This is a genomic window from Psychromonas sp. SP041 (assembly GCF_000470315.2).
Classification (GTDB): domain Bacteria; phylum Pseudomonadota; class Gammaproteobacteria; order Enterobacterales; family Psychromonadaceae; genus Psychromonas.
In genome coordinates this window covers 1-230,686 of record NZ_CBRF02000001.1, presented here as the reverse complement: position 1 = coordinate 230,686, position 230,686 = coordinate 1, and the positions used below count along the sequence as shown (strand labels likewise).

The following is a 230,686-nucleotide window of genomic DNA, read 5'->3' as shown; positions in this document are numbered from 1 at the left end:
CGAGAATCTACCGTCAAACCTAAAGGTGGATTTATTCAAGAGATTGCGTGTAGCGATAAGGAGTCTTGTTCGTTTACCATGAGTCGTCATGTAGAAGAAGCAACCTCATGGGACGCAATTATTGAAAACTGGCTTTCGCTTAAACCGCTCAATAAATAAAGCCCATAACGAAGCAATTCAGCCCGCTCTCAACGACACGTTAGAGCGGGGCAGGAAAGAAAAAGAAAAGGTGGTACTTTAAGTCGCTTTGCGACGAGACCGCTCTACAAACTCTTCTGGGCCAACAAACCCGGTCACTCTTTCGTTTCTTACGCCCTCTTCGTTATAAAAATCAATAACAGGCAATCCAATGATCCCAAACGCCTCAAAAACCTCTCGACTAATGTCATTCGCATCAGACAAATCAACCCTTATCCGATTATAATGGTCCAACTCACTAATGACTTTCTTATCCGTAAATGTCTTTCTTTTATAGGCCTCGCAAAAAGAGCACCAGCTTGCATAGAAATCTAACAACACCGGTTGACCTATTGCCGCTGAACGACGTATCTCTTCGCGGATACCCTTCACGCCAACGACATCTTTAAAAGTTAATGTACTAACCGTTTCAACAATGGCTGAAGGCGATCGCTCTTTATGCAGTGTCTTTAAATACATTGACTCTAAATAACCAGGCGTCATATAGACAACCAATAACCCAAACCCTAACGCGATGGCAGCAGTTTTATTAAAGCGACAATTATCGTTTTGTTCTTCCTGTACTTTGACATTAGGTGTCGCATGAGAAGTCGGTTTTCTTTTTGTTAATGATTTTGTTTTTGAATTAAACATCATCTTCCTATTTGTTCTGTTAAATATTATTCGTTAAATTCAAGAATTGACTCATCAATGTTTTCTTTTTCATCGTATTTTTTATTTAAAAAGTAATGCGTCGCTTCAGGTAAACACTCCCCAGTCTTATTTAAACAAACCTGGTAACTGATCGTTAAGTTTCCAAGCACTTTGCTTCCCATATAACTAATTTCAATAACATTGTAGCTATCATATGTACCAGGCAACATTTGAGACTCTTCAATAGAAATTGACGTACTAATGACATTGTCTTCATCGTCGCTTACCGATACGGTGTCTTTGTCTAGGCTGTATCGACTATCAACTTCAAGCACCATCCGACCTGAATAATCATTAACGTCGATCAATGAATTAAACACACCTGAAAAAGACGCGGTTGAATTAGTGTCTGTTAACTTTGTGTTTAATACTATTTCTTTGGCTACATTAGCGCCAAACGCCGGGCCGACTGCACATAGCGACATTAACATGCCCATCAATACTTTATTATTATTATTATGCTTAATGCTTTCCATTATCTATTACCATTTGTTGCTGGATTAGGGTTAGTTGTTACCTCGCCCAAATAGATGACACCCACAGGATCCCATCTTCTTCTATTCTCAAAATGTCATTAGGTGATACAGACAAAAAGACAGGTGACTTAATGCTTTTTTGGTTGATGGAAAAACGAAATACGCCATTCTTTATGATATTAACGCGACCGTTGTATTTTTTTGTATTCACATCTAGTCGTACTTCTTTAGCAAATGCTGGCACAGTAAATTCAACATATCCTCGCTCACGCCCTGATGTGAATAGCTGCAGCTCGTTTTCAGCAACACCATATCGCGTCAAGTTTAAGTGAGTAAATCGATGCTTAAGTCCTGAGCTTTCCAGGGAAGACTGGTCATTAATACCACCCAAAATAAGCGCCTGCTTAGACACTGGTTGACTGCCAAACGAATACAGCAATGTCCATCCACCGCCAAATGTCTCCATATCGCAGTAGACGTCTTTCACTGTCACCCCATCGGGGGAAATCGTATATGCTTCAGACTGAGCATTTGCCCTGTTGTTAATCTCCTTACAGTCTTTACCTGATCCCATAGAAATTAAACTCTTAGGAATACCAGCATCAACTAATGGATTATAAAAACGACTCAAATCCATCGCAGCACTGAATGCAGACGACACATAAAGGGATAACAAAATCGCACTTAATTTAACCATTGAACCCCTTACTCTGAAGCAACTAAGTATATTACTAAAATTATTTTAGGTCAATTGTGACAGCAGGGATACCTTTAGGCACAATTCCCGCCATTAATGCGGGAATTATGCGCTAACTATGGCTTAATTGTGGTCAATAAGAGATCTACATTGACGGCTCATAGTGATATTCGTTCTCACTACTTTTTTGAAGCTCATTGTTTTCATGTGCATCTATCATTTTGTTTATTCTTGCACCATCATTTTTCATTGCAAAATAAACAATTGAATCCTGTTCATCACCTGAAAATTTCTGTACAAATCTGAGAAATAGTTTCGGACTTTCTGAATTAAGCAGAGAAGCATTTAAGTCTGCTTGCATTTTTTGCTCTACGCCTTCAAGTGGTGGCTCAATGCCACTAGATAACCTTTCAAAAAGCTCATTGGGAACTAAACGCATTTTTGTGCCTAAGGCTTCAATTGAATCCGCCGCGTTCTCGGCCTGCGCAATAAGTGCGTCGCACTCACTTTCCGCTTCTTGTAATGACTCAACCTCTTTATCAAGTAGCTTTTGGAACTGAGCAGGATCATTTGAAAGCGTACTCGACACCTCTTTATTAGCATTAATGCTCAGCATATTTGTAATAAATTCTTCTTTTTCACTAATACTGTTCTTTAAAACCAAAATGCCGGCTTGCTTTTCGTTAATTTTACTCTTCATGATTTCTTTAAAGTAGTCTAACTGTGCAGCTTTATAGCAGGCCACCTGGTCATCTATAGTCGGCTCTGTATTAAAACTTGCTTTTGCCTGGTCCAGACAAACATCAATACTTTTTTCAATGTCACTAAATAACGATTCCACTTTATCAACATCTTTAGCGCGGTGGCCTAATCTTTTTAACCCACCTAAAATTTCAACTTCTTCATTTAACTGCATGCCTTCAGGCAAAAGGGATTTGAGGAGTTCTATCTCATTATCAATAAAGCTATTAACAATATCTTTGTCTACTTTACCGCAACTGTATATGTCATCTTTTATCCAGCCAAGACCATCCATGATGCCTTGGCGAGTATCATTAATGTCAATGTCATTACTCTTCATTGCTTCAAGGTTTTTTTGGTAAGTTTCATAATGTTTATCAGATAACATAAGGGGCTTATGCGTAGACAAGTTTTGAATGCTGCGACCAATCATCGTTCTTATCGATTCTGGAAAATCATTTTTACCTTCATATTTATATTCGCCATCTTCTAATATTCGTTTTTTGTCGACAGTAGATTTTTTGTCGTCAATGATCATCTCTTGCCTGATCCGAAAAGGCCCTTTATTGTCTGATTGTTCATTGGCAGATATGAAAGACTCATTTTTAATGAACACTTTCATATTAACGCTGCCTGCACTAAGAATGAATTCTGCAACATCATCCATTCGTGTTACGTCTTCATTTATTTTTACTTTATTATTAGATTTTTTGAAATCATAAATATTAAGATTGAAATAATTCTTTTTTAACCATTCTATTTGCTGTTTATAGCTCATAACTGGTGCCTATTTTATTGTTATTATTTTCCACATATTATAACAATTTAGGGAAGCAATAAAAAGCTTAAAGAAGATAGCCGCAAATATATATGTAGGTCTCCCCTATTTAATCTTTAGGTGCAATGATATTTAGCCAGAACTCAGGAGATGTTACCGGGAATGGCCCCTTAGGCATTTTCCATGTGTCTGCCAGTGGCTTTCCAGCATGAGCATAGAGGAACAAGTCTTTATGTGACCGATGATAATCCTCGACTCTCTGAGTGCACTCTAAAAGCAATTTGGCCCCCACGTTCGGCATTGAACTAACAATACTACTGATAAACTCATCAAAGGCCGACTTTCTCTCATTGTAACCATAGTCCACAGCAATCAAATTCAACTCACACACTTTCTGAACTCTCTCCATATAACTTAATCCCAGAGATTGATCATACAACTCCTCATTAAGATAAAAAACACTCTTATAGTAAGCAGCCTTACCTGAACGGCTATCAAAAGCACTGTCTATTAGCTTTATTCCACTGTCAATGTCTGTAAAAGTACCTAATCCAAGCATCTGCATTCTTCCCTGCTCTGCTATAGAGGGGACATGCCCCTGCTCTGCTGCTGTACTAAACCATTGGTAAGCCTTATTATAGTTCTTGCCGACTCCTTTATGACCATTTAAGTAAATCTCACCCATAATGGCGGCGCCTATCATGTCACCGCTATCCGCTACTTGTTTGCAGTACCCCATCATCGAGGCGCCCGCATTGTCATTATTATTAACAAATGAGTTCGCACACATGTTCGTTGAAAAACTCATTGCCTGGTTATCCGTTGCCTTAACCGTTCCCGACACTAACAAGCTGGTGGCAACTAACAAAGCGGGTGTAAAGCGAGCCATTTTTCTTTTCATTTTATTTTTCTCATCAATATGAATGTTTTTTCAATGATATTACTGAAATACTATATCTAAAAAATGATTGCCGTCAACAAAGTCTGGATAAGGCATAGACTAATCCATAACAATAAAATACAATGACGTATATATTTCAGAAACAAATCAAACACCTATGTGTTTAATAATAAAGAGAATCAATCTATGGCAGTGCTATTAACAAACAAGAAGATATCCATTAAAGATGAAATGGAAGCCTGCTCTGACATCATTAATAAGACATGGGGCGCAGAAGACGAATCAACTCGTGCTCGCATAGCGCTACTTGTTTCTGATGCTTTTGAAGCCGTATCTCAGTGCAAAGAACATCTTTTTGGAAGCAAAACATTAATGAATGAGCTACTAGAGATTAAAAAAAGCCGGTACCTATTTCTGAAGAAAGATTTCATGGCATTACTGCTTAAGGAATTCGATGGGCAGCACCAACTTATTACGGCAGTCATTTCTGGGCTTAACAAAGCAAACAAATACCTCAATGCAAACCTAAGCAAATTCCACAATTACAATGAACAAATTGTAATTAATCAATTAACCGAAAAGTATTCCTATCTTGAAATAGAGCCTGTGTTTGAATCAACAGACTCTATCTTTAAAGGGCATGACTTTGAAGCCGTATCATCCCTTAAGTATAAAGACCATATTAGCTTTGATAACGTAATGACATCATTAGACATTACTAATAACACGCAGTTTTTAGTCGAAGCCACGTTAACGCAGGCAAAGCTTGCCTTCTCCCACAATCTAGCCGTAGATATCATAGACAATATTTTAGCAACCAATACGCCTAAATTCAGATTGTTTCCTAATAAAAATGATCTCTCGGCACCGACTAAGTTCTTAGTTTCAATTTCTGGACACGACTTGCTTGAACTCGACCCTGTACGTAACAAAAGCGTTTATGACAGACTGGTTAATCTCTCGTTAGATGAGGGCCCTTTTATTAATGATATTAATTCCATGAAAAGCTTATTAAACTATAAGGAACACATGCCTGTAATGTCATAGGACGCATTACTTTGCACGTTCTTGATAAGACTAAGCACAAACCCTCTCAAGCAAAAAGCCTACTTGTTTGATTTACAAGTAGGCTCTAAGTTAATAACATGTTGTTGGTCCGGCAAGCCGTATTTAAACGAGTTGCCATTGCCCTTTACCCTTGGGCATTTCTATTGCTAGCTAATTTTCTGCTTCTACAATTAATATCTGTCAACACAACATTTCCTGAAATGATCAACTTTTCTTTTTCAGTCATTTCTTTTACTAATGAACTAATAATTGATAGTGAATCGGAACAAATATGAACCCACATAAACCCATTCGCCCATAACGGTCTTAAGTGAACATTAACAGAATCCATATTAGTAGAAGTGTCCGATCCCATGTTAGAAGTGAAATAGCGCTTATAGATACCTGATTCTGTCGCAACAAACACACGGTCATCCTCTACGTCATTAATCTCTTCATAAAGCTCCTGACCTTTAGTTGCATAACGGTATTCTTCGTCACCCACTACAATAATATGCCCCTCTAACAGTGCTTTAACTGTTGAAAAAACTGCAGGTGCAACTTCTTGCCTTGTATTAATATCTGAATTCATCTTTATTCCTTTGCCATTTAATATTGACCCATGAGTTAACATGCGGCCTCTTTGAGAGCTGTTTTATTGACTTCTTTTAATTCAATGCGATAAAAGTCAGGGTAATTGTCATTCTTAATACGACAAGTCATTGTGCAGGGCGAAATACCTTCAGCGAACGCGGCATCTTTAGCTGTATCAAACTGCCCTTTTGGTGTGATGACCACCGTACCAATTAAGTTTTTGCGATCTAATTTGTAGTCACGGTTTTTTTTGGCACCCAAGTCGATTACGCCACCTGGATACTTTCTGTAGTAGCGAGTGTTCGCAGAGTTATTAAGTTTCTTACTGATAGCCATTGGTGTTACTAATTCACTCTCAGCCGCGAGCGTAAGACTAGCAAACTCCCCTAAAGGTGTAACAGTAATGAATCTTGGTCGAGGTTTGTTAGAGTGATTAGCCATTGGGCTCTCCGCAGTTAATCTAAATTACAAGACACATAAGCAATATCGCCTATGCGCCTGACTGATGAAGTTAATATACTTAACTTGGTATAATTAGTCAATGCAATTATTCAAAATCTTATATTATCTACATACATAAGTTACTATACTATATAGCAATAAATAAATAGACCAACAATGAGGCTGCTTATGCGCTGTTTTTTAAGTTATGCAATTTAATATATAAAAATCTATTAATAAGTATTGACCTTTATACTACTTTTGCTATAATTTATCACACATCAAAGGGATGGCAAATCTCTGTTATAATAATAAACAACAAAAGAGAGTCTTATATGACAAACACTAAAACACAAGTACGTTTCATCGAGCTAATTTCTGCAGGTAAAATACCCGTTTCTATCTTTCTTCAAAATGGTATTAAGCTACAGGGAGTGATTGATTCGTTTGATGATTCTTGTCTCATCCTCAAAAACACAACAACTCAGCTTATTTACAAGCAATCTATTTCAACTATTTTGCCTTCGAAATAAGCTTATTGAAAGGTTTGGTTGATTTACCTTAAAATCAACTTGACTTAATAACTCAATTTAAATATATTAATCAACATTACGGAGAGGTGGCTGAGTGGCCGAAAGCGCTCCCCTGCTAAGGGAGTATGCTCTAAAGGGCATCTAGGGTTCGAATCCCTATCTCTCCGCCACATTTTAATTAATCTGCAGCATCTCATTAAGGCACTTTGTGCCTTTTTTTGATCCCAAAATAAAATAAAATAAAGCAAATAACTACTTAGTTAAAAGTAAAACCCCTCTCTCCAGTTCAATAGACGGAATCATTGTTTAGGTGCACCGCTATATGGCACACCCGTAACCGCTATTTACTGATAAATGTATAGCGAACCGCTTTAATGCTATTAATTACCTTAATGACCTCATTCCAGGTCGGGGCTCTGCCTACCTTATCAATTTGGTACTGCTGCCTATAGCTTGTATTCATTTGACCTGCTCCCTCATTAAACTCAAGCTCTCTAACGTCATTGAGTGTAATGTTAATATTCTCAAATTGTTCTAGCTTATTAATTATTCCAATCTTAATCTTAACAAGATCCTCAAGGCAGCCCTCATTTCTTGTATCCACTATTTGCTCAAAACAAAGTGCTCTGGCCATGTCATTCTCCCATTAATTATTTTTACCGCTTTATTATATCACTTTTAATATATTTAACAGTTACTTTTCAATAAAATAAAAGGTAGTTTAAGGCGGTTAATATTATTTTATTTAACTTTATTTCATTTTGTTCAATCTCTTTGTTGACACCAATCATCTAATTCATTATATTATCACTCAACAGCCAACCACTAAGCTGTTAGCATTAATTATGCGCCCTTAGCTCATCTGGATAGAGCAACGGCCTTCTAAGCCGTAGGCAACTGGTTCGAGTCCAGTAGGGCGTACCATCCCCCTTTTTTTCTTCTTGCAGAACAAATCAAATAAGCACCAAATCTACCTAAGTTTTCACATCAACTATAGTTTGACAGAATATACACAGATTAGTATAATAACTCATATCATTATTTAGGAGTTAATACATGTCAGCATCACTTCCAGCACTCAGCTTTACAGGCTTTTCTCAGTTCATGAAAATAGCAGGTCAATTTCCTCAGTTAAGCAAAGAAGATGAATGCATGCATGCGTTAACGTTCATTGATTCGAAAGATGAGGGTTCATATTCTCAGCTTATTTTATCAAACCTTAAGTTTGTTGCCCGCATTACAATGAAATTCTCTGGTTACGGTATTCCACTGATTGATCTAGCCCAAGAAGGCGTCATCGGTTTAATGAAGGCAATTAATAAATTCGACCCAACATCGGGTGTTAGACTAGTGTCGTTCGCAGTTCATTGGATTAAATCAGAAATTCATGAGTATATTGTTCGCAATTTTTCTATGATGAAAATCGCAACAACAAAGCCTCAAAGAAAATTATTCTTTAATAAGCGTAGACTTAAAAGCACCACTAATAGCCTTACTCTAAAAGAAGCGAACACCATTGCAAGCGAGCTAAACATAACAAGTGGTGATGTTATAGAAATGGAAAAGCGCATAAAAACGCCCGGTTCGTCTCTTGACGCTTCCGTAGGAATTAAAGACGATGATAGCTACAGCTTGATTGACACCATTGCTTCATCGGACATTGAATTGTCAGATCAAATAGAGGAGCAAGAAATTCGTTCTCATAATTCAGTAGCGCTCAATAAGGGATTAAGTTTATTAGATGAAAGATCATCTATCATCATTAGAAGTCGCTGGCTTGCTAAGAATAAAGCAACATTGAGCGAGTTGTCAGATGAACTCTCTATCTCAATAGAAAGAGTGAGACAATTAGAAAAGATAGCAATGGACAGACTCAGTAAAACAGTAGATTTAATCTAGTTGTAAGCTTAGCCAACCGTTATGGATGGCTAAGCAATACCACTACATGGCAGGCCCGTAGCTTTGCTCTTGTTCTTGATTGTAAACAAAAGTATTAAGGAACTGGTTTGGCGACATATTTTCAGTCGTTTCCATCTGATCCAAAATTTGCTTATCGCCTTGTGCAACCATGCTCTCGCCATCATCGGATTTAGCTAGACTTGATAAGCTTTCTTTGTTGCGAATCAATGCATTCTCTTCACTCATGCTAATTGTTCTTGTCCAAGGAACTGGCCCTGATTTCGTATGGACAAAGTTAACTTTCATCAATAAGTTATCTCTTAAGGCTTTATCTGCCATCATTTTTGCATCAGCAGGATTAAATAAATAAACCTTTTGAGTCTTAACGCTTGTATCCATAAATCTTTTGATCGCAAGTTCGTCTTTGTTTACACCAAATGCATAATTAGGTTTCACTTTAACCGCCACTTTTTTTACTTATTATATCATATTAATGAATTGTAGGAATGATTTTCAAGTCCAAACTATGTACCATGCCAAAACTTGAAGTTAAATGCTTAAGGCATTCGAATGATTAAAAAAATAATTTCCTTTACGTTGATTGCAGCGGCGGTATCGTCATGTGCAATGACCGTCTTTGCTCCACATCATAAAGAAACGATGCCAAGCGCCGTTGGTGAAATGAAAACGACATTTATCGATGGAACAGGCACAAGCTGTTATGGGACATTAATTAGTCAAAGTCGAATTCTTTCATTGAGCCACTGCGTGTTAGGCCCAGCAATCGCCAATATGGCTTTCTTTCCCAGTGATGGCAGTCGTCCGATGATAATATTGCCGCCTAATAGGCATGAAGTACTCTCATACGTTAATAGCCTTAACGACTTTCCAAGTGAGGTGACTGCGTTTAAATTGCTAAACCAACCTGATGGCATAAAGCCCATTGATGTTTCACTTGAAAAGAGTAGTGAAGGTAGCCTTGAATTAAGCTATATAGCGCAAGCTTCAAATGATGAGCAGGAAAACATGATAACTGTTGGCTGTCACTTCGAAAACAAACAATACATTAAGGGCGCACATGTTACTTCTAGCCCGAACTGCCATACACCCATTGGGACAAGTGGAAGGCCGTTTCTATCTTACAAAGAAGGGAAATGGCTTGTAACTGGGATCTATCATGGTTTCTTAAAGGGACAAAATAAAGAAGACGTATTTACACAAGGCATCGCTACCACCCCAGGCGAGTGGAACATTGACCTACAAAGCGACTAGTGCTTTCTTTTGCTGCTCGGTTTTCTTTGTTTGGTTGAACTGGCCTCGATGGTTCGCTCTATTTCTTTTGAATTTTTTGATCTTAAAACGTCTAACGCTCATCTTTTTTTCCTTACTTTTCGAATAGCGGTCATGACAAATGACCGAATATAATTTGGGTTTATTTTGGATTGTTTTATTGATATTTTAGTGGCAAATTAAGAGGTATGTTGGATTTGATTTACAGTGGTTCTCTAAAACTAATTTCAACCTTTTCTATCGCTGGAGCTATTAGCAGACAAGGCAAAATTTTGCTTTAAAATACTAGAAGTGGCTCAAAAAATATCGAACCACTATACATTAAAATCAATTAATATCTACACTATTTGTTCCGAAGTACATAGTATTTCTTTTTTCAAAAAACTGCCTAAATGACAACCAATCGCTTGCCATAACTTTTTACTCACTCCGTTTCCAAGTAACCGGTTCGCCGCACTTGAAGATCCCTTTGCACTTACCATTGGTGTGTCACCATTAATGATCTTTTTGACTGCAACAAACATTCTGTCGGGCAACAATCTAATACGCGCATGTTCAATAGACTTAATTTGTCTTTGCAATCCATCGACAGTTGGATGGGCAATCATCGGCGAGCCTACTTTTGGAGAAGAGTATGTTGCCGTTATTGTAGCAATTAACTTCTCAGTCCCATTGTAGAGCATGTTTTTATAGTTTAAGTTTGGGTCTAGTACCTTTTTCTTAACGTGCGCCATTTCCCTCCAAAGCTCTGAGTCCAGTGGCACTGGGTCTAAGAAGTCACCTAGAATATTATGCTGAACTTCATCTCCAGGGGAAACACTGCTCAAGTTAACCTCACCCAATCCGTCACTTATAGCAACAACACAGACTCTTCGACGTGCCTCTAGCTCTCCAAATTCGTGGCCATTGAAGACACATTCTTCGAAACGATACCCTTTCATTTCACGCTTAATAATATTAAGTGTTTTAGACTTAACAAATGCAGGCGTGTTTTCAAACACAACAATGGCAGGATTGATTTTTTCAAGTGCGGCCAATAGCTTAACGAATAAAGTACCTGCGATTGGATGATCTAAATCTCTATTTTCTTTTTTACATAATGTCGACTGGCCAACACATGAGTACCCCACCTCTACCATATCAGCAGGTTTTAACTCTGAAAGGTCTAAGTTTTCTAGCGCGTCAACAGAAACAAATGCATCATGGCTTGCGGTGTCCCACATAGGGTTCCCAGAAAGATTGCATTCCATTGCAATAGGACAAATGTCATTTGCGAATGTTATTTGAGAATCAATCCCTGCTCTCTTTAACCCCTCTTTGAGGTGATAGCTTAGCATGCCTAACCCAGAGAAGAATGACGATGTTCTGATTGCTTCACCATTCATTACCGCTTGTAGAATATTACGCTCTCTCGAGAGTTTTTGAACATCTGCATAATGAAGGCTAATAACGACTTTGCCTTTTCTAAAAGTGACCGTAACAAAGTCAAACTCTCCAACTGACTCTGCTGTCTTTTTATTTTTTAGCTCAAGCAAAGCACCTCTTCCAGTATCCATTATCTTGTTTTTTCCATTTTCATCTAACTTAATGGTAATGGAATTTTTGCTGTACTCGATATCAATAAGTGAGTTTTCAGGAAGACCAGCACTTCTTAATGTATCGCTATTTTGAATATAGATTCTTGCTGCACCACTTTTTAGTTTTTTAACTGCATAACGATGAATTCTTTTAATAAACATGCAGGCCTCTTTTGTTATTTTATTTAATGGTTAATATACAAGATATTATATATTAATCTGGTTACGGGTCAATAAAAACAACTAAGTGATACCAAGTAATATTTAAAAATACAACGTTACTTAAGTGGCTTTATTGTTAAAAGCGGCCCTTTCGATCACTCTTCCAGCTTTTTTCAACTTGGCAATGATGGCATCTTCATACTCACGCTCATCTTCTAAGTCTGGTACTCTGCTACAATAGAACTCGATTGCAGATAGGAGCTCGTTTGCGGTACCGCGTGTGCAAGTCAACGTTAATTTGATTTTCTCATCTTCTTTTGTACTCATTATTTTTCCTTTAACAGCAAAGGCCGTTTTTTATAATATTAGTGGAGACGTAGCTTACAGATAAGTGTACCACATACACCAAACAAATAAAGATAACTCTTTTTTTTCATTAAGATAGAGTTTGACTTAACTTAAAAATATACAAAGCCTAGTATTGTCAAAACCTCAAGATTCGGTATAATATATGATTATTGATTGTTGAATTTACTTTATTTAATGCCACTTTGGATACAAAAAAGAGAGACACATATGTTTAAATCACCAATAATTGCTTCCTCATTGCTACTTATGCTTACCGGTTGTCAGACAACCCACTATAACGCGGCCACTGATCAACAAGAGACGACTAATCTAGTTAATGGCGCAATTGTCGGATGTACTGTAGCTGGCACTTCAACAGCCGTCACAGGCAATGGAGAGCTAGGCATTCAAGGATGTGCGGCGGGGCCGGCAGTAGGAGGACTAATTGGCTCAAAAATGGACCAACAAGAAGAGGACTTCAGAAGAGAGCTTGCTGACACGGGCGTTATAATCAAGCGTAATGATGACCATATTAAACTTATTCTCTCTGGTGATATTTTATTCCCATCTGGAAGTGCAAAGGTATCTCAATCGATTAAGTCAACGCTAAGAAGTGTTGTTAAGGTGCTAAAAATGCATCCTCATGCGTCACTTCAAGTTGATGGGCATACTGACAACATCGGTGACCACTCACTTAACCATGAGCTGTCCTTGGCCAGAGCTCGTTCTGTTGCCACCTACTTCCATGCCTCTGGTCTAGCTTATGGTCGAACAAATATTGATGGTTTTTCTGATTCTGTCCCTCTTTGCTCTAATGAGTCTGAGCATGGTCGAAGATGTAACCGCCGCGTAGAGTTGACTATCTTCCCGAACTAGACAATTTAATCATTAAGTTAATTCCAGTTGATGTTGTCTAATATTGGAATTAACTTCCACCGAATACAGGCGATTTTGGTCTTTTTTGCAAAAGATTAAGGCGCCAGCTCCCTCTTTCCCTCTCTTTTGAACGAAAAACTCATTAAATTAATTGCCAGTTATACTGGATTTGACATGGTAACCGCGAAAATTAGGTCCATGAAATGTAATATTAATAAAAATCGATGCTTTACTAGTTAGCTTAGATCTTAATCCATGCCCGAAAAGCGCTAACTCAGAGAAACTGTGTGCTGCAGGATAAAAATGTTCATTCGTGGAATTTATCGATCGGCCAAACATCCAGGCACAATAACTTTTAAGTTTTCCCTCTGTCGACTCTTCGCAATGGGCCAACTTTAAATTGTTGCCCAAACAAGTTAAAATACATTAAATTATTTTTTGGAATCAATTAATGTCAAACTTAAACTCTCTCCCACCTGGCTTTAGACTTGAAAAAGTAAAAGATGAATTCTCACAGTTATTTGGGACGCATAAAACCGGCAATGCATCATTTGCAGAGTCTATTGCTAACAATGGGTTCGATTTAAGTCGATGTGGCAGCACCGCTAAAGACTCAGGCGCCCCAAGTTGCTTGTTTGAAAATGATCCCATTGGTGTTTTCTCAAATCCAAGCAACGATAGCTCATCAAAAGCCCTTTTACACCCTGGTGACGGCTATGTTTTCTTCGAGGTCAGCCCTGAAGCACTTGTGCTGGTTCATGACATGAGTGGAGGTGATGCTAAAAGAGCCATTAAGGCGCATTACGGAAGCGGAACTAGCAATTTCATAACATCATGCCTTGTTTCGACGGGAGCGCATCTTGTCGCTGACAGCTTTCTTGATACTGAAATGATTGTTTTACGCCCGAACATCATAAAAATAAAAGAAGCAGGCATCTTTGAAGGTCAGAAATATGAGGTTACAGACCCTTACGATTTCGATTCCACTGCATCGTATTAGCAACTATTCATGCTACCATCAGTCCATTTTTTGGTAGCAATTTGCACTATTAATCATTAAATCTCCCCCCTATTTTTAACTACTGATAAATTGTGCATGTTCGATTTTTTCATGCTTCTATCAAGCACACCTCTTAATATTTGTTCCCTAATATCTGTCAATACATCCTGTTATTTTTATTGATGCCAACTCGCTCAAATAGACCTGTATATTGACTTAAGGCTGAATAGTAATATATTAACCAATTATTTTATTTGTCACACCTATGGGAAAATCATGAAACGTTTGAAGAAGCATATAGAAGACTTTATAGCCCTTGAGTCCGCAGGAGGCATTGCATTGATCATGTCAGCAATTGTAGCGCTAGCCTGGTCTAACCTTGGGAATGCAAGCTATGAGCAATTCCTTCACTTACCGCTAAAATTTAATATGTTAGGGCTCGAAGTTGATCTGGGATTACATCACTTTGCAAATGAAGGTTTAATGGCCATCTTTTTTCTTCTTGTCGCCGCAGAGCTTCGAGAAGAAGTAAAAGAAGGCAGGCTGTCTTCTTTTGAACAGCTTGCATTGCCAGTAAATCTAGCTTTTTCCGGGTTCGTTATGCCTGCATGCATTTTCCTGTTATTAACTGGGTTCAGTGCGGATACAATATCAGGCTGGGCAATATCAACAACAACCGATATTGCATTTGCATTAGGAATATTAGGCCTTTTTAGCAAGCGCGTCCCTCTTGGCCTTAAAGTTACATTACTGGCCCTTGCCATTTTTGACGATCTAATGGCTATTGTGGTGATAGCAATCGGCTACTCCAAAGGAATAGACACAACCTACATCATGCTATCTGGAGCGGCAGTGATTGTTCTGTTCGCAATGAAATACTGTCGCGTTGTCAACTTAGTGCCTTATTTTATCGTCGGGTTTGTGCTTTGGGCATTTATGGTTAAAAGCGGCGTTCATGCAACACTATCAGGGGTTATTCTTGCATTTGCCATTCCTTATGGGCCTACTGAAGACAAAAGAATGCCACTTAAAGACATTCAGCACAGCTTACACGAATTTGTCGCATTTTTTGTTGTGCCTTTATTTACCATATGTAATGCTGGCGTCTATATAGAAAACGTTAGCTTCGACAATCTTTTAGATCCAATCTCAATTATTATTGCGACGTCATTATTCGTAGGTAAAACAGTCGGAATATTCATTATTGCCTGCTTTTTAATTCTAACAGGTTGGGTTAAGAAACCTGACAACACCACATTCCCTATGCTGCTGGGTATGTCTATGATTGCGGGCATAGGCTTCACCATGTCCTTGTTTATCGGCGAGCTTAGTGATATCGACCCTGTATCATACAAAGTGGGCGTTTTACTTGGGACAACGATTTCTGCCGTTGGTGGCTCTATTGTACTGTGGTTCTCTTTGCCTAAGGCACACGAATTGATATCTAAATAATTCAGTTACTCAATGTCGCGAACAACAGCGAATATTCTAATAATTAAAAGGAAATGCAGCAGAACGATATGAAGGATAACTTAAATCGTTCTGCTCTCTATTTTATGAAAAAACTTCTTTCAATAGCCATACTGGCCGGGCTTGCATTTAATGCAAATGCTTCAAAGCACAGTGTTATAACAAACATGAAGCATTCAGAGCAATCTATTAGCTTTAAACACGAATTGTTAACGTATAATTTTACGGTAGATAACTATCGAAATTATGGATTTAAATTAAAAACAAATTCACTATCTGTAAACATAGATGACATTAGCTATCGACGAGACTTTAATTTATCTGATGTTTATAAAATCCCAGAGTTCAAGACGCGAATCGACCAGATAGTACGGTCATATGAGCGTTCAAACGGCATTAAAGTTGAATTTGAACTGTCTTATTCTCAGGGCTTTAAGTTTATAGCATCGGCTAAAAGCCAGAAAAAGGCAGATAGTGCTGCCAAAGAAGTTAGAGGCCTGGTCGAGGTTGAGGTCACTAAGATGGCAGAAGAGTATTTTCATCATACTACCATCGGCGACGCATCCTTTTTTGACTATAAATTTGCACTCAAAACACAAGCCTCTGTGGGACAAAGCATATACCGAAAAACACAGCCAATTGTTAGCCTCATGAACAATCCATTAGACCAACTTCAATTCTATCTCGACTTTGTACAAGCAATCCCTTATGACTACGGCGAGCTTGAAGGGCACTACTTTAGAACACCGCTGGCTGTTCTGATGGATAACAAGGGCGACTGTGACGAGAAGGCGTTACTTTTGGTTTCAATACTTGAACACCAGTTTCCTGACCGTGAAGTTGCAATATTGGCGTTTAAAAATATACCACACGCTATTGCTGTCATTGAATCTGAGAAACCGATGAGCCTTTCATTTAGCTACGAAGGAAAAAACTACATCCCTTTGGAAACGACAGCTAATATGGATTATGGTGTGATAGGTAATAAGATTAAAGAAGAGATCATGAAGGGAGCGTTCTATTTATTCTCTTCTTAAAATATATTTGCAGGAATTTCCTGCAAATAACTTTCGGCTTAAGCGTATGCGCCTGCTTCACGACCTTTGAAGAAACGGCCTCTTGGGAGCATATCGTTAGGGCTTTGTTTATGCATCCAATCTCTAAAAGCATGAGACTTATTGGCATTCACTGTAGTTGGTGCAACTTCACTCTTTACAGTGTTAGCACTTTCTTTTTTAGCTTCTACTGGCTCATGATTGCTTTTTAGCTCTACTGGCTTGTTCTGGCCTGCTTTGAACTTGCTAACCCATTCTTCTAAATTCATTGCACCCAGTGTTTTTTCTGACGTACTGGTCTCTTTTAAGCTTTCACCTACAGTACCAGACCAGTGCCAAACTCCATCTTTCTTTAGTAAAGAAAATTGCATTTCATCAAGATTGGCTTCCGTTCGGATTGCTTTCTCAATTTGTGCTTTCGTTAATGCCATGTTTATCCCCTGTTTAAATTTAAAAAAACGCGATAGATATTCAATATGTTTCACGCTATTAATTGTTAACGCAATATACCACATACAGAATATTTCGCTAACAATTAATTGGAATATTATACTATAAATGGTATTTAAAGGCTCATATGAGTCAATAAACAAAAGGCGCTTTGCAAAAGTAGTGTTATAACGCCTGTCTAGTCCGACTCCATCCGATATAGCGTATAATCATCAAACTAACAGTTAATTTGTTTTGAAAATCCCCCTGGTTCTCAATAGAAAAAAAGCCAACATTATTAAAACTATCTTCATTGATCATGTTTTTAATGAAAGCGAATTTTCGAAAAATTCCTTTGTTGGTAAAGCAGACCTGCTCCTCTTGCTCTTTTCCTATCAGTAAATGAAAAAAGGATTTAAGTCTTCCTGTTTTAGATAATGATGATTTGTCATTATTGATAACTGCGGGAACTGGCTCGTCATCTTCTCCGATACCTATAAATTGAAAAAAGATAGATGACGATGACATCTCTTTCATTACCCTGGTTGCCCGCCCCTTGTCTAAAGCTTCACCATCTGTAATGAAGGCAACATAGGCAGGAATGTCACTATTATTCTGCTCATAAAAATCGACAACAGTATGAATCGCATTTGAATATTTTGTATCACCCATTGTAGGGGCCGTCTTAAGTGATTCACAGAAGGCATCAACATCACTTGCTTCAACTGTCCCTAAGAGCTCAGCATGATTGCCAAAACCGAACACATCAACTTTTGTTTCTGAATCTAACAAAAGCCCCATCATGATGGTTTTCTTTACCACATCACCAGCAATCCCATTTCTAATTGCCTCTCTCATGCTTGCTGACATATCTAAACAGACGCCAACACGGACTTTTGCATTGATTTCAATTGCATCATTTGGGTGACTGCTGGTGGCTGCTATTCTTTCCTGTAGCAAAGCCGATTGTTTTTTAACTTTTTTTAATGAGTATATTTTCAACCTAACCGATTGCTTTTTAACTTTTTTTAATGAGTGTATTTTCAACTTAATGCCTTTAATTTGTTGTCTCTTAAACCTTTAAGTACGATCTTAACAAAGCTTTTATATAACTATTTCTCTTTATTAAAAAACACATAGAAATAAAAGAGACTTGAAGTAGAACGACTCACTAATCCTGAGTCATTATTTTAATAGAGTATAATTAACTTCACTGTATTTTTATATTTATTGTTTTAATTTTTGTAAAGCAGTCAAATTAGGCTGTGAAGTATTTAAAAGATGCCCGGCAAAGCCGGAATTATCCAGTTCCCTATCTCTTATCCCTTTTTGAGCTCTGTAATGAATTATGTGATACACATTAGCACCAAAGAAAAAGTGTAAATTCTTATGTGATACATTTAAAAAGCGACCCAGATAGCCTGCACAAATGATGTAAATTAAATTACGATACAAAAACTGCTTACTTTTAAATCACTTGCATCATGACACCATTTGATTAAACTGTTATATATTAATCATCATATATTCAGCAGCATGTACATAAGGATATCTAACTATGAAGCACATATATTTAAAAATAACACTTATCGGCATCTCTCTCACAACCTTTTCCGCATTCGCCAAAGAAGACTCAATAGAATTTAGTCTCGGCTCAGGCGCAGCACTCAGCTACGGTGAAGACATAACAATAAAACGCTCTGGCAGCGCTGATGTAGATTTGGGCGTTGTTAATTTTGACACGAATCCCTTTGAAGCCCCCATCTACTATGATGTTAGGCTAGCAAAATGGAAAGATAATAGCGCTTGGGAACTAGAGTTTGTACATCATAAGCTTTACATGGACTCAAGCGACCTAGATAACGACCAGGGCGTAGATGTCTCTAACTTTGATATCAATTACAACCTGCTATACGGTAACTATGCCAAAGAGATTACACCGAACAACATCGCACGTTTCGGGGCAGGCCTAGTCATTCCGAGCAGTGAAATAACAATTAATGGCGTTAAAAGTAACCAATCGTACAAAATCGCTGGTGCCACTTTTCAATTAGGCATAGAGCATGACTTCCCAATTAATCAATATTTAATCTTTAGCATAGAAGGAAAAATGACCTATTCATACGCCAAAATTGAAGTAGAAAATAGCTCAGCAATGGTCCCAAACACAGCGGTTCACTTGCTTTTCCACCTAAAATATTCTTTAAAATAGTAAGCATTCAGCAACAGAAGTTCTTCTTCTGTTGCTGAACACTTTTTCCTCCCGTAAAAAATAACTTATTTCTTGTTTAAATTCCGAGCAAATAATCACTCAGTATGAACACATCCTGAACCGCTCCGCTTCAAAAAAATATCTCTATCACCCAATAAACCAAAATAAACAAATAGCATGGCCTTTACAAAAGCTTAAAAACATCGAGACAACCTCCAAGATTACTTTGACTGATAATACAATAATTGATATAATATATACTTAATTAACTGGGGGAACAAATAATGCCTACTCAACAATACAAATCAAAAAAAGAATTTTTCTTGGCTGCAGAAAACAAAGAAGTAACACGCACAATGGACGGTGGTCTATCACTTGACGAATGGGATGATTGGGTCAAACAAACAACTGAAGCCTTAATTTCTCAAGGCTGTGCGCCAGAAAACATTGAATTAAACGATAATTCTTTGAGTATCAAAAACTCAAATCAGTTTTGGATGAAGCCTAAAACACCCAGAATAATGACGGGTGAAATACACTCACGTAGCAAAGACTTTTATTTTAAGTCAGATCAGTTCTCAACAGGTGAAGCTGCAAGTTTTTGCGATAAAAGTAAAGCAACCCTAACAGAGTTTGGCTTAGAAGTGGTGATGCTTAATGGTGCCAAGTTAGAATACACGATAACAGGGTAGGCTCGGGATAACCCAGGCCTAGGCCTGGTAACAACAAAACAAAAAAACCAAATCCTTAGAATGAACGACTAGCAGCTCAATAAGCGAGTATTCGCACTGCAAACATTAAAATACACATCCATCAAAATAAGCCGAACTTAAGCAAAAACTTATATTCGGCTATCAATTTATTTAACGCACTTAGACAAAGCGTCTACAAACCATTTCTTCTCCCATAAATCCAATGACACTACAATCTCACATTCTTCGAATTGCTTCTTGGGATCTGCAATAGAGAATGTAAATACAATACACTCCTCGAATGGGTCACCATAATTACCGTATGAGACACAAAACACTACATTTTCATCAAAGAGTCCCCTTACTTCCTTATAATGCTTGTCTTTTAATCCAGAAAGTAGATCTGTAAATTCAGTCAAATCATGCATATTTGAAAGCTCTAACGTAGCTTGAGAATTTTCTTTATCAATAAACGTGATCAGTGCGGAACCATCTTTCTCTTCAACTGAAACGATAGACTCGCTTCGAGGATGTTTGAAAACAAATATGTTCTCTGCTGGGCTAAATCGCATTTTCATAGTAATACCTTAATTTAATTCGAAATCATGCATACTGAGTGTTTAATTACCCCGCTTTTTGACTGGGCTTAAACATAATGCATTAATTTTTATAATATTTTGTACGTCATATATATAAGAAACGATACAGGACATACAGCAACCAGTCCTAGCAATATATAAGTCACGACCAAATCCTTTTTTTAAAAGCTATTAATCCGTCTTTTTCTCAGAGCGCGATTGCTCCATCTTGTGCTTATGTATCTTATGCTTAATGTTCAATAATTCAAAAACCGCAATATCAATATCAGCATAACATTTTCCATTAATAACAATATCATAGTCGACATCTGCAAATTTCCATCCAGACCACTTCTCTTTGGGGTTTCTAACTCTTCCCATTAAGGTCGAGTAATTAACGCCTAGTCGTTTAGCGGCCTCTTTAGCAGGCATGTCGTACAGTTTATTATCTACAATTACTCTTGTTACCATTTTCGAACCTTAGAAAATTACAATACATATTTATACTATGTATTGTATATCGTATTTTAAATAAATCCAGCAAGTAACAACCCTATCTTGGCTATACTAGAAAACCTTAAGAGTTATTACCGACTAACGAAGCATTAACTCTTTCATCTCTGAAACAAGCTGACAGTGTTCAATGTAGAAATCACGATCAGACAATGATTCGCCTTCAATTTCACGTACATAAAGTTCAAACTTTGTTTTTGCTTCTTGCATTGAGTCTGCTTGTACCATTTTAACATGGTCATCAAGATCACAAACTCGACCAACTACAACATATTCACCGCTCATATTTATAACCCTAATTTATTTTAACTTGGGAAACACAGATTATATTCAAATCTGATTTGAAGTGTGTCTCAATTCAATAAGGTCATTATAGTGTATTACATACACCATGTAAAGCAGGAATATGTATTAAAGTGTATTATTATGTATTAATTTACATATTTTCTAATAATGTAAGAATATGATTAGCCACAGGCTTTTGTACTTCAGCCCTTCCGCAATTGTAGCTCTTATGTGTATTAAAAGAGATGCCAAGTTTCTCTATCCAATCAGGGACTGAAAGGGAAAGCTTAGCACGGGCATTCTTGTATTCATCGGTAGTCATAAGTAGAACCTGTAATATTTATAAGGTGTACACAATACACCACTATAAAAGATGAATTGAGCTAAATCCAGCTTTAAATTTAAATGCGACTTTGAGTTTAGATTTACAGACCAAAACAAAAACACTTTAAACATAATACAAAATATCATATAATAAGTGAAATATTTCATAATAAAGAGAAAGACATAAGTGATTATAGATAAAGGAACAATGAAAGTATTATTAAGCACCTTAGTAAAAGGCCACATTCAGCCTTTTTGCAGCAATATTCATATCTTTAAGTCGGGATATGCCGCAGCCACTGACGGTAGCTTAGCTTTTGTCTCCAATAAGCTAGATATGACAGGAAGCACAGTCAGTAAAGACTTGCTAATCAACTTAGGCACAGTAAGCATGACCAACGTTGAGAACTTTATTGTAGATGAGACTAAAGGCTTACTGTCTTGTAAAGACAAAAATGATGAATTAGTTGCCCTCATCCCCTTTGAAACTCAAGAGCGATCTCCATTTAACTTTAAAACCATATACGATCGTCATGTCCCAAACACTTCAGGAAACATAACGCTTGATCCTAAATACATGAGACGATTAGCAGCCGTTTTTCCTGATAACTCTGACATCTACTTTAAAGTAGGGCAAGAGGGAACACCAAGTATCGTTATCGGTGAAAGAGGTGCATTAATTATCATGCCAAAACAAGAGCATGTTAGAGAACTACCCGACATATTAATCAATTAGCACACTGTGGCATGATTAAATGATAGTACTTGCATAATGATAAGCCAGGACAAGTGGGAGGCAACACAATCTTAGTTCCTGGTCGGTTTTGATTTGTATAATGGATTTTAGTGCGAACAACTAATCTAAAGGGAATGGCCAAGAGGAAATTCATAGAGATGGGCATCGTTTCACTTGATAAAAGCCAGTTGGTTTGGGCGCCTTAATTAGTTTTAATGGCGCCTCAAGAGAGAAGCATACTTTCTAGTCAGCTAGCTCAAATATAATGCAGTCATTATCCTCTAGATAACCTTTTAAATAATCTATAAATAACCCTGCCGTTTCAAGGCAACTAAAGTCAGCTTCAACATAGTCAGTCATCTGACATGATTCGAGATGGTCTGCTTGTTGACTTATCGGGTTTTGGTAAATGGATTCCCAAAACAATTTTTCACTAGCGTCACTTAATTCAGGTAGTTTGAAGTCGATTCTTGCTCTATATACTGCTGAAATGAATTTGTTCATGATGTTAAATTTCCATTAATTTAATAAGTTAGTTGCCAATATGTGTAAAATAATAGGCTAAGTTTAAATAGCCCTCATTTGATTATCCTACTCGGCCAGCCAAGAGCGATACATGTCTGTGGCCGTATTGCTTAACAATCCTTCATTTGTGCAGTAAGGGTGTGTAACAGAAGCTGTTTGGGTGACTTTATCTATGAAAATGTCCATATCTATATTTTCGGTATTTTCATCATCCCCATCGATATCAAATTCAAAATTTAAACCTATAATTAAATCGTTTTCAGAATTTGACGCCATTGTTATTTCAGGCTGTGAATGAAAGTTTAAGCATTCATCAAATTGTGCAATATCATACAGAGTCGAGCCAAGCTTATTTTGCTTCTGAGTATCTACCATCATTGTTATTCATTCCTTAAGATAATTATTATTTTTTAATTAACTTATTATAGTCGTGTACACGACTATGGTCAAGTTTATAAGTCAAAATAACCGTGCTTTGTAGCGAAAGAATGAAGATCAATAACAGCTTGTTTTGGAGATCCTGACTTTGATATAAAATCAGCTTTAATCTTTTCTAATAGTACCGCATCGTCACTTGGGACAATCTCAACGCGGAACAGTGGTATCCGCTTTTTATTGTATGTCTCATGTTTGTTTTTTGGTTGTTGTGGGCTTGTCATTGAAATTACCTGTTATGTGTTTACTTGCTGAGGACTCACTGTTGGAGAGTCCTATGGGCTAATTGTTTGCAACAAAAACTGATGCATCATATAAAGATATAATCCATATCTCCATTATCAACGTACACAGCATCGAAACTTTGATGGTATGTTGCATTAGACCTAATTGTTACACTTTCATGAAGTTCGTTAAAAACGGCATTATCAACCACGCTCAAGAAAAATTCTTTGCTTATCGGGGTGCTATTGTCTCTTCGATACTTCTCCGCCTTAGCACCTTCTTTCACGCAGGGATGGCTAAACTTTTTTTTATCATTTGAATTTTTCATAACTTCCTCATTTAAATAAGTTGTTTAAAGAGCTTAGCTTTAGTCGTGCACACGGAGTAAGACAAGCTCTAATAACGAATTAACTAACTATTGGACTCGTGTTTTTCTATCCAACCTTTAAGCACCATTGACCGTGCTCATTTTGACAAAAATCCTCTGGCTTAGTAGCCCCATCAAATGCATTATCGCCCTGTGTTTTTTCGTCAGGGCCAAGATCTTCTTTTTTAGTCGAACGCTTCATTTAAAACTCCTGTTATTTTTACCGTATTAAACGTATTTAGTAACCGCTCATTTCTGCATTATGATCTCGCTGACCATCTTCAATTGATACCCATGAACCCGACACCAACTCTTGCTCTGAAAAACTTGAGTGGGAACCATCGCAGTCTCTGGAGTTGCTTCCAACTTCTCTGTAAAGAGTGCCGTTCTTGTTCTCTCTAACCTCATAATTAGACTGATAACCTTCATCAGTCATTTTACTTGTGCGAACAACAACTTTAGATTGCCCATCTTCCAAAGTGAATGTCTTGCTGTAACTATGAATCGTACCATTTGAGCGTGTACTTCTTACTGAAACTCTAAAGCGTATTTTAATTCTTGAAGGTAATTTCTTTTTCATAATCGTCTCTATATATCCATGTTTCTTAATGTTCTTAAGGCAAACAATATCAAAGTGTCCAATCACTTAAATAACGTTCAATTGACTCTGTAATGACAGGTAACCGAACCCCTCTTGGTTCAACAATATGCCAGTCATTCTTATTTGAAATTTGTACAAATGAATAGAAATTACCTTCAACTTCCTCTAGAGCTACTTCTGAAATTTCAGCAGCGGCCAACAATAATTTAGGCAAGCTATTAAAAAAATCGCAATTTTCTAAATCTTGTTTTTTAATGTTTCCAATGACTACGAAATAGTGTGCATTTTTGTTCAATATGAAATGTTTTTCTGTCATAAGTAGCCTTAAATTATAGTTTTGGACTAAAACACCTTAGGTTCATTAAGCCACCTATTGGTAAATAGCATTAAAAGTGTGATTTGGCTTTCACACAAATAGCGCCCCTTTAATTCATATATTATAGTCGCGTACACGACTTTAGGCAATGTTTATATACTTAAAATTAACAGTTAATGCAAAACAATGGGCAGTATGGCAAAAAAACCACCGACACATTTATCCTTTGTTTTACACAGGCATCTAAACTAATATTCACCCATCTGATTGACATAGTATATCAACATTGGTATATTACCCGCTTATTACAACAAACACATAAATACAGGCAAACACATGAATTTAATTAAAATATGTATTAATAAATCAACAGGCTTTAAAGCGAAGCTAGTATCTTCGGTCAAAGAATCACTTACAATGCAATTTGTGCCTGTTCTCGCCCCTTCAATTAAACTAGATGTCTCAGGCCTTGAATCCTTCGAGTCAAATGACAGCAATAAATAATAAGAGGCGCCTAAAGGCAAATATTTGTTAATGGATAGATTATGATCAAAGAAACAATCAGAGATCAGTATTATGACAACATACTGTTGGAGTTAGGTGAGATGTCTCGTCTTCAAGGGAGATTGTCAGAACATCATGCAACGGTTTCAAGCTTATCAGTGGATCAATCTTTCAATAGGCAAGGCATTGGAACCAAGCTTTTCAATCACTTTAAAAAGAAAGTGATTGAATCGGGAGTAGCAATAATAACGATCGAAGTTTTTAAAGATAATGAGCGAGCACTACAATTCTGGATGAAGCATGGCTTTTGCAACCCAGAAGAAACTGATCGTGATCATATTTCTTTAGAGCTCACGCTTCTTTAAAGTTTGTATGTTCGGCTACCAGGCTTAAAGTTAAATACGGCAAAAACTTGTCCATTCCCAGCAACCACGACGTGCTTACCATCCGTTTTGACAATCCCATCTTTATCATCTTTACAAACAATATGTGCAGCGGTATACATGGGGTCATTTTTTTTAAAGAAGACCCTGATACTGTTCTCATGCGTTATGCTAAATAAAGCATCCTGGCACTCATCTGAATTATCACTAGCGAAAGACGCGCTTGTCATAAGCAAAATTAAAGAGACTGTTTTTGCACCCAATAAAACTAACCTAAAAATATAAACCTCCAACAACTTAAATTAACGAAAGGTCAATACCTTCAGCGCTCAAAAACGAAAAAGAATTATAGCACAACAAAAACTACATAGTCATGCTAAGAAATAAATTCCATATAAAATATGATATATTTTATCTGAATTTTTTATTGGCTTAAAAAAATAGCAATTTGTCTCAACATCATGCCCGACTAGCCAAACTTATTACATATTGCTTCATAGGCTGTTTCGATGCCTTCAATATAAATACTCGAAGAAACATCAATACCCGAAGAATGATGAGCAAGGATCATTGATTCGACCCCATCAATGGCTGAATTAAATAACTCATTTTCTGTTTTGCAATCTTCTTTCATTTGAGAATAAATTGTTGCCACGCCACCTACTACGGAAGAATTAATTTCTATCCCAAACACACCTAGCTTTAACATTTAAATTCCTTCTCTAATTTTCTTATTGAAATTTGCTTCATCATCACTAACAAAAACGAATGCTGGTACCCAGTCTCCCGAACCATCTCCAGCCTCTATGACCTCAACATTGACCGGGAACACGATCGAGCAAGAATTATTTGAAGTCTCAACGAGCCTTTTTGCAGCAGCAATCGTGTCGTCGCTTGCTTTACCTGTTGATTGCTCTATTTGGATATCTCCTTCGAACTCTAGTGCAAACATCTCTAACTCTTCAGGTGTATTAATAGGCGCCATATACTCTTTTTCATACACCGGGTTTTCTATATCACCAGGGACAACGGCAATTAAGTGATAATTTTCATCAGGCTTGTTTTTACGTGCCAAATAGAGCTCATTTACTGCGGACTGCTCAGATAGCACTTCATTTTCATTTCGACCGTTAAACGTGCTGTCTTCCTGACTTCTAACTTGATAACCTACTATCATATACCACCTCAAATCAATTAAAATACATCTTATTATATTAAACAAGACGCTCTCTTTTCTGCACTTACTATACATATCTATTAGATATGTATCAATGCAATTCTATATAAATACGTAATTATGTATTTAGCGTAATTACACTAATGCATTTAATTTAACTTAATCATCAATACGGCTATAAACACATACAAATATAGTCAAATTCCGCTAACGGCTCACCCCTACTTCAAAACAATCGAAAAAGAACCAAAACAAAAATAACCATAGACATATCACCAAACCCATATTTGACTTAATAGAGCTATATTAGTATATTTATTGCATAAAAATTAAATAAAAAACAAAAGAGCAATGCCAGTGCATATCCATAAAAACTTTAATACTCTGAAATCATTCGCAATCCTACTTTTCCCAACGGTATTGTCCCCAAACATACTGGCGACACCAATCGGGGACACAATTGAAAATGAAGTACATTCAAAAATAATCAATAAACCGGTACCAATAAATAATGCGAACAGCGAGTTCACCTCACTGCAATCAGATGTAAAAGACACATTACTTATTGATAACACTATCAAACACCCTGACATCGCGCAATTTCTCTCGCCATATAACTACGAATACAAAATAAAAAAAGGCGATAACCTCGGCCTTATTTTTGAAAAGTTTCACTTAAGATATTCTGACTTAATGAGACTAATGGAATCTGACTTGAATTTTCTTTCACTTGATACAATCATGCCAGGGAACGTCATCAAGATTTGGAAAACAAAGAAATCAAATAAACTACTTAGACTTGAGCTCAAATTAAATCTCTCTGACACCGTAAGTTACACTCTTAATGGTTCATCTTATGATTACAACACATATTCAGATCCCGGCACCTGGAAAGAAAGTAGAATTAAAGGGAAAGTCATCCGCACTTTATCTGGCTCAGCCAAAAAAGTCGGACTATCTAATAGTGAAATAGCTCAAATGACGGCTTTACTTCAAAATAAGATCAATTTCTCAAAGGAACTTAAAAAAGGCGATCAGTTTGAAATAATCAGAAAAACTCAGTATATAAACGGAAAAAAAACACGGAATCACGAAGTTGAAATGGTTAAGATACAGAATAAGGGTAAAACATACTCAGCTATCCTGCATACTGACGGCCAATTCTATGATGGTGACGGCAAAAGCCTGGAGCAAGCATTCAACCGTAGACCAGTGAGCAAACGATTTAGAATAAGCTCTAGCTTCAACCCAAATCGACTACACCCGGTTACCAAACGAATTTCTCCTCACAATGGTACTGACTTTGCGGTGCCGAGTGGAACTCCGATTGCTTCAGTAGGCGACGGAATCGTGATATTAACTAGAAAACATCCTTATGCCGGCAATTACGTGGTGATAAAGCATAACAACACATATAAAACGCGATACCTTCACATGAGCAAAATACTGGTAAAAAAAGGCCAGAAAATAACTCGTGGTCAAAAGATTGGCCTATCAGGCAGTACTGGCCGCGTTACTGGCCCGCATTTGCATTTTGAAATGCTTATTAAAGATAAAGCCGTGAATGCAATGACAACAAGCATACCTTCAGGTACACCAGTACCTCCCCTTGAAATGAAATCTTTCATTGAGAACAAAAAAAGGCTTGATGCCATTTAATCTTAGTAGGGGGGCAGCGCCATGCGCTGCATATAACCAGTTACAACCCCTGCTCCCTCACATACACAATGACTTTCGATACAACAAACAATATAATATATACCTATTCTCACTTTTGTAAGATATAAATATGCCAACAAACAACAAGTTCGTTATTAGAGAGATGAAAGCACAAGACAACCTCTTTTCTATTCATTTAACAGGTGAAATTACCAAATTTTTAAAGATTGATGGTGATTATGACTATCTGACCGCCATAGAAGCATTTGATATCGCAACCGACTTCATATCAGAACATGATCTACTTATTGAATGGGAGGGCTATATCCCAGAATGGGCAAAGCCTCTAGACGACTAAAACAACAAACTTATCATTGACACTTATACCAATATTGATATAATAACGTAAATTAAAAAACACTTTATCATTTATTCAGGGGAGAGATTTATGTTAAGAAATACATCACTACAGAGCGTTGAAAGCCTTTTACCACCGTTCGCACTACACAACCTTAATCAGGCTTTTATTAATGGCACAAAAGAAGATGAATTACTCATTAAAGACATCATCACACTGCTTAATCACTGCGCTGCTGAAAACAGAGCAGGCAATGAGCCTCTTTGCCTTATCAGCCTACCTGACGGCTCTGTGTTTGTTTCTGGCCAGATCTATCAATGGTCTCTACGATTCAATGCGGTGATCACATCTAAATCACTTATTAAAAAAATGAAGTCAGCAGTAGAATACAACTGTAATGTTCTTCAGCCAAAAATTAATGACTATTCAACAGCCGTTGTAGCCTACAATGCTAAGCGTACAGAGGCAGCATACCAGTTTGAATTCATTGCAAGACAGCATAAGGGTCTGGACGGCAATGCAACATTAGAAAGCTACAAAGAGTTTTTACAAAAAAACGATCGCACTAACTTCATCGACAATGCGCTGACGAATGAATTACAAGCAATTGAATCTTTCCATAAAGAAGTCTGGGTTGGCTCATACGGCATTCACCCTCAGACATATCTTAAGGGCTTAGGAATAACGTCATTCCCTGATTTTTGTGCTTAACACTTCGCGTTCCATTGCCTTACTGCTTTGTCAGTAAGGCACAATCAACCAAAACAAATCCAATCCCCTACTGCATATAAATACACAAACAATTTAATTTTCCTTGCCGATGGCAACCACCCCCACATCAGTGACACCTTAAATAACACATATTATATTAATTTTTAAATTAATCGCATTTTGTATCACATTATAGTTGACTTAATATATCAGTATTGGTATATTATGTACATCAGGTGAGGGGCAACTACTGACTCACTAACTACTTATTAAATTACTATTTATCGAATGGAAGAATTAAAATGAATGCACTTAAAAACCTAACAAAAACTTGTCTTATCGTTGCTTCTTTAAGTGCGTCTACAACAGCTATTGCTGAAAATGATGATCGCACATGGATGACTGATGCAGGCGACAATCTGCAATACGCTGTACCTGTATTTGCCGCAGGTTACGCTCTCTACAAAGGCGACTGGGATGGCTTCTGGCAAACTGCTGAGGGTGCTGTTTACACTTCTTTAGCTACTCACGCTTTGAAATATTCAGTTAGCGAAGAACGTCCAAACGGTATGGATGATAACTCATTCCCATCTGGACACACATCTGCGGCGATGCAGGGTGCGGCGTTCCTATCAATGCGTTACGGTTGGGAAGTGGGCGTACCTGCCACTGTCGTTGCGTCGTTCGTTGGTTATAGCCGCGTTGAAGCAAAGTATCACTATACTCGTGATGTATTAGCAGGGACAGCAATTGCATGGGGCGTTCAATATGCCATTACAGAGTTAGGCTTCTCTCCAACTGAATTTATTATTTCTCCTTTCGTAGACAACACTAATGGCTTTGGTGTTCATGTGTCAGGTAAATTCTAGCAATCTGATAGCGACGCCATTTGGTGTCGCACCTAATTTTGACAGAATGACAAATAAACTTAAAATATAAGGCATAAAAATGAAACTTTCACAAGTAACGACGGCTCAACTTCTTAATGAAAAATTTGCATCTTTTTATAGTAATCTTAATGCGGACATTAAAAACGACATGCTTGAGAAGCACGATATCGTCATTACTGGTGATCGAAAGTCAGTTAAAACATATGTTACTGACGAAATAATAAAAAGTATGCCTGCTAAATCTGCGCTAATTCCAGTTAGTTGCTCAAACATTGTAGATGATGCCGACTTTACTTTTGCTCTTAAAAGCGCTTCATCACATACGTTGCGCTCGATTTCTCCAGAAAGCTCAGACGACACGGCCAAACAAGCAAAATCACCCTCAGAACAAGCTCCGCTTACTGAAGTGCTAAACTTGATTAAAGGCGCATTTACTTTCAATGGTTTTAGTCATGTCACTATTGCAATTTCAGACGTAGAGATTATCAACAAAAAAGAAAGTAATATTCTGAAAATCTTAAATCAGCTTAGCGAGAACAGCCCCTATTTTTCTTTTGTTTTTTGCCAACAACACAATAAAACCCCGATCGACTGGCACTGTGAGCTTAAATCGTATAGCGCAATAGCAATGGACATCAATGAAATTAAAATACATCTTGAAAACAAATATATGGTCAATATGACTGATGACGTATTTGTTGCTGTCTGCAATACCTTAAGTTCAAATTATGATGCAATATCTCAAGTTTTTTCTGCTCTCATGATAAACAGCAACAATTCACCGTCATGGAATGATTGTGCATCTATTATCGTCGACTTAGTGAAGCGCAATGAGAATGCATTTATTTCTCGCTTACAATTATTTTCACCGCGTCAAAAAACAGCATTAAAAGCGATCTCCTATGCACGTAATTTCAAGATTTTTAATGAGCAAACAACCATTAGATTCAACATGCGTAGACAATCACTTTTCCAAACCATTTCAAACTTGGAAGATAAGAACGAAATCATAAAAATTAAACCAGGCAGCTACCAACATCAAGATGCCCTTTTCGGCCTATGGCTTAGCCCTGCATGGCAAGATGACCCAATGGGCTTTCTACTGTCTATTTCGCTTAATTAAATAAACAAAACAATTACATTTAAAAGGGTATAAAAATGAAGATTCCAAAAAATGGAGATGTTGTGATTTGTACGTCGGGCAGTTGGATTGGTAACATCGGATACTTATCGGATGTAACTAAAAAGTCAGCCCAGTTAAGATTTAACTCACGCCCTTTTTTTGATGGTGAGTCAATAATGCTTTCTGGAGGTGAGTCAATTATAACTGACATGAAAAAACTCACTAAGACTAAGGCAAAGGTCAACACGGTCGTTTCTCTTTGTGAGAAAGGCTTTAACGGCTTTCCTAATGGCGAAGAGGAGACAATCAGTTCCACTGTATGGGAATATGAGTCTACTGGTGACAATCCATTTGGCGTATTCACTGTTGATCAAATTTTACTTAGAAAAAGAATGGATTATGAACATGAGGCGCCATCAAAGCCATCCCCTCTCAACAAGGGTGGCGTGTTTGGGGACATTGCAGGCCGAGAAATATTTAACTCTGCTAAAAACTTTGAGCGTCTTTTGCTAAAAGAAATAAAAGGAGATTTCAAAACACCGACTTCATTTGTGCTATCTAATGGATTAAATCAAATTGCCGTTTTTAAAAATAGTCTTTCGATGATGCAGTTTTTTAATGCATACAACTTAGATGAAGCGTCCCATATTGACGGCATTTTTTATGCAGTGACGCCTAATATGGATGTAGAAAAATGGAATTGTGTCGGTAAAAGAAAAATTGTTATAAACCCGCACAACCCGATTGACTTAATATACAATAAATAATATAATATGTTACTATGAGTAATTACAGGTTTAATGTAAGGGAAGCTAAGTGATAGCATCGAAAAGTTTTAATGGTTTAAGAGAGCTCTTTGTTAATTATGGTAAAACGAAAATAATGGAGATGGATTTACCTGATAGTTGCACTTTGGTTGTGGGCACAGGGTCGGTTTCTTTACACTTGCACAATGCAGGCGATATGAAACCCACTGTTTATTCGGTGTCTTCTTGTCAAAACATAATGGTCGCCACGTTAGATACTGTCGTACATGGCAATAAAGAGCACGAGCACATAAAGACGACTCTTTATGTTGATGATGCGTTTATAAAACTAAAGAAGCTGGCTAGCCAGATTCACTCAGGCAATAAAGAAAACACGCATAAGCACTTCAGTTATTTGAATGAAACTTATACAAAACTTGATATTTAATGCTCATCGCCCAACTTTTTGTTCGTTGGGCAATTAATTTTATTGACAACCGTGCTAATAATAATTATTGTGTCGCGGCATTTAGAGGTCTGCCTAAGAAGCGCCCTCAGATAACTGGGATTGAGCTAATGTATTGGCGTAATTAATTTGCTATCAATACATTAGGTTAATTAAAACGGGGATGTCCTAAGAGTATAAGTCCTTGCTGATTCAAGCCATTTCTCCCCAGAGATGTTTCAGCAAGGCACTATTTGCCTGCGACAAGCGCCTTTTAGTGCTTGTTTGAATTAATATTCAGGGCTTTTTATCAAAACAGGGGTGGCACGGGTGTTATATTCTCCCCAGGTGTCATTTGTGCTCCCCCTAACCTTTATGCCTTATTAGCGAATTAATAATAACTCCCCCAATGTTATTGTTTTGTGAACAGGCCACTTTTTAGGTGCCTTGCTATTATTCCCCCAAAATAAACCTTAGCAAGGCGCCCTTTTCTCCCCTTAAATATTTCTACATAATATATCACTTTTCGCTTGATTAGTCTCATAATGAGACTATAATGCCCTTATTGAATATTACTTAAGGGCTCGACATGAACCATCCTAAAACCTGTTTCGCAGTAACTCGTCATAATATAATTATTCCTTTAATATTAAAAAAAGTTGAAGACTTTGATGCTGATTCTTATATTTATGGTTTTGAAATTGACGAGCCCGCTCCAACTGAGTATCAAAAGCTCCATCACAAAAACTTCTTCTCTGGATTTATTGTGCCAAAATCGGAGTCACTAACCGATGTTTCTAGCCATGTGTTTTTAACTGAAATGGCGGCCATTTTGAATATTAAGAAAAAATTAACAAACGAACTGGAGATCACAAGCGATAAGCTGACGATGATTAAAAGTGAGATTAAAGAACTTGAGCTACTGCAACTAAAATGCGGTAAGGCAACAGCGAGCAATACTATCCTAAGCATTAAAGCTGATGACCGTTTATTTTCTGACTACTGTCATTGCGTATCTATGCTTGATTTAGGTGAGTGTAAGCTTGTTGCAATACATGGACGCGATAAAAGTACTGAAGAGCAATATAAGAATAATCCAGACTCTACATTGGTCTCTTTGGTTTCGATTGAAACTAAAGAGCAAATCAAGATGCTGGTTAAGAACACGTTGGTTTTCTCAAACAAAACATCTAGCGCATCCCTTGCCCTTAGCTTGATGGACTCTGACACGCACAAGCACTGGGCTATTGATGAGGTTATTGCGTTTGTAGCTTTTAAAACAGGTACTCCAATAAACACACTTACCAAAGAGCTAGAGCAGTTTGTTTAATTAATTTACGCCTGGGACAGGTTTCCCAGGCATAACCATTGCCGTTGTCGGCTTCACCCCCTGTAAGATAATTTAATAAATAACCAACAAAAGAGAACTACAATGACTGATCCCCTACCTAAGGTGAATATCTGCTTTAATACTTGGCGCAAAGAAAAGCAATTGAGCTCAGAACAGGCCTCAAAATTACTGGGCACATCAAGAGCAAACGGGTTTAAGTATGCAAGCGGCACACGCAGTATCAGTCTTCCTATTGCTTATGCAATGGAAGTCATCGACATGCTGGACGAGCCTGCCTTAGAGGCTTTAATAGCGCGCAGGCTGACAGAAGATTAACGTCATTGACATCAATTAACTAATAGGGTCGAGCGCATCCACCAGCTTGACCCTTCCACTTATCAATCAATACCCCCAAATTAATATCCCTTTCTAGTTCAGGCAAGTGAATTTAATACCTATTGCCAAATCCAAAACATGCGACTAATATTAAATCTATCGATGACGGTGTTATCGACTTAATGGCGAAGTTCTGAGATTGTTCAGGGTTTTGTTTCCACATTGACTTAAGGCTCTGTAGAGAGTTAAAAGGATATAACATGACGACTTTAATTCCAGAGGAAATATTTCCTCGTTCAAACCGGACTATTGTCCGACACGAAACGTATGGCGGAACTGGCTCAAACCAAGTTGAAATTATACGCTCTATCAAGGCAAATTTTGATAATGGTGCACTCATTAGCGCTTTCACATTTGCGGTTCACGCCGACCCAAAGGACTCTTCTGAAAAAGAGCAGCTTGCGTTCTTAATTGAATACAGTGATGGGCACATTGAGCTATTTGATAAGCACTCTATGTCTATTAACCGTAAGCCGCGTGAAAGTGAGATCCTTTCCATGGTGCGTAATCTTATTCAAATGGGATTTGGCGAGCGTCTTTTTTATTGCACTAAACGTCTTCCTACAAAAGTGTTTGAACAATCCCCGCTATTGACATCAACCGTTATCAAGTCAAAAGAGGTTAAGGCGCTTCTACACGATTGGCACGAATTTACCTCTATCAATAATGAAGGCCATAAGACACTGCCCAAAGAGGCTTATAAATTCAAAGAATGGGACAAGTTAACCCGCCTGGCACAAACGTCTGTGAACGAAGTGAGTGTCATGGGCTTAGACGATTTTGTCGGTGGACTTACTTCGTCCAGTGAAGTTGTTGCCGGTTACCTGGGAAGAAGCTTTAAGAAGTGGATTTTCACAAGCATAACAGGCCGACACGCTAGCATGATGTTTTGTGATGAGCGCACCGTCAAGAAGGCCTATTCAGCTATTGTTGGCCAGTATAAAATGAAAGCTTATGGAGACTTCATAAAAGAACAAGTTTTTGACAGCAAATCACAACAATTAATCAGTGCCAATCAAACAATGCTTATTACTGAATTCGATGAGCATCACCAGAAGTGGCTGTTTGATAGGATCCATTCAAGCTAATACCACTGTTTGTTTTTGTCCTCCCTAAATACTTTAGGGAGAGTTAAGGCGAGGTCTCTTTAGCTTCGCCTTTTTGATACTTATTTTGTTAATTTAACTTTTAATGAGTACGAAACAATGCTGTGAACAGTCTTCCCAATCCTCTTTATCAAAGCTTTCTTCCCAAGAGTCAATCGCTTTTTGAGATATATCGCCATTAAGTACCTGCTCAATTTTTAAATCTTGTGCATCTGAGTTCAAGTACATGGGCAGATCCCTTTCAATGCTTGGCTCAATCGTCTGTATTGCCAGCCTATCACCTGTCTTAGCTGTTTCTAAGAACGAATCGATGCCTTTTCGAGCTGAGATAAACGCGGTAGGGCAACGATGTGCTTTAAGGTCTAGCGTTTTGAATGAAGGTGTATTCATGTTCACTCCTACGCTCTTAGCGCTTTACAAGGGTACACATCAAGCATTTCACATAAGTGACTGCCGATTCGTTTTGCACTGTGCTTAACAATAATAAACTCTTTTGCTCTAGCACTTGAAGCGGCGTTAGGGTTTGGCATGATAATGTCTGCTTTTAGCCATTCTTTATCATATAAGTTATCAAGTGGAAGATTCGCCAGCGCATCTAGTTTACTGATTTCAAGTTTCCCAGTAATAAAAGAGCGGTCGATAATCGAGCGCACGAGGTATCCAAGGCCTTCAGAGAAAAGCGCGGCACCAAACAAGGTTGCGTCGTGAGGGACATTAGGAGAGCCCTCGGTATCTTCGGTTAATACATTAACCGGCAAATTATTAAGTGCTTTAGGCAAAATAACTTGTAAAACAGACAACACTTCATCATAAACTTCTTGCTCTTTAAGATCCTTATTAAACTGACCTTTAGTTTTATCCATTGCTGTATGAATGAACTTAGCGAACTGATCTAATTTCCACATTTGACCAAGCTTAAGTGTTCCGTTAAGAGAGATCCATTTTTCTAATGGCTTTCCTGCAAGTTCCGTTGTTTCTATTAATGAGCGCATTAATTTACTGTAAGGAGTCTTGCCATCAAAGTACAGAGACAGTGACGTTGAAGGCTTTTTAAGATTCAGATGGTAGTCAGAAAACACAGTACGTACAATTTCTTTTTTACAGTAGATAGTGTCACTGTTAGTAATAATGACTTTAAAGCCAAATGTTTGATTACCTAGACGAAGCATTTCGTTAAAATCACCCATTGATTCCATCTCTGAGTAGACATGTTTGTTACCTGAGTATCTTCCTTGTCCATCACACAGGAATCTATCGCTGCCACTTAATAGATTTGCGATATAGACAACACGGTTACCTATCGTGGTTTCTTCTTGAATATCCAGCTTATTAACGAAGATAGTGAGGCTTGGGTAAATAGTGTTCCCTTCTCTAACGTAGTCGATATGGCCATTTACGCGGCTTTTATCTACATCACGTTGCATTTTATATTTTTCATCTATCACATCGGCATTTTGCTCAACAAGAAAGTGCTCAATGAGTTCTTGAGTTGTAATGATCCCTTCACAAACTTCAATGTCAGGATATAAGTTCATAATACCTTCTTGCGCTTTAAACAATGTAAGTTGCAAGTCTTTTTTAATAGGCGATGTCATTATACGGCTTTCATTTGAGTTGTTCATGTTAGGTACCTTTCTTATTATTTTGTTCGTTAGATGTTGTTGATGGGAGATACTATAACACTTTTCGCACACTGTGCAACATAGATTATTAAATTAATTATATGCCCGCGTTTTATTTACATTTGTGCAATATAGATTTATAATGACCCCATAATAACAACAGCAACTAATAAAGGCTCGACAATGGACTTACTAACTCAACTAGCAAATACTTATAATGTCATTGATGTAACCAATGAAGTACTAAGTGAAGATGCACATCTTCAAAACTCAGTACATGCTATGTTTCAAGAGCTAGTCAGCGAAATCAGATTTGTTATCGAGTCAAAACAAGCGCCCATCATTAAACTTGCTAACTCAAACGGTAAAGACAGCAATATCGTCGTACTTGCTACCTTTGAAGCTTACCGTCAAGCAATCAATGAAAATACAATAGAAGCAAGCCGCCCTCTTCTTATTTCAACAGTAGACACTAAGATTGAGTCGCTACCTATGCATATGTTCTGTAACTATGCAAAAGACAAAATCGAAACCTATGCACGTAAAGTGGGCATAAACCTAAGCTACTCAACCATTTCTCCAAGCCTTTCTTCTGAGTATTTCATTAAATGGGGCTCTGCAGATAAACTAATTAATAACCCGCTAAGAACCGGGGACTGTACTCCAATTTTAAAAGTAGACCCATCACTTAAGCATTTAGCCTTATTGCGCCAAACTATCTGTAAAGACAAACGTGTTGTGACCATTACAGGACAACGCCTAGAAGAGAGCGCAAGAAGAGCTGCAAACATGAAAAAACAAAAGGTTGCAAGCAAGACGGCAAACGATCTCGTTAAAGAGTTTGAAACGCTATCTATTAATAAATCAGTAAACTATGCACCTATTTTTGCCTGGTCTACAGAGGACGTTTTTGCACTACTACGTATCGCTGGCACAAGCCCAATGGAACGTCTTGCAGGTAAATCAATCCCTGCTTATTACGAAAACTTTGCGCTATTATTAGAAATTTATGGCCGTGCAACACAAGAAACCTGCCAAATCTCTATCAGTGAAGACGATAAAGTTAAATCAACGGGTTGTGGCGGCTCTTCACAGCGCTTTGGATGTCATTTTTGTACTCAAATCACAGAAGACAAAAGTACTATCCAGGTCTCTGAGAAAACTTACTGGAAAGTGTTAGGTACTGAGAACGCTTTAAGAGTAAGAGATTGGCTATTTCGCATAAGCCTTGATCCAAATGCTAGAACACATCAACCAAAAGCGATTGACCCTGTAATGAATCGAATTGCTTTCCAACCAAACGTGCTTAAATCTAAGCACCTTGAAAAAATGGTACGCTACGCATCTCAACTAACTGTGGACTCAATGAAAGGGGCTGAACACTTAGCAAGCCTAGTAGAGCAAGGACGCGAGCATGAGCATGAAGGCTATGCTGCTATTGTCGCAGACAAGCACATCCACCCTAAGGCTAAAAAAGCATTTCTTGAAATGTATCTTAAGGAAGCAACGAAACCGCTAATGGAATATTTTAGCGACAAGCATGCCGTTTTACTAAGCTTTAAATGGTCGCTTGTAGGTGTTCATTCAATTGGCTACCGTCCGCTTGCTATCTGGGCTGACACGGTTGAAGGTATTGGACGTATTCCGTACCCTAAATTAAACTCAGAATTGCCTGCTGAACTATCAACACTTAAGCCTTCACCAGCACTTGAGCCAATAGTTTTATCTTTTCACACCAAAGAATTTGAAAGCAACTTCTTAAAAGAAGGCCAACCTGACTTCTTAAGTTTCTGGCAAAAACCAGTTGGCATTGAAGACATGTGGAGCGATATCGGTGGCAATTCTAGTGTTGACAAAAGCGCAGCGCATACTTATGACCTAAAAGCAGAGTTCGACTTGGTTATTAACCACAAGAAAAACGCTTATGGTGGCATTGATACCGCGATAACAACGGTTGTAAACAAAGTAAAAGATAACCAAACAGGCCGAGCGCTTCCCGCTGCTATTCAAGGGAGCCAAAAGAAGCAAGTGGCGGACTACTTAGAGCAAAAAGCACTAACGATTATTCACACAAAATTCTCGGCGCTTTATACCTCATTAGTCAATGCTTATGCTGAAGATGATGCTGAAAAAATCGCTGAGCTATCTCTTGCTTTGTCAAGAAAAATGAGCAAAAACTTCACTAGTTCAACTGTACCAATGCGACACTTTAAAGCCGTTACAATCGATACCGGCTTTAAATCTGATGCAACTAAAGTAGAGGCTGGGCATCGCTTTACTCGCCGAGTTTCAGCATTTAAAACAAAAGACTTAGAAAAAGACGGAAAAGTTAAAAAAACACTCGTAAGTGCAACTAAAACAACGACTCGTTGTAAGTTTTATGCGCCTTCTTTGTCTCCAATTTATGAAGCAAAATTTAAGTCTACTACTCAAATTTCGGTGCCGGACTTTAAAATAATCGAACGTGATCCAATTAATACACTTCATTACTTAGATAACATTGAAGGTGATGTTGAAGCTTACAATATTGACATGGACAAACTTGATTTTTGGTTTGAAACAGGCGGTCATTTAGAGGCCTTGAAGCGCCATGACAACATCCTTAGCATGAACATCAAACATCGCGCCTACTACCGTAAAAACGGACTAGCAAGAGGGATTCGCAAGTATGATGTTAGTGAGCCATTAAAGCGCCTAATGAGAGATGCAGGTGTGTCAATTAACCCAACCTATGCAAAGCAGTTTCAAAAAACATTACGTCGTTCACACTTGTTTGCTGAAGTAGGCGCCTTTGAGCTACAGGGCAAATCAAGAGAAGAGCTATTAGCTTACCGTGGCACAATGACGATGGCTCAGCACCGCCAGGATAAAGCACGATACTTACTAGACGTTCGTGCGATTAGAAATAATAAACGAGCTGAATTAAAAGTATCTCGTGCAACGTACCAAACCAACCCGGCTAAATTTGCGCTTAATACAACAAAGCAAATCATGTCAGATTTCTTTGCCATTGCAAATGAGCAACTAACCTTGCTTAATAGCGTTGATATGGGCACATACGGTGCAATGGGCTACAGTCTTGATGGAGTAGAAGGAAAAACACAATGCAGCGCTTACAATGCCTGGTTCGGCTTTTATCACGCATCATTGTCTGATTACACTCAGTTTAAAACACTACTGCTTAGCCAAGTCGCTAAAGCTAACCTATCAGAGGCCGTATTATCTGAGATCAGTCTGGCAAATGCTTTCGATAAGCAAGCAACTGCGCTGGCTCAGGCACTAAAATCGTCAGATAGAGTTAATAAAGAAATTTCATCTTTGTTTAAAGTTGCTGGCCAAAAAGAAAAGAGCCATGATAAATTACTTAGCAAAATGAAAACGAAAGAAAAAAGTCGCGCACTATCATCACTACTCATTGCTTAAGGCGAGAACATTAAAATGAACAATGCAACTAACTGGACGGCCTTTGATATCGCCAAGCAAGCTACAATTTCTGAGGTAACTGGCGCGGCTTACTCATCGCTTAGTAAGTGGAAGTCTTCTCGGGGCCACAGGGTCAGACTTCTTGAGCTAGCCACTGCGCTTGAATTTCACACTGAAGAGGAGCGAAATGCGCTAATAAATGACCCAGAGGTTGATCTGCAAAGTCTATTGAACAAGCTAGGATTTGCAAAAACTTCCATTACAGATTTTACCCTGTTGATTGGTGAGAGCAGACGCACTACTTATAGCTGGTGGACTGACCAGGGTACGAGTAAGAAGCGATTACTGTTGTTACTAGTAGAAGGATTACTATGTGCACTGGCAATTGCAAAGTGCCCTAATATGGATAGCCTAATGCTTATCACAGACAGTGAAATAAAAGAAAGTGAACATGTTGAAATACCAAGTGAGACAGTAGAACGCATTGCTTTTAGCGCCTTTAAGATGTCTCTTATCAAGCAGGGTTAGTTTAACGGGCTGAAAGTGTGGGAACTGTTGGGGAGCGTTTTGGGCTTAAGTGCCCTGCCAAATAGACAGGGGATTAATGGCTAATCAGACGAAAGGTCTCCATTGATAATCGCGTTTATGAACTTAAATTTCACAGTTAAAATGAACGCTCATCGCCTTTCCATCAATAGCTAAGTCGTCTTCACACAACCCTGACGACTCATCCCGCGTTAACAGCGACTGTAACGCAGACGCCAAATCATCACCATCAATCACAAAAAACAGCGTCGCATTTAGCCTGTTTTGGGCTCTTTTTCTGAAGTCAATAGAAATAAGGCCTACATAAGCACTGCTTGTTTCGCCAATTAGATTAAAGAAGTCAGCAGATGAGGCATTCAATGCTGCAATTTCTTCCTTGGTTGAGATCATGTTTGTCTTTGAGTTCATTTGAATTCCTAGCTTAATACTAAATTAATGATAATTGCGTTTGTACCAACTCACTGCTTGCTCCGATGGTAACCGAATACTTAGCCGAGGTGCCGCGTCTAGAACAGGTGAACGTTAAATCTCCGGCCATTTTATTAACATGTTCAATAACCATGGTTGAGAATTTCATGCGTCCATATTGTACGTTTTTTAGTTTTAGGCCAATGCCTATTTTAGGATCCATTATTGCTTGCTTATCTTTTAAAAGCTCACTATTGGCAACAACAATTTTTCTCATATAATAAATCATCATGCCGACATCGCCATGCTCTACACGCTCAATGCCAGATGCAAGCTCTTCTTTTGACAGGTGCTCAGACAACAACGAGACAACCGCCTCATAGACGTCAGTGGTATAGTGAAGGCCATTCTCTATAACAACACGATTAATCGCCTGATATAACATGAGCTCATCCTGACCAGGCACAGTCGCGCTATTAGAGATCAGCAGTGAGTTAAATGATTGTCCAAGCTCATGCACAGTCTTATAGCCATTTAGCTTATCAAACATAGCGGTTTCCCTCTTAATTAGCATTAATATTATTGCGAGAAAAAACCTGTTTTGACTCTGCAACCCAATATCACAAACTATATCATTAGTTGTATATCAGGTCAATCTTAGTCAATACCTATCTATTCAATAATAAAAGCAAAAAACCCCAAATACAACTTGACCAATATACTAACATTGGTATATTATAACCTCATCAGCAAATAGTCAGATTAACGCTAGCCTGTTAAATAAATGAGCAACAAACAAATACACGCTAACTATCTGTATCTATTTAAACGCCCCAGTATTTGCGGTGACTTAAAATCAAAAATTATTATAAAAAGAGATAAAAATGAGCACATCAAGCAGAATTCCTAAACCCGTTATACGATTTAATCCTACATCAACACAAATAGCGACACTCGTCGGCATTTCATCGTATGGAAAAGAAAACTACCCTTGGGCAACACGCTTCATCGGACAATTTCCTTTACCATCATGGCAACGCGGCTTAGTTTGGACGATTGAGCAAAATATTTCGTTTATAGAATCTGTCTACATCGGATATGACCTAGGCAGTATCATGATCAACGACTACGAGCATTTCCGTGGAAGTGAAAAAACTGTGCCTCTAAGTGATATCATCATCGATGGACAACAGCGAATCAATGCACTGATTAGTTATACTAATAATGAATTCAAAGTGCTTGGGTTTTACTGGCGTGAATTGAATAGAATCGAGAAACGAACTTTCCTAGAGCGAGAAATTGGTAAGAAAACAGTGCGCTGTTTTGACGAGAGCAAACTAAAACATGTGTATAATCACCTTAATTTCTCTGGCGTACAACACAAAAGTGATGAGCGCGCCTAACAAAACTGCAACTGCAGCTAAACCTTATAGGCTTACAATGTCAAAAAAAGAGCGCAACCGACAACACTATCTCGAAGCAAGAAAATCAACGGGCTGCTCTCAAAATGAGTGGGCAAGGCTCTTTAATTTAGATTCCAAAGCAGGCGCGGGGTGCCGCCAAAAAGGGCAACCCAACGTCGCGGCTAAAGAAGCGGGCACCAAAGGGGTCAATATGCCTGAATGCCTCGCCTCTGAGCTGCTAAGGCACTTTCATGGGCTTGGCTACGACGTGAAGAATATTGAATTCAATGAAGAAGGCAAAATAACTAACATTAATAAAACATCCCCCTCAGAATAGCCAACACACCTGGCATAAATGCCAGGTACTCTCAAATCAAAAACCAGTACTACATTGCAAATGAAGGTTGTGACATCTCAATATTATCGTTTAGTTGACGCGCTGCAGATGAATAACCATGAGACAGAACCTCTTCAATAATCGGCAACTCGTCAATCACTGACTGGTCATAACTTCGCTTATCTAAATCCATTAGCCCTTCATCAAGTTCAGCATGCGGATTAACAAAAGGAATGATCTCATCGACAACCTGCAACCATGACTGAGACGCATCTAAATAAAACGCTTTTTCTTTGTCGTTAATATCTAAGAACTGGCTATAAAGCTCTTCAACAATGAGTGGGCTTTCATTTCTACGCATCAACGACTCGCGCATCGCCAAGCAATTAAATAAACTTTCTTCGTTATCTACATTAACATTTAATTTATCTATCAAGTTCACTAGAGCAGTATATCTCTCTTGATAATCCGTCACCGCGCCAGTTGGGATACCTTTAGTCGCTGCGTTATTGCAAATTATCACTTTGAGTTCAGTGCTTAATTTCTCAAGTTGAGGTAACGTTAAAGTCTTCTTGTTTGCTCGGCCTAAAATCTCATCGGTTTCTTTGCTACCCGCTATAAATCTAAATTCAGTTTGCTGACCTTTTGCGCATGCATCTAGGTAACCCATGATCATGCCGTTTGATAAACCTCTATCAATATAAAACGCCTTTTTCTCTGCATGAGAGTGCCAGTCAAAACTTCTTTTGATTCCAATAGAGCGTTCTACGTCGTTGCCGTCTCTTAATGACTTATTATAAAGAAGATGGAGCGCCATTGGAGACTCACCCACCATCATCATTGAATGCCTCATTGCCATTCTTGCATATTCGACATTCTTCCAGTAGTCACCGCCTAAAGGAGATTCGACCATGACTCGTGGCATTTGGGCTCTTTCTCTTTGAATATGAATAGACTTTGTTGTTAAAACGACTGTTTTGGCCATAGTATATTTCTCTTATTAAACGGTTTATTGGTTAAGATATTAACTCGATTTTTTATTTACTTACCTTTTTATACTGTGCATCAAAATACGGGTGCTTGCCCCATGAGGTGTCGTAATCGCTGTAACCGTTCTTAATCATGTCATAGCCAATATCAAAGCCATTAGCCGAAACGGCACAAATTGGGCGTGAGTAATAACCATGGGCATAACAAGAATACTCAGCACTACCACCGCTCGCCCATCCTTTTAGATAATTTGATGCCGCCTTACCGAACGCACTGTTTTTGCTTTTAATACGATGTTCAGATTCTGCCGTATTAATGCCACCAATGCGCATTTTTACCTGCATTGAATCGGTTCGTAGCGCTTTCTTCTTATCCTTGGTGTCTGCAACGGCTAGAAATTCGTTAAATTCAGTGCGATTAACAGAAACCCAGGCCGTATCACCATCGATAACATAGGCAATCTTTCCTTTGCCTGAGATTTCATTGCTGGTGGTCAGTGTAGCGCCACGACCCTTTGATGTGTCAGATACCGTAGACACCGCACTATTGAGCGCATTTTTAATTGAGTAAAAGGTATTTGCAGAAAGCAAAGAAGTGTCTGCATTGACGACAGGACTTAATAGTCCCAGTGCGAGTATTAAAGGGGCTTTATTTATTTTTAGTGCAGTAAATGGATTCAAGCGAAATCTCCTTATAAAATATTTCATATATTATATAATAATAGAGTCAACAGTCAATGCAAAGATACTTGCACCACAATTTAATTTTCTTTATTAAACAACAGAATAGATTTGACCTATAATATAATTATTGATATATTATAGCCTCAGTCGGGAGAGTTCTCCCTTATTATAAGCCTTATCGGCTATTATTATATTTATAGGTCATTTACATCATGAAACAAGTCGCTCCAGTTTACTTAGAAACCATCACACTTACTGACGCAATTAATTCAAACCCTGGCAATGCGCTTGTTACTAAGCAGCAAGTTCACGCTTTCATTGAGTCACTAAGTAATGAAAAAAGTACAAACTCAATTACCTTAGAGCGCCTTATCATGGAAACCAAATTTAATGATCCTATGGCCGTTAAATCAGAGCACGTTTTAGGCGAAACTCCGTTTACGTTTCACTAAGCAAGTAGCTTGGCAATTGACAAGTCAGTTGCCAAAAACCGCCAGCTCATATTAATTATTTATTAGGGAACAGCATGCACTCTTCAGCAGCACTGCAATTCAACAGCAACCTATTAAAACAAGTGCCTCTGACAGAGGAAGTTTCGTCATATGGTCACACAGGACAATTCGGCTCTAATGTATTCTATACAATAGAGGAGAGCTCTTTCCCTCAGGGTGAAGTTACCTACGAAAGCCACAATGAAGAAGTGTTCGTTTTTGCTAATATTAATGACATGCTTGCATACCACTTCACAGATTCAAACGTGCCGTGTCGCTACCAAATAAATATCGGTTATCGCGATGAAGAAGGCAACCCTATTATAGACAGTGCGCATGCCAGTGCTGAATATGACCCTCTTGACGATGGTCCCGATATCTTCAGCAAAGAAAAATACATTTTTACAAACGAACGCTAAAGCGAATAGGAACAGTACGCCATTTAAGGACGTACCCGTTCCCAAGACAGGCTTTTGTATCCAATAAATTAAACACAGCCACATGCATCCATTATGGCAAACGAAAGGACTCATGCAATGAGTGTGAATAAGAAAATAAAAGAAATAGTGTTATCTGCAAAAGAAGAACTAGCTAAAGCAGAAAGCGAAAAAGACCTGGTAACAATTATCGACAAAGTGATTGCACTGGACTACCCATTGAAATACGACAATACCGTCCAATGGTCTGTCGGAACGGCCTTTGCCGCTACTTCGGTGCCGCTTTATTTCTACTTTCTTGAGGTCACTAACTACTTCTTACTCGCGCATTACTTTATGTTGGCATGCCCGCTTATTGTTGCAGCTTCGTTTTTTGGGTATGCACTCATGCGAACGAATAGCGTAAGTGAATTGTCCGACGAAATATTTAAAATGGACCTTATTTTTGACAACAAACTAAAGCCAATCAAAACACGCATTGGCAAAGGGTATGCAAAAAAATTAAAAGGCCAGTTTTGTGAATTCGACAGAGGTAACTACTCAAGAGAAATAAGTTTTTTAGCAGAAGGAAACTACGATAATAATGGTTGCAAGCTTCCTTACGATTATTACTCTTTTCATTACGTAAACCAAAGAACAGAGGTTGTGGTAACCTCAAATGGGAAAGGAGGAACAACCACTTCCACCAGAACCGTTTATGACCATTTTCATCGTTACGGAATAATGTTCGACCACAATGCAGCAAGCTCAGTAATGATTTGTTCAAGCACACCACTGTCAAAGCTTGAGCAAAAATTTGAACCCGCATCGTTAAAGTTCAGAAAGGAATTTTCAGTTACCTGTGCTGACCAGATGGAGGCTTCTAAACTAACCAAGCCAACAGTTGTGTTGAAGTTTGAAGAGATGGCAGATGAGTTTGATGGCCTTAATTTTGAGGCTAGTGAGAACGGACGCGCATGCCTTTCCGTGCGAAACAATTTAATGGGCGTGACAAGAAAGGCTGGGCTTGAATATGCGATTTCTTTCAAGGAAGAGATTGAGCAAAATAACCAACTTAAGAAGTTAGATAAGCTTCTATCGTTTGCCGTATTCATTAACGATAAAACTGACAACAACTTTAAATAATAACTTTTTAAAATAAACTTAGATAAAGGATAGCAACATGGAAATATTTTACGTATTGGGCGCCTTAGTCCTGACAGCAGTCACCGTTATGATTATCTATAACGGCATCATAGGCAGATTTAATTCTGTTAAGCGAGCATGGTCTAATGTGATCGTTCATGCAAGGCAGAAAAACAAGATACTTCCTCATCTTGAAGTAGTAATTTCACAATATGAAGATTTTGAAAAGGGAGTGTTGGTAAAAATAACGCAGTTGAGAGCAGCCCTTAATGAATTGGATGATTCAAATGTTAATAACCAAACGTTAAGAAGTGCAGAGCATAAAGCACAGGCCCTTGTTTCAAGTTTAAAGCTAACATCAGAAGATTACCCAGAGCTAAAAGCATCTCCCTTGTTTAAGGCCATAATGGCAGAGATTTCGGAGCAACAAGAAAATGTTGGTGCTGCTATCCGCATCTATAATCAAAACGTGGAAATATTCAATACGGGGATCCAAACATTCCCAAATTCTATAATTAACAATTTGCTAAACAAAAAAGAAGAAATCGCCTTGTTTACTGACAGTGAAGCTCAGAGTGAGTTTGAGTTCTCGCCGAATATAGATTAATGAGGGGTTAACGGCATGACTAGCACTTACTTTAGTGCTGGTCACTTTTTTTGTTTTCTTTTCTAATAATAAAACCTCCCCTTGCATTGACTTTATACCAAATAGTGTATATTATGTTAGATATTGATTACGCGGTACCGCTACTTAATTTGTCAGCAGTATTTTAAATAGTGCGGCCCCCATAAAGTGGCTAAGCTAGAACAACATAGAACAACATAAAACAAGGAATTATCATGAATGAGAAACAAGCAATAGGCCACCTAGCTAAGAGTATTCTTGGCGAAACACTTCCATTGCAGGTTTGTCGCTCTGCTAATGGTCACTATTTAGGGACACTTGATGAAGAAATGGGGTGCCCAAATACCCGAGAATCAAATGAGTACTTTGCTTCATATGAAGAAGCGGCTGAAGCACTTGCTACTGGTGAGTGGTCTCAACGCCTAAATGCCTAGGAAGGCAGAACTCGTTATTAAAACGAAGTTAAACAAAAACAAAAAATAAAATAGAAATAACTATTAGTAAGTGCGTCAGTTAAATATATGCACTTACTATATCAAATATCAAATCTAAGTTGTGCCGACTATGTCGGTTAAAGCCAGCTCTCTACGTTACTTCTTGATTTATAAGCCTAAATTACCTCATTATAGGTGCTTTAACTATACAAACATACCAAATAGTGTATAATATCCCTACTTGCTAAGGAATAAGCCTTAGTTTGAAGTAAGCCAAATGCACTAAGTTTGTCTGTACTAACAGTGACTTACCAATTGACGAAACTTTAAATTGCGTTATACTAAGCAGATAAACAGGGCTTTGCCCACATAATTAAAAATAGTAGAGGATAATACTATGTCTTTTAAAACAAACACTATCGCCGCAATCGCTCTGTCTTCTGCCCTTATCTCATCTTCAGCTTTTGCAGAAAACGAAAACCTTACAATGGCAGGTGATTACTTACAGATAGGTGTTCCTCTATTTGCAGCAACATACAGCCTAGCTAAAGGTGACATGGAAGGGTTCTGGCAAGCCGCAGAGGGCGCAGTTTATACTTCTCTTGTAACGCATGCGCTAAAAGCAACTGTTGACGAGGAACGCCCTAATGGCGCAGATTACGATTCTTTTCCGTCAGGTCACACTTCTGCCGCCATGCAAGGGGCTGCGTTCCTTACTATGCGCTACGGTTGGGAAATCGGTGTGCCAGCTACAGCCGTTGCAGCGTTTGTTGGCTATACCCGTGTTGAAGGCGACTATCACTATACTCATGACGTACTAGCAGGTACTGCTATTGCATGGGGTGTACAATACGCTATTACTGAAATGGGGTTCTCTCCAACTAAATTTATTGTGTCTCCTTTTGTTAGCGAAGATGGTGGCTATGGCGTAAACCTTTCCTCTACATTCTAAATTACGATAAATTCTTAAAATTAATGGGCGTTCGCGCCCTGCATCGTTTAAATCAATCAACAAACCTCCCATGCCTATTTGAAATCAACAAAATAACCCAAATATTCAACGCCTGGTGCAGGCACAAATCAATTATCTCGCCTTACTGATTGGCAAGACCTCAAATTCATTGCCAAAAACACAGCATTCAAGTTGCCTTTATATACTAATTTATATATAATATAGTAAATTCAAAGGAGAAATAAATGAGCATAATTAACCTAGTTACAAGAGATACTGGCGACCACATTATCATTGCAGGCGTGTTAACCAGCACCAAAAGCAACTTCCCAGCATCAGATCATGTTCTTATGTCGACCTTTTTAAGCAGATTCATGAAAGTAGAAGACACCGCATTAATTCAAGTGCGACTACAAAAAAGCACAACAACCCCAGAAAATGAGTACAGAGAAAATATTAAAGACTCAGCGCTTTTTGACATGTCAAATTATGACGTTTGGAGAGGATTTAAGGATTCAGCGCTTGATACCATGGGCGGCTCGATAGCAATGATAGACACACCACTACTGCCTGAAGAAGATCCTGAAATCGTCAGTAAAAAAATGTTTATGGGCTTATATAAAAAACAGAGAGAAACAAATTTCTTTGGCTTACATAGTGCGTTTGTAGGTAACGTAACGGCAGAAACTGATGATGAACTAGAGTTTACACTTAAAACCGACACAGCATGTAATACGGACGCATTTAGAGGTATGGCACTAGTGACTGTTATCTCTGAGCTAATCCTTAAAACAAATAAAGGCACTGAATACAAAGTGCAATCAGATTTGCCTCCAAAAATGTCTGCTGTATACAATAAAGCGCTTATTGAAATGGCAGATAACGAAAAATTATCAGATGAAACAAAAGCCATATATGGCGAACTCTTCTACAGCAGAAAATTTCAATACGACTACCTAGAGTTCGTCAGAAAAATGAGAGATAAAACACCACTATTCATGGAGTCAAAGAAACGACTATTAACATTAACCGAACACAAGGTGATCTCAAAAAGCATTAGAGAATTACTTCTTTAATAAACATATGCAAACAAAGAGGAGCAACTTGCTCCTCTATCTTCATAACGCTTAAAAGAATATCGCTGAATACCCCCTTCTATTTAAATCACTCCAGATCAACATAACCGATAAAAAACCCAACAAAAAAACCGCATCAGCGGCTTTTCATAAAAGAGGTAGAGTGTTCCAGGCTTATAACTACTGCTGACAAAAGTGCCAGCAGAAACCTTAACTATTAGCTGCTGCTTCTAGCGCCAAAATAATCAATCCAATAACTGGCCGTTAGACAGCCGCCAACCTCTGGCAATGTTACATTTGATGAGTGAGACAACATGGCAAGCTTCTGGTGGATGTCTTCAGGCTTAATGCTTGCATAACTAACAAAGTCAGATGCTAAACCTTCCATCTCCTGCTTTGTTAATTTGCTATCCTTGAATAACTCTAACCAATCAGAAAACACACCTTGTACATGAATGCTTTCTTTATAATCTTCAAATGTAAATGCGCCATAACAATATTTGACGACAACTGACAGTTCATTGTAAATGCCTTCCAAATATTGATTAAAACCTATGTGCTTGCTCATTATTATCTCCCCGGTTAATGTAGCTTTAATTGATTCTAGTTGATAACTAAAGATATCGTTGTTCTTGCTCTTCTACGAAAGTCAGACGGATGAATATGGTAATCCTTTGACTTGGGTGCCCCTCCGAAAATGGAGTGCTTTGCGATACTTAAGATAAGCACCATTTTAATAACCTTTTTCACAAATACCTCCGTGTTAATTAGACGCCTTTAATATATCAATTTTGGTATATTAAGTCAATGTATTTCTTTCCTTGCGATTAATGAAGCAACTCAAATATCAAACCCAACCAGCGCTAGCTTAGATGCACCGCAAAAACACCTAAAACGACACATAGGAATTAAACAACCCAAAACAAGTACACCTACCGGGCGGCACGTCGTCAAGAAAAAGACCTACTGTAAAGGGGTTAATCAAGCAGATAACAATTAAATACATAACTATGTAAATACAGTATTACGTATTTAATACAGTAAAACACAACCTCCAGTGCTGCAGGCATCTTTAGGCCCAGACCAGAACACCGCTCTAAAAGAAACATCCATCTTAAACCAATATAAAAGACACAATACATTTGACTTTTATGTTAATATTGATATAATATCAGCATCAAGTAATTAATCAGGAAAATTAAAATGACTAACCAATATAAGCAACTTAACGTTTTAGAACTAAAAGACATCGTAGAATCTCAGCTTTGCGTTCACGGCGACCACAAGATTTTCATACTACCTGACACTCAGCATTCTATTTTCCTCACAGTAAACAATCAAAATGTTATGGATTGCCTGAATGAAAACGATTCATGCATCAATGAAAACAGCCTACAGCACCTGCTTAACGAATTGCAGCACCTCGACGACGATGCGCCTATCGGACTGTCAAATTCGGAAGATATCTCAGCAGACTTTGCCATTGGATTTAAAAGTGACGAAGGTTTCGTTGAAACTATTAACGCCTCAGAAATATATATCGATACCATCTTACGATAAGGGTTAAAATGAATTTCGCAATTTTCTCAGATAAGCTTGGCCAACCGGTCATCGCCGAAAAAATAAAAAAAGAGTCTTCTTGCCACTTTCTAGAAGGATACACTTATTCCGGGAAGGTAAGCAGCACAAACAAAATGCTGGCCCTTTCCAAGTTTAAAAAATTAAACCCAAACAATCACAAAGCACAAAAATTTCAAATCCTTAAACAAGTAAGTGATGATCAAGACCCGGTTAAAGTTATTTACTGTGACTTCAACGGCGTATTAGATGTGCATGAAAAAACAATGTCGTGCAACCGTAGCAGCACCCTAGGCATGTTAAGTGAAACGGTAAACATTAAAAATCTTTACCTTTTGCTTAAGCTGGCCATCGATACACAATCGCAAGTAGTGCTGACTTCAATGTGGAGGAACTATGGCGTTAATTTCCTTAATATATTTAGATTTCTTAAAAACTGTGGAATACCAGAGTACAATGAGTATTATATTGAACACAAAAATGCTCTCCCAGACATTGGAATGGACATTACCGAAAACTCTGGGCCTCGAACAAATGAGATTGAACGGCATGCAAGAGAGAACAACGTAACACACTGCGTTGTATTTGAAGATGATCACTTTATCGACTCTCGTCTAAATCCAATAAGAACAAATTATAGGGTTGGCTTACTACAAGAACACTTCGATGAGGCCTATAAACTACTATCTTAGTAACCCCATAAAGTGAATAGAATCAATATCGCCCATTAGAGCAGAATACAAATCTCTTTTATTGGGCCTTTTTTCAAAAGGAAGACCGACAATCTTACGCCTCTACGCCTTTTTCTGACTTTATAAGTTTATATACCTATTTACCCCTTTAGTATTGACCTGATATACCAATATTGATATAATATCTTTACTGAGTGAGGGGACGGAAGTTCTCTTCTCAATAAACAATATATAATTCGCAATAAAGCGAAATACTCTGGGGAGAGAATCATGAACACAGTTAAAGCACTTTTAAATAAATCACAAATTACTATGAATTTTCCAACAAATAGCGAACTGGCTTTTTTGTTTATTCGCCTTAGTAACAATAAAAGAATCTCTCTTTCTGCTCTAGACTTTAAAGAAAATGCACAATTCGGATTAGATAAAATTCGCCAATTTTGTTCTATCAATTCAGATGAAGAGTTAAGCATTATCATCGATCAAGAAAACAACTACTCAATGCACATATCAAAAGAGCTAGACGGCATCCGCTTTGAACTAAATGGCGAAGAAGTTAATTTTTGGTGTGCTAAAGACATTCAAGCAAATCCTGAAAAAACACTAGGGGAAGCTTACCTAGCAATGCTTCCAAACAAAGCGTATGAGGACTTGCTACTATCAAAAACTACCAGTGCTTACGAAGCGCACCTTAAGTCACGACAAAACGCTAGAGGCTTCAAATTAAAGGAAGCATTTAGCAACATTATTAGTAAAAGACATTTCATGGCCGTGTCTAAAAGAGTCCTCAATAAGCAACTTGAGTCAATAGACTCGTAATAACCCCATCAATTAAACGTACAAAGATGAAGAGAATATTAATCTCTCTCTTCATCTGTACACTCGTAATCGACTGCAAATAAAGTGCAAAAAAGCAGAGTATTACACCTGCCTTTATATACTTATTATACCAAATTGTATATAATGGACAAAATAACAATTCAAAGAGAAATAGAATGTACACAAAAAGAATAACACCAAGCAATATTCGCGTACTGAAAGGCAAATACTTTCGCTGGCTAACTGAAGGCCAAATCTTTCAAATGAAGCCACAAAACATCAAAGAAGAGTGGCTAGCACTTTTTAGTGCGCTAGATAATGCAATTACCAAAAAGAGCCCTTCTCTCATGTGGGAGGCTGCAGTCGACCACCTTATGATAATGGAATGTGAATTAGATGGCTCACCAGCTTTGTTTCAATACCTCTATGAAGCAATCGACGAATATCGCACTAGACGCGGTGTGGACAGTACATGCCCCCTAAATATTCTTATTGATGAACTGAAAAGCGATACAAATAAAGATAAGGAACTACAGTGCATTATCAGTGAAACATATGAAATGCTAACCGAAGACGAACTAGAATGCGAAACAGACCCGGCTAATGGTGAAAACTACATGTACAAAGGCACTGACATCTATCTCGCGTCTACAGCCATCCATCCAGAAGTAGCAGATTTTTTTGGCTTCAAAAATAACTCATTAAGAGAAAATGATGAGACGGACTCATTGTTCTATGGAGACATAAGCGGGCCCGACATGGCCAAAATATTGAAAGAGAATAAAAACCTCTTTATTTAGATCAATAAATCATTAGGTGACACAACACCGTCACCTAATAAATCCGCCCATTTGTAAAGCGCATCATTATTTCAGTTGTTTCAAAATAACTACTATTAGCAACACAACTATATTGACTATTATATCAATATTGGTATAATAATCAGCATACCAAAGAGATACTAATTGAGGATTTAATATGAGCAAGCAAGATCAAAAACCATTCAACATTCCGGCAATCGATAATCAAAAAGAAGCATTAGCAAAATATCTTAAAATCGATACCGATATCGTTGGAAATCTTGAAAAAATAATTCGAGTTTCTGTTAAGTGGCCAGAGCAAAAATTCGAAGTCGACGGTAAGTTCTACATAGTCTCTTCAAGCCAATCTGGACATAAAGACTCAGAAACAGTCTCAATTCAATTTAACTCTAATTTGTGGCTAATCGTCATCCTATAGCGCTCACAATCACGGCACGTTAAGTGCCAAACATACAATTTAGGAAATATTTAATGAAAAACGAAAATTACATCAGAATTCCTTCAATTAGTACAAGTGCACTTAACGAACAGGAATTATCTTCATTAACGTTAGAGTATATTAACGACAACACAGACGCCGTGTGCAGTGCAATATCTCTATTTCAAGTACTAGACAAATTAGTTGAAACAGATTGTAGTGATCTAACAAGAGTCAAGAACCTAGTCGAAAACTTCGAGACTGAAGACGCACTATTCTTTTTCAGTAATATTAATGTGGCAGAGATGGCCTTGGAGCTATTGAAAGATACTCCTGCATGTAAAGTGCAACAAAAGTTGAGTTTAAGCTGCCCTGTTCTAAATCTTTTTGACGCATCACACGAATTTACGGAAACACACATAGAAAGAGCAACAAACTTTGCAACAAGAGAGCTTTACCCTCTTTATTCAAAACCGTGCAAAGAAGAAATAAAACACTTTATAGAAAAATGTCCAAACGTCGCGTTCGCTATTGTAGACAATAACTATTTTGCATACTTAACATGCTCAGGCCAACTAATGGCTGCAGAAATCGCTTATGCTTATCTCGTTATCGATGGCTGCATTCCTCACAATATCGCAGATAAAAACACAGACTTTTCTTCACTATGCCCGTCGGGACAGCTTGAAGTCGCTGAATTCTTCGCTTAACTTAATGGCGCCTATTGCTATTAGGCGCCTTAAAATAAAATTAATACCATAAACTATTCGGAATTAAATTAAATAATGCAATAACCAACCACACGAAATGCTTAGCATTTGACTGAACAACACTACTTCATTATATTAAGGCACTAAATAAAATAATCCCATAAGTGACACTTAACATGTTAAAAAAAACTCTATTAGCCGCATCAGTAATTATTGGAACAATTTCCCTAGCTGGTTGTGATGCAAACAACACAGAAACCCAAAAACAAACACCCACCCCTATAACATACACTGAAGGTGTCCAATACAGAGTGCTAGAAAAACCTCTGCAATATAAAAACAATGAGATCACAGAGTTTCTTTGGTACGGCTGCCCTCACTGCTATGCTGTAAACCCAATTATCTTACAGTGGGAACAAGACAAAAAACTAACTCACACTCTCGTTCAAAAACACTCACAACTTTCAGAAAGATTCATGTTTGATGCAAATGTCTTCTATGGACTTCAGTTGATTGATAAAACGGAACTTAGACAAGAGTATTTCGACAAAAGGCAACAAGGGCAATTCAAAAGCACAAAAGACATTAATAATTGGATCCAAAGCAAAGGCATAAATCAAGATCAGTTCTTCAACGCTTTGAAAGCTCCAAAACTTATTGCTGAACGTGAACAAACACTAAAAGAAGAGCGCAGCACTGGCTCAACCGGTGTTCCCGCATTTATTGTTGAAGGGAAATATATAGTCCTAGTTCGCGGCCTTTCGAAGATAGGCGGGTGGAAAGCAGTACCTGGTCTAATTAACTACCTATCTGCTTTAGACGGCAAATAATATAATTGGCGCACCTTATTAAGGTGCGCTAATAACTAATCAGGAATAACAACAATATCAGACTCATCTGTAATAAGATCCAATGTTAGCGTTATACCAAAAATTCCTCTAAGGATTTCAAACTCTGCTTCCTTTAAGCTATAAAGCTTATTTAACACTTCCTCTTCAGAATCTCCGTCAAATGCCTTGAAATTATTCGCCTTGAAGCTCACCATAAAATACTTGGGCCTTTTCTTTAGCTTTTCAATGAGCGAAAGTGGCCCTTCTTCAATTGCCATCTCCTTCAGCATCAAACCACCCTGAAAAGCCCACTCAGTATCTGTAAAGTGCTTCTCAATCTCTTCTCTAGCAATAGAATTAGCCTTACCCCAAGAGTTAGAATTAATCTTTAACAAAAACGATATAGTCGCCTCAACAGAGTTAATAATGTAAATAAAATCTCCTGATGTATCAGAAACTTGCTGGTGGGCATCCTCAGGCTTATCTTCTCCAGTTAAGAGCTCTTTAATGCTCACAGGTATTTCTTCACCTTCTTCATTAAGAAATGCAACAAAGCGAAGTAAAGCCTTCTCTCTTTCGTCTGACATACCAAAAAGCATTGCATCATCTGCAACCATTGATGAAAATGACAAGGCCATATCTTTAAAACTCATAAATATCCTTTTATTTAAACAAACTTAAATATAATATAATTAAAATACAAAAACAGTCAACAAAGGCAGAAACAATGCTAACACTTAATAAGCTAATAATCTTAACCGCACTGGCTATTTCATCTAACATACAGGCTGATGAGTTGATCCTCTCAGCGGATGAAGCATTTCAACCTTCATACACATCAACTTCAAATGGAAACGTATTTGTTCAATTTAAGATAGCTGATGGATACAAACTTTATAACAATATGTTTGAAGTTGATTCTAATGCAAACATCATTGAAATAAGTGAAGGCACCAATGAAAACGACGAGTTTTTAGGAAATGTCACTGTAAGTAAAAACATTGCAACGCTACTCATAGATAAAGGCAATGTGAGTAAACGCGAATTCAACTTATTCTATCAAGGCTGCAAAGATAAGGTTATATGCTACCCAGTCCAGCAAGCAATAATCCATTATTAACTTTCAACAAACTATTACCTAGTGGCCGACTTCATGCAATCCGCATAGGCAAGTGAGCCATTAGCTTCTGGCGTATTACTGTTCGAATAAGCAAAATCAACTGCATCTTTTATTGCATTCAAATAATGCTTATCACCTCCATTGCGGGCATTGGAATCAAAGTAGCTTAATGTAACGGCCTTAGGTTGACCTTTGTCACGCAACATTGTTGATGATTCATAAAGTCTTCCCCTTAATTGACAAAATTCAAGATTGGGTATGATCTTCTGCCAAGCTATATTTGTCCGACCTAAACAGTGCTCAAGGGACTTAGACTGGGCATTATCAAGCGAAATAGACTCATCTCCGTACACATAGGTGAAGGTGTCATAAACAGTATTTAAGAATGTTTCCTTTGCCGCAACATCAAGCGACTTAAAACTATCTTCTTTAGATAAGCCATAAACCAATATAGTATAAGATTCATTTAGACTGCTTTCTTTGTTAGCAATCTTTTCTTGAGCCGCCTGAACGCCATAGTTAGACATCACCTGACATATTGAATATGGGTGCTCAAGCTCTTCACCAAAGACTAATGATGGCGCCACAGCCGAATAAAGCATAACGCCCGTCATTACATAACCTTTAATCATAATCTCACCAATTCACCTCTAAAAGAGCATCATAAAACCAAGCATTATTGATCTAAACAGCAGTGATACTACCGAACGGAAACGATGCGACAATCTCACGGCTGCCACTCTTTAACATTCCTGTCGCATATACCATGCAGCCCTTTTTGAACTTATCAAGTGAAGAGTCAAAATGCCCCGAGCTATAAACACTAACCAGTTTTAAAGGGTAATCAAATCGGTCATCAGAAAAAGACATAACTAGCCGATCACTGTCACAAGCAAAATCTTTCTCAATATATGCATCTCTAGATAGCGTTACGGTAAGCGTATGAATTGATATCTCATTATTCAAAATTTACATTCCTTTAATATACTTTAACTTATCACTTATTATATACCTTTATAGATAAACTGACAATAAACATTAGTTGCGAAAGATATCATTTATTATATTATTTTTTTAAAAACACCGCTTTAAAAGTTGACCAATACTATATAATTAGTTATATTTAAATGGCTTTACAAAACGGGGAAATTTATGAATAAGCAAAAAACAATAACAGCTCTTATCGGAACTGTAGCAATAATATCATCTGTAATGAGTACTAATGAAATAATGGCATATGGACTAGTTGCATTGGGGGCAACAATTACATCGCTAATGCTTACACCTATACTTTCTATTACAATAAATCCGGTTGTCGAACGATTACTTTCAACTAAGTTAGGTCGTCTTTTGGGAAATAAAGGTCGAATTGTTTGTAGAATACTATTTACGGTGCCAAGCTTAAGCAAAAAAAGAAAGGCATAAACCAACACAAATAAAGCTAGGCCTTTATTTGATTAATTGGTCTAGCTTTCAGAATAAAAATTAAACCTGAGTCAATAATGAACAAAAATAAAGAAACTAAACTCGAGCAAAATGAATATGATGAAGATGACATTATCATTATCAATGAAACAGATTTATTCAAATAAAAACAACTTCGTCAAAACATAACACCTCGCAAAATATTACTTTTTGATAATAAACCCTACTCAATATCTAACTTATCAACTAATATTAGTGTCTGTATAATCACAAGGGCTAATAAATTGATCGAGCAAAAGATGGAAACCAAACGAAAAGCTCTTCCCATTACACCATTTAAAGTAATGGGAAACCAATACGTCTCACCTATGATTTACTTTGACGGAAACAAAAAAAGTATATCGGCCTCTGTCCAGGACATTCCAAATCTTGATGAAATCATTGTGAACAATGAAGTGCTCTCATTCTCAATACTATTCCCGTTCAATAAAGAGTCTGAGTTCACCATATACCCAACAGATAAAGGCTTTTCAAGATTACTTATCATTAATGAAATTCGCCGAGCATATAGGGCTGTATTCAGACACAATCAAGGAACATCTGCAAGGTGGGAGACAGTCACAACAAAGGGCGGCATTCAATCATTCTTGGTTGACTATCCGCTAAAGGGATTATACGTAGAGAAGATCCTTATTTCAGAAAAAGATAATAGACTATACATAACCACAGAGTGTGCACCAGAAATAAAAAGAAGTGACTCCCTGCCCTTTTAATATATGTTTGCATTAGGTTACAATCACATTGATATTAACCTAATGCTAATGTATAATAAATAAAAAAAGAGGCGAACTATGAATAACTTAACTACAGAAAAACGAACACTGCACAAGGGGTTTATGAGCCTCGTCGAAATGATTGCCTCATATACTTCAAGTGATGGGAAAAAAGTAAAGGCCAAATTTGAACTGCTTGAAAGAAGCGACTGCGCAAGCATCTTGCTTTACGATCAGTCAGGCAATGTACTTTTGCTTTCACAATTCAGACCTGGTGCAGTTTGCCACTCGCCAAACAACCCTGAAGTTCTAGAAATGATTTCAGGTGTAATTGAAGGCAACGATAGCCCAATTGAAACAGCCATTAGAGAGTCTGAAGAAGAATCAGGCGTGATTGGTGCAGACATAAAGAATATTAAAGAAATTGGCGCATTTTATCTTTCACCTGGCGGCTCTACAGAAAGAGCTCATATATTTACAGGGATGACTGACCTATCCAAGATAGATCTAAATAAAGTGTATGGATTAGAGCATGAAAGCGAATCTATCAAAGTTACCATTCAGCATGTCGACTCTGTATTGAACGACGCTAAAAACCTAAACATCAACGTAACTCTGTATGCGGCACTTCTTAATGTGAAATCAGAAATCAGTAAATAACACCATACAAAATGCTCACATCCGTGGGCATTTTCTTAAGCAATTAATTATTGTAGCCAAAATAAAATACACTGAATACACTCAATGCATCGCTAAAGCTCGCAGCATAAACAACATGTGTCCTACGGCCACAAGAATGCATCGCTAAAGCTCGCAGTCCAAACAACATGCGCCCTGCGGTCACAAGAATGCATCGCTAACGCTCGCAGTCCAAACAACATGCGCCCTACGGTCACAAGAATGCATCGCTAACGCTCGCAGTCCAAACAACATGCGCCCTACGGTCACAAGAATGCATCGCTAAAGCTCGCAGTCCAAACAACATGCGCCCTACGGTCACAAGAATGCATCGCTAAAGCTCGCAGTCCAAACAACATGTGCCCTGCGGTCACAAGAATGCATCGCTAAAGCTCGCAGTCCAAACAACATGTGCCCTGCGGTCACAAGAATGCATCGCTAACGCTCGCAGTCCAAACAACATGTGCCCTGCGGTCACAAGAATGCATCGCTAAAGCTCGCAGTCAAAGCCCTTTCTTAGTTGTGTTGTTCAAACCTGATTTAGCTAAAGAGTGAAAGATAGGCCAAGTCTTAGGCGCTGAGTTCAGGCACAGCGACCAACATCTTGAATTACACCAAGATGACTAATGGCCAAACAGGCCATTAGTCCTTTAGAACAATTAATGGCAAATTGGCGTGTATTATAATGTGTTTTGAGTGGTGTATTATTGTGTATTACTGTGTATTGATGTTGTTTTAGATAATTTATAAGGCAGAGAGAATCGAGACTATTAATGTGGGCTATTTAATTTCTATTAAAAACAATTGTACGACTAGCTATTTTAAAAACTAAAAAAGGACAGTTAAGTCCTCTTCTATAGTTCACCTGAAGCGTTAAGCCCGCTGAAGCCAGATCTAACTGTCCCAAGCGCAGCTACAAGAATGAATGGTGCCATCCAAACTAATGTAGAAACAAGCCCCTCACCTTTAAGATCGTTTGCAAGCATAGCGACCCAATCTGAATGAATCCACTCCGCATTTTCCCAACGAAGCCAATGAGCAACATCACCAGAAAAAATTCTTAGTAGCGTGTATCCAATAATTGCAAATATAAACATAATAATCTCCTCTTTAATTTAATACTATCGATTTTAGTTATAAGTTCTTAATGCATAATTCCCCTAAAATCAACCTATATTATAACAGTTAACGCACCATGTGTCAACCACACCTTAAAGCTAATTTCAATCTTTTTTTTATACTAATTTATAGCAATAGAGGCAACCCTAAAATATAAAGCAGATTTTTATCTGAACCTAAAACAAAGTTTTAGATACACCCACTTCCGTTTGATTGTTGTTCATACTTGTTTTAAGAATAAAGCAAAGACAAACAAAGGCTGAATTAAGCTATTGTTTTAAATGGGATTTATTGACTGACTTCATGTAATTTGGTATAGTTTAAAGCTTAAATCCCACCCGTTAAAGGACATAAAATGATTAATATCTCTATCAAATTTCACCTATATGAATTTAACGGGAATACGTTTGAAACAATGGATCAGATAGAGTCAAACATCTATTCAAACATAGCCAGTCTAAAAAGAAAGATTCCGAATTCTTTTGGTATTACTTTCTCGATATTACAATCAAGCAAAGACACTTTCACAACCATTCTGCGCATAAAAAACACCCACAAACCAATTTCTGAAGATGTGACAATCGGCCAAATAGAATCTAATTTCAATTCACTAAAAAAAAGAGGTCTTCTAAATACAGGTCTTCACAACTGGGAACTAACAACAAGCTTCATACAGGCTTAAAAAAGGACTCTAAGCCAATAATTACAAATCCAACCCAACCTCTTACCAGACTCCTAAAAACGCCTTAAACTTAACCTGTTCGCATGCATTTTAATCAAACAAACTCTTTTTTAAAAAATAAAATGTAAAAATGGAAAAATAGGTCCTACATATATAAATACAAGCAATAACGTAAAACTTAAAAAATCAGATCTTACATATTTACTAATCACAAATCAGGAAACCCAACACATATATTTTAAGTACTAAATGAAAACTAATGACTAATACTTAATAATAATAAGTTATTGAAAACCCTAAAACATTAAAGAACAAGTAAATAACACGAGACTACGAACACTTTGGTTTATCTCTTAAAGTCAGGCTTTAGACTGACTTTGACCAAAAAGACTTTTTTGAAAACAAACTTATTTTCTTTAATTATTTTTTTTTACATATAATCAATTAAGCAAGATAAGCTTCAATTAAAAATGGGCGAATAACAACGCACCTAGGCTATAAAGTATAAAGAGAATAATAATGTCTGAATGTCAAAACATAGAACTCAAATATCTTACTGAACAGAGTAATGGAATTAGGCTCTACATAAATAGAGGAATGAAAAAACACAAAGAACTTTTTCTATACAGAAAACACGGCGGCAAAGATAAAACTCTCGCGGCTGCAAGATCAAAAAGAGATCTGGTACACATGGATTTATTTGGGCAACCTATTAGCAAAAACTTTACACACATATTAAAAAAGAAGAACTCCTTAAACCCAGAACTTCCCCCTGGAATATCGCTCGGATACTCTAGGAAAAAACTACTGTATGTTGTGGTCAACTACACCCAAAATAAAAAACCGACAAGAAAGAGATATAACATAGAAAGCCTCACCTACAAGGAGGCGCTAAAAAGAGCAATTGAGTTTAAGAAAAACCTATAATCATCCTTCCAATGAATCACTGTCCTGCTCTGTAATATCATTAAGTGCTTTTAAATAAGTGCTTATTTTTGCCACTTACATCCAATTTCCATAAAATATATTTGAAAACTGGCAAATTACATGTTATAACTATTATAACTATTGTAACTATTATAACCTTTATATAACTAATATAAGGACTCAAAAGACGTTAAACGCAATATTTGCCAGCAAGATAAAAAATGCGACTAATATTTATTGCCACCAGTGACAAAATCAATGCCACCAGCGACAAATCCAGTGCCAAATTCGGCATTATTGTTGTCACCAGTCCACAACCCCTATTTATCAAAATTAATTTGATCGACACTCCTTTTTAGTTAGCTATATTTTCTTTGTTTTCGTTCGCTCACACTCACTGTTTGTAAATAACATCTACACAAAGCAATATTACGAACAAAAAATAATGATTTATTTTTTTACAGTCTCCCTTATAAATTGAATCAACCACCACCCAAAACTTGACCATTAACTCCAATATTGTCTAATTAAATATAGATTATGTGTCAGGCAGATGATAATATCGCCAAAGCTATAAAAGTGAGCTCTTGTGATGAAAAAAAACAACAAAAAAACAATCAAAGAAATTACTGCAGAAATTAAAAAGGCAAACGAATCACTCCAAAAACAACTTGAAGGTCATGAATCTGATTTTAAAGTTGATGAAACCTCATACGAACAATTTCGCGATGGTTTAAGGTTTATGACGGGTTTGTTTGTTCTTTTAATGACAGTTTCCTTTTTAATTAATATTGCTTCTACCATAGTGTTATCCACAAAAAGCGACGTAGAAATATACACAACAAGTCGCAATGGTGATGTTGAAAAAGTAATAAATATAAGAAAAAAATAAAGGCTTTCTATGTCTGATAAGAAAAAAATACTTCTCAAAAAAGGCGTAAAGCCTGAAAAACAAGACAAAACAAAAAAAGAAAGAGGTACGACAAACGACCCTCTTATTGACGTAGAACTAAGAAAATTATTCTACAAAGACCAATATACCAAAATGACAAAAATGGCTGCTGCAAGCCTTATCTGTTTTGCAACCTCTATAGCTGGTGTTACATATTCTGTGATGAAAGAGCCTGGCACTGTTTATATTGCTGTAAACGAAGACAAAACACTTACCAAGCTAATTCCTTTATCTCGCCCGAATCAAAAAGACTCAGTTGTAGCAAGCTGGCTGTCTAATTCTTTAGTCGATACTTTTGACTTTAGTTACTCAAATATAAAGTCGCACTTAAACCAAGCGACGATGGAATATTTCACAGATAGTGGCAGACAAGAGTTGCTTAACGCGCTTGAAAAAACAGGGAACTTAAAAGCAATTGTCGATAGAAAAATGATCGTATCTTTATCTATTGACTCTGTTCCTTTAATTCTTAAAAAGGGAAAGCCGAGTTTTTCTAATCGGTACTTATGGAAGATCGAGGCTCAGGCAACTCTCACATACAGAACAGAAGCAAAAGAATTTTCTAACAAGGTTCTTTTTACTGTAACTGTTGCGAGAGACAGTTTGTTGTCAAATTCAAGCGGAATCGGCATTCATAGAATTGTTATAGAAAAGCAAGAACAATAAGAAAAATAAAACGGAACACAAAATGAAAACTAAATTAAAAGCGACCTCTATAGCGGTTCTTTCTGCCTTATTTTCGTATTCAGTACTTGCTGCTGATACTGGTTTAGAAATAGATATTAGTGACACAGCAAAAAAAACGGTGTCTACTAGTCAGGCTAAAGAGCAGCCTAACTCAATTAGCACAGAGGTAAGTAGTGAAGATAAAGAATTCTTCAACAAGGTTTTAAATAAAGCCGATAATGAAGGCTACTTATCTTCAGATGAAGTTACCAAGATTAAAAACAAACAGCATATTTTGTTTAAGTATCTTTATGAGCAAGAGCAATTGGAAAACTTACGAAATGTTCTTGGTGATTCAAAAATTGAGGAGCAGAAAGCAGATGCTCTAAATAAGAAATTTCCTTATACCCTTTCTGAATTGAAAGAATTGAGACAAATCGACAGTAAAATTGCTGAAGCAACTAATTCTCCTGTTGATCCTGTTAAATTCAAAATAAAGACAATCACTATTGATGTTGATGCGCCTGATCCAATTGTTGTGAATGTTGCTAAGGGATATTCCTCATCTATTATGTTTTTTGACCAAACAGGAAATCCATGGCCTATTGAAGGTAATATTATTGGTGATGGTGACTCTTTTAAATCATACCCAATAGAAGGAAAAGAACACATTGGTGTTTTTGAAATAACGACACGATTTAAAGAGAGCAACGCTCTTATTAATTTAAAAGATCTAAACGTACCTATTGTCATTAGATTGAGCGGAAGTGAAACAGACATTGATGCTCGAATTAGCGTTAGAATCCCGAAGTTTGGACCAGAGTCAACAAGCATGGGTTATTCATCTAAGTCTAGAGAAAAGACAAGCACTATGATGCTCAATGTCCTTAATGGTGACAAGATTAATGATGCAAAACTTTATGATTTAGAGGGCACCAATGGAACGGCCTGGTATAAAGATGATTACCTTTATATTAGAACCAGAGATAACTTAATTTCTCCCCCTTGGAAAGAATCTGTTAGTTCTCCGACAGGATACAACGTTTATAAGGTTCCTCCTGTAAGTAACCTCCTATTTACTGTTGATGGTGAAATCAGAAGAGCAACAATCAAAAACAGTTTTGAAGTTAAATTAAAGCAAAAACAATCGATTTTTGAATAAGGCCTGGAGAACAATTTAAAATGGCAAAATTCGTAGAAAACCTCAAAAAAAATATACCGCCTAAGGCTAGAATGGTTCTTGGGATTACTTTCGTGTTAACCGGGGGCTGTGTAATTTATGGGATTAACTCATTGGCGTCTGGCGGCAATAGCAATGATTCACAATCTAATAAGAGTAATTTAATCTCACCTCCAAATAAGGATGATATTGATAAAGCCAAACCAGGTGATAAATCAATAATTCCAGAAGAGTCTCCTTATGGTATTGAAATAGCAGAAGAAAGAGTTAAGGAAATAGAAACGGCTAAGAAATCTGGCGGCGGTTTTATGGATAAAATTGAAATTTCTAACTCTAAGGCTGTTATTGCTGATTTAAATAAAGAATCATCATCACTAATTGATTACAACATAGGTGGAAGCATCGATGACAAAATTAATCAAAAAGATGAAATAAAGCAGCAAAGAGAAAATCTAGCTCAGGCAAAACGTAACAGAAACAGTGGCGCTAAAAATAAAAACACTGATAAAGATGCTAAAAAGGCCTATGAAGATCAAGTAAAGAGCGATGACGATTTCATCAATAATGAACTTGAAAAATATGCTGAAAACATATATTCAGAAAAATTAAACAGTGAGAGCATCTTTACCCAGAATGGTACCAGTTCTGGTTACCAGCCTAATGTGTTTGGGGAAGAGCAACAAGGCCAATCTTCTAATCGTTCAGGCAATGGAAGCTTTAGCTCTGTTACCTCAAGTAAATATTCTAAAACAAACAAATCCAATAATAACAATGGCAGCTCTGCGCTTAGCACATTAAATAATGCAAGAGGACTGGCAAGTGAAAGAACGGGAACAAATGGGTCATCTAATGGTGGCAACAATGAGAAAAACGGCCAAGGTCAGAACTCTAACAATAGCTCTAATTCAAGATCAGGCTCACAATCAAGCCAGAGCTCGAATTACTCGAACGTTGTAAATCCTCTTGGTTCTGAAAAAGTAAGTCACAGTCAGCACATATCTGTTGGTGAAATGCATTATGCAATACTGCAAATAGGCATAAACACCGATGAGATTGGTCCTGTACGTGCAATTGTTCCCGGCAATGGTAAAATTGGTGAAGCTATCCTAATCGGCACTCCAGTGCGCATTGGAGAGAAAGCATCTATTTCATTCAAAACAATGACCATTGATGGTAAAGAGTATCCTATAAGTGCAATTGCACTTGATCCGGAGACAATGAGACCAGGTCTTGCTGATGACGTAGACAGACATATATTCGAGCGCTATTTTAAGCTTGCTATAGCGGCGGCGGCTGATGGATATGTTGATGCTATTTCTAGCTATACAACGACGACTTCTGATGGGACTACTGAAACCATCTATGAGGCACTTCCAGATGCTAGTGACCAGATTGCGACTGCTGTAGGTAAGGTTGGTGAGGTTCTTGTTCCTATCTTTGAAGAAGATTTTAATATGGATCCAACAATTACAGTAAATCAGAACAGCAACATACTGATCATGTTTATGTCTGGGATAGATATCCCTTCAAATTAATATTATCGACATACTATATATAATTACACTATTAGGTCGATAATTTATTGTAATGGTTTAAGGCGAATGTTAAAATTCGCCTTAAATATATCTGTAATATAAAAAATGTCAGGAAGTAAATTATGAGTGATAAAGATAAAAAGCTAGGCGATTTAGATAATTTAGACGGTTTGGACAGCTCGAACCATGCTCCTGGCCAAGAATATTCTGAATATGATGAAGCAATTGCGTCTCTTTCAGAAGAGGAAGATGAATCATTGGTGGAAGTGGAAAATGTAGAAGATAACAGCGGTAAAGTTGTTGAGTTTGAAGAAGAAGATGAAGATGAAGACGAATCTAATACTTCTAGTGGTCGAAAATCTTTTATTAAAAATGCTGTAATGCTTTCTGCCGTTATTCTTGGTGCGAGTACAGCAACATACTTCGCTGGTGTGCATTTTAATCTTATTGGTGGACATAAAAGTAGCCACTCAGCTACTCCCCCATCTCATGAAAATGATACCTTCATTGTTTTAGATGATAAAGATTCTAAATCAAAAGCAGCTTCTGACAATAAAGCTAAAGAAGTTGCTGACAATGAAGGCTCTTTTACAACTGAAGAAGTTGAAAGTAAGCCTAAGCCTAAGTCAAATGCATTGGTTATTAACTTAGATAAAGATGAACCAGTAGAAACAAAGCCTGTAAGCAAGCCTGAAATTAAAAGGCAGCCAGAAGCTAAGATGCCTGTCGTTGAAGACGAAGGCTATTTAAATGTAGGCAATGATCAAGATCTGATCTCTGAAATAAATGTTAAGTTAAATAATGTAAACAATAATACTGTTTTACTGAATGGTGTAAATACTGGCATTAATCAAATCAAACAATCGGAATCAGATCATTTCGATATGCTTATTGCTAAAATCAATAAATTAACAGATTTGTCTAGAGCCGACGGGAAATCTAAAGTAGTTGAGGTGGAAAAAGAACTTCCTCGACTAAGCTTCTCTGAAAAAAAATCACTGATTAAAAACAGAAGTAGAATACCTGGATATAGTGTTATTTCAACTTCAGTAGAAGGCGACATGTCAATTGTTCGCTCAGTTAAATACGGGAAAGAACGAATCAGTGTGTTCTTTAAAGGCGAGAAGATGATTGTTTCTGGTAAAGGTGTCCTGAATGTTCAAGAAATCAAAGACAGTGGTCACTTAGCCCTTGTAGGTAACAGATACTTTATGGATGATACTTACATCCCATACATAGCGTCATCAGATAAAAAAACAAGCCATAAAAAAGAATCTAAAAAAGAATCTAAAAAAGAAGTGGCTAAAAAAGAGCATAAAAAAGCACCTATGCTAAAGAAAAAGCCTGAGCAGAAATCACAAGTGGTTACCGGCTCTATAGCTAAGCCAATAGCCTTTAAAAGTTTTGCGCGTGGCTGGAAACTAAATGGTGTTTACCCTGATGGGTTTCTCATTGAAAGCCCAACTGGTGAATGGATAACAAAAGTGGTCGGTGAAAGCATACCGGAAATGGGTATTGTTCAAGGATTAGATGATTCTGGAAACCTTATTGTAGACAAGTTTTTAATTAAATTAGTTAAACTACCAAACTAAATACAATAAACCCCTACCAAAATTAAATAAATGCTAACCCATTATGGGTTGGCATTTTTTTTTACTTAATATAGTATATTTTAAAAAACAAATAGAGAATGCATTTGAATAACAATAATAAAAGAAAGATTTCTCTTTCAGTAAAACGAAGTGCTTTTAGAAGCGATGACCCATCATCGGAAGAGGCAGATAAAGAATTTCAGCTTGTTCGACGTAGTGTTCTCACTAGGGATAGCAACACTTGTCAATATTGCGGGTTCACTGCAGATAAATATCAGGAGGTACATCATATTGATGACAATCACTCTAACAATAGTGAAGATAACCTTATCACGATATGTGCCCTCTGCCATTCTTGCTTCCACATTGGGTTGAGCGGCACATTTAATCGCGGGGATATAATTAGACTTGATCCTAAGCTGAACATATCACAGGCTGAACTTAATCAGCTTGTGAGAGTACTATGGATAGCAGAGGAGAGTACGGAACAGTCAATAAAAATGATTTCAGTCAAGAACTTAGCTAGACTGGCGAATCAGAAAGTTTCTGCGATTAGAAAGTTAGGAACATCAGATCCACTTGTTGTAGGCGATTGGTTACTTCAATTGAGCGATGAAGATTATAGTCAGCGTGACCTTGCATTATCTGAGTACTATTTTTTACCAAAGAAATCCGGCTATGGTCCACAATTCAATCATTGGTCGTCTAATTCATTTAAAAACATACCATCAAGTGACTGGCTAGAAGTGTCAGAGCAAAAGCTCAGATCGTGGTCAAATAACAAGTATGGGAATGACTCTAATGAAAGTATTATTTCAGTGCTTACTCATGACCAATAAAATATTGCCACTATGGCTCACTTGGTATATATTAAATAAAAAACATAAACAATAACAATAATAAAAAGGCTTTAAAAAATGTTTTTAAAAATTAAGAAAATGCTATCTAACAAAAGCGTAATTTTGTCACTTATGACTATCCTTGCTATGTCTGTTTCACTGGATGTAGCGGCAGAAGATGGGTGGGCAGAAGCTCTTGAGACAGGAACAGAAACTCTCGATGCTATTAAGGCGTTTGTTGTTGCAATAGCATACACAGGTGGTGTAATTCTATTCGTAATTGGTTTGTTTCTTATCTATAAGGACAACAAAGAAGAAGGTCGAGGCCACTTTAAGAACGGTATTTATGCCTTAATCATCGGTTCAATTCTTTTAATTCTTCCAACTGCAATTGGTTGGTCTGTTGTGTCAGTAGGTGCAAAATCTTCAGACATGGAAACTGAGGTTTCAGAAGATTTCTAGTCATAAACTATTCTTACGAAAAACCTGCTTATGCAGGTTTTTTTTTGCCCAAATGTGTATTCACAATAAAATTTTTTTGGCTTTACGACGTACCTCAGAAAAAGAACATTATAGACATAATTAGTTCTAAGAAAATTCGATAATTATATTTAGAATTATTGTGGCTGAATTAGCCGGAAATCTCTATTAAGGATTTATAGCCCCATTATAGATGCTGAAAAGAAAGAAGCAGTGGCTCCAAAGTATATAAAAGCAGCGAAAGGTAATTCATTGTATATTGATGAGAGAGCAGGATTAAGTAAAATATTCTTTTATAAATGAACTCGATGCTAAATATAACGTATCCGCTGCTTATGAAGCTATAAGAGTTAGTTCGTCAGCCTATTAAACTTACCATAAAAGACCAGATGAGTTAATTAGCGTCCAAACACCATGACTGTAACGACGTGAACGCTGTTGATCCCAATCAACTACTTTCAGGCGATGACAATTGTTTACAGACGGGCAAAGGCTGAACCTATTTAGCTACTGTCACTGTCCCATATTCTCTCCATATTGTGTTTTGCATGCCCAAAAGAATGGCAAAAATCAGATCTAAAAAGCGTTAATTAACGCTTACAGATTAAGAAACAACCAAAGCATCGTTTTTCATAGTGGCCAAGAATCTAAATAAACTAGTGGCGACTTTAGAAAACGTTTAAACAATTTAACTGAAAGAAGATGTTAGCGCATGCATTGATAATGAAATTGTAGAACGATTTTTCTGGAGGTTTTAAGCAAGACAACTTATTTAAAGTCCCACAATCAGCTAACACACATATGCGTGATGATGTAGATTGATATTAAGTATACCAATCATTAAAGCCGGCACTAAGTTAATTATGATCAGTACCCAATTGAGTTTAAACAATCAATTACAAACGTGTCCGATTTGACTTGCCTGAACATGCTTAATATTTTCGAATGTAAAGCTCAAAAAAGAAAATACAGCCTAAGAAGAGGTAAAGTTGTGTCAATTAAGAAGATATAGCTCAAGGCTAGATAGAAATATCCCAACCTTTATTCCAATACAAAACGGGCACAACCTTGTTCTATTAAAAAGTCATTAAAAAGTAACTTTCATTAATTATGCTAATCACTTTTACGACGATAGTAACGTCGAAGATCTGAACATGCAGTTCTAATAGCGACAATTCTATAGTGAGTATCAGCTATTGGTCTTGCATCTAGTTCCTTGTCATTTGTAATAGATTGTCTTAATTCCTTGAAAGACGAAGATTGATACTCCCCGCCTCCAACCTTTTTAATATCATTGGCGATAGTAGTAAGTTCTTTTACACCTCTGGTAAGCTTTGTCAGCATTATCGTACTACTAAGGCTTTGATTTGTAGTTGTCCAGAATAACAATGCATCATCCTCAAGAATTTCTAATTTCTCTCTGAACTCCCTAACCCATTCATTATGACAAGAGTTTTGAGAGGATTTAGATCCATATCGCCATTGTGAATATGCAATTACAACTGTAATTGCCCAACCTAAAAAGACCAAAACCCATGTGACATATTGACTATCGTCTTTAAGAAGTTCAGTTAAGTAACAAAGCTTATCAGCGTCCCATTTGCATTGTTCTGCTAAACTTATCGCAGGTTCAAACTTTGTCATTTACAATCTCCTAACTCTTCTATCGCATCATCAATGTATTCTTTTATTTCATCGATAAGCTCAGGCTCCTCATTCGAAATAAATTGTATATTTTTTACATCATCAATATTAATGCCTTCTCTTATTAAGCCACCAAAAGCTTCTTCCAAAAATGAAGAACCGTAACCCTCGGTATCATCAAGATCTACTGTTAAGTCTTTATCTTTATTTAATGCCTTTATTAGCCATTCTTTGAAATCTTCTCCAGAACTTGCTCCTAATCTTTTATATCTAGGTCCTGGGCATGTGTATCTATCTAAAACTTTTAATATTTTCATTGTTCATCCCCTCTTAAGGGTATTGTCCATTCGATTATGGTTCCTGAAACTGAGTGTTTATAATCAAACATAAGTTCTTTGACTATTCCTTTCTCGCCTTTATACATATATCTTCCATTATTAGAAAAAATAGACAAAATTCCAACCCCTGTTGAGTCAATAACTGATTTTATATCTGTTAAACCCTTACCGCGATTTGATTTTCCTGTCCGCGTACTAGATAAGCTTGTAGCAGCCTTAATAAAGGTTGAATCTTTAACTTTAAAGGGATCATATCCCAAAACTTTAAGTAAATTAGTTAGTTGACTGGCACCTTGCGTTTTAGGCAATGTTCTAGGTATGCCAACCCCTTTGTCACAAATAACAACAACCAGGTCAGAACCTTTGATTCCTGCAAATGTCCACCACTTAGCAGTCTGATCTTCTTCATCGTGTTCGCTATCATCAGTATAGGCATGCTCAACAGAGTTTGACATTGCTTCAACAAAGCCCCTATATAACCTTCTACTGGCTTTTCTTTCTAGCTCAACTTTTATTTCCGCGATCATCGACTTAGCTAAAATAGGCTCAGAACAAACCCCTGAGGTATACTTCCAGAAATTTACATCATCATATTCAGGGGTTTCTCGTTTACCTTTTTTAAGTAACCCATAAAAACCTACCTGCTTTAAGATGCTTTCTATTTTAGGATCTTTCGGGTGATTAAACGATACAGCGTATGTTCCAAAAGGACTTTTTTTGGTAATAACATCTATTTCAGCCAAAAGGGATAGCATAGCAGCCGCACTAATTTTTGTTGTTAAAGAAAAATCCAAATATACTCTTCTATTCGAGCCCAAGGCGCAGCTTTTGATTTGGTTCAAGAAATGATTGTTAATTTCATAGTTACTTTTTAGATAATAATCTACTTCAGTAGGTACAATTAAATGAATTCTTTTGTTTGATAAGTAATTACTTGGACGAGTAATATAGTGATGAGGGCATTTTATTTTTCTAAGAGAATCCTTTGCCTTTTCAATAACATCCCAAGAGCATAAAAAGCTATTTCTTAATTTACGTTTCAGCTTACTTTTTCTAGTTCTAAAGGCACGTTTCTTAATAGCTCTATGGCTAATAGATTTAGTTTGTTTCATAAAGGCTCCCCAGCATAACTCTATGTTATCACAATAACTTTAGTTTACTAAAGCTTACACCTTAACTTAGAAACAAAAGAATTATTTAGAGAACTACAACTAAGAAAAATCTTATTTTGGCTGGTGACTACTTATTGAAAACTATTTCTATTATTAAGTTGTTTGGATAAATGGTCAGAGCTATTTGTTCTTCTGAAATAGCAATAAACCTTTTGACGTTAGACTTTTCTGATATATTTACGGAAAATGTATGAGAGTCGTCAGCAGCCCCAAATACGAATATATTTCCTCTAACGAATAAGCAAACTGTACCATTGAAGCTTTGAAACATCCGATGCTACCGTAAAAGTCATCGCTTAGAATCTCATACACAGTTTTTGGTTTATCGATACTAAGCAACGCTACTGTATAAAAATGACTCGAACTACCAATTCATCAAATTCAAGCTTAATATAGGTTTGAATATTTGTATTAATTCAATTGCAATCGTAAATATCAGTCAAATCCCTTTATTAAAGACAATAAAATATTGCCCAACTGTTCCTTTTCTTGTTCATCAAGCGGAGACAACACTTTCTTTAAATTTTCGACATGTTGAACCATTAGCCCATCAATTAGGTTGAACCCCTTATTTGTCAATGTGACAAACACACCACGTTTGTCTTGTGGATTTTCAGATCTTTTTACCAGGCCTGCATTTGTCAATCTATTAATTCTATTTGTCATGCTTCCTGAAGATATTAGCGCATCTTCATACATTTCTGTTGGCGTTAATGAATAAGGGGCCCCACTACGCCTTAATGTTGCGAGAACATCGAATTCACCGCTTTGCAATCCATGTTCACTAAAAAAAGGTGTAAGTACATGCTGAAACGTCAACTGATTAAGCTGAGCTATTCGACCAAAAAGTTTCATTGAGTCGCTATCAATATCTGGCCGTTCTGCCTGCCATTGTAATCTTGCCCGACCTGCTCTGTCCATTTCATCCTCCTATTAGTTTATTTTCGAAGAATATCATTTATCTTGACGTAGAGCTATTTTAATATATCTTGACGTAGAGCTATATTAATATATCTTGATGTAGAGCTACATTAAAATAAAAATAATTAACCGAACCTCAAACTTAGAAGAAGAGGAAACAATGGCCTATTACCAAGTAGACAAACTACAAACCAGAAGAAATTATTATACTGTTCATGGAGAGGGGATGCCTATTCTTCTCTTACATGGAGTGACTAATACCGGACAAGCCTTTGCCTTTCAGTTAGAGGCGTTAACATCTTCAGGCTTCCAGGTGATTGTGCCAGATCATGCTGGTCATGGCGCTTCAGATAATGTGGAAAGCCCATTTGGCGTAACTGAAATAGCTGCAGATACACTTGAGCTGATACGACACTTGAAATTAGAGAATTTAGCAATCTGCGGTGTTTCTTTGGGCGGGATGGTTGCATTGGAGCTCATCACCAGCCAACCAAGTTTGTTTTCTTACGGAATTATATCCAATAGTTTCTGCAAAACGTCTTCTAATGAATTTAAGGTAATGTCTAGCGAATGGGCTAGAGACATGATGGAGAACGAAGGGCCAATTAAGCGTTTTGAAAAATCTTGGACAAGTTTGGTTAATTTAAATTTCATTAAATCCAGAGATGGGATAATTACTCAGAAAATTTGGCACCATCAAGCTGCGATGGCTAATGGGAATTCTCTAGCAAATATAATTGCAGAAATTGCCAGCTTCGACATCACTGAAAAATTAGCAGACATCAAAATTCCGATGCTCTTTATTAGCGGTGAAGAAGATGCAATGTCAGACAAGGCAATCAGCAAGATGATGGCCAATAGAGTTAAAGGTTCAACATATATAAATATTAATAGATCTGCACATCTAAGCAACGTCGACTCTAGCGACGAATTCAACAACATAATCCTTAGATTCTTATCAAACATCGCAAGCTCATTTTAGCCCTAGTAGATAGCAATAAGCCAAAATAATAATAGGAGATAAATCTTGCAAGATACAATTGAAAAATATAAAGCCAATCCTTTCATAGACTTTAATTTCGATATTCTTATTGTTAAGGATAATAACCACAAATTTGTGGCATCTAACACTATTTTCTCTAAATTATCAGGAGTTTCACAAAAAAAGCTAATTGGGTTATCTGACTATGACCTTCCATGGGCACACGAATGTGAAAAATACAGAAAGCATGAAAAAGACATCATTGCTGGGCTGGACTATCCAGTTATAGAATCTCTAAATGGGACATCTAATGTACACCTCTTTACTCGTAAGACTAGAATATATGATGCCTTTGGTCATATATCAGGAACTATAGCAAATGCATCAATACACAATAAGCATATTCAATATTCAAACTTAGGGGGAGCCAGTGAATCTTTAGTGGTTGGCGGATACGGAGACTACAAATTAACGAAAACAGAGGCTAAAGTTTTATACTACTTCATTAAAGGGTATAAGAGACAAAAGATATCAATAAAACTACAATTCTCACAGCACACTTATGACTTTCACATTCGTAATATTAAAAACAAGTTCAAGGTAGACACAACGCAAGAATTACTAATTCTTTGTTATCAGTTAGGATTTGAAAACATTTATCCACTTAAACATAATAAACACTTCTGAAAAATAAAATAATTAATTGGCATATCTTCAATAAAAACAGCCATGGAAGTAATGCCGATTAGTTAAGAGAAATTAGTTTGTTTTGATACGTAGAATATAAACCTTCATAACTCAAAATCATGGGGGTTTATCGACATTCCTGAAGTACTGATTCACACCTTAATCAATCATCTTATATACCCAAAACTTTGATGATAGAGATTTTGAATGTTGTCTCCAATCTAACTGCATAGCAACATATAATATTACTGAACCTTAAATCAACTTTGTGAGCTAGATTAAACGATGTGAAAACAAAAACTAGTAAGACCTAGTTAATAAAGGATTTAGTACGCTAAGCTTATTGAATGATTAATAGAAAAAGAAAATTACATACACTAGTTGCTGCTAAATAGAAGCAATCGATCTAAATTAACCAGAAGCCTAGGCAGAAAAATTAAACTTTTACGAACAACAAAAATATCAATCTAAAAAAACACCTACTCACATTGAAGCAAACCTAGTTAGCTGAAATATAAAAGCTCAACAAACAAAAATAACAACTTCGATGACTAATAATGTGGAACCTCCTCCCTTAAGAAATTGAAATTTATACGAATAAGTTAAAGTGGATTGTCGAGCAATAAATCTGTATATGCTTGAAAACGGCCATACATACTTATATCGCATTTTTTATACTTATCTAAATATACTTCTGAGTTCATAGAAGTATTTAATTAATTCAAAATATCGACCAATGTATCAGCATCTATTTTCTTGTGACTAAAACGCCATCAACAAACTTCCCTTAAAATTCACTTTTATTAAGCATAACAAGACATAAAACAATCATTATTCATTAAAATAAACCACATTCAACAGCAGAAATCTACATAAAAAAATATTCATGTTTTATTCATTATTTTAATAAACCTACGGCAATCGTAGGTTTATTTATTAGTCATATAAAGTAATTTAACCCGTAAGTTTGAAGTGTATTAATTCAAACTCCAAGCAATCCTTTTCATCTTAATTATTGGGCTTATTATTTATGAGAACTAAAAATAAAGCAGGAATTGTATCCATGTTTATGGATCAGTATCAAAGTAATCCAAATCGTATTATTTTAAAAAATAATTCAGTGGAGTTAACCTATAAAGACATAGCATTGGGAGCCGAATCTTTATCAAGGGTTATAAATGAACTTACTTCCAATAAAGGCAAATACATTGGAATATACACAGATCAAGATCAAAGCATGTATTTTGGAGTTTTTGGGGCATTATTCTCTGGTAATGGATACGTACCACTATCACCGGAGTATCCAGACAACAGAGTAGAACATATGATTTCTGATTCTGACATTAAAATTATTTTTACAAAACAAAAGTATGTAAATAAACTCCAAGGTTTTATTGATGAAAATACAGTTATTGTGATTAACGAGGAATTAGTAAGCAAAAAAATAACAAAAAACAATTTTCTTACTGATATTTATTCACATGATGATGCCCCTGCTTATATGATCTATACCTCAGGAAGCACTGGTGTTCCTAAAGGCGTACCTATAAGCAATAAAAATATAACAAACCAAATGGAGTGGCTTTCAGAAACTCTAAGCATCAATGAAGAAAAAACTATTCTTCAAAAAACCCCAATCAGTTTTGACGCAGCACAATGGGAAATTCTGTCAGTATGCTGTGGCACAACTGTTATTATCGGTGATTCAGATCTATATAAAAACCCAAATAAAATAATATCAAACATAAAGATGCATGGTATAACATCAATCCAATGCGTCCCCACTCTCCTTAAAGCGCTTTTGTCATGCGATGAGTTTAATTCATGCAACACTTTAACTGAGATCTACTGTGGGGGCGAAGCATTAACCAAAAAGCTAGCCCTAGATTTCAAAGAAAAGATGCCTGGCAGAAAGCTAATAAATCTCTATGGCCCTACCGAATGCACCATTAACGCAACCTACCTAAATGTAAATCTAAACGAACTTGATGACTATCCTGATGTAATCCCTATAGGACTTGCCGTAAAAAACACAGAAATATTTATAATCAATGATTCCAATAAAATTGCTTTAGACAAAGAAGTCGGTGAGATCTGCATAACTGGCTCGCAAGTTTCATCAGGATATCACAACAACTCAAAGTCAACTGCAGACAAGTTTATTTGCAATGAACTAGGCAATATTATTTACCATACTGGAGATTTAGGATACAAAGACCCTTTTGGAAACATAAACTTCGTATCAAGAAAAGACAATCAAGTAAAGGTGCGAGGATATAGGGTTGAACTAGACGAGGTCAAAGTCTCTATAGAAAACCATGACTGGGTGAAGAATGCAGGCGTTATTTTAACTAAAAATCAACGAACTGAGTTTGAAGAACTAACTGCCTACATTGAGCTCAATCCTAGAGAGGCAGCTCTTATGGATCAAGGACTCGATCAAAGTCACCACATATCTAAAAGTAGTAAAACACAAGTATTAGCACAACTTTCTAATGCAGGCGTGAGATGTTTTCCTATAGATGAAATCAAAATAGATCTTCCTTGCAAGCAAGAAAATGTAGATCAATCAAAGAAAGCTTTTGCACGTAAGACATATAGAACATTTAAAGGGAAGGACATTTGCTCTATTGATTTAATAAATCTTATTTCTGCTGACACAAAAAACATTGAACGTTCCAAATTCAATAATTCCATTGAAGATGTTGGACATATAATGAGGATGTTTGGCCAATTCCGCAGTAAAACCAGACTTTTACCTAAGTACTCATATGCCTCACCTGGTGCTCTTTATGCTGTTCAGCTCTACATTGGACTAACAGGAATTACTGGCATTGATGATGGCACATATTATTACAACCCTATAAATCATACATTCACTCTTGTGGGGAAATCTAATAGCGAATATAAATTAGAGGTCCACTTAATTGGTATTACTACTGCTATTTCTTCTGTATACAAAAATAACGTAATAGAAGTTTTAGAGATGGAAGCTGGACATATTATCGGAATGTTTGATGATACTTTAAAAAAATACAACATGCATATTCAAGAACTACGACAGACAGCTTTACTACCTAAAGGTATTCTGCAAGACGCGGATTCTTTACACATTGCTTCCTTTAACTTAAAAGAAGGGGAAAATCATTCAAAGAATTCTCCTGTAGAACTCTACCTACAAAACAACAATTCAAAAATTCCTGATATGAAATCAGGAATATATAAACTAGATGAAAATGAAATTAAAATTATATCCGATAAAACAATAAGAAAAAAAGACGTTATTGCAATAAATCAAAGTGTATATGATGAATCTCATTTCGCAATTTGCATGGTAATACGAGATGAAGACAAGTGGGACTCATATATCTGGTTAGGAAGAGAATTACAAAAAATTCAACTTAACAACTTAGGCTTTGGATTAATGTCATCAGGATACAGTTCTAAAACAGGAAACGATTTACTAGCCTCTACTAGACTAAAAGAGATACTTGGTGAAAGAAACGAAAAATTAGGGGCATTATATGTTGCAATTGGTGGGCCTATTTCTGAAGAGCAAATCCTTTCGCAAGGAATGGACGAAGATTTAATTCATTCAAGAGGACCGACAGAAATACTTAAAGATGACTTAAAGAGAACACTTCCAACACACATGATTCCAAACAATATATCAATACTACATGAAATCCCACAAACTCCAAATGGTAAGGTTGACAATAAAGAGCTTAAATTGATTTGGGAAAAATCTTCTAATCTTGGCAATTTGATTGTCATAGAACCTAAAACTAAATTACAAAAAGAATTAGCTATCCTATGGGCTTCGACATTAGATTACTGCGATGTATCGATAGATGATGAATTCTTTACATCAGGTGGAAACTCATTAACTGGAGTAATGCTAATATCAAAAATAAACGAAGTAATGGAGCTCTCATTACCCCTTCAAATACTTTTCGATGGCTGTACGATAAAGAAAATTGAAGATCACATAATAAACAACAAAGACATTGAAGCGACAAGAGTCATTCATTTAAACAGTATTAGTAGCGACAAAAAAATATTCTGTTGGCCGGGACTTGGCGGCTATCCTATGGGCCTTAAGAACTTAGCTGAAAGTGTTAATAGTTCTTTTTATGGAATCCAGTCATATGGCATTAACTTAGGGGAAGTCCCTTATTCCACTATAAAAGAGATGGCTACCGCTGACATTAAGGCAATTAAGGAAATCCAAAAAACTGGACCATACTACTTATGGGGGTATTCTTTTGGAGCTAAAGTGGCCTTTGAAACGGCATATCAACTTGAGCAAAACGGGGACACTGTAAAACACTTAGCGATGATCGCTCCAGGTTCCCCTAAAATATATACTCCACATTGCAATGTCGTAGAACTCACATCATACAAAAACATTAAATTTGTAACGATACTTTTTTCCGTTTTCTTTAGGTGCATATCTGGAGATGAACTCGACTTGTGCATAAGTTTAGTTTCCAGCAAAGAAACATTTATTGAATTTATTAAGAGTCGTATACCCGAAATAGATACAGGCACGATCGAAAGAATTGTTTCAATTGTTGAAGAGACATATGACTTTAAATACACATTCAAAGAATTGCAAACAAGAAGCATAAAAGCTGCAATATCAATACTAAAATCAATTGGAGATGACTATTCTTTTATTGATGGAAGTAATAATTATTGCTCGGTTAAACCTGATATTTTTAGCCTAACACATGATCATTATCAAGCACTTTCTAAAGAAGGCTCTAAAGAAATATCAATGTTTATTGAACCATTAAATCCAACAAATACAATAAAAACTAAAGCATCGTAAAGGAGAGTATGATTATGCCACATATACTAATTAAGCATTTTCCTGTTGATATTTCAACAGAGGATAAAGAAGATATTGCCAGTGAAATATCTAAAATAATTTCCAAAAGATTATCTTGTCCATATGACGCCATATCTGTGTCAATGGAACCTGTACGTAAAGAACTTTGGAATAAGGAAATTTACGAACCAGAAATCAAAGGAAAACAAGAGATTTTAATAAAAGTTCCACAATATTAGGCTTTAGAAAAACTAGATGTAATAAACAAGTTTTATTTAATAATTAACCTTCATTTATTTATAAGTGAAGGTTAAGTCAAGAAATCACACAGGAATTATAATGAATAATATATCTCCTTATGAAAGCAACAAGAAAAATTCAAATACAAAATTAAGTAATAAAGTGATAAAACCTAATTTCTCAAAGCAAGGTGTTTATTTAAATGGAAGTCTAATTCAAGATTTTGGAGGAATAGATAGAAACAAGCACCATAAAGATCCATTGCACTTACATACAAAGTTCTCTCTTATTGTACCAGCAACCAATACGACCATGGAAAAGGAGATTTGCAATATACTAGTCAATAACAATGAGACTAAATCTCTGCGCGAGATTGGATTTCACACCTCTAATGTTGTTACACCAAACCCTGATATTCAAAACAAGGAAGACCTTGAGCGTTACAAAGAAGCATTTCTAAGTGGGTTGCAGGAATCTGTGAATACAGCTCTTTTATCTGATCCTGAACACATTATATTAGGAATGAGCCTAGAACATATATTGTATGGAATTGATGAAGTAACCTCACCTATTAAAAAAATGGTATCTGAAACAGACTTAGGGTGGACAACATGCCATGATGCGATAAATAGCGCATTAGGTAAATACAACGCAAAAAAGATAGGAATAATTACTCCGTTCGAAGACAAGGGAAATGCTTCAGCTAAAAAGATGTTTAAGGATCTAGGGTACGACGTCTTGGTTGATGTTGGTCTTGCCTGTGGCAACACACAGCATATTGCTCATATTCCAGACCAACTTAAAGAAAGCTCCATATTGGAACTGCTAAGTGCAAAAGAAAGAGGTCTGGATGCTATAGTTCAGTGCGGTACAAATATGAGCTTTATTCATATCGCAGAACGACTAGAACCCATGATTGGCATACCAATACTTAGCATAAATGCTGTTGTTCTCTGGCATGCACTTAGAACCAAAGGAATTACTGATAAACTCAAAAAATCAAGCCGCATCTTTCGAGATCACTAGGCCGATGCACATACATAGTGACTTTAATGTAAATAATACTGCTGCCCTACAAGAGGGCTAAATTAAACTGGATGTAAGATGTTTCTTTTTCTTACCCCTAAAAAGGCGATTAAATATGGTTTTAAAAAATTACTTAATACTTCTATCAATTGGATTTATTTGGGGGTCTCAATTTATATTTCAGGAACTTGCCTTGGTAAGCTTCTCTCCCATTTGGATTGGCGCTATTCGTGCAGTAATTGGTGCAATTACTTTAATTGTCATTTGCAAAGCAATAGGAGTAAAGAGCTCAAGCAAACAATGGGCGCTATTTAGCGTTATTGGGCTCCTAGAGGCATCGATTCCATTTGTTCTTGTGCCATGGGGGCAACAGGATCTAGATAGCTCTATCGCAGCAATATTGATGGGAACACTGCCTTTTTACGTTCTGCTACTTACACCCGTTTTTATAAAAGGCGCAAGTATTAGTGCTGCGAACACCATCAGTGTAGTGGTTGGGTTTTGTGGCTTAATAATATTGTTTTATCCTCAACTATCTGCTGGAACAGGAGACATTAACCTTATTAGCTCTCTATCTATTATTGTTGCTGCAATATGCTTTGCTATTGCATTATTACTGTTAAATCGAGTCCGAAATGAGCATCCTTTAATTGTAGCTAGAAATGTACTTTCTGCAGCTAGCATCCAGTTAATAGTCATCGCAACATTAACCACTCCCTTTGAGTACAAAGAAACATCTTCCATTGCGTTAATCTCAGTACTTTATTTGGGAGCTATATGTGCAGGAGTTGTTTATTACCTTTACATGATGTGCATTAAAAGAACCGGCCCTGTCTTTACTTCTATGACTAACTACATTGTTCCAGCCGTTGGTGTTTTAATTGGCGCGCTGTTGACCAATGAAAACATTAGCACAAATACCTGGATTGCTTTATCCACTATTCTTTCTGCGTTATTTATAAATCAAGTAATGACGAAAAAATCTAAAAATGACTCTTCCACTTAATTATTAACTTCGTTTTGATAGAATGAGTTTTTCGCACTCTAGCTTTGACTATCAAAACGTTTTTTTGTCTGAGTTCAGAACGATAACACTCCTAAATCTGCAGCCCTTGAATAAGCGTTCTGGCAATAAACCCCACCTAAAATGACATCTAAAAACATAGAGTGCAAACTAAGATCTGCTTAAATATAATTTAAATAATGAATTTCAAGTAATGAAGCTGGCTGAACCCAACAAAAATTTGCAGAAAAGATATGTGCATTAAGACAAAACGACAAAAGTAAATCGTGATTAACAGGCTGAACGGTAGTGACCGATATACAAACTTTAAAAAAGAACTTTGCCTTCTTTTGCACTGGCGTAATCGATGGCGATGAATAATTAAAAATATCCCCATTGTTACAATCAAGAGTATTCGCATACTCGTACCGTTAGAGACTGGCCCGCCCCAACGAACATGACATTAAAACAAAATAACTTATAGTAACACCGTTATTTGCCAACTTAATTTCTTAAGATAATCCCTACTGTCTTCCCAAACAAATTTAATTATCCGTTAACAACTGAAACCTAGCCCTTTGACTTTTTATAACACTTTTATTGGAAACAACCAAAAAAATAAGGTATAAATAGACGCAGTGCCAATAAAGATAATAATAAAGGTAATAACATGCAAAACGTAGGAGTTTGCCATTTTGATGACTCTAAAATGGCAACATCAGGCTGGGCTTCAATTAATGGCAGTACGCCTTTTAGAATCAAAAGTCGTGGAGATCTAAGAACAGATGCAGTCTGGATAACAAATATTCTTTGGAGAGACTACCTAAGGCTAAATCTAAATAGACTTGGCCATGTGTTTGATGACCAGTTCTTCAGGAATTCATATACTTTCTACGGAAGAGAGCTGGGCTTTGAAAATGAGCCAAAAGAACAGGTAAAATTCTTCTCAGAAGTATTCACTCGATTTTCACATTATTTGTACAACAAATTAAATATAAACATTTCTGAATGTGGGTACAGAATCCCTCACTTGCTAAGAGATTACCTTGCTTCTAGCTCATTAAAAAAACAACCATCAGGAGTTCATTCGCTTGAAATAAACAATGCAATAACTCAATCAACTCAAACGATGCAAAAGATGACCGGTAATGCCCCTCAGGGCTCAACGACAATGAACTTCATCTTTCCTCGTGGTGCGTACTCAAGATGGTTAATGAGCCTGCCTTACCCTGGCGGTGATGATTGGGAGATTTTGCCAGAAAAGAAATTCTCTGGTGTTTTTGGCCATGAGGACAACATTCAAATAAAAGGAACCAAAACTATTCTTGGCGCCCTTCTTGAGCTAGGTAAAACAAAGGCAGTTTTATTAAGAGTAACTGTCTTAAGCCAAAACAGAGAGTTCATTGACTATCAGAGTTTCGGCAGCGGATCCAATGTAGCAAGAAGATGGGCAACTCTTCCAGAAATCATCCATATTTCAAGATTCTCAAAAATAAAAATTGAGGGTGGATTTATGTGTAGCTTATCTGACATAGGATTAAAAATACCTTTAAATACTGATGAAAATGAATTCTCACTAACACGAAGTATTTTTTTAGATTGTCTATGGGTAGGAATAGCAACTCCCCTTAATGCTAAGCCAACGATTAACACTGCTACTGCTGCATATATGAGGGCTTATGACAGAATAGCTTGTGCAAATGCTGCAGAAGCTTTCTATAAAGACGGTTCCATTATCACCGGCTCTTTCGGAACAGGAAGAGTAACTGCATATGTTCGACCATCAGATATTAAAGATGCAAACAACATTGCAATAAGAAATGGCCTTATTCCACCGCTGAAAAACCTTTTAAGGTAACTGTCATGATATTAGAACAAATACTGTCTGGGAGTGTGCCTGCCGATCTGGTACAAAAATGCAATAAAGACTACCTATTTCTATATTTCGTATCATCTCAGAATACGAATGAAATAGACAGAGAGGCGATACTAGGTATGGACTCTCACCTTCTTGCTCCTGCAGAAGAACAAAAAAAATACTTGAATGATTTTTTTGAAGAATTGAAAGCAAAAATATCAAGCGCCCCGAATCAAGAAGAAGAAGAAGAGCAAATAACTCTATAAGGATACAACAATGTATACAGCCATAAGGTCCTTGAATAAGTTTTTCAAATCTGGAATGTATGACTACTGCAACTTAGAAACAAATGACTCAGAAGACATGACTGATTCTTCATTTGTAAACAAAGATGGCGGCATGTCCACTGTTATAAAAATAAATGGATCATACAAGCTAATTGGTGCAGCAAGATTTAAAGAGCTAATCTTAGGTTTAATTGAAGACCTCTCAGGAACATTAAGAAAGCCTGGGTACAAAATAGATTTTTTTTATACCAACGATCCATATTCATCTAAGAGAAAGGTAGATCAGAGTCTTGACCCTGTCTATAAATCTCTCAAAAGACTAAACCTTAATATGGAAGATATCATAAAGGAGCGAGCTAAAGTTTTATCTGAGCGAACTACTTATGAAAACTGCTACATGGTTCTTACGACACTGCCGTCTGTACTGACAGGTAAAACATTATCACAAGAACTTAAGGAAAGATTAGACAGAGTTAAAGGCCTAAATATCGGAATTAAGCCTGGTGAATTTGGGCTAAGTCCTCACTTTGCTATCGATGGGTTAAGAGATATTCACCTAGGCTTCACAACAACCTTTGAAGATGCACTTGCTGCATCTAATACTGCATTTAAAAGATTGGACGTTCATGAAGCTCTTAGATGCATTAAATTTGAAATAAATGCTGAAGTAACAAGCAGTCAGTGGAAAGCATCTCTGCTTGGAGATAAAATAAAAATAAGGTCGACTAAAGAAGCTGGAAATGACATAGATTCAAGTCATACTATGAATCCAAATATTGCTTTTCAACTGTTTAATCAAAGGCCTCGCGTTAGTGACAACGACAGCTCTTTAATTAAGATGGGCGGGAAAGTAATTGCACCAATTTTAGTTGATCTTCCTCCTCAGGAATCAAAGCCTTTTTCTGAACTGATAGAGAAACTTGATAAATCCATTCCATGGAGATTTTCTTTTACCATGGAGACGGGGCATAAAGAAGTCCTATCAAAAGTAGCAAATAAAAACTCAATGGCAACTGCCCTGTCGATGTTTTCTTCGGACAATCGCCTTATCAGGGATGCTGCAGAAGAGTTAATGGAACTTGCAAGAGAAGGCGAACCACTGGTAATGGGGTCCATGACATTTTGTACTTGGGCCGATGATGAAAGACAAGCCAATAGAAGAAAGCAAATGATAATGCAACAAGCATCTAACTGGGGTGCTGTTGAATTGCTAGAGGAGTTTGGTGATCCAATTTCTGCATGGATGGATTCTGTTCCATGCATGTCAAGAAGGAAAATATCTACCCCATTTCCTATTTGCATGACAGATGCTTTCACCATCCTGCCAGTTACACACCAGACGTCGCCTTGGGATACAGGTTCGTGTCTACTAAGAACTGTTAGTAATCACCTTTACCCATACACTCCAGGTAGCTCTAAGCAGGCGGCTTGGTTCGACATAACTTTTGCTCCCCCTGGCATGGGTAAATCTTTTTTCTTGTCTGCATTAAATACTGCACTAATAACATCACCAGAAAATCTGGTACTGCCTAGAATATCGATTATTGATATTGGATACTCTTCATCTGCATTTGTTAGCTTGATTAAGTCAGCGCTACCAAAAGAATTGAAGCATTTGGCACAATCTTACAAGCTTCAAATGACGAAAGAGTATTGTATTAATATTTTGGATACCCCGCTTGGGTGTCAATTCCCTGTTTCATTGGACAGAGAGTTTGCAATTAACTTTTTAACAGACTTGCTAACGCCTGCAGGCTCTGCGCCTATTTCAAGACTACCAGAAATATCGAGCAAGTTAATTGATGAAATGTACAGCTATTACTCGGAAGAAAGATATCCGAAGCCGTATGAAAAAGGAACATTGGATGAAGTTGATAATGCATTAGATGATCTTGGTATTCACATTGAAGAAGATGAAGAAGTATCATGGTACAAAATTTCAACTCTTTTATATGATAACAACTTATATCAAATGGCCGTTATGGCACAAAGGTACGCTGTTCCCAATATTTCGGACGCTACAACCGTCCTTAACTCTTCAGCAGACATAAAAAACATTTACAGTGATGCTTCTGTTGGGCAAGAAAATACATTAAAACTTATTGAAAGCATGCTTTCATCTGTTACTTCAGATTATCCAATTATCAGTAGCCCATCTAAGTTTGATATTGGAGAGGCAAGAATTTGTAGCATCGATCTTCAGGACGTAGCAAAAGGCAATTCTCCTCAAGCCAAGAAGCGTACTGGATTAATGTACATGCTTGCGAGACAGGTGACATGTAGAACTTTTTACTTAGATAAAGATGTCCTCGAAGAAATTCCAGATTACTTTAAGTCTTATCATCAGAAAATAATAGATACCGACGAAAATGTTTCTAAAAGAATCTGTATGGATGAGTATCACAGAACAAGATTCTCTCCAGGAGTTAGGCTTCAAACATTACAAGATGTTAGAGAAGGTCGTAAATTCAACATTCAAATTTCCCTGTTATCACAAATGGTTGATGACTTCGATGATGACATGATTGAACTTGCGAATAACATTTACATAATGTCTAAAGGTAATACAGAAGAGACAATTAAAAAAATTAAGGATAAGTTTAATCCAAGTGATGATGCGATTAAACAGCTTAAAAGATATTGTACTGGGCCAGGCAGAGAAGGCTCGTCAATGCTCTACATTGGTGAACTGAAAGATAGCGGCAGCATTGAAATAATTGTTAGATTAACACTAGGACCTCTAGAAAGATGGGCTTATAGCACAACTAAAGAAGATGTTAATCTAAGAGAAAGGTTGACCTCAGAAATCGGTTTAAATAATGCTTTAAGAATATTGGCGAGTGAGTTCCCTGGTGGTAGTGCAAAAGATTTCCTTAAGTCGAAAGGGATGGACGCAGAAAACGAAGATGAAAACATTTACGAGGATGTGAAACGTGACCTAATAATTAAAAACAAGGACAAAATTGATACACTAGATAGTTAAAGCTAAAAATCTATATAGATTTAAAACTAAAGTATCTATTGAGAAGGCATTAACTTGTCTTCTCAATTAATTTAAACAACACAGCCAATAAAACATGCCATAAAACCCCATTTTTAATATAATAATTGCATTTTTTGAGCTAAATGTTTAGTATCTTCTAAAATCAATAATAATAAATTCCGGTAAATAAAGATGAATCAAAATTTCCTTAAAGCAACAGCTATTTCGGTAGCAGTCGTCCTACTTGGAGGGTGTTCTTTTAATAAGACCGAGAAACCTCAAGATTTAAAAATACCAAACAGCAATGCACTTGATGAACTGGTTACTATTTCTATTGAAGCAAGAGATGAGCTAAGACTTCTTGCTAAGTCTCAAGAATCAATTGCCCAAAAGGTATTGACGAAAGAGCAGCATGAAGAAAGGTTTATTAATGCGACCAATGTACCAAAAGGCTTCAGTAAAGTTGGAGACTTTCAATACGCTGGTCCTGCTGTAAAAGCTACAAGAGCAATCGCTGCGGCTGCAGGATATAAGTTTATTTCTGATAGCAAAAAAAATGCAGTAGAACCATGGGTCTATATTGACATTAAAGGGCAGCCTTTAAATGAAGCGCTAATTGAACTAGGCCTACAAACAGGTGAGAAAGTTATTATTGAGCTTCATTCAAATATCATGAGATACCGCAATTTAAACTAGGGCTGAGATATGAAATTTAAATCTCTAAAAATATCGATCTTGTCTTCGCTAATTATGGCATCACTTCCTGTTTTATCATTAGGAATTGGATATCAAGATGATGGCATTGATCTAGAGACACTTTCGAATTTAGAATATTCTGAAGATGGTGCAAATGAAAACATTGTAATGGGCTTGATTAGCTCAGATGACGTTAGAATTAGGGAAGTAAGAAACACTGCCCTAGCTTTAGGCGCTCAACACGGCTATATTTTTTATATGAATGAGTTCAAAGGAGAAATTGAAAAAAGATCTGTTTATTTTGATAAGAATTTTGATTTCAATACTCTAATGAAACTGTCTAGTGGAGAAATAAGCGAGCTTCACTTCTTACCTCCTGTAATCACCAAAATACAAAGCCGGGTTCATATATCTGACAATGCAAGTATCGCGACAATCATTGAAGATGAATACTCAATTGATCGTTCTGGAATGCTTGTGTCTGTTGCTCCAAACTGGAGACAATACCTACTATTTGATCAAGACGTTAATGTAACAAAACCGAACGTTAAATTACTTCCACAAAATGACAAAGAAAAAGCTAAATGGAAAGAATGGGTAAGACAAGGTTGGCTAGCAGGTTACAAACAAGCTGACTCGGAAATGTCTTATCGTTCAAGAAAACTTGGCAAAGACTTTAAGGGAATGGCAATCTATATGCAGCTTGTCAACAAGGGCATGATTAATTCACCGGTTGTTGTTTCCTCTTCTCAAAATGCCACAGGTGGCAGCAATATGATGAGAATCAATGAGAAAACCATCAAAATTGCAAGACCTGCAGCTCTTAATCATAATTCTAGTAACTGGAAAGCACTGATCATGGATGGGAGAGAATCCTTGAGGTACCCTGACGAAATGTCGTTCAGCGTAAAGCATTCAGCAGACAGTGAAGATGCAAAATAATGACTGTCCCCTGCACTTACGAATTACCTGGACAAATAAATACAAAAGAGCTTCAGAGCATACTTTGTATTATGCAAGAAAGGGGCGGCAGTGATCTATTTATCTCTGGTGGCATGCCTATTGTTATGCAGGTTCACAGTAGAAATGAATGGATAACAAAAAAGAAATTGGGCTACTCTGAAGTCTACGATTTAGTTACAGAAATATATGGTGAAAATGCAAAATCCCTATTAGGTTCAGCCACAGAAATCGATTACCTGTATGAGTTTAAGAAAGAAGTGTCTTCCACCACAGAGTTCTCTAAAAAGAAAAGATTTAGGTTTAGGCTTAACATTGTTTCTTGTGAAAGAGGTGGACAAACGACTGTCACAATGACTTTCCGAACCATACCAACGATAATCCCTTCTGTTGTAGAATTAAAAGTAGAACAGGACATCATTGATCTATGTAAAGGCATTGACCAAGGACTAATCATAATCGTTGGCGCAACAGGCAATGGTAAATCTACATTACTTGCCAGCCTGCTAAGAGACCAGCTTGAAGACCCTAGTGAAGACAGAGTTTTGGTTACAATTGAATCACCTATTGAATTTGTTTTCGACCAAGTTGAGACTAATGGTTCTATATTTACCCAGCTAGAAGTGGGAAAGAATGTCTTATCATTTCAAAGGGGCCTTAGGAACGCATTAAGAATGGCACCAACGACAATCCTTATCGGTGAATCTCGAGATTACGAGACGATGAAAACGACCGTAGAGGCAAGTGTAACTGGTCATGTTGTGTTTAGTACTATTCATGCTAACACTGCGGCAGACTCCATCCAAAGGATGGTTGAGGTATATCCAGAGGAGCTACAGAAACAAGCAAAGCTTAGTATTGTGCGCGCATTAAATTTAGTTGTAGCTCAAAGATTAATAAAAACTGTTGATGGAAAGAAAATTGCAATAAGAGAATTTCTTATATTCAACAAGGAAATACGCGACCACTTGGCAAACGCAAACGACATTTCTTTTGCAGCAACTGAAATGATGAACAAGTTTGGAAAACCAATGATGGTAGATGTAGAGAGATATTATGCCGAAGGCATAATTAGCCAAAGCACTTACGAGCGACAAAAGAAAAACTACGAAGAAGGAGAATAGCAATGCCAACTAATAATATTGCTAAAAAAGTTAAATTTCTTGGTGTTGATGGAATTATGGCAGCCCCGATCTTACTCCTATTGCTATTCCCTTCACTGGGGATGCTATATTTTCTTATAGGAATGATAGTCATTCTGTATATATTAGAAAAAAGAGGAATGAGTGTGCTTATGCTATTTAGAGCAATCAGGTCTAAAATAGTTGGAAATCACAGGTTTATTCGGCCTCCATGGAGAAAATTCAGATAGTTAGTGTTCTCTAACACGCACTGACATACTATAACAAAAACCACCCTCACCCATGAAAAATAAAAATAATGATATTTCGGTAAATTTCCCGAGTCAAATTTGACTTTAAGGAAATTTACCATATATAATATCGAAAAAATAAAGGCATCAAGTTATGAATAAATATAAAAATAAATTAACTGGTCGCACTGTTGGAGCACTTATTGTTTGCGGACTTTCGCAACAAGCCAGCGCACAGCTTTACGTATCTCCTGTTGTTAGACAAACTGTAAAAATTGACAGTTTTGATAAAAAAGAAAGCCCTGAAATGGTTGCAGTAAAAGAGGAAGTAACCTCTGTTAGTGGTCAATCAACAGTTCATGGTTCTTTCTTGATGAGAGAAGAGGTTGAAGCACCGAACGCCTCTACGATGAGATTTGGTAAAAATGTACCACTATTTATTGCTCTAGAGAAAGTAGTGCCGAACTCGAAAGACTGGTTTATTCATATTGATGATGGCCTAGATAATATGGCTGTTAGCTGGAAAGGCGGACAAACTTGGGAAGATGTTGTCTATGCAATTGGCGCTCAAAATAACCTTAATATCAAGATTAATAACGACGAACATGCTATCGGGGTTTCTAAAAATGCAGAGCTTGCTGTTTTGCTCGCAAAAGAAGTGCCTGAAGTATGGGAGATCAAATCAAGCCTAACATTAAGAGAGAATCTTGCTGAATGGGCTAAAAAGGCAGGCTGGAGCTTGGTTTGGGATGAAAGCCTTAAAGTTGATTTCCCTGTCGTCAAAGGCGCTGTACTAACAGGTAAATTCATTGGCGAAGGTGGTGTAGTTGACACCCTGCTTTACTCAATGAGAAAAAACAAAGTGCCGCTTACGGCTAAGTTCCACAAAATGAATAAAGTACTGCTAATTACAGAAGCAGGTTACCGCCAAGAGGTCGCAAACTAAATGCAATTACTTAAAAAAAATACCCTAGCCTTATCAGTTTCTACTGCTGTCTTAACAATGACTGGCTGTAGTGCTCTTGACACTATTAACGACAGTAAAAAAACTGCAGAATCTGACGAAAAAAGAGTGGTCAACAAAATAAAGCAAGCTGAAACAATGACTCGCTCGGCAACAACAGTAAGCGTTATCGATGATATGTACGTTGCGGGTTCATCTTTTCGTATGGACGAAAAAGACACTCTTCCAGACTTCTTTAATGAGCCGACTTCATTTAGTCAGCTAACGCCGTTTTCTTTCCAGGAGATCATCAGTGAAGTTCAGCTTTCACTTAATACTCGTGTTGAATTAACAGATGATGCAATTTCTTACATTAGAACACTTTCATCAAACTCAAACCAACAGTCATCTGGCGAATCAAGTGTAACCGATCAGGTTAACTTTGGTGGTTCAGGCATTGTTGGATCGGAATTAACCTTTTCTCTTCAATATGACGGCACTGTTGCAGGGCTATTAAACTACATCACAGCGAAGGCAAACCTTTACTGGAAGTGGAAAGGCAACAAGATCGTTGTTTTCAGACATGAAACTAAACAGCATATCTTTGATGGCGATTCTTCTGAAAATAACTTTGAAGCCAAAATGAGTTCAACTAAAAGTGCTGGTGAAAGTTCAAGTACAAGTGCATCTTCTGAAAGCTCTGAATCTGGTCAAACAACCTCTGTTACTAAGAGTAGTGGCAATCAGTTCGACGACGTTATTCAAGCAATTGAGTCAATGATTAGCGATGAAGGTCGATTCTCAGTATCTGAGCAACAAGGGATTATTACTGTTACCGACACTCCTGATGTGCAAGAAAAGATATCAGAATACATTGAACAAATTAATGCAATTATCAATAAAAAAATTGCAGTAAAAACTACAATTTATGAAATCACCTCAGATAATACTGGTGATTATGGTATCGATCTTGATGTTGCTTATGACAAAGTAGGTAGCTTTAGTTCATCACTTGCCAGTACGTTCTATGACTCATCAAGTTCAGGTGCAACACTTAGCCTTCTAAGTGGTAATGCTGCAGGTTCTGAAGCGATGATCAATGCACTATCTACTATTACTAATATCTCGAAGAAAACGAGCACTATCAACTATAGTAAAAACGGCAAAACCATTCCTGTACAAGTTGCAAGTGAGCAAGGCTACGTAGAAGAAAGCACTCCGACATTTAATGATGACGGCGATGTTACTGGCTATGATGTAAGTACTGCATCTATCCTTACCGGTGTCACTATGAACATCACGCCAAAAGTTAACTCACAAGGTCAAATTGACATTAAATTTGCTGCAGACTTATCTCAACTCGATAGCCTAGAAACAGTTAATTTAGACGTTGATAGCGATAGTGATGATGATGATAGTAGTAGCTCAAACATGTTTGTTCAAGTGCCAGAGAAAAGTTTCAAATCTTTCATTCAAGATGTAACAATTCGCTCAGGGAAATCTCTTGTCGTTGCTGGCTTCGAACGTGAAACAAACGAAAGCAGCGTAGAAAGTATTGCTGGTGAAGATCTATGGGCACTTGGTGGTTCTAAAGAAGGTGGTAAAACTCGCGTAATGAGCCTGATCGTTATTACTCCTTACATCATGGAAAACTAATAGGCATTACCATTTATGAAGAAGGTCACTCTAAATAAACACACCATCGCTACTGGCCTGTACTGGGCTAGTTTGTCGGGTGAAAAGCCTAACGCAGAAATGCTTGTTATGGCTAATGAAGTTGACCGTCCATATGGTTTTATTCGTAAATCCGTAAAAGAAGACGGCTCAACTTCACATCAAGTTGCTTTAACTCAAGAAAAATCTGGTATTGGCATTGTATCTGGTGCCGCTATTCTTGCTGATGGGTATAGCAACATTATCTTTGTTGAAAAAGTTTCTGCACAAGAAGTTTGGATTTGTGCCATTGCTGATTCAGAAGTGTTAGTTGGCGGAGATATTGTTATCAATATCTCTAATGTAGCTATCGAATTTGAAAAGATTTTAGATAACTACAAAGAATCTCCACCATTTGTGTACAGCCAATCGCTTGTTGAAAGCACTGGTGTTGAAGGACTTCCAAGTCCTGATGAAACATTAAGTTTTGACGAGCTATTACTTAAAGCAGAAATCACAAAAATTGGGAAAGAATTTAATTCTTACCGAATTGGTAACACTGAGTCAAAATCAAAAAACACATTGATGGCCATTGTTATTTTAGCTGTTATTGGTGGTGGCGCATACTCTCAATTCGGAAGTTCGCTTTTTGAAAAAGAGAAAGAGTTCACTCCTCAAGTTGATTTTTCTAAGCTTATTCATACTAAAGTAAAAACAACTGAAGAAATTTTATCTGATGCAAAAAAAGAAGAGCTTAAATGGCTTACGGAAGAGTTTAATAACTCAAACTCATCTCAAATCATTAGACGCATTCTTGCTTTTGATATTGTTCAAGAAAAATATATTAATGGCTGGAAAGCAAATGAAATATCTTTTAACTCTAAAAATCCAAATGGTATAAATGTGCTGTGGGAGCGCTCTCAAGTGGGGACGCCCCTTTCATTAAAGCTTGGGATTAAAAATGACAAAACTACTGTTGCAGACCTAACTGGTAGGTATGCAAGAAGTGAATTTGAAGCCATTGACAAGATCAACAATGAACTTCCTGACGATTTTGATCTTGTTAAATTCATTGAAACTGCGACATATCAACACGAACATATGATGCATGATTTAATCTCAATGGGGTACATGTGGGGCATGGACCGAATTGACCTTGGTGAAAGGCAGGAAAAAATTAAAGGTCTTGATAAAAAGCTTAGAAAACAAGAGAACACTAGGCAGTTAAAATTTAAAACAACTAGCGTTGTCATTCAAGGTGATAACCGAGATAAATTGTCGGCACTTATAAATATCTTTGATTCCGCAAAAACATTTACATTAAACAAAATTTCTATTTCACTTGTTAAGAATTCATTCAAGTGGAAAGCTGAAGGGGTTCTTTATGAAAAGTAGTAAAAATTTAATCACAATTGCTCTGGCATCTATCTTGATGTCAATGACTGCGAATGCCGCAAGTACTTCTGACTTCTTAGGTGAAGTTATTAGTGACAATGAAGGCAAAGTTTCGGTAAAAGAAAGTAATAACAAAACGAAAGTTACGGAAAAAACAGACAAGCTAAAGCATAAAGAAAAAGACATTTATTCTAATGCAGAAGCTTTTATTGATCCTAAGATTTCAGCAAGCCGTTCTGCTGAAACTTCGCGCAAACAACATGAGCTTGAAATGTTACAGCTCGATATGTCTGCATTAGAAGTTCAAGATGCGATTTATAAAATCAAAGAAAATCAAAGTAAGCTTAAAGTTGAAGCTATGGTCAAAGAGCAAAAAGAGCTTTGGGAAAAAGAAAAAGCAGAATTGATTTCTGATTATGAAGCACAAATCGATGATCTAAAACTTTCTATTGAAGATAACAATAAAAAAGTTGATGAGCAAATGGAAGTCAATGACTTTCTAAAAGAAAAGCTGTTTGTTACTAAAACATCTGGAATTGGCACAAACAAAAGTGCTCAGTTTTACTTTGAAAATAACATTGCTGATCGCGGTGTTGGGGAAGAGATCATCCCTGGTGCTATTGTGACGAAGGTGAACACACACGGTGCTGAAGTTTCATACAAAGGCAAAGTAGCATTCTTAAGTATTACAACCAAAGCTTTTGCAAACTCTAAAACAATCTCTAGAGAAGAGCTTGAATACCAAAAATCTCTTGAAGAAGCTAAGCTTGGAATAGTTAAAGCGCCATCAGATATTGGAAGCGTCCCACCTATGCCTAGATAGTAAAAGAAAAAAGCCTCCTTAAACAAGAGGCTTTTTTTGTCACATTAAGAAAAACCACTTACCATAACTAAAACTGCAAAATAACCATTCCGCCCCACCATTAATAGACCACTTACATAATTTAATGTATATTATATAGCGCAAATAATAACTATAAGAATAATGCATCATGAGCCTAAATAACTTTATTGACAGTTTATTTCAGAGAAAAAAGCCCAAAAAAAAGGCCGGCTCTCAAATAATCAAAAAGAAAAATAGTTCAAACAGTAAAGTGCCAACTAAACCAAGAGTTAAATCTAGTACTTCAGGCACTGAAACTATTACAAAAAAAGAAAATGTTCCCAATTACGAAAAGGTAATTTCCTATCAAGACGAAGAAATTCCTTTAAATGAGGAGCAAAGAAGAAACTACATTGTTTTACTTGTAAATCCTTCAAAAAAAATGGTTTCTATAATCTGCTCCACTGAGTCAAATAGTAGGGCTCAAGTAGATAACACCTACCTTACAATTAAGAATAAGTGTGTCGACAAAGGGTACTCTGTAACAAAACTCATTGCGCCAAGACAGATAATTCAAATCACTTATGAAAAAGATGAAAAAATTAAAGACACTGATAGCTTTGATCGTGCTAGAAAAGAAGGCTTTATTTCTGACTTTGATTCACTAGTAACTCAAGCGCTTCGAGAAAAAGTATCGGATATTCATTTTGAAGTGAGACGCAAGGAAGCAAGAGTTAGATTCCGTAAGCATGGTGAGCTATACACATTTACACCTTGGACTGTTGCATATGCACGGGATATGTCGAGCGTTGTATATCAAGTAATGGCAGATGAAAAAGAACCAAGCTTTATTGAAACCAAATCTCAGGCCGCAAGGATTGAGAGGCGTATCGATGGACAAGACCTGGGTATTCGATTAAACACTTTGTCTGCAAGCCAGGGCTTTGATTTGATCATGAGAATACTTAAGCTCGATGATGAATCTGAATCGGATAGAATAATTGACACTCTGGGGTATTCGGAAGGCTCACTAGTTGAAATTTATCGAGCAATGAGCAGGCCTACAGGTGTAATTATTGTGGCAGGTACTACCGGCTCTGGTAAATCTACAACCATCAGTACAATGCTCAACACTATCATTAAAGAAAACTGGGGAGATGATGGCCCTAAGATTAAAGTTATTACCGTAGAAGATCCAACGGAATACACTATCATAGGTGCAACTCAACATGGTGTAGTAAGAAATAGAAATAGGCCAAATGAAAACCCATTTGCAGAAGCGATTAAACATGCAATGCGATGCGACCCCGACATACTTATGGTTGGTGAGGTTCGAGATGAGTACTCTGCAAAACTATTGGTCGGCGCTGTTCAGTCAGGTCACACTGCATTCACCACTGTGCATGCGGCATCTGCTGTAGGTATTATTCCTAGACTAAAAAGCTTTGGTGTTAACTCTGAAACATTGGGTTCGTCTGATTTTATATCTGCATTAATTTACCAAACATTACTACCAATCTCGTGTCCAGATTGTTCTATTAGTTATAGCGATTTTGTTAAAGAAGCAGAAAAATCTAAAAATAAAAAATCACTTAGCATTATTAAACGAGTTAAAGGTGCTGCAAAAGGTCTTACTGTTGAAAACGTCAGATTCAGGAATTACAGCAATGAACACAAATGCAAAAATCCTGAATGCGTTAATGGTGTAGTGGGAAGAACAGTTGTAGCAGAAGTTATAAGCCCTAACCCGTTAATTTTAAGTGCATTCGAAAAAGGCTCGGTTAATCTAGCAACTTACTACCATGTGAAAATGGGTGGAAAACTCATCAAAGACCACGCGATAGAAAAAGTATTAAACGGTATTACTGACCCTAGAGATGCTGAAAAGAAAGTCGACTTACTTGACGATGTCATTGATCTGGATTTACTAGAAAAAAGTTTAAAACTAACTGCAGAAGAAGTCTCATCAACTGATAAAAGATCTGACTCTATTCATAAACAGAACAAAGATGAAAAAGAGTCATTTCAATCTAAGTTGTTCAAAGAAGAAGATGACCTCTCTGAAGAAAACAACAGTCCTGCTCAAGTGCTTTCGTTTTGTAAAGATGACGAAACAGATTGCTAACTCGTTAACCCTGCTTGAAAAGCAGGCACAATACAAAAAAAATAAAAATAAAAATAAAAATAAAAATGGAGTACTAAATGATTCATTCATTAAAAGACTTAGACCGTAACAAAATGAAATTAGCTTGGGCTAAATTCTCACTAAGCACTAGTCAGCGACTTTCTATTTATAAGAAAATTGCAGTGTTTCTAGAAGAACAAGTACCACTGGACGTCATATTGATGAAGCTTTCTGATGCTTATACCAAGCTTAGTCCAAGTGATGCTCGGGGGATCATGCTGGGCGAATGGTACAAAGACATTGAAAATGGTAAAAAACTCAGCCAAGCCATGGCTAGCTGGGTCCCGCCTGGTGAAGCCATGCTTATTCGTGCCGGGGAACAGTCTGATGACCTGGGAGTTGCCTTTTTAAATGCGTTAGACAGTACTCAGGCATCAAAAGACATGAAAGGAGCAATTATTGGCTCACTAGCTTACCCATGTATTTTGTTCACAATGTTGTTCTTTATAGTTTATATGTTTAGTACTCAAGCAGTTCCTGAGTTAGTGGAAACATTAGATCCTGCATCATGGCCAGATGCTACCAAAAAGCTATATGTTCTATCGCAATTTGTTGAAAGTTACTGGTGGACCGTCTTACTAGCAATCGTAGGTGGCACCTATGCCCTTGGATGGAGCTTAGGCAATGTTACTGGTTCAGTTAGGCTAATTTTAGATAAGATTCCACCATGGAGCATGTATAAGTCATTTCAAAGCTCAATATTTCTAATTTCTTCAGCATCTATGCTTAAAACAGGTATTCCTCTTTTTGAGTCTTTTAAAGGTTTAAAAAAAATGTCTTCTAAGTATGTTGCCTCTCATCTAGATATAATTATGACGAAGATGGAAGAAGGTGCTAAGAATGGTGAAGCTCTAGACAGTGGATTCCTTGATAAAGAAACAGGCATTGATATAAGCATTTTTAGTCAAACAGACAATATTCAAGATGCAATGGACTCTATTGGTAGAGCGTCAATTAAGAACTCTATCGAAAGAATCAATGCAATCTCTGGTGCACTAAATATTATTGCAATGATGTGTGTAACTGGATTTATTGGATGGATTTATTACTGTTTCTGGGCACTTTCACAATCTATGGGAAATGTTGTTGGATAACCACCCACCAAACCCCCGACTGACAGACCAAAAAAGATATATTAAGTGAAATAATAAGAAAAGAAGTCAATGTAGCAATTAATTGTATTGACTTAAAAACAAAAAATGTAATATTAAATATTGATTGGTGTCTTTTTTGTGCTAATATTTAATTGATAATTAATAAAAATAATAATAATAATATCGGAGTAACACATGAATAAAAGTATCAGAAATTTACAGCTACGTAAGCCAGGTAAAGAGCAATTTGGCTTTACGTTAATGGAAATCATTTTTGCATTAACCATCATTGGTGCAGCAACAATCTTGATTATCTCGTCATTCAATAACACGGGAAATACTGAAGATGCGCAAGAAGAAACACAAAACCTTAATGCACTAAGTGCTTCTATTCAGCACATGTTTAAAACACAAGGTGACTACGAAGGCTTAGAAAACTCAGTAATTATGAGTGACGTATCTTTTCCTGAGCAAATGCGTAACAGTGATGACGATGATCAAAATATTAAAAGCTCATGGTACAGCAATGGTTACAATGTTGAGCCTCTAACTCAAGATAGTGATGATGACAGTTTCATTATTACAATGTATGGCGTTCCTGAAGGTGCATGTACAAGTATTGTTTCGTCAACATACAGACACTTTGAAGAAGTAAGTGTAAATGGCTCAGCTATTGATGGCGTTGCCTCTGCTGCTGTGGCATGTGATGGTGATCAAGACATTACGTTTACTGATAGATAAACTATACAAAGTTTAAAAGGAGCCTTTTGGCTCCTTTTTTTTTGAAAGAAAATAAAACTTAAAATTATAAATCTTAATTTTTTGTCGACAAACTAGAACGCAGTGTAATGGATTAGTTTAATTCTTAAGAACATCTCCTAATGAACCGTCTTTTCTATATAGGCCTTCATGTCGCCCTTGGCCATTCAATTTAATTGGCTTGAAGTAGCCTTGAAATAAGAATAAATCCTTTTTCCAACAACACAAAATAGCAACCCAAGCATAATTAAACCTGTTCCAATTATTTCTATTATGCTTAAGCTTTCACCTAAAAGAATACTAGAAGTAATAATGCCCACTACTGGAATTAATAATGCAAATGGAGTAACTGTTGCTGCTGTATTGTTTTTTAGCAACCAACCCCAGATAGCAAATCCGATAAGAGTTGATATGTAACTAACAAATAGAACAGATAGCCATGTTCTTTCTGTTGTGGCCATTAATAAAGATATTGGCTCTTGAGACTCTAAAAAATATGAAACAAACAAAAGTGGAATTGGAGGTACAACACTGACCCAAACCATGAAATGTAAAAGATTAATACTTCCTATTCTTTTCATTATTACATTTGAAACAGCCCAGAAAAATGCTGCGCATACAATTAAAATCAGTCCTTTGGTGGTTATATTCCCTCCTGTGCTATAAAAGAAGAAACTAAAACCAATTACCGCAACGATAATGCCAAATGATTGACTCTTACTTACTTTCTCTTTGTAAATAAGCGAACTTAAAATAATTGTAAATAGAACCTGAGTTTGCAGGATTAGAGATGACAATCCCGCTGAGGCATCTGCTTCCATAGCGACAAACAAAAAGGAAAATTGTAATATCCCAAGAAATAAGCCAACCCCTATAACATTCAAAATAGATGTTTTTGGAAAAGGGATAAATAATATTGCAGGTATGGCAACTACAGCAAACCGCAGGGCAGAAAACAATATTGGAGGAAGTTCTTCTAGACCAATTTTTATTATTGAGAAGTTCACTCCCCACATTATTACAACCAGTAAAACTAAAACTATACTTTTATAATTCATAATATTCTATATTCCATTAGTGATTTAAATAATGCCTGTATTTTTATTAAAGGCGAGTTCTACAGCTTTTCAATAACAATATCCCCCTTTATACTGCACTGACAAGCTAATCTAGTGCGCTTGAGGCAGTGTCCAAACTTTTTTAAGGTATTGCATTCTCTTTCTCCCATTTCTGATAAATTCTCATCTCCTTCAAAAACATTTATAGTACACATACCGCAAGTGCCACGCATGCAACCAAAACTTATAAGGGAAGACTTTATATCGTCAATACTTAATAATCGATCGCCTGTAATAAGCTCAACAAGCTCATTATTACGGTGGAAAAGAACTTTTGCCATTTAACTACATACTCCCCTTATAATTTAATACGTAAAAGTGCGCAAAATCAAAATTAGAGCTAATTCAGAATTTATTCATCTGAGCATTTGCCACCATTATCTGTCCAAGAGCTATACCTCCATCATTAGAGGGAACAAGCCTCTGATTAAAAACACCTATATTTTTCTCGCTTAATTCTTTAATGGTATTGCTCAGTAAAAATTCATTCATATAAACACCTCCACTTAAGACGACTTTCTTAATGCCAGTCTTTTGAGATATCTTATGGCAAATTTCACAGTTGGCTTTAACAATAGTGCTATGGAAACGACGACTTAGTAATGCTTTGTCAGTTATTCCAGATAGCAATTCATGCACAATCTCACGAATAATTGGCCTATGGTCTAAAACAACACAACCATTAATCTCTAATAATTCGTAACTAAAAGAATCTGTTGTCTCATGATTCTTATTAAGCAAGCCTTCGAGTTCTATAACCGCTTGAGCGTCATAGTTGATTTTATGGCAAACACCGATCAGTGATGAAACCCCATCGAATAAGCGCCCCATGCTCGTTGTGATAAATGTATTTATTTTACGATCGGCCATTTTAAGAAAAACTCTTTTTTCGTCCTCTGAAATTGCTTCATATAATTGCAAAGGCAAACTTTCAGCTTCCATTCCAAAGGCACTGTGGAGTAAAGATACCGCAACTCTTATAGGCTCTTTCACTGACTTGTCACCACCTAGCAGACTAAAAGGCAATAGGTGACCTGCTCGCTCAAAATGGTCATAGCCTCCTACTAAAAACTCTCCTCCCCATATTGTTCCGTCCAGCCCGTAACCTGTGCCATCAAATATACTGCCAATAACAGGTTCATCCAGTTGGTTTTCTGCCATACATGAAGCCATATGAGCGTGATGATGTTGAACTCTTATTACTGGCAGCTCTGAGTTTTCTTCAAAATACCGAGTTGAGTGGAATCCAGGATGGAGGTCTCCAGCAACCACTTTAGGCTTGATGCTCAATAGCTCCTGCATTTTATCTGCTGACTCAAGTAAAGATGAAAATGATTCCTCATTTTTCAAATCGCCGATATGCTGGCTTAGATAAACGTCCTCGCCCTTACTTAAAGCCAATGTTGTTTTTAGCTCAGCTCCTATTGCTAAAACTGATTCAATACTCGACTTTACATTAATGGGGAATGGCGCATATCCTTTTGACCGCCTGATAAAACTAACATTATTATTCCCACCTTCATTAAAATGACAAATAACTGAGTCATCATTACGAGTATATATATCACGGTCATTCATTAAGAAATAATCAGCAATATCACATAAATTATCCACAGCGACATCGTTTTTATAAATAGTTGGATAGCTTGAAATGTTCGCACTTGTCATTACAACGACTGACAAATATGACTTTGAAAACAATAAATAATGCAAAGGCGCTGAAGGCAACATAACTCCCAAATTAGGATTATTAGGAGCTAATGAACGAGGTAAATTACTATTTTTCTTTTTCAGCAGGACAATAGGTCGTTGCGGGCTAGTTAGCAAAGCCTCTTCCTCAAAACTAACTTCTGCATATTTTTTGGCTGTCTCAATATCAGAAACCATCACTGCAAAAGCTTTTGAGTCACGCTTCTTACGCTTTCTTAACTCATTTACAGCATCTTCATCTTCAGCATTAATTGACAGATGAAAACCGCCAATAGATTTAATGGCTAGAATTTTGCCTTGTGCCAAGTGCAATCTGGCTAATTCTAAAATATTTTTATCTTGATAAATTTTATTAGAGTCGCAGTACAACAACTTAGGCCCACAAGTTGAGCAAGCATTGGGCTGAGCATGATAGCGGCGGTCAGCTATATCCGAATACTCTGAATTACACTGATAGCACATTTCAAAATCTCTCATTGAAGTGCTTGGTCGATCATATGGCATTCCATTGATTATAGAATATCGAGGACCACAGTTGGTGCAGTTAATAAATGGGTATTGAAAGCGACGATTATCAGGGTCATTGACCTCTGCTATACATTCATCACAAACATGAGCATCAGGTGGCACAATTGTTCTTACATCTGCAGACGAATCACTTTTTAATACTTTAAAGCCAATAATGTCTGAATCAAATTCTTTTGTGTATTCTTCTTTTACGCTTGTAATAAGTGCCAGAGGTGGTGGGTTTTTCTTTAGTGTTTTTATAAAATTGTCGATCAATCCTTGTGATCCTTGAACAGCGAATAAAACCCCTCTGGAATCATTAAGAACCCAACCGGTTAAATTATGATCCAAGGCTAATTTGTGAACGAAAGGTCGAAAACCGACACCTTGCACAACCCCATTAGCTCTATAACACTTTAAAATATTATTGATATATTTCTCCACATCATACCAAATGGCATAAATATTAACGTCATATCAAGCGAATAATTGATATGAATTTTTAGACACAATCAAAGAACTAAAAAGTTAAATAGAAGTGCTCGAACAAATATTCAAGTCACCCCTACTTATTTTTTTTAATTAGCTAAGAATTCCTTAACATAAGCGAGGCAGTTCAGCACCTTCAAGCTGTAAAATTGATTGCTTATTGCCTTCTTTAGTAATCAATGTAACCTTATTCGCCTTTACATCAGTTACTTCACCAACAATCACCGCATCTTTAGTATACTCATGCTTACTAAGGGCTAAGACAACATCATCTGCAGACTCAGGAGATACAAATAAAGCCATACAACCCTCATTAGCCAAGTGAATTGGATCAACACCTAGCATATCTGCAGCCATTACAGTTTCAAATTGAATGGGCAATCTTGATTCTTCGATTTGAACTTCATATCCGGTACTTGAAGTATAAGCCTGCAATAGCTCTGCCAAACCGCCTCGTGTAACATCTCGAATAGAGCGGACATTGCAGCCAACTTTTGAAGTTAATAGCTTTTCAATCACACCATTTAAAGGTGCACAATCACTTAACACACGAGTCTCAAAACCTAAACCTTCTCGAATGGACAATAAATGAATGGAATGATTGCCTATAGGGCCAGAAAGAATTATTTTGTCTCCCGGTTTCACATCTTTACTGTGCAGCTCTGGACGTTCCAGAACCCCAACACCAGTTGTATTAATAAATATTTTATCTGCCTCTCCCTTATTAACTACCTTCGTATCTCCAGCAACAATTAGTACGCCAGCTTCAATAGCCGTATCCCTAATAGATTCCACAATAGTTTTTAGCTCAGAAAACTTAAAGCCTACTTCTAAAATCATTGCAAGTGTCAAATATAGGGGTTTGGCACCACTAACTGCAATATCATTAACTGTTCCGCATACAGCAATTTTTCCAATGTCACCGTTACCGAATATAATTGGGGTAACCACATAAGAATCTGTAGTAATAGCGACCTTATTTCCTGTAAAAGGCACTATTGCACTATCTTCCATTTCACCAATGTGGGCTTCACCTAATGTGTCGGTGATAAATTTAATAATGTCATGGCTCAATTTCGCGCCAGTACCATGATCAATTTCAACGTATTTTTCTGAATTCACTTTAATTCTCACTAAATAAAATTATTAAAAAAAAATCATTAAAAAAATTAACGGTTAATTATGGGATGTATATTTCTTTGCGAGGTAAATAATTTTTTTCATTTAAAACAGATATGATTTCATCGGTTGAACTAATGGTTGCGCAATAACCGCCTAACCAGTCCAGAGAGCGTTTTTTATCATCTGGATTTGCCGAAACAACACCATCTTCAGGAACCCAAATGTTGTAACCTCTAAAGAAAGCGTCTGCTGCTGTTGTTTGAACACAAATTTGAGTTTGCATACCTGTAACAATAACAGTGTCTACACCATGCTGCTTTAACACTTCATCAAGATCTGTTTCATAAAATCCACTATCTTTGTTTTTTTCCATAATAATGTCAGACTCATGAACAAACTCTTCTAAAATTTCTGCTCCTCGTGTTCCTTTTTGCACCGGCAAATATCCATCATAGCGTTCTGCATTAGGATCGCCTTCATGATTTATTAACTGCAAATGAATCACAATATGACCTTTAGCTCTAATTTCAGATAAAAAGTTACAAAAAGTATCTTTCACTTCATTAACAGCATTTATCCTTTCTTGATTTTTCTCTACTAATTCATATTGTAAATCATTAGTTAAAACAGCTATCTTAGGCATTATAATTTCCTTATATTATGAGATATTGAAACTAAACAAACGAATTGTTAAGTTGGGTTAAATTTTCTCTACTCTCCATTATTTAAGTTAAAGCACTATTAAATGAAGACAGATCTAAATGTTTTGCAATTAACTTGGTCACATACAAGCAACAATCATTATTGACAAAACAATCTAAATATTCTGAACAGATATCTTGCTATTGATGGCAAACGACTTCTATTCTGTTTCCCGCAGGGTCTTTAAGAAAACATGCGTAATAATGACTATGGTAGTTTTCACGGAGTCCGACTTCACCATCGCACTTCCCTCCATTAGCTAACCCTGCTTTATAGAAAGCATTAACTTCCTCTCTATCCTTTGCTTTAAAACACAAGTGCCTTTTATAATCACTGGAACATTCATCGCTTTCTAATATTGAAAGATAAGATAGTAACGGTTGCTCTTTGTTTGCTCGTTCACCAAAACCAAGCCAAACAGACGACTCACCAACTAAAGGTATGCTAAGCGCCTTCATAATATTAATATAAAACAAACGACTTCTTTCTATAGACGGAACACTAATAGATACATGATCAAACATACTTACTTTCCTTATTGCTCAATAGATTCTTTAGGTAGCGATTTAAGAAAGAACTGAGCAACATTTCCACCCATTATTTTTTCAATATCAGTATCGCTTATTCCTTCTGTAATAAGAGCTTGAGTTAATTCAGGCAGTCGACCTGCATCAATAATTACAGATACTGCACCATCAAAATCGGAACCTAATGCAACATAGTCAACACCCACAAGCTCAATTACATATTTTATGGCACGTACAATGTCACTAATTTCAGATCCACAAACCGCTGTAGGCCAAAATCCAATGCCAATCAATCCACCGCTTCCTGCAACTTTACGAATATGCTCATCTGATAAATTCCTCTGATTGTCACAAGTCCCTTTAACACCTGTGTGAGAAACAATAACTGGGCGTGTAGCAAGGGATAAAATATCATCCATGGTCTTCGAAGATGCATGTGACAAGTCAATAGCCATGCCTCTTGATTCCATTTCGGTTACCCACTCAACTCCCAGCTCAGTTAAGCCATATTTCAGCTCTCCATGAATTGACCCCCCGATTTCAGTATCAAAGAAATGAGAGGGTGAAATCATGCGGTACCCAATGTCATAAAGACGCTTTAGATTAGTTAAATTACCCTCTAAAGCATGGGCCCCCTCTATACTCAATATCACGCCAGTCACATGCGGTTCACTAATAGGTTTTTCAATAAGATTATGTAAATCTTTCTTTGTTCCTATAAGCTTCAATTTTCCTTGACTGCCTTTTATAAACCACTTCAATCTATTTGCCTGATACTCAGCCCTGGCAAACAAACTCTTCCAAGTTTCAATTGGCCACTGTTGAGCCAATGCCATGTACAAAATGTTATCTGTCTTATCCGAGTTGCTTTCAATGTTAATTCCGCTCGGGGTCTTGGTTACAGCAGAGAAAACTTGTAAATCAACACCACCTGAAATCAATTTTGGAAGGTCAACATGTCCTTTGGTTGATTCAAGTAAGTTTCTGCCCCATAACAAACTATCTGCATGCAGATCTGCCACAAAAATATTGTCATGAAATATTTTCACTTTTTCACTAACTGGAATTTGTTGAGAAGTCGGCTGTGGATTCATTTTGTTGGCAGCAATTTCAGACCCAAAAAGCATGAATATAAATATTGCTACTAAAACAATTGCAATAATCATGTAGAAAATTACTCGTACTGAAGGTTTAAAGTAGTTAATCTTCATTTCCTACCTTCTTTTGCTTCAGTTATAGATAAATCCAAAATTTCGATCATTTGATTTAACTCATTTTGCGAGATTGTTAAGGCGGGCAATATACGCAAAACTGCTCCGTCTCTTCCTCCTGACTCTATAATCAGTCCGTTTTTCAAGCATTTTTTCTTAATAATATTTGTTAGTTCGCCATCACTGGGATAACTGCCAATATGGTTTGCAGGTTGACGTATATCAACAATTTCTAGCCCCCACATAAGGCCCCTACCACGAACATCCCCTATTTCTGGATGAATTAATGCTAAGCTCTTGAAGCACTTCTCTAAATAAGCACCTTTAGCTTTAACATTCTTGGTGACATTATTTTTTTTAAAAAAATCGAGTGTTGCTTTTCCTGCAACCATTGCCATTTGATTTCCTCGAAACGTACCTGTATGAGAACCAGGCTCCCATTTATCATATTTTTCGTCATACACCATTAATGAAAGAGGTAATCCACCACCAATAGCTTTTGAAATTAAGATGGCATCGGGCTCAATACCTGACTCTTCAAACGAAAACATGTCTCCCGTCCGGCCAATCCCGCTCTGTATTTCATCAATCACTAAAGGAATATCTAAACGCCTAGTTATTTCACGCAAACGTACTAACCATTCAACTGGCGCTGGAATAACACCGCCCTCTCCTTGAACCGCTTCTAAAAAAATAGCAGCAGGCTTTGTTATTCCACTTTCAGGATCATTCAATAGGTGCTCTATGTAATTTGCTGACACTTGCCAGCTTTGTTCTCCACCAAGCCCAAATGGACATCTGTACGGGTAAGGGTATGGTAAGAAATGAACGTCTGGCATTAAACCGGTTACTTTAGTTTTCGCCATTAAGTTCCCCATTAGTGATAAGGAGCCAATCGTCATCCCGTGATATCCGCCACTAAAAGATAAAATAGTGTTTCGACCAGTTGCTGTTTTAAATAACTTTATTGCAGCTTCTGCGGCATCTGATCCAGTAGGTCCACAAAACTGAACTTTGCATCTTTTGGAAATATTAGGCGGCAAAAACTCTAACAAGCTGCTTAAAAATTTCTCTTTAACTGGAGTAGTTATATCCAGACTCTGTAAAATTCCATTTGAAGACAAAAAATCTTGTAGTTTTGAAACAATAAAAGGATTGTTGTGTCCTAATGCTAAAGCTCCTGCACAATTCAGTAGATCTAGGTATTCTTTACCATTTTCATCGTACACATATGAACCCAGTCCCTTTACAATTACTTTATCAATTGAATTTGCATAAGTTCGAGCATTAGATTCAATTTTTTTTACATTATTATAAGTTACAGAAGACTCATTATCACAAGCCAAAACAAGCCCAGTAACATCTGAATCTTCAGTGTTATTTTTTACTTGAGTTTCTGAACATTTATTTTGTGCAGCAGTTAACATTGTTGAATTCCTTAATACTTTAAAACTGACTTATTAAATAAATAAAAAGCTGAATTGTTAAAATAAAGCCAAAATTTATTAACTAAATATTTGGTTTTTGTCGATTAAAACTCTTCTTAGATTTTTTAAAAGTATAAATAGCACAATACATAGTCCCTATGATCGCAGCAGGTAGAATCGTTTGCATAATTTCAGGAGTATTAGCAACCCAATGAGCAATAATTTGTACCGACAGCATCCCAAAAACAGATACAACGAATGTTAACCAGAAACGTATATATTCGTGAGATTTTTTAAAACTTTTATATAAATACTCCATAGCTAAAGTAACTATATATGTCATGAAAAAACTACATAATCCCTGAACGGTTCCTGATTTAAGGCTAATAAAAAGGCCATAAGTCCAATTCGAATATACTGCCCAACTACCCTGTAGTATAAACGCGGCAAAGGACATAATCAGGCCTCTAATAAAGATCTGTTTATTGTTCATTTTACTGTTTTTCAGAGCTAATACGGGTAGATTTTTGCTTATGAATCCAAGACCCATTTTCAGCATAATAATTAATGGCATCTTGAACATAAATTGACATAAAATAACCAGTTATTATTTTTTCGTTAACTCGCGCATAATCTTCAAGTCGGCCATATTCGATAAAGCCTAGCATTCGCCACAATTTCTCAGCTTTGCCGTCGCTTCTGACATCTATTACAATTATTGATGCACCAATTTCTTTTACTTTGTTTAAGGTCGCCTCCCAGCAATCTAAAGTAAATATTCCCCGATAAGATGGCAGAATTACACAGCGCTTAATTTCAACAATATGAGATCTTGCAGGAAGTGTTTGAGGAGATATCGTCAACATGCCGACAATACTATCCTCAATACTTCTTACAATTAGAAGAAGGCATTTTCCCTTGCCTATTTCATTCTTCATATTCAAAATTAACTTGGCAGCTTCTTCATTCGAAAACTCTTCATGGAATCCCATTGTTGTTTCATTAACAGATACAGAATTCATTAGCCTAATAATATCTAAGCCATCTTTATCATTAATTGAGCTCAACCATTCTATTTTAACTTTCATAGGCTCCACCAATTCCATAGTTAAATTAGATTGCATGTGTTTTCAAAGCAGTGTTTATAGCGCTAACGGGGGCAATCAAAGATTCTTCGATTTTATTTAGCTCTCCTTTATTTACACTAATTTGATAAACCTCAACAAAGTAAGAGGTAAATAAGGCATTTATTTTTACTATGTGATCAATGAAACGCTGCTCATCATCAGCGTTCTTAATGATGCGCATAATGGAATTCCAAACCATGTCAGTATGGTCTTCTTCAATATCAATAGCTAAATGCGCTCTTGCTCCGATAGTATTTTCTGCACCTACGTGCTTTTCCATTTCATCTAACCAATCAGGTTGAGTTTTACCTGCAACACTTTCCAAATAAAAGCCACTTACCATTGAAGCCATAGGATCTTCTGTGGCCATCGTGTAATAGAAATAACCATTTAACAATTCAGTTGCGAAGGTTGGCTTCGTAGAATAAATCTGCTCATCAGTCATACCCACCTTATGTAAATCATTAGCAAACATACGGTCATGGCGCCCCTCTTCTGCTCCATACAAGCCCCATTCTTTACACAACTGAGGGTCTCTAGTTGCCCAATAATTTGCAATTAACGGATCTACCGCTCGCTTAAGAGCAATACGCAAAATGGTTTCAACATTGTGTCGCTTGTACATTTCAATATTGAACTCACTCGAGTCAAGCATTTTCCCTGCATTTGCAATATTTTCGTAAAAATGTTGTTCAAACTTAAGTAAAAGCTCATCAACAACGACTCTAAATTCAGGGTTTAATAATGATTCGTAGGTATTATGTGCTGCCGTAGTTGACATATTTATTTCCTTTGTCGTTATTGTGCGCTAGTCGAATGAATTAAGATAAATTAAAACATCACCATAAGTGATTAGGGTAAAGCTATGTTTTTGTTGCCTTATTTTTCTGCTGAGGAAATACTACTAAGCTTTATAATAAAAATCATTACAAAATCATTATAAAATCATTATAAATCTCACGCTTAAATTGCCATATAAAAAAAATACCCAGTAAGGCGTTTCGTCTTATTAGTATTTATTGCAATAAGTATAAGAAGTAAATATTAATAGTAAGTAAGTCATGGACTTATATATGAAGAGCTAGGAAGTTTGCTTGTGTATGCTCGGCAAGATGGTTTATGATAAAACTAATAAGCCCCTAATTCAGATATTCTATAACATCAAAAAAGAAGCTTATCTTTCCAGGATAAAGTTTACGCTTATCCTTATATTTGCTCTGTGGGAAGAAGTTTTTGTTTTATAAAATCAATAAAAACACGATTTTTGTTAGGCATATACTTACCCTGTACAAACTGAAGACAAATCTCTCCTTTGTAATTGCCTTCTAGCTCCCAATCTCTCAATATCGGCACTAATTTACCTGCTTTAATTGATTGGACAGCCATATAATCAGGCAATGCTCCAATTCCAAGACCCTGTTCGACAGCATCTCTGCGCATTTCGCTATGATTAACTAAATATGAGCCTGCTACCTGCACTGTTACTAGCTTATCTTCTTTTATAAACCTCCATCTGTTATCAGTTGTATTTTCACCTAAACATAAACAGCTATGATCTTTTAAATCATCTGGAATTATAGGCGCAGTGTGATTTTGCAAATATTTTGGACTTGCACATAAAGTTTGTTCAACCCTGCCCAACTTGATATTTACTAAAGACTCAATAGGCTGTTCATTAATATGGATTAAAAAGTCAATCGAATCATGAATTGGATCAAGCACCTGGTCAGTAACTTTGAGATGTAATTGAATATTAGGATATAGCTTCAAGAACTCCATTAAGATAGGACGTAAAACTTGATTGGAAAGTGATTTTGGTGCAGAAATTCTTAAAAGTCCACTTACTGTTGAGGTTACTGAAGTGCCCGCACTGATAGCTTCTTCTGCGGCTTTTACCATCTCTTTACAACTTAAGAAAGTGACCTCACCAGATTCAGTTAAAGATATCTGACGAGTAGTGCGTTGCAATAACTTTATGCCTAAAGCATCTTCTAGGTGCCCTATTTTTCTACTTACTACTGAGGGTGTCACTCCTAATTTTTTAGCTGCTTTGCTAAAATTTCCTTGCTCAATCACAGTAACGAAAATAGCCATATCTGCTAACAAGGGAATCATCTTATTTGTGTTCATTCTGCATAAGTCCTTATCCAAATAGTTATATTGTTTTAATTTTCTCATAAATTATCATTTAAATAGAACAATTAATCAGTAATTTATAAATAGGGGATATAAATTGAGTCATTAAAATATTTATTTGTGATCAAAGTTGGTGTAATTAAGAAATTGTCGAATCGTTAATTTCAATTAATCCAATTTAAGTTTTTTGAACGCTGCAATAGACAGCGAGTTATTTCATAATAATTAATATAGTTGATGGTGATCGTATAAGAATCTAATTATTTATTCTTGTCATTGTTTTCTATAAGGGAAAGAGAATGGAACGCATAAAAAATAACATTGTTGAAAACGTAATGAAAGATGGTTTTTTTATTTTAGATAAAAACTTTAGAGATTACGCTGGAGTTAATAGAGTTTTTGAAAATGAGATTTCTGAATCTGAATTGAATTATTTTTCGAACAGTTGGAACGATTTAAGAATTGATAAATATATGTCTGATAATGGAACATACAGATTAAGGCGTCACTCAGTTTTTACTGCAATAAAATTCACCCAAAATTTTATTGTTAAGCCAAATACCCCTCATTTTCAAGCAGTAAACTATAATACGTTGAATGGAGGATTTGAGAGATGGTATGAACCGGTGATGACTTCTGTCATCAATGGGAACGCATTTAATTCAATTCTCCACCATGCTCTTGTAACATTTAATGAAATTGAACGTTTAAAAGAAGATTCTTCTGATGAATGGAATGAATGGTTTATTGAGGCTCACCAATTTCGAATCATTGCTTCAGATGATGACATTGGGCTACCAACACCAGAGGGCATCCATAAAGATGGAGTTTCTTATGTATTTATGAAGCAAATTAAGAGAGAAAATATTGCTGGGGGGGAAAGCACTATTTATACGAACTCAAAGAAACCTATTAAAAGCAGATTATTGCTGGAAAATGATATTGTTTATATAGATGATACAAAAGTCATGCACAGTGTTTCTGAAATTTCACAACACGATAGAATCACAGAATCTTTTAGAGACATGTTGGTTCTCACTTTTAAGAAGAAATAAGGAAAAGTTATGTTAGCTGAATATATGCCAATAATATCACTAGTTATTAGTATTTCTGTTGTTATGGTTATAAGTCCAGGTCAAGACTTTGCAATCATAACAAGAAACTCATTGTTGTACTCAAGAAGATCTGGAGTAATTGGTGCCTTTGGTATTTTTTGCGCCATATGGTTACACGTTGCTTATTCATTAGCGGGAATCGCACTTATAATATCTCAAACAGAGGTTCTTTATAATTTAATTAAGTACGCAGGAGCGGCCTATTTAATATTCCTTGGAATTAAGTGTCTACTTTCCAAAAAAGATGTAGAAAAATCGGAAGGGACTTTGAATAAGTCAGTAATAACAAACGCGGCGGCATTTAGAGCTGGATTCATATCAAATGCTTTGAATCCTAAAACGACATTGTTTTTCTTAAGCATATTCACTCAAGTTGTCACTCCGGAGACTCCTTATTCAGTTCAATTCTTATTTGGCTTTATAATTGCTATCGCCCATTTGATTTGGTTCTGTATTGTAGCTTTTTTCTTTTCTTCACAAAGACTGGCCAATAAAATATTTAGTGTAAAAGTCTGGATAGAAAGAGTTATGGGAGTATGTCTGTGCTTATTGGCTGCTAAACTGATTTATTTATAGGTATTTAATCCTAGTTACTTATACGATTCAGGGCTTGTCTTTTCAATAATGAAGTAATTGATCTGATGAGCTAAAAAGAAAAAAACAAAGCCAACACTATCCATCGTCGCAGGAAATAAATTACACCTAAAACAAAACGGGTGTATGTCGTTGAACACTATGGCACACAGACGCATAAGTTGTCTTGACCTCACATCTACTGCAGCTTGCCGTTTAACGCACAAATTATCGCCTTCCCATCATCGATTTATTATATGAGATGCTGACGGGAGAAGAGATTGTTCAAATTAAGGGAATGCTTGTCTCTTTAAAGGATTTATTGAAATGAAAAACACTAAAAAATACCATATTAATGATAACACCATGTTTCACGCTAGTGAAAATTTGCTTTCTGATGAACAAGGATGCAAAAAAGAACCATTAGATAATTTGGAAACTAAAGTATTAATCGAACTATGCGATAGCATAGGTAGAATAGTAACAAAGCAGCAACTTTTAATGTGTTGGCCAACTATGCACAATACATCTGATAATTCCTTAGCTAGAATTATTTCGGTACTTAGAAAAAAATTAAAAAAAATAGATGAAACCAACTGCAAAGTTATTTTAAATATTTCTAAGAAAGGTTATCGAATTTCTGAATAGTTTCGTCATGCCCATATATTAAATGTGGGCGTTTTTACTACATATATAGAATCCCCCTAATAATTGCTTTTGTTTAAATATAAACATTAAAATTATTGAAGGTTATTCGGCTAAGTTATTAAAGCACAAACTTGGTTTCCCTATAGGTCTTTAGCACCAGATCTTTGCAAACAAAAACAAGCCTCTCTCATAGCCCGCTAATTAAAGATGATGCCAGTTCCAACTTTTTGTTGTTTGATTTGTTTTATTTCAGCCTCCTTTTTATTAAAAAAACACCCATCTCAAGAGCACCCCAAAATATCGCCAAGATGCCTTTTTATGGTTATATTAAATTGATTTTTTGACATACTATGTGATATTGTCGCTCAAAATAATAATAATAATAAAATTGAGAAACAACGATGACTTTAAAAAATCAAAAGGGTTTTACCCTGATTGAATTAATTTTTGTGTTGGTTATTCTTGGGGTTATGATGATTCTAGAGGTTTCTAAGAAACAAGCTGAATTTGATCAACTACAAGCAAGAAATTTAGGTGTAGAAATCTATCAAATCGCGAATGCTGTTTCTAAGTATACTGCCTATTATTCTGGTGATGAAGACTTCACCCCCGAGACAGAATATACAACGCTAGACTTCCTTAAGGATGCAGATGGCGATGACGTAGACGGTTGTACTGATGGCGATAGTTCAACACCAAGTATATCTTTTTTGGATTGTGATCTTTTCACGTCGGATACAACTTCTTTTGGGGATCTTGGATTTACTATTACTGTAGAACAAACAACCTCGACTGATGATGATGGAAATGAAGACGTTTATTTAACTTCAAAAATTGTGTTTGATACATTAACTAAAAAGATTAATGGCTGGAGCACATCTACTGTAGAGTACAGAGAGGCTAAATCTTTATCAGGTCTCGCTGCGCTAGTCGCTTCAGGGGCAACAACGGTTGGCTCTAACGATCCAAGCACCCTGTCTACTGTAGCAACTATTGGTTACTGTTTAACAGACAGTATTTCATACTGTGACTCCGCTGACATTGGCCATATCGTTGCTATCACAACTGATGATGCAAGTACGCAACTTTGGCTTCGAGTTGACCACGGAAATACAATGCAGAACATTCTTGAGTTTGGAGATTCAGTTACAGGCACAGACTCTAATGGATTTTCTTTAAGACAAATCCAAAGTGTTGCTCGTATCTACAATGATGAAATTGGCAGTGGCTTAAACAGTGCCTTAATTCTGGGTAATGATGGCGAGGTCTATAATTCAAGTTCGCTCAATTCTGCTTTAACTACCGCAGGAGTTGTTGTCGATGCAGATATGCTTCTATATAAAGAGCTTATTGTCTTAAGTGATGCATCAATTGAAGGTGACCTGGAGGTATTCGGTGACGCTAGCATTGGTCGTGATCTTACGGTTGAACTAGACTCACTTGTAAAAGGAGATTCTGTAATTGAGCAAGAACTATACACTGAAGGTAATGCGTATCTTCAAGACAATGTTGAAATAACAAATGACTTAAGTGTTGGTCAAAATACAGAACTAAGCGGAACATTAACAGTAGATTTGGCGACTACTTTAAATTCAACTCTTACTGTAAGCGGCGACGTTACTGCCCCTATCATTTATGATATCGATGATTCAAATTACTATGTAGACCCATCTAGTTCTTCTAATCTTAGCTCTGTAATTATTGATACAGAAGCTGAGCTACCTAGTGACACATATATCACGTTAAATGGCACGAAGAGACTTCTTTCTAGCCTCCTTGGAACTTATGTTCATATGTATTCTGCTCAAGTCCAGGATGGCGACACTATCGACAAGCCAACTTGTGATGTCGACGGAGTCGAGAAGGTTATTCTTACTCCAATCGTCACTGCAGTTAGACTTTATGAGGGTAATGACTCTACTTACCCAGCTTCTGGCGCATTATATTCTTATGCAGAATCGAACGGAGATAGTTGGACAATTAATCTAGGTAGTCAATATGATGGAGAATCATATTCTGATGACACTTATGCCCTTGCATCAGCTTACTGTTCATACGAAATAAGATAATTGTTTAGGCTTTTAAAAAGAATAAAAAATGGGCATATCGCCCATTTTTTTTAATTCTATTTAGAGATTAACTTAAATTTCGTACTTTCATTAAGTTCTAATCAAAAGCTTTATTTTCCCCTAAATAGCAAGTTTCAGACTCACCTTCTACTGATAATATGTTTTTTAATGCAAAGAATACTTTCATCTTAAAATATCCAAGGCATAACCATTTCAATTGAATTTGTGATCAATAACCCCCAGCCCCTAAAAGATATTTTTATTGTCCCCCCTTAGGGGGATCCAGTGAGGTCGGTCGGCCTGCCATGCTCTCTGGCTTTATCGATTAACATGAAACTGTATTGCTCTCGCACTCATGCTCGTCCTTGTATAGTTCCGTTCTAATGAGCGCTCTTATTTTATTAATGTCTGGGTTTAAATCCATTTCATTGTCAGACTTACTATAAATGGTTTTTGCAAGCTCATTTAGTGATATCGATAATTTCTCTAAACTATCAACATGCTTTGTTAGCTTAGATAGAATGATTTGCTGGTCATCCGTAAGCGACATCTCCATTTCAACTTTCTTTATCTCCTCACGATACTCAGGGATGGTTAAGACGTCTCCTAAGCCCTCAAACAAGGCATGATTTAAGTAAGAAGTATATTCACATAGCTCTGTTGGACTAAAGTCCTCAGTTAAAAGCTTTTCATAAAATGAATTCCATTTAGCTCTTAATATCAACTCATGATGACGAACTGAATCTCTCATATTTACAGAAGTGGAATGAACTGAACATTTCTCAATAACTAAAGACTGGTCATTCATGTCTCTGCTGCCTTTGTAATGAAGCTGAGCTCTCGAAACTTGATCATCCTTATGGATAAATCCAGAAGTATAGATGCTCTTATACGGGTCTCTATGCTCATTGTTTGGCTCTGATCTCATTGAGGATTGTAATCTTTTGATTAACTCCTGCTTGTTCGCATTAATAAATGCTACATTTTGATTAACCTTATCTAAATCAATTCTAGCTTTCTCAATAACTTCTCCGTTCTTGACAAATGAATTTAAATCAACAATGTTTGGCTGTTTATTACTTTGGATGTTTACAATAGGGATTTTAGGAGCATCCTGAGGCAGCTCATCTCTTTTCGTGTACATAAATTTCTTAATGTCTTCATCGCTAAGATCTAAGATAATACTTGGGTCATGTCTCAAGTCTAAATTGATGTATTTGTTTTTATTATCAAGATCTATTGCCATAGGCATAATAGGCGTCATTAAATTATGATCTTGGCCATAAAGCGTATTCACATGAAGCAATGGATTCCTTGCGTGAAATAGAGTTGAAATCTCTCGTTTGTCAGTCATTCGCATTGCATATTCAAATAGTTTTGGATTACTTTCTTTAATTATCTTAGCAAGTCCAATCGTTGCTTCAACATCAGAGAGAGCATCATGGGCATTTTGATGGATAACCCCATTTGATTCAGCTAGATGTTCTAGCTTAAGGCTAGTACTGCCATCATTTTTATTCTGCCACTGAAGTATTTCAGGTCTAAAGGCGTATGTCATTTGAACTAATGGAAACAAATCAAATTTAAAGTTGCCATCTTTCCACTCGTGTTCGTACAAGTCTTTCATGTTTCTAAAAAATAGGTTTCTTACCATCTCATTATCAAATGACTCTGTATTGTATCCAGCTATTCCATTGTTGGAATTTGAAGAGAAAATATTACCAACCGTTCTAGCCAGCATAAATTCGTTCATTCCTGCGGACTTCAGGATATCCATATCAAGGTGATGAGTTAAAAAAGCTTTGGGATGAGGAACAATATCTGGACGAGGCTTGCACATTATATTTGTTTCTGTGCCTGGTATTATATTAAGGTCTTTATCTGTTTTAATTGATGCAAATTGTAAAATCTGATCTAATGATTTTGAAATTCCTGTTGTTTCACTGTCATACCAAGTAATGCTGTCAATTATTCTCATTTCTGTCTCATATTTTAATTAGTAATCTTGCATATATTATATAATAAATAAGATAAAAGTCAATAATCAGGAAGTGTTCAGAAGGGCTAAATCGGGTGAATTGTTTAATAGGTAGGGCGCTGGTATTTTCTGCTTAACAACTTTTACATTCTTCGAAATTCATTTCAGAACACTATGTGCAGGTTTATTGAGGTATAAAAACCTCGATCAGCTTTTAATCAGCATAATCGAGGCTTCAGCAGTGGTAACTTTGTACAATTAAAACATTAATGGTTGATCATGCGAAAGGCTATTAAGTTTAGATTCATTATTAATAAGCCAGTCAACATATTTTTTGGCTCCAAAACAATCATCTCCCTCTCTATTTGGCTTCCAAAATTCCATAATGCAGTTGTTTTTATGGGTACAAGTTACGCATTCTGTATTTCGATTTCGAGTCCACTGCTTTCTAATATATTCTTTTCTCGATTTAGAAGTTAAAATCTCTTCAAAGGTCTGTTCGAGAATATTTCCAAAGGGTTTCATGTACTCTAAATAACCGTCTCGGTAATCAGGAAGTACAAAGTCGCCTTCAGGCAAAAGGAACATTGTTTGACCTGGGATATTAGCTGCTGGTGGCATTCCTTTTCTACTAATAACATAGCTCATTTGTCCAATATATGGCACTTTTTTTCCTTCAGATTTAAGTTTATACCAGTGCGTATTTAACTTAATCATGAAGTCTGAATACCCACTCATAGGAGGGGCATATTTTTCATATTTATTACCTACATTTTGCTCGTTAAGCATGAAGGGCAAAAAAGAGGCTTCATCAACTTCTAGCTCACACAAGTAATCTAAAACAGCTTCTGGACCGTCTTCCATCAACTCATTGTTAACAACACTGATTGTAGAGACAGACAACCCTTTTGCTGTTGCTTCTCGAACTCTTTTATCCCAAAGTCGCATATACCCTTTACCACGCATTAGGCCATCAAAAGAAGTTTGAAAATGTCCCCTGCCCCATGTTCTGAAAATATCAAACCAGGCTTCATCAATTTTAATTAAAGAAGTTAAAATATCATGCCTAACATAATATCCTTTTTCCTCAGTGAATATCTTTTCAATTCGATTAAAGGCATCTAGCATGTAGTCGAGGCCCATGTCTGTGGGTTCACCGCCGTACCAGTAAAAAACAATTACCTTTCTTTTCAGGTGAGTTTTTCCAGAGTAGTATTCATCTACTTTTTTACATGCAATTTCCAATTGGTCCACAGACATAATTGGACTATTTCGTCTTTGCTCTAGTGAAAGATAGCAATGAGGACAGTTAAGGCTACATCTTAGTGATGGCATCATTGTAAAAACAAAAAAACCATTTTCAATTGATAACTGCATATTCTGATCAAAGTCAGCAGGAATATCTTTGTAATCACTTTGCTCGGGTAGTATTTGGCCAATTGTTTTTTTTCTAGAAAACTTTAATTCTGATTTACTCATTTAGCATCCCGCCGACTTTTGTCTTTCTTCTCTATAAATTACTGACTTTGGTTTAATTCCATTGACTTCAACTTGGAATCTTATGTATTTAATGAAAGACTTAAAGCCTGGGCATTCGCCTCTACCGTTCCAATACTGATGAAGAACACCACAAGCAGATTGGCATGACATAAGCTCATCACACCCTCTACAAGCTGGTTTAGTGATAATCGCATTAGCTCGCTCTCTCTTATACGCTTTTGAGCTAATGATCTCAGTAATTGGCGTTTCAAAGATATTGCCAAGAGATGTCATGTCGACTTCTCCACCAGCTTCAATGCACGTTACAGTTTCACCATCCCAATCTATATCGATAGACCCAGGGATAATTGGGCAGACAATGTCGTCAATTGCTTCATTTCCGTAGATCGACTCAATCATTGATTCAACAGGGTTCACGTACATATCTTTATTTTCTAGTCTTCGCTCTAGATACCAGTCAGTCGCTTCAATCATGAATTGAGATGTTTCATGGAACATGGGGAAAACATCGCTTATATTAACAAGTCCGTCACCTGACGGAATGAAGAAACCTAAGTGCATCTTTTCAAATCCGACTTCTTTATTGAAATAATCTAGGAGACTTGCAGCCCCACGTTCAATGGCTTGTTTGGTTACCGCCATTGTTACCGTTGGTGAGTGCCCTGATTGATTCATCTTCTTTACATTTGACTCCCATTTTTCGGCAAGCTTTGGTTTAGCCTCACCGGTCTTTGAGACAAATCTTGTTTTCTCTTCATATGAAGTCGCGACCATATCAAAGAGACTTGCTATCTTCACTGCTTGATTAGTGATTAGGTTGGTTACAATCGAAAGCCTGTAGTCTTGTGGTATTTCGCTAAGTTTCTCACGGACCAATGGTAGATTTTTCTCAAAAAACTCATAACCTAGCATTGTTGGTTCGCCACCAATTACATGTATTTCAGCAAGAGAATAACTTTTTTTTCCACTAAAATCTTTTTTCATGAAGTCCACAACCTGACTAAATGCTTCAATAAATTGTTCTTCATTCATGTATTGAGATTGAACTTTTTTGTCTGTTGAAATATAACAATGAGTGCATCTTAAGTTGCAGTCTCTTGTTACATTAATTTGAAACAGGAATGTTTTACCTGACATATTGCTCTCCAGGGAGTTTTGTTGATAAATAATAAATGACTTCAGACAGGTCTTTAATTCTATCTAAGACAGTGCAAATGTTTCTTTTGTCTATTTGATTTTTAGCATCACCAAAACAAGTCACAGAGTGAGCTTGATGATCGATGTTCATATTGAAATCAGGTCGAGTGTTTAAGATAAGAGAGTCAAATGTAATTATGCATGTGTCGCTAACACCAAAGTAGCCGTCTTCGGCTCTGTGTTGGCATTGAGTGAAGCCTTCGCATTCAATTAGAGGAATTGTCCAAAGGCCTTCCATTGAGCTTGATTCACCGTTTTTTAATGAGAACATTGGCTTGTTCTTATAAAAAGAAGTCCAGTCTTTATCGATGACATACTTTTGTCCGATTACAAACAATACTTGTCCATAATTAACACCAGATTTTGTTCTATTCTTTATTAAATTAGATAGCTCATCAACAAGGGCAACTATATCAACCGACTCTGGTTGTTTATGCTTAAGTATTTCTCTATAGACATAGTTAATTAGCTTTGCTGACTCCAATTCTGAATACCCTCTTAGCAAAAGGTTTATTTTTTCATCCCTTTCATTAAAAGGGTAAACTAAAACTCTGTATCCTTTTTCTTGAAGTAGAATAGCTTCACACAATGAAAGAAGGCAGTCGGCACCTCCTAATATAAAATCAAAATGCTCTTCAGCAACTTTGTCGGATATTGCGCCACATAAAGACATTAATCTATGTGCATACCATTCAACCTTTGATATTTCGTCAAGTTTTCGGCGATAAAACTTCTTTTTTTCGAACGCCATATGTAAATCAAACTGAAATCTTTTATAAATAGGACTATACATTCATACCTCTTAAATAAGAGAATTATTATATCCAATATAATACTAACTGGCAATCTGCTTTACCTTCAGTCTTTTTAGCCATGATTCAATTCTATCGTATGGGATATCTTCCAGTGCTTTATCAATTCTGGCGAAAATAGCTTTCCACGCTTTGCAGTACGACGGCTTACCATAAGGCCCATTCCCATCTTGAATAGCATGCATCATACAGCCGCCCTGACAATCTTTTAGGTATGGGCACGACAAACAGTCAGAATCTAAGTTTTCGCCTCTTTTAGACATTGTCGTCCACGCTAAGTCATCCCACTCATCATTTAAAGTGTTGCCTATTTTTCCCTTACCGGCATCGGCTAATTCTTGGCAAACATATAAGTCGCCATTTGGCTCTAGGCTCATCGACTTTGCTGCACAATCGTTCTGAAATGAGCAATATGATCTTTCATACATTGGATCGACATTCAATTTTGTCTGTATTCTTTTTTCAAGAAGTGACATATGCGGATCCAAAATGCTCATAGAGCGCATAAACCATTTGTCGAAGGTACTAACGAGGACGTCCGCTAACTCATCTGGGGTGATGCTTTCTATGCTGCTTCCCCCAATAAAGACAGGTCTTATCATTAAATTTCTATTTTCTCTTCTGGCTTTATTTACTTCGTCTTCAGTAAATTTAATACTTGTTTTATCCATAGTAAAAACGGCAGGCACACGAGAAAGACTTTGCTCTTCTCTCATGATGTCATTTTCTCTGGTCATCATAATTACTTTGTATTTCTTAGCACTATCCCCTACGCGCCTTTGGTCAGTAAATGAGTCAATGGATGTACTTATTCTGCCATCGAACAGGTTCTGAATTTCAATCACTTTTCTTTTTGAACCAATTAAATTTGTTTGTGCGCCATCACTTAGATTGACGTTTTGCTTCTTAAAGAAGTCGCGGGCGAATAGAACCTGGCTTTTTAACACCTCTGGTGGCACAAGAAGAATTTCTCCTCCTACGTATTCAATTGTCAAATTAGTAACATTAATATTTTTCTCTTGAAGCTTACTCCAGAAAAACTCTATACTTTTCTGATAGCTTTCAAGATTCATGTATTTATCAGGGTTTTCCATAAAACTTGAGCAATAGGTGCAGTTTGCATTACACGCTTTTGTAAGTCTTACATGTAGAGTAAAGGGGATCGTTTTTTGAGGAGGCATATTAAATCTCTAAAATAGAAAAAAGGGCGTTAAGCCCTTTTTAGTAACAGTTATTTACATATTATACATAAATTAATCTATTTTGTCTTGTTGTACACCTGCAGAGTTATCATGCTCTACTTTAAAATCATTTTTAGGATTTTCTTTAGACTAAAGCCGCTCTTTTTCTTGCTCAATATGCTTTCGTCTTGCTGTGCACCTGAAGAGTTATCATGAACGGTTTCTTCTGCTTCAGGCGCATTGAGGTCCAGATTTGAATCAGCTTCACTCATTTTTAGTTCTGCATTTTCAGCATTTTCAGCATCTTCTTTAGACTTAAGCAGCTCTTTTTCTTGCTCAATCTGCTTAACAGTATCCGCATAATATTCTGCACTGGTAATAGCTAAAGAGTTCGCATATATTACAAATTCATCTTGACCACCAAACTCTTCAAAGATAACAATTCTTAAATCGTCTTTGATTTTATCCATTATATCAAGCGGAATAGGATCAACGAAGCGAGACTTAATATATGGGTCTTCACTAATGGTTTTAGGCTTGTGACCAAAAACTTCTGACACCATATATCCCACGTAACCCGCTACGGGATATAGCTGCTGACTAGTATTGGTTTGTCTTAACCAAGCTCTAGCGTATTGACATAGTTTATCACTGTAAAGCTTCCAGGCTTCCTCCCATTCTTCCGGTGGTACTTCACCAGTGAATTCAGGCGGTAGAATTGAAATATCATATTCGGTTGATTGTGCTTCAATAACCAGATCAGTTGCTACAAAGTCATGCTTGAAATCAACTTCTAGAATAACTTTTGTATTTGAACTGATGTACGAGATCATTGCATCGAACAAATCAAGGTCAACTGACCCTTGATCAATTTTAGAGCGAATGCCAATTTCATACATACCATGTCTTATTTCAATAACTTCTTTAGTTATATCAACGTCATAAATTGAGTTAATATTACCAATTAGTCCTAGTAGCTCTTCGTGATTTACCATTTGTTTATCTCCAACTACGGCTACCATGACATGCACTGTGACAGTTAACGTAAGATGCAGCGTCACTAATTGTGTCACTCCATGAACCGGTACTGTCTTCCCTTGTTGTAGGGGTTGATGCCAGGTATACCTGAATATTAATTACATCTGATTTGCCGTCTATTTTAATTGTTTCGGCAAATTTTCTAGATGATGAATGAAGTAAGTTTTTAGCTTGTTTGTTTGATAACAAAGTGCCTTTAAATGCTTCGACAAAATTTTGTGATACTTTTGAGCTATCAATATTAATTTCTTCTGAAGCTTGCGCTTGCTGAGCAAGCATACCAAGAGAAGCCATCATAACTGCTGACGATACTTTTTTCATTTCTAACCCTTATTTCTATTTTTATTACTATTTTTATTTTTCTACATAGAGTGAGATAATCCCGCGTACAGATTACATTACTACAAGCATTTCAATGAATTAATATATCATTTTTGAACCAAAAGTCACATATTTAAGTTTTTAACTTTTCATTTTTTTTAACCCATCAAAGAGCTTATAACCACCAGAACATTCTAGTGATTCATCCATCTTGTCCGATGCAAGACAACCCGATGAGCAAATCGGCTTAAACTGGCAAGATGCACAATCAACCTGCCGAATTTTTCGCTGAGCTCTAAAATCAAAAAACTTAACAACTTGACCACCAGCAACACTCTTATTATCAGACTCTGAATTAAGCGCTGTACAACCACCCTTGTATCCATTTGCATCAATTGTGTGAAACCGAGTGTCACATGCCCCTGATAGACAGCCATAGCCTCCAGACTCACCGTTTAAAAGTCTTTCTACCGATTCATTCATCCCATCTAAAGGCGACAAGTTAAAAGGTTGGTTGCTCTTTCTAGGCTTGTTACAATAAATCTTGTAGGTTTTTGCAAATCGAAGCATGAAATTGCTCCACTCAAGATTATCTACGCCAATCTTTTCCCAAGAATTTCTTGCATAGCCAGTTTTAGTTAATCGTTCAATATGGACATGACTAATCCCTTTATCTTCCATCATCTTAAAAAAGTTCATAGGATTTCTAAACTTATTAAAAAACACCTTTGTGCCAGTAACAACAAGATAAGGCTTAATCCCATCACTTAATAAAAGATCAATGTTTTTCCAAAACTTCATTTCAAAATCAAGATTAGTCTCTGGCTTTCCAGCTTTCATTAATCGGATTTCAGGATCCCACGACACACCAATTGACGAATCAAAAAAATCGCGGAAAATATCTCTCCAAGCTTCATTATAATTCATGAGATTAGTTTGAATTCCATGCTCTACTTTGAATTTAGCGTTCGCATTTATGTATGAGATAGCCTCTCGAAACCACTTTGCTCCCATTGCCGTAGGCTCCCCACCATGCCATTGTATAAGCACTTTCGAACCTTCCGGTGCAATCTTACTAATCTGATCAGGAACGCCGCGTATTTGCTCCATGGTCATTTTCTTAGGGTTTGCAGGAATGAAGCAATGCTCACAGTGAAGATTGCAGCCTTCAAATATTCTTAAGTAAACCAAATAATCGAAGTCCTCTGAACTTGTATTTCTTGGATCATTTTTATTAATTTCGATTTTCACGTTAAAACCCTTAAATTAGTTTCTCTTTAGCGTTAATTGGTTCGCCAAGAGGCTTAATGTAGTTTACTAATAAATCTTTATAAACAGGATTGCTCAATGCTTCTTTTATGTGAAGCAAATATTTTTTGTATCCAGAGCATTCTGTCTCTGATTCATTCAGTTTATTGTTTGCAATAGGACAGCCTGACTTGCACCATTTACTAAATTCACATTGGTTACAGTGATCTTCTTTATGGTAGCTATTTTGTATTCTTATCCATTGCTTTCTTTGAGGAGAAGAAATGAATCCAACGGCTCCCTCGGACACATTTGCAAATGAAGACTCAAAGCTTGTTCGGTCTGGGCAAGTATTTGTTGAACCATCAGGCTCTATTACTATAAATTCTCTTTGACACTTTCCACCCCATCGGTCTCCAGGCTGACCGAGCAGTACTCCTCTTATTCCTGCAGTAACAACATTTATCTGCGAAACACGCAGTCCCTGCTTAAGTCTGTCCAATACTGCATCAAAGACTTCGACTAAGAATTTAGAATGGTGAATGTTTTTTGTTGCATCCAATTTATCTGAACCAATGTCGCTGTATCTTTCAATATTAAAAGCTGGAAAGTCATTTTCTTCAAACCACTCAACGATAGCTTTACCGTGCCCAACTTCAAATCGGCTGGGCACCATAGATGGAACGATGGTAAAACCTTGTTTTCGAGCTTTGTTAACTCTTTTCAGCCAAACATTTTTATAACTATCAGTGCTCTTAGCTATTTTTCGTTGAGTAAAATCAATACTGGATCCTAAAAAAGAATCAAACCGCGTTTTTATTAAATGATCCCATGTTTCTTTATATGGAATCATTGACGTTTGTATCCCTTGTGTATATTTGTTTGGCCCTATTTCTTCATCTAAAATAGAAATAGCATGCTCGTACCACTCAGGGCTAAGCATCATAGGCTCACCACCATGCCATATGATATGCAGGGAGTCTTGCCCCTCTTTTTTTGCCAAATCCATTAGAAGCCTTGCAGACTGTCTCAAAGTATCATCTGACATTGAAAGTTTATTTGCTCTGACCTCAACGGAGAGGTAGCAGTGGTCGCAATCAACTGTGCAATAATTGGTTGGCTTAATATAGGCTGTAAGAGGCATATTTAAACCTCTTTGATAGTAATGTTTGCAGCTTCAGGATGTTTGTCAAAAAAGCCGTTATTAATCGCTTTAGAGCGAACTATTTTTCTAACAGTTGATGGTATGAACCCCATCTTCTTGATAATGCCATCGGCTTCACCATTCAAAATAGAAATCTTCATTCTGTCAAACACCATTTTCCAAGACTGACAATAAAAGAATTTTCCACCAAGACCCTGTTCATAAAGCTCAGCATCACGCATGCATCCGCCTTCACACTCTTCGTAGTGTCGGCACTCTTTGCAAGACATAGGTAAATCAAATTTTCTTCTTTTCATTAATTTAGCGGGATAAGTATTCATCATCTCAACACCAAACTTTTCTTCACTTGACGGTTTTTTATGAAAATTAACAATTTGTTTTTTCTTCTGCGTCGATATCCACCCTTCCAATAAATTCCCGTATCGGTAATCTGGGTTTTTTAAGTCTCCAAATTCACCACAGTTATAAATATCACCATTAGGATCAATAGATATAAATTTACCACCACAAGAGTTTGTCCAAGGGCAAAAAGAGGTTGTTGTATCAAAGCATTTAAGAAACATCTGATCTAACGGGGTAATTAGAAAGTTTGGTAAGTCTGTCATCCACTTGTTATACAGCTCATTAAGCATATTGCCGTAAGTAACTGGATCAATAGCAGGCCCTGCATCTTTTACTCGGCCAGCAGGATAGCGATAGTTATATCTTAGAGAAAATGATTGTTCGCCCCTGGCTTTAGATGTTTCATACATCTTTAAGGCGTAATGTGCCGTTTCTTCAGTGTAAGTGCCGATAACAAGCGGTCTAAACCCATCCCTTTGGACATTTTCCATCTTTTTATAGAACTGTCTAGTGTAGGCTTCTGTACTGCCTTTAATTGTTCTATTTTGAGCGTCGGGATCATAACTTGTAGAAATCTCCCCACCGAAGACATCTTCAAAGACTTTTTTCCACTTATTTGTAGTATAAAGCAATAGATTAGATTGAAGAGCAAACTTTAAGTTTGGCTTTATTGATTTTGCATATGCTGCAGTTTTAACATAAAAATCTGGACCAAGTAGCATAGGTTCGCCACCGTGCCAAATCCAGGTCGCATTTTCTGAAACTTGCGGGTGTATACGATCAAACATAACTTTGAACTGTTCAAAGCTCCAGCCACCTTCATGATCGGGGGGTGTACTGCAATACGAACAATCAGCATTACAGTCTTTTGTAGGTTTTGCGATAATAACAGTAATCATTATTTAATATAGCCTAATTTTAAGTCCAGCTACATAATATAATACTTTTTGTGTAAAATGGCAATGTACATTAAAACGTGTACATTGCCATAATCTATTATTTTACACTATAAAAAAGTCACTATTCCTCAGATGCACCGCCATTTAAGTTCTTCGCTCTTTTCTTGTCTCTAATACTTTCTTTAAGAGTAGAGCCGAGACCACTACCAGCGTTTGACATGAAACTCTTAGCATCTGACTGACTGCCCTCAACCATCCCGCCAATATCTCCTTCACCAAAGCTTCGGCCAACACCGCTGCTAAACCAATCCAATATTTGCTCAGGTAACTTATGCATGATGCTTACTAGCATTTTACATAACTGAAACGAGGTCGTTGTATAAAGTATAACAACAGCAACAACATCAATCGGACCACCAGAAAGAACGTGTTCTGCTGTCTCAAAGAAGAATTGATTCATAATACCAAATGAGATACCTGAAATGGCAACTGCAGCAATCAATCCGATAATCATAAGTGATGGTTTAAGTACCGCCATCGCTAAGAGCTGCATTGCTCTTTCTAATCTCGTGCCTGATATACCATCACCCTCTGGTGTTGCCATCAAAATAATAGCCAGTGGTGCAGCAATAACCGCCTCTACAACAGTAATCAAATATCCTGTCACCATCATTATCCAGGTCACAACTGGCAAGAAAGGAATTAAGTATGCCAAAATAAATCCTGAGCCTGCAACAGACATGGCAACAAGTACAATACTCGCTATTGTAAATTTACCAACACCATAAATAAATCCGCCTATTGCGCCACCACCAAAGAAACCGGCAACAGAATCTTTAAGTCCGTTATTGGTCGCCTCTATAGCACCATTTGTGAGCGCTGCAGTTGTCCATAAAGCTAATGAATAATTGTTTAATGTAACACCGATGCTCGATACAGTTTGGAAAGGAGAGGTTAGTTCGTTTCTTCCTCCATCAGAATCTGTGCTAGATGCAGGAGAGCCATCAGCAAGCAGGTTTATGATCCATATTGCCATTTCATTGGTTGTGCTACGTAACTCGCCGTCATCTGGCTCACAGCTTCTACCTGATTCACAAAGTGCATCAACTTTAGACCCACCAATTAAAATCTGATCATTATCGGTCTCAGCTTGCTCCATTCCGTCAACTGTAAACAGAGCCGAAAGTGCTTTCATTTGTGTGTAGTCTTGCATCGCATCTTCACAAACGTCTTTCGTGCCATAGTCCGCTTGGTTAAGATTACATACGCCATATCCAGAAGCATTAATGCCGTCAATAAGCGTATTTAATGCTTTCTGGCCCATCATACTAATAGAATTGACCTCGTAGAACCAAACGCCTGCTTTACCCCATCCGCCTTCTTTGATTTCTTCCTGCCATTGCTCCGTTAACGTTTCATTTTCAACAATGTTTTTATTAATATTATATTCTAAAGAATTTGCAAATGTTTCTGTTGCTGAATAGAACATATCAAATGCAGCATCATACATCGTGATATAAGTGCCACTATCCTCGTTCTTTACTTTATCCTCAACAATAGATGTGATCACATCCATATCATTTCCAAGACTAGACAATATTTCGATATGACTTGAGATAAGTTCAGATATAGCAGACTTGCTTGACTGAACAGCCGTATTGATAATTTCTCTTTTGTAACCAACATCAAGCACTATATCATCACCAACACTATCATCATCTTCTGGAAATTCAATTTGACCACAGCTACCACTTGGCCCGAATACGACCTTAATTACATCATCTTGTTTCACGGCACTTGCCAAGCTTGTTGCTGAAGCAACAAAAGACTCTGATGATGACGATGACGTCGATGCACTAATCACTTTAGAAACATGAGAAAAGTAGTCATCGTCAGTTTTGGTCCACACTTTTGCCACGACAAAGTCACTTGAACTAAAATATCCACCTTTCACGTTACTTGCATATGAGATATACCTGTCGGTACAGGCAAGCATTCTGAATATGTCTGCAGAAGGTTTAACCCCTACTTGCATGCTGACAGACTTTGTTGATGGGCTAAGTAGGTTATCTACACTGTTATCCCAAAGGACTGTAGCCGCGTTTGAACCCAAAATAATAACCCACAGTATGAACATTTGAGCGAATGAAAAGACGCCCCCTCCAACACTTGAGATTGGCATGATCATAAAAAAACCTGCTGAAGTCCTAATAGGAACCCATACAGAGCTCCACTGCTGGCCTAAAGCTTGTCCTGAATGTGCTGTATTTAATGCACCACCAATCATCACATAGTAGACAATAATCACACCCAAAATCATCGCTAATATACTGGTATAACCTACTGCCTTTGATAGTAAGGTAATATCCGTACTATCTTCATAGCTACTATCCCATGGTGCGAAAATGAAATCACCGAACATCTCATAAAGCCAGTAATGTACGAGCTCTTTATCGTCGCCGCTGAAATCAATATCCATCGATGTTATCGAGGTGACAATTTCAGTTACATCAGAATCGTCGTCATCAGCCATTACAACTGGGGACGAGATAGAAAAGGCAGTGATCATCAATAATGATAAAAACCTTTTTAATGACATTAAATTAAACATTTTAACTTGTTCCTTTACTTGCAATATTTAATGGAAAAAACTCTTTCCAATTAATCTCCACTTCATTCACGAAATCAGAAAAGTAAAGAGGTATGGGCTTATCTCTAATGCCCCATCTTTCAAATACGTATCTTGCTCTCCATGCAATAAAGGCAGTTTTAAAGCACGTACACCCAACGATTAATAAACCACAAATAGCGAACCCAGCATGAAGTATCGATGTACTGGTTAATACTTCAAATAACATGAATAAGAAAAATGAAATCGACAAGTAACTAACAACCATGACCCCTTTATACCTTTTAATAAAATCATCTTTAGTAACAAGAGGAGAAACTGCAGGGCCTTCTTTATTTGCATTGTTTTTAGAAATAGATTTAGCTTCTGAAATCGTGTTTTTGTATTCCATCTTAAGTTTGAGGCTAGATTTTGCTTGGTCTTTATACTGCTCTAATAAACTCATTTTTTTACTCCGCACATAAATAAGAGATCCCTGATAACCAAGATAGAAAACAGCCGAATTGAAGTATATTCATCACGGCACATCCACCAACAATATGCCAAAATGCAGGAGCAAAACTGCTTCCCTGTTGTTGGTTACTTAGCTGACCCGCTTCTTTAATTAGGTAAATTCCTCTCAGGAACCCAAAAAGACCGACCAGGTAAATCATCCCCATTAGTGTGGTAAACGTATCGTCTGAAATATACTCACCAAGAAATGTTCCTGAAATATCACTTAAATCATCTGACAACTTTGTGCTAACTGACAGCATCGTACTGTTAGTCGCCCAGTCACTATCACTAGAGAATGAATTGACTGTCCATGCATAGACTTGCGATGGAATAATTAAAAAAGTGCCAGATACTATTGATGAAACACAAACACCCAGAGGATATTGCGATGGATTTTCCGCTCTCGCATAAAGCCCGTAAATTCCTGATACAAAGAACACTAGCCCTATCATTGTTCCGCCAGACACCAAAAACTCTGCAATAACGGTCACACCTGATGAAGACGACAAATAAGCATCATCAGCAAGAGCAAAGCTAGAGAAAAAAAGTAATGGAATCGATTTTATTATTTTTATAATTACCATTTTCATTATCTTAGTCCACTGGGTTAATTTTTATCGCCAATCCCGTTGCTTCCAATGCTTCCATTCTTAATTGCTGTTTGTAACTTAATACCGACATATGAACTAAAAAAGAGTCCATTACGGCCACTTTTCTTAATACTTCACTTGGATATACAGAGTTTTTATTGTCTTCATCTACATTTTGAAGTGTAGCCATCCAGCTTGTGCTTCCAAACCTATCTTCATCGAAATCTGATATAATATGTAAAGGCGCCATTAATGGAGAAGTTCCTGAAGTAGTAGAACTTGTTCTCATTAACGCAATCTCATTTAATGAAGAAAATGCGAGTCCTTTAACTGCCTCTTTTCTCATTTCATTAATTAAAACTGCAGAATCTTCAGAATGCTTACCAGACTGCTTAAGTGTAGGCCTAACTCCTGTCACCAATCTTACAAACTGTTTAACTGCAGATGCCTGATCGTATGTATAAGTATCAAGTGTGCCAGCACCAACTAGAATGCTAGACCTTACACAAAGTGTTTTGTTAATTGGCTCTTCGTCATCACCAAGATTGTCTGTATCAATAAGAGACTCACACTCTTCAATAAAGTCATCAACAATATCTTGTCTTAGCTCAATCTGATCAGCTACATCAGTCATAAACTGGCAGTTTTCTTCGACATGATCATCCATATCAGTCTCAGCTTCACTCTGGGCACTACATTGTGCAGTGCTTTTCATAGCCTGAAGCGAAATCGTACTAGTTGCATCTTTATCTGGAATTGACTGTTCGATAATTTCTATATTTTGAATTTCTTCGAGCGCACTACCACTTCTTACAATCATGTTAGAAATAGCATTGTTATCATTATCAATCCCAAGCTCAGAAAGCATTGATTGAAGATCTAAGTCTGCCATCATAATAGCTTTTTGCTCTGCCCAAGAGTAAGCAGAAGCAATATTCCCTGCAATATTCTCAGTTAAGTTTGCGGCATCTGTTGTAGGAATTAAGGCAAAAGAGCTTGAAGAATATCCTATTGTTGACAACGTAAGTGCTGCATAAAGCAATGTACTTTTAGATTTTATAAATTTCACTTTTGAAACCCCGCTCTTGTGTTTGAAACCAAAGAATTTCTTGCTTCTAACAAATTAATTGTAGGCACTCTTTGACCTGATGATTCTGCAACTTCAAAACCTGGAGTTTTAACTAAAAATGATGCCAGTTTATTGCTTGATTCAATTAAGAGTTTTTGTTCTTCTTTTATCTTATAACTCCCCATTACTGACAGAGTTTCTGCTCTAGAATGAGGGTATGACACTTGATCAAATTTCATAGTTTTATCTTATTATTCTTATTTTTCAGAGTTTCTAGTGTTGACTATTAATTTGGTATATATTTTAACGTATTTTAATACTTGTGTCAGTAGATAGTCAAAATAAAATATGACATAATTTAATAATATGTGCATAAATGGCAATTATCAAACGAGATAATTTAAAAGCATTTAAGAGGATTAAAATGAGTAGTAAGCTTAACGAAAATTTACTTACACCAAAATACCAAAAAGAATTCTGGAGCAATATCTCTCCAGATATTCGTCGGTTCTTAGATGACTTTGAGTCAAAAGAAGATTGGACTTACACTTATGCTGAAATACCAGAAGCGTTTCAAGAAATATCTAAAGCGCTTCCTAAATTTGCTAGACATAAAATCAATATGGATAACACAGAAAAGACCCGCGACATTATTCAGAAAATAACCGTCATACTTGCAGCCATGCCATTAAGAGAATCAATTTCGGCAATTTCATGGCTGGACAGGGATATCTCTGATGAAACGGAAATTGGATGGGCTGTTGCTATCTATATGCAAGCCGCTCAAGTTGCTTTATTTGACAAAAGCGATCCTGATTACAAAGAATGCAAGATCCTGTATGACAGGGTTAGAATCATGCTTCACTCAAGGCATTCGAGCCTTTTGTTTACTCAACTACGTTTTATCGGAGAATAAGAATGAAAACAAGAAACATAGCGGTGTTACTGCTCTCGTCATTAATAATTGCGCCAGCAATTGCCGAAGAATGTGCCGATGATTCCGATTGGGCCGCACAACTAGAAGCAAGAAAAGTGGAAATCCAAGACTCAGTAGAAAGTCAGATTGATACTGATGTAGACGTTACTGACAGTGCACTACTCTATGAAAACTCTGACTCTTCATGCGACCTAGGGTTTTCTATGCCTGGGCTACCTGACATTGGACTTGGCATTAGTAGTATTGACGCCTGTGAACTCCTTACCTCTGTTACAAGTGATATGGTCTCAGAACTAAATGATGAGTTGCAATCAGAGTTAGATGACACATTAGCAAGCGTTGTTGGCGATACTGACTTATCAGTTGATATTGATCTCGAAGATGTTGCTGAAGATGCAATTACTGGCGAATAGTAATGAAAAACATATCTGTTTTTATTGAGTCTTCAGGAAAGAAAAACAAAGTTAAAAGCCTATTTGAGGAAATAGGTTTCAATAACGTTAAAGTATATCCAACAAAGGGAAGATTATTCGATCTTCCCTCTGATAAATATGCAATTGATGACAGTGACTTTTCTGTTTTTTCAAGGACTCCTCTCTCCGAGAGGAAAGTAACCGAGATGTCGTCCGCCCTCTCTGAGTCCGATGTTGTTTTTTTGGTTACTGATAATGACATAGAGGGTGAAATCATCGCCCATGATCTAACCGTTATTGCAAAAGATAATCTGAGCATAAGCTTGAATACGCCGGAACTGGAATTCTACCGCCTTAAATTAAAAAGTTTAACCAAAAGAGGACTGGAGGAAGCACTTAGTGAATCTAACTCAGTAAATGATTCAGTTGTTGCTGGTGGATTAGCAAGAAGAATATTTGACAGATATCTAGGATATAATTTCTCAAAATCAGCTTATACTGATAATGAAAGAGCATACATAGGAAGAATTGTGACTCCTGTGATTTCGAGCATTGAAAGTGAAGAATGCGTTAAAGCCTGGATATCAACTCCAATTGATTGTGAAGGAGAGCGATTCGACCTTAAGCTAAAGGTCTATCCTGATGAAATCGATTTAGCAAAGGACTTCTTTAATTTCATACCAGACATAGAAAAGCCCGAAATAGTCGTCTTTAATGAAGAAGAATTAGAAGATGATGCAAAAGTTTGGAATGGGACTGATGCGCTTATTGCACTGTCTTCTGCACTGGAAATGACTGTGGATGAGGCATCAACAGTGCTGCAAGAATTATACGAAGAAGGAAAAATAAGCTACCCAAGAACTGATGCCTTTTATTTAAGTAAAGAAACAGTAGAATCAATGAAAAAGATGGCTAATGAGTTCGGCGTAGCTGGGTTTGATGATGAGTTTTTTCAACAAAAAGCTGAAGAAATGAATAAAATCAATACTCGGAGACAAGATGCTCATGAGGGAATCTCTCCTTTAGAATCACTGATTGATATTTACGCACCCTTATCCTCACTTGGCAATAAAGAACAGGCACTATCTCTTATTATTAGAAATACACTTCGCGCAGGCCAGAAAGAAAGAAAAATAATTAAAAAACACGCTTCTTTTACTTCAAGCAAATCAAACTCTGAATTGAACTCCATTCTATCTCGATTTAGATCTGAGCCAATTATAGAAAGAATAGAAAGCAAAAGTAGCAACGGGCCAATTTCAATTATCTTAAATGAAACAAAACCTTTTGGATCCATGTTAAACACGGCAAAGAACAAACAGTCATTGATGAGAGTTCTAAATAATGACGAAATGGTACTAAGAAGAATAAGAGAATTAGGCTTAGGCAGGCCAAGTACGGATGCATTACACTCAACTAAAATAGCATCAAGACTAATGACGCCAAGTGGCAAGCTAAACAAAATTGGTGAATTTTCCTGCCGTCAAGCACGGGAATTTACACCGAAACTAATTAGTCCTGAAGTGTCAAAAAAAATAGAGGACACACTACACTATGGCTCAGGCTCTATTGACGACAAAATAAACAAAGCAATTCTTTTAGCCGGAATAGACAAATTCTTTACAAAAGATAAATTGTCGAATGAGCATTCTTTGGATGCTTCAGAACTGGATGAGACACTTCACCATGGCTTCTAAACCCAACAAATCAAACTTGACTAAAACGCAAAGTTTTATTAAAGTATATCGTCAATTACAGAAAATAGGTAACACCAACAATGATGTCAAAATCTAATCCTTTAGCTTTTTTAGGAAGCTTAAAGCTAGCAAATCAACTGCAAACTGAATTAGGGAAAGTAGTAAAGAAATATCCAGAAGAACGCCTATTTAAGGCACTTAATGATGACGAAGAAACAGTGAAGTTTGCACATGAAGTCCATGCTCAGTTGCCAATTCACCTTAGAAAACTAGCTCCTGCAGATAAAATCATACCGATCATTATTGCTGCGAAACCTAACCTGCTTAAGCGCAAAGGCGCAAAGAAGAAAATGTCTAAAGCCGCAGCCAAATTCGCTTAATATTTCTCTAGCTTTATAACCAATTAAAAGACAAGATATACTTGTCTTTTTTTTTACGGGCCATCTTTATGAGCAGCAAACTAAACCTTCCTGATAACTTTGGCTATCTTGACACAGAAACAACAGGCTTATCCGCGTCCGATCAAGTTATTGAAATATCTTTAATTAAGAGATCAGGTGAAATTTTATTTAACAGCAAAATAAAGCCTTCAGTTCAAATTAATCCTTTTGCTCAAAAAGTACATAAAATTACAAATGAAGACCTTGAGCATTCTCCATCATTTTTAGATGTTTATGAGGAGCTTAATCGACTTGCAGGTGAACTAGACACCATCTACGCATACGGTGAAGTATTTGACCGGAGATTACTGTTACAAACCTACACAGCTAATAATCTAGAAATGCCTAATTTTAATCTCGTGTGCGCACATAAAATGGCGCTAAAGTGGATGGCAACCAATGGCTTTAATACCTCAAAAAGTAATTTAGATACCTTTGCACAAGCAGCAGGTGCAAATACAGATGGTATAGATAGACACCGTTCATTAGGCGATTGCCTTTTAATGAAAAGAAGCTTCGACTCAATAGAAAGTGGCCACAGCATGGGCATAAGCTCAGTTTCCAGTAGCCAACCAAGCCCTGTCCAGACTAGTACCGACATAAAATCTCACATCAAGAACTCAATAGATGAGTGCTTTTATGACGGAATTCCTTTCGATGAATACAACAGAAAACTGAATAATAAAGGAGTTAAAATAATACCCCTTATTTCGAATTCTGATACACCAACCTTAAATGCTTGTTACTACTCATACAATAAAGTAAGAATACCTGGAAGCAAAGTAGGTAAAAAATATTCTGCACCGGCACTAATTAAAAGGGGCTTAGATTTCAACCATTCGTCACACAAAGAGCTGATCATTAATTTATTCTTAAAAGGAAAATTAGAGGAGCAGAAAAATCTTCTTGAAGAAATAGGAGAAAATATTATTGGCGAAAACTTTAAAAACATAATAAACATAACCTGGCCCTTAAAATCAGTATATGAAATAAAGCAGAGATCGAGAGTGCTCGATACAAAGGTAAATGCCGTTTTCAGTTCTTTTGACAACAAAAACAGTCCAACTCATTATGGCCAGTTCGCAATCGATGAAAAAAACCCTAATTCCATTAAATTAAAAGAGCTAAAATATAATGAAATTAAAATATCCCTCATTTATGCAGATCATCTTAGCGACACCCCTTCATCTAGCCTGGTAAGCATTGACGGCATAGAAACATCTGTTGAAGGTGAACGATGTGTAAGTAAATCTCTTTCATTATTAAGCGAAATTGACTCAGAAATTGCATTGAATTATTTTAAAGGAAATATAACTTCGGAAATAATGACGGCGAAACAAAACTTATTTTGTGACTTTTTAGGCAATAAGTTAATTTCACTCCCTAGATTTATTGAAAGCTGTTTTGCGGATAAATGTTCGTTATACCCAAGATTCAAAAGCTTAATTACAGAAAATAGCCTTGAATCTAGAATAGATTATAAATAGTAAAAAGATAGTTCGTCAAAATAATGGTCTTTTAAATTTTTGCCTTTCTTAAAAAACAACGACAGTCTTACCTTATCCTCACTTCATTAGTTTTAGTTTGTTTAAATAAAGCATTATTGTAAATTCAATTAAATATAAGAAAAACCATGACAAAAATCTAAAGTTTGAGGTTTATTCCATTCAATAAAGTTAAAATCCGGCTAAATTCACCTCTAAAATAACGCATAAATCATATTAAGATCCTTTAAATATTGATAATTGTTAATATTTATCTTTTTATTCTTATTTTTATAAAAATAATAAACATAAATATGCATTTAAAAACAATGCCTTAAAAGAAACACTTAATTATTTTAAATATTAAATCTTTTAACTCTTGTCAATTTTATTAAAAAAAACCTATAATATGAATATAAATTGAATTAAAACATTTTTAAGTGAGGTCCAGATGCGAATTATTAAAGAACTTATATTGGAAATTATGGGCGATATGGCCAACGAGTTCAAAGGGCAAACACTAAGCGGTAAAGAAATTGCTGATCTTATGGAAGGCTCAGATGAAGACACAATCTTCAGAGTATTAGAAGAACTTATCTCAGCTAAAAAACCTCTACTAAAGAAACAAGATGGCGAGTTTATTTTTTGCGGTACAAATGAAGATTTAAAAAACCTAGACAACCCAGATTTATACGAAAAAGCCGAAGCACCGAAAGAAGACGCGGCAGTCTACGGACTGAATATTCCTGAGAATTTATTTTCAGGCAAAAAACCAACAAACAAAGAAGGCGACATACTTTCTCCTTACGCAATAATTGCTGAAGAATTCAATAAAGGGAAAAAAATTATCCCTGAAGGTATTCTTATTCAATTAACCGGCTTTGATGAAAAGTTATTCGCTTCTATTACTAAGAAAATGATTTCAGATGGCGCATTAGACGTATTGGGCACTGAGCAATTCGAAGATTTTGATGAGCCTGCATATAAGTCGACACCTAAAACAAGCAGTTACTTAGGATACACCGTCTCTCCTACTGACATACCTAAAGCATCAAATAAAGTTGCTGCAGATGAGTCTCCTAAGAAAAAAGAAGTTGCTGCAACAACTGGCAAAACAGCTAAAAAGCAAAAAGAAGCTGTTAGTACTGACATCATAGATATCGATAAGGCTTTAAACGAGTACTCTAAAGCAAAAGATTTCATGGAATTCATGATCATTTCATTCATGAAACCAAAAGAGCAATACAGTAAACACGGATTGGCCAGTGAGTTAGCCGATAAGTTAGAAGGCAAAATTTCAAAATTCGGTAACCTTGGTAAAGGCCGATTTGCTAGTGCGATAGATAAAATGGCTCAAGAAGAAAAGCTATCAGTGAAGAATCACAAGAAAAGTGTAAGATTTTCTCTTCCTAAATCACTTGTGGTAGAAAAAGAAGCGAAGAAAGAAATAAAATCTAATAAAACTAGTGAATTAAAAGTTTCTGCTAATATAGATTTAGAAAATAAAAACGAATTAACTTCTAAACCTGAACCTGAACCTAAGGCTAAGGCTAAAGTTATTCAACCAGCTATTTCAACTAAAGAAGAAAATACACCAGAACCTATTAAAGCTTCTGCTGATCAACCTAGTGAAGATAAACACCCTAAAGAAGAAGCTAAAGTAATAGCAGCAAGCAACTCTGATATACCGTCTGCAGATCACCCTGCATACAATTTATCAATTCTTGTTAAAGCGGCTCAAATCACTGGCAACATTGACATAGACTCGCTAGCTAAAGAGCTATCATCGATGATGAGCAAGATTTCGAACCCAGCAAAAGACCAAAGTGAAAAGATTAAATCACTTCAGAGCAGAGTTGATAAGCTGGAGTCAATAGGACGCCAATTACAAGAAGCTTAATTAACGTAATGCACCAACAAAAAACCCGGCCACTCATAGCCGGGTTTTTTTGTAATAACTCTACGCATTAATAACAAATATCAAACAGCACAAATGTGCTTGATGCCGACAACTTCACATATATGTTCCAGGTTGTTCACAACATATTCCCTTCTAATAGGGCCCCAATCTTCGATTGAGTAGAAGCCAGTCTTTCTAGCTCCATTGGCTATGCACTTAATATCAATATTAGACAATGATTTTAATGAATCCTGAATTGTCCGCGTATACATTCCTGTACAGCTTTCTATCTTAGGTACAGTATTGGTGCCAGTATCAATCAAATAAGCGATCAAAAGCTTTCGATAGAAGCTAATTTGCGGTTTTTGATACACAATTTCATTAGTGTTAGTCAATGGTACTTCCTTTAGTTAATTTAAGGCGAGTCAAACTAAATCATTAAACCCTTTTTCTAAAGTAATAACCAGTTCGGCCTTCTAGTTTGTGGCGCTGGTAACCTACTCGGTTCCCTATGGTATTCAAAGACTCACTTAGTTTCTTAACTACCGTTTCGGATTTTCTTTCTGATGCGCCAGACTCAAGAGCAGATCTATAAAGGCTAGTCTTGCTTGCACTCTCTCCGTTAAGCTCATCAAGTTTATCCTGAACAAACTTACCATACAAAAAACCTCCTGAACGACCCATATATCCAGCACTCATTAAACCTCCGTTAAAACTATCAATTAAAAACAATTAGCCATCTCACCATCAAACAGTCAGTACCGCCACTTAATATAGCACATTATAACACACTACTGGCGTAGTTTAAAATAGTCCAGCTTACTAGATACTAAAAAAAGAAGGAGAAATTGAAATCAAATAAAGCAAGAAACTATGTAGGTCAACAAGCAAATGCTTGTTTATTATCATAAAAACACAATAAATCACTAGCTTAATCCGTCCAATCTCATATACCGTATATAGATTATGATATAATATTAGTGGGAGAGGTTGCTGTCCAAAGGAAGTAATTGATTTTTAAAATAGGAAGTAGTGTGATATTCAAAAATAAAAAGATAGGACTATTGACGGTCCTGGGCATAGCCGAACAATCTACATATCGATTAGAAACAAGAACGAAATGCTGGGTTAGTAAATGCCAATGCGGCTCAAAAGTAATTAAAACGAATGTAGATCTTAAAGAAGCTGAACAACGAGGCATAAAAGAACACTGCGGCTGCCTTCATAAGTCAAAATACGATTCTCTAGCTGGCCTAAAATTTTTTAGCGTAACAGCGATCATTAGAACATTACCTATTACTGATAATGCAGGTAAAAAGAAAGCTACGTATTTTTGTAAGTGCGACTGTGGTTATGAATTTAATAGAGATGCAGCTAATTTACTGGGTCATATTAAAAACCCTTGCCCTAAGTGTCCATAAAGAGTGGTCAAAGAATAAGAAAATAGGCTCTCATACTTATTGTCCGCATTATTCGCAAACAATAAGCTGAGAGGTCACTAATCAGGCCGCGTGGTACTCTTTAACGGGCGGACTAATCTTATTAACACTTTCAGAAGTAATTGTTATTTTCTTTAAATTACTTTCTGAAGGAGCAGTAAACATTACCTCTTTTAACGTTTCTTCCATGATCGCAGTTAAGCCACGAGCACCTGTTTTATTCTTCGTTGACGTCTCAGCAATCTGAAGAATTGCATCCTTTTCAAATTCAAGTTCTACATCATCAAGCTTAAGAAGATACTTATATTGATCAACAATTGAATTCTTAGTGTTAAGAAGCACTTCGACTAACTGCTCCTTTGAAAGCTCATCCAATGCAACCTTAACCGGTAGTCGACCAATAAGCTCTGGAATTAGTCCAAACTTTGATAACGTATCATTTGTCACATGTGAAAGTCTGTCCGATACGCCTTGAATCGATTCTTTTGATTTAACATTTTGGCCAAAGCCAATGCCAGAATCATTCTTTTCTTTATCCAGAATTTTTTCTATTCCTGCAAAAGAACCGCCGCAAATGAACAATATGTTCTTTGTATCAACATCAATCATCGCACCACCAGGAACCTTTCGGTTGCCTTCAGACGGGACAGAAACAACTGTGCCCTCAATTACCTTTAGAAGCGCCTGCTGAACACCCTCACCACCAACATCTCGAGTAGTAGAACGATTCTCAGAACCTCGACTTAACTTATCAATTTCATCGATGTAAACGATACCTCGCTCTGCTCTCTTCGGATCAAAGTCGGATTTTTGTAGAAGCTTTTTAATAATCATTTCTACATCTTCACCAACATAACCAGATTCGGTTATTGTGGTCGCATCAGCAACAGCAAAAGGAACGTCTAACATTTCCGAAATTACTTCAGCTAATAGCGTTTTACCTGAACCTGTTGGGCCTATAATCAATACATTACTTTTATTTATTTTGATTTCAGAGGCTTCGTTCGCCTTAAGTCGCTTATAGTGATTATAAACGGCAACAGCAATTGATTTTTTAGCATTTTCTTGGCCAATTACATATTGGTTTAAGTTTTCAAAAATCTCTTGTGGTGTTAACGAAGATTTTGATTTATCGCCTTCTTCATCTTCTTGCTCTGAAATAATAATAGAATCACAAAGAGCGACACATTCATTGCAGATCTGAACCCCATTACCAGTAATTAGTTTTTTCACTTGTAGATGTGATTTATCACAAAATGAACAACACAATTTTTCTTCTTCGTTTGACATACCATAGCCTCTTCTAAATTATAGATATAATATAATGACTATATTCCTTAATGTCAAACACTTAAAAAATAAATCCTTTATTTATTATATACTTATTTAAACAACCATTTCTTGTTCAATGTTTTTCTTAAAACTTTCTAGGCTATGACTAGATGCCCAATCTTTACCTATATCGGCATCTGCTACCAAAGGAACAACTAACCTAGCCGAACTTTCCATTATCTTCTTTGCAATCAAAGGAAAAGTATTTTGTTCGCTTTTATCAACATTAAAAACCAATTCATCATGAACTTGGATTAACATTTTTGACTTTAAATTATGTTCAGAAATATGCTCCATTATACGGTTCATTGCTAACTTAATAATATCTGAGGCAGTGCCCTGCATTGGCGCATTAACTGCCGCCCTTTCTGCTCTCCCCCTATCTGCTTGATTACTGCTGCGGATATTTGGATGAAATTGCTTTCTTCCAAAGAGTGTTTCTGTATAACCTTTTTCACGAGCCAGCTTAACTGAGTGATCAATATATGTTTTAACACCTGGAAAAACACTAAAGTAACTATCTATAAATCTTGTTGCTTGTTCAGGACTACAATCTAATTTTTTTGACAATCCAAACGGAGTCATCTTATAAACAATCCCAAAGTTTATTGCTTTAGCATATCTTCTTTGCTCTCCGGTTATTTCAGACGGAGGAATATTGAATACTTTAGAGGCCGTAATGAGGTGAATGTCGGCTCCTGAGTTAAATGCCTCAATAAGTGCTTCATCCTTACTAAGGTGAGCTAAAATCCTTAATTCCATTTGAGAATAATCTACTGCTAAAATAAACCCATCCTCCAATGCAGTGAAAGCTCCCCGTAACTTTCTCCCTTCTTCGCTTCTGATTGGAATAGCCTGAAGGTTTGGGTTTCTTGATGACAATCTTGATGTAGATGTCACGTTCTGCATAAAGTTAGAGTAGATCTTTGTCTCCCCTTTATCTAAAAGCAATAGGTAAGGTGAAACATAGGTACTCATAAGTTTATCTAATTTTCGGTACTCAGAAATCATTGGAACTGTATAATGAACATCATGTGCCTTAGATAAAACCTCTTCTGCAGTGCTTCTCTCAGAACCTTTTTTGCTTTGCTCAGGCACTTTTAATATATCAAAAAGATATTTACCCACATCAGCAGGCTTGCTTAATTGGATTGTTTCCTTTGCAGTAAAGTTAATCTCATTTTGTATTTTATTAATTCGGACTTTCAGATCTACTTCGAAATCCTTAATTTTATTCACATCTACATGAACACCCTCTTTTTCCATATTAAAAAGAGTTTTAATTAAAGGAAGCTCAAGTTTTTCAAATATATATCTAGATCGCCCATCTTTATTTGCTATCAAATAAAGCATTTTATTCAACCTGAGTATTAAATCAGAAGATTCTCCAGCGACTCTAATTTTATCTTCTTCACTAGCCGCCTTTAAGGATGTTTTTACATTAATACCAAGAAAGTCTTTTGACAGGCCTGTGTACCGAGTTTCTTTGTTAGATGTATCAATGGTGTAGGCCAAGATAGCTGAATCAGAAACCAAATTATTTATCTCAAATCCGTTTCGATTAGCCCAATGCATTAGTGATTTCGCGTCATGGGTAACAATCTTTTGCTCTTTATTCGACAGAATGTCTTTCACTAAACTCATATTATCTGGGCTCGTAATATTCAGTACATATGACTCGCCGTTTGTTATTGAAAATGCACAAAAGTCTCCTGTTCTTGAGAAAGAAATTCCTTTGCCATCAATTAAATTATTAGCAAAGCTATGACGACCTGCTTCTGAGTTAACTTCAATAGAGTAAGTTATATCGCTCCCAAGGTTAATCTTTGGTGTATGTTTCTTTCTTAAATCATCAGGTAACCATTCAAAAAGTTTATTTTCAATATAAATTTGGTTAAGATTTTCTTCGTTAACTGGCGCACGAGATACTGATGAAACAGGGATTGCATCATAAAATGTCTCTATACTAGAGTAATCGCAAATAGCTCTTTGTCTCATGATATCGTCTGACTTCATGCTAACTAAAGAACCCATTACTTTATTAAGCTTATCGGTATTCTTAATAATTGACTGCAGGTCGCCATACTTTTTTAACCAATCGATTGACATTTTGTGGCCAACGATTGTTTCAATGCCAAAATCTGGATCGCCAGACATAGCTACAAAATCTTTAATCATAGAGGCTTCTATACCCATAATTGACTTTAAAGAAGACTCAGTAATTATATCATTTGTATCAAATCGAAGGACCTTCGAGCCTTGATCTATGTGCTGCAACATCGAACTTGAAAGGCTTGAAATCAAGACATCGCCAGGTAAGGATTTTTTCAATGAATGAATATGGTGCCCGATCATCTCTGAAGGAACATCAAAGCAAGCGACTCCCATAGAAAGAAGAATATTTCTTATTACACTTGCTTCATGGTCTAAAAGGTCTGAGTCTTTTGGAAATATCACTGCGATATTATCAGGCTCGTACTTTAATATGAGTCCTCTAATATGTTCAGAGAACTTATGTATTGCTTCATTAGGCTCATTTGGCTTTTCTTCTTTTTTATACTTAACTATCTGGTTAATAATAGACTTTGCTTCAACTATTACGTTTTTGCTCATCTAAACCTCCTTGGCTCGAAATATTGACTTAATATACCATACAAAATTTTGCCGACAATTAAACAAAAAAGGCAGCCTGATGGCTGCCTTTAGCGATAGATTAGCTTACTACTGAACACAACAAGGTACATACGAACTTAAGTCTGACATACTGCAATACGGAATTCCGTATTCAGTATCAAATGAGTACTCGAACACATCGTCTTCGGTAGATGAATAGGAATATCCAGCTTGTGAATTTGCTTCAAAACAAACTTTCTCAGAAAGCTCGTCATCTTCGTCTAGATCTCTTGTTACAGAGTCAGAACTAGCCTCCCATCCATCTGGTATCACTTGTAGATACCCCTCTTCGATAAGCGTGTTTAATGAGAAGCCGTCAGCTATCTCATTACCATTGGCTTTATAAAGGGTAACTGCACTTGCAATCTGAACCCCTTCATTTCTATACTTTGTTGCTTCTGTTGTAATTTTTCCATCTGTCATTGTTTCCCCTCCGAAAAATGTACCGGAGATAGTCGCACTAACACCTATAACTATCGCTATAATCACAAGGATTATATGTTGCATGACGAACCTCAAAATGTACAAAATTGTTATAGGTGGATAATAGTGCACCAAAAACTTGACATTTACAACAAAACTTTAAATAAGAAGTGAATTAACTATAACTCTAATTTCACTAGTAATCACACACTAACTTTTTCTTTTTCTTCCAAAATTCTCCCAGTCAAGCCCCTTGCACTCTTTCACACGAACAATAAATTCATCTTCAGAATACCCTGGAGTAGCCTCTCCGCTCCCATCCATTCTGATTAGTCTAATCTTCTTGAATTGAGATAACGCATTAACTCTTTTTTCTCTCATAAATATTCTAATAGCAATAGGCCGACCGCCATCTAGCTCTTTTCCGCTATACAAAACGAGAAATATCCCTGGTCTTCCTTTAATATAATTAATTAAGTACACACCACCTTCAGATATGTAATTAAAAATCATATCAGGAACCCCCAAATAACCTTTATTTGACTCAATTTCAAAGCCAAAGAATGAAGAGCTCCACGGACCAAGGATAAAAGTGTATTTAAGATTGGCACTAAACCCTTTTTTAAAGTTAGAAATGTCGCCTGAAAGCTCTCTTAATAAATTAATTTCAGGTCTTCTATAATTTAATTCAAATACTTTTGACTCTTTGCTCATAATTGCACATATTATTGAAATATTAAGTGTAATCAATTATATTGTAATTCATACAAAAAACAAGAAAGCGACCCAACCAACATGAAAAATGCTCTAATAAAAAATGGCACAAAAGTCGAAGATGCTATTAGTTTTTTCAAAGAAATTATCATGGCGAATGGCCTTGAATACCATGCGGTTAATGAATTCGAAGAAAGGGTTTTTCTAAAGTATATGGCGGATCCTATGGGGTGGCTTTCTTCTTGGATGCTTCGAAGTGACGAACTATGCGCCCTGATTACCGGTTCACGAATGTGGGATGCTTATTATGTAAGAAATAGTGAATCAATGAGGCTAATGACACCGATTAATTCAGATGCGATGAAAGATGAACGAACTATGGCAACACAGAGTTACGAGTCTTTCCCTCTTGCCGACGATATAGGCGTCCCCTTATCAGTCAAGTATGCAATTGCTAACTCTGCATTTAAAGAAACATTAATACTATACCCGAATCAAAAAGTAGACATAAAGTTAACAACCGGCTTTTATGATATTAAAAAAGAATTGGAAGATGGCGAAGTGCTCCCATTTCAATCCCCTACCCATCTAAATGCCCTTTTTTTGAATAGGCAAATTGTTGAGTACAATAAAGAAAATAAACTGAGCATGAGCCTTGCTAAAGAACTAGAAGTTTAAATCCAGGAATACACTATGTCAGACAACAAAAAGGTATTTCCAGATAGCTGGGATAGCACCGAAAATAATGAAGATATATTTAATGCCGATACAGTTGAAGCCAACGATGACTTCTTTTCCACACTAGGAATTGAAGGCGGAATCAACAAAAAAATCGCAAAAGTAAACGCGATCAGCAGCCAAAAAGATAAAATGTTAGTTATCAGAGGTTTCGTTCAGGCTTTAAACGAAATTTCTCCGTTAGTAGATTCAATTGAATTAAAAGAAGGAAACTACGAAAAATACAGCAGAGAGCTAGTTGATAGCTTTATGCTTCAAGGCGCCATAGTGAAAGTAATAGGTGACGAATGGGGCATTGGTAAGGACGATGACGATAATAAATATATTATGTCTCTTTTAGCAAAAAATACCAGTAAGCTAATTCAAGAAGGAATAATCACTAATATAAAGGACAAAAAGAGAGTATTGATCATTCTTTCCCTTATTTCTGAATTTGCCGAAGAAAGACCATACATTGGAAGCCTTATCGAACAAGATATGCTCAGTGAGGATATTCTCGTTAATGTAAAAAATGCATTATTCCCTGCATCTTTAAAGTTCCATTCCATGCTAACTGATATTGGCCTAAAAAATGAAACCATATACAAATGGGTAAAGTGGCATAACAACATGACCGTTAATTTGGCTAAAGACCTCGCCTTTAATTGGGATAAAACAGCAAGCTTTAAAGACAGAGAGGGGCTATTTGAAGGCTCAATAACTTACTGTTCAGTTATTGCTTCAGATGTTTGGATTAATGAGTTTTCAAAACAGCTAAAAACAGATTTAAACTCCTATGATGAAGTAACCTTATGGTCCAAGCTAGAAGAGCTTGAAAAATCGATAACTGAGTTCGACATGGGCTACCTAAGCCATGAAGAATTTGGCATGGATTGGCTAAAGCATCAGATTTCTACATACATAGTAAATAAAGCAAGAGAATACCGTCGCCTTGAATCATCAAAGATAAGCGTAATGGCCATGGAGCTTTATTTAATTAACGAATATCTCAAAAGGGCTCACCTTGCATGGAATTCGGCATCAAAAGCAGCAATGTCAGAACTTCATGAGAAATTCTCTTCTATGTCAGATGAGGATTGTGAAACATGGATGGAGAATGAGGGATCAAAACCTATGCCTTTAGACTTATTCTACAAAGAGCTTGAAATTACAATGGAATCAAATGTCATGGAAAAATGTGCCATTTTGAATGAAATAAATCTGGTTAAAGCAGCAAAGGGCAAGCTAGCCATGGTGTGGGGTCTTTCAGATGCTGTATGTAAAGTAAAAAGGACATGATCTTGAATAACACAAAGAAAAAATTACTCCCTTTAATAATTGGAGCTTCACTTTTGGGCTTGTCTGCACCATCGTCGGCTGTGGTGCCTATTACTGATTACACTCAGTTAGGGCAATCTATCACCGATGACGTCGCCGAATTACTTTACCACGACCTATGGACAACAATTGCTGACTCAATGATGGAACAAGCAACTTCAATGGCTTCTCTTACAATTGATAACACTAATAACATGTGGGCTAATGCGGTCGTTAGGCAAGGAGCTGCATACGAAGAAATTCAAAATATCGAAGTAACTAAGATGGTTATGCCTGCCTTTAACACAGTAAAAACCCTGGGGTTAAGTGTCAGCCTTTACTGTAACGAGGGTTCCGAAGTATATGAAAAAGAAAGTGATGACAAAAACTACGTTTCCGAACAAATGGCTGCAGTAATTGAGAATGAGGGTGGAACCGCAACTACATTCTCTGATACTCAGGATGAAATAGTCGAAAGATTTAATGGCGGAGATGGCGTTTGTTCTAACTTATCAACCACTACTACTGAAAGTGCTATAAATCCTAAGCCTCTAATCTCGGACACAGCAGATGAGGAATCGTTATCTGAAGATGCGGAACAGGCTATTTATGACTATATCGATTTAGTAGCACCGCCATACGTTCCACTGTACTTAGATAAATCTAGAGCGATAAGTGGCAACACAACTCTAAAAGTTAAAAATACCGAACTTGAAGCTTTGCAATCATTCCCAAGAGTTATGTTATTAAAACTAATGTCTAAAAGATCTGTTACAAATTCTGAAACGGGCCTGTCAGAGATTACAACTTTAGATGAATTTGGTGAGCAGCATTATGGCAAAGGTACATCATCCACTGAAAATATTTCTGGGCAAATAATGCTATCAAATTTAGCAGTACCCTCTGTTATTTGGAGAAATCTTGCCGTTATGAAAGCTTTTCAGGTTCATATGTCTGTCCTTAAATACAAAGCAGCACTAGATAACGAAGCAATAAAGGCAATTGATTTAGCTTTTGAGTTAAGAAAAGAGCGATTAGGAAAAGATGCCGAAATAGACCTTAGTGAATAGTTTAACTTAATAAATTAAAAAGGATTAACAAACAAAATGGCCACTTCAGACAATAATAATAACAAAGTAGAAAGAGATACACACCAAGAGTATTTGGATGAGATGTTTGAGCCAGGAGAACTAGAAGCAATAATGGCCCATCATACGAATGCTGATGGCGAACACGAACCTCAACTGCCAAAAGATTGGACTGAAGAAGACAATATTGCCGCCACGAAAAGTGTTGAAGATAGAATTAGTTCATATTGCAGATTTAAAATGGATGTTGATAGAGATGCATTGATTTCTATTTTAATCAATGCGGCACGAGTCCCACCAGGCTTTCCTGTTGCTAAAGAGTCAATGCAGTTACCACCAGATAAACGATTCAATAGTTACGATGAACTAAGAGACTGGTTTGTTGAAAAAGGGTTCAATATTGCAGAAGCCGACCTAAGTGCAGAACTCCACCCAGAATTTGTCGGCAGTCTTGACGATGTTTTCGAAGAGATACAAACTATTGAAGCCAAAGAGTCATATGGCGCCGACGATGAACACGATAAATACGTAAAAAAGTATTTGCATGAATTAAGAAAGTTAGGTGTTACGAAAATAGATCGGGATTACCACAGAGTTAGACGCACCCTTATTGCTGAAGACCCTCATGTACGAATGTTAGCTCTCAGAATACAAAGACACCACCCATCGGACATAATGGAAGAAACTGACATTTATGCTCATGAAGTTGAAGTTGAAGGTATGGAGTGCCCAGAAGAGCTTGTACGAAGTGACTACAATAGACACTTATATAATCCTGACAATCTAGAATATGTCGGACATGAAGATAACAGACATGAATCTGACACTCCTGAATCGAAAGACGATGAAAGTAAAAAAACTGACGATGCAAAACTACCAGAAGAAGAAATAGATGAAGGTCTTAAACCATCTCCGATATCGCGGCTGCTACTTGATCTCGATGATTACGCCCCCGGCGGACCCAAACAATATAGAAGACCAAAGGAAGATACTGAAGAGCATACTAATGACAATAATGAAAGTACTCTAGATGATGAACCCTCTGATGACAATAATGAAAACACTCTAGATGATGAAGCTTCTTTAGATGATGAAAATATCGACAACATAAAGAATACGAATACGCATAGTGAACACATTAAGGGCGAAGGCACTTCTTCAAAGAGAAGTCAGTATCGTCAACAAAGACCAAAGCATCAACAAAAACCGAAACAGAACACAGGGAATTACAATAAGAGGCCAAATCCACAAAAGAATAATAATGGTTTCCAAGCGCAAAGAATTCCTAATGTTGCTCGTAAAAAGACAGGCCACAAACAACCAAATCATTCCAAGCAAAATCATGGATACGGAGGTTTTTCCGGAGGAGCCAATGATCTGTTTGGTCTTGGTGCAGTTGCTGGATTAATTGGGAAAGGAGTAAAGAGCGCTACAAAATCAGTTGATAACGTGATTTATCATGATGAAAAAAGTAACGATGCAGATGGTATCGCCGATATCTCACTGAACGAATTCTCTCGTGCTACAGCAACTGCTAAAGAGGCACTAAACAAAGTGCACTCTAAAACGAACAGTTCTGGTCAGGGAGCATCTGAAGAAGAGCAGGAACAGAACATTGAAGATTTAAACAACTCTTTTAACGACATCGGCAAAAAACTCAAAGATGCATATGAAACATGCAACAATCCAGATGTTAGTGAAGACATCCAGATGAAGGCTAATGACATAATTAATGAAGCTTCAGAACTTACCGATTCGGTTGACAATCTTCCTGATGAGGTAAAGAACAAGCTTAGTGAGCAAGCATTAAATGTTATGAAAGTTATTAAGGAGCTACTTAAGAACTTATTTAAAAGTAATGATTCAGAAAAAGAAAGTTCTGGTCCATCGTTCTAGCTCAGGTAATTTTAATAATGCAAGAGTGCCTGCTGTGGCACTCTTGCTTATTTATTACTAAAAATTATTGTAGTCAAAATAAAAAATTTATTAGTAAGGGGTTATGCGCAGATACCTCATTTTCCCTTCATAGGCGAGGCTTGTTGTTAACCGTTTAAGTATATTTAGGGCAATAGAAATAAATTGCGAAATAGTCACCAATGTCGCTCCAATTAGAGCAGCAACAACAGCCAAAATAGCTCGCATTCTAAACTTTTTAGTACCAATCCAAAAAAGGCTATAAATTAGAGGGATGATCAAAAACAAGATTCCAATCAAAGGGAATGACATGTGACTGCCAGCATGATGATTATCGAAAACAATGGGTGATACAAAAACCATATCAAAACTCAGCCAAAACACAGCAAACTCTCGAGTGGTCATCTCTAGACCAACCTCATTTTTTAAGATTACAGAATTAATGTAGCGCCTAGTGCAAAGCATGGCATGGAGAAGACGACCTAGAATAGTCGATGCTATCATTAGACCAAGAACTAGAAGAGCCAATCCTACAAACAAGTTTTCCAATTTAAATTTCCTTTTAAGCTGTAATATCTATAAAACTATTTAATTTAATCACTTACAATAAAAACAGGCAGAAATGATAACAAGATATTTACTGAATGGCATTAAATCAATAAGGCAAAATAAGGGTAACCCCCCCTTTAAAGTCAATATTTACAAGTTTAAAGCAAGGACAGTCTCATAGGCCATTGGGAGCAATGATTAAGCATCACTCCCTTGCAAATTAATTCCCTAAAAAGTGCCATTTAAAAGCTTTGACGAACTGGTCGTGACTTTTACTAATGCCTCTATTATATTCCTTACATCAATTACAGTATCTTTTTCGCTGTAGATCATATTAACTTCTTCATTAATAAAGTCTTCAGGATAGCTGTCTGCAGAACGAGTAGCAGCTTCCTTTAACATAGAAGTAAATTCGCTTCGGGCATACTCTTGTTGTACCGTGCTTGACGCTAAGCCTTCCATATCAAATACGTGCTTCTCATGAGGCACACTCACCGCTGAAACTCCGCATAATTTGTACTCCCAAACTAATGGAGCATGACCATCAAAACCAATATCTGTTCTAACCATTGGGCCTGTATTTAGCCAAACAGTTTTATCTGCTTTTGTTGTTCCCGTTGCAAAGGGCCCCTTATCAGAAACAAATAAGTCGCATCCAGGCCATTCCTTAGGATTTATAACTAACTCTTTTTCATCCGCTTCATTATCAAACTCATAATTGCGTGATTTCTTGACAATAATCCCTATTTCACCATCCAAAACCCCTTGTTCAACACCAAGAATCTCAGGAGAATCATGTTTTTCAGGAACACCATAAATTGAAGCAATTTTTTCATTAGTGCCGTCAGTTATTCTGATTTTTTCAATAACACCAGGGCTTGAACAAAGAGTTATAATTCCGCTCTTCTCAAGCAATGCTGACTGCGAGTGACCATTAAGAGCTTGAGATGCGCCTATAAATTCATTAGTTCCGGCCATGACCAATACACCTCTTCCTGATAATTCAGCAATAAGTCTTGCATAGGTCGTAACCTCAAATCTTTTTCTCGACAGTCTGCCAACGATAACTGGCTTAAGATTATTGTTTTTAGCATAATCTAATGAGAACTTAAGTTTCTTAAATGCCGTTTCGAAATAATCTTCATCAAGACGGCGACCAGGTCTCCCTTTTGATGCCAGCACATCGCCAATAAAAAGAATTCCAGAAAATAAATGATTATTAATATTGATGTTCATGAGCGACTACTCCTTTCTCTAAATGATTACCACAAATTGGACAGTCACCATCTATTGATCCAACTATCTCTGACTTCTCATTTTTAATAACTGAGATCTCATGAACAAGCCCGTTTTCTTCGTTATATAAATCACTGAGCTTTGAATTAAACCCTTTAATTCTGAGAGCTAAAGGTATTATTCCGTCTTCTACTTTATCTTGGCAGAAGCCAATCATTTGAGTAGGAACGTTTTGTAATGCGTTCGCTTTATTGCAAAGAACAACAAGCTTTTCTATTGATCCTTTATCTGAATCTAGAGAAGACGAACTAACTTGCTCTGTTATTATTGCATTATTTAGTGGCATAAAAATTTCACTTAATTTTCTAAGCTTGCTAATCTTAATGCCCATAACTTTGATGCCAGATAAATCCTCAAGCTTCGCTTCATCTAGGTGATTTAGTTTGGCCAGATCTTCAAGAATTGTTTTCTTTCTTGTTAAATAATCAATTCTTGAAATAACTTTATTTTCATTTTCATCAATTATTTGTTCAACAAACAATTTTTCACTTGGCATCACTTTTTGTAAAATCATTGATTTGGATGTTAAGTAAAATAATTTATCAATGCTTTTAGAAATGTCACCTATACAATTTGATGCTTCAATTGCTTTATTTTTCGATGAATTAATTGAAGCTATCTTCTCTTCTGCTGAATAAAGGTGTCTGTAACATTCAAGCTTATTCTTAACTGAGTTCAATTCTTTTTTTAGATGATGCTTACTCTTTTTAAAGGTATCAATACGCAGATTGTATTCTTTTATCATGGCGGAAGCCTGATTGGTCTCTTTCCCCAAGGAAAGAATCTCAGATCGCTTATGCCCAGATACTCTTGCATCCAAAATAAAACTAGTATTATTCTGATCACTCATGTTTAAGTCAAAATCTTTATAAAGGCCCATTCCTAGGTAAAGAGGAAGCCATTCAGGAGCGGCTGTTCCAGAGTCAGAGCTTTGGATTTCTTTATTTTCAGAGTCTTTTAATAAATACTTTGTTCTTTTGCTACCACTACGTTTGTATGTCCAGGTTAGATTCGCATTGTCTTCTAAACCAATCTCAACCATGCAAGAAGACTCGTTGTCTCTAATTAACCCATCTCGACCTTTATTTTTATTAATTGCATCAACCGCATGCATGATTGATGATTTGCCTATATCGTTATCACCAGTTAAAACCGTCACATAAGGGCTTAATTCTAGAAGCGTGTTTTGATGCTGCTTTAAGTTTTTAAGTCGAACGTATCTGATCCCGATGCCATCTAAGTCATCCGATATATCTTCATCAATACCTTCGTATTTTTGTTCGTCTATATCACTAATCACTTCTGTGACAATTGTCCCATCAACTCTTGAAAGCTCAATTATCCTTGCATACCCTTCAAAATAAGAAGAATCATGGTGACTAATGTAAACGACTTGCATGCCAATTTTTTTTGTTAATTGATGAAGTATTTTAGCTATTCCGTCTGCATATTTTGCATTGATTTCCTTGTCAGGCTCATCAAAAAAAATCACTCTTCGGTTTGATGTTCTGCTCAATGTAATGAACCTTAGGCCTAGAGAAACTATGCTTTTAATACTTCCCCCTTTATCAAGATATACATCACGAGGCTGACCGTCTGCGTTTTCGACTTCAACATCTAACCAAGGCCTATTATTTTTTATTTGAGTCTTAAGAGTTACCTTATGATTTTCTGTGTCGTACCCTTTAACCTCATGAATCAATGTCGTTAAAAGCTCTTCATAGATGAATTTTGTTTTGGCTTGTGCTCGCGCCTGTAGCTCATGAAGAATGATCCCAACTTCTTCTTGATGCTCAAGGTACGCATTTGCTTCACCTATTTCATTTATTATTTCTGATTTTCTACGAATAAGCATTTCTTGCTGACCAAACATTTTGTTTATAGTCGCAATAATATTATTCGTATTTTCTTCATCAAAAGCGACAGAGTTATCCATTGTTTTGTGAGTCCAAGTAAACTAACGCTTTATCAATTTCTAAAATAATTTGTTCCGATTCATAAACAGATTTTTCAGCAGCAAGTATTTCTCTTGTTTTTTCATCAGACTTTTGGCGCCAAATTTCTCTTAGCCCATCCACATCGGCTGTTCCGAATTGTTGGATAGATTCTTTTGTCGCAACATCAAGCTCTAAAAGCACCTGTTCTTTCTGGGTATTAAGCTGAATAATGCGTGTATTTGCTTTTTGAGCTCTTTCATTAACGGACTTGATTCGTTCAATAGTTTGAATTTCTGAATTACTCATATTTTACCTTTAGCCTGCTTATGGACACTTAATTTATAATTATACTATATTATATATCTTGGTTTGTGTCAATTCGAATACAACTGATAAATCGCTTATTTCATATAATATACAAATAAGCGACTAACGGGCTAAATTGTTTTGTCTATGAAAAAGAAGGAGATGAAACTTTATTATAATAAGGGTCGGGAACTACAAATGTAGATGAAAGCGTTCTTTCTTGAATTTCGTCAAAAAAGGGCGACTGATGAACATTAACTCGCTTCCCGTTATGAGTTCTTGAACAAGAATAACTCATAGATAATTTTTTTTCGGCTCTCGTCATAGCAACATAAATAAGGCGCCTACTTTCTTCAATTTCTTCAGGAGGCATGTTTTCACCGTGTGTCGTCTGATTGTCTAAACCAATAACATAAACATTCTTGTACTCTAACCCTTTCGAAGCATGCATTGTCATTAGCTGAACTTTATTTCTATCATCAACATCATTAGCAGAGTTGTTATCAACCATCATGGTTAAGTCTTCTATTATTTCCCCTATGGACATTCCTTCAGTTAAAGAATCTTTTACTTTTTTAAATATATACCTAACATTTTCAACTCTGTTATCTACCTTTGCACCACCCTCTTTATCTGCTTTTTTAAGTAGGTTTTGGCCAAGGTAAATATCCCAAATCCTAGCAAGCGCGTCACTTATAAACTCAGGACTATCTTGATACTCTGCAGATTTTCTTATCATCTCTGCTAGCTTAATAAAGGGGCCCGCTTTTTTTGCAGAAGAAGTGTAGTCTGGCTCTGTTTCTCCTCTTTTTTTAGCTTTAAGTTTTTTATTGGATTGTTGCTTCAAAAATTCATGAACATTAACCCCCTCTTCTCTCATCGCTTTCTTAGCCGCCTGATCAGATATTTTCATGCTTGTAGCTTTAAGCAATCTGAATCCCGCCATTGAGTCCCAAGGATTAAATACAAATCTAACCATAGCTACCGCATCTCTAACTTCGGCTCTTTGAAAGAATGATCTATCACCAATAATATTGTAAGGAATGTCGGCCTGAACAAGCTCTCGTTCTAAGACATTTTTAAGGTTCCTGTTCCTATATAAAACAGCAATATCACTACCGGTCATTTTGAATTGATTTAAGTCTCTTTTTATCGCCTTCATGACAGCTTCTGCTTCGAGCTCTTCACTGGGAAACTCTACCATGGCCACGCTATTGCTTTTTCTTAATAAAACTTCATCACGGGACTCTTGGATTGGTCTTTGAGCGTCTAGCTGCCCATCAGATAGTTTGCGAGGCATCGCATCTGCTAACCCATTCGCATATTTAATGACATTTGGATATGAACGATAATTCTTGTTCATATTCACTAATTTTACATTCTTGTATCGTTTATCGAAGCTTAAGATCACATTAATATCTGCGAATCTAAACCCATAAATAGATTGCTTCTCATCTCCAACAACACAAATGTTACCGTGATTAATTGCAATTGAGTCCATGATACTCATTTGAACCGGGTTCGTATCCTGATATTCGTCGAGCATGATGTATTGAAACTTTCTACTTAATTCTTCAGATAAGCCTTTATCACTTTTAAGCAATCGATCTGCATGAACAAGAATGTCATCAAAATCCAACCCCTGCATTTCACTACATTTTTTAGTGTAATTATCCCATATTTGGAATACAATTCTGTCGGTTATTTCAGTTCTAGAGCCAGGCTCGATAGTCCTTCTGAAGTCTGATGAATTTCGGCCACTGGCCCTTTCTTTACTCATCACTGAAAGAACCTGTTTAACCTTAAATTCTTGGTCATTTAGTATTTCAGCATCTTCTTCCGACAATTCGTTTATTGCATCTTTTAATATCGATTCAGCATCTTTCTCATCAAGAATTACACACTCTTGCATGTTAATGCCGTGTTTTTCAAAGTAAGGGTGCTCTGGAAAAGCTTTTAATAATTCTCTAAAGATAATACTGTGAAATGTTCCTGCGTGAACGTATTGGCCATTCTCACCAATCATTCCCTCTAGTCGCTCCTTTATTTCTGATGCAGCTTGATTTGTAAAAGTCATTACAAGAATATTTCCTGCATAAACATTTTTAATCATTAGAGACGCAACACGATGGATAACTGTTTTAGTTTTACCTGCACCAGCACCAGCGACCACCATTACTGCTCCCTCTGTTGTTTCCGCTGCAACTTTTTGTTCAGGATTAAGAGGTTTATTAAGTTCGTCAAGCGCAGCTCTAACTTCCTCAGCAGTCGCGGTTTGTGGATTGAATTTTTTTTTGCTTGTTACAGCATTTCCCATATTGTCCCGCTCGTTCTTTTCCACAAAATTCCCCATAAATTTGACTGCCGATATTAGACCAAGAGCTATTTTACGTTATATTATGTATGTACTCCAGAATTTATTTTATGTAAACTATGTTATAAAATTTTACATTAGTCATATCAAGGTTTTGGAGTTATTTTGTGAGCGACCTACCAATACATTACAACAACGAGGTGACACCAACCCCTGCAAAAGTAACTGAATGCGTAAATTTCGCTTCTAAATACTATAATGTAAACCCTTCAGTAATTAGGGCAATTATAGCTGTAGAAGGCGGAAAAATTGGAACAATGAGTAGAAATAGCAATGGTACTTACGACATGGGGATAATGCAGATAAACACCATCCACATTAAAGATTTAAGAAAAAGGTTTCCTACTTTAAACTTAACTAGAAAAAAAATTTCAAATGGCGCATGCGTCAATATTTTTCTGGCTGTTGATATCTTAAATCGTAGAATCAAAGAAAACTCTAACTATTGGCTGGGTGTTGGTAGCTATCATTCAAAAACACCGAAATATAGAAACAGGTATCTTAAAAAAATATATAAAGCATACAAACGAATTGTAAGCCCATAGGAGTTAATTTTGGCTAAAAATATGTTGTTAATAACAGAAAAAAAGGATCAAGCTAAAAAACTAGCTGCCGCCATCAACCTTACTGAAGGTTCTGGATTCTGGAAAGGAAAACTAAATGGAGACGACATTACTGTTGTCTGTGCCTCAGGTCATTTATTGGAAATGCTTACACCTAGTGAAGTTAACCCTAGTTTGACATGGGATGATCCTAAAATGCTTACACCGGTTCCTAGAGATTACCGAATAAAAGTAATTGAAGGAGGCCACGCCTCTCGTTATTTATCAAATATTGCATTTCATCTAAAAAACAAAGATACAGTAATTGTAGGCACAGATGCGGATCGAGAGGGAGAACTTATTTTTTGGCGAATCATCAAACACCTAGGGTGGAAAGGTGAAATAAAAAGAGCTTGGTTTGCCGCAGGTCTGGATAAGAAGTCAATGACCGCTGCTGTTAATGATTTACGTGAGCCAAGTGTTACCTATGGATACGCTGTTGCTGCAGAGTCTAGAGGCAGATCTGATTGGCCTTACATGCATTTAACTAGAGCCTATAGCTTTTATGCTAGACACAATTGTTTTGGACCTCATTTAGGCCGAGGTAACGGCAAATCTTCGACTATGTCTGTAGGGAGAGTACAAACACCCACTCTGGGCATGGTCGTAAAAAGAGAGCATGAAATTAAAAGCTTTGTACCCAAAAAACACTATAAAATTAAAGGCTCTTTTACGCCAAGTGGTGAAGAAAACCAAATTATCGCTTCCTATTTTCCCGTAGTAACGAATGAAGTGATTTCTAGATCACCTAATGGCGTTTCTTGGGAGCCATCGAAAGCTTTGGTGAAAGAAGGAAGTCCTGCACCTCTAGACATTCCGTTGTTTACTGACAAAGCAGAGGTTGATCTCTTCACTAAAAGACTCAAGGCATCTGCAAACCTAGCGACTGTATTGTCTTATTCAGAAACTCAAAGCAAAGAGTCACCTCCTAAGACATTCTCTCTCCCTGGTGCAGTATCTAAAATATCAAAAGACTTGAAGGTCTCAACCGGGCTTGCACAGACGATTTTAGAAGACTTGTACGAGCAAGGTTGGACATCGTATGCAAGAACATCTAAGTCTGAACTTCCCTATGCGTTATACGATGACGTAGCGAGAAATGAAATGTTTGATAGTTTAGTTTTTCTTCCTGAAGTAAATAAACAGGCATCATTTGCTAGGTCTATCCATAACGATACCAATGAGCAATATCCTAAATTTGTACCTCCTATCTACAAAAAGAAGGATATGGAGCATTACGGTATCGTGCCCACTTCAGAAGTAATGACAGAGGCAGCATTTAATTCCCTTACGCCTAAAAAAATGGATGGAAAGTCGATCAAGCATACAAAAAAGATAATGCAAGATGCTTATCTGATTATTGCTAAGCAGTTCGTTAGAGCGATGTACCCTGCTGCAGTGTATGCAAATCAAAATATTCAATTCGAAATGCCGGTTGTTGATTTATTAGGTAACCCATCTAGCATATTTAAGGTTAAATCATCACGGATGGTAAACCCTGGCTGGAGAGCAGCCTTTGGCGAGACATCAGAAAAAGACTCTTCAGTTACACCGCTTAAACAAGGTTCGCCTGCAGACCTAACCTCTGTTGATATAAAGGGCTTAGTGACATCTCCTCCGTCAAGATATACTGAAGAGAATATTCAAGAGTCAATGGCAAATATAGGCAAAACTGTTTCAGACCATGCATTGAGAGCATTACTTAATAACTCAGAAGGGATTGGAACGCCTGCGACAAGAAAGCAGGTAATACAAACGTTACTTGATAGAGAGTACATCGTTCTTGTAAAAGGGTATTACCAGCCGACTAATAAAGGAATTGGGGTTATAAAATCGGTTCCTCGTTGGCTATCTAACCCTGAAACTACGGCTCTTTGGGAAGACTACCTTGTTAAAATTCAAAATGAAAAAGATCCTGTTAAAGCCCATGGAATGAGAGATGTTTTTGTAAGCAAACAGGTTAAGCTTGTTGATGATTTAATTGACCATTTGAATAATACTCTTTTTGATACGAAGGGTGAGCCTGTCGAAAGAGAGCCAGCAAAAGTCTCTCCTAAAATGAAAACATTGATTAAGCGAATTGCAAGCAGTAAGAATGTTGAAATTCCTAATGGCACATTGAAAGACATGAAAAAGGCACAAGAATTCCTTGGTAAGTATCTGACCAAAACACCTAATGATGACAGTGAGCCAAGTGAAGATCAGAAAAACAAGTTGAATTCAATTATTCCTCACTTGCCTGATCCATCTAACGTTCCACCTGAGGTTTGGGTAACAAGCAGTGCTGCTTATGAATTTATTAGTAAAAATAAAAAATTAATCCCTCCTAGTCCAGGACAGATTTCTTTTGCGGAAAAGCTAATAAAAAAACTACCTGAGGGTAAAAAACCACCTTCAAATGTACTTAAAAGTGCAGAAGCTTGTAGTAAGTTTATTGATGCCCAAACTAAGGGCTGGGGCAAGAAAAAAGGCAGTGGTACAGCTAAAAAATAGTTTGTTAATGCTAATAAAAACAGGCACTTTATGTGCCTGTTTTATTGAGTATGATAAATTAAGTGGAAAAGTCGAATCTAAAAACTAAGTCCTGTACTATTGTTTTCAAAATCTTTATCAAATTCTTTATTTAGCACGTAGTCAATAGCCTTTTGAGGTGCGGGCTCTGCTGTTGGCTTAGCCACAAAATACCCTTGTATCATATCGACACCAAGCGATTTAAGCTCTTCCATTTGTTCGCGGTTTTCTACCCGTTCTGCAATAGTTTTAATGCCTTTAAAGCTGGCTATTTGAACTGCTTTTTCTATAAACTTTCTCGATAGCTGGTCAGATAAAATATTATCTACAAATTCGCCATCTATCTTTAAAGTATCTATATTAATTAGAGATACAGTTCTTTCATCCGCGAAACCAGTCCCAAAATCATCAAGACTTACTTTCCCCTTATTTAACTTTACTACATTTATAAATTCATTCACTACGGAGTGATTATAAATTGGCTTGGTCTCTGTTATTTCGAATATTAATCTAGATTTATCACCAGACATATTATGATAAATCTCTTTAAGCCCTGAAATAAACCTTTTATCTTGTATTGTATCGGCGGATAGATTTACAGCAAATGCATGCCCTTCACCAAAATTATGATCGTCTAACTTTTTAGATATGATTTCTACATTCTTCATATCGAAATCATATATTTCGCCTTTTTCCTCATACTCCTGTATTAAGTCAAAAATATTCTTTCCGGATTTATTGTTTTTTGCTCTTGAAAGCACTTCATAGTGAGAAATTTCATTTCTCACTAGCTTTATGATTGGCTGGTAGTGCTGTTCAAACATAAGGTTGTTATCTTTCTCCACGAAATTCTCCGAAATTAACCTTTTTAATATTATATACATAGAGGAATATTATTCAAAGAAAACTAGATATTTAGAATATTTAAAACCAATTATTAATGACCATAAGAAACAAAATAGGTATACTATTGCAATTAAAAAAGACAATGAACCGTCATAAAAACTAAAAATATCCCGTCGAAAAACAAAAGTGGAGAGCATCATGCCAACTGATAGCCAACAATCTACCATTGCAGAACTAATTAAAAATCTATTTAAGAAAATATTCGGATTATCTATTGAACGAGGAGCCACCCCTTCGAAAATAAAAGAAGCAGACAACGTTGTTGATAAGCTAGATAAACTATCTGAAAAAGTAACCAAAGAAACGGAGCTGGCCAAAAAGAACAATGACTTCGTTAAACAAGTGATGCTTGAAAGGCAGAATATTTGCATTAAAAGCATGTCTTCAGCAATGGGCAAGCTAGCTAATGGCGAACTAAGCTCAGAAGAAATAAAAAACATACACAACATAGTGGCAGAAAAATCTAACTTTGATGTGCAAGAAATGATGAATTCTGAAGACTTTATCTTCGGCAATTCAGACTATTTGAATCACGATCCTATTCTAGTCAAAGAAAAAAGCAAAGAAGTTAGCGACTTCATGGCCAAATGCACAAAAGAGATTGGGTTTGGTGACTTTGAGAACATGTTAAACACCATGCTAAGGAAAGAAACGGAACATACTTCAGAATCATTTAAGGAGAGGCCTAAGACACACCAGCAGCAAATTGGTATGGCAATTTCAAATGAGGAAGAAGCTAATAACAAGCAGAAACTGTATACCAATCAAAATGATTTTAATAAGGAACACTATAGTGATCCTAAAAATCAAATCCCAAGCAATTACTCATCTTAAATACAAAAGGTAAAGTTAATGAAGTATAAATTCAATAAAATATTAAGCATTGGTGTTGCATCAGTATTACTGGGGGCTCTAATCTTATTTTTTGCAATCTCATTAAGCTATGCAAATACATGGTTCTTAGATCTAGTGGTAACCAAAGTGTCAAACGGCATTGACCCTCTTTACTTTCAAAATTATGCCAATGGACTTATTGCAGGCGGAAAAATTAGCGTCTTTCCTTTTTATGGCATTGTATCTCTCTCACTTCTTGGCTTAATTGTGATGTATTACGGAACATACGTTCTTGTAAATAGTAAAAGAAGTACCGTATTAACAGACATACTGCAAAAGGAATACTGGCTAGAATATCAAGCAAAGCTTGAGTACCAAAAAAACAAGCCAAAGAAAGCTAAGATGTCAAAAAAGGGAGTTAAACCCAACAAACTAAATATGTCGATAAAGAAGTAAAGCATGAGATTTTTGATGTTCGCTATTTTATTAACTATCTCATCCGAATCTTTTTCTAGCAGCAATAATGACTGGGTATTTGACTCACTCTCTATTGTTGCCAAAAAACAGATTAGGGCTTCATTAACTTATTTAATTGAAAGAGATGTGTCGCGAAGCGTTAGATCACTTCACGAAAAATATAATATAGATAGTTCTGATGGCCAGGCATTGTACGACCTCGTTTTTAGTAACTTCAAAACAATCGTCGGAGAGTCCGCCAGCACTAAGATATGCACACAAACATACTCTGAAAGTGTTCCTTTATGTGGTATGAACTCCGAAGGCTTATTGCTAACAAAACCATCACTTATTTATATGCCTAATTCAAACTTTACTGTCTGGAACATAGGTAGAGATATGAGGCGATATGGTATTAATAATGGCGGGTTAGTCCTAAGTGGAGGCGGCTATCTTGAAATAAATGATAGCAACTCAATGGTGTTGATTTACCTTTCAAAGTCGATAAATGTAAGTGGCGAGAAATTAGCAATCAAAAACATATCTGAAATGCTGGGTTATGCCATTTCTGTTGAACTCATAAAAAAAGACATCTCTCCTTTTTTAAAATGTGAATATCTTATCTATGAATACATTTGCCAAACTACTCCCTTAGGTTACTTTGAACCAGTAGGCGATTTGCTTTTAGATATGTCATCAACATGTATAACCTGTAATGCTCCTGATAGGACACAAATACAGTACTGGGCTCTTAATAATCTATCAAGACTTGATAATTCAGATTCAAAGAAAAGAATTGTTTTTAATACATATATTTCAATAAGGGAAAAAATAGAAAGTATGGGATTGGATATTTCTTTTCTTGAGTCAAGATACAGACAAAGCTTGCTGTAAGGGGGAAATTAGTTAGAAGGAAGGGATCTAAGCGAGGCCTAAACAACAGGTCTCGCTTATTTTATTTCAGTTGATATGACTAGCCGAAAATAGAGCTAAGTGCATTTTTGTCAGAGTCTACATCACTTTGTGAGCTATCATCTTCTTTTGCTTCAAGCTTTTTCTTCATTAGCATCTTAGCTTTCATTTTAATTTTAGCTTTAGCACGGGCAGTTTCCAACATATGCTCTTTTAGTTTTTGTTTCTCATTCTGAGATACTAAGTCCAGGTCCACTTCTTTCTTCTGTACTTCTACTTTTTGTGAAACAGGAGCACTAACAGGTGCTTTTTCATTAATATGAAGAACAAGATCAATAACAGATACACCAGACTTTTCGGGTTCACTTTCAACTTCTTGTGCTTCAGCAACTGTTCCTGCTTGATCTTCATAAAAATCAAAACCAGAGAAGATGCTTTCATTATCTTGTTTCTTTTTGAACGCTCTTCTTTTAACCACAAAATTCTTATGAATAAGTTCTTTGCGGCGATACTCTTCAACAATAGAGTGAGATGCATCGTCTTTAATGTCTAGCCCGTTTGCCTCCACAAGCTCCAATTGCTCTTTCAAGTCTTTTCTAGCAACAGTAACTTTTCTGCCAGTCTGCTCATAAGGAGACAAGCTTCTTTCTAGCATTTCAATCTGCTCTTCTTTAGCTAGTTTTTTGTTTTTAAGATCTACTAACTTTTCAGACAGCGGCTCAAATGGGCGCCCCATGCTAAGCTTTTTAATTTGGCGCTCTAAGATGATAGCATCTCTTTCTTTCTGAGCTTTACCACTTTCAATGTGATCAATTTCTTTATTTAATCTTAAAATATCGCGTTCACATTTAGAGATTTCTTTAGTAGTGCTGCTTGATTTAATGCGAGCACTCTTGAACAAATCTTTATTCTTTAGAATGTAATCTAAAGTTAGTGGGTGACCACCATAAGTTGCATTGACCTCTTTTTTGCATTCAGCGCTCAACACTTTATTTTCAGCAGACAACTCTTCAGCTAGCACTTGAATTTGAGCCTTTTCTCTAAGTATTCTAAGTTCAAGAGAAACACCTGGTCGGCCTAGACTTCTTGTTTCGTTTGCCCCAAGAGCTTCCCATTCGCTATGAGTTTTACCCAGTGCAGGCATCTGCTTAAGCGTTGCAAATATTTCATCTCTGCGAGCTTGCAACTCTTTTAAATGAGACTGTTCTTCTGAGCTCATTCCTTTTTTACGAGATAAAGGATGAATCTCTTTTAAGATTGGATTGATTTCATCATTCAAATCAAATCTTTTTTTAGCAATCTTTAATAGCTCAATGTCACGAGTTGTTGGTGATTCAGGAGAAGAAAGTGATAATTCCGAAGACAATTCATTTTCAAGAGTTTTTAACTCTTTATCTGTTGAGATAATGTCTCGTGCTAATTTAACAACTGGATTTGTTCGGACTACCATATTCGACCCCTAAGTTTCTTAACTACTTTTTGTTTATAACATTTTGCTCTTGTGATTCAAACTATAGACTTTTGTTAATATATGTCAATATTTTTATTACTTTTATTTAATATTTTGTCAATTTATATGTACTTAATATATTTAAATAAACACAAAAAAGCCGCCTATACGTGAGCATAGGCGGCTTAAGATACTGTTATGTAAGTGTTTTATTTATTTGATATACTATTTAGCAATAACTCATCCACATCTTGTGGCGTCATCTTTATTCCTTTAAATATACCATCAAAGAAGCCCGCCTGCTTAGCTGTAGCACCTGAAAGGTCGCCAAAACCCTTCTGTTTCATGTTATTTTCAGCGATTAATGAGCCTTTATTATATTTAACTAATAAACTAAGTCGTGCGGCTGACTCTTCACTAAGCTCGGACATAGGGCAGTTAACTGACATAATAAATAAGCCCTTTCCTCCCTTCCTAGCCAAGCGGCCCCTGAACTGATGCAGGGTTGATGCACCATAGTTATCTGACTCAAGAATCAAAAGGCCCCTTAGATCTGGCATAGTAAGTCCAATTTCAATAACTGATGATGTAACGATTACCTTACATTGACCACTTTTAGCCGTTTCAATTGCATCTATCTTTTCTTTTGTAGTCAAACCACCATGGATCATAACTACTTGACCAGGAAAGTACTTCTCCCAGTGTTTGGCTGCAGATTCCACGCTTCTCTTACACTTTTCGGCTTCCTCTGAGTTTCCTGATTCTCCGATACAAATTAATCCGAAACTTTCATACTCAGCTAATTTACCAATTAGTTTTTTATTCTTGGCCGATGTCGAGCGGTATCTCAGGAGCCTCCCACCTCTTTCAATGGAAAGGTCTTCACTATATTCATCTAAGTTTATATCACCGGAAGATAAGTACTCTGAGTCAGATTCGTTTATAATATCAACCAAAGCCATTTCGGTAAGACCAGACGCATGTTCGAATCCGTAAGGAATGTATAAATCAAACTGTGTTAAATCAGACTTTCTTAATGGATATAGTACCGCTACCTGAGCGCCTGTCTCAGTAATTGCAATTAGTTTATCAAAAACGGCCTGTCGTTGGTCAGAACCGGTAACGATAGTTTTTATTTCCTTTTCTACAGGGCACTCTTCAATTAACGATATTTTCTTGTTTCCATACACTACTGCCGCAACGGTTTTTGGTATAGCGGTAGCTGTCGCTTCTAAAACATTGGTGTGTTTTGAAATCAAAATGTTCTTTTGGTTCTGACCTAACTTTTGTTGCTCATCAATAATCAATAAGTCAGTTTTGTACTTATAGTCAATATCTTTTAACCAAAACAATATTGCAGTCGTTCCAACAATAATAGTTTTCTTCCCAAGCTTGCCTTTAATTCTTTTGCTACCACCAAGAATCAAAGTAACATCTGCATCTGGGAACGATTCTTCGATTTCATTTGCAACCTGTACGGCAAGTAGCATGTTTGGCATCATAATCGTTACGTTCTTACCTGCCAAATATGAGCACACAGCAGGAATAGCATAAGATAAAGTCTTTCCACAACCCACATCGCCTGAAAGAAGCCTGTTCATTGGCATCTCTGCCTTAAGATCCTTAGTAACATCCCATATGGCTGATTTCTGATCATGGGTTAGTTCAAAAGGAAGATTTGATAGTTGTGCTTTAATAGCATCAACACTGTATTCAATTTTTGATCTAGGAATAGGCTTTTTATCTTTTTTCGTCATGCTCATTAAAATAGCATGATAAGCATTGATCATTCTTACTGCTTTAGACGCCACCTCGACTTCTGTAATAGACTTTGGTCTATGCAATGCATAAAGTATCTGAGATATTGAGCTCATGTCAGGAGATGCATTCTCTATGATGTTCTGTTCAGTAGCACCAATTTTCTTGCAAACGCCAGATACCGTTTTCTTTATATTACTTCTTAAAGCAATTGCAACTTTTTCGCCAACGGTGATTGGAGATACGACGCCCTTCTTGCCTAAATAAAAAGGTACAATTCGTCCTTGATGATGCGGCGGAATTAAATCAATTTTTTGCAATTGAGGCCAATCATTGTATTCAGAGTACGTCGCAGTTACAAAAACAAGATCCCCTGCTTTATACCTTGTCCATTCCTGTGTTCCGCCAAATATCATCGCACTAGCGTTAATAATGCCATCAGTAAGTTGTAATTTTACTCTACCAGGCTTTCCACGCGCCACTTCAATTTCTGGATTTCTAACCAACTTAAGCTTTAGGTACGTCTTTTTACCACTCTCTTTTGCAGAAGCTATACCTTTTGGATCAGGCATTCTGAAGTCTTTGTATTTATCAGGTAGATAAAGGAGTAATTCATCAATGCTTTCAATGCCTAGTTTCTTCATTGAGTTAAGAAATCTGCTGCTAAATAATTCATCTGACATATCGACCACCAGCTATTTGTTAGTATTTTGTTCTAAGTTATTACAGTAATCTAATGCAATAGGAAGCACCTGAGTTGCTTCTCGTACTTTATTTAAATCATCAATAGTAAAGGAGCTTCTTGATTTCTCGTATGCTTCTTTTGAAATGGATGCAGCAGCGACATTTTGCTCTCTTCTTTTTGCCATTTCATCAATCACTGTTCTACTATCCATAATTAAGAATAATGATGCTAAGGAAGAGTCATTTCCATTAACTGCAGACTTCCAGCAAGACTGTATTGTAGGATCACTCCAAATGTCAGATAGCCCGGTCGGTATCACTGAATCGATTAGCATATCTCGCTCTTCCTGAGAAAAATCTTCTTCACTCACATCAACGGACGCAGTTGCAGAATATGCAAAAATAGACATAGATAAAGCGATAGCAATTGGTCTTATCACGACATTTCCTTATATAATATAGTAGATGTTAATATACTATATATTATAACCTAAATACCCCAAATTGACAATTTAAATCAATTGATTTACCATTGAAAAAATAATTAATTTAGCATAAATCAGGAAGAATATGAGCAACTATGACTCATCATCAATTGAAGTACTAAGTGGTTTAGATCCAGTAAAGAAAAGACCTGGAATGTATACTGAAACAGATAAACCAAATCACTTGGGGCAAGAGGTTATCGATAATGCGGTAGATGAAGCATTAGCAGGACACGCCAATAAAATAACTGTAACCCTAAACAAAGATCAGTCATTAGAAGTTGAAGACAATGGTCGTGGTATTCCTGTGGATATTCACAAAGAAATGAATATCCCAGCTATTGAAGTGTTGTTCACTGTTTTACATTCTGGCGGTAAGTTTAGCGGGAAGAATTATGAACATTCTGGTGGCCTACATGGCGTTGGCATCTCTGTCGTAAACGCCCTATCAACACGAGTAGATGTTTGGGTTAAACGACTAGGTCAAGAGCATCATATTGCATTCGAAAATGGTGACGTTCATGATAAATTAAGTTCAAGAAACATTAAAAGTAAAGACTCCGGCAGCAAGGTTAAATTTTCTCCAGATCCAAAGTACTTTGATACACCAAAATTTTCTTCATCAAAGCTAGAAAAACTACTTAAAAGCAAGGCAGTGTTGTGCCCAGGCTTATTGGTCGTATTTAACGATGATGTAAAAGGCACGACTGTTGAATGGAAATATGAAAATGGTCTTGAAGATTACATGATAGGCCACATGAATGGACTTGAAACACTACCAGATAATAAACCTATTATCGCGATTGCGGATACCGCTACATGTAAAGCAAGTCTTGCTCTTGCTTGGTCTGCCGACTCGGAAAATATTATCAATGAAAGTTATGTAAACTTAATTCCAACTCCTTTGGGCGGTACTCACGTAGCATCAATTAAATCGGCGGCTGTTGCTTCCATTAGAGATTTTATTGAGCATCATAATTTGATGAAGCAAAAAATGACAATTACTGCAGATGATGCATTTGATCGTTGCCATTACATTATTTCTTTGAAGATTAAAGAGCCTAGTTTTGCAGGTCAAACCAAAGAAAAACTAGTAAACAGAGACTTTTCTCAAGACCTTTCTAGCTCAATTAAAGATTATTTAGATACCTACTTTCACTCGAATGTCGATGTTGCTACTGCGATAGCAGAAATGGTCATTTCCAGAGCGTCAGCAAGAATTGGTAAAAAGAAAAAGGTAGTGCGCAAGAAGATTGGTTCTGGCCCTGTTTTACCGGGTAAACTAACTGACTGTGTTTCTTCTGACATAGACCAAACTGAACTCTATCTTGTTGAAGGAGATTCTGCTGGTGGTTCTGCTAAACAATCAAGAGATAGAAACTATCAGGCGATCATGCCACTACGAGGCAAAATCTTAAACACATGGGAAGTTGATGGCGACACTATTTTATCATCAGAAGAAATAAGCAACTTATCTATTGCCATCGGTGTTGAGCCAGGTTCCGATGATTTGTCGAAATTGAGATATGGGAAAATATGTGTTCTCGCTGACGCGGACTCTGATGGACTTCATATTGCAACTTTGATTTGTGGGCTTATTTACAAGCACTTTAGACCAGTTATTGATAATGGGCATTTTTATATTGCTTTGCCGCCACTTTACCGAATTGATCAGGGTAAAAGTGTACATTATGTACTAGATGAAAAAGAGAAAAAGGAAGTATTAAAAAAATTAAACAAGAAGCGTGGCACTATTCATACCCAACGGTTTAAAGGTCTTGGTGAAATGAACCCATCTCAACTAAGAGAAACGGTCATGGATCCTGAATGCAGAAGACTCCTCAAGATTGAAGTATTAGATCATGAAGCAGCCGAATTTAAAATGAATATTCTCCTTAGCAAAAAAACAGCAAGCTTAAGACGAGAATGGATTGAGACTGAAGGCGGCTTGTTGGTTAGAGATGAATTATAATTAAGGAACAAAAATGAGTGACTTTAAAAACATTATTCCAACAGACTTAACGACGTTTGCACCTGAAGCATATCTCAATTATTCAATGTACGTTATTTTGGACAGAGCAATACCCCGCATTCAAGATGGGTTAAAACCCGTACAAAGACGGATTTTGTATGCAATGAGTGAGCTTGGAATAGGTTCTAGTTCAAAACACAAGAAGTCTGCGAGAACAATCGGTGATGTATTAGGTAAATTCCATCCTCATGGTGATACCGCGTGTTATGAGGCGATGGTAATCATGGCCCAGCCTTTCAACTATCTTAATACTCTTATTGATGGCCAAGGTAACTGGGGAAGTCAAGATGATCCAAAGTCCTTTGCAGCAATGCGATATACAGAGGCGAAATTAACGTCTTATGCTGAGTCTTTAATGAAAGAGATTAAGCAGGATACAGTTCCATTTATATCTAATTTCGATGGAACACTTACAGAGCCTATGTATTTGCCGTCTCAGGTTCCAAATATACTATTAAACACTACAACAGGTATTGCTGTTGGCATGGCCACAGATATTCCTTCGCATAATATAGTTGAAGTCGTTGAAGCGACTAAAGCTTATATTGATAATCCTGACATTGGCATTCCAGAACTAGTGGAGAAGCTAAAGGGCCCTGATTTAGCTTCAGGTGGAATTATCGTAAGCAGCAAGCAAGATATACTCAAGATGTATCAAACGGGCTCTGGGTCGATTAGAGCTCGCGCTAAATACCATATTGAAGGGAATGACATTATCTTCACTGAGATTCCATACAAAGTTCAAGGTACGAAGGTAATAGAATCTATTGCTGGTTTGATGAATGCAAAAAAATTACTTATGGTTGATGACATACGTGATGAATCTGATCATATGAACCCGGTAAGACTTGTTATATGTGTTAAGAAGAATTCTAAAGTAGATATTCATAAAGTTGCTGAGCACTTATTTTCAGAAACAGACTTGGAAGTTAGTTTAAAAGCGAACTTTAGATTAATTGGCCTGGACGGCAAGCCAGAGCAAAAGAATATTCACAAGATTATCAAAGAGTGGTGTATTTTCCGTCATGAATCAATTAAGAAAAGAATTAATTTTAGACTAAGAAAAGTTACTTCGCGACTTCACTTGGTTGAAGGTCTACTTATCGCGTTCCTTAATATTGATAAAGTAATTAGTATTATAAGAAGTTCTGACACACCTAAGGCTGATCTAATATCTGAATTTGGATTAACAGAAATTCAGGCTGATTATATTTTGGACACAAAATTAAGGCAGTTAGCCAAACTTGAAGAATTTACATTAAATAAAGAGAAATCTGAATTAGAAAAAGAGATGGTTAAACTTAACAAAACAGTGTCATCTCCGAAATCTATTGATCGTGAAATAAAAAAAGATATGGATACTGTCATTAAAGAGCACGGGACCGAAAGAAAGACAGAAATTATCGAAAATCCATTGCCACAGAAGCTCGATGAAAGTCTATTAACGCCAAGTGAGCCGGTTACAGTTATATTATCTGAAAAAGGATGGGTTCGTTCTGGTAAAGGTCATGAAATTAATCCATCGACACTTCAATATAAAACGGGCGACTCTTTTTCACTTGAAATTAAAACTGACTCGAATAAAGATTCTATTTTTATAGATAATAGTGGTAAAAGTTTCTCTATTCAAAACAAAGAATTTCCTTCTGCACGGTCTCTTGGTGACCCGATTACAAAATTTATTTCACCGATGCCAAATACTAGATTTGTATCAGTTTTCTCTTCAGACATAAAAGACGACATGGTTATTGCTTCTGAAAATGGATACGGGTTTATTTGTGAACATGCTTCTTTTTATACAAAGCAAAAAAAAGGCAAGGTGATTTTTACTGACAGTAAAACACAGATTCTCCCTTTAAAACCGATCATGAAATTTGACATGATTGCAGTTATTACAGAAATGGGACATCTACTATGTTTCCCATCTTCAGACTTACCATTACTGAAAAAGGGTAAGGGAAATAAATTAATTTCACTGTCACCTGACGATAAGGTTAGTTCTTATACTCCGTATATGGAGGGTGAGTCGATCGTGATTTATGGGTCAGATAAAGAGGAACGATGGACGTCTGCTAAGATTTCGCCATTTGTTGGAACGAGAGGACGAAAAGGTAAAAAGATACCTAGAACTTTCGGCACCATTCATTCGATTTCTAATAATACATAACAATAATTATGGGCCATATTGGCCCAACATAAGGCATTTAAAATGAAAGAAGAAGAAAACGTAAGCTTTGATACATCTATCACTATTACAGATAATGCAGTAAAGGAACTAAAGAATCTATTGGAAGATGAAGCTGATACAACTGCAGTAAGAGTTTTTGTTCAGGGTGGAGGATGCAGTGGTTTTCAGTACGGATTTTCTTTTGAGGAAAATGTTTCAGATGAAGATTTAGTCATTGAAAGAGAAGGCGTAAAAATCTGCGTAGACTCGCTTAGTTACCAGTACCTTGATGGCGCGTCAGTGGACTTTGAAGAACAATTAATGCATAGACAATTTGTAATCAATAACCCCAATGCAACTACGAGCTGTGGCTGTGGAAGCAGTTTAAGTTAATACAAACAAAAAGTCCCTTATCGCTAAGGGACTTTTTAATTTCAATATCAATTTCAATATTTATTTAACTTCGCCAAGAAGCTTGTAACAACCTCTTTTCTTTTTACCATCTTTTTCTGGCTGAATGATAAGCGGCGAGTAATTCAATGCTACTGAAAAGCTCCACTTGTCATTAACATCGCTAACAACTGCGTCTTCGAGAATTTTCTCTCTAATTTCATGATTTTCTGTTGCTTTAATTTCATTAAAAATAATTAAATCAAAATGTTTTACATGCTTTTCCGCACTAAAATCTTTATTGCAAGCAATAACATTACCAGACACTTCATAGTCAGGAGAAGAGCTTACCAAATCAAGCATTACTTTCTTGCTTAGCAGTCTAGTCTTGTTTTCATCAAAGTTTTTCTTCCAGCTTCTTTTTATCGCTTTTTGAAGATCACTTACATTTACTTTAGAGTAAACCGAGAAAATCTGTTCCAAACGTCTAAAGAATCTATTTCTGCCCCTTTCACTGAAGTAGAACCAATCTGATTCAACATCAAGCCAAAGCGTTTCGCTAATACTGTTAGCAACATCTTTAACAAAATCCAACTTAATTTTTTTGCTTAAGCCTTTTATCTCTTTTCCAATTTCTTCTATAGAAGTCGCACCATTATGAGAGATCAATGTGATTGCAATGCTTTCAATTTCTTGAGCAAGATTAATGTTTTCTTTACCAACAATAAATCGACAGCCATTATGCTTAATAGCGATACCTGATTTTATTTTAAGATCCTTCATATCCATGATATCAATGATACTTAAAATGCCTTCAAGCATGTAATTTTCTGAAATAATGCCTTCGTCAACTAAAACCGTTTCTAATAGTGAAGATGATGCAGGTGTTTTTGAATCAACGATAGAAGCTGCCAAATAAAGTTCTTTTGGGACGACAAACGTATCTCTAAGCTTTTGCGCAACTTTGTTTGTAATCTGTCTTACACTTTCTCTGGTAAGGCTGTACGGTTCACCCGCGACTTGCATTGATGAGCCACCTTTCCCATCAAAACCGAAATATCTTTTGGCAATTTCATTGTTTCTTTTAGAATTATTGCCTGTATCAATTAAGTCTACGTATCTAGAAATAACTTCATTCAAATTTAGGGTTTTTTGATTAACCATATTAGCCTCAGCTTTATTATTATTATTTGCCAAGAGAAATAATTTTTTAAATAGTTATTGGCATTTATTTTTATTTGTATAAAATATATCTACTTTAAGCTTATACGTCAATTTACTGCGTAGCCACAAACGCACCTTATATTACCGCAAAAGCACATTTTGACACTCGAGGCTAAAAGACGCATATTATATATACAACAGGTAAGCATCATGTCCAAAAAAAACAAATCTAAAAGCTCTGCTAATACCACCGCTAAAAAAAAATCAAACAGGCTTCATGAAGTTTTAGAGATGCATTATGAAGGCTACCGATATAAGAAAAAAACAACCTCTCATGATAACGAAATGCACCGAAGCTTTAATAAAAAACTAAGGTCGTTCCTGAAAGATTGTGACAAGAAATCATTTGTTCCTTCAAAATCTTTTGTTGAAAAGGAAATATTAAAAATAAAAGATGAAGTTCAGTATGAAATCAACATGAAAGGGATAAGTTTAGGAACAACTGATTACCGAAGAATAGACTCAAATCTAGCATCAATGGACTTTCATAGTTACCTTGAAAAAAAGAAAGATTCTGTCACAGGCGAAAGCATTAAAAAATTAAGAATACTTGGCTTAGTTCCGCTAGCCAGATTAACAGATGGCGACATTAGATTGATCCTCAGAATTTTTAAAGAAATAGCAGATGAACAAAATGAAGAAGGCGTTATTCTTATTGATCTGATGAATGTTCGCGTATCTTCCGTTGTTGGCGACGAAGAAAAATTTGAGATATGTGACATGCTGTTAAGAAAATGCAGAAACTTAACTAAAAAACATGCCAAACAAAACAATCAAAATACTGATTTTAAATACGCCTTTTTGGACCGCGCAAGGGACATACTTGTCAACGCAAGTATCTAATGATTAACGTATTATAGACTCAGTTCGAGCTTGTTGCCCATCAAATTCAGATGGGCAACATATTTACTTCTATCGACCAAAATCCATTTCTGCTTCTGCAATATTAAACATTTCAGCCATTCTCACAGAACGATCCTCAAAAGTCCTTTGGCCTTCTGAAATCAATGCCTCTTTTTGCTCTTTGCTCACCTTAGGGGTTATATACGCCCCTGTTGCCGACTTTTCTTTGTACTTGATATTAATGTTATTTTTGCCAAAAATATCCTGCAGCTCTCCGATCAAATCATCTGTTATTTTAAATCTGTTTGATCCAAGTACTTTGGTCTGATTGACACCTTCATTATCAACAAATGAAGCCTCTAATCTAGCATACCCCTCTGGCAGGCTTTTTATTAAGTCATTTAACCGACTTCGTTGACTTGTCGTATTGAATTGGCTTAAGTCCAGGTCTATATGAATGGTTTCAGCCATTCGCTCCCTAACCATGTCCACGGACTTAACACTATTAGCAAACATTCGTACTTTCTTAGAACGGTTATCCATTCTAAGGGTACCTTCAATGATTAGCGCTTTATCAACTTCCAATAAATGCTGACATTCATGGTAAAATTTATTATAGATAACCAAGTCGGTTTGTTTTGATTTGTCATCAATTTTAAGATACGCAGTTTGACCTTTCGCTCCACTTTTTATTTCCATATCAACAATTATTGCTGCAATGGTAACTTTCTTATTTTCCCATTTAACTTTTACGTTTTCTTCCGCAGATTCTTCTCCTTTCTCATCGTTACCGTCTTCCATGTCCGAACCCATAAGGTCTATCAACTTACCTGAAACAATCGGCGATAATTCCTTCTCGTAAAAATCAATTGGGTGGCCAGTCAAATACATCCCTAGCTTTTGTCTTTCTCCACTTAATCGTTCAAGGTCATTCCACTCTTTAGCCTCTTTGTACTTAACAACTGATTCATCTTCGGCTAGTTCACCAAACATACCCATCTGAGTCGAATTCGATAAGTTCTTCTTTGCGATAAACTTAGCGACATCTATTGCACTAGGTATCGTTTCCATCATAATTGCACGGCTAGGGCCAATATTGTCAAACAAGCCTGCATAAACACCCGCTTCTAAAACCCTTTTATTAGGCCGTGCACTAATGCAAAAGTCGAATAGGTTCTTGTACCCTCCTTCTTCATCACGCTTGTCTATAATTTGAGCTATAGCAGAGTCTCCAATCCCTTTAATACCTCCAAGCCCAAAAACAATTTGATTGTCATTCTTGGGAGTAAATGATTTCAATGAGATATTTACATCTGGAGGAAGGATCTCAATCCCCATGCTTCGACACTCATTAACATAGGCAACAATTTTTTCAGTATTACCCATGTCGGCAGATAAAACGGCGGACATGAAGTATGATGGATAAAAGTGCTTAAGCCATGCTGTTTCATAGGATATACGAGCATAAGCTGCTGAGTGAGACTTATTAAAACCATAACCTGCAAATTTCTCTACAAGATCAAATATCTTCATAGATAATTCTGAACTTATTCCGTTTTTCTTCGCTCCTTGCTTGAATATGTCTCGCTGAAGCATCATGTCTTCTAATTTCTTTTTACCCATAGCGCGACGGAGCATGTCGGCTTCGCCCAATGTATACCCAGCCATAACTTGGGCTATTTTCATAACTTGTTCTTGAAAAAGAATTACCCCATAAGTCGATTCTAATATTTCTTTCAAACATTCATGCTGATAAGTCGCATCAGGGTATGATATTTCCTCTCTACCGTGCTTTCTGTTAATAAAGTTATCAACCATTCCCGATTCTAATGGCCCTGGACGAAAAAGTGCAATTAGTGAGATTAAATCCTCAAAACAGTCAGGCTTAAGTCTTACATTAAGGTCTTTCATCCCTTTACTTTCTACTTGGAATACCGCACTTGTACGCCCTTCTTGGAACATTCTGTACACTTCTGGCTCATCGAGTTTTATCTTCCTAATATCAATTAAAGGAAGATTTTGCTTTGCTTTATCTTTGTTTACTAAATTTATTGTGTTTTGTATTATCGTTAATGTTTTAAGTCCTAAAAAGTCGAACTTTACAAGGCCTGCATCCTCTACATCATTTTTATCAAATTGAGATACCTTATTTATTACCTCTCCCTGCTTACTAAACTCATTATAAGTTGGAGTAAATCCAGTTAGAGGTCCTTTTGATATTACAACACCACCAGCATGCTTACCTGTTTGCCTAACAAGTCCTTCCATTAATAATGAATGAGATATGATTGTCTTTATGTCATTATCAGTTTCAATCGCTAACTTAAAGTCTGGATTTAACTCAATCGCCTCTGCGAGCTTTATACCTGGTGTATTAGGAATAAAGTTAGATATCCTGCCACCAACAGAGAACGGGAAACCAAGCGCTCTAGAAACGTCTCTCACAACCATTTTTGCGGCCATTGTTCCATAAGTAATGATTTGGGATACCGCGTCCTGACCATACTTAATTGAATTGTACTTAATAACCTCTTCACGGCGATCCATACAGAAATCTATATCAAAATCGGGCATTGATACACGTTCAGGGTTAAGAAACCTTTCAAAAAGCAAAGTGTATTCCAATGGATCTAAATCAGTAATTTTTAGAGCATAAGCGATGAGTGACCCAGCGCCTGAACCACGGCCTGGTCCAACAGGAATTTCATTTACTCTTGACCACTGAATAAAGTCTGAAACAATCAAAAAGTATCCAGGGAATCCCATCTTTATAACTGTTTTTAACTCAACGTCTAATCGCTCGAAATATTCTTTTCTCTTCTCTGAATAATTGCTTGCATTACGGTCAAATAGTTCTTCGAGCCTAGACTCCAAGCCTTGATATGACTCTTTGGTTAAGAATTCAGCCTCGGTCATGTTAGCGGCTTTAGCATCTGGAAAATCAGGTAGGAAATACTTTCCTAATACAATCTCAACACTACATTGTTTAGCGATAGCAACTGTATTTTGTATAGCTGAGGGGATATCAGAAAATAGATTAGCCATTTCATCTGGACTTTTTAAGTACTGATCAGGCATGTGTCCATTAATATTATAATCGGCGATTTGAGTTAGTGACTTACTTTCTGCAATAGCTGTTCTTATTTGGTGAGTTCTAAACTCATTATGCTCTAAGAAAAGAGCCCCATTTGTCGCAACTACAGGGATATTTGCTTGAGAAGCCAACCTAACGGCTGCGTGGACATGTTTATCATCGAGTTCATGCCCTGTTCGCTGTAATTCAAGAAAGAACCGATCCCCAAAGATAGATTTCATTCGCTCTGTTCGCATTCTAGCGATGTCTAAATCCCCGCTCAATAACAGCTTTCCGATCGAGCCATGCCTAGCGCCTGAAAGTGCAATAACTCCTTCGGATAGCTGACTCAGCTCATCGATTGAAATAATAGGGTTTCTTCCAGTATTAATGTTGCCGTTTTCATATGCATCACTAATAAGCTGGGTTAAATTTTTATAACCGACGTTATTTTTTGCAATCAATATCATTTTGCCGATCTGATTGTCCGCCTGGTCTTTCATGTTAATATTAACTTCCATGGCAATAATAGGTTTAACGCCACTAGAAATAGATTTTTTATAGTGCTTAATTGTGGCAAACATATTACAGCTATCAGATACGGCAACGGCATTCATTCCCTTACTTTTCACACTACTAATAAGTTTAGGAACTCTAATCAATGAGTCTTTTAAAGAATACTCAGTGTGAACATTCAAGTGAACAAATTCGTTGGGTAACATTTGTGGTTCGCCTATCAAAAAAATATAGACATATTATATCTACGATTAACACTATCGGCAATAAAAAACGATTACCATTCGGTACACCTCAACATTGACAGGAAACTATTTAGTGATATATTAACTTTACTTTCCAAGAGGTTTAAAATGAATGACATGACAGTTGCCTTAAAGGCAGTGATTGGCTCAGTTATCTGCGAGCCAACACTTTTAAATGAATTAAAAGCGAACATTAATGAAAAACACATACACAATATACAATTAAAGGAAATATATAAGACGATATGTAAGCTAGAGGAAGCTGGATACATGTTTGATAGAATTTCTATCCTATCAAACACAAAATTAAAAGATGAAAATTTATCGAGTCTCATTAATGATTGTATTGAAGTGTCTAATATCACTGCATTTGAATCTCATATACAGATAATAAAAAATAGCATTACTATTAATGAAATTGAATTAATGCTTAATGATGCAAGATCGAAAATAGCTATTGGTGGATTTGAATCTCCTGCGGAGCTACTTCATTCAATCTCAACTCAGTGTGATAATATTTTAGAGATAAGCTCTCAGAAAGATACAGTTGTATCATATAAAGAGTTAATCCCTGAAGTTACTAAAAAAATCATGGAGCAAGCTAAAACAGGCATAAAAGAATTTGGCCACAAAACTGGTTACGAAGAATTAGACGATATGATCAATGGCCTAATTCCTGCCAACTTAATAATTGTTGCAGCTAGACCAGCTATGGGTAAGACTACTTTTGCATTCAATATAATGGAAAACATAGCGGCTGCTGATGATGGTCATTGCTTAATGTTCTCAATGGAGATGCAAGACTCGGACTTAGCTATAAGATCACTATCAAGATTTACAGGTGAGTCTCAAACGAATCTTAAAAAGGCCAGTTTCACTGAAATGTCCATGGCTAACCTTAAAGCTAGTTATGATGATATTTCCAACTTAAAAATAAATATTGACCCGCGATCATCATTAAACGTAACAGAATTAAGAATGACAGCGGCAAAAGTCCATAAAGTCACACCATTAAAAATGATTATGGTCGACTACATTCAACTTATGAATGCCAAAGATACTAAAATCAGTGAAGAGAACCGTGCTCTAGTTATTTCTCACATCACAAGCAACTTAAAGAAACTATCTAAAGAGCTTGGTGTTCCCGTGGTTGCTCTTTCACAGCTAAATCGTAATCTAGAACAGCGTGTGGACAAAAGACCTGTTAACTCTGATCTTAAGGAGTCTGGTGCTATCGAGCAAGATGCTGATGTGATTTTGTTTCTTTATAGGGATGAAATATACAATGAGGACTCTCAAGATAAAGGCATTGCAGAGATAATCATTGGTAAACAACGAGCTGGTGCATTAGGGACGGTTAGGCTAGGCTTTAACGGCAGTAGCTCAAGATTTGAAAGTCTTGTTAGAGCTAAAGACATTAATCCTGTAAACGAAACACACCAACCCCCACCATCTATTGGGTATGAACCTTCAATATCGATTGAACAATATGCTGAAAATCATTCATTCGACATTAATAACAGTCCAATATGACTTAAGCTTTTTCATTATATATAATATATCCAAATTCTATAAATCACCCTTTTCTACATTAGGGTGATTTACTTTTTAATCGGGGAAAACATGTCTGAAGAAAACAACACAGAAACAGAATCTATTGCTGCCAACAGAGTTCTTATGCTTGATACTGAGACAACCGGCTTGTCTTATGAGTCTGGCCATAAGATAATTGAAATAGGCATTATTGAAACAATAAATGGCAGTAGAACAGGTAACAACTTTCATGTCTATCTTGATCCTGAAAGAGAAGTTGATGAAGAAGCAGAAAAAGTACATGGGATGGATAGAGAGAACTTAGTTATATTAAGTGAAGGCAAAGTGTTCAAAGACATTTCGGCTGAACTAACCAACTTTGTTCAAGGCGCTCATATTGTTGCACATAGCGCTCCTTTTGACTTTGGTCATTTAGATGCTGAATGTAGAAGAATAGGCATTCCTGAGATAAGCCCTCAAGTTAAGATCTCAGACTCATTGAAGTTAGCGGGCAATTTGTTTCCTGGACGAAGAAATAATCTGGACGGGCTTGCTAAAAGACTTGATGTTGATACGTCTTCAAGGAATTTGCATGGCGCTTTAATCGATGCTTCAATATTAACTGACGTCTACTCAAAACTTATTGCTAAGCAAAAAGAAATGGGGATATACAAAAGTAATATTGAAGAAACGACGGTCAATATTGAAGGCAAAAAAGAAGTCGAATTTACACCTGTACTTCCTAGCCTTGCTGCTAAGTTGAGAGTCGTCTCACTTTCAGAAGATGATATTCTAAATAACGAACTAATGAACGAAAGAATTAGATCATCCTCTGGCGATGATGGGTTTACATTTTGATTGTTTGTCCTCCTGTTAAATCAGGCAGCTAAAAATCGAGCTTCATAAGCCGCACGATTAGATTGATAACGCGCTTCTGACTCCAAGAATAACTCTTCAAGTTGGGAGCGGCGTGTTTCTGGTACAAAAGCCAATCCACCCGCGCCAATTTCTTTGATTGCACATGAAATTGTATCTACAACGAAGTCACTTGTGCAGCCGTTATCAGTCGTCCATCTTTGTACTTTAACTTTTCCATTTAATGGATGAAACAGGTAGTAACAAGTAAAAGAGAGATCATGAGACACTTGCTCAGCTAATGTAACTTCATTTTCTTCATAATCACTTATGATTTTCTTAGAGTCACCCTCGCATCGAAACTTTATGTTTTGGCAATATTGAGCAAAAGGCACACACGGAGAATCAATAAAAAAATCAATAACGCTCAACATTTCTTTATCAAAATATTTTTGCACAAATGGCTTAGCCAAAATTTCATTTGCATCATTGATAGCAGTATTTTTATCTTCGTCGCTATCGTTTGATAGCACAGCTATAAACAATTCTACAGCCTGCTCTTTAGCCTTTCTAAGTCTGCTCATAATTATTTTTCCTTGCATGTCCGCTTAACTAACTTGCTAATAATTATAATATAGGCGCGCCTATACATCAAGTGTAATCACTTGTTTTGCAGGCTTTCATTTAGTAGTTTGTAGGCTGCAATTAACGACTCTTCTTTCGTACCTCCAAAAAGCTTAATCGTTTTTTCTATTTCATCTAAACGATCCTTATCCTTAAACCGGACAGAGCTATACGTAGGCGTCCCATGACGTTTTTTGTTTTGTAATTGGTTAGCATTATGTTGCGGAGTATTTTTTTGAACCATGTGTTTCCATTACCTATTTCTGATGTTAGTTCTTAAATGTTAGTTTTTCTAGTCAACTTTGTACAGGACATATGTTTTTGTTTCTTCAAAATAAGGAACACCAAATGGCCTCAACGATTAAACTCCCTCCCCTATAAACAAGCAGGAAGGGAATTCTAGATCATCGCAACACTTTTAGCTCTGTATGCACTTTATTCCTATCATCTTTTGATAGACCAATATTATTCAGGTACTTATCACTATTACTAAAGCCTCTCACAATATTCCCTTCACTTGTAAAAGATAACGGTGTTCCTTTTAAGTTAAACAACTTACCTAAGAAATATTGATAAGCTGCAGGCAAGTCTACTCGCCCCTGCTCTTCAGCAATTGAACAATCATCTTGAATGGGGATGCTTTTTCCTGCATAGAGCTTCGTCATAGCTTCAGCAGGGTCTTTTGAACACCAGGCACTGTAAAGAGAGCTGATAACTTCTTTTGCGGGAATCGGTCTCGTCTTCTCTAAAGCCAATGCTCTTGGGTACATTAAGATGGTTACCTTTACTCCGGCTTTGTTTAAGGTAGGAATTGACTTGTGAAGTTTCTGACAGTACGGACAAGTAGGATCACTAAATACCATAACACCCACCTTCTCTTCGCCTATAGCAGGGTATACAACAGACCATCTTTCTCCAAGGCTATCTAGTCTCGAGTACATTTCACTGATCTGTGCTTTGGTTTCTGACTTACTTAATTTTTTACCCTTAGTGCTGTATCCGATTTTGCTTTTTTTATTTCCTTTATAGCTAACAAATGCACCGCCCGTTTGCAGCTTGCTCATATCAATGCTTCTTTTAGATTGAGACTCATTTGAACCAGAAAATGCTGAATGAGAGTTAATAACTTCACTTCCAGATTTAGACATTTTCTGCTCTATTCTATCTTTCCATTTTTTACGAAGGGCATCCAACTTAGATTTTGTGTCTTCTGATGATTCAGCAATAATTGTCTTGTTTGCATCAGATAACACACTTTCAGGTTGGCCCATTATTCTTCTGCTCGCATCTCTTGCAAGTTTATTATTTGCAGGGCTCAAAAGAGAACTTTTAAGTTGATTATGCTCACCAGCAGACTCAGAGTGAGAATCTTCATATGTGCGATGACTTTCATGTTTTCTTGACTCAAGACCCGCAGAAAGACTCTCAGAATGATTATTATCAATTTTTTTAGGAAGTCCTTCTCGTGGACTGTAAGTGACATCTTTATGAACTGGCCCATGTCTCTCACTTACTGTGAATGTCGTATTTAAGGCACTTATCAGCCTTTTCTTTTGCTCAATTAACTCACGAGAAACCATCGTTTCACTCACGTTAGTATCGACATTCACCAGATCCCCAAAAAACACAGAGCTAGCATCGTCAGTTACATAGAAAATACCTTTGCTACCAAAGACTTCTTTAATATTAGGAATGCTTGTTTCATAAACATGAAAAATTTCACCGTAAACTTTCCCTTCCAAAGCACTTTTAATCTTATCTATTAATTCTTTTGAAACAGGCTTTTTATTTAAGACATTACTCATAGAATCTGGCAAAACAATATCAATTGCCTGATTATTTAAGTTTAGCGAATTCACAAACAAATTACCGACTACTGCTGCAGTTACAGCAACGATAGCTAATGAACCACCAATGATAATAGGCCTGATCTTATTTTGTGTATTTGGTTTTGGATTTGGATTATTCATAATGTTAAAAAAGAGATATGACTATTGCTGCCAATAACTCTTTCTGCTCCTGTTTTATTAATTTGATTACAATAACCCGACGAGCGATGACTCAAGCTTCATCCTCAGTCGGGAGATTCATTTAAGTCTGTTTCTAACTCAAGACTTGATATGTGTCGTAGATAGAGATAAGTGTCATCGTTGTGGCAAATAAAATGATAAAATAAATTGTTAAAATCCGTAAAAATTTCTCATTAATTGGCCCGGTAATTTTTTCTATTAAAAATATAAGTAAATGTCCGCCATCAAGCACCGGAAGTGGCAGGAGATTCAAAACCATTAAATTAATACTAAGTAGTGCAATGACAAAAAAGTAAGAGTTAATCCCGCCTTCAAAGCCACTTGCTGTTTCCTGAGCCATTGAAACTGGCCCAGATAAAACAGATGGCTCTGTTTCATTTACAATTACTTTCCAAATAAACTTAAGAGTAAATTTAGAAAAGTCATATGTTTTTTCCAACGAATTTAAGAATGACTCATACAAACGAATCTCTTCAACGTTGATCACCTCACTCAAAATATTAGCAGGCACATCAAACGTAAGTACAATACCAAATCCCCCAGATTCTGGCGTGATTAATGACTTTGTTAACTCTTTCTCGCCTCTCTCAACAACAAATGTATTGATGGCTCCCTTTTTAAGATTAACCAACCTATCAAAATCGGCCACATAATTAAATTCAGTTCCGTTTAGAGATAAAACAATATCGTTTACCAATAATCCTGCTTTTTCTGCTTCGCTATTTTCACTAACAAAGCTAATCGTATTACCTATCTCTAATAAGTAATGAAAACCTAGCTCATTTGCAAAGTTAGGTTCTTCTTTCTTTGTTTTATGAATTTTATACGAAGACAAATCTGCATTTACTTCAATGAGATTATCATCTCTTTTTACAAGAAATATATTTTCATCTTTACCTGTTGCAACAGAAAGCTCGAGTACAAAATCTGTCCACGTTTCCACTTCATTTCCATTGATTTGCTTTATTACATCAAACTTCTCAAAGCCTACTTCTTTAGCAATACCTTCTGTCTTACCAATGATGGCAGGTGATGACACATAAGTGCCCAGTCCAATGTAAGTTAATAGTACTATCGCAAGCAATCCATTAGCAACTGGACCACACAGAACAATCATCGCTTTATTGAATAAAGGCGCATCTTCGAAAACACCTTTTTTCTCTCCAAAATAAAGCGATTCTTTATCTTTAGTATCATCTCTCATTAGCAATTTAACATACCCACCCAAAGGAAGCATTCTTAGGTTGTAAGTTATACTGCTTCTAGGGCTTGTCCAGCTAAGTAAAGCTTTACCGAAACCAATCGAGTACTGAAGCACACGCACTCCAGAGAGTCTTGCTGCGAGGTAGTGACCAAACTCGTGAATACCGACAAGAACCAATATACTAAACACAAATATAATGGTCGTACACAAAAAATCCAACATGATATCTCCAGGGGACAAACAGCATAGCTAAGTAGCCATAACAAAAAGACTTAATATAACCAAACTGAATTGTAGTGTCAAACCAACTAAGGTAATTCAAAGTATTCGCAACATAAACAATTTATAGTATAATAAGTTATATTTTTAATTGGAGATTTAAAATGCTTGGTACAAATGGGGAAAGTTTAAGCCTTGTCTCTCTTGATGACGTTAATGATATTAATATCAGCAATGGACTCATGGATGTTTCTTGGGGCTCTTTAGTCGATATTTTGAGAAACCATAACATCAGAAACAATAAAGAAGGCGCCTGTTTTATTCCTGCACAGTTTAAAAGCCCTGATGACTGGGTTTTGTCTGATAATGATGAAAAACCATCTTACCGAAACGATTTAAATGTTGAAAGTATATCAGTAGTTGTTCTTGACCTGGATGAGCCTGGCTCAAAAGAAAAAGCAGAAGAAATCTATAAAGACTTTGAGCATGTTATCTACTCTACCCACAGCTATACTGTAGATAAGCCATACAAGTTCAGAATCGTGCTTCGATTAGATGAGCCGATCTCAGGAAGCGAATGGCCGGATTACTTTAAGTCACTTATCGCTCCAATTGATGCAGATAGAAGTTGTGGCAATTTATCTCGCGTATTCTACTTTCCAAGCCACAGCCCAAACGCCGGATTAGCTCCATACTTTAAGCACCAAGATGGCAACAAAATATCTGTAAACGACATCAATAACATTAGGAGCAAATATGAGTCAGGATTAAGTCCTGAAGCATTGGCTGAATTTAGAGAAAAAAACACACCGTCAATCCCTAAAAGCAATGTAAGAACTCACTTTACTGGCGAAAAAAGAAATATTCATGACGCCAAAAGTATGACTATCGATTACTCTTATGAGGGCATGAAAGAATCTTTCGCAAAATTCATCCCCATTCTTTCTGACAATGACAACAGACACGATTTTGCTTTAAAAGTATGTGGTAGCGCAGTTGGGAAATGGGGAGCTAAAGCGGATTTTTTCAACGTAGTTCAGTTTATTTATAAAGCATCTACTGAATACGGAAGCAAGCCCCTTACAGATCCTTCTGGGGATACCAGAAAGGAAATCCCTGAAATAATTAGCTCCGCTGTAAATAAATACGCACCTGAAATTGTTTATGGTGACGAGCCTATTTATACGAATTTAAGAGCTCACATAAAAGAAATTGTTGCTAAAGTTGAAGTTATTGCAATCACTGAAGACTGGGATTTTCCTAACGAAATAACAAGTTTTAGTGATAAAGATGAAATAGCAAGAAAGCTAGACATAAGACTTAACAATAATGTCGATTACTCAAGAAATGTAATCAGGGGCAGAAATATCGATTCGATTAAAGAATTCATAAAAACAGGTAAGCTCATCCCGTTTGTAAAGTCAGTCTATGATAAAGAGCACGAAATAAATGGCGACAAAATGAATATAAATTCAGTTGGCCAATTTGTATTTTATTGCATTCATGGTCATGCGACACAAATGCTTTACGACAAAAATCTATATAAAACGCTTGAGGTTGCAAAGGATTTAATTGTTAACAATTTAGATAATGTTATCCCTAAAGAAATGAATACCCCACAGAACAAGTCGTTCTTTTTGTCTTCAATTAAAATTGGTCATGCGAAAGCCAAGACCAATAATTTCAGATGGGGCATTTGTCACAACCCTAGCGTTGAAAAGCCCTCTCCTGCTCAAGTGCGAGATATGAATCGTAAAAACCAAAAAGAGGATCATGCTGAAATAGCGCCAGTTCAAAATAACTATGAAACTTCTCCTTCTATGTAAGGGCAATTAGTTATTTACTTTTTACATACGATACCTCATATTAATGAGGTATTTTTTTGACTTAAAATATAAGAGAAATCTAAATTTTCAGAGGACAAATGATGACAAACCACATTCAATTTAACAAGCTATTAACCTATACAGATAAAAGCCTAATAAAAGTAACACCAAATGAAACGGTCGTTTCCGTTTATGCTAAAGCGATTTTATCAACATACCTAGAAGAAACGAGAAATTATCCTCGGTCAGAAGTAACTGAGTCTCCAATTGTTATCGAAGTTACATTTCCTATTCCAGAATTTTCTGAAACAGAAGAGCATATTCTAGCAAGCGCTGAAGCTCTGGCTCAAGTCGCGGCTATATCCCCTGACTTTTTTAACATATTTGGGACAAAAAAAGGGGCTAATATCACCGAGATTCTTCTAGTGGCCTCTCAGAGTTTTCTTGTTCGTTTCAATGAGTTTCAAAACGATCATAGAAGTTCATTATGTAGTCAAAGCCTAGTTATGTCTTCGACCTATTTTTATGGTGCAGCCTCTCGAATCGTTGCTGAAAATGAAGATGATTGGGTTAAGCCTTTGCTGTCTGAAAAAGAAAAGCCGTTTGCTGTTTATCAAACCTCAATGAAAAATACATTTGATCGACTGAGTCTCGTGAACAAGCATGGAAAGTTTCTTCTTACTAGAGTTGCAATAGAAGACTTTATAGCCCTACCTCAACGATATATTGATCCCGAATCAGTAACTCGCCCATTTAGAGCAGCAAGAAGTGTTTTGAATCAAAAGTTTATAGACGTCATACCGGGCTCTCCATTGGCGCCTAAAGAAGAATTTAATGAAAGAGGCCAATTGAACAAGTCATTTCTTGTTCCCAATGTATTTGCGGTAAGGTTGGTTTTGGTTGAAGATAACCTATTCGGAGAAGATGTCTATGTAGTAACAGGCATGCCACCTTTTTTGCCTAAAGAAGTATTGTCCGAACACTTTAAAAATGGAACCGATCACATTACAAATAGTAGAGAGGTTAGAAACTACATTAGAGAAAAGCAAAATATCGCTTCTTTAGGACTATTCGGATAGTTAGAAGACAGGGTAGCTTTCGCTACCCTGTTCAAACGAAAACATTGGAAAAGGGTTATTTAACAACACCTAGCTCGTCTAACTTATCTTTTGCAGTCTGAGAACCCAAACTGGCTGCAGATTTCAAAAGTCTTACTGCTTTAGTACGGTCTCGCTGGACAACCCATCCCTCTAAATAAAAGTCTGATAGCATTACCACGTATTCCACATTGCCGCCGATCGCTCTTGACTGTACATACTCAAAAGAGCTCTTGTTTTTTCTTCTCTCCTTCGTAAACTGTTTTCTTACCTCAAAGGCAAGAGCGTAAGAGTTGTTTGATGATTTAGCTAGCCAGAACATGGCCAAATCTCGATCTTCAGGCACTAATTCACCAACAGCATAGTGAGAGCCAAGAATATGCTGCGCCTCACCCAGTTCGTTTATGGCTGCTTTCTTGATGTACTTCAGGCCTTCACGGTCATTACGCTCTACTTCATCTTCTGAGACAGAAGGGTATAGGCCCATTAACAACTTGCCATATTGCAGTTCCGCCAATGGAAAGCCCAGGTCGGCAGATGACTTCAATAAATCAATGCCTTTATCTATATCTTTATCAAAATTAATGCCATGGATATACATTTGAGCCGCGTTAAATTTTGCTTCAGAATTCAATGAGTCAGAGTCTTCAAGCATTCTTTCAAGACCACCAGCCTTTTCTGATGCATTGTTAATATAAGTGAGAGCAATTTGTCTGTCACTTTCAAAATCTAGCTTAGGCTCTTTCCACGTATAAGTACTTGCAAAAACTGTTGAGCTTAACGATAAGGCGATTAAGGCCCCTAAAATAGTTTTTTTCATTTTCATTTACCTGTTTTCTACAAATTATATTAATTTTAAATTATAAGTCAAATGAACTTGGTTCATTATCAGTGTGATTTTTTTCAATATAAGAATCTATAACTAGATTTCCCCATCGCTTAGCAATATCTTGAGGTTTTTCTTTTGAATTATTTACTTCTGTCGGCCTAGCGCCCTTTTCTACCAAAGATTTAAATAATCCTACTTCTGCATCTAAAGCAACTATATGCAAAATATTACCTTTGGCTCCCACACCTTTAGAGAAATCAAAACCTTTTCTTTCAAATAGATCTATCATATCTTCTTTATTGTCCAGTAAAGGTAAATGCGACAAAGGTAAGTTTCCAGAGCTATCTGGCTTATTCATTCTTTCGGGCTCATGATCAATAATAAAGTTTGCAATCTTGAGTGCATTTCGCTTAACTGCCTCGCCTAACAAACTTGTATTTTTTGAGTTTTCAATATCTCTGTTGACAAAATCTCCGTTAAGATAAATATCTGAAAACAAACTTCGGTCATCACTTTGAATAAGAAAAAAAAGCTTCTTCTCTGAATGAGTCATTATACTAAAGGACATAATTAAACCTCTTGTTAAAAATTTAGCTCACTAATTTCTGAATTTAACTCAGAAAGTGTCTCTTTGTTTGATTTTGAATCAGAAGAAGATTGCTTTTGATTTTTTGACACACCAGAAACTTCTTGGAAACTTAAGTTTTCTGACTTCTCTTTTTCTTCAATCATTTTCATAGATGCCGCGAGTTGTGGATCTTGTAAGTGTTCAATCATAATCTGCAGACTTTTTCGACCTCTGAATTCGTTAACGCTTAATTTGAATGAAGCCTCTACATAGTTTTCAATAGGCATAACGCCTCTATCAATACAGCTAAACGCGATAGCTTTAATTTCGATATCAGAGCCAACAGGTTGCAAGACCATGCTTAAATGACTGCCATCACCAACAGGACGTTTTGAGATAACATTAAATTTTTGACTAAACACAGGGTATTCAAAACCTTGCCCCCAAACTGGCTGAGACTCGATAAGCTCCGCTAACTCTAAAGTCATCCATCTTGGATCTATGTCTTCCACATCCACAATGACAGCACCCAGTTTCATTTCATCGGTCATATCTCTTGAAATTAACTGATCAAATATATCTTTGAATTCTGAGTACTTATCTGATTTCACCGATAAGCCAGCAGCCATAGCATGTCCACCAAATTTAGATAAAACATCTGGTCTTTTTTTATTAATTTCATCAAGAATATGCTTTAAATGAATACCAGGTATTGAACGAGCACTACCCTTAATATCCAACTTTCCAATCGCGTCTTTCATGTCAATTAAGTTCGAAGCCGGTACGCCGAGACCTTCAGCATTTTTTAAGTCATTTTTAGCTTCTTTGAAACTACCGGTATCAGTAAAACAAATTGTTGGTCTACCTAACCGTTCTTTAACTCTAGAGGCTAATATTCCAACAACACCTTCATGCCAAGAGGGATCGTAAAGTGATATACCATTAGCATCGACTTCTATGTGATCAATAAAATCTAGAGCGTCATCAAGCATTCCATTTTCGATCTCTTTACGAGCTACATTCAGACTATCAAGCCTTTCAGCCAATGCTAAGGCAGTATTATCTTCCTTAGCCATTAGACACTGGATGCCGATGCTCATATCATCTAATCGACCAGCAGCATTTATTCTTGGACCAACAGCAAAACCAAAGTCTTGGCTTGTGATTTTTCCTATTTCTTTTTTAGCTATTTGAAGGATCGCATTAATACCAGGTCTGCCTCGCCCTTCGTTTATTATTTTTAGTCCTGCATTTACCAATAATCTATTGTTGTAATCAAGTTTAACAACATCAGCAACAGTCCCCAGAGCAACTAAATCAAGAAGCCTTTCCAACTTAGGTTCAGCTATACCCATTTTTTCAAACGTGCTTGACTGTCTCATAGCTGCTCTTGCCGCAATAATGGTATAGAAAATAACACCACATCCTGCGATAGACTTAGAAGGGAAGTTACAGCCTGGTTGACTAGGGTTTACAATAGCGTCAGCCAAAGGCACTTCATTAGATTCTGCTGGCAAATGATGATCTGTGATAAGTAGCTGACAAGGAAAAGGAAGGTTTCTAACTGCATGTGCACCTTCGAATGCGGCAATCCCATTATCAACAGTGATAATAAGGTCAGGCCTTGATTTTGCGGCAATTTCTACGATCGCATTAGATAGCCCGTAGCCATGTTTTTCTCTGTCAGGAACCAAGAAGTCAACATTGTTTGATCCGAGCATTGTTAGCCCTTCTACACCAATACTTGTTGAAGTTGCGCCATCACAATCATAGTCTCCTATGATTAAAATCTTTGATCCTGCAACAATGTGATTTGAAATAAGTTGTGCAGCATCTTTCATTCCTTTTAATTCAAAAGGATTAATTAATTTTCTCATGTCATATATAAGTTCAGAAGGTTCTTTAATTCCTCTGTTCTGATAAATACTATTTAGAATTTCATTATTATGAATTCTATTTTGTGACATTTTCTTTCTTTGGTGAAAAGGCTTTATTTTCATTAGAATTCTTAAAGTTAAATTTATTTCACTTATTATAACACAATAATTACAAATGGCATGACAACAACAGGTCAAAATCCAAACAAAATGCCTCTTTGAAAATAACAATAAAAAACACTTTCTATAAAAATATTAAGACCAAATTTTCATTAAAAAAAAGTGGGTGCAATGCACCCACTTTAAATTAACACATTCTTTAAAACTCATTCCCTAAATTTTATTATTTCATACTTTATACAAAACACACGATCTATATGACACATGCTCCGCCTTCACATACTTCTTCAGGTTCTTCATTTGAGCCACCTTGATCTCTAGTGTTATGGTAATAAAGTGTTTTTAATCCATATTTATACGCGAGAATTAAATCTCCTAGAAGAAGTTTCATTGGCACTTTATTGTCCTCAAAAGAAGACGGATCATAGTTTGTGTTTGCCGAAATAGACTGGTCAACGAATTTCTGCATAATCCCGACTAGTGCGAGGTATCCCTTATTGTTTGGAATTGACCATAGAAGCTCGTAGTTATCTTTGTATTTTTCAATGCCTGGAACAACTTGCTTTAATATCCCATCTTTTGATGCTTTTACACTAACAAAACCTCTTGGTGGCTCAATACCATTTGTCGCATTAGAGATCTGTGAGCTCGTCTCAGAAGGCATCAAAGCTGTTAGTGTTGAATTTCTTAAACCATACAACTTAATGTCTTCACGTAATGCTTCCCAATCAAGCAACAGCTCAAATTTCCCAACTGCATCAATTTCTTTTTTATAAGTATCAATTGGCAGTAGGCCTTGGGAATAAGTGGTTTCATTAAACTTAGGACAAGCACCTACCTCTTGAGCCAGTTTATTAGATGCTTTTAGCAAATAGTACTGGATTGCTTCATAGGTTTCGTGAACGAGTTGATTTGCAGAGCCATCAGAATATTTAACATTGTTTTTAGCAAGGTAATAAGCCAGATTAATTGTTCCTATACCTAACGTTCTTCTTGCCATTGTCGATGCTTCTGCAGCGGCGACTGGATAATCTTGATAATCTAACAGCGAGTCTAATGCTCTTACTGATAACTCACATAATATTTCCAGATCAGCTAGCGTTTCAATTTGTCCTAAATTAATCGCCGACAAAGTACATAGGGCAATCTCACCTTCTACATCATTAATATTATCAAGTGGCTTAGTAGGTAAAGCAATCTCTAAACACAGGTTTGATTGACGAATAGGAGCTTGCTTAGGGTCAAAAGGAGAATGGGTATTACAATGGTCTACATTCTGAATGTAAATTCGGCCCGTGCTTGACCTTTCTCCCATAAGTGTAGAAAAAATCTCTAGAGCAGGGATTGATTCTTTACGAATAGTAGGGTCGTTCTCATACTTCACATAAAGCTCTTCGAATAAATCTTGGTCTTCGAAAAAAGCATCATATAAATCTGGGACATCATGTGGGCTAAACAATGTGATATTTTTCAAGTCAAGAAGTCTCTTGTAGATAGTCTTATTGATTTGAACCCCATAATCCAAATGTCTTACTCTATTCTCATCAACCCCTCTGTTGTTTTTAAGCACTAACAGACTAGGAGATTCCAGATGCCAGATAGGATAGAAAACAGTCGCAGCACCTCCCCTAACACCACCTTGATAACAACATTTTACGGCTGCTTGGAAATATTTGTAAAATGGAATTACACCAGTGTGGAAAGCTTCACCTCCCCTAATCTCTGAACCAAGTGCTCTAATTCGTCCAGCATTAATGCCAATTCCTGATCTCTGAGATACATAGCGAACAATACTGCTAGAAGTTGCGTTAATAGAATTAAGACTATCTCCTGATTCAATTAAAACACATGAACTAAACTGACGACTTGGCGTTCTTAAGCCTGACATAATGGGAGTTGGCAAGGAAATCTTAAACTTAGATGTTGCATCATAAAACTGACGAACTTTGATTAATCGTTCTGGTTTTTTGTATTCTGCAAAAAGAATTGCCGATACTAGAGCAAAGATAAACTGAGGGCTTTCATAGATTTCTTTTTTAACTCTATTTTGAACTAAGTACTTTCCTTCAAGCTGTTTTACAGCAGCATATGAAAAAGTATGGTCACGGTTGTGATCAATAAATGAATCAATTTCATTTAACTCACTTTCTGTGTATTTTTCTAGAATTTCTTTATCATATTTACCCATGGCAACAAGCTTTTTAACATGGTCTAAAAGCTTAGGCGCTTCGTATCGACCAAATGCTTGTTTTCTGATGTGAATAATCGCTAAATTAGCAGATAAAAACTGATAATCTGGACAATCTACTGAAATTAAATCAGCAGCACTTTTTATGATAGTTTCTTGTATTTTACATGTGCTAATCCCATCGTAGAATTGAATGTTCGCTTTCAATTCTACGTTTGAAACAGAAACGTTCTTTAGCCCTTCCGCAGCCCAACTAATTACACGATGAATTTTTTCATAATCGATGTCTTCTAAAACACCATTTCTTTTAGTCACTTTAATCTTTTGAATCATTTTTGTTAAATCTCTCTTATATGTATGAAATATTAATGGGCACAATGCTATGTATCAGCATTGAACATAAATATTTTGTCGTTCTTAATAAAATTTACATTTGAAAAGTCGCCTAAAATCTTAGTGAGTAATACGGTTCCCAAATACCTGCTTTATTCTCTTTAGCTATATTTTCGGCATTCTGATATTGTTCATCAAGAGAGCCTGGTGATTTTTTCTTTCCCTCATAAAAAGCAGAAAAACCATATAATATAATCTCTCCAGCAATGTCCACACCATTTACTCTAACCGTACAGATGGGGATCCCCTCCCTAACGCTTCTTTCAAAGCATTTAACCGTCGCCTCTTTACCATCAAGAGATTGACTCATATTAGCAAAGCCCTGATATTCCTTACTGCCTTCCTTGTCTTCAATATCTTTCATTTCTGTATCATCTATCCCATAAATAAATACAGGAAGAGCTAAATGTTTATTTCGTTTATTTCTAAGAGGAATCTTCTTCGAAACCTCACCGTATACATCTTCATTTGAAAGCTGAATCCACACTTTGTTAAGACTTTCCACCAAGATGATTTCACCTTGAAATTCATTGATACTTTTTTGGCTATCTGCCTCTTCTGCACTTGATAATACAGAAAAAAGAGAAAATACAATCAAGCTTTTTTTAAAAAGAGACATATAAAGTTACCTCACACATAATATTGTGTAAAATATGCTAACGGTCAAAAGAAATTTAATCAAGAGTAAATAATATGGCAAATATTTCACTCAATGGAATAGTCACAAAAATACACAGCACAAATAAAGATAGAGGCTTTTGTATTGTGACCATAAAAGGTGATGATGATCGATCAAAAGAGATCATTAAGTCCGAAAAAAACGGCAAAGACACGGTTACTCTTCTTGGCACTTACTTTAACCCTAAAGTAGGTGAACAGCTAACATGTGAAGGTTACTTCAAGTCACACAAAACTTTCGGAAAACAGTATAGTGCTCAACAGATACTATCAACGGTCTCGTTATCTCAAAGTTTTCCTAAAGAAATTATCCACTCTGATATGCTAAAACCTATAGAGGAAAACTTAAGACTAAAAATATATAAAAAATACGGTGACAACTCCCTAAAACTTTTAATGACTCAGTCCCCTCTCCTGACTGAAGATGGCTTTATTACAAAAAAGAGATTTGCTGAACTCAAAAAAGAAATGGCCAGACTGAAAATAACGACCAAAACCTATAACTATCTCAGAGCTGTTGGATTACCTGAAAAACTAGCTCACAATGTTATGGAAGCGAGAGGAGGCCTTTCCAAGACTTACGTGACAGTAGAGCCATATAGTTTACTAGATGTGCCTGGCATGGGATTTAAAAGCCTTGATACAGTCGCATCTGAAATTGGCATGTCATTCACATCAAAAGCAAGACTTGATTACTGTTTTGATCATATTCTGACTAATCACTTTGAACAAGGACATACAGGTTTCCCTATTGATAAGCTCGCTTATATTTCTGCGAGCGAGTTAAGTGTTGGACCAACTGAAGTTAAAGAATATTTAAAAGGAAAAATAGAAAGCGGTGAATATACTTATAATCACAAGGAAAGATTTTTCACTACATATAAAATTCATGAAATAGAAAAAGCAATTGCAAAACATCTTTTCAGATTACAATCCACTCCGTTTAAAAAAGCAAGAAAAATAAATAATGTTCAAGAGAGTTTTTTAAAAGAAGGCCAAGTAACTGCAATTAAAAATACTCTGATGAATAAGGTATCTATTATTACCGGAGGACCGGGTGTAGGTAAAACAACTGTAGTAAAGTATGTGATTGATAATATCAAACAGTCGGAAGGAAATAATCACAAGTTTGTATTAGCGGCCCCTACAGGAAAAGCTTCAACTCGAATGTCTCAGTCTACCAATTTACCAGCAGATACCGTGCATTCCTTGCTGGATTACAATCCTAAGGACGGCTTTAGAAAAGGACAGTTCGACGCTCTAAAAGCAGACACTGTTATTATTGATGAAACAACAATGGTTGACCTCAATACATTTTACTCATTGTTAGAGTCTATACCCTCAAGCTGCAGGCTTGTCATGGTCGGCGACATTGACCAGCTTCCGTCAGTTGGCTCCGGCGCAGTGCTAAGGGATATCATTGATTCTAAGCAGATCATAACATCTGAATTAACAGAGCCTGTTCGCTTTGGAAGTGAAAGTCAGATAGTTACCAATGCACAAAGAGTAAATGCTGGTCAGGCGCCTATTTTCAGTGGTAATGACAACTCAGACTTCATTTGGATTGATGCGGACAATGACGAGGACATCAAGAAAAAAATAAAGGCATTAGCTTCTATTATTCCCGCAAAATTCAATATTCCCGTTGAAGATATCCAGGTCCTTTCACCTCAAAAAGAAACAGAGTGTGGCGTAAACTCTCTTAATAAGACTTTAGATGAAATAATGAATCCAAAAGAAGGCAGCAATAAATTCGAAGTTAAGTCATTTGGAAAAAGCTTTCGAGTTGGCGATAGGGTTATGCAGATCCGCAACAACAAAAAACTAAACGTAAGTAATGGTGACGTTGGAACAATAAATTCTTTTAACATGAAACTTCAGACCGTCAGAATAAAGTTTGACGAAAACACTAAAGATTTACCTATTAAAAATTTAGGGCACATGAGAAGTGCTAATGCGATAACGATACACAAGTCTCAAGGCTCTGAGTACAGTGCTGTAATCATGCCAATAAGTAAATCAAGTACTAGGATGCTTACTAAGCAGTTGGTCTACACAGGAATGACTAGGGCCAAAAAACTTCTTGTTATGATTGGGGACAAAGACGCTCTTAAAAGCGCGATTGAAAACACTAGAAAGCAGAATCGAGTAACTGGACTGAGAGGAGCAATTAATGAAGTGTTTAACGAAAAATCACTTTCTCTTAGTAAGAGCATCAATCAAGAAGAGCCTGAAATGAAAATAGGGTAAAAAAAATGCGTCTATTGACGCATTTTTCTACTGCTAAAGACTAAGAGCTAGAACCCGATAGACAATAAAGCAACATAAAGACCCAGAGAGCCGATCGCAAAACCAGATAGAGTGTAAACAAGCTTGCTAACATTCACCTTTAATTTTATGCTTTTTAATTGGCCTGAAATTAATTCAATCTGTTTATTAAGAAGATCGATACACTCAATTTGAGCATCATATTTTTCTTTCCAAGCTAATGCTTGTGCTTTAAACGTTTTAGCATAATAATCCAGCTTATCAATCTTACACTGAAGGCTAAACACATCTTGACTAGAAGCATCTTCAATAGAAACCTGCTTAAGACTTTCAATAAGCGAAGACTGACTTTCAACTATTTTTTGAAGTGTGCTTACCTGGGTTAGCGATTGTTCATTCATACCTGAAACTTCTAACAACTTAGTTTCCGCGTCATGCGCTGTGAAACTCAATTCTCTAGTGCGCTCTTTTTCTGCTTTAAGATCAGCAACAACAACACCATGTGTTTCGTAAGTAACCATTGTATTGACGGCTTCTTCGATTGATTTTTTTAGTTCTATATTTTCACTAGTAATAACAGAGACAATTTGATCATGTTTCTCATTCGGAATCATGGTTTTTTTGACAGAAATTAATTCACCTAAAGCTATTTTAGCCTTAGCTTTTTCTTCTTCGATAGTAAAAATATAGCCTTTTTGTAGAGACTCAGTTTCCATCTTGTGTTTTAAGTTCAGCTCCGCTGTATGAACCAGGTGCTCGCTCTCCGCAGCTTCCATGGTAGCTACTTTAATATCTTCAACTTCTTTCTTAAATCGCGCTTCCATATCACTATAGTGGATAAAAAGGTTCTTTTTCTCTTGCTCTAAAGAGTCAACCTTCTTAAGGAGACCGAACTGCTCTTCTTTTAAAGCCTGATTGTCAGCATTGCCGGCTTTCAGTTCGAGACCAACTTTATTAAGCTCATTTTGCAAAATGCTTTTTTCAACGCCAATAGCTGAAAGCTTGTTATTTAACTCAAGCTTAACTGATTCATGACTTTTAATTAATTCACTTTTTTGATTGTTGAAATTTTGCTCTTTAGCAACATGAAACTCTGCTGAGTTAATAGGGTCACGACCTAAAATTAACTTAATGTCGTTATATTGAGCATTTATCTCTTCAGGGTCATTTAAGTGAATTTCGTAAAATGATTTGTGTCTAAATGCAGTTGCATAGGCCAACCACTTATCCCAACTCCAAGAGACACCTAAATTTTCATGACTTCCAGTTATGAAATCAGCTAGATTTTTATGCCCGAGCCCAAATGCCATACTGCCAACTGGAATAATGGCCTCTTTTTCGAGCAAAACATCACCCACAGGAAGTCCCGATGCCTTGATTAGAGTTTGAACCTGTAGAGTCCAATCGAGAAAACCAAGAGAACTCTTAAGTCCAGTAAAATCTTCACTTACACGAGTAGAATCATGAACAATACTAACGACATTGTCGGCTTTATCTGACATAGTAACACCACTTTTTGTTTAATTTATTTCGACTTATTTTAACCTTAATGATATAATTAACCAATTCTTAAATCAACCAATAAGACGCGATAAAATATGATTAATTCATTCACATCTCCTAAAGAAGCACTTAAAAAAGTTTATGGATATGACTCTTTCAGAGAAGGCCAAGAAGAAGTCATTAACAATATAGTGAATGGATTAGATGGACTATTCGTTCGCGCAACTGGTGGTGGCAAATCTATAACCTATCAAATTCCTGCCCTCTGTAAAGATGGAGTGGCAATTGTAGTAAGTCCCCTAATAGCCTTAATGAAAGACCAAGTGGAAGCCCTTACTAGCAAAGGCGTTCCATCTGCCTACATAAACTCAAGCCTCTCTGCTGAGCAAACTATTCAAAACATAAATGGATTGGTTTCAGGTCAGTTTAAAGTTTTTTATGTAGCCCCAGAAAGACTTAACACTGATGCTTTTATTGAAGCATTAATAAACTCTAATATATCTATGTTTGCTATAGACGAAGCGCACTGTGTTTCAACTTGGGGGCAAAATTTCCGACCTTCTTACAGAAAAATAAAAGGTGTCATTGAACAAGTTGAGCAAGCAAAAGGCCGTAGAATTCAGCGCTATGCATGTACAGCAACAGCAACTAGCGCAATTAGAAGTGACATTATCTCAGAATTGGGAATGCAAAATAACTTTGAAATTGTCGGGAGCTTCGATCGTCCTAATATTGAATTTATCGCTAGAAAATCATATAAAAAGATAAATGATCTTGTTGATATTTGTAAACAAACTGTTGATGGCTCAATTATAGTTTACTGCCCAACAGTTAAATCCGTAGAATTAATCACAAGAGAGTTAGTCCAAAATGACATTTCTGCCGCATCTTATCACGGAAGACTAAATTCAGACGTTAAAAACAGCGTCCAAGATAAGTTTGCTAATGACGAACTGAAAGTTATTGTTGCGACAAATGCGTTTGGCATGGGTGTCGACAAAGACAATGTTAGATATGTAATCCACACATCGATGCCTGGCAATATAGAAAACTATTACCAAGAAGCAGGCCGCGCAGGCCGTGACGGCAAAGATTCAAAAGCTATTTTGCTTTTCAATGAAAAGGATCGTGTTGTCCAAGAGTTCTTTATCAACTGCAACTTCCCTCCCAAAGAATCTATCAGAGCAGTGCAGGTGTTTTTAACTTCTTTCGATAATGGAATGCCAATTAACTTTTCCCCTGAAGAAATTACAATGATCTCTCCAGACAACATTAAAGACTATCAAGTTAATGCAATATTAAAAATACTTGAAGCTCAGAATGTAATTAAACTCCATAATTTTGATGTGAATGAAACAAATCCTACAATCGAAGTAATAGATAAGAATGTTCAACTTAACTTTGATGCAATAAACCAAAGAAAAAGTGTCGTTCTAGATGCTCTAAATGTAATGGACCGTTTCTCAAAGACTAAAAGATGTCTAAGGGAGTTTATCTTAGATTACTTTGACGAAACACCAGAGTCAAAACATTGTGGAAACTGCGGCACATGCCATTCAAACGAATTAGCAAGAGGTCAAATTGAGGGGCTAATACCTGATGAAGCTGTTCGCTCAGTTTTAGGTTTAGCTAACGAATTGACTAAGAAAGTTACCTTAAATGACTTTAATGATTTATTGCTAGGTGTAAAAAGCAAATTCTTCATCCAAAGAGGACTAAATAGTCTAAATGGATATGGGTCATTATCAAACTGGTCTAAAAGTGATGTAGAATCAGTTGTCACTGAATTAATTAATGCAGAATACTTATATGTGTCAGCGAGATCACAAGACGCAATACTTATCACCCCAAAAGGCGAGTCTCTTGCGGCACAGTCAAAGATTTCAATGGTAAAGTCTAGTGAAGGTGCCAAATCGATTACCATGAGCAATGATGACCGCGATGTTAATGATGAGAACCGAATCAAAACCAATGGCACCGTATTAGATCATGTGCTTTATAAAGAAGTAGTGCAAATGCGCACGAGCCTTTCTGAAAAACATGAGAAAGCACCATTTATGATTTATTCAGATTCGACAGCTAAGCTCATAGCTACAGTTAAGCCAAGAACAAAAGAAGAGTTAACTCAGTTGGGCATGACAAACTCGAAAGTAAAGTCTTACGGCCAGGATATTATTAACCTCGTAGAAAACAATGAAAAGCACTACGACAATTCGCCTTCGATGGGCATTTCTCAATAAGAGAAAACGCAGGACAATTGAAATGATGAATAAATTTATTGAAATTGAAGGGAATGATGGAACAGGTAAAGGACTTGCCATTTCTCAGGTTATTAAATTTCTACAAGAAAAAAATGAAATAGTCATCAGCACAAGGGAGCCTGGTGGCACCCCTTTAGCAGAAAAAATAAGAGAAATAACCAAGTCAAATGAAATATCTCAAAACGAAATATTTGCTGAGAATACTGAGCTGCTGCTAATGTACTCAGCAAGAAGTCAGCTCTTAGAAAACAAAATAAAGCCATCATTGAGCATGGGGCATTTTGTTACAACTGACAGGTTTTCTACGTCCTCTTTTGCTTACCAGGGCTTTGCCAGAGGCCTTGATCTAGGGAATATAGAAATGCTAGAAAAAATGATTGTAGGCAAATATGCCCCTTCTCTAACAATCATTCTTGATTGCCCTCCTGAAGTTAGTATTTCTAGAGCTATTAACCGCTCAGCACTAGACAGATTTGAAAATCAAAAACTAGATTTCTTCAGAACGAGCAGAGCTGGCTACTTAGAGATTGCTAAATCAGACCCGGTTAGATACAAGGTGATTAATGCGAATAGGCCTATTTCTGAAGTTCATATGGACGTACTCGAAGTACTTTCTATCTGGTACAAAAATTTAATTAATTAAATTCAAATAGAACAGTCCTATTGATTAGATCATAGGACTGTTTAATCAACAAGGTAGGTAGCTACTTAAGCATTAGATGAGTAAAGCCTGATGGGGACATATGAAATTCTACTCCATTCTTATCCTTTACTCTTAAACAATCTGGCCCACCATCAGGATCCATTCCAATAAGGATATATTTATTGGTTTTATCTTTACTGAAGACTTCAGCTCCTATCCAAGACACATCCATTCCAACCTCATGGGCATATTGACGATACATCTTTTCATAATGGTCTTTAGCTTTCCCTGGATAGGCTGTGACATTCATAAACAATGAACCATCGCCACTAACTAAAGCATTAAAATCGGGCACTTCAAATCCATGTCTTTTAGCTAACTTTTTCAAGCTTTTTTTAACTTCTGTAAAAAACGCTTCTGAATCTGAATCACTTGCGGTGCTTGTTCCCATATTAATTTCCGCGCTTCAAATTATTCATAGGAAAATTGGAAACAAAAGAGTGAATATCTCTTCCTGACACAATACTTGAACTATTTGACAACGTACCGTCTCTCAATAACGTTCTTACTCGAAAGCGTTCGATAGAAATAACCTCATCAACAATATAATGTGAGATTTGCCCTTTAGGAGACACTTTAATCAGAAAATCGCCATTTGAGAAATCATGAGTTAATAATGTTCTAACATTGGCCGTCAATACGTTTCTATTCATATAAATCCTTAGATATCAGTTTTCAACCAATAAAAAAATAAGGCCTATACTAAATTACTTAGCATAAAGCCTTACTTATTATTAGCAGCAAATTAAAACATACTATATCTAATATATGCTAAAAAATCAAATTAATTGAGTTCTGCTCATCAATAATATCTGATAGCCTTTTTTTCCAGTATGTCTTTAATAAAGGCTCAAAAGTAATACAGGCTTCATTAAAATTCATATTTGATTCGCTCGCATTTATAAACCCAACGGCCTGAGTTGATGACAACTCATAGAACTTAGCATCTGGCATATTAAATAAACGACAAAGGACTAGCTGTAAGCCATCAGGCCCAACAGGTGCTCTTCCGTCTCTCATTAGTCCCCGACTAATGTAGTTTCCTGTAACAACCCGAGTCTCGCTTGAAGGGTCCTTTTGAACTGTGTACTTTACAGGAACTTCTTTGAATTCAACCTTACCCAAGAGAACTCGCTCCAATGAAATAAGATCATCACTAGCCATTACTTCAGACTCAATGCCACTATCTCGAGATTCCCATGCTCCAAAATGCTCTCCTGATGCTTTAATAGTATCGATCATCAAATCTTCTGCTTTTCCTAAATCCGAATAACGCTCATTTTTAACATAATCTTGAATCAATTTAGCTTTATCTTCAATAGAGTTTTCTTGGTCAGCAAACCACAAGTCCCTGTCGACTACATTCTCAACTAAATCATCTAACTTTTTTTCTTTTTCATTAAAATTTAAGCTGAATGCCTGTGCATTAACACTCAATCCAACAGTCAAACTTACCGCAATTAATAACGACTTTTTCATACTAAAACCCTTAAATAAATTTACTAAATAAAAAATTAATCAGAAGCTAGAAGCCCTGTGCTGCCATTTGTAATATTGGCATAATAGTTAGACCAAAAAGCACTGAGCCAGCTAACACCATAAACAAAGCCGAAATAGATTTTAATGCAGGGCCTAGTGTGCCTAATCTTGATGAGTATAGGGCTCTGTATTGCACTGATAATGTTTTAAGCACATGAACAACGCCCTCTCTGCTCAAAGACTGACCAAGCGCCGCTCTATCTGTCGCATGTAAGCTACTCATTGCATTTGACCAGGGTAATCCCTTTTCGGTATTCTTTAATGCTCCGAGAAGATCATCTTTCATTTTTCCTTTTGGTGCTCCTTCAGAGGATAATTCCAGTGCCTGCTTGACGGGTACTCCCGAGCCTATCAGAAGAGATAAACTGTACATCGTTATGTAGTTGTTTTTAGCTAAAATTAAATCTTTATAAAAAGGAACCTTAACAATCAGACTATCCGCTATAGAGGGATTAAAAAATCTACCAACAGTCCCTAAAAATAATAATGAGATAAAAACTAACGCAGTAAATGACATTGTAATTTCAGAAAATGTAGCAATAAACCCATAAAGCGGATCCGGCTCTATCGTACTATTCATTTTCATCAACTCAGACTCAGCCATCATCGGCCCAGCATATCTAGTCGTACCGAACGTAGCAGCGAATGCAATAAAAAACGTACCGATACTTACATAAATATCAAGCATGCTTCCCTTCCGCACCTCACTCATTTCTCTTTCAAAATCGGCCGCATTAGATAAAGCTTCAGCAGAGTTACCGGCTTTAAATCCCGCCTGAATCAATGCAACAACATTAGGTGGAAAATATTTCCCTCCTAGGTTTTGCATTGCAACATCTAACCCATATCCTGCATCCACCTGTTTTCTAAGCTTTCTACAAGTCGTACCAATTGGTGAGCCAAAGTGCTCTTCCATAAGACCTAATGCTCGACCAGTCCCTACTTTCGAGCCTAACATAGCCGCGAGGCGATGGAAGATGACTTGTCGGTGTTGAATCTCCAAAGGAGGGGTAAAAAAGAAATTTCTAGACTTTGATATTTTAACAACTCTGCCGTAAGTCTTAGCCTCACGCCTTGCGTCAATCTCAGTCAAAGCCTCTATAGTCCTTTTCTCCATTCTTCCTTTTGACTCTGTAATAACCTTAAATGTTTTCATTTGAAATACCCACTTTATCTACCAGTCCCAGGCTTTCTAATTCTTCTTTTCTTTCATTCATAATGTCCTCTGCATCTGGACCAAATATCCTGATTAATTCACCTACATTAGTTTTACCGCTTAATACTTTACTGAAAGCATCCTCAAGAATTGTTGGCCACTTTACTTCCCTATTCTCCATAATATCGCCAACCTCTTTCTCATCTTTAAAATAATGGCATTCTGATACAATTGTTCTGCCTTTATAGCCAGAGCCACCACAGATATGACAAGAGTCTTCTTTGTTTTCAGTAACCAATCCATCACAAGCAACGCACTCAAGACGTATTAACTGCTGTGCAAGAACTGAACGTATAACAGTCTTCAACTGAAATAATGGAACGCCTAAGTCACGTAGTCTATTCACTGATCCAAGTATCGAACCGGTATGCATTGTTGCGAACACAAGATGCCCAGTTTCTGCCGCTTTAATAGCATTTCTAGCTGTTTCTTCATCACGAATTTCTCCAAGAATAATGATGTCGGGATCCGCTCGCATAAATGCTTTTAATGCCCTATTAAAATCCAGGCCAACGTCATTATTAATGTTTAGTTGCCTAATAAAAGGGATTTTGTGCTCAACAGGATCTTCCGCCGTATAAATTACCTTGCCAAATCTATCAAGCTCTCTCATTGTAGATGAAAGGGTTGTCGTTTTTCCTGATCCGGTCATTCCACAAATAAGGTTTAGACCTTCTAGGCGTCTTGAGCCTCTTCTCCATTTAGCTACATCCGTAATGCCTAGTGCACCAAGCGGAATGTTAGATTTTTCTGGGTCAATAATTCGTATAACGATACTTTCTTTTTCGCTTGTTAATGGAACAGAAGCGACTCGAAGAGAAATCTTTCGACCATTGTGCTCAACATCAAATCCACCATCCATGGGTATTCTCTTTTCAGCCATATCCATAGATGATCTATCTTTAATTCGAGCTGAAATACTTAAATAATCTTTAAGCTTCCCCTCTTTATCATGCCTAGCGACACCATCTATTCTATAAAAAACGGTGTAAGTTGACTCCCTTTGGAGTATATGAATATCCGAGGCAGACAGGGAAATACCTCTTCTAATTAAATTCTCAAGATCAGATGCATCAGAGTCATGAATCATCTCTATTTTTGCAATATAATTATCAATCATTTCTGGGTTTGCAGGGGTAAAAACAATAGATTGTTCGGGATAATATTCTTTAATAACTTTAGCTAATCTAAACTCATCGCCCGTTGTAGAAATAAAGACATCTTTTATTGTTTCTGCAGCAACCTTAAAATGGTAATCTTTGAATAGTTGCAGCGGTATATGCTCAACTATTTTCTCTTCGCTCATTAGATTAGCATCAGTAACCTTAAGAACGGCTTCAACTATGTGTTCCTGATTAACAAAACTATTTCTAACCAGTGAGTCACTAAGCTTTCCACCAGTTACCTCTATCTCTCTTTTTGAGGCCTCTATTGCGAATTTATTAACCATCCCTTTTTCGATTAGATAGCTTTCAATTCTTTCATCTATCGTCATATTTTCATAACTCATTAATCACATTCCCATTCACTTCTATTGGCAGACTCTTGAGTACTATCCTCTTCTGGGGTAGATTCACTGCTGCTTGATAACTCATCAAATAGATAACCACTTAAACATGTTGTTGCATAAATATTAGAATCGGTTCCAAATACGGATGATGCCGACACATCTTTTACACCAACAACAAAACCGCTTGAACTTGTACCCAACTGAGAATCCTGAAGAGTTAAGACCGCTCCATTTTTTAAATAAAGCCCAACTTGAACTGAAGAACTCTTGCTCCAACTAACTGAAAATAACTTCAAGATTCCAGAGTTCACATAAACCCCATAGCTAAGGGATCCATAGGTAACCACGGTAGAATCACTTCCAGACATAGTTCCTTTGAGATCAATAAAAGCGTCAGAGGAGCCACTAGCAGATACCTTGGAGTCATCAAGCGAAAAACTAGAACTTCCGTCAACACTTAAAAACGAATCTGCTTTTCCTGACGTACCAGAGAAAGCAAGGCTTGCTCCATCACTCAAAACTAATGAAGACCCTTCTCTTAGGTCAAATACATCATCACCATCTCCAGAAGCAGAGCTAATACTTAAATCACCATTGGAAACGAACCAATTTGAATTAGTTAATACAACTGCCTCATAACTCGCACTATTACTTACTGTAAAAGAGCTTGAGTCTTGGTTTATTTCAGAATTCTGAACCGTTAAAATCCCCGATGAAGAAGTACCTGATATGCTACTGCTTGAAACAACATTTAGTTTAGAATTAATAAAACTAACCTTGCCTGATATATCAACGTCATCGAATGTGATTTTAGATCCTTCAAAGACTAAAGATATTTCACTAGAAAAAGATACGTTCGACAAATCGACGACCATGTTTTTAAATGTCAAAGTAACTTCATCGCTCGAAGTAATCGAGGAAGTAGCACTTCCTGAATTTTCAATTACGATTGTCTTATCCAATGAAGGAGTATTATTTTCGAATGTAAGACTTTCTGTTATTGATCTCGTATTTCCATCATCAAGGTCGACCAGGTATCTAAGGGGTTTCATAGATTCCCAACTTGAAGTTAAGGCATCAAATGAAGCGTCCGAATCAAAATCACTCAAATCTAAAACAAAGTTTGATATGCCCATGAAGTTAACCGACTCATCTCTCGAAATAACTGTAATAATTCCAGAATAATTCTTCCCATCAACTTCGTTAAAGCGGTACTTTCCATTGTCTTTAAGGTATACGTCTGAGCAAGAAGGTATGTCTGTAGAGAATCTTGGGGATATAACGATTGCAAGGGTGTGCTTATCTGATAAATCTTCGGCCAAACTTAAGTTCGACTCTAAAACATAATCAAGCCCATCATCTACATTGTCATCAAAAGTAACGACGCTGTACGAATTCTCTCCATAAGAAACATCTTCTGATGAAGAAGCACTAGATATTTCTTCAGAATCCCCAGAAACTGGGCAGTATATATAAGGCATTTTCCATGAATTAAGTGAGCTAAACCCAAGAGCACTAGGAATCGTTAAGTAACTTTCATCTTCATATTCTACGGTAGAGGTCAGATCAACAGGAGCTACAAGCACCCTACTATCACCATAAGGCCTTAGGGCATGATTAAGAGAAACTTCAATTTTATTCTGATTTTGTATTTCAGTTTGTGCTGAAATAAGATTGTTTGTGCTACTCATCAACATCATTACAGAATATGAGCCAGCAGAGAGGACTATTAACATAATCAGTCCAATTAGAATTACACCGAACATGGGGGTGTTCCTTTAATTATAATCAAATCTAAAAGTTAATTCGGCAGGAAATACAACAGGTGTTTCATCTGCACTCCCAGTATCGCAATCCGAGACCATCGACAATTTACCATCGTAATAATTAGCAGCGAGCTCTGCATATGCTAAGTATTCAAACTCTGTTACCGATTCACCGCCGAAACAAAAATAAAATTTAGAATCGCTATCTGAGCTAAACTCATAAATTAATGTGTTTGTTGAAAAAGCTAGGTTTTCCTCCATATAATCACCATCGGTAAGTTCCGATAGTGATTCAGGAAACTCTGAGTATATTAGGTCGAAAGTGGAAACTGAAGTTGAGGCAATTGAGATCGCTGACTTCATTTTGTATTCTTCAATCATCTCATAAAATACACTTATTTTTATGTAGCCTATTCCGGCAAAGCAGGAATAAGTAAACACCAGAAGACCAATGAATGTCAGTATCAGGTTCCCCATTATTACTTCCTTTTCTTTTCTTTGACTCCAAGAGTCTTTCCTAGCAGTACAGAGGGCTTATAAAATAAAAACAGAATAGCAGCGGGAATTGAAAATAGATTAGCCCAATCCCAAAAGTCAGGAGCTTCCTGGGATATCGAAAAACCATACACACTGTAGCCGATGGCAACTAATACAAAAAGATAGTCAAAATATGAACCCACCTTGGAATTCATTGCGCCAAATAGAGAACTTGCAAACTTCATGATAAACAACCTTAATTAATTTTCACATACTATAACACTAATTAATTTAACGGCCAATATTATTAGGTGCTCTTGTATCTGTGCTCTCCTTTTTTAAGCAAAAAAAAATGGCCAACCTCAAAGAGGTTGGCCAAATCTTACTGCAATAAAACTACTGATTAACGCACAACTACTACAGCGGCGTAAGAAGTAGTCGCTTCATCATAAGTTACATCACCAGCAGTGAATGTCGCTGCAACAGTATCATCAAACGTTGTGCTAGTAGCTGTTACAGAACCACATTCTACAATTTCACCACCGTTTTCATTGATACGTTCACAAACTTCTTCACTGATGCCGTCATCACTGTTTGTTGCAATTTCAGAAACAGTACCGATAACATCATCAACACCATCACTTGCAAGAGCCCAAGAACCGCCAGCAGGAGTTTGAGGAGATGTTGCTAAGTAATCAGCATCGATCAATGCATCAATATCAGTTGCATCTGCGCCGTACTTCGCTTTATAAAGAGTGAAACTACCTTTAACTTGCTGAGCTTGGTTAATGTATGCAGTTGCGATTGCTTCTGTTGAACCTTCTGAGTAAGAGTCACCACCAAAGAATACAGTGTTGATTGTTACGATTGCGCCAAGGCCGATTGCGATAAGAGTTACGATTAAGTTAAACATTGAATGCTCCGAATATTATTATTATTATTATTATTATTATTTATAATTATATTTATTATTATTATTATTATTATAATTATGAGAGGACTATTCCTCTTGGCTTAAACACATGTATATTCATGTGCCAAATCGACTATATGAAATATTCAAAATCAATTTCACCATACTTTCTCTTTGGAAAGTTTTAATTGTTGCGAGCTTTTAAGAGAGAAGTTATCAATAACTCTCTCTAACCCTCTGCCTCACTGGGTATGCAATTAATATACGTATTTAAGAGCTTAGTGGCAATAGCTAAATTAAAAAAAAAGGCACAAAAAACCTAACTTCCGATGTTTTAAGGGAATTTATTTTCAAATAAATTTAAATAAATAGGAACAAAACAAATAAAAAAAAAGCCACTAATTAATAGCGGCTTTTTTCTTTAAATTTAACTAAATTCACTGGTTATATTTAAGTTGCATGTAAATTCCTGAAAAGTCTTTATTTCTTGAGTCCTTACATTCCGTCCCCATACAAAACTCCTCTATTTTGAACCCTTTGCACTGAAGGGCAATAAGCGACATGGAAGAAAGCCTCTCGCTCCAGTCACTAACACCATTAGAAATAAAGTCTATATTGTCACCAATCTGCACAACAGTATGTCCATACCTTTTAGATGATGACTTGCACTCAGAAATTAAGTTTTTTTTAGTTTTTGCAGTATCCTCATCCTTAAGAGGCTTAAGGTAGATATAACCAGATCCGCACATTCCTGCTATGCCAATCACAATAAGACTATAGCTAATTGCCAGCTTTACACTCTTAGACATGTAATTCATTTTATGCCGACCTCTTTTTCATTTATTCCAAGCTCTTTAGCAAGTGCAGCCACTTCATCTTGACCCTCTACTCCGCTAGACACTTCAACTGGAGATTCCTTTCCCGTGCTAATTAAAAAACTAGTTTTATCTGAAGATAAAGCTATTTTTTTTGCATAAGTACCAGAGGCGACTAATTGCTCATTTAAAAGGATTTCTTTTAACTCGCTTATTTTTTCATATGGAACCCTTGTTTGAACATAAGCACTAGACTTATTTTCTTGATTTAGAATTCCATACTTAAACAATACAGAAAGGAACAGACTTAGCACACCCAATGACGCGAAAACGATACTAAATACAAAAAGCCCGGTTCCTTTGCTATTAATGCTGAACATCTTATCTTTATATTTAATTTCAGGAGTAGCAGCCTCTTGTGATCTCTCCGTTAACAATGCACTTGATAAGCCTTCATCGTTTTTACCTAAAACAACCTGAACTATCTTTCTTGAGGTTTGAATATTTACAAGTGGCTTTGTCTCTAAGTTAAGTAAAACATCTTGAAGCACACCATGTCCACTGCCTGAGTCGTGAATTTCCCAGTAAAAACCCCCGTCCTTTTTGATGATCTGAACTTTAGCTAATTCGGGGTCTCCGATCTCCATCGACTTACTTCTCAGGTAAACAAGAAGGTCTTGCTTAGAAACACCTCTTTGAAACCCTAAAAGCAAGTTATCCGGTAAAAGAATGGGCTTGTTCTCTGACTTCTTTCTCATGAAGCTGAAGAAAGGCTTGGTTTTTTTTAAGCCTTTCTTTGCATCGCTTTCTACCGGCTTTAATTCGACATTTTCTTGCATTTTCTCTTTACTCATTAAGCAGCCTTACTAGTTCAAAACTTTAACAGAATCCGCTTCCATAGGCTTCAGCACTACTATAGAAGGCCTAATCATTATAATCATTGCCGTTTTAGTTACATCAAGTTCTTGATGTCCTCCACCAATATTCTCTAGGAAATAAGGAGTATCAATATCATCAGCTCTTTTATCATAAGTAATTCCACCTATAATTGCAGTGTCGCCGGCTTTTAATCTGATTAAATCGGTAAACTCCTGCTCTTGAACTTCTGGATAGGTAAGTGAGCCTAACTGGTCTCCTGCAGACAATGTATACCAAGACATAAGTGCACTCAATTTTAGCTCAACATCAATCGTGACTGTTGAGTTTGAATCTTGATAGTACGGGGACAATAGTAGGTTCAAGCCAACATCTACTGTCTCAATGTCTGCAGTTCCCAATGATGTATCTGAATCACTAGAAGTTGTAAGGCCTACTGAGCTAATATAAGGGACTGTTGTTGCTGACTTAAGCTCAACATCTCTTCCTGAAATGGTTTTCATTATGACACTTTGATTGGTCTTAGTATTACCATAACTGCTAAGGTAATCAATAACAGCACTTACGGAAAAGTTGTTGTTAGAAATAAACACTGATGAACTATTACCACCAACGCTAGTCATTGAATTAAGGTTGCTCACACCTGAACCCGTCATAAGAAAGTCAGAGGCTTCAACTGAGTCGTCGTCATCGTCATCGTCGTCATCATCATCATCGTCGTCATCGTCATCGTCAGACGAGTCAATATCGATGCCCGATACTGTTTGGTATACAGAAGCTTTGCCGAGACCAAAACTCAACTCACTCCAGTCTATACCTGTCGATGTGCTTTTATCTAACGATACCGTCAATACTGCTACCTGCATTGAAACAAGCGCTGAATTCTCCGAAATAAATTTCATGAACGCTCTAATTCGCTGCTGGCTCTTGTAGTCAGAGCTATAGCTTATTAATCCTGCTTGTAGTGACATATCTGCGTTTTTTGCACCAAGTGAAACTAAGTTCTTCTTAATCGCAGTAGCAAGATCTTTGTTTTGAGGTATTCTGACCATATACGTAGATGATGAATCTATCGAGATAATATTACCTCTATGCCAATTGAAACTTATCTCATACGAAGAACCAAGCGCTAGCAAATAATCACCTAGTTTTCCTTCGAACTCAAACATAACCAATGGCTTGTTACCAATGGATTCGTTTGGAATTGACAAGAAAACGCCAAGTGGCTTGAGTAGACCAACCAGGCTAGATATCGTTGCGTTTCCAGATGCTGCACTTGAGAATTCAATATCATACACATCTTGTGGAATTTCGCCTGGATGCTCCAGAACTATGTCAGACCTGTCATTCACATAAGTTATTGCAGGCTCTAAATTTTGCCATTCTTCTATCAACTTATCGCTGTTGAGCGAGTCATCATATTCTTTGTCAATATCTTTAGGTATTACGGTAGATGTACACCCGCTTAATAAAGACATTAAAATTGATCCTGCAATCAATGTTTTTTTAAATTTAAAACTCATTATCAACCCTTAGATTTTGCCTTTGACAGATCAAGATAAATATATTGCTTAAGTTTATTGTTATAATAAATCTTAATTCCATTAGTTTCGCCTTTGTACTCCGATTCTTCGACCTGGTTTCGAGTCCACTTTCCTAATACTTCTGGCTGTAAGTGTGCTGGAAGCTTAAGCACAGCTTCTCTTTCTAATTCCACCATCAGGCTATTTAACATAGCTTCCCTACATGCGTCATTAAACTCATGACAATCTTCATTAAGCTCAGGATTTTTTTCTTCTTCAGTTAAAATAATTCTTTCAGAGGGTTTTAAAAAAGGATTATCATCAATTGTTGATGCGACAACACTTCCCCCCATCAATAAAAACCCCGAAAATACAACCAATAACGATTTCATCAAATCTATTCCGTTTATTTAAATTAAGCATAAAGGGTAAAAAGTATATATTTAGGTCCTAAGACTGTCCACTTAATATCACTAAAACAGTAACTATGGACAAATAAAAACCTCAACTAAGAGGTTTGTATTTACACTAATGGTGAAAACGTCTTAATCCAACTTTTCTGCCATTCATTAAAACTGTCAGATGTCTCACTGTTTTTTACCTTTAATATTGATACCAATCTCTCAAGTCTTAAATTAAAACCAATAAACTGAGCATAATGTATTCCACTTAAACTGCTAGCCTTTAGGTTTTTTTCATTGTCTTTAAGAGTGGCAAGTAATAATTCGTAGTCCGCCACATTATTTACAGAAAAAAGACACTGACTCAGGCTACTCATTAAAGTCGCCTTCACCATCCTCTTCGTCTTCATCTTCTACTGATTTCTCACCACCAAAACAAGACTCAAGCAAATAATTTAATATTTCTCGTGATTTTAGAGCAACACAGCCAAGTTCGGCAGAACCAATATCATCAACAGTCGCACCAGGGATATCACTGTAATCAGACTGCGCTTCTTCTAAAACGTCATCGCCCCAAGATACACCAGAAATTTGGAAGTCTTCACTAATCGTAAACGATGTATTTGCATCATATTCAACCTTTAAAGATATAACTCGCTTACTATCATTCAAGTATTTTTTAAGACTTTCATCTAAAAAGCTGTCTACTTTTTTGTATGTGATTTCAGACAGATCATCTTCATCTCGCAACGAGAATGTATTACCAAATTCAATAAGGTCAGGAGATTTATCTTCCACAACCCAGCTAGTCATAACAGTTTTTGGCTCATCCATTGTTTGGATTGGTAAGATATCTAAATCTAGTGACGGCAGAAGAAATTTAAGGGCACCAACAAACTTTTCACATTTTGCAGGCGTACCGTCGATGTAAATAATTCCCTGCTTAGCATCAATAAAGCCTTTAATTTCACTTACATTCGATGGAGCATTCGGTTGCAACTGAGACTTAATGTCATCGCGCATGTTCTTTTTTACTTTGCCTGTAATGATAATGTCAGGGTTATTCAATTTAAGTTCAGCAATTTCTTTATCAAGAATCATCTTAACTTGACTCGCTGACACAGGTCTTTTTTCAAACTGCACACAAAGCGCTATAAATCCGTTCGCGGATGGCGCGAAATTACTCGACTCAGCACCAAAAGGAGGAATCCAACCAAACTTAGATTCCTCGTGTGGCTTACATTGCACAAATTTATTTAGCTCTGCTGCTTCATTGAGTTTTTCATCAGTAACATCAAAGCCTTTTACTCTATAAGTACCCATATTCTTAATCAACATTATTTTTTTCCTCTAAAAACAAATTAAAATCACTGACTGATTTATTGACCATCATATTAAATATATTGAATTCAACATCACGAATCAGCCTTGTGTCGTTCCCTATAGATGTTTCTCTAGCTACATGAGTTAAAATTTGCAGCACTTTAAGTTTAAATCTAACATTACCACTACGGGAACTAAGTATTTGAACAATCCCCTGTCGAATAACACCGCTATCTAAGTTTGCTTCAACTTCATCATAATGAGATGTATTTGCATATTCCATGAAAACCGGGTCATCAAAAGATTTTGACTTAATATATTGAAATCCCAATAAACTGTCAATATATATCATTAGATCCATTGCGATCTTGCATAGGTCTTTATCAGAACATTCCAACTTTTCTAATCGCTCTTCAATTTTACCAACAATCATCGTCACTTGTTCTTATTTTATTTTTAGTGCTTCAAGTATACTATTAATAACAAACAGCCTCAACACGCCATTGACTAAACAATTAAATTTCAATATATTATGTTTTTTTATTTTTCAAAGACAAAACTATAATATGATCTCGATATTCAGCCATCTAATAGAAAAAATCTCCAAAAAATATAAGTTTGCGAATATACCCAAAGAAGATCTAATACAAGAAGGCTGGTTAGCTGTAATTGAGAATGAAGATAAATGGAAAGAGCTTCCATCATTAGATGCAAATTGCTTAATGACCCCATTCATAAGAAGTGCAATGAGAAAGTATTGCATTAACAATCAAAGGCTCGTCAAGATTGTTACAACCAAAAAAGAAATAAAAGCTGTAAATAATCTGCTTTCGTATGCTTCTTCTCCTAGCGAAGTTACGCCGGCCACCATAATAAAGATGTCTAAAAATTTAAATGTTGAAGAAAAAGATATAAAAAAAGCATCCTATTTTGTATTTGGCTCTGATTCTCACATATCACCAGAGGGACAAGTCGAACACAAATCAAAATGGATGCAAATGCCGGAATCTTCAAATCTTCAAATGATATCTGAAAGAGTTATTAATCTAATGGAGTTAGAGAAAGAAATAAAACACCTTAAAGGAAAAGAAAGAGATGTTATTGAAATGAGGTGGTTTAATGAGAAAAAAGAGCCACTACAATCCATAGCGAAAATAATGTCAATTTCTACCTCAGGCGCTGCCCTTTGCGAATCTAACGCCATAAATAAACTCAAAAAGAGGCTAAACGCTAGAATAGCCGCTTAATTTAACTATTTAATATTCCCCATATCCCATTGGCAACATCATCATTACTAAGTTCAGGGGCGCGAGATAAACCCTCGGCAACTTGAGATTGAGATGAAAGATCAAGCTCTCCTTTAAAAACCTGCATTAAGGCATTTTGATACTCTTTTTCAAATGACTTTGCTTTATATCTAGTGTTTTGAGTTAAATTTTCATAACCAATAATGGCTCTGACATGAGATATAATAGGATGAAAACCAGCAAGACTCTTATTGGCCACTGCAATATTTAGCGCATCACTGGCCATAGGCATCTTCTCATCAATAGTGTAGGCAATTGACATCATTGTAAACTGACCTACATTAGGTGGATACTGCCCGAACTCAGTTGAAACCTTGATTTCTTTTACTGCCCTATCAATACCCAGAGAAGATGCTCCTGAAATTTTTAAATCATCAAACCATAACTTAAAATGCTCTTCCTTTGTAAAGAACTCTCCTTTGAACAGTCTTTCATACTTAAAGCTCAAATATCGATAAGCCCTTTCAATAGAAATATCCAATTCACTTAATTGCTCTTTTTCAACCTTTGAATAAATTGCTTTAAATTCTCTGTAAATATCTTCAATTTCGTTGGGCTTAGGCCCAATGTTTTTTGTCCTTTGACAGCTATTAATCATGTACTGTACGAAAGGTGTTATTTCATCTTCCTGAACTCCAGAACTAACAAGCGCCTTAATCCAGTTTGCTATGGCCATTGGAGTTTCTGAGTAGTTGCCTCGATAAAACGATCCTGGATAGCTTACGTTCATGTTTTGAAATTGCTTTGCGGCAATTGTCTTGTAATTTGTTGTTATCATAATAAACCTATAAATGTGCGGAAATTTTATCAAGTAAAGCAGACATCCCATCATCGGTTACAGCCGACTTAAGGCTAGCTCTATCACACCAACGACAAATAAAGTCGGCAATGAGCCCTACAGGCTTTCTTTTATCCGCATTCATCGCCTTCCAATTAAATATCATGCACAAGTGTTCTCTTAGATTAATATTGGAATACTTATCAGCTAAGCTAGAGAGCAAACTCGGAGGAAGTACATAAACTTGTCCTGAGGTATTAAAGTTAATTGACGGCATCCATCCCTGATAAAAGGATAGATCTCTGTCACTTTCCTTGAGGTACATTATTTCTGGGTGTGCAGCTTTATCGCAATTAACAATCCTTTTTGAAACAGAGTCTGCTTTTCTGCTTAGAACTTTATTGACGTCAATTATCTCGCAAGGTTTTTTGTTTAGGAATTCAAAAACTTGCTCTTCTTGATCTTTAAATACAAGACTGTCGTTTAAATCAATTAATCCCATTTCAATGTAGCAAATGCTAGATTCGATAAGCTTTTTAATTAGTTCTAATAACTCTGACTTTGGGTAACCTACTACTTCTGATATTGCCGGAATATCCATAATTATTTTACATTGTTCATCGCTTTTCCATGCATAGTTCACTAGCTCTAAATACACGCCTTTTTCTATTAGGCTTAATTTCTTAAATCCATCCTGTTCGAAAACTTTAGATGGATTTACTTCATAGGATATTTTTCTCATAAAATTAAAAGCCTCCAAATACAGGGACTTAATATTACAGAATACTTTGTTTTTGTCTAGTTCATTCTTGATGAGATTATTACAAAGAACTATGACATTAAGATCATTATTGTTATAATATATTGAATATATTTAAAATTTTGGAACAATTAAATGAAAGATGAATTATTAAGAAATTTATTAGAGTCATGCCCACATATAAATACAAAGATAGCTTCAGACTGGGTAGAGTCAACTATAATTGAATCTGAAATAAATATTAAAATTAAAGGAGAAGATCTCACTCCCCTGCAGCTAGAAGAGAAAATTAAAAAAAATGTAAGATGGCACATTAGAAGAAACAATGGATTCGGTGGTTCGGACATGTCTGTTTTGTACACTGAATACAAGGGCGCCTTCTACCCTCATGGAACAACTTCAAGAGATGTTGTAGGTCAAAAACTTTGTTTAACAACAGCAGGAACATCAAATGGTGACACCGAACGAGGCATTGAAACTGAAGTTTTTGCAAGAAGAAAATTTGAATACAAACTAAGTCATTTAGACCTTGTTCCATACAATGAAGCTTACGCAGCTTTAGATAAATTGAATATTTCAGGCGTTGAAGGGCATCCTTGGATGAAATCATCGCCTGATGGTATCTATTTTTCTAGAATAACAGGCGAAGTTATCCTTGTTGACTTCAAAACACCTGCAAGCCAAGATGTGTTTGATGAAATGTCCACGATAGCTCCTGATCACTACAAAGCTCAACTAGCACAGTACAAATACCACTTGGAAGCTGCAGGTATAAAAGTAGACCGCACCGTGCTCGCTCCATTCTCAACTAAATTATGGGATGTTGGCATTAATGAGTTTGTGGTAACAGAAGAAATGACAAACGACGTACTTGCTGCTGGCGATTACTATTGGAAATTTGTTCTTAGTAATGAACTACCTAATAGACCATTCAGCAAGAACTACCAATATATTGCTGAAATGCCTAAAGGCTTCCAAGAAATTGTAGCAAAATTCATCTTAACAAAAAGAATGATGTCTATGGTTAAAAGCCTTGATGATAAATATAAACCACAACTACTTCGATTCGCCTCTTTAGCTGGAGTAGACTGGAATAAAGTAGATCAAAAGACGGGAATCGGTGGCATTAACATTAGCTGTAAAGAAAAAAACTCGGTTAATTCAAAGGCACTTGCTTCTGCAAGAAGAGTCGCTATTCAGAAATTTAAAATTGAAAGCGATGACTATAACGCTCAAATATCTAAAATATTGAAGTCTGGTGTCATTCCCTCTGAGAAAGATTTTCCGGTCCCACCGAGCATAGAAGAAATTGATGAGCAAGACTTTACCGTTTCCGCAGAACAAGTAACCGTGTCTGTAGCTAGAGGAAAGAAACATGCCAATGCAGCTTTTGTAGAGGAAATGGAAGCGATTGGTGAACGCGCAATTAACTTTGCTGAAGAAGACATGATGGATAGCAATAATTTCTCTATTACTTTAAGTCAAATTAAAGAAATGGTTGCTGACCCATCAAGTCCTTTTTACAATAAATCCGAAGCATATGATATGTTCCAAGAAATTGGATTTAGCATTACCGATGACCAACAAAAGAAAGTCGAACAGGTAAATCATGAAACAAATCTTGCATTTTAAGGCCTTTTTTCATGAACAATGCAAAAAACAATTACGGACTAAATATTGTACTTTATCCTAGAAGCTACAATAAACGAGGAGGTGAAAGCCTTCATTCCGTCCAGGGTGTAACTGATGATGGTCGTCTCATTAATGTGAAATTGAGAATACCTGAAGAATTTCAGCAAAAAGAGAATTCTCCGAGCATAATTGAATTCTCTAGAATAGACGCTAAAGCAAAGCAATCATGCTTTGCTTCTCCTGAAAATTCTCCAATGAATAGAGAAGGTGTTTTGTTGTTCAGCAAGGCGACTTATGATGGCGTCGGCTCATTAGGATGTGACACATATGTTGCTAAATGGGCCAATGTTCTTGCTCAAAATGCTGAGTCTCCAGATCCTATTCTTGGAATTGGAAGAGTTGAAATAAAGAAAAATGAAGTACTTATAAACTCGCTAAATCAAAAGTTAATTGCTGCAAAAGAAATAAATAATAAGGACACTATTGAAAAAATTGAAAAAGAAATCATTAACCCAGCGAATTTCAACTTTTCTTTAATAAACTACCATTATGAGTTTATTAAGTCAGACATTGAGCCTTCAATCGATGAGTTAAGAAGCAAAACAACCGATTCATTTTCAAATAAAAACATTGTTGGAGCGGTGCCTGGTTTTTTTATTAGAGCACTCAATAACAAAGGAAGAATAATTGCTTCAAGTTATATGGAGTTCTTTGCAAAATATAATAATTTAGAGGAGCGATATCAGACTTTTTTTGAAATGACGAATCATTTCATAAACATAGTTATTCCTACTCTAAAGTTTGATTACTTTAGCAGTGAAATTCAATCATTAGAAGTTTGCCCTCTCTCAAAAATCATTACGGGAAAGCTGGGCAAAAAGCATTTTGGACAAAAATACAAATACGACTTCCTGAGAAGAATGTTTTACTCTAATAATGCTAATCATGCGATTGAAATTTCTGAACCTATTTTAACTAAAATATCAGCAAAGATAACTGCATATGACGACAAATCTTTACTCTCCAGGGTTTATACAACTTCTCACTCACTTGGAAGCCCTAAGAGACTAGATATAAAAGGCCGGTTCTCAGGAATCTTCGAAGATGAGGATGCTAAATTATCTCAATTCCCTATTTCTGATGAAAACATAAATCCTAAGCCTATTGGGGTTTCTTATAATCGTCTTCCATTGAGGTCATCATGGATAATTAATGGTGATTCTGCACCTACTATATCTTGTGTGAGCGACACTGAAATAAAACAGCCATTAATAGATAATATGCCGTTAGTACAACAAGATACCAATAGCGATCATGAAGAAATTCACATTAAAAAAGATGAGTCTTTGGTAACCGAGATAGCTGCAGGTGAAAAATTTGAATCTTCTGAAAAACCTAATAACCCCATAAAAGAGAGTAGTGAAGACAACTTAGAAAACATTCAGAAAGAGCGTGAAGATATTGACTTAACACATTCTGAACTCTTGAATGGATCTGAAGTTGATAGTGCCCTCGAACATATTGCACAGGACATTATTGAGAATCCAGAGACGCAGGTAAAAGATGAGGTGAGACCTGAAATAGAACATACTCAAAATACGAACCTAGATTTTGAGTTAGATACTGGGCCTTTAGATGATTTTGAAGATATGATGAGTGATCACTTTAATCAAGTCGAAATAGTACCTCTCAAAGACGAAAGCAAGTTGGACTCTAATGTTGACTTCAATATAAATAGAAATCTAGCTAAGAAGGACCAAAGCTCTGAAACACTACCTACTGACAAAGTGAATAAGAGCGAATTTCCTAAGCGATGGGAGCCAAGTAATCTAAATGATGAGAATAAATTAGATACAGCAGAACAGGAGCCAGTGACCAGAGATGTCGAGATTAAGGCGCCTGAAGCTAAGAAACAATTAACAGGCATGGCTGCATTCATGCAACGGAAAAAGATAGCTCAGAAACAGCCTTAAATAGAGGCTGTTTCGTTAACCGTTATTATTATTAACAAGGCTTCCATTAAATCTTCTAGCTGCTGGCAATGTATCTCTCTTGCCCTCTTCAATTTGAGCGGATATGCGTTTTAATCCAAGTTGCTTTTGCATTGATAGCTTTATTTCACTAGCAAGTTTTTTCTTCGCAGTGATTGTGTAGCAATTTTTGTTGGCATATGGGACAGATGGTATATGGCCGCTCTTCACAAGCAATCCAAGAGCCTCCCTGATATCTCTTCTCTTTTGAGCCATCGTTAATTGGCTTTTTCCAAATGAAGCCATTATCTTTTCTGTCTCAATCTTATATGTAGCCCCTTCATAAGAATTCCTCCAGTTCCAACACAAGTAGCTGTGAAGAAACCTAGCTAAAGCACCCTTATGGCTAAGCACAGAGTCGAAACTGTACTGTTGATAGTTCAGCTTAAAAATTTGCTCAACTACGTAGTCACTAAAGCTAATGAAGCATCTATCTTTAGCTCGACCTGTACCAGTTGTCTCTAAGGCAGCATCTGCTATTACATCATTAGTGATAGTAATGCTTTTACCATTTTTGCTTTGAGATATCCTGTTTTTACTATCCCTAAGCACAATTAAAGATTCTCTAATTACATCATAAGGTTTTGTCTTTCCGATTTTCTTGAGCTCTTCTCGTATTTGATACAATGAGAAGTAAACGCCGTATCTAGGAGAACTGCCTGGAATCGCTTTTTTTTCTAAACCATTGTTAGATGCGATCATAAACAAGACTCTTTCAATTACTTCTTCCCTATCACCTGGGTACATTAAGTAACTTACCGTTTTTTCACCCTCTTTTCTCATTATGGTTGCAGGGTGAATCTCACATACAAGATCGTTTCCGTTAACCTTGTATTCATTCTTACAAATAATCTCTTGATCAACTTTCACATCGGAAGCGAGCAAAGGTGGATTCTTACCTCGTATATAGCGAGGGACCATATCAATGTCCCCTATTGCATTCGAGTATCTTTGTATGCTGTTTTCTTCTTGCGCCTCATCGACAAGACTGAACAAGTCCATCTGTAAGGCTTCTCTTTCTTTATCGGTCAGTTGAATGATGTATGAGCTGTGTTCAGTGCTACTGCTTACTTCACTGGTAGTTGTTCCATCATTATTTTTATGAGCATTATCTTTTTCAACATACTTTTTTTTATCAAAATTAGATTCATCATCGCTAAATCTAAATTCATCTCCGTTATCTGAAAAATCTATGTGTTCACTCATTTGATTGATTCCTACCAGTTAATATCTTGTTGAGGTTATCCCATTGTGATGAATAGATCTATTGTCGAATAGTCCCTTTTACTGATCTTATTAGTACCTTTTAACGATCTTTATCAAAATAAAGGATCTTGATGACCTTTCGGTTTTTTCATTAGTACCTAATTTGCACATACTTTCTGATTCAATACTTAAAATCTGATTCTGTATCGTGTATTGCGATACGATTTTTAGTGCAAATTGAACTGTTAAATAATACTGCCTATTTAGAGCATAGTTTTTTTAAGCCATTGATTTTTATATTGAAATATTTATGTCGACCGTTCAGCTTATTAATACCTAATTTGGACAAACTTTATTTGTTAAATAGCTCTGCTATTTTTGTTTATATCCAGGTCTCTTTGGCCTTCTTCTTTGCCTTGATTTACTTATGTTCTCTTTAGTGTTTCACTTTTTTTCAAGCAAAATTAAATTAGATCCTTGAATAACACCTAAATTTCACAAGCTATTTGAGGATCATGTTATTTACTACCTAAATTGCACAAACTTTTTGGTACTTATTATTTTTTACTACCCAATTAGCACAAACTATCTTTGTCATTTATTACTTTTACTACCTAATTTGCACAAACCAATATTTAAATTCATTAATTTTACTGCCTAATTAGCGCAAACTATTATTTAAATTCATTAGTTTTACTGCCTAACTTGCGCAAACTACTATATAAACTCATTAATTTTACTACCTAACTTGCACAAAGTATTAACGCCTAAGTAACTTTTACCAATTTTTCTTTGGTTTATTAAGTAATTGCAATTTAGTACCTAATTAGCACAAAACCCTTATCTTAATTGATTCAATAGCACCTAAAATGCACAAACTAACTTATTAACGCTTAATCTTAGTACCCAATTAGCCCAAAGTTATCTCCTGATTACCGATTTTGGTGCCTAATTAGCACAACATTTTCCATAAATTCGTTTTAATAGTGCCCAAAATGCACAAACCTATTTAATAAATTTAAAATAGTACCTAATGAGCACAACTTTTTTACAATAAGTCAGTTTTTAATACCTAAAAAGCACAAACTGGACTCATTCTCTTTTTTTTTAACACTTAAATAATGAAAAATTCAGTTAAAACTATTCTATTAGTACCTAAAGTGCACAAAGTTTTAGCATCTAACGTACTTTGTTGAAATTTAAACCGGTTCACTTTGTCATTAGTACCTAAATTGCGCATAACTCGATCTTTTATTTAGTACTAAATACTACCTATATTGCGCATTCTTTAAGTTTAATTGTTTTAATACAGTAACTTAAGCATTAAATTGATTTTTTTGTTCATTAAAAGTGTTTTATTCTAAATGACCTTTTTTAGTGCCTAATTTGCGCATCATTTGTTTTTCTCTTTGTTGAATAGCACCTAAAATGCCCAAACCTAACAAAATTCCATTCATTGGAGCGTTACTTTTTTAGAACCTAATTTGCGCAAAGCTAGTTAACTGACTGTAATTTGTTGTTGCAGCTATTAATTTTTTGTATGCTCTTAATTTCAGGTGTTTTATAAAATAATAAATAGTTTTTTATTATTTTAAGGAAAAGACGTTTTTAGGATTTAGATAGGAAATAAAGGGAAATAAGGATAGGAGAACTATTTTATATTCAATAATAACAGTGTCTTATATGCAATTTTGGATCATGTTAGGATCTATTACGGATCAACTTAGGCACTAAAACGGATCGTTATCAGGAACTATAGTTGGGGCAAATTAGGAACTATTAACGAACATTAAAAGGTACTATTCAAAAATTCCATTCACAAGTTATCCACAAAACTATTAACAAATAGGTCGTTTGCGATCAAAAACAGGTACTAATAATAAGCTAAATATTTAACTTCATCCACAAAGCCTATTTTTAATTTTGGAACTTTGTGCATTTTAGGTATCAATAGATCAATAAAGGTGACTAATAAGATCAATATTAGGATCTATTGAAAATGACTTATCAACAAGTAAATACTGTAAAAAACATAACATTTCTTTATTTAATAACTTCTTGTTGAATGATTACTTTTAACATAATTAATAGAATCAAGGGGCATTATGTTTTGATAGTTTGAGTTCCAACTACCAAAACAATGATTGGTTAAAGCTAATTAACAGTTAACATGTTGGGCCACTTGGTTCATAACTTCTTTTGAATTTATTTACTAACCCGAACATTTCAACATTAGTGTTCGCACTAAATTGATATGAGGTCCATTCATTATTAATTTCTGTTAGAAGTTTTTTAGAGTTAACCAAATCAAAATGGTCACATGGTTCAATCTCGAAGTCTCTCGCTTCTTTTTCGTACTGCTTAATACTATCGAACAGAAACTTTTCAGTTTTTGCTTGTTCTAGAGTTCTAATTCTTCCAACTAGGAAAGATTTATTAGTTGATGGCCAAAATACTGCTGTAGTCATAAGTCCCGCATCTTCAGTGTTTTCACAAAATTTTGCAGGGCCTTTTCCTTTAGCAGGAACAAATACACCTGAGATGCCGTCTTTGTTGTTAGATTCTTTACCTGGTTCAATTAAACTAAAAGTAGCATTATAACCAGTAGGTGTCTTTTCATTTTTTTGATCAAATACAAGTATCTTTAACTCTTTTATTTTCTTCTCAATAGGAATACTAATGTCACCAATTTTGAGGTTTCCGTGCTCATCTTTACCATGAACCAACAATGTGCCATCTAGATGTTGCCCCACCTTAATTCTGGTTTTATTCATTCCCAATCTAGAAATCATATATTCATCTTTAGGTCGTGTTTTTTTAGCGGTCATACTGTGATCTATATTTTGTCCCTTTAAAATTGTATGTGGACCAACAGTTACGTTCCCATAAAGGTCTAGCCCTACTTCCCCCACTTCTCGTACTTTTTGGCCAAGCCTGACCCTAATAACAGAAGTATCGGCTCTCGTTACGTCATATAGTTCATCATCAACTTTTGTTGCACACCAATTTTTTAATATTTCTCCTTCATGCTGCACTCCATACTCAGCATGAAAAGCTTTTGATAATAATGTAACTTTACTCTTAGTCATATTTATAAAAACCTCTTATGTTTCCTAATATTTGGATCTGACAACTAAAGACCAATTAAAGAAAGATGGCTTGCTCAATTTGCAACCAAATAATTTTGACATTATTACGTATGTAGTCATATTAAGTTTTTGAGCTGATATCATTCTTAATATTTTGTTTTTCTGCCTTAGGTAATTGTCTATAGCTATATCTAAATTTATTTTACACTTATTAGATTACAAATTATATAAAAAAGGGAACGAGCTTGGTACGTATGAGCAACTTTTAAACTTGACTTTAATCTTTATATTTAGCATATTAAGTTAAATTTTATAAACAAGGCTTTTGTTAAATGGACCAAATTAAAGAAACAAACTTACTCAAAAAAGCAGTTAAAGTGATTTTAATTGCATCTATCCCATTGTTAGTTATCTTGGATTTTGCATGGGTTACTTACGTCAGCACTCCTCCCAAATCACTTCAAGTGTCTGAGATATTGGAAAATGAAGGTGTGAGTAATGCAAATGACATTATTGGTGAAGCAACGACTTCTGCATTTATATATACTGTTGACGCAATTCTGAATAAGGACGGTGGCTATACTGCTAACGACTTACTGGTTAAGGCTGGCAACTTTGACAACATGCCATCATTTGAAAGAGGTGTTGTCGCACAGGCAAGAGAAATCGGTTATGCGCTTAGAGACAGATTCTCTCGCGGAAACTCCAATGACCGAGCTAATCCTGACCTGACGCAGATGCAGCCACTAATTAATTTCTCTGACGAAGCATGGTACCCGATTGCTGATAGTGAAATGAATTATAAAAAAGCAGTTAAGCATGCTAGAAATTACCTTAAGGACATTACCACTCCTCAAGAAAACAAGGCTAAGTTTTTTGCTAGAGCCGATTCCCTAGAGAAATACTTTGATAAAGTATCACAAAGACTGGGTGATCTAACTCAGCAACTTAGTGCAAGCTCAGGTGATGTTAGAGAAAATACTGACTTAGCAAATGATGCAAGTGCATCACAGTCAAGCGCTTCTCAAAGCGTTGTATACGCTAAGACACCATGGTTAGAAATTGATAACGTTTTCTGGAAAGCTAAGGGTGAAGCATGGGCACTTATTCATTACATGCGCGGCATTCAGATTGATTTTGAATCAGTACTAAATGATAAGAATGCAATGCCAACAGTAAAACAAATTATTAGAGAGCTAGAGAAAACACAGCTAGATTTCACATCATTTGTTGTTCTTAATGGCAATGGTAGAGGTGTAACAGCAAACTACTCTTTGTACTTATCTAACAGTATTTCTAGAGCTAAGTCTTCAATTCAAGAGCTTCAAAAAATATTAAATAACGGTTAGTGGTCATCAATTGAAGTAGCCTCATAGATGGCTACTTCAATTAAGCTTACACTTCAGTAATTTTCAACTGAATTATTTCAAGTAGCTCATTAATTAATTCATCGTTCAGGCTCTTATTTAATTTAAGAGTTCTTTTTTTGTAATCAAATGTACCAACTGCCTTACCGTCTATATCAGTGATTTCTTTTGATTCGTTCTGCTCACTTAGCTCTTCTTTAACACCGGTTACACTGCTAACTTTCTCTTTAATAAGTGAGGCCAAAGTCAATATTGGAACTTCTCTTCCTATTCCAGCAAGAAACTTAGCTCTTTCGTTAACGTCTAGCTCCTCATTAAGGCTACTAACTTGATTTAAAAGTTTTTTGACCTGAGCTATGGTAATGCTTTTCGAGTCCTCTATAAGCTCTCTAATCTCTTTGCTTACCTTTGCTGGAAGCACTAGATCATAAGAGTGACTTCTAGATAAGTTAGAGCCATGACCACTATTAAAAATCTTAATTGCTTTTGTTTTGTTTCCAACCACATCAATCAATTCTTGTATCTGATCAGCCCTTTCAAATACGGTAAAAGGCTCTCTTCCCTCATTTTCATGTGAGGCTAAGACTACAGAATCTTCATATGACGCTTCAATAAGCATGCAGTAAGACTGTGTTTTTGCCAGTCTGCTTGCAAGTGTTCTTCTCTTGCCGGTTATTGCTTGGTATTTAAACTTTGAATTAGGGTCTGGGTGAACTCTAATATAGTAAGGTTCGCTATTTCCGTTTGACTCAATAATTAAAGGCACTAAGCTTTTAACTTTTTTTTCTGTAACATTTCTTTTATTGCCAGAAAAATCAATTGAAATAGTATTTGGATCAACTATTACTAAATTTGATTTAGTTTTAGCGCCAGAACTTAACTCTATTTCCAAGCCTTGTTTTACTGGCTTATTATCGTCAAAAGACACTGCTTCTTGCTCAAGTTTCACTGAGCTTGGAGCTTCTGCAGAAACACCTCTATTAACTGCCTCTAATGCACTTGAGGCAAACCCAGCAGGAATTTCACATCTTTCTTTGCTTTGAGGAGCGTCTGTACCAGCACCCATATTCATGTTGATTGTGGTCGATGAAACACCAGTCTTTTTCTTTAGCATGATTTATCCCCTTAATTATTAATCTACAATGCTTTGATCATTAATAATTTTCACTAAGCTCTCATCTGGCTCCTGCCCTCTTTCCCATCTAGGCTTCTTCTCATTTAACAGCTCACTTATTAGTACAGAATACATAGCTCTTGCTGCTTTATATTTCTTGTCATCAAATACAGAAAGAAATTCATTTTGCGCATTAGTAACTGCTGACACACTATTAAGGGTATTAACAGAAAATGAGAACTGCTTTGACAAGTTAAGAGCATAAAACTTTTTAAGTGGCTTTAGGTCAGGCCTTTTTTGAGCATCGAACCTATTTACAACCAATAAACAATCTATTGTAAAATCTTCATAGCCAAGTGCGATCATTTCTTCAAGCGCTGTTAGCTTACTTGATAATGCAAGGTTCGCATCATATGAAACTCGGCCCGGCTCGGTCAAAATTAACACTTTATCCGCTGCTATTGCTGCTGATTGGAAAGCAGTATTACTAAACCCTGGAGTATCGATTATAATGTAATCATACCCATCTTCTTTAAGGCTCTTTATTTGACTATTTAATTTCTGGTTTGGTGGAATAACAATGCACTGTATATAAGGAAGTTGTTCTTCATATGCATTTTGTCTTGCAAGAAAGAATTTTTGAGAGCTAAGTCGCCCCTCGTGAACAATTCCATTTTCTGTGTAGTTTGCATCTGTATCTATTACTACTACTTTTTTACCTTCATTTGCAAAACATCCTGCTAAATTCATGCACGTTGTAGATTTTCCTACTCCGCCTTTATTTGCACCAACCAAAATTACCTTTGCCATCACATGCTCCTATTGTTTTCAACAATATATAATAGAGATTTAAAGCATGTCAATTCATAAGTGATTAATTATTAGTTTTTGTTAATAAAACACTAAAAAGAGCCCTTTTATGGGCTATATTTTCTTTTTTTTATATAGTTTGATTAATATGTTCTATTTTTCATTTTTATAATATTAAATTTAGAATGAAAACCTACTGATTATTAGCTATCAATAAGCATATGTTTCCTAACTTTTAACACTCGCCTTTCCGACAATTCTTGACCTGGTGTTTTAATCACGCGGCGCAATTATAGATATTGAATAAAACAAAGTGTCGGTGTTCCGACAACTTTACTTTAATGAATCAATTCAAAGCAGACAATTCTACAAATTGATTGTGCTAAATAGTGTCGGATTTCCGACAACTCTTGACCTGGTGTTTTAATCACGCGGTGCAATTACAGATATTGGATAAAACAAAGTGTCGGTGTTCCGAGAACTCTTATCCAGGTAATCTAATCTCGCGGTGTTATTACAGATATTGAATAAAGCAAAGTGTCGGATTACCGACAATTCCGCTACTATTTAGAATCTCATTTAAATCTTTCTACTCCCCTTACCAGTCTAAGCAAAAAAAATATCGATACCATTACCTTGCTTAATCAATTCAAAGAAGCGAATCCTATATGTAAATCCTGCCAGTGTTCCGATAACTTTTTCTTTGTTGGGTAAATTCAAAGAAGTGAATTAAACATAACCTAATAGACTAAATAGTGTCGGTGTTCCGACAACTTTCCATTAGTGGTTCAATTCGTAGCTGTTATTTTTATTAAATTGACTGTGCCAAATAGTGTCGGCGTTCCGACAGTTTTTCATTAGTGATTCAATTCGTAGTAGTTAATTTCACAAATTGATTGCGCTAAATAGTGTCGGTGTTCCGACAACTTTTCTTTACAGGAACAATTCAAAGCAGTGAATCTAATAAAATAGAATGGCATAAATAGTGTCGGCGTTCCGACAGTTTTTCATTAGTGATTCAATTCGTAGTCGTTAATTTCACAAATTGATTGCGCTAAACAGTGTCGGTGTTCCGACAACTTTTCTTTAATGAGTCAATTTGTAGCAGTTGATTTAACAAACTGATTGCACTAAATAGCGTCGGCTTTCCGACAACTCTTGGCCAGGCATTTAAATTTCGTGGTGCTATTAAATATATTGGATAAGACAAAGTGTCGGAGGACCGACAATCCCGCTATTATTTAAACTATCATTGAAATCAACTCACCCCCCTCCCCTTCTCTGTGTAAGTTAAAAAACATATCGATAGCTTTACCTGAGTGAATCAATTCAAAGTAGTAAATTAAATAAAATAGTATCGCATAAATAGTGTCGGTGTTCCGACAACTTTTCTTTATTGGATCAACTAAGAGCAGTTAATTAAACGAAATAGAACGGTCTAAATAGTGTCGGCTTTCCGACAGTTTTTCATTAGCTATTCAATTCGGAGTCGTTAATTTCACAAATTGATTGCGCAAAATAGTGTCGGCGTTCCGACAACTTTTCTTTATTGGTTCAACTAAGAGCAGTGAATTAAATGAAATAGGACGGTCTAAATAGTGTCGGTGTTCCGACAACTTTCCATCAGTGGCTCAATTCGTAGCTGTTACTTTTTTAAATTGGTTGTGCCAAATAGTGTCGGCGTTCCGACAACTTTTCTTTATTGGTTCAACTAAGAGCAGTGAATTAAATGAAATAGGACGATCTAAATAGTGTCGGTGTTCCGACAACTTTCCATCAGTGGCTCAATTCGTAGCTGTTACTTTTTTAAATTGGCTGTGCCAAATAGTGTCGGCGTTCCGACAGTTTTTCATTAGTGATTCAATTCGTAGTCGTTAATTTCACAAATTGATTGAGCAAAATGGTGTCGCGTTCCGACAATTATTCTTTATTGGATCAACTCAAAGTAGAGAATTAAATATAATAGAATGGCATAAATAGTGTCGGTGTTCCGACAACTTTTCTTTACAGGAACAATTCAAAGCAGTGAATCTAATAAAATAGAATAGCCTAAATAGTGTCGGCGTTCCGACAGTTTTTCATTAGTGATTCAATTCGTAGTCGTTAATTTCACAAATTAATTGTGCAAAATAGTGTCGCGTTCCGACAACTATTCTTTATTGGATTAACTCATAGTAGTGAATTAAATATAATAGAATGGCATAAATAGTGTAAGTGTTCCGACAACTTTTATTTAATCAGTCAAATCAAAGCAGACAATTGGACAAATTGATTGCGCTAAATATTGTCGGTTTTCCGACAACTTTCCATTAGTGGTTCAATTCGTAGCTGTTACTTTTATTAAATTGGCTGTGCCAAATAGTGTCGGCGTTCCGACAACTTTTCTTTAT

Annotated in this window: 226 protein-coding genes and 2 tRNA genes (1 of these 228 cut by a window edge); 110 read left to right on the top strand and 118 right to left on the bottom strand. The window is 36.5% G+C overall.

The annotated features are described in order from the left end of the window. On the top strand, positions 1–159 hold the end of the coding sequence (locus tag SP041_RS01135; RefSeq protein WP_137297212.1) for a hypothetical protein. Its footprint begins 522 nt before the window's first position; 159 of the gene's 681 nt are visible here — the last part of the coding sequence; the start codon falls outside the window, past its left edge; the stop codon is at positions 157–159. 78 nt (positions 160–237) lie between these two features. Here SP041_RS01135 and SP041_RS01130 read toward each other — a convergent pair whose 3' ends face one another. From SP041_RS01130 to SP041_RS01110, 5 genes are all read right to left on the bottom strand, one after another. Next, positions 238–834 (bottom strand): thioredoxin fold domain-containing protein, encoded by a 597-nt coding sequence (locus tag SP041_RS01130; RefSeq protein ID WP_137297211.1) that lies wholly within the window; start codon positions 832–834, stop codon positions 238–240. Positions 835–857: 23 nt separating this feature from the next. Beyond that, positions 858–1,367 carry a hypothetical protein gene (locus SP041_RS01125; RefSeq protein WP_137297210.1) on the bottom strand — a complete coding sequence of 170 codons (510 nt, stop codon included), beginning with the start codon at positions 1,365–1,367 and terminating at the stop codon, positions 858–860. Between the two features lie 37 nt (positions 1,368–1,404). Beyond that, complete coding sequence (locus SP041_RS01120; RefSeq protein WP_137297209.1) at positions 1,405–2,064, bottom strand: fibrinogen-like YCDxxxxGGGW domain-containing protein; 660 nt, start codon at positions 2,062–2,064, stop codon at positions 1,405–1,407. A 145-nt stretch (positions 2,065–2,209) separates the two neighbouring features. Further along, the gene (locus SP041_RS01115; RefSeq protein WP_137297208.1) at positions 2,210–3,583 is read right to left on the bottom strand and encodes a hypothetical protein; all 1,374 of its coding nucleotides are present in this window, start codon (positions 3,581–3,583) and stop codon (positions 2,210–2,212) included. A 109-nt stretch (positions 3,584–3,692) separates the two neighbouring features. Continuing rightward, positions 3,693–4,484 (bottom strand): SEL1-like repeat protein, encoded by a 792-nt coding sequence (locus tag SP041_RS01110; RefSeq protein WP_137297207.1) that lies wholly within the window; start codon positions 4,482–4,484, stop codon positions 3,693–3,695. Between the two features lie 186 nt (positions 4,485–4,670). Between SP041_RS01110 and SP041_RS01105 the strand changes: the two genes are divergently transcribed. Continuing rightward, complete coding sequence (locus SP041_RS01105) at positions 4,671–5,531, top strand: hypothetical protein (RefSeq protein WP_137297206.1); 861 nt, start codon at positions 4,671–4,673, stop codon at positions 5,529–5,531. 145 nt (positions 5,532–5,676) lie between these two features. On the opposite strand, the gene SP041_RS01100 is transcribed toward SP041_RS01105, so the two are convergent. After that, complete coding sequence (locus tag SP041_RS01100) at positions 5,677–6,165, bottom strand: hypothetical protein (protein WP_137297205.1); 489 nt, start codon at positions 6,163–6,165, stop codon at positions 5,677–5,679. Next, positions 6,159–6,566, bottom strand: coding sequence for a hypothetical protein (locus SP041_RS01095; RefSeq protein WP_137297204.1), 408 nt, complete (start codon positions 6,564–6,566; stop codon positions 6,159–6,161). The genes SP041_RS01100 and SP041_RS01095 overlap by 7 nt, the downstream gene beginning before the upstream one ends. A gap of 335 nt (positions 6,567–6,901) precedes the next feature. On the opposite strand from SP041_RS01095, the gene SP041_RS01090 reads away from it, so the two are divergent. Next, the gene (locus SP041_RS01090) at positions 6,902–7,099 is read left to right on the top strand and encodes an RNA chaperone Hfq (protein WP_137297203.1); all 198 of its coding nucleotides are present in this window, start codon (positions 6,902–6,904) and stop codon (positions 7,097–7,099) included. Between the two features lie 80 nt (positions 7,100–7,179). Beyond that, positions 7,180–7,269 (top strand) — tRNA-Ser (locus SP041_RS01085). A gap of 170 nt (positions 7,270–7,439) precedes the next feature. Here SP041_RS01085 and SP041_RS01080 read toward each other — a convergent pair. Beyond that, the gene (locus SP041_RS01080; RefSeq protein ID WP_137297202.1) at positions 7,440–7,733 is read right to left on the bottom strand and encodes a hypothetical protein; all 294 of its coding nucleotides are present in this window, start codon (positions 7,731–7,733) and stop codon (positions 7,440–7,442) included. 213 nt (positions 7,734–7,946) lie between these two features. Between SP041_RS01080 and SP041_RS01075 the strand changes: the two genes are divergently transcribed. Together SP041_RS01075 and SP041_RS01070 are read left to right on the top strand one after the other, a co-directional pair. Next, positions 7,947–8,023: transfer RNA gene (locus tag SP041_RS01075), tRNA-Arg, on the top strand. Positions 8,024–8,155: 132 nt separating this feature from the next. Further along, positions 8,156–8,998 carry an RNA polymerase factor sigma-32 gene (locus SP041_RS01070; protein WP_137297201.1) on the top strand — a complete coding sequence of 281 codons (843 nt, stop codon included), beginning with the start codon at positions 8,156–8,158 and terminating at the stop codon, positions 8,996–8,998. Positions 8,999–9,040: 42 nt separating this feature from the next. Here SP041_RS01070 and SP041_RS01065 read toward each other — a convergent pair whose 3' ends face one another. After that, positions 9,041–9,454, bottom strand: coding sequence for a hypothetical protein (locus tag SP041_RS01065; protein WP_137297200.1), 414 nt, complete (start codon positions 9,452–9,454; stop codon positions 9,041–9,043). 114 nt (positions 9,455–9,568) lie between these two features. Between SP041_RS01065 and SP041_RS01060 the strand changes: the two genes are divergently transcribed. Then, the gene (locus SP041_RS01060) at positions 9,569–10,270 is read left to right on the top strand and encodes a hypothetical protein (protein ID WP_137297199.1); all 702 of its coding nucleotides are present in this window, start codon (positions 9,569–9,571) and stop codon (positions 10,268–10,270) included. Between the two features lie 356 nt (positions 10,271–10,626). On the opposite strand, the gene SP041_RS01055 is transcribed toward SP041_RS01060, so the two are convergent. Beyond that, entirely contained in the window at positions 10,627–12,027 is a 1,401-nt protein-coding gene (locus SP041_RS01055; RefSeq protein ID WP_137297198.1) for a DNA cytosine methyltransferase, read from the bottom strand. A 120-nt stretch (positions 12,028–12,147) separates the two neighbouring features. After that, positions 12,148–12,354: a hypothetical protein gene (locus SP041_RS01050; protein WP_137297197.1), complete on the bottom strand. Its 207-nt coding sequence runs from the start codon at positions 12,352–12,354 to the stop codon at positions 12,148–12,150. Between the two features lie 288 nt (positions 12,355–12,642). Between SP041_RS01050 and SP041_RS01045 the strand changes: the two genes are divergently transcribed. From SP041_RS01045 to SP041_RS01030, 4 genes are all read left to right on the top strand, one after another. After that, positions 12,643–13,251, top strand: coding sequence for an OmpA family protein (locus SP041_RS01045; protein ID WP_170968510.1), 609 nt, complete (start codon positions 12,643–12,645; stop codon positions 13,249–13,251). Positions 13,252–13,702: 451 nt separating this feature from the next. After that, complete coding sequence (locus SP041_RS01040; protein ID WP_137297195.1) at positions 13,703–14,251, top strand: hypothetical protein; 549 nt, start codon at positions 13,703–13,705, stop codon at positions 14,249–14,251. 276 nt (positions 14,252–14,527) lie between these two features. Continuing rightward, positions 14,528–15,703, top strand: coding sequence for a Na+/H+ antiporter NhaA (nhaA, locus tag SP041_RS01035; protein ID WP_137297194.1), 1,176 nt, complete (start codon positions 14,528–14,530; stop codon positions 15,701–15,703). Between the two features lie 53 nt (positions 15,704–15,756). Further along, the gene (locus SP041_RS01030; protein WP_137297193.1) at positions 15,757–16,758 is read left to right on the top strand and encodes a hypothetical protein; all 1,002 of its coding nucleotides are present in this window, start codon (positions 15,757–15,759) and stop codon (positions 16,756–16,758) included. A gap of 38 nt (positions 16,759–16,796) precedes the next feature. On the opposite strand, the gene SP041_RS01025 is transcribed toward SP041_RS01030, so the two are convergent. Then, on the bottom strand, positions 16,797–17,207 hold the full coding sequence (locus tag SP041_RS01025) for a hypothetical protein (protein ID WP_137297192.1): 411 nt from the start codon (positions 17,205–17,207) through the stop codon (positions 16,797–16,799). 184 nt (positions 17,208–17,391) lie between these two features. Beyond that, the gene (locus tag SP041_RS01020; RefSeq protein WP_137297191.1) at positions 17,392–18,252 is read right to left on the bottom strand and encodes a VWA domain-containing protein; all 861 of its coding nucleotides are present in this window, start codon (positions 18,250–18,252) and stop codon (positions 17,392–17,394) included. Positions 18,253–18,763: 511 nt separating this feature from the next. On the opposite strand from SP041_RS01020, the gene SP041_RS01015 reads away from it, so the two are divergent. Together SP041_RS01015 and SP041_RS01010 are read left to right on the top strand one after the other, a co-directional pair. After that, positions 18,764–19,417 carry a hypothetical protein gene (locus SP041_RS01015; protein WP_137297190.1) on the top strand — a complete coding sequence of 218 codons (654 nt, stop codon included), beginning with the start codon at positions 18,764–18,766 and terminating at the stop codon, positions 19,415–19,417. 284 nt (positions 19,418–19,701) lie between these two features. Then, on the top strand, positions 19,702–20,109 hold the full coding sequence (locus SP041_RS01010) for a hypothetical protein (protein WP_137297189.1): 408 nt from the start codon (positions 19,702–19,704) through the stop codon (positions 20,107–20,109). Between the two features lie 167 nt (positions 20,110–20,276). Here SP041_RS01010 and SP041_RS01005 read toward each other — a convergent pair whose 3' ends face one another. From SP041_RS01005 to SP041_RS20830, 4 genes are all read right to left on the bottom strand, one after another. Continuing rightward, positions 20,277–20,681 (bottom strand): hypothetical protein, encoded by a 405-nt coding sequence (locus SP041_RS01005; protein WP_137297188.1) that lies wholly within the window; start codon positions 20,679–20,681, stop codon positions 20,277–20,279. Between the two features lie 198 nt (positions 20,682–20,879). Continuing rightward, the gene (locus SP041_RS01000) at positions 20,880–21,158 is read right to left on the bottom strand and encodes a hypothetical protein (RefSeq protein ID WP_137297187.1); all 279 of its coding nucleotides are present in this window, start codon (positions 21,156–21,158) and stop codon (positions 20,880–20,882) included. Between the two features lie 123 nt (positions 21,159–21,281). Continuing rightward, positions 21,282–21,485 carry a hypothetical protein gene (locus SP041_RS00995; protein ID WP_137297186.1) on the bottom strand — a complete coding sequence of 68 codons (204 nt, stop codon included), beginning with the start codon at positions 21,483–21,485 and terminating at the stop codon, positions 21,282–21,284. 151 nt (positions 21,486–21,636) lie between these two features. Continuing rightward, the gene (locus SP041_RS20830) at positions 21,637–21,807 is read right to left on the bottom strand and encodes a hypothetical protein (protein WP_170968509.1); all 171 of its coding nucleotides are present in this window, start codon (positions 21,805–21,807) and stop codon (positions 21,637–21,639) included. 210 nt (positions 21,808–22,017) lie between these two features. Between SP041_RS20830 and SP041_RS00990 the strand changes: the two genes are divergently transcribed. Further along, on the top strand, positions 22,018–22,545 hold the full coding sequence (locus SP041_RS00990; RefSeq protein WP_205961143.1) for a hypothetical protein: 528 nt from the start codon (positions 22,018–22,020) through the stop codon (positions 22,543–22,545). A gap of 243 nt (positions 22,546–22,788) precedes the next feature. Here the strand turns inward: SP041_RS00990 and SP041_RS00985 are convergent, their stop codons facing one another. The 7 genes from SP041_RS00985 to SP041_RS00960 form a co-directional block, all read right to left on the bottom strand. Beyond that, entirely contained in the window at positions 22,789–23,049 is a 261-nt protein-coding gene (locus SP041_RS00985; RefSeq protein ID WP_137297184.1) for a hypothetical protein, read from the bottom strand. 87 nt (positions 23,050–23,136) lie between these two features. Further along, positions 23,137–23,448 (bottom strand): hypothetical protein, encoded by a 312-nt coding sequence (locus tag SP041_RS00980; protein WP_137297183.1) that lies wholly within the window; start codon positions 23,446–23,448, stop codon positions 23,137–23,139. Positions 23,449–23,522: 74 nt separating this feature from the next. After that, entirely contained in the window at positions 23,523–23,729 is a 207-nt protein-coding gene (locus tag SP041_RS00975; protein ID WP_137297182.1) for a hypothetical protein, read from the bottom strand. 86 nt (positions 23,730–23,815) lie between these two features. Next, positions 23,816–24,058, bottom strand: a complete 243-nt coding sequence (locus SP041_RS00970) for a hypothetical protein (RefSeq protein ID WP_137297181.1) — start codon at positions 24,056–24,058, stop codon at positions 23,816–23,818. A 106-nt stretch (positions 24,059–24,164) separates the two neighbouring features. Next, positions 24,165–24,299, bottom strand: coding sequence for a hypothetical protein (locus SP041_RS21325; protein WP_276607141.1), 135 nt, complete (start codon positions 24,297–24,299; stop codon positions 24,165–24,167). 36 nt (positions 24,300–24,335) lie between these two features. Continuing rightward, positions 24,336–24,677, bottom strand: coding sequence for a hypothetical protein (locus tag SP041_RS00965; RefSeq protein ID WP_137297180.1), 342 nt, complete (start codon positions 24,675–24,677; stop codon positions 24,336–24,338). 49 nt (positions 24,678–24,726) lie between these two features. Further along, a complete protein-coding gene (locus SP041_RS00960; protein ID WP_137297179.1) occupies positions 24,727–25,014 on the bottom strand; it encodes a hypothetical protein in 288 nt (95 codons plus the stop codon). Between the two features lie 545 nt (positions 25,015–25,559). Here SP041_RS00960 and SP041_RS00955 point away from each other — a divergent pair. Then, the gene (locus SP041_RS00955) at positions 25,560–25,883 is read left to right on the top strand and encodes a GNAT family N-acetyltransferase (protein ID WP_137297178.1); all 324 of its coding nucleotides are present in this window, start codon (positions 25,560–25,562) and stop codon (positions 25,881–25,883) included. On the opposite strand, the gene SP041_RS00950 is transcribed toward SP041_RS00955, so the two are convergent. From SP041_RS00950 to SP041_RS00940, 3 genes are all read right to left on the bottom strand, one after another. Next, the gene (locus SP041_RS00950; protein ID WP_137297177.1) at positions 25,880–26,164 is read right to left on the bottom strand and encodes a hypothetical protein; all 285 of its coding nucleotides are present in this window, start codon (positions 26,162–26,164) and stop codon (positions 25,880–25,882) included. The genes SP041_RS00955 and SP041_RS00950 overlap by 4 nt on opposite strands. A gap of 206 nt (positions 26,165–26,370) precedes the next feature. Next, entirely contained in the window at positions 26,371–26,610 is a 240-nt protein-coding gene (locus SP041_RS00945) for a hypothetical protein (protein ID WP_137297176.1), read from the bottom strand. Beyond that, complete coding sequence (locus SP041_RS00940) at positions 26,611–27,078, bottom strand: hypothetical protein (protein ID WP_137297175.1); 468 nt, start codon at positions 27,076–27,078, stop codon at positions 26,611–26,613. It abuts the gene before it with no gap. 351 nt (positions 27,079–27,429) lie between these two features. On the opposite strand from SP041_RS00940, the gene SP041_RS00935 reads away from it, so the two are divergent. From SP041_RS00935 to SP041_RS00890, 10 genes are all read left to right on the top strand, one after another. Next, a complete protein-coding gene (locus tag SP041_RS00935) occupies positions 27,430–28,737 on the top strand; it encodes a peptidoglycan DD-metalloendopeptidase family protein (protein WP_137297174.1) in 1,308 nt (435 codons plus the stop codon). Positions 28,738–28,867: 130 nt separating this feature from the next. Then, on the top strand, positions 28,868–29,095 hold the full coding sequence (locus SP041_RS00930; RefSeq protein ID WP_025562901.1) for a hypothetical protein: 228 nt from the start codon (positions 28,868–28,870) through the stop codon (positions 29,093–29,095). 90 nt (positions 29,096–29,185) lie between these two features. Further along, the gene (locus SP041_RS00925; protein WP_025562900.1) at positions 29,186–29,806 is read left to right on the top strand and encodes a hypothetical protein; all 621 of its coding nucleotides are present in this window, start codon (positions 29,186–29,188) and stop codon (positions 29,804–29,806) included. A gap of 302 nt (positions 29,807–30,108) precedes the next feature. After that, a complete protein-coding gene (locus tag SP041_RS00920; protein ID WP_025562899.1) occupies positions 30,109–30,675 on the top strand; it encodes a phosphatase PAP2 family protein in 567 nt (188 codons plus the stop codon). Between the two features lie 79 nt (positions 30,676–30,754). Beyond that, positions 30,755–31,819, top strand: a complete 1,065-nt coding sequence (locus SP041_RS00915) for a hypothetical protein (RefSeq protein WP_025562898.1) — start codon at positions 30,755–30,757, stop codon at positions 31,817–31,819. 35 nt (positions 31,820–31,854) lie between these two features. Next, the gene (locus SP041_RS00910; RefSeq protein WP_025562897.1) at positions 31,855–32,586 is read left to right on the top strand and encodes a hypothetical protein; all 732 of its coding nucleotides are present in this window, start codon (positions 31,855–31,857) and stop codon (positions 32,584–32,586) included. Between the two features lie 49 nt (positions 32,587–32,635). Next, on the top strand, positions 32,636–33,013 hold the full coding sequence (locus tag SP041_RS00905) for a hypothetical protein (RefSeq protein ID WP_025562896.1): 378 nt from the start codon (positions 32,636–32,638) through the stop codon (positions 33,011–33,013). Between the two features lie 586 nt (positions 33,014–33,599). Beyond that, a complete protein-coding gene (locus SP041_RS00900) occupies positions 33,600–34,340 on the top strand; it encodes a hypothetical protein (RefSeq protein WP_025562895.1) in 741 nt (246 codons plus the stop codon). Between the two features lie 102 nt (positions 34,341–34,442). Beyond that, a complete protein-coding gene (locus tag SP041_RS00895) occupies positions 34,443–34,676 on the top strand; it encodes a transcriptional regulator (protein ID WP_025562893.1) in 234 nt (77 codons plus the stop codon). Between the two features lie 260 nt (positions 34,677–34,936). Continuing rightward, positions 34,937–35,824 (top strand): hypothetical protein, encoded by an 888-nt coding sequence (locus SP041_RS00890; RefSeq protein WP_025562892.1) that lies wholly within the window; start codon positions 34,937–34,939, stop codon positions 35,822–35,824. 93 nt (positions 35,825–35,917) lie between these two features. Here the strand turns inward: SP041_RS00890 and SP041_RS00885 are convergent, their stop codons facing one another. Both SP041_RS00885 and SP041_RS00880 read right to left on the bottom strand, forming a co-directional pair. Further along, on the bottom strand, positions 35,918–36,232 hold the full coding sequence (locus tag SP041_RS00885; RefSeq protein WP_025562891.1) for a hypothetical protein: 315 nt from the start codon (positions 36,230–36,232) through the stop codon (positions 35,918–35,920). Positions 36,233–36,240: 8 nt separating this feature from the next. After that, on the bottom strand, positions 36,241–37,464 hold the full coding sequence (locus SP041_RS00880) for a DNA sulfur modification protein DndB (protein WP_025562890.1): 1,224 nt from the start codon (positions 37,462–37,464) through the stop codon (positions 36,241–36,243). 183 nt (positions 37,465–37,647) lie between these two features. Here SP041_RS00880 and SP041_RS00875 point away from each other — a divergent pair, with 183 nt between their 5' ends. After that, complete coding sequence (locus SP041_RS00875) at positions 37,648–40,887, top strand: phosphoadenosine phosphosulfate reductase family protein (protein WP_025562889.1); 3,240 nt, start codon at positions 37,648–37,650, stop codon at positions 40,885–40,887. Positions 40,888–40,902: 15 nt separating this feature from the next. Continuing rightward, on the top strand, positions 40,903–41,415 hold the full coding sequence (locus SP041_RS00870; RefSeq protein ID WP_025562888.1) for a hypothetical protein: 513 nt from the start codon (positions 40,903–40,905) through the stop codon (positions 41,413–41,415). Positions 41,416–41,538: 123 nt separating this feature from the next. Here SP041_RS00870 and SP041_RS00865 read toward each other — a convergent pair whose 3' ends face one another. Continuing rightward, positions 41,539–41,841, bottom strand: a complete 303-nt coding sequence (locus tag SP041_RS00865) for a hypothetical protein (RefSeq protein ID WP_025562886.1) — start codon at positions 41,839–41,841, stop codon at positions 41,539–41,541. 19 nt (positions 41,842–41,860) lie between these two features. Then, a complete protein-coding gene (locus SP041_RS00860) occupies positions 41,861–42,391 on the bottom strand; it encodes a hypothetical protein (protein ID WP_025562885.1) in 531 nt (176 codons plus the stop codon). A gap of 334 nt (positions 42,392–42,725) precedes the next feature. Between SP041_RS00860 and SP041_RS00855 the strand changes: the two genes are divergently transcribed. Together SP041_RS00855 and SP041_RS00850 are read left to right on the top strand one after the other, a co-directional pair. Then, positions 42,726–43,244 carry a DUF262 domain-containing protein gene (locus SP041_RS00855; protein WP_025562884.1) on the top strand — a complete coding sequence of 173 codons (519 nt, stop codon included), beginning with the start codon at positions 42,726–42,728 and terminating at the stop codon, positions 43,242–43,244. A 37-nt stretch (positions 43,245–43,281) separates the two neighbouring features. Then, on the top strand, positions 43,282–43,581 hold the full coding sequence (locus SP041_RS00850; RefSeq protein ID WP_025562883.1) for a hypothetical protein: 300 nt from the start codon (positions 43,282–43,284) through the stop codon (positions 43,579–43,581). A 49-nt stretch (positions 43,582–43,630) separates the two neighbouring features. On the opposite strand, the gene SP041_RS00845 is transcribed toward SP041_RS00850, so the two are convergent. Together SP041_RS00845 and SP041_RS00840 are read right to left on the bottom strand one after the other, a co-directional pair. Continuing rightward, positions 43,631–44,566, bottom strand: a complete 936-nt coding sequence (locus tag SP041_RS00845) for a hypothetical protein (RefSeq protein WP_051368421.1) — start codon at positions 44,564–44,566, stop codon at positions 43,631–43,633. A 52-nt stretch (positions 44,567–44,618) separates the two neighbouring features. Continuing rightward, complete coding sequence (locus tag SP041_RS00840; RefSeq protein ID WP_025562881.1) at positions 44,619–45,251, bottom strand: thermonuclease family protein; 633 nt, start codon at positions 45,249–45,251, stop codon at positions 44,619–44,621. A gap of 215 nt (positions 45,252–45,466) precedes the next feature. On the opposite strand from SP041_RS00840, the gene SP041_RS00835 reads away from it, so the two are divergent. From SP041_RS00835 to SP041_RS00805, 7 genes are all read left to right on the top strand, one after another. Next, on the top strand, positions 45,467–45,706 hold the full coding sequence (locus SP041_RS00835) for a hypothetical protein (RefSeq protein WP_025562880.1): 240 nt from the start codon (positions 45,467–45,469) through the stop codon (positions 45,704–45,706). A gap of 74 nt (positions 45,707–45,780) precedes the next feature. Then, positions 45,781–46,164: a hypothetical protein gene (locus SP041_RS00830; protein ID WP_025562879.1), complete on the top strand. Its 384-nt coding sequence runs from the start codon at positions 45,781–45,783 to the stop codon at positions 46,162–46,164. Between the two features lie 117 nt (positions 46,165–46,281). Then, complete coding sequence (locus SP041_RS00825) at positions 46,282–47,307, top strand: hypothetical protein (RefSeq protein WP_025562878.1); 1,026 nt, start codon at positions 46,282–46,284, stop codon at positions 47,305–47,307. Positions 47,308–47,344: 37 nt separating this feature from the next. Beyond that, complete coding sequence (locus SP041_RS00820) at positions 47,345–47,914, top strand: LemA family protein (protein ID WP_025562877.1); 570 nt, start codon at positions 47,345–47,347, stop codon at positions 47,912–47,914. A gap of 233 nt (positions 47,915–48,147) precedes the next feature. Beyond that, on the top strand, positions 48,148–48,366 hold the full coding sequence (locus SP041_RS00815) for a hypothetical protein (protein ID WP_025562876.1): 219 nt from the start codon (positions 48,148–48,150) through the stop codon (positions 48,364–48,366). A gap of 397 nt (positions 48,367–48,763) precedes the next feature. Continuing rightward, positions 48,764–49,318 carry a phosphatase PAP2 family protein gene (locus SP041_RS00810; protein ID WP_025562874.1) on the top strand — a complete coding sequence of 185 codons (555 nt, stop codon included), beginning with the start codon at positions 48,764–48,766 and terminating at the stop codon, positions 49,316–49,318. A 245-nt stretch (positions 49,319–49,563) separates the two neighbouring features. Beyond that, the gene (locus tag SP041_RS00805) at positions 49,564–50,394 is read left to right on the top strand and encodes a hypothetical protein (RefSeq protein ID WP_025562873.1); all 831 of its coding nucleotides are present in this window, start codon (positions 49,564–49,566) and stop codon (positions 50,392–50,394) included. A 217-nt stretch (positions 50,395–50,611) separates the two neighbouring features. On the opposite strand, the gene SP041_RS00800 is transcribed toward SP041_RS00805, so the two are convergent. Continuing rightward, positions 50,612–50,962, bottom strand: coding sequence for a hypothetical protein (locus SP041_RS00800; protein WP_025562872.1), 351 nt, complete (start codon positions 50,960–50,962; stop codon positions 50,612–50,614). Positions 50,963–51,597: 635 nt separating this feature from the next. Here SP041_RS00800 and SP041_RS00795 point away from each other — a divergent pair. The 7 genes from SP041_RS00795 to SP041_RS00765 all read left to right on the top strand — a co-directional run bounded on the left by SP041_RS00795 (position 51,598) and on the right by SP041_RS00765 (position 56,262). After that, entirely contained in the window at positions 51,598–51,954 is a 357-nt protein-coding gene (locus SP041_RS00795; protein WP_025562871.1) for a hypothetical protein, read from the top strand. 8 nt (positions 51,955–51,962) lie between these two features. Then, positions 51,963–52,664 carry an HAD domain-containing protein gene (locus tag SP041_RS00790; RefSeq protein ID WP_025562870.1) on the top strand — a complete coding sequence of 234 codons (702 nt, stop codon included), beginning with the start codon at positions 51,963–51,965 and terminating at the stop codon, positions 52,662–52,664. Between the two features lie 270 nt (positions 52,665–52,934). After that, entirely contained in the window at positions 52,935–53,483 is a 549-nt protein-coding gene (locus tag SP041_RS00785; protein ID WP_025562868.1) for a hypothetical protein, read from the top strand. A 176-nt stretch (positions 53,484–53,659) separates the two neighbouring features. Then, the gene (locus tag SP041_RS00780; RefSeq protein ID WP_025562867.1) at positions 53,660–54,283 is read left to right on the top strand and encodes a hypothetical protein; all 624 of its coding nucleotides are present in this window, start codon (positions 53,660–53,662) and stop codon (positions 54,281–54,283) included. Positions 54,284–54,461: 178 nt separating this feature from the next. Beyond that, positions 54,462–54,722 carry a hypothetical protein gene (locus tag SP041_RS00775; protein WP_025562866.1) on the top strand — a complete coding sequence of 87 codons (261 nt, stop codon included), beginning with the start codon at positions 54,462–54,464 and terminating at the stop codon, positions 54,720–54,722. Positions 54,723–54,775: 53 nt separating this feature from the next. Beyond that, a complete protein-coding gene (locus SP041_RS00770) occupies positions 54,776–55,432 on the top strand; it encodes a hypothetical protein (RefSeq protein ID WP_025562865.1) in 657 nt (218 codons plus the stop codon). Positions 55,433–55,743: 311 nt separating this feature from the next. Next, complete coding sequence (locus tag SP041_RS00765) at positions 55,744–56,262, top strand: DsbA family protein (protein ID WP_170968507.1); 519 nt, start codon at positions 55,744–55,746, stop codon at positions 56,260–56,262. A gap of 35 nt (positions 56,263–56,297) precedes the next feature. Here the strand turns inward: SP041_RS00765 and SP041_RS00760 are convergent, their stop codons facing one another. After that, positions 56,298–56,915: a hypothetical protein gene (locus SP041_RS00760; RefSeq protein ID WP_025562863.1), complete on the bottom strand. Its 618-nt coding sequence runs from the start codon at positions 56,913–56,915 to the stop codon at positions 56,298–56,300. A gap of 74 nt (positions 56,916–56,989) precedes the next feature. Here SP041_RS00760 and SP041_RS00755 point away from each other — a divergent pair, with 74 nt between their 5' ends. Next, on the top strand, positions 56,990–57,382 hold the full coding sequence (locus SP041_RS00755; protein ID WP_025562862.1) for a protein-disulfide reductase DsbD N-terminal domain-containing protein: 393 nt from the start codon (positions 56,990–56,992) through the stop codon (positions 57,380–57,382). A gap of 14 nt (positions 57,383–57,396) precedes the next feature. Here SP041_RS00755 and SP041_RS00750 read toward each other — a convergent pair whose 3' ends face one another. After that, entirely contained in the window at positions 57,397–58,014 is a 618-nt protein-coding gene (locus SP041_RS00750) for a hypothetical protein (RefSeq protein WP_025562860.1), read from the bottom strand. A gap of 52 nt (positions 58,015–58,066) precedes the next feature. Next, complete coding sequence (locus SP041_RS00745; RefSeq protein WP_025562859.1) at positions 58,067–58,348, bottom strand: hypothetical protein; 282 nt, start codon at positions 58,346–58,348, stop codon at positions 58,067–58,069. Positions 58,349–58,534: 186 nt separating this feature from the next. Here SP041_RS00745 and SP041_RS00740 point away from each other — a divergent pair, with 186 nt between their 5' ends. The 3 genes from SP041_RS00740 to SP041_RS00730 all read left to right on the top strand — a co-directional run bounded on the left by SP041_RS00740 (position 58,535) and on the right by SP041_RS00730 (position 60,240). Further along, entirely contained in the window at positions 58,535–58,807 is a 273-nt protein-coding gene (locus SP041_RS00740) for a hypothetical protein (RefSeq protein ID WP_025562857.1), read from the top strand. Positions 58,808–59,106: 299 nt separating this feature from the next. Further along, positions 59,107–59,580, top strand: a complete 474-nt coding sequence (locus tag SP041_RS00735) for a hypothetical protein (protein ID WP_137297173.1) — start codon at positions 59,107–59,109, stop codon at positions 59,578–59,580. 78 nt (positions 59,581–59,658) lie between these two features. Then, on the top strand, positions 59,659–60,240 hold the full coding sequence (locus SP041_RS00730) for an NUDIX domain-containing protein (RefSeq protein ID WP_025562855.1): 582 nt from the start codon (positions 59,659–59,661) through the stop codon (positions 60,238–60,240). A gap of 872 nt (positions 60,241–61,112) precedes the next feature. Here SP041_RS00730 and SP041_RS00725 read toward each other — a convergent pair. Continuing rightward, positions 61,113–61,355 (bottom strand): hypothetical protein, encoded by a 243-nt coding sequence (locus SP041_RS00725; protein ID WP_137297172.1) that lies wholly within the window; start codon positions 61,353–61,355, stop codon positions 61,113–61,115. Positions 61,356–62,578: 1,223 nt separating this feature from the next. On the opposite strand from SP041_RS00725, the gene SP041_RS00720 reads away from it, so the two are divergent. The 8 genes from SP041_RS00720 (at position 62,579) to SP041_RS00685 (ending at position 70,212) form a co-directional block, all read left to right on the top strand. Then, entirely contained in the window at positions 62,579–62,986 is a 408-nt protein-coding gene (locus SP041_RS00720) for a hypothetical protein (RefSeq protein WP_137297171.1), read from the top strand. A gap of 592 nt (positions 62,987–63,578) precedes the next feature. Then, positions 63,579–63,878 carry a hypothetical protein gene (locus SP041_RS00715; RefSeq protein WP_137297170.1) on the top strand — a complete coding sequence of 100 codons (300 nt, stop codon included), beginning with the start codon at positions 63,579–63,581 and terminating at the stop codon, positions 63,876–63,878. 9 nt (positions 63,879–63,887) lie between these two features. Beyond that, positions 63,888–64,604, top strand: a complete 717-nt coding sequence (locus SP041_RS00710; RefSeq protein ID WP_137297169.1) for a DotI/IcmL family type IV secretion protein — start codon at positions 63,888–63,890, stop codon at positions 64,602–64,604. Positions 64,605–64,626: 22 nt separating this feature from the next. Continuing rightward, the gene (locus SP041_RS00705; protein WP_137297168.1) at positions 64,627–65,766 is read left to right on the top strand and encodes a DotH/IcmK family type IV secretion protein; all 1,140 of its coding nucleotides are present in this window, start codon (positions 64,627–64,629) and stop codon (positions 65,764–65,766) included. A gap of 20 nt (positions 65,767–65,786) precedes the next feature. Beyond that, a complete protein-coding gene (locus SP041_RS00700; protein WP_137297167.1) occupies positions 65,787–67,319 on the top strand; it encodes a DotG/IcmE/VirB10 family protein in 1,533 nt (510 codons plus the stop codon). A gap of 122 nt (positions 67,320–67,441) precedes the next feature. After that, complete coding sequence (locus tag SP041_RS00695) at positions 67,442–68,911, top strand: hypothetical protein (RefSeq protein ID WP_137297166.1); 1,470 nt, start codon at positions 67,442–67,444, stop codon at positions 68,909–68,911. A 98-nt stretch (positions 68,912–69,009) separates the two neighbouring features. Then, positions 69,010–69,750, top strand: a complete 741-nt coding sequence (gene icmJ / locus SP041_RS00690; protein ID WP_137297165.1) for a type IVB secretion system protein IcmJDotN — start codon at positions 69,010–69,012, stop codon at positions 69,748–69,750. A gap of 78 nt (positions 69,751–69,828) precedes the next feature. After that, complete coding sequence (locus SP041_RS00685) at positions 69,829–70,212, top strand: DUF6750 family protein (RefSeq protein ID WP_137297164.1); 384 nt, start codon at positions 69,829–69,831, stop codon at positions 70,210–70,212. A 1,131-nt stretch (positions 70,213–71,343) separates the two neighbouring features. On the opposite strand, the gene SP041_RS00680 is transcribed toward SP041_RS00685, so the two are convergent. The 4 genes from SP041_RS00680 to SP041_RS00665 form a co-directional block, all read right to left on the bottom strand. Further along, positions 71,344–71,874: a hypothetical protein gene (locus SP041_RS00680; protein WP_137297163.1), complete on the bottom strand. Its 531-nt coding sequence runs from the start codon at positions 71,872–71,874 to the stop codon at positions 71,344–71,346. Continuing rightward, positions 71,871–72,191: an STAS-like domain-containing protein gene (locus SP041_RS00675; RefSeq protein WP_137297162.1), complete on the bottom strand. Its 321-nt coding sequence runs from the start codon at positions 72,189–72,191 to the stop codon at positions 71,871–71,873. Before SP041_RS00675 ends, SP041_RS00680 begins: the two co-directional genes overlap by 4 nt. Continuing rightward, positions 72,188–73,324: an ATP-binding protein gene (locus tag SP041_RS00670; protein WP_137297161.1), complete on the bottom strand. Its 1,137-nt coding sequence runs from the start codon at positions 73,322–73,324 to the stop codon at positions 72,188–72,190. The genes SP041_RS00675 and SP041_RS00670 overlap by 4 nt, the downstream gene beginning before the upstream one ends. A 495-nt stretch (positions 73,325–73,819) precedes the next feature. Continuing rightward, a complete protein-coding gene (locus tag SP041_RS00665) occupies positions 73,820–74,305 on the bottom strand; it encodes a MarR family transcriptional regulator (RefSeq protein ID WP_137297160.1) in 486 nt (161 codons plus the stop codon). Between the two features lie 160 nt (positions 74,306–74,465). Here SP041_RS00665 and SP041_RS00660 point away from each other — a divergent pair, with 160 nt between their 5' ends. The 20 genes from SP041_RS00660 (at position 74,466) to SP041_RS00565 (ending at position 100,067) form a co-directional block, all read left to right on the top strand. Further along, entirely contained in the window at positions 74,466–75,287 is an 822-nt protein-coding gene (locus SP041_RS00660; protein WP_137297159.1) for an alpha/beta fold hydrolase, read from the top strand. Positions 75,288–75,332: 45 nt separating this feature from the next. Continuing rightward, positions 75,333–75,974, top strand: coding sequence for a LuxR C-terminal-related transcriptional regulator (locus SP041_RS00655; RefSeq protein WP_137297158.1), 642 nt, complete (start codon positions 75,333–75,335; stop codon positions 75,972–75,974). Positions 75,975–77,004: 1,030 nt separating this feature from the next. After that, positions 77,005–80,808 (top strand): amino acid adenylation domain-containing protein, encoded by a 3,804-nt coding sequence (locus SP041_RS00650; RefSeq protein WP_137297157.1) that lies wholly within the window; start codon positions 77,005–77,007, stop codon positions 80,806–80,808. 14 nt (positions 80,809–80,822) lie between these two features. Further along, the gene (locus SP041_RS00645; RefSeq protein WP_137297156.1) at positions 80,823–81,047 is read left to right on the top strand and encodes a hypothetical protein; all 225 of its coding nucleotides are present in this window, start codon (positions 80,823–80,825) and stop codon (positions 81,045–81,047) included. Between the two features lie 100 nt (positions 81,048–81,147). Further along, the gene (locus SP041_RS00640) at positions 81,148–82,074 is read left to right on the top strand and encodes a hypothetical protein (protein ID WP_137297155.1); all 927 of its coding nucleotides are present in this window, start codon (positions 81,148–81,150) and stop codon (positions 82,072–82,074) included. 115 nt (positions 82,075–82,189) lie between these two features. Next, positions 82,190–83,080, top strand: a complete 891-nt coding sequence (locus tag SP041_RS00635) for a DMT family transporter (protein ID WP_137297154.1) — start codon at positions 82,190–82,192, stop codon at positions 83,078–83,080. Between the two features lie 667 nt (positions 83,081–83,747). Further along, positions 83,748–84,935 (top strand): hypothetical protein, encoded by a 1,188-nt coding sequence (locus tag SP041_RS00630; protein WP_137297153.1) that lies wholly within the window; start codon positions 83,748–83,750, stop codon positions 84,933–84,935. A gap of 5 nt (positions 84,936–84,940) precedes the next feature. Beyond that, entirely contained in the window at positions 84,941–85,201 is a 261-nt protein-coding gene (locus SP041_RS00625; RefSeq protein WP_137297152.1) for a hypothetical protein, read from the top strand. Positions 85,202–85,211: 10 nt separating this feature from the next. Next, entirely contained in the window at positions 85,212–88,205 is a 2,994-nt protein-coding gene (locus SP041_RS00620) for an ATP-binding protein (RefSeq protein ID WP_137297151.1), read from the top strand. Positions 88,206–88,397: 192 nt separating this feature from the next. Continuing rightward, complete coding sequence (locus SP041_RS00615) at positions 88,398–88,901, top strand: DotD/TraH family lipoprotein (protein ID WP_137297150.1); 504 nt, start codon at positions 88,398–88,400, stop codon at positions 88,899–88,901. 9 nt (positions 88,902–88,910) lie between these two features. After that, positions 88,911–89,843 (top strand): type IV secretory system conjugative DNA transfer family protein, encoded by a 933-nt coding sequence (locus SP041_RS00610; protein ID WP_137297149.1) that lies wholly within the window; start codon positions 88,911–88,913, stop codon positions 89,841–89,843. After that, on the top strand, positions 89,843–90,985 hold the full coding sequence (locus SP041_RS00605) for an ATPase, T2SS/T4P/T4SS family (RefSeq protein ID WP_137297148.1): 1,143 nt from the start codon (positions 89,843–89,845) through the stop codon (positions 90,983–90,985). Before SP041_RS00610 ends, SP041_RS00605 begins: the two co-directional genes overlap by 1 nt. Before the next feature lie 2 nt (positions 90,986–90,987). Further along, positions 90,988–91,233 (top strand): IcmT/TraK family protein, encoded by a 246-nt coding sequence (gene icmT / locus SP041_RS00600; RefSeq protein ID WP_137297147.1) that lies wholly within the window; start codon positions 90,988–90,990, stop codon positions 91,231–91,233. Between the two features lie 154 nt (positions 91,234–91,387). Next, a complete protein-coding gene (locus SP041_RS00595; protein WP_137297146.1) occupies positions 91,388–92,179 on the top strand; it encodes a TcpQ domain-containing protein in 792 nt (263 codons plus the stop codon). Then, on the top strand, positions 92,180–93,832 hold the full coding sequence (locus SP041_RS00590; protein WP_137297145.1) for a hypothetical protein: 1,653 nt from the start codon (positions 92,180–92,182) through the stop codon (positions 93,830–93,832). Positions 93,833–93,940: 108 nt separating this feature from the next. Beyond that, complete coding sequence (locus SP041_RS00585) at positions 93,941–95,224, top strand: hypothetical protein (protein WP_170968504.1); 1,284 nt, start codon at positions 93,941–93,943, stop codon at positions 95,222–95,224. Beyond that, on the top strand, positions 95,214–96,047 hold the full coding sequence (locus tag SP041_RS00580; RefSeq protein WP_137297143.1) for a hypothetical protein: 834 nt from the start codon (positions 95,214–95,216) through the stop codon (positions 96,045–96,047). Before SP041_RS00585 ends, SP041_RS00580 begins: the two co-directional genes overlap by 11 nt. 169 nt (positions 96,048–96,216) lie before the next feature. Then, entirely contained in the window at positions 96,217–98,172 is a 1,956-nt protein-coding gene (locus SP041_RS00575; protein WP_137297142.1) for an ATPase, T2SS/T4P/T4SS family, read from the top strand. 77 nt (positions 98,173–98,249) lie between these two features. Beyond that, the gene (locus tag SP041_RS00570; RefSeq protein ID WP_137297141.1) at positions 98,250–99,326 is read left to right on the top strand and encodes a type II secretion system F family protein; all 1,077 of its coding nucleotides are present in this window, start codon (positions 98,250–98,252) and stop codon (positions 99,324–99,326) included. A gap of 195 nt (positions 99,327–99,521) precedes the next feature. Further along, positions 99,522–100,067: a type 4 pilus major pilin gene (locus tag SP041_RS00565; protein WP_137297140.1), complete on the top strand. Its 546-nt coding sequence runs from the start codon at positions 99,522–99,524 to the stop codon at positions 100,065–100,067. Between the two features lie 185 nt (positions 100,068–100,252). On the opposite strand, the gene SP041_RS00560 is transcribed toward SP041_RS00565, so the two are convergent. The 12 genes from SP041_RS00560 to SP041_RS00505 form a co-directional block, all read right to left on the bottom strand. Then, positions 100,253–101,143, bottom strand: a complete 891-nt coding sequence (locus SP041_RS00560; protein ID WP_137297139.1) for an EamA family transporter — start codon at positions 101,141–101,143, stop codon at positions 100,253–100,255. A 59-nt stretch (positions 101,144–101,202) separates the two neighbouring features. Further along, complete coding sequence (locus SP041_RS00555) at positions 101,203–101,484, bottom strand: 2Fe-2S iron-sulfur cluster-binding protein (protein ID WP_137297138.1); 282 nt, start codon at positions 101,482–101,484, stop codon at positions 101,203–101,205. 64 nt (positions 101,485–101,548) lie between these two features. Next, a complete protein-coding gene (hypF, locus tag SP041_RS00550; RefSeq protein WP_205961142.1) occupies positions 101,549–103,864 on the bottom strand; it encodes a carbamoyltransferase HypF in 2,316 nt (771 codons plus the stop codon). Positions 103,865–104,017: 153 nt separating this feature from the next. Continuing rightward, positions 104,018–105,031 carry a hydrogenase expression/formation protein HypE gene (hypE, locus tag SP041_RS00545; RefSeq protein WP_137297137.1) on the bottom strand — a complete coding sequence of 338 codons (1,014 nt, stop codon included), beginning with the start codon at positions 105,029–105,031 and terminating at the stop codon, positions 104,018–104,020. 58 nt (positions 105,032–105,089) lie between these two features. After that, a complete protein-coding gene (locus SP041_RS00540; RefSeq protein ID WP_137297136.1) occupies positions 105,090–105,674 on the bottom strand; it encodes an isochorismatase family cysteine hydrolase in 585 nt (194 codons plus the stop codon). Positions 105,675–105,873: 199 nt separating this feature from the next. Further along, on the bottom strand, positions 105,874–106,257 hold the full coding sequence (locus tag SP041_RS00535; protein ID WP_137297135.1) for a VOC family protein: 384 nt from the start codon (positions 106,255–106,257) through the stop codon (positions 105,874–105,876). Between the two features lie 11 nt (positions 106,258–106,268). Then, on the bottom strand, positions 106,269–107,471 hold the full coding sequence (locus tag SP041_RS00530; RefSeq protein ID WP_137297134.1) for a dipeptidase: 1,203 nt from the start codon (positions 107,469–107,471) through the stop codon (positions 106,269–106,271). Further along, positions 107,468–108,898: a diaminobutyrate--2-oxoglutarate transaminase family protein gene (locus SP041_RS00525; protein ID WP_137297133.1), complete on the bottom strand. Its 1,431-nt coding sequence runs from the start codon at positions 108,896–108,898 to the stop codon at positions 107,468–107,470. Before SP041_RS00525 ends, SP041_RS00530 begins: the two co-directional genes overlap by 4 nt. 82 nt (positions 108,899–108,980) lie before the next feature. Further along, the gene (locus tag SP041_RS00520) at positions 108,981–109,355 is read right to left on the bottom strand and encodes a hypothetical protein (RefSeq protein WP_137297132.1); all 375 of its coding nucleotides are present in this window, start codon (positions 109,353–109,355) and stop codon (positions 108,981–108,983) included. A gap of 37 nt (positions 109,356–109,392) precedes the next feature. Continuing rightward, positions 109,393–109,986 (bottom strand): GNAT family N-acetyltransferase, encoded by a 594-nt coding sequence (locus SP041_RS00515; protein ID WP_137297131.1) that lies wholly within the window; start codon positions 109,984–109,986, stop codon positions 109,393–109,395. Positions 109,987–110,011: 25 nt separating this feature from the next. After that, entirely contained in the window at positions 110,012–110,806 is a 795-nt protein-coding gene (locus SP041_RS00510; protein WP_137297130.1) for a hypothetical protein, read from the bottom strand. 425 nt (positions 110,807–111,231) lie between these two features. Further along, positions 111,232–112,155 (bottom strand): LysR family transcriptional regulator, encoded by a 924-nt coding sequence (locus tag SP041_RS00505; RefSeq protein ID WP_137297129.1) that lies wholly within the window; start codon positions 112,153–112,155, stop codon positions 111,232–111,234. 305 nt (positions 112,156–112,460) lie between these two features. On the opposite strand from SP041_RS00505, the gene SP041_RS00500 reads away from it, so the two are divergent. From SP041_RS00500 to SP041_RS00485, 4 genes are all read left to right on the top strand, one after another. Then, a complete protein-coding gene (locus tag SP041_RS00500; RefSeq protein WP_137297128.1) occupies positions 112,461–113,216 on the top strand; it encodes a 2OG-Fe dioxygenase family protein in 756 nt (251 codons plus the stop codon). 9 nt (positions 113,217–113,225) lie between these two features. Beyond that, entirely contained in the window at positions 113,226–113,852 is a 627-nt protein-coding gene (locus tag SP041_RS00495; protein ID WP_137297127.1) for a LysE family transporter, read from the top strand. Positions 113,853–114,176: 324 nt separating this feature from the next. Next, positions 114,177–114,497, top strand: coding sequence for a helix-turn-helix domain-containing protein (locus tag SP041_RS00490; protein ID WP_137297126.1), 321 nt, complete (start codon positions 114,177–114,179; stop codon positions 114,495–114,497). Positions 114,498–114,970: 473 nt separating this feature from the next. Then, positions 114,971–116,566, top strand: coding sequence for a hypothetical protein (locus tag SP041_RS00485; protein WP_240791395.1), 1,596 nt, complete (start codon positions 114,971–114,973; stop codon positions 116,564–116,566). 325 nt (positions 116,567–116,891) lie between these two features. On the opposite strand, the gene sbcB is transcribed toward SP041_RS00485, so the two are convergent. The 15 genes from sbcB to SP041_RS00410 all read right to left on the bottom strand — a co-directional run bounded on the left by sbcB (position 116,892) and on the right by SP041_RS00410 (position 133,269). Beyond that, positions 116,892–118,544 carry an exodeoxyribonuclease I gene (sbcB, locus tag SP041_RS00480; protein ID WP_137297124.1) on the bottom strand — a complete coding sequence of 551 codons (1,653 nt, stop codon included), beginning with the start codon at positions 118,542–118,544 and terminating at the stop codon, positions 116,892–116,894. Between the two features lie 258 nt (positions 118,545–118,802). Next, positions 118,803–120,023: an SPASM domain-containing protein gene (locus SP041_RS00475; RefSeq protein ID WP_205961141.1), complete on the bottom strand. Its 1,221-nt coding sequence runs from the start codon at positions 120,021–120,023 to the stop codon at positions 118,803–118,805. Next, entirely contained in the window at positions 120,024–121,181 is a 1,158-nt protein-coding gene (locus SP041_RS00470; RefSeq protein WP_137297123.1) for an SPASM domain-containing protein, read from the bottom strand. Continuing rightward, positions 121,171–122,034 carry a hypothetical protein gene (locus SP041_RS00465; protein ID WP_137297122.1) on the bottom strand — a complete coding sequence of 288 codons (864 nt, stop codon included), beginning with the start codon at positions 122,032–122,034 and terminating at the stop codon, positions 121,171–121,173. Before SP041_RS00465 ends, SP041_RS00470 begins: the two co-directional genes overlap by 11 nt. 42 nt (positions 122,035–122,076) lie before the next feature. Further along, positions 122,077–123,234, bottom strand: a complete 1,158-nt coding sequence (locus SP041_RS00460) for an SPASM domain-containing protein (RefSeq protein WP_137297121.1) — start codon at positions 123,232–123,234, stop codon at positions 122,077–122,079. 116 nt (positions 123,235–123,350) lie between these two features. Continuing rightward, positions 123,351–124,229, bottom strand: a complete 879-nt coding sequence (locus SP041_RS00455) for a hypothetical protein (protein ID WP_137297120.1) — start codon at positions 124,227–124,229, stop codon at positions 123,351–123,353. 4 nt (positions 124,230–124,233) lie between these two features. Continuing rightward, positions 124,234–124,593: a hypothetical protein gene (locus tag SP041_RS00450; protein WP_137297119.1), complete on the bottom strand. Its 360-nt coding sequence runs from the start codon at positions 124,591–124,593 to the stop codon at positions 124,234–124,236. A 141-nt stretch (positions 124,594–124,734) separates the two neighbouring features. Beyond that, positions 124,735–125,844, bottom strand: a complete 1,110-nt coding sequence (locus tag SP041_RS00445) for a radical SAM protein (RefSeq protein ID WP_205961140.1) — start codon at positions 125,842–125,844, stop codon at positions 124,735–124,737. Between the two features lie 10 nt (positions 125,845–125,854). After that, on the bottom strand, positions 125,855–126,985 hold the full coding sequence (locus tag SP041_RS00440) for an SPASM domain-containing protein (RefSeq protein ID WP_137297118.1): 1,131 nt from the start codon (positions 126,983–126,985) through the stop codon (positions 125,855–125,857). 2 nt (positions 126,986–126,987) lie between these two features. Continuing rightward, positions 126,988–128,247 (bottom strand): hypothetical protein, encoded by a 1,260-nt coding sequence (locus tag SP041_RS00435; RefSeq protein ID WP_205961139.1) that lies wholly within the window; start codon positions 128,245–128,247, stop codon positions 126,988–126,990. A 121-nt stretch (positions 128,248–128,368) separates the two neighbouring features. Continuing rightward, positions 128,369–130,858 (bottom strand): DotA/TraY family protein, encoded by a 2,490-nt coding sequence (locus SP041_RS00430; RefSeq protein WP_137297117.1) that lies wholly within the window; start codon positions 130,856–130,858, stop codon positions 128,369–128,371. A gap of 1 nt (position 130,859) precedes the next feature. Then, complete coding sequence (locus tag SP041_RS00425) at positions 130,860–131,321, bottom strand: hypothetical protein (protein ID WP_137297116.1); 462 nt, start codon at positions 131,319–131,321, stop codon at positions 130,860–130,862. Positions 131,322–131,325: 4 nt separating this feature from the next. After that, positions 131,326–131,961: a hypothetical protein gene (locus SP041_RS00420; protein ID WP_137297115.1), complete on the bottom strand. Its 636-nt coding sequence runs from the start codon at positions 131,959–131,961 to the stop codon at positions 131,326–131,328. Positions 131,962–131,965: 4 nt separating this feature from the next. Then, entirely contained in the window at positions 131,966–133,030 is a 1,065-nt protein-coding gene (locus tag SP041_RS00415) for a hypothetical protein (RefSeq protein WP_137297114.1), read from the bottom strand. Next, complete coding sequence (locus SP041_RS00410; protein ID WP_137297113.1) at positions 133,027–133,269, bottom strand: hypothetical protein; 243 nt, start codon at positions 133,267–133,269, stop codon at positions 133,027–133,029. The genes SP041_RS00415 and SP041_RS00410 overlap by 4 nt, the downstream gene beginning before the upstream one ends. Positions 133,270–133,406: 137 nt before the next feature. Between SP041_RS00410 and SP041_RS00405 the strand changes: the two genes are divergently transcribed. The 6 genes from SP041_RS00405 (at position 133,407) to SP041_RS00380 (ending at position 139,901) form a co-directional block, all read left to right on the top strand. Then, entirely contained in the window at positions 133,407–133,946 is a 540-nt protein-coding gene (locus SP041_RS00405) for a hypothetical protein (RefSeq protein WP_137297112.1), read from the top strand. Positions 133,947–133,948: 2 nt separating this feature from the next. Continuing rightward, complete coding sequence (locus SP041_RS00400; RefSeq protein ID WP_137297111.1) at positions 133,949–134,380, top strand: hypothetical protein; 432 nt, start codon at positions 133,949–133,951, stop codon at positions 134,378–134,380. A 2-nt stretch (positions 134,381–134,382) separates the two neighbouring features. Next, positions 134,383–136,077: a DNA topoisomerase gene (locus SP041_RS00395; protein WP_137297110.1), complete on the top strand. Its 1,695-nt coding sequence runs from the start codon at positions 134,383–134,385 to the stop codon at positions 136,075–136,077. Positions 136,078–136,157: 80 nt separating this feature from the next. Beyond that, entirely contained in the window at positions 136,158–136,457 is a 300-nt protein-coding gene (locus SP041_RS00390; RefSeq protein WP_137297109.1) for a hypothetical protein, read from the top strand. Between the two features lie 41 nt (positions 136,458–136,498). Next, complete coding sequence (locus SP041_RS00385; RefSeq protein WP_137297108.1) at positions 136,499–138,004, top strand: 3'-5' exonuclease; 1,506 nt, start codon at positions 136,499–136,501, stop codon at positions 138,002–138,004. 448 nt (positions 138,005–138,452) lie between these two features. After that, on the top strand, positions 138,453–139,901 hold the full coding sequence (locus tag SP041_RS00380; RefSeq protein WP_137297107.1) for a hypothetical protein: 1,449 nt from the start codon (positions 138,453–138,455) through the stop codon (positions 139,899–139,901). A gap of 80 nt (positions 139,902–139,981) precedes the next feature. Here SP041_RS00380 and SP041_RS00375 read toward each other — a convergent pair whose 3' ends face one another. Together SP041_RS00375 and SP041_RS00370 are read right to left on the bottom strand one after the other, a co-directional pair. After that, positions 139,982–140,296: a helix-turn-helix domain-containing protein gene (locus SP041_RS00375; RefSeq protein ID WP_240791394.1), complete on the bottom strand. Its 315-nt coding sequence runs from the start codon at positions 140,294–140,296 to the stop codon at positions 139,982–139,984. A 43-nt stretch (positions 140,297–140,339) separates the two neighbouring features. Then, positions 140,340–140,600, bottom strand: coding sequence for a hypothetical protein (locus SP041_RS00370; RefSeq protein WP_137297106.1), 261 nt, complete (start codon positions 140,598–140,600; stop codon positions 140,340–140,342). 311 nt (positions 140,601–140,911) lie between these two features. On the opposite strand from SP041_RS00370, the gene SP041_RS00365 reads away from it, so the two are divergent. Further along, positions 140,912–141,322, top strand: coding sequence for a hypothetical protein (locus tag SP041_RS00365; protein WP_137297105.1), 411 nt, complete (start codon positions 140,912–140,914; stop codon positions 141,320–141,322). A gap of 81 nt (positions 141,323–141,403) precedes the next feature. Here SP041_RS00365 and clpX read toward each other — a convergent pair whose 3' ends face one another. From clpX to SP041_RS00345, 4 genes are all read right to left on the bottom strand, one after another. Then, on the bottom strand, positions 141,404–142,630 hold the full coding sequence (gene clpX / locus SP041_RS00360; RefSeq protein ID WP_137297104.1) for an ATP-dependent Clp protease ATP-binding subunit ClpX: 1,227 nt from the start codon (positions 142,628–142,630) through the stop codon (positions 141,404–141,406). Positions 142,631–142,726: 96 nt separating this feature from the next. Continuing rightward, on the bottom strand, positions 142,727–145,285 hold the full coding sequence (locus SP041_RS00355) for a DNA polymerase (RefSeq protein ID WP_137297103.1): 2,559 nt from the start codon (positions 145,283–145,285) through the stop codon (positions 142,727–142,729). Positions 145,286–145,393: 108 nt separating this feature from the next. After that, the gene (locus tag SP041_RS00350) at positions 145,394–145,768 is read right to left on the bottom strand and encodes a hypothetical protein (protein WP_137297102.1); all 375 of its coding nucleotides are present in this window, start codon (positions 145,766–145,768) and stop codon (positions 145,394–145,396) included. Positions 145,769–145,978: 210 nt separating this feature from the next. Further along, positions 145,979–146,482: a hypothetical protein gene (locus SP041_RS00345; RefSeq protein WP_137297101.1), complete on the bottom strand. Its 504-nt coding sequence runs from the start codon at positions 146,480–146,482 to the stop codon at positions 145,979–145,981. A gap of 81 nt (positions 146,483–146,563) precedes the next feature. Here SP041_RS00345 and SP041_RS00340 point away from each other — a divergent pair, with 81 nt between their 5' ends. Genes SP041_RS00340 through SP041_RS00325 form a run of 4 tightly spaced genes read left to right on the top strand, consistent with a single transcriptional unit; the run spans position 146,564 to position 151,500 of the window. Continuing rightward, on the top strand, positions 146,564–147,160 hold the full coding sequence (locus SP041_RS00340) for a hypothetical protein (RefSeq protein ID WP_137297100.1): 597 nt from the start codon (positions 146,564–146,566) through the stop codon (positions 147,158–147,160). A 15-nt stretch (positions 147,161–147,175) separates the two neighbouring features. Beyond that, positions 147,176–148,498, top strand: coding sequence for a hypothetical protein (locus tag SP041_RS00335; protein ID WP_137297099.1), 1,323 nt, complete (start codon positions 147,176–147,178; stop codon positions 148,496–148,498). Positions 148,499–148,500: 2 nt separating this feature from the next. Beyond that, positions 148,501–149,586, top strand: coding sequence for a hypothetical protein (locus tag SP041_RS00330; RefSeq protein ID WP_137297098.1), 1,086 nt, complete (start codon positions 148,501–148,503; stop codon positions 149,584–149,586). A gap of 36 nt (positions 149,587–149,622) precedes the next feature. After that, positions 149,623–151,500 (top strand): hypothetical protein, encoded by a 1,878-nt coding sequence (locus tag SP041_RS00325; protein ID WP_137297097.1) that lies wholly within the window; start codon positions 149,623–149,625, stop codon positions 151,498–151,500. Between the two features lie 90 nt (positions 151,501–151,590). Here the strand turns inward: SP041_RS00325 and SP041_RS00320 are convergent, their stop codons facing one another. The 5 genes from SP041_RS00320 to SP041_RS00300 form a co-directional block, all read right to left on the bottom strand. Next, positions 151,591–152,067, bottom strand: a complete 477-nt coding sequence (locus SP041_RS00320; protein ID WP_137297096.1) for a hypothetical protein — start codon at positions 152,065–152,067, stop codon at positions 151,591–151,593. A gap of 228 nt (positions 152,068–152,295) precedes the next feature. Continuing rightward, positions 152,296–153,303 (bottom strand): hypothetical protein, encoded by a 1,008-nt coding sequence (locus tag SP041_RS00315; RefSeq protein WP_137297095.1) that lies wholly within the window; start codon positions 153,301–153,303, stop codon positions 152,296–152,298. Next, positions 153,287–155,299 carry an AAA family ATPase gene (locus SP041_RS00310; RefSeq protein WP_137297094.1) on the bottom strand — a complete coding sequence of 671 codons (2,013 nt, stop codon included), beginning with the start codon at positions 155,297–155,299 and terminating at the stop codon, positions 153,287–153,289. Before SP041_RS00310 ends, SP041_RS00315 begins: the two co-directional genes overlap by 17 nt. Then, positions 155,292–155,606, bottom strand: a complete 315-nt coding sequence (locus tag SP041_RS00305) for a hypothetical protein (protein WP_137297093.1) — start codon at positions 155,604–155,606, stop codon at positions 155,292–155,294. The genes SP041_RS00310 and SP041_RS00305 overlap by 8 nt, the downstream gene beginning before the upstream one ends. 145 nt (positions 155,607–155,751) lie before the next feature. Then, a complete protein-coding gene (locus SP041_RS00300; RefSeq protein WP_170968502.1) occupies positions 155,752–157,947 on the bottom strand; it encodes an ATP-dependent helicase in 2,196 nt (731 codons plus the stop codon). Positions 157,948–158,087: 140 nt separating this feature from the next. Between SP041_RS00300 and SP041_RS00295 the strand changes: the two genes are divergently transcribed. Both SP041_RS00295 and SP041_RS00290 read left to right on the top strand, forming a co-directional pair. Next, positions 158,088–158,525: a lytic transglycosylase domain-containing protein gene (locus tag SP041_RS00295; protein WP_170968501.1), complete on the top strand. Its 438-nt coding sequence runs from the start codon at positions 158,088–158,090 to the stop codon at positions 158,523–158,525. A 21-nt stretch (positions 158,526–158,546) separates the two neighbouring features. Next, positions 158,547–161,075 carry a DNA topoisomerase gene (locus tag SP041_RS00290; protein WP_240791396.1) on the top strand — a complete coding sequence of 843 codons (2,529 nt, stop codon included), beginning with the start codon at positions 158,547–158,549 and terminating at the stop codon, positions 161,073–161,075. A 77-nt stretch (positions 161,076–161,152) separates the two neighbouring features. Here the strand turns inward: SP041_RS00290 and SP041_RS00285 are convergent, their stop codons facing one another. Next, positions 161,153–161,938, bottom strand: coding sequence for an EAL domain-containing protein (locus SP041_RS00285; RefSeq protein WP_170968500.1), 786 nt, complete (start codon positions 161,936–161,938; stop codon positions 161,153–161,155). Between the two features lie 199 nt (positions 161,939–162,137). Between SP041_RS00285 and SP041_RS00280 the strand changes: the two genes are divergently transcribed. From SP041_RS00280 to SP041_RS00270, 3 genes are read left to right on the top strand one after another with little or no spacing between them, the layout of a single operon-like run. After that, entirely contained in the window at positions 162,138–162,833 is a 696-nt protein-coding gene (locus tag SP041_RS00280; RefSeq protein WP_137297088.1) for a hypothetical protein, read from the top strand. A gap of 18 nt (positions 162,834–162,851) precedes the next feature. Then, a complete protein-coding gene (locus tag SP041_RS00275; protein WP_137297087.1) occupies positions 162,852–163,289 on the top strand; it encodes a hypothetical protein in 438 nt (145 codons plus the stop codon). Between the two features lie 3 nt (positions 163,290–163,292). Beyond that, positions 163,293–164,183: a hypothetical protein gene (locus tag SP041_RS00270; protein ID WP_137297086.1), complete on the top strand. Its 891-nt coding sequence runs from the start codon at positions 163,293–163,295 to the stop codon at positions 164,181–164,183. Between the two features lie 79 nt (positions 164,184–164,262). On the opposite strand, the gene SP041_RS00265 is transcribed toward SP041_RS00270, so the two are convergent. The 3 genes from SP041_RS00265 to SP041_RS00255 form a co-directional block, all read right to left on the bottom strand. Continuing rightward, the gene (locus SP041_RS00265; protein ID WP_137297085.1) at positions 164,263–165,651 is read right to left on the bottom strand and encodes a hypothetical protein; all 1,389 of its coding nucleotides are present in this window, start codon (positions 165,649–165,651) and stop codon (positions 164,263–164,265) included. Between the two features lie 209 nt (positions 165,652–165,860). After that, entirely contained in the window at positions 165,861–168,092 is a 2,232-nt protein-coding gene (locus SP041_RS00260; protein WP_137297084.1) for a DEAD/DEAH box helicase, read from the bottom strand. A 12-nt stretch (positions 168,093–168,104) separates the two neighbouring features. Continuing rightward, entirely contained in the window at positions 168,105–168,533 is a 429-nt protein-coding gene (locus SP041_RS00255; protein ID WP_137297083.1) for a hypothetical protein, read from the bottom strand. A gap of 130 nt (positions 168,534–168,663) precedes the next feature. On the opposite strand from SP041_RS00255, the gene parE reads away from it, so the two are divergent. From parE to erpA, 3 genes are read left to right on the top strand one after another with little or no spacing between them, the layout of a single operon-like run. Next, positions 168,664–170,550 carry a DNA topoisomerase IV subunit B gene (parE, locus tag SP041_RS00250; protein WP_137297082.1) on the top strand — a complete coding sequence of 629 codons (1,887 nt, stop codon included), beginning with the start codon at positions 168,664–168,666 and terminating at the stop codon, positions 170,548–170,550. 13 nt (positions 170,551–170,563) lie between these two features. Then, positions 170,564–172,777, top strand: a complete 2,214-nt coding sequence (gene parC / locus SP041_RS00245) for a DNA topoisomerase IV subunit A (protein ID WP_137297081.1) — start codon at positions 170,564–170,566, stop codon at positions 172,775–172,777. Between the two features lie 42 nt (positions 172,778–172,819). Further along, positions 172,820–173,170 carry an iron-sulfur cluster insertion protein ErpA gene (gene erpA / locus SP041_RS00240; RefSeq protein ID WP_137297080.1) on the top strand — a complete coding sequence of 117 codons (351 nt, stop codon included), beginning with the start codon at positions 172,820–172,822 and terminating at the stop codon, positions 173,168–173,170. 60 nt (positions 173,171–173,230) lie between these two features. On the opposite strand, the gene SP041_RS00235 is transcribed toward erpA, so the two are convergent. After that, positions 173,231–174,331: a hypothetical protein gene (locus tag SP041_RS00235; protein WP_137297079.1), complete on the bottom strand. Its 1,101-nt coding sequence runs from the start codon at positions 174,329–174,331 to the stop codon at positions 173,231–173,233. A 210-nt stretch (positions 174,332–174,541) separates the two neighbouring features. Between SP041_RS00235 and SP041_RS00230 the strand changes: the two genes are divergently transcribed. Next, positions 174,542–175,234 carry a hypothetical protein gene (locus SP041_RS00230; protein ID WP_137297078.1) on the top strand — a complete coding sequence of 231 codons (693 nt, stop codon included), beginning with the start codon at positions 174,542–174,544 and terminating at the stop codon, positions 175,232–175,234. A 69-nt stretch (positions 175,235–175,303) separates the two neighbouring features. Here SP041_RS00230 and dnaE read toward each other — a convergent pair whose 3' ends face one another. Next, positions 175,304–179,029, bottom strand: a complete 3,726-nt coding sequence (gene dnaE, locus SP041_RS00225; protein ID WP_137297077.1) for a DNA polymerase III subunit alpha — start codon at positions 179,027–179,029, stop codon at positions 175,304–175,306. Between the two features lie 147 nt (positions 179,030–179,176). On the opposite strand from dnaE, the gene SP041_RS00220 reads away from it, so the two are divergent. Together SP041_RS00220 and dnaQ are read left to right on the top strand one after the other, a co-directional pair. Continuing rightward, a complete protein-coding gene (locus tag SP041_RS00220) occupies positions 179,177–180,601 on the top strand; it encodes a replicative DNA helicase (RefSeq protein ID WP_137297076.1) in 1,425 nt (474 codons plus the stop codon). A gap of 90 nt (positions 180,602–180,691) precedes the next feature. Beyond that, on the top strand, positions 180,692–181,459 hold the full coding sequence (dnaQ, locus tag SP041_RS00215) for a DNA polymerase III subunit epsilon (RefSeq protein WP_137297075.1): 768 nt from the start codon (positions 180,692–180,694) through the stop codon (positions 181,457–181,459). A 20-nt stretch (positions 181,460–181,479) separates the two neighbouring features. Here the strand turns inward: dnaQ and SP041_RS00210 are convergent, their stop codons facing one another. From SP041_RS00210 to rseP, 4 genes are all read right to left on the bottom strand, one after another. After that, on the bottom strand, positions 181,480–182,040 hold the full coding sequence (locus SP041_RS00210) for a hypothetical protein (protein WP_137297074.1): 561 nt from the start codon (positions 182,038–182,040) through the stop codon (positions 181,480–181,482). A gap of 77 nt (positions 182,041–182,117) precedes the next feature. Further along, positions 182,118–182,324 carry a hypothetical protein gene (locus tag SP041_RS00205; protein ID WP_137297073.1) on the bottom strand — a complete coding sequence of 69 codons (207 nt, stop codon included), beginning with the start codon at positions 182,322–182,324 and terminating at the stop codon, positions 182,118–182,120. 160 nt (positions 182,325–182,484) lie between these two features. Beyond that, positions 182,485–184,050: a thioredoxin fold domain-containing protein gene (locus SP041_RS00200; protein WP_137297072.1), complete on the bottom strand. Its 1,566-nt coding sequence runs from the start codon at positions 184,048–184,050 to the stop codon at positions 182,485–182,487. A gap of 133 nt (positions 184,051–184,183) precedes the next feature. Next, entirely contained in the window at positions 184,184–185,536 is a 1,353-nt protein-coding gene (rseP, locus tag SP041_RS00195; RefSeq protein WP_137297071.1) for an RIP metalloprotease RseP, read from the bottom strand. A 161-nt stretch (positions 185,537–185,697) separates the two neighbouring features. Here rseP and SP041_RS00190 point away from each other — a divergent pair, with 161 nt between their 5' ends. Together SP041_RS00190 and SP041_RS00185 are read left to right on the top strand one after the other, a co-directional pair. Continuing rightward, the gene (locus SP041_RS00190; protein WP_137297070.1) at positions 185,698–187,359 is read left to right on the top strand and encodes a hypothetical protein; all 1,662 of its coding nucleotides are present in this window, start codon (positions 185,698–185,700) and stop codon (positions 187,357–187,359) included. A 101-nt stretch (positions 187,360–187,460) separates the two neighbouring features. Continuing rightward, positions 187,461–188,438, top strand: a complete 978-nt coding sequence (locus SP041_RS00185) for a hypothetical protein (RefSeq protein WP_137297069.1) — start codon at positions 187,461–187,463, stop codon at positions 188,436–188,438. Positions 188,439–188,493: 55 nt separating this feature from the next. Here SP041_RS00185 and SP041_RS00180 read toward each other — a convergent pair whose 3' ends face one another. The 5 genes from SP041_RS00180 to SP041_RS00160 all read right to left on the bottom strand — a co-directional run bounded on the left by SP041_RS00180 (position 188,494) and on the right by SP041_RS00160 (position 195,050). Then, complete coding sequence (locus SP041_RS00180) at positions 188,494–189,276, bottom strand: SEL1-like repeat protein (RefSeq protein WP_170968498.1); 783 nt, start codon at positions 189,274–189,276, stop codon at positions 188,494–188,496. Between the two features lie 40 nt (positions 189,277–189,316). After that, entirely contained in the window at positions 189,317–189,853 is a 537-nt protein-coding gene (locus SP041_RS00175) for a hypothetical protein (protein WP_137297067.1), read from the bottom strand. Between the two features lie 14 nt (positions 189,854–189,867). Beyond that, positions 189,868–191,853, bottom strand: a complete 1,986-nt coding sequence (locus SP041_RS00170; RefSeq protein WP_137297066.1) for a DHH family phosphoesterase — start codon at positions 191,851–191,853, stop codon at positions 189,868–189,870. Between the two features lie 250 nt (positions 191,854–192,103). Then, a complete protein-coding gene (nrdA, locus tag SP041_RS00165) occupies positions 192,104–194,371 on the bottom strand; it encodes a class 1a ribonucleoside-diphosphate reductase subunit alpha (RefSeq protein WP_137297065.1) in 2,268 nt (755 codons plus the stop codon). A gap of 112 nt (positions 194,372–194,483) precedes the next feature. Continuing rightward, the gene (locus SP041_RS00160; RefSeq protein ID WP_137297064.1) at positions 194,484–195,050 is read right to left on the bottom strand and encodes a thermonuclease family protein; all 567 of its coding nucleotides are present in this window, start codon (positions 195,048–195,050) and stop codon (positions 194,484–194,486) included. Between the two features lie 74 nt (positions 195,051–195,124). Between SP041_RS00160 and SP041_RS00155 the strand changes: the two genes are divergently transcribed. Beyond that, the gene (locus tag SP041_RS00155) at positions 195,125–197,359 is read left to right on the top strand and encodes an AAA family ATPase (protein WP_137297063.1); all 2,235 of its coding nucleotides are present in this window, start codon (positions 195,125–195,127) and stop codon (positions 197,357–197,359) included. Between the two features lie 47 nt (positions 197,360–197,406). Here the strand turns inward: SP041_RS00155 and SP041_RS00150 are convergent, their stop codons facing one another. Continuing rightward, positions 197,407–198,879, bottom strand: a complete 1,473-nt coding sequence (locus SP041_RS00150; protein WP_025562593.1) for a hypothetical protein — start codon at positions 198,877–198,879, stop codon at positions 197,407–197,409. A 96-nt stretch (positions 198,880–198,975) separates the two neighbouring features. On the opposite strand from SP041_RS00150, the gene SP041_RS00145 reads away from it, so the two are divergent. Together SP041_RS00145 and tmk are read left to right on the top strand one after the other, a co-directional pair. Beyond that, positions 198,976–201,120 (top strand): ATP-dependent DNA helicase RecQ, encoded by a 2,145-nt coding sequence (locus tag SP041_RS00145; RefSeq protein ID WP_025562592.1) that lies wholly within the window; start codon positions 198,976–198,978, stop codon positions 201,118–201,120. 22 nt (positions 201,121–201,142) lie between these two features. Next, positions 201,143–201,784, top strand: coding sequence for a dTMP kinase (gene tmk / locus SP041_RS00140; protein WP_025562591.1), 642 nt, complete (start codon positions 201,143–201,145; stop codon positions 201,782–201,784). Between the two features lie 61 nt (positions 201,785–201,845). Here the strand turns inward: tmk and SP041_RS00135 are convergent, their stop codons facing one another. The 16 genes from SP041_RS00135 to SP041_RS00055 form a co-directional block, all read right to left on the bottom strand. After that, positions 201,846–202,235: a hypothetical protein gene (locus SP041_RS00135; protein ID WP_025562590.1), complete on the bottom strand. Its 390-nt coding sequence runs from the start codon at positions 202,233–202,235 to the stop codon at positions 201,846–201,848. A gap of 1 nt (position 202,236) precedes the next feature. Then, positions 202,237–202,497 carry a hypothetical protein gene (locus SP041_RS00130; protein WP_037047741.1) on the bottom strand — a complete coding sequence of 87 codons (261 nt, stop codon included), beginning with the start codon at positions 202,495–202,497 and terminating at the stop codon, positions 202,237–202,239. A 118-nt stretch (positions 202,498–202,615) separates the two neighbouring features. Continuing rightward, the gene (locus tag SP041_RS00125; protein ID WP_025562589.1) at positions 202,616–203,323 is read right to left on the bottom strand and encodes a hypothetical protein; all 708 of its coding nucleotides are present in this window, start codon (positions 203,321–203,323) and stop codon (positions 202,616–202,618) included. A gap of 46 nt (positions 203,324–203,369) precedes the next feature. Next, entirely contained in the window at positions 203,370–204,539 is a 1,170-nt protein-coding gene (locus tag SP041_RS00120) for a type II secretion system F family protein (protein WP_025562588.1), read from the bottom strand. After that, complete coding sequence (locus tag SP041_RS00115; RefSeq protein ID WP_025562587.1) at positions 204,526–206,109, bottom strand: ATPase, T2SS/T4P/T4SS family; 1,584 nt, start codon at positions 206,107–206,109, stop codon at positions 204,526–204,528. Before SP041_RS00115 ends, SP041_RS00120 begins: the two co-directional genes overlap by 14 nt. Next, the gene (locus tag SP041_RS00110) at positions 206,109–207,875 is read right to left on the bottom strand and encodes a hypothetical protein (RefSeq protein ID WP_025562585.1); all 1,767 of its coding nucleotides are present in this window, start codon (positions 207,873–207,875) and stop codon (positions 206,109–206,111) included. The genes SP041_RS00115 and SP041_RS00110 overlap by 1 nt, the downstream gene beginning before the upstream one ends. Before the next feature lie 12 nt (positions 207,876–207,887). Next, on the bottom strand, positions 207,888–208,352 hold the full coding sequence (locus SP041_RS00105; protein WP_025562584.1) for a hypothetical protein: 465 nt from the start codon (positions 208,350–208,352) through the stop codon (positions 207,888–207,890). 2 nt (positions 208,353–208,354) lie between these two features. Next, positions 208,355–208,597, bottom strand: a complete 243-nt coding sequence (locus SP041_RS00100) for a hypothetical protein (protein WP_025562582.1) — start codon at positions 208,595–208,597, stop codon at positions 208,355–208,357. A 158-nt stretch (positions 208,598–208,755) separates the two neighbouring features. Beyond that, positions 208,756–209,265, bottom strand: coding sequence for a hypothetical protein (locus tag SP041_RS00095; RefSeq protein ID WP_025562581.1), 510 nt, complete (start codon positions 209,263–209,265; stop codon positions 208,756–208,758). A gap of 437 nt (positions 209,266–209,702) precedes the next feature. Further along, positions 209,703–210,074, bottom strand: coding sequence for a hypothetical protein (locus tag SP041_RS00090; protein ID WP_137297062.1), 372 nt, complete (start codon positions 210,072–210,074; stop codon positions 209,703–209,705). Positions 210,075–210,079: 5 nt separating this feature from the next. Further along, positions 210,080–210,934 (bottom strand): hypothetical protein, encoded by an 855-nt coding sequence (locus SP041_RS00085; RefSeq protein WP_025562579.1) that lies wholly within the window; start codon positions 210,932–210,934, stop codon positions 210,080–210,082. Positions 210,935–210,946: 12 nt separating this feature from the next. Further along, positions 210,947–212,167, bottom strand: coding sequence for a hypothetical protein (locus SP041_RS20820; RefSeq protein ID WP_170968496.1), 1,221 nt, complete (start codon positions 212,165–212,167; stop codon positions 210,947–210,949). A gap of 314 nt (positions 212,168–212,481) precedes the next feature. After that, positions 212,482–212,871 carry a hypothetical protein gene (locus tag SP041_RS00070; protein WP_025562576.1) on the bottom strand — a complete coding sequence of 130 codons (390 nt, stop codon included), beginning with the start codon at positions 212,869–212,871 and terminating at the stop codon, positions 212,482–212,484. A gap of 131 nt (positions 212,872–213,002) precedes the next feature. Further along, a complete protein-coding gene (locus SP041_RS00065; protein ID WP_025562575.1) occupies positions 213,003–213,257 on the bottom strand; it encodes a hypothetical protein in 255 nt (84 codons plus the stop codon). After that, complete coding sequence (gene rdgC / locus SP041_RS00060; RefSeq protein ID WP_025562574.1) at positions 213,250–214,218, bottom strand: recombination-associated protein RdgC; 969 nt, start codon at positions 214,216–214,218, stop codon at positions 213,250–213,252. Before rdgC ends, SP041_RS00065 begins: the two co-directional genes overlap by 8 nt. Then, on the bottom strand, positions 214,208–214,636 hold the full coding sequence (locus SP041_RS00055) for a hypothetical protein (RefSeq protein ID WP_025562572.1): 429 nt from the start codon (positions 214,634–214,636) through the stop codon (positions 214,208–214,210). The genes rdgC and SP041_RS00055 overlap by 11 nt, the downstream gene beginning before the upstream one ends. A 133-nt stretch (positions 214,637–214,769) precedes the next feature. On the opposite strand from SP041_RS00055, the gene SP041_RS00050 reads away from it, so the two are divergent. Then, a complete protein-coding gene (locus SP041_RS00050; RefSeq protein ID WP_025562571.1) occupies positions 214,770–215,450 on the top strand; it encodes a sigma-70 family RNA polymerase sigma factor in 681 nt (226 codons plus the stop codon). 1 nt (position 215,451) lies between these two features. Here the strand turns inward: SP041_RS00050 and SP041_RS00045 are convergent, their stop codons facing one another. Together SP041_RS00045 and SP041_RS00040 are read right to left on the bottom strand one after the other, a co-directional pair. Then, positions 215,452–216,288, bottom strand: coding sequence for a hypothetical protein (locus tag SP041_RS00045; RefSeq protein ID WP_025562570.1), 837 nt, complete (start codon positions 216,286–216,288; stop codon positions 215,452–215,454). 7 nt (positions 216,289–216,295) lie between these two features. Then, positions 216,296–217,030: a hypothetical protein gene (locus SP041_RS00040; protein ID WP_025562569.1), complete on the bottom strand. Its 735-nt coding sequence runs from the start codon at positions 217,028–217,030 to the stop codon at positions 216,296–216,298. Positions 217,031–217,183: 153 nt separating this feature from the next. On the opposite strand from SP041_RS00040, the gene SP041_RS00035 reads away from it, so the two are divergent. Beyond that, positions 217,184–218,680, top strand: coding sequence for a YqaJ viral recombinase family protein (locus tag SP041_RS00035; protein ID WP_025562567.1), 1,497 nt, complete (start codon positions 217,184–217,186; stop codon positions 218,678–218,680). Positions 218,681–218,691: 11 nt separating this feature from the next. Then, the gene (locus tag SP041_RS00030) at positions 218,692–220,653 is read left to right on the top strand and encodes a hypothetical protein (RefSeq protein ID WP_025562566.1); all 1,962 of its coding nucleotides are present in this window, start codon (positions 218,692–218,694) and stop codon (positions 220,651–220,653) included. 15 nt (positions 220,654–220,668) lie between these two features. Here the strand turns inward: SP041_RS00030 and SP041_RS00025 are convergent, their stop codons facing one another. Both SP041_RS00025 and SP041_RS00020 read right to left on the bottom strand, forming a co-directional pair. Further along, positions 220,669–221,916, bottom strand: a complete 1,248-nt coding sequence (locus tag SP041_RS00025) for a hypothetical protein (protein WP_025562565.1) — start codon at positions 221,914–221,916, stop codon at positions 220,669–220,671. A gap of 2,165 nt (positions 221,917–224,081) precedes the next feature. Next, entirely contained in the window at positions 224,082–225,005 is a 924-nt protein-coding gene (locus SP041_RS00020; RefSeq protein WP_025562564.1) for a hypothetical protein, read from the bottom strand. 332 nt (positions 225,006–225,337) lie between these two features. Between SP041_RS00020 and SP041_RS00015 the strand changes: the two genes are divergently transcribed. Beyond that, positions 225,338–226,354: a DUF2333 family protein gene (locus SP041_RS00015; protein WP_025562563.1), complete on the top strand. Its 1,017-nt coding sequence runs from the start codon at positions 225,338–225,340 to the stop codon at positions 226,352–226,354. Between the two features lie 46 nt (positions 226,355–226,400). Here the strand turns inward: SP041_RS00015 and SP041_RS00010 are convergent, their stop codons facing one another. Together SP041_RS00010 and SP041_RS00005 are read right to left on the bottom strand one after the other, a co-directional pair. Further along, positions 226,401–227,486, bottom strand: coding sequence for a hypothetical protein (locus SP041_RS00010; protein ID WP_025562562.1), 1,086 nt, complete (start codon positions 227,484–227,486; stop codon positions 226,401–226,403). Positions 227,487–227,504: 18 nt separating this feature from the next. After that, a complete protein-coding gene (locus SP041_RS00005) occupies positions 227,505–228,296 on the bottom strand; it encodes a ParA family protein (protein WP_025562561.1) in 792 nt (263 codons plus the stop codon). Between the last annotated feature and the right edge of the window lie 2,390 nt (positions 228,297–230,686).

What these genes read in the sequence shown, in the direction of transcription:
- SP041_RS01130 (WP_137297211.1), bottom strand. Translation starts at nt 834, where the DNA reads ATGATGTTTAATTCAAAAACAAAATCATTAACAAAAAGAAAACCGACT.
- SP041_RS01125 (WP_137297210.1), bottom strand. Translation starts at nt 1,367, where the DNA reads ATGGAAAGCATTAAGCATAATAATAATAATAAAGTATTGATGGGCATG.
- SP041_RS01120 (WP_137297209.1), bottom strand. Translation starts at nt 2,064, where the DNA reads ATGGTTAAATTAAGTGCGATTTTGTTATCCCTTTATGTGTCGTCTGCA.
- SP041_RS01115 (WP_137297208.1), bottom strand. Translation starts at nt 3,583, where the DNA reads ATGAGCTATAAACAGCAAATAGAATGGTTAAAAAAGAATTATTTCAAT.
- SP041_RS01110 (WP_137297207.1), bottom strand. Translation starts at nt 4,484, where the DNA reads ATGAAAAGAAAAATGGCTCGCTTTACACCCGCTTTGTTAGTTGCCACC.
- SP041_RS01105 (WP_137297206.1), top strand. Translation starts at nt 4,671, where the DNA reads ATGGCAGTGCTATTAACAAACAAGAAGATATCCATTAAAGATGAAATG.
- SP041_RS01100 (WP_137297205.1), bottom strand. Translation starts at nt 6,165, where the DNA reads ATGTTAACTCATGGGTCAATATTAAATGGCAAAGGAATAAAGATGAAT.
- SP041_RS01095 (WP_137297204.1), bottom strand. Translation starts at nt 6,566, where the DNA reads ATGGCTAATCACTCTAACAAACCTCGACCAAGATTCATTACTGTTACA.
- SP041_RS01090 (WP_137297203.1), top strand. Translation starts at nt 6,902, where the DNA reads ATGACAAACACTAAAACACAAGTACGTTTCATCGAGCTAATTTCTGCA.
- SP041_RS01080 (WP_137297202.1), bottom strand. Translation starts at nt 7,733, where the DNA reads ATGGCCAGAGCACTTTGTTTTGAGCAAATAGTGGATACAAGAAATGAG.
- SP041_RS01070 (WP_137297201.1), top strand. Translation starts at nt 8,156, where the DNA reads ATGTCAGCATCACTTCCAGCACTCAGCTTTACAGGCTTTTCTCAGTTC.
- SP041_RS01060 (WP_137297199.1), top strand. Translation starts at nt 9,569, where the DNA reads ATGATTAAAAAAATAATTTCCTTTACGTTGATTGCAGCGGCGGTATCG.
- SP041_RS01055 (WP_137297198.1), bottom strand. Translation starts at nt 12,027, where the DNA reads ATGTTTATTAAAAGAATTCATCGTTATGCAGTTAAAAAACTAAAAAGT.
- SP041_RS01050 (WP_137297197.1), bottom strand. Translation starts at nt 12,354, where the DNA reads ATGAGTACAAAAGAAGATGAGAAAATCAAATTAACGTTGACTTGCACA.
- SP041_RS01045 (WP_170968510.1), top strand. Translation starts at nt 12,643, where the DNA reads ATGCTTACCGGTTGTCAGACAACCCACTATAACGCGGCCACTGATCAA.
- SP041_RS01040 (WP_137297195.1), top strand. Translation starts at nt 13,703, where the DNA reads ATGTCAAACTTAAACTCTCTCCCACCTGGCTTTAGACTTGAAAAAGTA.
- nhaA (WP_137297194.1), top strand. Translation starts at nt 14,528, where the DNA reads ATGAAACGTTTGAAGAAGCATATAGAAGACTTTATAGCCCTTGAGTCC.
- SP041_RS01030 (WP_137297193.1), top strand. Translation starts at nt 15,757, where the DNA reads ATGCAGCAGAACGATATGAAGGATAACTTAAATCGTTCTGCTCTCTAT.
- SP041_RS01025 (WP_137297192.1), bottom strand. Translation starts at nt 17,207, where the DNA reads ATGGCATTAACGAAAGCACAAATTGAGAAAGCAATCCGAACGGAAGCC.
- SP041_RS01015 (WP_137297190.1), top strand. Translation starts at nt 18,764, where the DNA reads ATGAAGCACATATATTTAAAAATAACACTTATCGGCATCTCTCTCACA.
- SP041_RS01010 (WP_137297189.1), top strand. Translation starts at nt 19,702, where the DNA reads ATGCCTACTCAACAATACAAATCAAAAAAAGAATTTTTCTTGGCTGCA.
- SP041_RS01005 (WP_137297188.1), bottom strand. Translation starts at nt 20,681, where the DNA reads ATGCGATTTAGCCCAGCAGAGAACATATTTGTTTTCAAACATCCTCGA.
- SP041_RS01000 (WP_137297187.1), bottom strand. Translation starts at nt 21,158, where the DNA reads ATGGTAACAAGAGTAATTGTAGATAATAAACTGTACGACATGCCTGCT.
- SP041_RS00995 (WP_137297186.1), bottom strand. Translation starts at nt 21,485, where the DNA reads ATGAGCGGTGAATATGTTGTAGTTGGTCGAGTTTGTGATCTTGATGAC.
- SP041_RS20830 (WP_170968509.1), bottom strand. Translation starts at nt 21,807, where the DNA reads ATGACTACCGATGAATACAAGAATGCCCGTGCTAAGCTTTCCCTTTCA.
- SP041_RS00990 (WP_205961143.1), top strand. Translation starts at nt 22,018, where the DNA reads ATGAAAGTATTATTAAGCACCTTAGTAAAAGGCCACATTCAGCCTTTT.
- SP041_RS00985 (WP_137297184.1), bottom strand. Translation starts at nt 23,049, where the DNA reads ATGAACAAATTCATTTCAGCAGTATATAGAGCAAGAATCGACTTCAAA.
- SP041_RS00980 (WP_137297183.1), bottom strand. Translation starts at nt 23,448, where the DNA reads ATGATGGTAGATACTCAGAAGCAAAATAAGCTTGGCTCGACTCTGTAT.
- SP041_RS00975 (WP_137297182.1), bottom strand. Translation starts at nt 23,729, where the DNA reads ATGACAAGCCCACAACAACCAAAAAACAAACATGAGACATACAATAAA.
- SP041_RS00970 (WP_137297181.1), bottom strand. Translation starts at nt 24,058, where the DNA reads ATGAAAAATTCAAATGATAAAAAAAAGTTTAGCCATCCCTGCGTGAAA.
- SP041_RS21325 (WP_276607141.1), bottom strand. Translation starts at nt 24,299, where the DNA reads ATGAAGCGTTCGACTAAAAAAGAAGATCTTGGCCCTGACGAAAAAACA.
- SP041_RS00965 (WP_137297180.1), bottom strand. Translation starts at nt 24,677, where the DNA reads ATGAAAAAGAAATTACCTTCAAGAATTAAAATACGCTTTAGAGTTTCA.
- SP041_RS00960 (WP_137297179.1), bottom strand. Translation starts at nt 25,014, where the DNA reads ATGACAGAAAAACATTTCATATTGAACAAAAATGCACACTATTTCGTA.
- SP041_RS00955 (WP_137297178.1), top strand. Translation starts at nt 25,560, where the DNA reads ATGATCAAAGAAACAATCAGAGATCAGTATTATGACAACATACTGTTG.
- SP041_RS00945 (WP_137297176.1), bottom strand. Translation starts at nt 26,610, where the DNA reads ATGTTAAAGCTAGGTGTGTTTGGGATAGAAATTAATTCTTCCGTAGTA.
- SP041_RS00940 (WP_137297175.1), bottom strand. Translation starts at nt 27,078, where the DNA reads ATGATAGTAGGTTATCAAGTTAGAAGTCAGGAAGACAGCACGTTTAAC.
- SP041_RS00935 (WP_137297174.1), top strand. Translation starts at nt 27,430, where the DNA reads ATGCCAGTGCATATCCATAAAAACTTTAATACTCTGAAATCATTCGCA.
- SP041_RS00930 (WP_025562901.1), top strand. Translation starts at nt 28,868, where the DNA reads ATGCCAACAAACAACAAGTTCGTTATTAGAGAGATGAAAGCACAAGAC.
- SP041_RS00925 (WP_025562900.1), top strand. Translation starts at nt 29,186, where the DNA reads ATGTTAAGAAATACATCACTACAGAGCGTTGAAAGCCTTTTACCACCG.
- SP041_RS00920 (WP_025562899.1), top strand. Translation starts at nt 30,109, where the DNA reads ATGAATGCACTTAAAAACCTAACAAAAACTTGTCTTATCGTTGCTTCT.
- SP041_RS00915 (WP_025562898.1), top strand. Translation starts at nt 30,755, where the DNA reads ATGAAACTTTCACAAGTAACGACGGCTCAACTTCTTAATGAAAAATTT.
- SP041_RS00910 (WP_025562897.1), top strand. Translation starts at nt 31,855, where the DNA reads ATGAAGATTCCAAAAAATGGAGATGTTGTGATTTGTACGTCGGGCAGT.
- SP041_RS00900 (WP_025562895.1), top strand. Translation starts at nt 33,600, where the DNA reads ATGAACCATCCTAAAACCTGTTTCGCAGTAACTCGTCATAATATAATT.
- SP041_RS00895 (WP_025562893.1), top strand. Translation starts at nt 34,443, where the DNA reads ATGACTGATCCCCTACCTAAGGTGAATATCTGCTTTAATACTTGGCGC.
- SP041_RS00890 (WP_025562892.1), top strand. Translation starts at nt 34,937, where the DNA reads ATGACGACTTTAATTCCAGAGGAAATATTTCCTCGTTCAAACCGGACT.
- SP041_RS00885 (WP_025562891.1), bottom strand. Translation starts at nt 36,232, where the DNA reads ATGAATACACCTTCATTCAAAACGCTAGACCTTAAAGCACATCGTTGC.
- SP041_RS00880 (WP_025562890.1), bottom strand. Translation starts at nt 37,464, where the DNA reads ATGAACAACTCAAATGAAAGCCGTATAATGACATCGCCTATTAAAAAA.
- SP041_RS00875 (WP_025562889.1), top strand. Translation starts at nt 37,648, where the DNA reads ATGGACTTACTAACTCAACTAGCAAATACTTATAATGTCATTGATGTA.
- SP041_RS00870 (WP_025562888.1), top strand. Translation starts at nt 40,903, where the DNA reads ATGAACAATGCAACTAACTGGACGGCCTTTGATATCGCCAAGCAAGCT.
- SP041_RS00865 (WP_025562886.1), bottom strand. Translation starts at nt 41,841, where the DNA reads ATGAACTCAAAGACAAACATGATCTCAACCAAGGAAGAAATTGCAGCA.
- SP041_RS00860 (WP_025562885.1), bottom strand. Translation starts at nt 42,391, where the DNA reads ATGTTTGATAAGCTAAATGGCTATAAGACTGTGCATGAGCTTGGACAA.
- SP041_RS00855 (WP_025562884.1), top strand. Translation starts at nt 42,726, where the DNA reads ATGAGCACATCAAGCAGAATTCCTAAACCCGTTATACGATTTAATCCT.
- SP041_RS00850 (WP_025562883.1), top strand. Translation starts at nt 43,282, where the DNA reads ATGTCAAAAAAAGAGCGCAACCGACAACACTATCTCGAAGCAAGAAAA.
- SP041_RS00845 (WP_051368421.1), bottom strand. Translation starts at nt 44,566, where the DNA reads ATGGCCAAAACAGTCGTTTTAACAACAAAGTCTATTCATATTCAAAGA.
- SP041_RS00835 (WP_025562880.1), top strand. Translation starts at nt 45,467, where the DNA reads ATGAAACAAGTCGCTCCAGTTTACTTAGAAACCATCACACTTACTGAC.
- SP041_RS00830 (WP_025562879.1), top strand. Translation starts at nt 45,781, where the DNA reads ATGCACTCTTCAGCAGCACTGCAATTCAACAGCAACCTATTAAAACAA.
- SP041_RS00825 (WP_025562878.1), top strand. Translation starts at nt 46,282, where the DNA reads ATGAGTGTGAATAAGAAAATAAAAGAAATAGTGTTATCTGCAAAAGAA.
- SP041_RS00820 (WP_025562877.1), top strand. Translation starts at nt 47,345, where the DNA reads ATGGAAATATTTTACGTATTGGGCGCCTTAGTCCTGACAGCAGTCACC.
- SP041_RS00815 (WP_025562876.1), top strand. Translation starts at nt 48,148, where the DNA reads ATGAATGAGAAACAAGCAATAGGCCACCTAGCTAAGAGTATTCTTGGC.
- SP041_RS00810 (WP_025562874.1), top strand. Translation starts at nt 48,764, where the DNA reads ATGTCTTTTAAAACAAACACTATCGCCGCAATCGCTCTGTCTTCTGCC.
- SP041_RS00805 (WP_025562873.1), top strand. Translation starts at nt 49,564, where the DNA reads ATGAGCATAATTAACCTAGTTACAAGAGATACTGGCGACCACATTATC.
- SP041_RS00800 (WP_025562872.1), bottom strand. Translation starts at nt 50,962, where the DNA reads ATGAGCAAGCACATAGGTTTTAATCAATATTTGGAAGGCATTTACAAT.
- SP041_RS00795 (WP_025562871.1), top strand. Translation starts at nt 51,598, where the DNA reads ATGACTAACCAATATAAGCAACTTAACGTTTTAGAACTAAAAGACATC.
- SP041_RS00790 (WP_025562870.1), top strand. Translation starts at nt 51,963, where the DNA reads ATGAATTTCGCAATTTTCTCAGATAAGCTTGGCCAACCGGTCATCGCC.
- SP041_RS00785 (WP_025562868.1), top strand. Translation starts at nt 52,935, where the DNA reads ATGAACACAGTTAAAGCACTTTTAAATAAATCACAAATTACTATGAAT.
- SP041_RS00780 (WP_025562867.1), top strand. Translation starts at nt 53,660, where the DNA reads ATGTACACAAAAAGAATAACACCAAGCAATATTCGCGTACTGAAAGGC.
- SP041_RS00775 (WP_025562866.1), top strand. Translation starts at nt 54,462, where the DNA reads ATGAGCAAGCAAGATCAAAAACCATTCAACATTCCGGCAATCGATAAT.
- SP041_RS00770 (WP_025562865.1), top strand. Translation starts at nt 54,776, where the DNA reads ATGAAAAACGAAAATTACATCAGAATTCCTTCAATTAGTACAAGTGCA.
- SP041_RS00760 (WP_025562863.1), bottom strand. Translation starts at nt 56,915, where the DNA reads ATGAGTTTTAAAGATATGGCCTTGTCATTTTCATCAATGGTTGCAGAT.
- SP041_RS00755 (WP_025562862.1), top strand. Translation starts at nt 56,990, where the DNA reads ATGCTAACACTTAATAAGCTAATAATCTTAACCGCACTGGCTATTTCA.
- SP041_RS00750 (WP_025562860.1), bottom strand. Translation starts at nt 58,014, where the DNA reads ATGATTAAAGGTTATGTAATGACGGGCGTTATGCTTTATTCGGCTGTG.
- SP041_RS00740 (WP_025562857.1), top strand. Translation starts at nt 58,535, where the DNA reads ATGAATAAGCAAAAAACAATAACAGCTCTTATCGGAACTGTAGCAATA.
- SP041_RS00735 (WP_137297173.1), top strand. Translation starts at nt 59,107, where the DNA reads ATGGAAACCAAACGAAAAGCTCTTCCCATTACACCATTTAAAGTAATG.
- SP041_RS00730 (WP_025562855.1), top strand. Translation starts at nt 59,659, where the DNA reads ATGAATAACTTAACTACAGAAAAACGAACACTGCACAAGGGGTTTATG.
- SP041_RS00725 (WP_137297172.1), bottom strand. Translation starts at nt 61,355, where the DNA reads ATGTTTATATTTGCAATTATTGGATACACGCTACTAAGAATTTTTTCT.
- SP041_RS00720 (WP_137297171.1), top strand. Translation starts at nt 62,579, where the DNA reads ATGTCTGAATGTCAAAACATAGAACTCAAATATCTTACTGAACAGAGT.
- SP041_RS00715 (WP_137297170.1), top strand. Translation starts at nt 63,579, where the DNA reads ATGAAAAAAAACAACAAAAAAACAATCAAAGAAATTACTGCAGAAATT.
- SP041_RS00710 (WP_137297169.1), top strand. Translation starts at nt 63,888, where the DNA reads ATGTCTGATAAGAAAAAAATACTTCTCAAAAAAGGCGTAAAGCCTGAA.
- SP041_RS00705 (WP_137297168.1), top strand. Translation starts at nt 64,627, where the DNA reads ATGAAAACTAAATTAAAAGCGACCTCTATAGCGGTTCTTTCTGCCTTA.
- SP041_RS00700 (WP_137297167.1), top strand. Translation starts at nt 65,787, where the DNA reads ATGGCAAAATTCGTAGAAAACCTCAAAAAAAATATACCGCCTAAGGCT.
- SP041_RS00695 (WP_137297166.1), top strand. Translation starts at nt 67,442, where the DNA reads ATGAGTGATAAAGATAAAAAGCTAGGCGATTTAGATAATTTAGACGGT.
- icmJ (WP_137297165.1), top strand. Translation starts at nt 69,010, where the DNA reads ATGCATTTGAATAACAATAATAAAAGAAAGATTTCTCTTTCAGTAAAA.
- SP041_RS00685 (WP_137297164.1), top strand. Translation starts at nt 69,829, where the DNA reads ATGTTTTTAAAAATTAAGAAAATGCTATCTAACAAAAGCGTAATTTTG.
- SP041_RS00680 (WP_137297163.1), bottom strand. Translation starts at nt 71,874, where the DNA reads ATGACAAAGTTTGAACCTGCGATAAGTTTAGCAGAACAATGCAAATGG.
- SP041_RS00675 (WP_137297162.1), bottom strand. Translation starts at nt 72,191, where the DNA reads ATGAAAATATTAAAAGTTTTAGATAGATACACATGCCCAGGACCTAGA.
- SP041_RS00670 (WP_137297161.1), bottom strand. Translation starts at nt 73,324, where the DNA reads ATGAAACAAACTAAATCTATTAGCCATAGAGCTATTAAGAAACGTGCC.
- SP041_RS00665 (WP_137297160.1), bottom strand. Translation starts at nt 74,305, where the DNA reads ATGGACAGAGCAGGTCGGGCAAGATTACAATGGCAGGCAGAACGGCCA.
- SP041_RS00660 (WP_137297159.1), top strand. Translation starts at nt 74,466, where the DNA reads ATGGCCTATTACCAAGTAGACAAACTACAAACCAGAAGAAATTATTAT.
- SP041_RS00650 (WP_137297157.1), top strand. Translation starts at nt 77,005, where the DNA reads ATGAGAACTAAAAATAAAGCAGGAATTGTATCCATGTTTATGGATCAG.
- SP041_RS00645 (WP_137297156.1), top strand. Translation starts at nt 80,823, where the DNA reads ATGCCACATATACTAATTAAGCATTTTCCTGTTGATATTTCAACAGAG.
- SP041_RS00640 (WP_137297155.1), top strand. Translation starts at nt 81,148, where the DNA reads ATGAATAATATATCTCCTTATGAAAGCAACAAGAAAAATTCAAATACA.
- SP041_RS00635 (WP_137297154.1), top strand. Translation starts at nt 82,190, where the DNA reads ATGGTTTTAAAAAATTACTTAATACTTCTATCAATTGGATTTATTTGG.
- SP041_RS00630 (WP_137297153.1), top strand. Translation starts at nt 83,748, where the DNA reads ATGCAAAACGTAGGAGTTTGCCATTTTGATGACTCTAAAATGGCAACA.
- SP041_RS00625 (WP_137297152.1), top strand. Translation starts at nt 84,941, where the DNA reads ATGATATTAGAACAAATACTGTCTGGGAGTGTGCCTGCCGATCTGGTA.
- SP041_RS00620 (WP_137297151.1), top strand. Translation starts at nt 85,212, where the DNA reads ATGTATACAGCCATAAGGTCCTTGAATAAGTTTTTCAAATCTGGAATG.
- SP041_RS00615 (WP_137297150.1), top strand. Translation starts at nt 88,398, where the DNA reads ATGAATCAAAATTTCCTTAAAGCAACAGCTATTTCGGTAGCAGTCGTC.
- SP041_RS00610 (WP_137297149.1), top strand. Translation starts at nt 88,911, where the DNA reads ATGAAATTTAAATCTCTAAAAATATCGATCTTGTCTTCGCTAATTATG.
- SP041_RS00605 (WP_137297148.1), top strand. Translation starts at nt 89,843, where the DNA reads ATGACTGTCCCCTGCACTTACGAATTACCTGGACAAATAAATACAAAA.
- icmT (WP_137297147.1), top strand. Translation starts at nt 90,988, where the DNA reads ATGCCAACTAATAATATTGCTAAAAAAGTTAAATTTCTTGGTGTTGAT.
- SP041_RS00595 (WP_137297146.1), top strand. Translation starts at nt 91,388, where the DNA reads ATGAATAAATATAAAAATAAATTAACTGGTCGCACTGTTGGAGCACTT.
- SP041_RS00590 (WP_137297145.1), top strand. Translation starts at nt 92,180, where the DNA reads ATGCAATTACTTAAAAAAAATACCCTAGCCTTATCAGTTTCTACTGCT.
- SP041_RS00585 (WP_170968504.1), top strand. Translation starts at nt 93,941, where the DNA reads ATGGCTAATGAAGTTGACCGTCCATATGGTTTTATTCGTAAATCCGTA.
- SP041_RS00580 (WP_137297143.1), top strand. Translation starts at nt 95,214, where the DNA reads ATGAAAAGTAGTAAAAATTTAATCACAATTGCTCTGGCATCTATCTTG.
- SP041_RS00575 (WP_137297142.1), top strand. Translation starts at nt 96,217, where the DNA reads ATGAGCCTAAATAACTTTATTGACAGTTTATTTCAGAGAAAAAAGCCC.
- SP041_RS00570 (WP_137297141.1), top strand. Translation starts at nt 98,250, where the DNA reads ATGATTCATTCATTAAAAGACTTAGACCGTAACAAAATGAAATTAGCT.
- SP041_RS00565 (WP_137297140.1), top strand. Translation starts at nt 99,522, where the DNA reads ATGAATAAAAGTATCAGAAATTTACAGCTACGTAAGCCAGGTAAAGAG.
- SP041_RS00560 (WP_137297139.1), bottom strand. Translation starts at nt 101,143, where the DNA reads ATGAATTATAAAAGTATAGTTTTAGTTTTACTGGTTGTAATAATGTGG.
- SP041_RS00555 (WP_137297138.1), bottom strand. Translation starts at nt 101,484, where the DNA reads ATGGCAAAAGTTCTTTTCCACCGTAATAATGAGCTTGTTGAGCTTATT.
- SP041_RS00540 (WP_137297136.1), bottom strand. Translation starts at nt 105,674, where the DNA reads ATGCCTAAGATAGCTGTTTTAACTAATGATTTACAATATGAATTAGTA.
- SP041_RS00535 (WP_137297135.1), bottom strand. Translation starts at nt 106,257, where the DNA reads ATGTTTGATCATGTATCTATTAGTGTTCCGTCTATAGAAAGAAGTCGT.
- SP041_RS00530 (WP_137297134.1), bottom strand. Translation starts at nt 107,471, where the DNA reads ATGAAGATTAACTACTTTAAACCTTCAGTACGAGTAATTTTCTACATG.
- SP041_RS00525 (WP_137297133.1), bottom strand. Translation starts at nt 108,898, where the DNA reads ATGTTAACTGCTGCACAAAATAAATGTTCAGAAACTCAAGTAAAAAAT.
- SP041_RS00520 (WP_137297132.1), bottom strand. Translation starts at nt 109,355, where the DNA reads ATGTCCTTTGCCGCGTTTATACTACAGGGTAGTTGGGCAGTATATTCG.
- SP041_RS00515 (WP_137297131.1), bottom strand. Translation starts at nt 109,986, where the DNA reads ATGAAAGTTAAAATAGAATGGTTGAGCTCAATTAATGATAAAGATGGC.
- SP041_RS00510 (WP_137297130.1), bottom strand. Translation starts at nt 110,806, where the DNA reads ATGTCAACTACGGCAGCACATAATACCTACGAATCATTATTAAACCCT.
- SP041_RS00505 (WP_137297129.1), bottom strand. Translation starts at nt 112,155, where the DNA reads ATGAACACAAATAAGATGATTCCCTTGTTAGCAGATATGGCTATTTTC.
- SP041_RS00500 (WP_137297128.1), top strand. Translation starts at nt 112,461, where the DNA reads ATGGAACGCATAAAAAATAACATTGTTGAAAACGTAATGAAAGATGGT.
- SP041_RS00495 (WP_137297127.1), top strand. Translation starts at nt 113,226, where the DNA reads ATGTTAGCTGAATATATGCCAATAATATCACTAGTTATTAGTATTTCT.
- SP041_RS00490 (WP_137297126.1), top strand. Translation starts at nt 114,177, where the DNA reads ATGAAAAACACTAAAAAATACCATATTAATGATAACACCATGTTTCAC.
- SP041_RS00485 (WP_240791395.1), top strand. Translation starts at nt 114,971, where the DNA reads ATGATTCTAGAGGTTTCTAAGAAACAAGCTGAATTTGATCAACTACAA.
- sbcB (WP_137297124.1), bottom strand. Translation starts at nt 118,544, where the DNA reads ATGAGAATAATTGACAGCATTACTTGGTATGACAGTGAAACAACAGGA.
- SP041_RS00475 (WP_205961141.1), bottom strand. Translation starts at nt 120,023, where the DNA reads ATGAGTAAATCAGAATTAAAGTTTTCTAGAAAAAAAACAATTGGCCAA.
- SP041_RS00470 (WP_137297123.1), bottom strand. Translation starts at nt 121,181, where the DNA reads ATGTCAGGTAAAACATTCCTGTTTCAAATTAATGTAACAAGAGACTGC.
- SP041_RS00465 (WP_137297122.1), bottom strand. Translation starts at nt 122,034, where the DNA reads ATGTATAGTCCTATTTATAAAAGATTTCAGTTTGATTTACATATGGCG.
- SP041_RS00460 (WP_137297121.1), bottom strand. Translation starts at nt 123,234, where the DNA reads ATGCCTCCTCAAAAAACGATCCCCTTTACTCTACATGTAAGACTTACA.
- SP041_RS00455 (WP_137297120.1), bottom strand. Translation starts at nt 124,229, where the DNA reads ATGGTAAATCACGAAGAGCTACTAGGACTAATTGGTAATATTAACTCA.
- SP041_RS00450 (WP_137297119.1), bottom strand. Translation starts at nt 124,593, where the DNA reads ATGAAAAAAGTATCGTCAGCAGTTATGATGGCTTCTCTTGGTATGCTT.
- SP041_RS00440 (WP_137297118.1), bottom strand. Translation starts at nt 126,985, where the DNA reads ATGCCTCTTACAGCCTATATTAAGCCAACCAATTATTGCACAGTTGAT.
- SP041_RS00435 (WP_205961139.1), bottom strand. Translation starts at nt 128,247, where the DNA reads ATGATTACTGTTATTATCGCAAAACCTACAAAAGACTGTAATGCTGAT.
- SP041_RS00430 (WP_137297117.1), bottom strand. Translation starts at nt 130,858, where the DNA reads ATGTTTAATTTAATGTCATTAAAAAGGTTTTTATCATTATTGATGATC.
- SP041_RS00425 (WP_137297116.1), bottom strand. Translation starts at nt 131,321, where the DNA reads ATGAGTTTATTAGAGCAGTATAAAGACCAAGCAAAATCTAGCCTCAAA.
- SP041_RS00420 (WP_137297115.1), bottom strand. Translation starts at nt 131,961, where the DNA reads ATGAAAATGGTAATTATAAAAATAATAAAATCGATTCCATTACTTTTT.
- SP041_RS00410 (WP_137297113.1), bottom strand. Translation starts at nt 133,269, where the DNA reads ATGAAATTTGATCAAGTGTCATACCCTCATTCTAGAGCAGAAACTCTG.
- SP041_RS00405 (WP_137297112.1), top strand. Translation starts at nt 133,407, where the DNA reads ATGGCAATTATCAAACGAGATAATTTAAAAGCATTTAAGAGGATTAAA.
- SP041_RS00400 (WP_137297111.1), top strand. Translation starts at nt 133,949, where the DNA reads ATGAAAACAAGAAACATAGCGGTGTTACTGCTCTCGTCATTAATAATT.
- SP041_RS00395 (WP_137297110.1), top strand. Translation starts at nt 134,383, where the DNA reads ATGAAAAACATATCTGTTTTTATTGAGTCTTCAGGAAAGAAAAACAAA.
- SP041_RS00390 (WP_137297109.1), top strand. Translation starts at nt 136,158, where the DNA reads ATGATGTCAAAATCTAATCCTTTAGCTTTTTTAGGAAGCTTAAAGCTA.
- SP041_RS00380 (WP_137297107.1), top strand. Translation starts at nt 138,453, where the DNA reads ATGCGAATTATTAAAGAACTTATATTGGAAATTATGGGCGATATGGCC.
- SP041_RS00370 (WP_137297106.1), bottom strand. Translation starts at nt 140,600, where the DNA reads ATGAGTGCTGGATATATGGGTCGTTCAGGAGGTTTTTTGTATGGTAAG.
- clpX (WP_137297104.1), bottom strand. Translation starts at nt 142,630, where the DNA reads ATGTCAAACGAAGAAGAAAAATTGTGTTGTTCATTTTGTGATAAATCA.
- SP041_RS00355 (WP_137297103.1), bottom strand. Translation starts at nt 145,285, where the DNA reads ATGAGCAAAAACGTAATAGTTGAAGCAAAGTCTATTATTAACCAGATA.
- SP041_RS00350 (WP_137297102.1), bottom strand. Translation starts at nt 145,768, where the DNA reads ATGACAGATGGAAAAATTACAACAGAAGCAACAAAGTATAGAAATGAA.
- SP041_RS00345 (WP_137297101.1), bottom strand. Translation starts at nt 146,482, where the DNA reads ATGAGCAAAGAGTCAAAAGTATTTGAATTAAATTATAGAAGACCTGAA.
- SP041_RS00340 (WP_137297100.1), top strand. Translation starts at nt 146,564, where the DNA reads ATGAAAAATGCTCTAATAAAAAATGGCACAAAAGTCGAAGATGCTATT.
- SP041_RS00335 (WP_137297099.1), top strand. Translation starts at nt 147,176, where the DNA reads ATGTCAGACAACAAAAAGGTATTTCCAGATAGCTGGGATAGCACCGAA.
- SP041_RS00325 (WP_137297097.1), top strand. Translation starts at nt 149,623, where the DNA reads ATGGCCACTTCAGACAATAATAATAACAAAGTAGAAAGAGATACACAC.
- SP041_RS00315 (WP_137297095.1), bottom strand. Translation starts at nt 153,303, where the DNA reads ATGAACATCAATATTAATAATCATTTATTTTCTGGAATTCTTTTTATT.
- SP041_RS00310 (WP_137297094.1), bottom strand. Translation starts at nt 155,299, where the DNA reads ATGGATAACTCTGTCGCTTTTGATGAAGAAAATACGAATAATATTATT.
- SP041_RS00305 (WP_137297093.1), bottom strand. Translation starts at nt 155,606, where the DNA reads ATGAGTAATTCAGAAATTCAAACTATTGAACGAATCAAGTCCGTTAAT.
- SP041_RS00290 (WP_240791396.1), top strand. Translation starts at nt 158,547, where the DNA reads ATGTTGTTAATAACAGAAAAAAAGGATCAAGCTAAAAAACTAGCTGCC.
- SP041_RS00280 (WP_137297088.1), top strand. Translation starts at nt 162,138, where the DNA reads ATGCCAACTGATAGCCAACAATCTACCATTGCAGAACTAATTAAAAAT.
- SP041_RS00275 (WP_137297087.1), top strand. Translation starts at nt 162,852, where the DNA reads ATGAAGTATAAATTCAATAAAATATTAAGCATTGGTGTTGCATCAGTA.
- SP041_RS00270 (WP_137297086.1), top strand. Translation starts at nt 163,293, where the DNA reads ATGAGATTTTTGATGTTCGCTATTTTATTAACTATCTCATCCGAATCT.
- SP041_RS00265 (WP_137297085.1), bottom strand. Translation starts at nt 165,651, where the DNA reads ATGGTAGTCCGAACAAATCCAGTTGTTAAATTAGCACGAGACATTATC.
- SP041_RS00260 (WP_137297084.1), bottom strand. Translation starts at nt 168,092, where the DNA reads ATGTCAGATGAATTATTTAGCAGCAGATTTCTTAACTCAATGAAGAAA.
- parE (WP_137297082.1), top strand. Translation starts at nt 168,664, where the DNA reads ATGAGCAACTATGACTCATCATCAATTGAAGTACTAAGTGGTTTAGAT.
- parC (WP_137297081.1), top strand. Translation starts at nt 170,564, where the DNA reads ATGAGTGACTTTAAAAACATTATTCCAACAGACTTAACGACGTTTGCA.
- erpA (WP_137297080.1), top strand. Translation starts at nt 172,820, where the DNA reads ATGAAAGAAGAAGAAAACGTAAGCTTTGATACATCTATCACTATTACA.
- SP041_RS00235 (WP_137297079.1), bottom strand. Translation starts at nt 174,331, where the DNA reads ATGGTTAATCAAAAAACCCTAAATTTGAATGAAGTTATTTCTAGATAC.
- SP041_RS00230 (WP_137297078.1), top strand. Translation starts at nt 174,542, where the DNA reads ATGTCCAAAAAAAACAAATCTAAAAGCTCTGCTAATACCACCGCTAAA.
- dnaE (WP_137297077.1), bottom strand. Translation starts at nt 179,029, where the DNA reads ATGTTACCCAACGAATTTGTTCACTTGAATGTTCACACTGAGTATTCT.
- SP041_RS00220 (WP_137297076.1), top strand. Translation starts at nt 179,177, where the DNA reads ATGAATGACATGACAGTTGCCTTAAAGGCAGTGATTGGCTCAGTTATC.
- dnaQ (WP_137297075.1), top strand. Translation starts at nt 180,692, where the DNA reads ATGTCTGAAGAAAACAACACAGAAACAGAATCTATTGCTGCCAACAGA.
- SP041_RS00210 (WP_137297074.1), bottom strand. Translation starts at nt 182,040, where the DNA reads ATGAGCAGACTTAGAAAGGCTAAAGAGCAGGCTGTAGAATTGTTTATA.
- SP041_RS00205 (WP_137297073.1), bottom strand. Translation starts at nt 182,324, where the DNA reads ATGGTTCAAAAAAATACTCCGCAACATAATGCTAACCAATTACAAAAC.
- SP041_RS00200 (WP_137297072.1), bottom strand. Translation starts at nt 184,050, where the DNA reads ATGAATAATCCAAATCCAAAACCAAATACACAAAATAAGATCAGGCCT.
- rseP (WP_137297071.1), bottom strand. Translation starts at nt 185,536, where the DNA reads ATGTTGGATTTTTTGTGTACGACCATTATATTTGTGTTTAGTATATTG.
- SP041_RS00190 (WP_137297070.1), top strand. Translation starts at nt 185,698, where the DNA reads ATGCTTGGTACAAATGGGGAAAGTTTAAGCCTTGTCTCTCTTGATGAC.
- SP041_RS00185 (WP_137297069.1), top strand. Translation starts at nt 187,461, where the DNA reads ATGACAAACCACATTCAATTTAACAAGCTATTAACCTATACAGATAAA.
- SP041_RS00180 (WP_170968498.1), bottom strand. Translation starts at nt 189,276, where the DNA reads ATGAAAAAAACTATTTTAGGGGCCTTAATCGCCTTATCGTTAAGCTCA.
- SP041_RS00175 (WP_137297067.1), bottom strand. Translation starts at nt 189,853, where the DNA reads ATGTCCTTTAGTATAATGACTCATTCAGAGAAGAAGCTTTTTTTTCTT.
- SP041_RS00170 (WP_137297066.1), bottom strand. Translation starts at nt 191,853, where the DNA reads ATGAAAATAAAGCCTTTTCACCAAAGAAAGAAAATGTCACAAAATAGA.
- nrdA (WP_137297065.1), bottom strand. Translation starts at nt 194,371, where the DNA reads ATGATTCAAAAGATTAAAGTGACTAAAAGAAATGGTGTTTTAGAAGAC.
- SP041_RS00160 (WP_137297064.1), bottom strand. Translation starts at nt 195,050, where the DNA reads ATGTCTCTTTTTAAAAAAAGCTTGATTGTATTTTCTCTTTTTTCTGTA.
- SP041_RS00155 (WP_137297063.1), top strand. Translation starts at nt 195,125, where the DNA reads ATGGCAAATATTTCACTCAATGGAATAGTCACAAAAATACACAGCACA.
- SP041_RS00150 (WP_025562593.1), bottom strand. Translation starts at nt 198,879, where the DNA reads ATGTCAGATAAAGCCGACAATGTCGTTAGTATTGTTCATGATTCTACT.
- SP041_RS00145 (WP_025562592.1), top strand. Translation starts at nt 198,976, where the DNA reads ATGATTAATTCATTCACATCTCCTAAAGAAGCACTTAAAAAAGTTTAT.
- tmk (WP_025562591.1), top strand. Translation starts at nt 201,143, where the DNA reads ATGATGAATAAATTTATTGAAATTGAAGGGAATGATGGAACAGGTAAA.
- SP041_RS00135 (WP_025562590.1), bottom strand. Translation starts at nt 202,235, where the DNA reads ATGGGAACAAGCACCGCAAGTGATTCAGATTCAGAAGCGTTTTTTACA.
- SP041_RS00130 (WP_037047741.1), bottom strand. Translation starts at nt 202,497, where the DNA reads ATGAATAGAAACGTATTGACGGCCAATGTTAGAACATTATTAACTCAT.
- SP041_RS00125 (WP_025562589.1), bottom strand. Translation starts at nt 203,323, where the DNA reads ATGAAAAAGTCGTTATTAATTGCGGTAAGTTTGACTGTTGGATTGAGT.
- SP041_RS00120 (WP_025562588.1), bottom strand. Translation starts at nt 204,539, where the DNA reads ATGAAAACATTTAAGGTTATTACAGAGTCAAAAGGAAGAATGGAGAAA.
- SP041_RS00115 (WP_025562587.1), bottom strand. Translation starts at nt 206,109, where the DNA reads ATGAGTTATGAAAATATGACGATAGATGAAAGAATTGAAAGCTATCTA.
- SP041_RS00110 (WP_025562585.1), bottom strand. Translation starts at nt 207,875, where the DNA reads ATGTTCGGTGTAATTCTAATTGGACTGATTATGTTAATAGTCCTCTCT.
- SP041_RS00105 (WP_025562584.1), bottom strand. Translation starts at nt 208,352, where the DNA reads ATGGGGAACCTGATACTGACATTCATTGGTCTTCTGGTGTTTACTTAT.
- SP041_RS00100 (WP_025562582.1), bottom strand. Translation starts at nt 208,597, where the DNA reads ATGAAGTTTGCAAGTTCTCTATTTGGCGCAATGAATTCCAAGGTGGGT.
- SP041_RS00095 (WP_025562581.1), bottom strand. Translation starts at nt 209,265, where the DNA reads ATGTTTAACTTAATCGTAACTCTTATCGCAATCGGCCTTGGCGCAATC.
- SP041_RS00090 (WP_137297062.1), bottom strand. Translation starts at nt 210,074, where the DNA reads ATGTCTAAGAGTGTAAAGCTGGCAATTAGCTATAGTCTTATTGTGATT.
- SP041_RS00085 (WP_025562579.1), bottom strand. Translation starts at nt 210,934, where the DNA reads ATGAGTAAAGAGAAAATGCAAGAAAATGTCGAATTAAAGCCGGTAGAA.
- SP041_RS00070 (WP_025562576.1), bottom strand. Translation starts at nt 212,871, where the DNA reads ATGAAATCGTTATTGGTTGTATTTTCGGGGTTTTTATTGATGGGGGGA.
- SP041_RS00065 (WP_025562575.1), bottom strand. Translation starts at nt 213,257, where the DNA reads ATGAGTAGCCTGAGTCAGTGTCTTTTTTCTGTAAATAATGTGGCGGAC.
- rdgC (WP_025562574.1), bottom strand. Translation starts at nt 214,218, where the DNA reads ATGTTGATTAAGAATATGGGTACTTATAGAGTAAAAGGCTTTGATGTT.
- SP041_RS00055 (WP_025562572.1), bottom strand. Translation starts at nt 214,636, where the DNA reads ATGATTGTTGGTAAAATTGAAGAGCGATTAGAAAAGTTGGAATGTTCT.
- SP041_RS00050 (WP_025562571.1), top strand. Translation starts at nt 214,770, where the DNA reads ATGATCTCGATATTCAGCCATCTAATAGAAAAAATCTCCAAAAAATAT.
- SP041_RS00045 (WP_025562570.1), bottom strand. Translation starts at nt 216,288, where the DNA reads ATGATAACAACAAATTACAAGACAATTGCCGCAAAGCAATTTCAAAAC.
- SP041_RS00040 (WP_025562569.1), bottom strand. Translation starts at nt 217,030, where the DNA reads ATGAGAAAAATATCCTATGAAGTAAATCCATCTAAAGTTTTCGAACAG.
- SP041_RS00035 (WP_025562567.1), top strand. Translation starts at nt 217,184, where the DNA reads ATGAAAGATGAATTATTAAGAAATTTATTAGAGTCATGCCCACATATA.
- SP041_RS00030 (WP_025562566.1), top strand. Translation starts at nt 218,692, where the DNA reads ATGAACAATGCAAAAAACAATTACGGACTAAATATTGTACTTTATCCT.
- SP041_RS00025 (WP_025562565.1), bottom strand. Translation starts at nt 221,916, where the DNA reads ATGAGTGAACACATAGATTTTTCAGATAACGGAGATGAATTTAGATTT.
- SP041_RS00020 (WP_025562564.1), bottom strand. Translation starts at nt 225,005, where the DNA reads ATGACTAAGAGTAAAGTTACATTATTATCAAAAGCTTTTCATGCTGAG.
- SP041_RS00015 (WP_025562563.1), top strand. Translation starts at nt 225,338, where the DNA reads ATGGACCAAATTAAAGAAACAAACTTACTCAAAAAAGCAGTTAAAGTG.
- SP041_RS00010 (WP_025562562.1), bottom strand. Translation starts at nt 227,486, where the DNA reads ATGCTAAAGAAAAAGACTGGTGTTTCATCGACCACAATCAACATGAAT.
- SP041_RS00005 (WP_025562561.1), bottom strand. Translation starts at nt 228,296, where the DNA reads ATGGCAAAGGTAATTTTGGTTGGTGCAAATAAAGGCGGAGTAGGAAAA.